Origin of the sequence: Candidatus Microthrix parvicella Bio17-1, assembly GCF_000299415.1 — a bacterium.
Lineage (GTDB): Bacteria > Actinomycetota > Acidimicrobiia > Acidimicrobiales > Microtrichaceae > Microthrix > Microthrix parvicella.
The window spans coordinates 1-230,686 of sequence record NZ_AMPG01000004.1; the positions used below are offsets into that span (position 1 = coordinate 1).

Genomic DNA, 230,686 nt, shown 5'->3' on the forward strand with positions numbered 1-230,686 from the left:
GGTGTTGTCGGTGGGGTGGTCACCGGACGGGACCAGGCTGGTTTCCGGGTCGAACGATGGGACCATCCGGGTCTGGGACCCCGAGGAGCGCACCGAACTCGGCCGTCTCGAAGGCCACACCGGCGGGGTGTTGTCGGTGGGGTGGTCACCGGACGGCACCCGGCTGGTTTCCGGATCGAACGATGGGACCATCCGGGTGTGGGACCCCAACTCGGGTGATGTGGTCTCGCTCGTTCACCTGGGATTTGCGGTGACTGCACTGGCTCCACGGCCAACCTGTGGGGATGCCTGGCAGCTGGCAGTCGGGTTCGGAATCTGTTGGGTGACCTTGGAGGTTGACGGTTCTTGGGGGTCTTCGAGCGCCCAGCCACTCTGAGGTGTGCCGACCGCAGTCGGGGCCGGCGTCACCGGTAGCGCGCGATCGATGCGCCACCACCTCGCCCAGCTCAACGTCGCCCGCATGGAGGCGCCGCTCGACCATCCATATGAATTATCATATGGTCATGGCCCGACGTGAAGTCCTTGTCCAACTCGATGACGACCTTGTGGAGCGGCTCGATCGAGTTGCGAGCGAGCAGGGAACCAACCGTTCAGAACTTCTGCGGCGCGGAGCCGCGGCAGTGCTGGAGGCCACCGAGCGTGCCCGTGCCGACCGGGACCTACAGGACGCCTACCGCCGGGTCCCGCAGGATCCGGCCTTCATTGAGTCAGCGGTCCATTTGGGTGCCCAAACGCTCCCAGCGTGGTAGCCCGTGGCGACGTGATCTGGGCCGATCTGGGCCCTCCCCGTGGCCGACGTCCCCTGTGCGTCCTCACCCGGGACGCCGCCATCAGTGTTCTGACGTCCGTCACTTGTGCCCCGGTCACTCGAACGATCCGAGGCATCCGGAGCGAAGTGGAGATCGGCACGGATGAGGGACTCCCGTCAACCAGCGTGATCGCCTGCGACGCCCTGGTGAGCGTCCCGCTTTCACTGCTCGACGCGCAACCGGTCGGTCACCTGGACATGGCCACCCGGGCGAAACTGGATGGGGCGCTGCGATACGCGCTCGACATCCTGTACTGACCTACAGCAGGCGTACGATCTCGGAGGCCGTTGACTCGCCCGAGCGGACGGCGCCCTCCATGTAGCCGTTCCACACCGGCGAACACTCGGCGCCCGCCCAGTGGATGCGACCGACCGGCTTACGAAGTGCGTGACCGAAGGCGGTCCAGACGCCCGGCGTGAAGTGGGCCCCGTAGCAACCGCGGCTGAACTCCTCGGCCATCCAGTCGCGCTCGATGTACTCGACCGGGTCGGCGGCCTTGGGCCCGAAATAGCGCACGAAACAGTCGACGGCGGCCTGGCGCCGCTCGGCCAACGGGCGACGCACCCACCTGCGCCCGTCGTTGGCCTCCATGAAGCCAACCAAGATGCCCGGCGTGCCCGATGGTGGGGTGTTGTCGAAGACCACCTTCACGGGCCCCTCGTCGGAGGCGACCTGCCCGTTGAGGCCATCGTTGCGCCAGAACGGCTCGGGATAGACGCAGTACAGCTTCACCACCGACCCGGCCGGCAGCCGTTGAGTGAGCTGGTCCCGCCACGACGGAAGGGCGGGCGCATAGTCGAGTCGGCCCGCAAGCGTCGGGGGCAACGTGACGATCACCCGGCTCCCCTCGATCACCTCGCCACTGCTGGTGCCCACCCGGACACCCTCGTGGTCGTGCTCGACGCGTCGCACCGGGGTGGTGAGCCTCACCCGCTCACCCAACTGGTCGGCCATCGTCTCGGCGATGCGCACCGAGCCGCCAACGATGCGATCCTGCTGAGCACCTCGATCGGTGGCCAGCAGGGTGTCGAGGTCGGTGCCCGAGTTGGCGTAGAACAGCGCATGCAACGCCGACAGGTCGGCCGACTCGGTGGAGAACACCGCCTCGCACGCCACCCGAAAATACTCCCGGCCGGTCGGGGTATGCAGGTGACGACGGATCCACGTCTCGAACGTCTGGCCATCGAGCACCTTGGCGTTCCTGGTGTTCCACGGCTCGGTGAGCGACACCGTCTTGGCCGCCTTGTTGAACCGGGCCATGCCCTGGCCAAGGTCCGCCAGCACAAACGGGTTGAGCTTGGGTGTGGCGCCCCGCTTGGACGACATGGACACCCGTTTGCCGCCGAGCTGCACCACCGTCTGACCCCGGTTGTGGGTGGGGAACGTCTCCAGGCCCAGCTCGGCGATCAGCTCGTACATGCGATCCTGGGTGGGACCCACCCATTGACCGCCAAGTTCGATGGGCGTGCCGTCGGCGGTCTCGCCACCCTCGGTGCGGCCACCGACCCGGTCACGGGCCTCAAGCACCGTGACGTCGACGCCTCGATCGACCAGCCGCCGGGCAGCGCTCAGCCCCGCCAATCCCGCCCCGACGATGATCACCTGGTCGCTGTCAACTGCCATTTTGCGAACAGTACCGGTCGATCAGCTCAGCTTGGGGGCCCAAGTGGGGTAGTCGATACCGGCGAGCCGGTTGATCACCATGCCCTGCACCACCATCAGCACGACGGCGATCATCAACACCGTCAGCTGGGCGGGCGTCTTCAGGATGCCGAGCGACACGATCAGCGTCGTGGCGCCGGCAGGGGGATGGGGCACCTTGAGCCACACCATGAACCCACTGGTGAGGCCGAGCGACACCGCCGCCGCACCGACCCGTGGCCAGGTGACCTCGGTGGCCAGGGCCGGTGCGGCCTCGGTCAGTCCGAAGATCACCAGCGCCAGGTACCCGGCGGCGACGCCGATCGCGTGGCCGAAGATCGTGTTGCGCGGGCACGCTGCCGGCAGGGTGGGTGTGTAAAAGAGAAGGAACGCGGTCGGCCCCAACGACGGGAAGATGAATGCCTGGCCGGTTGCGACGGCGGCCATCGACATCAGAGCGATCGACAGCACACCGTTGACCAGCGCAAACAGGCCCATCACCGAGGTCTGCGAGTGGCGGCTGACCAGGACGGGGATACGGAAGCGGGTACCGAAGCCCTCGACGATGGCGGAGATGTCGCCGCCGATCGGACCGGACCGCGGCGACTTTGTAGCCGTCTCGTTGGGAGAAGGTGTGTTCGGCCTCTTGGCCCTACTCATGGGGCATCAACCGTCGAAGCGTCATGACGATGAGCCACAGGCCCACCGACAACCCTGCGGCGGCGCGTGCGAGGCCGGGCTGGTGGGCCAGTACGCCCTCGACCGCCACCACCAGCAGGAAGATCTGCAACGACACCATCACCAGCAGGTAGGCGGCGATGCCTCCCGAGCGCTTGTAACGCGACCTGTCGGGAGGGGCTACGGCGGCCCGTCCGATCGCTCGCTTGGTGGTGGTTTGCTCGCTCATGTGTCGATCCCCAGTGCCCACACGGTGCTTCCCCGAACCTCGACGTCAATTGCCGCCAGCGGGCGGTCTGGCGGCCCGGCGGTGGGCTCGCCGGAGTTGGGGTCGAAGAAGCCGTGGTGGCACGGGCAGAACAGCGTCTCTTCTTCGGGCTTGTAGTAGACGACGCAGCCCAGGTGGGTGCACTTCTGGGTGAACGCCCGCAGATCGCCGTTGGGCAGGCGCACCAAAATGGCCGGGTCATCGTCGCCGGGATATTTGAACAGGTACTCGCCGTCCTCGGGGATGTCGCCCACCTCGACGATCGGCATCGCCTTTCCAGAGTTGGCCCGCTGCATCGTGGCCCACGTGCCGGCGCCGACCGCACCGGCGGCAAACACGCCGGAGGCGGCGATGAGGTACCGGGTGAAGTCGCGTCTGGCGACAAAGTCCTCGCCTTCGCTGGTCAGAGGAAACTCGTCGCGCCACAACGGGTCGCCGGGTTGGCCACCCGCAGCGCTGGCACCCGACTTTGCAGGACGGTCGGTCGATTCTTCGCTCACGACTCCTCCAATCCAAACGGGTCGTCCTGCCACCCGGCGGTGGGCTGGCCACCCATCACGTCGATGGGGCCGGGGCCGGTGTCGTGCACCACGGTTGCCACCTTGGTGGGCACCAACTGGCGGCCGAACTGGAACTCGAAGAGCAGTTCGCCGGTGCGGGTCTGCTCGAACTCGGCCGGGGTGCCGAACCAGAGGGCCTCGCTGGGGCACACCGACGCACACATCGGCGCCTTGCCCACCGAGGTGCGGTCGTAACACATGTCGCACTTCATCATCTGATCGGGCAAGGCGAAGTACTTCGGCACCCCGAACGGGCACGCGACCACACAGTTGGAACAACCGATGCAGCGCGGCTTCAACGCCGACTGCACCACGCCGTCCTCGTTCTGTTTGATTGCGTCGGCCGGGCACACCTCTGCACAGGTGGGGTCCTCACAGTGCATGCACACCATCGGGGCGGTCTGGGTGTTGGCGCCGCGGTCGAGATATTCGAGGTGGATCAGCGACTGCCCCCGGTGGGTACCGCACTCCTCGCACGCCTGCACGCACGACTCACAACCGATGCAACGGCTCTGGTCGATGACGAACATCTGGTCGGAGATCAATGCGCTCATCGGTGGGCCTTCTCCTGAAGTGTGTGGACCCTGCGGTCCCGGATTTCGACGTGGCCCTCGGCCTTTTCCACTTTGACCGCGCACACCTTGTACTCGGGGATCTTGGAGATCGGGTCGAGGGCCCGGTTGGTCAACTGATTGGCTGCCTTGTTGCCACCCCAGTGATAAGGGATGAACACCGTGTCGGGTCGGATGCTTTCCACCACTCGGGCCGGCGTGACCATTTCACCTCGGCGGGAGCTGACACGCACCAGGTCGCCATCGACCACTCCCACCTTGGCGGCCATGCGGGGATGCATCTCACACAGCGGCTCGGGGTACTGCTCCACCAGCGGTTTGATGCGGCGGGTCTGAGTACCGGAGAGATACTGCGAAATCACCCGTCCCGTGGTGAGCCACACCGGGTACTCGTCGTCGACCACCTCGGCGGGTGGCCGGTAGGTGATCGGGTGAAAGCGGGCCTTGCCGTCGGGGAACGCGAACTTGCCGCCCTCATAGAGGCGGGGGGTGCCCGGATGGCCCTCTTCGGGGCAAGGCCAGAAGATGCCCTTTTCGTCGACGATGCGATCCCAGGTCATGCCGTTGTAGTCGGCGGTGCCCCCGTGAGAGGCCACCTTCATCTCCTCGAACATCTGCTGGGTGTTCGTGTAGTTGAAGTACTTGCCTCGGCCCAGGCGTTTGGCCAACTCGACGAAAACCTCCCAATCGCGCCGGGCGTTACCGGGCGGATCGACGGCTGCGTTGATTTTGACCGTGCGGCCCTCGACCGTGGTGACGGTGCCCTCGTCCTCCTCGTGCAGGGAGCCCGGGAACACGATGTCGGCGTGCTGGGCGGTCTCGGACAAAAAGAAGTCGATATTGCCGTAGAACTCCAGCTTGTCGAGCGCTGCAGCGGTGAAGTTGGAGTCGGGCAGCGACACGACCGGGTTGAAACAGATCGACAGCAGGCCCTTGATCTCACCTTCGTCGATCGCCTCGATGATCTCCTCGGCGGTGATGCCCTTTCCTGGGATCTCGTCGACGTCGCAGCCCCACACCGATGCCACGTAGGCGCGGTGTTCGGGGTTCTCGACGTCGCGGTTGCCGGGCAGTTGGTCACACTTGTGACCCTGCTCGCGCCCGCCCTGGCCGTTGCCCTGGCCGGTGATCGTGGTGACCCCGCAGCCCGGTTTGCCGTACTTGCCGGTGGCCAGGCCCAGGTTGATGCAGCTGAGCACGTTCTCGACGCCCTTGGACTGGTGCTCGATGCCCCGGGCGTGCAACAGCATGCCGGTGACCGACGTGCCCCACAGCCGGGCCGCTTCGATGATGCGGTCGGCGGGCACACCGCACACCTCGGCCGCCCACTCGGGGGTGGCGTCGGCGACCGCTGCCGCCGCCTCGGCGAAGCCGACGGTGTGAGCGTCGATGTAGTTGTGATCGAGCCAGTCGTTGGCGATCAGCACATGCAGGATCGACGTCATCAGCGCCGAGTCGGTGCCCGGCTTGAGGCCGAGGAACACGTCGGCCGTGCGGGCCAGCGGGGTGACCCGCGGGTCGGCGACGATCAGCTTGGCGCCGCGGTCGCGGGCCCGCCAGATATAGCTGGTGGTGATCGGCGCACACTCGGCAACGTTGGCGCCGGCCACGAACACCACGTCGGCCAGCGGGATGTCGCTCCACGGATTCGACGCCCGGTCCATGCCGAGGGCCTTCTTGTTGCCGGCACCGGCCGACACCATGCACAGCCGGCCGTTGTAGTCGAGGTTGGCGGTCTGCAGCGCCAGCCGGGCGAACTTGCCGATCAGGTACGACTTCTCGTTGGTGAGCGAAACGCCGGACAGCATCGCAAAGCTGTCCTTGCCGTAGGTGTCCTGGATGCGACGGATCTCGGCGACCGTTCGGTCGAGTGCCTGATCCCAGGTGATCTTGCGGAACCCACCGGGCGACGACGGGTCGCGTTCCAGAGGATCGAGGAGACGGTCGGGGTGGCTGCCCTGCAGGTAGCGCTTCACGCCCTTGGGGCACAGCTTGCCTTCGTTGAACGGGAAGTCGTACCAGGGCTCGAACCCGACGACCTCGTTCTTGGCCACCTTCAGCTTGATACCGCACTGTTGGCCGCAGAAGCAGCAGTGGGTCTTGACTTCCTTCTCCACGTCCAGACCGGCGTTCCAGCCACCCGGAGGTGCCTGGTTGAGGTGCGGGCCGTACTTCTCGATCAGTTCTTCATCGGTGACGGGCTTCGTTGCCATTGAGTTGTCACACTCCAGTCGGGTGGTTGAGAAAGATGGGATACGGAGGGTGCACAAGCAGCGCCCTCATCCGAAACCGCCCACTCTGGCGGTTTGGGCCAGCGCCACCTGACCTCGTCGACAGGCCGGGCAGGTGTCCTGCCAGTTGTTGCCTGCCCCGTCGGAGTAGTCAAAGCCCAACTCGGGCAGAATCTGCTTCAGGTCGGCCACCTGCATCTGGGTGGCGAAGTGCTGCTCGCAGCTTCGACAGGTTTGGCCGCCGCCCTCCCTGCCTGCATCCTGGTAGAACTTCACGCCCAGGTTGGCGGGACGTTGAAAGATGTGGAACAGCTTGCCGAAGGGGATGTACATCAACCCGACGATCACGGTGAGGGCGTGCAGGTTGTTGAGGAACGAGTAGTACTGACCCTCCAGCCACAGCGAGCTGGCGGTCAGGAACAGGCCCGTGATCGACACGGCGAACAGCCCGGCCAGGGCGGCGAAGTCGCCTGCGCGCTCGACCGCCAGTGCGCCCGGGTCGCCAAGGCGCCGATACAGGAAGATGACCACCCCGGCGATCACCAGGAACGCCGAGATGTTCAACAGGTGGAAGATCGTGAAACCGAAGACTGATTCAGCCTTGAAGGTGCCGCTGCCGACGCCAAACAGGAACGCCTCGTAGCGTCCGCCCGTTTGCCCGACCGACTCGAAGTGCACCCAACCAAAGGTGAGCGGGAAGGTGACCATCGCTGCCAGAATGCAGCCCCAAAACACCAGCTGGTGGGCAGCCCAGCGGGAGGTTGACCGGCGACGGATGAACCCCTGGCTGAGCAGGTTGGTGACCACCAGCCCCCCAAGGCCCACCACGTTCTTGCCCCGGCTACCCGAACGCCTGAACGACTGCCAGCCCCGCCTGCTGAGCATCGCGGTCGGGGGACGCTGGATCCAGATGAGGTAGCGGTAGACGGTGGCGAACACGGCCAGCACCACGCCCACCAGGTAGCCGGCAAGGGCGGCATCAAACCACTTGAGCCCTCCGCTCCCCAGATAGACGAGCACCAACAGCACGACCACGGCGGCCATGCTCCATGCTGCTGCCCGAAGGTCGACGTTGGACCTCCACGAGCGTGATGCGTGCGTCCGGGCCGGCTGTGTCACTGGGGCTCCTTCTCACTCTGGCAAGGCCGAACCCTAGTTGCAGAATTCGACCACGTTGGAACCCCACAGGATCCTGCTCGCCGAACCTGCATCATCCCTCCCCCCAGGCGGCGGGAGCAACATCGTGACGGTCGGACCAGAGCAGCTACGCCTCCGACAACATCGGCACCGTCCACGAGGGAACATCCACGACCGGCCAACATCGGGCATCCGTCGCTGCCTTCACAGACCAGCGGTTCGTATCCAGCCTCTTCGAGTACCTCGACCATCACCGGGGGCGCGGCGTTCGCCGGATACTCCAGCAGGACGCGAACCCGGCCATCGCTGCGGTGAGGCCACCACGCGGGCGATCGGCGTTTGCGGTCGCTCTGGCCGATGTGCACGCGTAGTTTCACGTCCGAATCCCTCCGGATCGATGACTCCCACTCCACGATGGAACGATTCCCTTAAGTCTGTGTGCCCGATCGTCCTGATGGTAGGGCCCGAGGTCCCTACCCGGATGGTCAAATCCGTTTCACCCCAGCCACGGCGGGCGGGGCACGCTTTCGGTCACTCGGACGTCGCCGGTGGTTCGGGGGAGCAGAGAGGCATCGTGTGTTCGGCGAGAGCAGCGCTCACGGCGGCGGTGACGGACGACTTCGAGACCGGTGTCCGCAGGTGGATGCTTGGACCGACCAGGTCGGGGTAACGCTCGGAGCTGGGCTCGGTGCACTCGACCACCAGCGGTACCTCGGGATGGCGGCTTCGAATTGCCGCCGGAAGTTCACGGTCGTCCGACGTGGTCACTCCAAAACCGCTGACCACCACATCGGCGCCGTCCACCAGGGCACAGTCGCCGCCGGCCACGATGGGGCAACGCTCGGTGCCTTCACAGATCAGCGTCTCATACCCGGCGTCATCGAGTGCTTTGGCCATCGCCGAGGGCGTGGAGTGGGCCGGGTATTCAAGCAACACTCGAACCCGGTCATCGCTGCGCTGCGGCCATGCCGACGGCCGTTTTTGACGGCCGCTGTGTTTGGTTCGCCAGCGTCGCTCCACGTCGAAGTCCTCTCGGGTTGTTAATTCCGGTCCATGGTAGAACTAAACGTACCGAGATTCGGGATCGACGATCGGTGTCATGGGTCATAGCCACCACAGCGCGGACTCCAGGAGACCGAAGCCTTGGAAGTCCGGCTCATGACCAAGCGCCGCCCTTCCCGCAGCGAGCACATCCTCCAGGTCGAGGAACACCACCTCGGGCTCGTTCACATGTCGGCAAGCCGCCGAATGTGGCTCCTCAGCACTCAGCCTCAACGTCATGGCCGGCTACAGGCGGTACCGAGTGGTACCAACCGGTGGCACCCTGCGGGGCCGCGAGGCCCTACGCGGCAGAACCCTCACCATTCGGCCGAAAGGTCGAACCTCACGCTCATCAGCGTGACCACCTCGCCCTTCAACTGACCTGTCACCAGAACCCGCGGGACGAGAGCCAGCGGCTACCAACGACCGGTAGTCCGGTCGCCCGGGGATGGGTTGAATGAGTCGCTCGAAGTCCACAGCAAACGATTCAGCAATCTGAGGTAGGTCAACCAACAAGAAGTCGGCGGCACAGAGTTCGCCTTCGGGGCCACGTTCTGCCGGCAGCTGGGCATCCAGTTACTCGAAGAAGCTGGAATCAACCCGAACCGTGTATCGCATGGTGTCAACCGTCAGCCGATACTGCCTCCGAGGCAGCAATGTGGCGTCGGATGTCTGACCGAGCCTCTTCCAGAAGCTCAGGCGGCACCTCGGAGATATCCTTCGCCATACATTGCTTGAAGATGCTGCGCCGCTCGTCGGGGCTCATCCCCATCAGCTCGTCCGCAGTCCAGACCGATCCGTCGATTTGCCCAGGGTACGCCGGGCCCGATGCAGGATGGAGCGGGTCGCGATCCCCTTTGCTCACGGAGGAACCCGGGTCAACACCCAAGGCACCGTCCCGCGCAGTAATTGCGTTTCGCACCAACCTACCCGCCCCGAGAGACACCTACTCCCACGATTCCGCCAACGCCTATCAACCCTCGGCCACCTCGTCGGTGGCCCAGCGGACCTCGGAGTAGGCGTTGGTCAGCGGCATACGCCGGTCGCGGCCGAAGGCCTTCTTGGTGACCCGCAGCGCAAACGGGGTCTGCCGACGCTTGAACTCGTTGCGATCAACCAGGCGGGCCACCCACCGGGCCAACTCGGGATCGGCACCGGAGGCGAGCAACTCCTCCACGGTGAAGTCGTTGTCGACGTACCGCTCCAACACAGGGTCGAGCTGGTCGTAGGCGGGCAGGCTTTGGTCGTCGCGCTGGTCGGGCCGAAGCTCGGCCGACGGCGCCTTGCTGATGGTGTGCTCGGGTATGGGCGGTGTTTCACCCCGCTCGATCGCCAACTGGTTGCGCCACCGTGCCAGCCGAAACACCCGGGTCTTGTAGACATCGCCGATTGGTGCAAGGGCCCCATTGCTGTCGCCGTAGAGCGTCGAGTAGCCGACGGCGAACTCCGACTTGTTGCCGGTGGCCAGTGCAAGCCACCCGAACTTGTTGCACAGCGCCATCACCAGGGTGCCCCGAATGCGGGCCTGGAGGTTCTCCTCGGTCAGATCTGCCTCGGCTGCCCCGAAGCTGCCCGCCAGGCCGTCCATGAACGAGTGGTACATGTCGGCGATGGCCACGGTGCGGTAGTCGAGCCCCAAGGTGGCCGCCAGCACCTCAGCATCGTCGCGGCTGTGATTGGAGGAGTGCTGTGACGGCATCGATACGGCGTGCACGCGCTCGGGGCCAAGCGCGTCAGCGGCCAACACGGCCACCAGCGCCGAGTCGATGCCCCCTGAGAGCCCGAGGCAGGCGTCGGTGAACCCGCCCTTTGCGAAGTAGTCGGCCAAACCGAGGCGCAGCGCCTCCCACACCTCGGCGTCCGGCGGCAGGGCGAGTGCAACCATGGGTGGGTCGATGACGGAACGAGCGGTGTGGTTGGGAGCGCTGGGCATCGCGACATCGTGTGGTTCGATCGTCACCAAGGGCAGCGCCACCTCCAGCCCACGAGGGTCCAGCTCCAGATCGACGATCATCAGGTCGTCGACAAACTGCGGCGCCCTTGCCAACACCTCGCCGTGGCGGTCGACCACCATGGACCCACCGTCGAAAATCAGTTCGTCCTGGGCCCCGACCTGGTTGACATAGGCCACCGGGACTCCTGCGCTTCGGGCACGGTCGGACAAAAGCTGCTCCCGCAGCTCCAACCTGTCCTCCTGATACGGCGAGGCGTTCAGGCTGATGAGCACGTCGGCACCCGCCGCCGACTGCTGGGTGGGCGGACCGTCGACGTACCAGATGTCCTCGCAGATCGACACGCCGACCACCAGCCCGCCGATGGAGAACAGCGGCTGGTCCTCAGGCCCCGCCGTGAAGTAGCGGTCCTCGTCAAATACGCCGTAGTTGGGCAGGCGCTGCTTTTGATAGCGGCCATGGACCTTGCCACCTGCCGCGACCGCCACGGTGTTGGCCGTGCGGATACCGCCGACCGAGTCGACCGCCAGGTGATCGTCGGCGTAACCGAGCAGTGCCACGCACCTACCGGTTCGTGCAACCACACGATCGAGCGCCTCGACGTTGTCCTCAAGAAAGCCCCGCCGGATCAGCAGATCCTCGGAGGGATATCCGGGCACGGCCAACTCGGGAAACGCCACCAGGTCGCATCCCGCGGCTTCGGCCTGGTCGTACAACTCGCCCAGCCGGGCCACGTTGCCCGCCAGATTGCCCACGTGCGGGTTCATTTGGCCGAGGGCGACGCGCAGCGTGGACATGATCCGACACTACCGAGCGCCCTCGCGCCATCAATGTGCCCACACGCAACCAGGCTGCACCGGCAGGCTCAACTACCGCTTGGACCAATCGGAACAGACGGTGTTGGTCATCAACGCCGCCACCTCGTAGGGATCGATGTTGGCGTTGGGGCGGCGATCCTCGATGTAGCCCTTCTGGTCTTGAGCCACCTGCCACGGGATGCGTACCGAAGCGCCACGGTCGGAGACGCCGTAGCGGTACTCCGAGTAGTGGGCGGTCTCGTGGTCGCCGGTGAGTCGATCCTCGTAGCCGTGGCCGTAGGCGGCCAGGTGCTCCTCGATCTTGCCGGGAGCACCGAGCGATTCACATGCGGCGATGACCGCGTCGTAGCCCTCCCGCATGGCCTTGGTGGAGAAGTTGGTGTGGCAACCGGCGCCGTTCCAGTCGCCCTCGATCGGCTTGGCCGAGATCGACGCGTTGACGTTGAAGTCCTCGGCGATCCGGTACAGCAGGTAGCGGGCCATCCACATGTGATCGCCAACCTCAACGGTGCCCACCGGGCCGATCTGAAACTCCCACTGGCCCAGCATCACCTCGGCATTGGTGCCCGAGATGGCCAGGCCGGCGGCCAGGCAGGCATCGGTGTGAGCCTCCACGATCTGGCGACCGGCGATCTCGATCGCACCCACCCCGCAGTAATAAGGACCCTGGGGGGCGGGGTAGTAGTACCCGGCTCGTGGCCACCCCATCGGTCGGCCCTCCTCGAAGAACGTGTACTCCTGCTCCATGCCGAACCACGGCTCCTGGTCGGCGTAGCTCTTGGCCATCTCGACTGCGGCCGCCCGCCTGTTGGTCGGGTGCGGCTGCATCGTGTCGGGCACCAGCACCTCGCACAGCACCAGCTTGTCGTCGCCGCCCCGGATCGGGTCGGGGGTGATGAACACCGGGCTGAGCACGCAATCGCTGTTGGCCCCCTGAGCCTGGTTGGTCGAGGAACCGTCAAAGCCCCACACGCCCACCTCGGCACCATCGGGGAGGATCTTGGTCTTGGAACGCATCAGCGGCACGGGCTCGGTGCCGTCGATCCAGATGTACTCGGCGCGGTAGGCCATGGTGACTCCTCAAGTTGGCGGCGCTCGACGCGCCGGGGGATGGCAGGGCCTCAGCATGCGTTCGCCGGGTTTCGCCGGCATTGCGCAAATGTCACGGGAATGTGAACAGATGGCCTCCGAGCCTCAAATCGGGTGGAATCAACCCATCGACGTGGTGAACTGGGCACCATGAACGGCCCGACGCACAGCAATTACGTCCTGCGCACCGTCGAGGAGCGTGGCATTCGGCTGATCCGACTGTGGTTCTGCGACGTGCTGGGCCACATGAAGTCGGTGGCCATCTCGCCGGTCGAGCTGGAGATCGTCTTCGAGGAGGGCCTCCAGTTCGACGGGTCGGCGATCGACGGGTTCTCCCGCGTGTACGAGAGCGACGTGTTGGCCCGCCCCGACCCGTCGAGTTTCGGGGTGCTCCGGGGTGGCGAGGACGGCGGTCCTGCCACCGCCGCCATGTTCTGTGACATTGAAACCCTCGACGGCGAACCATTCTCCGGCGACCCAAGGGCGGTCCTGCGTCGTGTGATGGCCGAAACCCGCGCTGAGGGGTACGAGTTCATGTGCGCTCCCGAGGTGGAGTTCTTCTACTTCGCCTCGGGCGACCCTGGTCACCAGCCGCAGCCGCTGGACGAGGCCAGCTACTTCGATCTCACGATCAGCGAAGTGGCCTCCGACCTTCGGCGCCGCACCATCGGCCGCCTGGAGGCGATGGCGATCCCCGTGGAGTACTCGTTCCACGAGGACGGCAACAGCCAGCACGAAATCGACCTCACCTGGGACGACGGCCTCTCGATGGCCGACAACATCATGACGCTGCGCATGGTGGTTCGGGAGGAGGCCCACGTGGAGGGCGTGCACGCCACCTTCATGCCAAAGCCGCTCTCCGGTCAACAGGGCTCCGGCATGCATACCCACATGTCGCTGTTTCAAGACGACACCAACGCCTTTCACGATCCCGACGACCAGTACGGCCTGTCGGAGGTGGGCCGGGCCTTCGTGGCCGGACTGCTGCGCCACGCATCGGAGATCACCGCAGTGACCAACCAGTTGGTGAACAGCTACAAGCGGCTTGTGCCCGGTTTCGAGGCACCCAACACGATCAGCTGGGCCCGCAACAACCGCTCGGCGCTGGTGCGCATCCCGCGCCACAAGGCGGGCAAGCACGTGTCCACCCGGGTGGAATACCGGGCACCCGACCCCGCATGCAACCCGTATTTGGCCTTCGCCCTCATCCTTGCCGCCGGCATGAAGGGGGTGCGGGAGGGCTACGAGCTGCCACCGGAGGCTCCCGACAACCTGCACCGGCTCTCCGATGCGGAACGGTCGGCCCTCGGTATCGGCACGCTCCCCCGGTCGCTGGCCCAGGCGTTGGAAGACATGGAATCGTCGCAGTTGGTTCAGGACACACTGGGCCCACACATCTTCGAATGGTTCGTGCGCAACAAGTACTCCGAGTGGGCCGACTACAAGGCCCACGTCAGCCAGTTCGAACTCGATCGCTACCTCAGGGCCTGGTGACCGGGTGGTGAGCGAACCGTCGAGTCGGCCGCCCGACGGGCGCCCCTCATGACCCACCCGTCCGGTGAACTGTTGGTGCACCCGGCACCTTCCCCCGAGCTGGCACGACTGTTGGATTTCGCCGGCCTGCGTTGGGTGACGGTGGCCGACGACTTGGCGGCACGTAATGCTGCCGGCACGCCGTCGGGAGCCATCGTGAGCCTTGGGGACGGCGACCCCCGTGCGGTCGACGATGAGACAATGGCCAACGAACGTGACCCGGCTTGGCCAGTGCTCGAAGCGTTGACGCGTCGCGACCCCCCCGTGTCGGCGGTCGTGGTACTGGTCCGGGGAAACCGGCTGGGTGAGCTGGCCGGACGCGACGAGCTGTTCGCCGACTTCTGCCTCACCCCGTTTCACCCAACCGAGTTGGAGGCCCGTCTGACTCATCTGCTGGCGGTCTCGACAGGCTCGCCCATCGGACGTTCCACGGCCGGTCCCGACGTTACCGACCTGGTGCACTGCGGCCCGCTGGTGCTGAACACGGAGAGTTACCAGGCGCGCATCGCCGACCGTGCGTTGGACCTCACCTACATGGAGTACGAACTGCTTCGATTTCTGGCCGAGCGCCCCGAGAAGGTGCACAGCCGCGAGGTGCTCCTCAGCCAGGTGTGGGGATACGACTACTTCGGCGGCGCCCGCACGGTGGACGTACACATCCGACGGCTGCGTTCCAAGCTGGGCGAGGAGCACGCAAGGATGATCCAGACGGTGCGCTCGGTGGGTTACCGGTTCGGACGAGCCGACTGATTTCGGTGAGTTACTTGTTGAGCTCGATCAACTCGGAGCCCTCGTTGCGGACCTCGCCGTCAACGGTCAGTGTCTGACCGAAGGCCGCTGCGATGAGCGGACTGGACGCCAGCACCAGCACGGGGATGACCACCAACAGAACGATCACGATGATGACTGCACCAACCATGGAGCTCAGCCTACCTTCACCACGACACGTGCAACTGAACGTGAGCGGCCAGGCCTCGCATCGCTACAGCACGGCCTCCTGGCGTTCGCTGTCGACGACGGGCCGGTAGGCCCACGCCTCGATCTCCATCAGTGCGCCTGCCGGCAAGGCCGACACGGCGACGGCCGAGCGGGCTGGACGGTGGGCTCCAAAGAAGGCGACGTAGTGCTCGTTGATCACCCCGTAATCGTCCATCGACACCATGAACACGGTGGTTTTCATCACATCGGTCGGCTTGAGTCCCGCCTCGGCCAGGCGAAGGCCCAGGTTGGCCAGGGCCGCATCGCACTGGGGGCCGAGGCCATCCACCATGACGTTGTCCACCAGGCCGATCTGTCCGGAGGTCACCACCCACTCCCCCGCCTCAACCCACGGTGAATACGGCCCAATCGGATCTGCGCTCATGCCCCTCAGGCTGTCACATACATCTTCTCAAGGGACGTGGTTCAAGGGTCAAGGGTCAGCAACAAGGCCGCCTCGTAGACCGACTCGGCACGCGCCCACCATTCCGATGATTCCGCCGCCAGGCGTTCCAACATGACGCCCGAGTTGACCTCGAGCACTTCCCGCCCGGCACTGGAATCCACGATGTCGACCGAGCAGAACACCGCGCCCAGCTCAGCGGCGGCCCCAAGACCCAGAGCGGCCAGCGATTCGGCTTCCGGGCCCGGACGCACCAACACCGGCGAGGATCCGGCCCCCAGATTGTGACGAAGGCCAAGGTGGGTGACCTCTCCGGCGACGGGAACGTGGGCCAGCAACGTCGGATCGTGAGTATCGAGCCAGTCGCGCACAACGTCGGGCGTCACGTCGCCGGCCACCACCGACTGAGCCACCAATTCCACAACCGCCGATCGTCCATCACCAACCACGTTGGGGCGATCTTTGCGATAGATCAGCGGTGCTGCTCCGTCGACCACCACCACGCGATGCTCGGCGGTGACCTCACGCCAGGGGCCCACCGCAGCGCCACGGTGGCGGGCGAGGATGGCGGTCAGCGCAGACTCGGCGGCCGATCGTTCCGCGGCGCGTTGCACGTTGGCGCCACCGGTGCCATCGTTTGGTTTGACCACCAGGGGCCACCCGAAACGATCAATGATCTGGTCCAGGCGTTCGCCGACCGAGTTCTGGCCCACCCAGGACGCGAAGCTCGGCTCGATCACCAACTCGTGAGGAACCATCGGCAGGCCGACGCGACCGAGCAGATCTGCCGTGGCCACCTTGTCATCGCAGATCAGGGCAACCGCCGACGGGTTGGCGTCGAACGAGTAGCCGTACATGCCAACCCGGTGGCCCGCCCGGTCGGTCAGGCGCACCACCCAGTCGCCACCACCGGCCTGCATGCGCCAGCCGTGGGCATCGGCCAAACGGGCGCACATGTTGACCAGCGCCCGGCCCCCGTTGCGGGCGGGTGCGTCAGGCACGTGCACGCCCGCAGGCCCGTCCTGGTTGTGGGTCATCTCCGCATCATGGTCGGCACGTCCACGGGAGCGACCCAAGCGGCCAGGCAGGGGCCCATCCGCCCGCCGACCATGCGGCCGCCGCAGTCGCGGCAAAGACCGCGCCGCCGACTGGCACGGCTGGATCGGTTGCCACATCGTGGTCGATCGTGACGGTCACCTGCGGCAGCTCCGAAGCCTTCAGAATGCCGAACGACCTGACGGTGAGATCCTGCGGGATCCCTTCGGCATCGACTGCCAGGCCCTCGGAGGCCACCCAGGACAACCCGGCGTGGACGGCACCGATGACGTACGAGCGCAGCACCACGGCGTCCAGTGGTGCGCCTGCCGAGACGGTGACATCGATGCCTTCGGGCCCGAAGGCCGTGATTCGGGCGCGGCCACCCTCGGGCCCGATGACGTTCACCTCGTCGGGCCGGGTTTCGGCGAGCGCCACTGCCAGCACCTGCGCCTCTGCCCATCCGGCGCCGCGCAACTCCGCCGAGGTGGGGGGCCCGAGAACGGGCACCACCTCGACGTCAACATCCGGCAGCACCGACACGATTCGTTCGATCACCGGGGCGACGTCGGCCCCACCCGACCACCCGACCAGCACACGGCCACTGCCGTCGGCGCGCAGTCCCGCGGCGATGGGAGGCCGCTTGGCGCCGCGCCGCACCACGTCCTCCCGGCTGAACAGCACCCGCACCGGCTCTCCCAGGCGGTCGGCCCACTCGCGCGCCACCTTGGCGACGTCGTTCTCATCGGAGCCTTCAACCTTGCCGCCGAAGGCGCCGCCGTTGGCCAGCGGGGTGGCGGGTTCGCCGCCTGGCACGCACCACGAGGCATCGGTTTCCAGGTAGGCGGGCTCGATCCACGAGGTCGCCAGGCGCACCGCCCAGTCGCCGTCGGGCACCTCCAACGGCGGCTCGGCCACGACGGTTGAACGCCGTCCCTGTACCTTGCCTGAGGCCATCCGTGCCTCGGCCAGGGTGGCTGCCACCGTCCACCCGCCATCGCCGTCGGGGACGACCACCCGAGCACCTTCGGGCGCCGTGTCGGCGGCAAACCCAGCCGACCCGGCAACGACGGTTGCTCCAACGGACTGGGCACTTCCACCTTCGATGACGGCCCGGAACGAGGCCCTCGTGACGGCATCGGCGTCCCGATCGGGCGCCGTCAGTTCGCCGAGCCCCACCGCCGCCTCGGTGATGGTCTGCCAGCCCGTGCAGCGGCACAAGTGGGCCGCTAATGCCCGATGGACAACGGGTGCGGAGAGCCCGGGCGCCCCGGTCGGGCCCAGTGGGTCGGCCGGCTCGGGCGAAGCCTCCGAACCAGTCGCCACGGTGGTGGCCCGGTTGGCCGTTTTGATCGCCAGTCCCTCCAGGCGGCACACGATGCCAGGGGTACAAAACCCGCATTGGGAAGCCCCGGTGGCAAGAAAGGCCTCGGTCCACAGCCGACGCCGTTCGGGGTCAAGCCCGTCAAACGTGGTGATCCAGCGTCCGGCAAGGCGCCGCACCGGCGTCACGCAGGCCACCCTCGGGGCGCCGTCCACCAGCACGGTGCAACAACCGCATTGGCCTTGAGGACTGCACCCGTCTTTGGCCGAGGTCACACCGGCGACGTCACGGAGTGCGTCCAACAACGTTGGAGTTCCTGCGGGAACCTCGATTTCGCGTCCGTCGACGGTCAGCCTGACCAAACTCACAGCGGTGCCGGAGGTCGTCGGATGCGGCGGTCGCTCAGCTGAAGGACGAGCCGCAGCCGCAGGTGCGCTGCGCGTTGGGGTTGGTGATGGCGAAGCCGCTCTCCATGCCGTCCTTGTAATCAAGTGTGGCGCCGTCGAGCATCTCTGCAGAGGAGGGGTCGCTCACGACCTTGATCGAGCCGTAGGCCTTGGAGACATCCTCGGCGTCGGTCTCAGAGTCGAAGAACATCTCGTAGGAGAAGCCGGAACAGCCGCCGGGCCTGACGGCCACGCGCAGGGCCAAACCGTCATCGCCCTCCGCCTCGATGAGCTGTTGAACCTTCTCGGCTGCGTTGTCGGTAAGCGTGATCATGTGTCGACTCCCAAGGATCGGCGGGCCCGCGTGGTGCCATGGTAGCGACCAGGTGCCGTGCGGTCACGGGCAGGTGCAGCCCAGGCTACCGAGTCCGATCCCCGCGAGTTCGGTCGCCGTCGCAAACTCGACACGACGGCCCACCGTCGCGTGGCTCAACCGGCCACCGTGCTCCCGTGGGTCTGGCCGAGACCTACCCGGGAAACGCGTCCTCATCGGCATAGGGGAACCATTCGGGGTCGGGCCGGGCCTCCGGCGCGATCATCACCATCTTCGAGCGGCGAAACTGCTCCAGGCCCTCGATGCCCAACTCGCGTCCGCTTCCAGTGAGCTTACGACCGCCGAAGGCGACGGCGTCGTTGTCGTTCAGCGGTGTGTTCACCCAGACAATGCCGGTTTCCAGTTCGTGCACCGCCCGGAAGGCCTCGGCAAGGTCCTCGGTATAGATGTTGGCCCCCAGCCCCACCTCGGAATCGTTGGCCAGTGCAATCGCCTCGTCCAGGCTGCTCACCCGGCACACGGGCGCCAGCGGCCCGAAGGTCTCGCCGTGCATCAGGTCCATCTCGTGGGTCACCTCCAACACGGTCGGCTCGTAGAACCAGCCGGTGGGAAACGCCTCGGGCCGCTTGCCGCCGCACAGCACGGCGGCGCCCTGTTCAACCGCTCGGGCCACGATGGCCTCCACACGTTGCCGCTCACCCTCGGACGCCATCGGGCCCAGGTCCACCCGCTCGAGCCCACTGCCCAACCGCAGCGATCGAGCTTCGATGACCAGGCCCTCGACGAACTCGTCGAAAACGTCATCGTGCACATAGAACCGCTCGGCCGAGGTGCACACCTGTCCACAGTTGAGGAAGGCCGCAAAGGCCGCACCACGGGCCACCATGTCGATGGGAGCCGACGGCATCACGATGAACGGATCGTTGCCTGACGCCTCGATCAGCACCGGCTTGAAGCGCTCCGCGGCGGTTCGGGCAACGGCCTGGGCGGCCGTGACACTGCCCGTGAACGCAACCGCATGGGTGTCGGGGTGACCGACGAGCGCCGCCCCCACCTCGGCGCCTCCGGTGAGCACCTGCACCAAACCCGGCGGAAGCACCGAAAACGCCTCCATCAGGGCCAGCAGCGTCATGGGCGTCAGTTCGGATGGCTTGACGATCACGGCGTTGCCCGCAGCCAACGACGCGGCGGCCTGCCAGCCGAACAACAACACCGGAAAGTTGAATGGCACGATTGAAACCACCGTGCCCAACGGTTCCTTCAGGGTCAGGTGGGTCTGCCCCGGCAGCGCAGCACCGGCCACCCTGCCTTGATCGTGGCGGGCCAACTCGGCGTAGTAGCGAAGGGACGATGCCGACGTTCCGCCCTCCCAGTTGGACTCCACAAAGGGCTTGCCCATCTCGCGGGTCATCACCTCGCCCACCAAGGGGGCAACCTCGGCCAGTGCGGTGGCCACCTCGTGCAATGCCTCGGTGCGTTCCAATGCACTGAGCGCCCACCAGGCCCGTTGGGCCCGCATCGCGGCAGCAACGGCGGTGTCGATCTCGGCGGTCGTTGCCTCGGCAAAGACGGCGCAGATCTGCTCGGTGGCCGGATCGATCACCGGCGTCGTCGGTCCCTCACCCGCCACCAGAACCCCATCGATGAAGTGCTGCCCCGACAGGTTGGCCATCAACACCGTGACGTCGCTGCTCATCTGTATCCCCCGGTCGTGCTGAGGGGAGGAGGTTATGCGGTGGGTGGAGGCCTGGGTCGGGCCTACGCGTCGATCGACACCTGTTCGGTTTGGGGGACGTCGAGCACGACACAGCAGGGTTGGCGGGCGGTTCGATCGTGAAAGTCGACGGGGACGTCATCACCGCGCGCCTCGAGCAGCCCTTCGATGAGGCCGCGGTGCAGCGAGCACACCAACTCTGGGTTGGCCTCGGCCAGCTCGGAGAACGGGCAATGCCCGAACCAAATCCAGCTTGCATCGTCCTCGGCCGCCACGACTTCGGGGTCGAATCCCCAGTCGCTCAGCAGCGCCTTGGTGGCCTCCAGGGCGTCACCGTGCCGGCCCGACGCCAGCGTGCGTCCATGAGACCGACCGACCTCGGCGGCATCCTCGCCCGACAGGCCCGCCTCGGATGCCAGCGCCAGCAGCATGCCCGCAATCGCCGGATACACCGGCGGTTCCAAACCCAGGCTGGGGGCGTCCGCGGCCAGGGAGTACAGGTGCTGAGGACGGCCCACGCCACCGCTGGTTCGAGGTCGCACCTGCAACAATCCGAGCTCGCGCATGCGTTCCAGGTGGGGGCGCACCGTATTGGGGTGCAGATCGAGCAGCTTGGCCACGTCCGAGGTGGAGCGGGGTGACGGCGAACGCGCCAGCTCCAGATAGATGGCGTATCGGGTGTTGTCGCCGAGCGCTTTGAACATCGCCAATTGGTCGGACTTCACGACTCCAGTTTACACGGCCACCGCCAGTAGAATGTGGTCATGGCGACTCCGGCCCCTCTCCCAGCGCCCTCCGAAGACGAGGTTATGGCCATGCTCACCCACGTGATCGACCCGGAGTTGGGGGCCGACATCGTTGAGCTCGGCATGGCGCGTGACGTGGTGGTCGCATCACCGGAGCAGCTCCCCAAGCGGGTGTCACGCATCGTGTTGAGCCGCACCGACAGCGGGCCCGACCGGGGTTCGGGTGGCACGTCCGATGGTGCGGTGGTCGTGGTCACACTGGCGCTCACCACAGCCGGTTGTCCCCTTCGGGCGCAGCTGCGCAGGGACATCATCGAACGGGTCGGTTCGCTGCCCGGGGTCGCCGAGGTGCGCATCAACTGGGCGGAGATGACCCAGGACGAGAAGGCTGCCGCCATGGCCATCGCCCGCAAGCGGGCCGTCGAGCGGGCACCGGACGACCTGTTTGGCGAGCAGACCCGGGCCATCCTGGTGGCCTCGGGCAAGGGCGGTGTCGGCAAGTCGTCGGTGACCGCAAACCTGGCCGTCGCCCTGGCCGGACGAGGCTTCACCGTCGGTGTGGTCGATGCGGACATCTGGGGGTTTTCCATTCCTCGGATGCTGGGCATCGATGGACGCCTCGAGGCCGCCGAGGATGCCGCACCCACCGGCGGCGACAACCACGACAGCGAGGTTTCCTCGTCCGCCAAGATCCGGCCACACGGCATTTCAATCCCCGGCATTTCCAGCCCCGGTGTGGGATCGTCGCCGGGCCGCATCGAGGCGGTCTCGATGGGGTTCCTGGTGGACGACGAATCGGTGGCCTTGATGTGGCGCGGGCTGATGTTGCAACGAGCCGTGCAGCACTTCTTGGAGGACGTCGCCTGGGGCGACCTGGACTACCTGCTGGTGGACCTGCCTCCAGGTACCGGCGATGTGCAGATGGGCCTGGCCCGACTGCTGCCTCGTGCCGAACTGCTCGTGGTGACCACCCCATCGGTGGCGGCAAGCAGGGTGGCCCGTCGGGCCGTGTCGATGGCTCGCAAGAACTATCTGCGCGTGATCGGAGTGGTGGAAAACCTGTCGCACTACGTGGCCCCCGACGGGTCGGTCCACGAGATCTTCGGGTCGGGTGGCGGCGACTATCTGGCCCACGAGGCAGGCGTCCCCCTCCTGGGGAAGATCCCCATCGAGCAGGCGGTGGCGACCGGCGGCGACGACGGCAAGCCCGTCGCGCTGCAACTCGGCGCCACCCGCCCGGGCTCCGGCAACGACCCCGCAATCGGGGCGGGACCGGCAGCACTGGCGTTCGGTGCCCTGGCCCGGCTCATTGCCACCGAGGTGTCACCCCCCATCGAGATGACGAGCTGCACCGCCCACATTGCCCAGCCCGTCCCCAGCGAGACCGCCGTTCAGATCGGCTGACGCCGAGACCCGGTCAGTCCAGCGGGGCGGCGGTTTCCGCATCGAAGCGGCTGCCATCGGGCAGCCGAATCACCAGGCGCTTGCCCTCGGTGATGAGTTCCGGCGTCACGGCCGTCGGGTCATCACGCCCATCCAACGCCACCAAGGCTTCGGTGGCGGTTGTAAACCGGTTCAACCAGTGCATGGTGACCACGGTTGGGAAGATCATGGTGATCGTGCCCGCGGCCGCCTCCGCCAAAGCCTGCGCCGGTGCCACCCAACGGGTCGACACCAGCTCGACATCGTCATGCAACGCCACCTGGCGGGGCGGCGCCAACGCCACGTAGAAGCGCGTGTCGTATCGGCGGTTGGCACCCAGCGGGGTGGTCCAGCGCGACAAGGGCATCAGCCGGTCGACCTGCAACACCAGGTCTTCGGCCACGCACAGCTGACCCATGTTGGCCGAGCCCGAGTCGATCAACTCACGCCACGACGGGGTGCTCGACGGGGCCGCTCCGGGAATCAGCCCGTCGATCAGCCGAGCCGCCTCGGGTTCCTGCAGCGACACGGTGTGCTCTTGATGGCTGCGTCGGGCCAGCAGCAACCCTGCCTCTTCGAACGCCTCCCGAACCGCTGCCACCCTCGGGGCCAGTTCCCAACCGGGCCGCAGCGACGCATGGGCGATCCGAGGCTGGACGACGGGATCGTCGTCGGGGTCCACCGCACCCCCCGGAAACACGTAGGCCCCGCCCACGAAGTCCGAGTCGAGGTTGCGGCGCATCATCAGCACCTCGAGGCCGGGCCCCGGAGTGCCGGTGGGTTCGGTTCCATCACTGTCCCGCAGCAGCACGACGGTGGCCGCATCCAGCACGGGCACCGACTCCGGGTTCTCTGCAATCATTCCGACAGGCACGGGCGACCACGCTACTCGCAGCACTCACGTCCCATGCCTCCCCCACCGAATCCACAACTAACCTGCCGCGCGTGCATCCGCCCTCGATCGATCGCCTGGCCCGGGCCCATGCCGGCTCCGGGTTGCCCCACCCAACCCTGGTGGGGCTGGCCCGCCGGGTGGTGGCCGAGGTGCCCGCCGACCAGGTCGAGGGGGTCCTCGACTCGGCCGTCGCCAAGCGGGTGGCCCTTGAGGCCCGGGAGGTGATCAACGGCACCGGCGTGTTGCTGCACACCAACCTTGGGCGGTCCCCGGTGTCGGCGTCGGGCAACGACCGATACACCAACCTGGAGTTCAGCCTGGCCGACGGTGGGCGCGGCCCCCGGGCTGCGGCGGTGACCGACCTGGCCACCATGCTCACCGGCGCCGAGGCCGCACTGGTGGTCAACAACTGCGCCGCGGCTGTCATGTTGGCGTTGGCCACGCTGGCCAACGAACGGGGCGTCATCGTCAGTCGCGGCGAACTGGTGGAGATCGGCGGGGGGTTTCGGGTTCCGGACGTGCTGGCCCAGTCGGGCGCCACGCTGGTGGAGGTGGGCACCACCAACCGAACCAACGTGGGCGACCTCGTCACGGCCCTAGAGCCCAACGGTGGTGCGGCCGATCCGCCGGTGGCCATGGTGCTCAAGGTTCATCAGTCCAACTACCGCATCATCGGCTTCACCGAATCGGTCTCGGTGGCCCAGGCGCGAGAGGCGGCGCCGGACGAGGTGGTGGTGATGGCCGATCTCGGCTCTGGTCTGCTGGACGCGCGGTGCCAATGGTTGGCCGGGGGGCCTCCATCCTGGCTGGGCGACGAGCCCGGGGTCGCCCAGGTCCTTGCGGACGGGGCCGATCTGGTGGCCGTGAGCGGCGACAAGCTGATGGGCGGGCCCCAGGCAGGGTTGCTGGTGGGCCGTGCCGACCTCGTGGATCGCTGCGCCCGCCACCCACTGATGCGGGCCGTTCGTTGCGGCGGCGGCACGCTGAGGATGCTCGAACGCACCCTCACGGCCTACGCCAACCGCGACCTGGACGGATTGCCGTTCTGGTCCTTGGCCACCACCACCTGCGATGCCCTGCGGCAACGCGGAGCCTCGATCCTGACCCAACTCCCCAACGACCGGTCCGTCGAGATGATCGACACGGTGGCCACCACCGGTGGCGGAACCCTGCCGGGCGCCGACATCGCGTCCGTCGGCCTGGCGCTACCGGGTGACCGCGTGGCCGCCTTGCGGGCGTCCGAGCCACCGGTGATCGCTCGGGCGGCCGAGGGAACCACCGTGATCGACCTGCGCACTGTTTTTTCCGACCAGGACGCTCCTGTTACGGCTGCGCTGGCCCGGCTGCTCGACCTCACGCGGGCATGAACGCCGGCAACCGGACCACCACGGCCTCCGCCACAGGCCCGGACACACCATGACGGTGCTCGGCACGGCAGGCCACGTCGACCACGGAAAGTCCACCCTGGTACGCGCCCTCACCGGCGTCGATCCAGACACGCTCGCCACCGAGCGGGAGCGCGGGCTGACGATCGATCTGGGCTTCGCCGTGGCCCCGCTGCCATCGGGTCACCGGGTGCATCTGGTCGACGTTCCCGGCCACGTCAGGTTTCTGAAGAACATGCTGGCCGGCGCCGGCGCTGTGTCCGGGGCGATCTTCGTGGTCGATGCGCTGGAGGGCCCTCGGGCACAGAGCATCGAGCACTTGCGGCTCCTCGAACTACTCGGCGTGCATGAAGGTGTGGTGGTCATCACGAAGGCCGACCTCGTCAGCGCCGACCGACTCGATGATGCAACCTTGGAAACCCTCGTGCTGCTCGAGGGCTCACCGCTCGCCGACGCCGACCCCATCGTCGTCGACTCGGTGTCGGGGCGGGGTCTGGACACGCTGCGCCAGGCCTTGGACACCCTCGTCGAGCGGATTGAGAAGGGCAACCAGGCCGGCCGAGCCGGCGCCGGCCGAACCCGACTCTGGGTGGACCGGGCATTCACGGCCGCCGGGGCGGGCACCGTCGTCGCCGGGTCACTTACCGGGACGGCACTCGAGGTGGGTGACACGATCGAGCTGCAACCCGGTGGAGGGACGGCACGCATCCGCGAGCTCCACTCCGATCATGCAGCGGTCGACCGGGCCGATCCGGGTAACCGCTACGCCATGGCACTCAGCGGAGTTGCCCGCAGCCAGGTCGGACGCGGCATCGCGGTGGTGAGGCCCGATGACTGGTGGCCAACGACCATGGTGGACGCTTCGGTCAGCGTGCTGGGCGACCTCGACCATGAGCTGTCCCGCCGCGGAGCCCACGTGCTGCACCTGGGCTCCGGCGAGTGGCCGGTACGCGTGCGGGTGCTTGGCTCCGACGCAATCGAACCGGGTGACCAAGGGTTCCTTCGCCTCCACCTGCCTCGGCCGCTTCCGCTGGCACCCGGCGACCACTACGTACTGCGTGAGAGTGGCCGTGGCGAGACGATGGGCGGCGGCACCATTTTGGAGGTGGACCCACAGCGGCGCGCAGCGGTGGCCCTCCCCAGCGCCGATCCTCAACGGGTGATCTCCGACCGAGGCTGGGTGAGCTCCCGGGACTTTCGTCGACTGACCGGCTGCGACCGTGCACCCGACCTCGGCGACTGGCTGGTGGACATCGATGTCCGCGTGGAGGCCGAGCGTGCACTGGTTGCCCGGGTGGAGTCGGCAGGAGCCGTCGGGCTGGCGCTGGCCGAACTCTCCGGGCACGACCGGGTGTTGGCCGATTCGCTGGGCCGGAACGGCGACCACCTCGAAGTGCGTGACGATCGCCTGGTGCTCCCGGGCACCGTGCTGCATCACCCATGGCTCGACGAGGTGGCGGCCGGGGGGTTCGATCCACCTCCCCCATCGGGCATCGACCCGGCTGCCCTGCGCAGCTGGGTGGCCGACGGACGACTCGTCAAGGTGGGCGAGGTGTGGTGGTCGGCCGAAGCGATCGGCGAGGCGGCCCGCCGCCTTGCCACCGAACTCTCCGCCCATCCAGACGGCATCACCGTGGCCGAGGTGCGCGATGCGCTCGACAGCTCCCGCAAACCCACCCTGGCGCTGTTGGGCCTGTTCGACGAACGTGGCCTCACCCGACGACGTGACGATCTACGCATTCGTGGGCCCCGCCTCGACGCGGTTGCCAACGGGCACCCCATCAACACCTAAATCGCCGGCGGCGGCCCCACCGGCGTCAGCTGGCGGCCAATTGACGCTCCATCATCGACTTGCGCTCAGACTCACTGAGTCCACCCCAGATTCCATGCGACTCGCGAATTTCCATCGCATAGCTCAGGCAATCGGATCGAACCGGACAGATCCCACAAATAGCCTTGGCACGACGTTCCCGCTCGAGACGATCGTGCTTGCGCTCCGACTGACTCGGTGGAAAGAAAACCTCGGACTGTGGACCACGACAGGCGGCCTGCAACTGCCAGGCAACCGGCGACAACTGAATGCTCACGCTCTTCCCCCGATGAGCTCGCTGGTGATTAGGCTTACGACTGTAGGTAAGCCGACCCGTCGTCCGAAAGTCAACAGGCAAAGAATCAACGATTTCGGCCACCCCGGGCCAAAGCGGTCGCCGGTCATGGGGCGGCCCGCCCGCACCACCAGCCCCGGATCAGCGCTTGCGCATCTCCCGGTAGTCCTTGGCGCCGCCCGCTTCCGGCTCCACCTCCAACAGCAGGCCGTCCACCTCGACCACCCGGGCTCGATCCCCTACCGCCAGCGGGGTGGAGCGGTTGGCCCGGGCCTTCCACAGCGCGCCCTGAACCCGAACGGTGCCCTCGGGATCCACGGCCTCGGTCACATCCCCCAGTTCGCCCACCATCCAGGTGCGTCCGATGGTGGGCGTGCCAAAGCGGGCCCGCACCATCGAGGGCATGCCCGAGAACATGACCGACGCCATTCCCACGATGCCGACCGCCACGGCGATCCACGGGAACGGGACACCATCAAACAGGGTGAGCGAGCCGATCGTGAAGCCGACCATGCCCACGCCCGCCCAGAACCGCGGGATGCCGGTTTGCACGTCGACGGCAAAGGCCACCGTCGATGCCACCAACAACGCCACCGCCCAGTTGCGCACCGGCAACACCCCAAGGCCGTATCCGCCCAGCAGCAACGCGACGGCACCCACCACGCCGGCCACCCCGACCCCGGCCGTAAAGAACTCAAACAACAACAGGCCCAACCCGATCACAAAGGCCAGGTACGCGACTGCCGGGCTGGCCGCGGTGTGCAGCAACTGACTGGGCAGGTCCAGCTTGACGAAACGCACCTTGGTCACCGGCACTCGTTGTTGCTTGCCGTCAACCGTCTCCACCTTGGTGTCGAACCAGTCCAGGCGGCCAAGCGCGTCCACCAACACCGGCGCCGTCGAGTCGACCAGGCCCGCCTTCTGGGCCTCCTCCGCCCCGATGGGCGTGTCCAGCAACGCAGGGTCCGATGGCAGGAGGTTCCCGAACTCGTCGGGGTCCAGCCGCTGGGTGCGGTCGAAGCGCAACGTGGAGCCCGGAGCCTGGGATGCACTGGGACTGAGGGTGACCAGCTCGGCTGCCCCACCGTTGGCCTCCGAGCCACTGGGGCCGACCCATACGGCCAGCTTCTTCGAGAACCGGTCGAGCCGACGGGCCAGGTTGGTGAACTCTGCGTCGGAGAGCACCACTCCGGGGCTGTCGATCTGCAACACCACCCCCACAAAATCCTCCCGTCCCAGCGCCTCGTCCAGACGATCGATAATGCTGTCCGCCACCAACGGATCGATCAGACCGGTGACCGTCACCAACGTGACACAGCCGGCCTTGCCACAGTCCTGACTCGGGGATGCCTGCGACGGCGTCAGCTGCGTGATCTGCGACGACGGCGCCGCCTGCGTTGTCTGCGAGGCGCCGGCGGTCGAGGCCCCCACCAGCCCCACGAGCGCGGCCAACGACCCCACCACCAACGCTGCGCCCACCACGACGCGGACGGCCCGGCGGGGCTCAAAGACTGGTTGAACTAGTGTGCCCACAGGCAGGCCTCCGAGGGGAGAACGTGGATTCGACGCAGTTCTTCGCTGCATCCCGACTCATCATCGTTGCTGGCAAGGGTGGCGTCGGCAAGACGACGGCCAGCGCTGCCCTGGCGGTTGCCGCCGCCCGGAGCGGCCTGTCAGTGCTTTTGGTGGAGTTGGAGGGCAAAACCGGGCTCTCGCGCCTCTTGGGTTGCGAACCCCTTGGTTACGAACCCGTCCAGGTACCGCTGCCCGGTGAGGTTACGGGTTCGCTGACCGCAAGGCTGATCACTCCCGACGAGGCACTGCTTGACTACCTTGCCGACCATGGGCTGAAACGGGTGGGCAGGGCCATGGTGAGTTCGGGCATTCTCGAGATCGTCTCGACCTCCACCCCCGGCATTCGCGACCTGCTGGTGCTGGGCAAGATTCGCCAACTGGAAACCGAGGGGGCCGCCGACCTGATCATCCTCGACGCTCCCGCAGCCGGTCACGCCATCACGTTCCTGCGCAGCGCCACCGGCATTGCCGAGGCGGCCACCAGTGGGGCGTTGCACAGCCAGGCCACCGAGGCCCTCGCCATGCTGGGCGACCCCACCCGCACCCGGGTCATGCTGGCGACGCTGCCGGAGGAGACCCCCATCAACGAACTGATCGACACCGCGTACAGCCTGGAGGAGGACGTGGGCGTGATGCTCGGTCCGGTCATCATCAACGGCACGTGGCCGCCTCTGCCAGGGCTGGAGACGGACGTTGAGCAGGCAGCCAAAGCTGCCGACGTGTCCCTCACCGACGACGAGGTCGTCTCGCTGGGTTCGGCAGGGGCCTACCGGACCGAACGCTGCGACATGCAACAGGGTCAACTGGCTCGCCTCGCACGGGAACTGCCACTCACCACCCTCAACCTGGACTTCGTGTTCACCAACGAACTCGACCAGAGCGATCTCACCCGGTTGGCAGACGAGCTCCTGGCCGGAATCGATGCCCTCGACCCAGCCCTGACCGACTGAGAGCAGGCGCCATGAGCCCCACCAAGTCGGTGCCTGACGGCCCCCCTCCCCACGACCCGGCCGACCCGGCAGACATGACCCAACTGGTGGACACCGCCGAGGTGATCATCTGTTGCGGATCGGGAGGCGTGGGCAAGACCACCACCGCCGCCGTGATCGGGCTCGCCGCTGCGGAACGGGGACGCCGGGTCGCCGTGGTCACCATCGACCCGGCCCGCCGCCTGGCCGATGCGCTGGGTCTTGACCACATCGGGGCTGAACCGGCCCGTATCACCGGCCAATGGCCCGGCGAACTGTGGGCGCTGATGTTGGACGCCAAGTCCACCTTCGACTCGCTGGTGACCCGCTACGCGGCGGATGAGGATCAGGCAAACCGAATACTGGTCAATCCCTTTTATCGCAACATCTCAGGCACCCTCTCGGGCACCCAGGAGTACATGGCATCCGAGAAGCTCTACGAGTTGCATCGCAACGAGGCCTTCGACCTCGTGGTCGTCGACACTCCACCCACACGCAATGCACTCGACTTTCTGGAAGCACCGGAGCGACTCTCACGGTTCCTCAATCACCGGCTGTACCGGGTGGTCACCGCTCCCAGTCGCGGCTTGCTGAAGATGTTCAATGCCGCCACCGCCGCCCTGCTGCGCCAGGTGGGCAAAGTGGTTGGCTCCGAAGTGATCAGCGATGCCGTGGCGTTCTTTCAGGCCTTCGAGGGCATGGAGGAGGGCTTCAGGCTTCGGGCCAACGCGGTGACCGAGCTGTTCGCCGACCCGAGGTGTGCCTTCGTGCTGATCACCGCCCCCCGGGAGGACTCAGTGGCCGAGGCCCGCTACTTCGCACATCGGCTGCTCGATGACGGCATCAACATCAAAGCGTTGATCGTCAACCGCATGCACCCCCCGTTCGGCGAAGCCGACCCGGCGGCCGACGAGGCCGCGCTGACGGCGTTGCAGCACTCGCCGGGCGGCGAGGCAATGATCGACTACCACCGTGCGCGCTGCGACCTCCGGCGACTCGCTCGGGAGGAACGCTCCAACCTGGCCGAACTCACCGCCCAGGTGGGCTCGGCGGCGGTGGTGTACGTCCCCTCGCTTGCAACCGACGTACACGACGTCGAAGGGCTCAAGCGGGTTGGCCGATCGCTGCTGAGCAGCGATCCGTCCTGAGGCCCCACGGCTCTTCAACCCAACCGGGTCAGCCCTGCTCACCCGACTTCAACGACAGTCGGGCCTCGTCCACGCTGCCCACCACCGACACGATCTTGTCGAAACCGGTGGTTTGCAGCAGGCGCACCAGCGTGCTTCGGTTACACGACACCACGATGTCTCCGCCCGCATCTCGGGTGCGACGTATTCCCCCCGCCAGCGCTCCGAGCCCGGCAGAGTCCATAAACGGCACTCCCGACAGGTCGATGATGACGTTGCCCTTCGTGGCGGCTTCGGTCAGCCGCTCTCGAAAGGCAGGCACGGTATAGGCATCCAGGTCGCCAACCGGTTGACACACCGTGACCCCATCTGCGTGTTCGATCTCGATCTCCAACGATCCACTCCCCCCACATGAGCGTCACCGACGAAAGCTGCTCAGACACGATGACGTTTCGAGACTCTAGATCGTCGGCCACCAATCGGGTAGCCCCCCGGCGACAGCTCACTACTCCAGCCTCACCCCACACACGTCGAAACCCAACAGGTTCATCGGAGCCCCACACTCCAGCCTCACCCCACACACGTCGAAACCCAACAGGTTCATCGGAGACTCGGGCTGCACTACGATGGATGGTCGTGGAGTACGTGCTGGTCGCGACCGATTCCGATGCCCTCGCCGACGATGTGGACGCCACCCTGGGCGACGACCGCTGTGAGGTCGGTCGGGTCAACAGCGGGGCGGAGGTGTTCGGTGCGGTGCGGGAGCGCCAACCCGACCTGGTGGTGCTCGACCTGCAGATCGGCAACATGGGTGGCATGGCCACCTCGTTGCACCTGCGCAACGAGGAGGGCGGCCGGCGGTTGGCTCCCCAGCGGATCCTTCTCCTGCTCGACCGGGGCGCCGACGTGTTCCTGGCCGGGCAGTCCGAGGCGGACGGCTGGATGATTAAGCCGATCGACTCATTCCGCCTCCGTCGGGCCGCAGCGGCTGTTGCGGCCGGGCGAGGCTGGTTCGAACACGCCGACGGCACCATCGACGAGGGCGAACCCGCCGTCTGAGCTGATCTCGACACCGGCGGCCACACGCAACCGTGCCGCCGTTCCCCCACCTCTCTTTCGTGACCGGCCCGAGCTGAGCCAAGCCCCTCAGGTGAGACCGAGCCGCTCGGAGAGGTCGCTGCGGAACACCCCGCGGGGATCCACCGACGCCCGCACCTCTCGCCAATCGTCCAGCCTCGGGTACATCACCGGGAGCAGCTCCGGTCTCATGCGGGCATCCTTGGCCAGGTAGATCCGACCTCCCGCCTCGGCAACCTGCTCGTCGAGTCGATCCAACAGCCGGGGCAGGTCCGGGTCGCCCACCGGCACATCCACTGCCAAGGTCCATCCGGCCGTCGGAAAGGACAGCGGCGCCTGGTTGCCCGGCCCCAAACGCTTCAGCACGGTCAGAAACGACCGGCCCCCGGTTTGGGTGAACTGGCGCATGATCCCCGCCAAAACGTCGGTGGCGGTGTCGGGCACCACGCACTGCCACTGCAGGAACCCGTTGGGCCCGTAGATGCGGTTCCAGGACCCCAGCAGGTCCAATGGGTGAAAGAAGGTTGGGATCGAGTTGATGACCTGCTTTGGACGCCTGGGGGCCTTGCGGTACCACACCTCATTGAACGCCCGAATGGACACCGGGTTGAGCACCACCGGCGGCGGGGTCACCGGCACGTCCACCGGCAGCCCGGGGTCGAACGCGAACGGCCGATCTGACCATCGGCGGGGCAGCTCCTCGGGACGGGCAAACCGTCCCGAGGTGATCACCGAACGTCCGGCGCCGGCACCGCCGGCGGCAAGGTCCAACCACGCAACCGTGTACTCGGCCTCGCGGTCCAGTTCGATCAGGCGGGCAATCGAGTCGCTCAAGTTGGTGGTGCGCTCGGCCAAGACCACCAGGCGCGACGAGGTGATCGGCTGGGCCTGAAATGTGACCTCCTCGATGACCCCGGTCAATCCCATGCCACCAACCGTGGCCCAGTACAAGGACGCCTCCGCGTGAGGACCGATGACCCGTCGTTCGCCGTCGGCGGTGCGTAAGACCATCGAGGTGACGTGCGACCCAAACGACCCATGCCGATGATGGTTCTTGCCGTGGATATCAGCGGCGATGGCCCCGCCCAGGGTGACAAACCGCGTGCCCGGGGTGACCGGCACGAAGTAGCCCCGTGGCACCAAAACCCGCAACACGGTGTCGATGCTGGTGCCGGCCCGGACCCTGCACTCGCCCGTCTCGACGTCGAGTTCAACGTCGGTCAGACCGGTCAGGTCCACCACTCGGCCCCCCGCCCGCTGGGCAGCGTCGCCATAGGAGCGTCCCAGCCCGCGGGCCACCATGCCCCGCGCGGGCGGGTCGGCCAACGCCGCGGTCAACTCGGCCGCCGAGGCCGGTGCCAACACCTCGGCTCGGGTGGGGCTGGTTCGGCCCCAGCCGCTCAGCAGCGCAGTGCGCTGCGGTTCAGGAAAAGAATACGCCCGCGCCATACACACCCATCCATACCAGCGACAGCACCAGCATCTGACGATCACGAACCAACACGTACTCCGGCTCGGCCGCCTCGCCCCGATCGACGATCAGCACGAATCGCAGCACCGCTGCGGCGAACGGCGCCAGGGACACCTTGAACAGCACATCCCCGGCACCACCCTGCGTGGCGATCGCCGAGTCGAATGCCCAGAGGGCATATCCGGCCAACGCCAGGGATGCCGCGATCACCTCAACCGAGCGCAGGTATCCGGAGGTGTACTCGGTCAGCACAGGCCGGGTGGCACCCGTGTCGCCCAGGTGCGCCAGTTCGGACGAACGCTTGCCGGTCACCATCAGCAGCGCACCGGCGGACACCACCACGAAAAACCAGGGCGAGATGGGCACATCGGCCGCAACGGCGCCGGCTACGGCCCGCACAACGAAACCGGCAGCGACCGCCACCAGCTCGATCACCGCAAGGTGTTTCAGCCACAGCGAGTACGACGTGGTCAGCACCACGTAACCCAAGACGACCCACACCAGGTGTGGCCTGAGCAGCGATACAGCGATGGCTCCGGCCAACGTGGCCAGTCCCCACACAATGCCGACACCCACCGGAACAGCACCCGAGGCGAAGGGGCGATGCCGCTTACGGGGGTGGACCCGATCCTGCTCGAGATCACGCAGGTCGTTGAGCACATAGGTGGCACCTGCGGCCAGGCTGAACGCAACGAACGCAATCACCACGTCGATCACGCCCTCGACGCTGCCCAACACCCCCGCGCCCAGCGGGGCCGCCAGCACCAACAGGTTCTTGGTCCATTGTTGGGGTCGCAGCGACCGGATCAGACCGACGAGCAGCGAAGTTGGTCGCTCGCTCACCGCTTCGAGATCTTGCGCCAGATCGGTCCGGGCATGACCGAGAGCACACCGAAGACACCCTGAAGCGGCGCCGGAGCCCAGATCACCCTGCGGCCCCTGAGCAGACCCACCACGGCGGCCTCGGCCACCTCATCCGGGTCGGCGCTGAAGGGTTGCTCCTCCATGCCTTCGGTCATCCGGGTGCGAACGAAGCCCGGACGCAGAACCGACACTCGCACCCCCGTGCCCTCAAGGTCGTCGGACAGACCCCTTCCGAACGCGTCCAACCCCGCCTTGGTGGAGCCATACAGATAGTTCGAGGCCCGAGGGCGAACCGCAGCCACCGACGAGATCATCAGCATGCGTCCGTGTCCCTGGCTGCGTAGCTGAGCTGCTGCGGCCAGACTGGCCGATACCGCCCCGGCAAAATTCACGTCGACCAGTGCCGCGGCGCCGACCGGATCGTCCACCAACGACCCCTGATCGCCGAGCTGACCATGGGCCACCATCACCAGGTCGAGGTCTCCGACGGCCTCGACGGCGTTGGCCACCACGGCCTCGTGCTGGTCGTGCCTGACGGCGTCGAACTCCACGACGTGCACCGTGAGGCCTGCGCCTTCCAGCTCGGCCCGGGCTTCGGCCACCCGGGCGGAGTTGGGATCGCGCACCGCAACGACCACCTGCCGCAAACGGCCGACGCTCAGTTTGTTGGCGATGGCCAGCGCGATCTCCGAGGTGCCGCCGAAGATCAGGGCGGTGCGCGGCTCGGCGTGGGCGTCTTCCAAGGCGGGTTCCTTCGTCTCAAGCACCCGATCAACGGGGGATCGGCCCAACAAACCCTACCGGAGGTTCGCAGATTGACCGGTTACCCGGCGCTGCCACCCGAGCTGGCCTTCCCTGCCCGACCCTGATGCACCTCGGAAGCCATGGAACCCGAGCCCCAATCCAAACGCATTGTCGTGATCAGCCGATCCAGCGTTAGCATGTGGCCCTACTCCGGGGAGTAGCGCAGCTTGGTTAGCGCGCCACGTTCGGGACGTGGAGGCCGGGAGTTCAAATCTCCCCTCCCCGACTGCGTCGAGCTTCAGGGAGTCACCGGCGGGTGACCCCTGAGGCTCGCAGCCCGCCTTCGGATCCAAGTGCTGTACTGAGGCCCATGGAACTCGCTGAGGTTCAGACCCTGATGGATCGCCTGTATGGCGACGCGGACCGCGAGCGCGGAGTACCCGCCACGGTGGCGTGGCTCTGTGAGGAGCTGGGTGAGCTGGCTCAGGCGGTGCGCAAGGGCACCCGGGCCCAGCAGGTGCACGAGTTCGGTGATGTACTGGCCTGGCTGGCGTCGCTGGCCAACCAATGCGGCATCACGCTGGACGAGGCCATGGAGCGCTACGTCAACGACCCGCCGGTGTAATCGGCACAAGTCCGGTTGGGAGCGTTCCTCAGGCGAAACGACCCCGCTCGATGAGCGCCTCGGCGATCTGGATGGTGTTCAGCGCAGCCCCCTTGCGCAGGTTGTCACCCACCACGAACATCGCCAGGCCGTGCTCAACGGTGGGGTCAACCCTGATGCGGCCGACCAGCGACGGGTCGCGTCCGGCCGCATCCAACGGCGTTGGCAGGTCGCTCAGCTCAACCCCGGGGGCGTTCGACAGCAACCCGGTGGCCCGATCGGGGCTGATCGGACGGGCAAAACGAGCGTTGATCGAAAGCGCATGCCCGGTGAAGACAGGGACCCGGACGCAGGTTGGCGACACGACCAAGTCGTCAATACCCAAGATCTTGCGACTCTCGTCACGCAGCTTCTGGTCCTCGTCGGTCTCACCCGAGCCGTCATCCACAAACGACCCACACCGGGGCACCACGTTGAACGCGATGGGTGCGGGAAATGCTTTCGGGGTGAGCCCGTCGGCCAACGAGCCGTCCTCGGTCAGCCCGACACGTCCAGCCCCCAGCTGGGTCACCTGTGAGTCCAGTTCCTCCACCCCGGCCAATCCGGCCCCGGAGATGGCCTGGTAGCTGCTGACGACCAGGTGGGTCAGCTTGGCCTCGGCGTGCAGTGGGCCAAGCACCGGCATGGCCGCCATCGTGGTGCAGTTGGGGTTGGCGATGATGCCGAGAGGAAGATCGTCCAGGGCTGCGGCATTCACCTCGGGCACCACGAGCGGTACCTGAGGATTCATACGCCAGGCGGAGGAGTTGTCGATCACGATCGGGCCGGCCGCCGCCACCTGGGGGGCAAGCGCCTTCGAAGTTGCCCCACCAGCGGAGAACAACGCCAGGTCGAGGCCTGCGTAGTCAGCGGTGGAGGCATCCTCCACCGTCACCTCGCGGCCGGCCGCCAACACCACCTTGCCCGCCGAACGGGCCGAGGCGAACAGCCGCAGCTCTTCGATGGGAAAGTTCCGCTCTGCCAGGAGGCGCGCCATGACGCCCCCGACCTGGCCGGTGGCTCCTACGATTCCGATTCTCATGGCCCCCAGGCTAAGCCGTGAACCGCGGGTGCCCAACCGGGTTTGCCCGCCGGAGTGGGCTGATGACCCCTACCCCCCGAACTCCACGGCGTCGTCGCCCTGTCCCAGACCGAAGCGCTTGTGCAGCACCATGACAGCACGCTCGGCGTCGGCCTCCGCAACCACGCAACTGATGCGGATCGTGGAGGTGGAGATCATGTCGATGTTGATTTCGTTGGCGGCCAACGTCTCGAACATTGCCGCCGCGACCCCCGGATGCGACTTCATACCCGCCCCGATCACGCTGACCCGGGCGATGTCGGAGCTCGCTGACACCCCGCTTGCCCCAAGCTCGCCCAGCAACCCGTTGACCCCGGCCAAGGTGGCCTCCAGCTCATCGTGGGGCACCGTAAAGGAAATATCGGTCTTGTGATCCTCCGAGGTGTTCTGCACGATCATGTCCACGTTGACCTGCCGCTCCGCCAGCGACCGGAACAGCGTTCCGGCCACCCCCGGGCGATCGGGCAGGCTGGCCACGGTCACCTTGGCCTGGCTCGGGTCGTGCGTGATGCCTCGGATGACGGCTTGTTCCATGTCGGGTTCCTCCTCGACGATCCAGGTGCCCGGTTCCCACGTGAACGCCGAGCGAACGTGCAGCGAAACCCCATGGCGTGAGGCGTACTCCACCGATCGCATCGCAGGCTTGGGGCAGCCGGTGGCGCACATCTCCAACATCTCGTCGAAGCTGATGCGCTTGATCTTGGTGGCCTCGGGCACGAGGCGGGGGTCGGTGGTGAACACGCCCGAGACATCGGTGTACAACTCACAACTGTCCGCTCCGAGCATCTCGGCCAGCGCCACCGCGGTGGTGTCCGATCCGCCGCGGCCGAGAAACGTCACGTCGCCGTCGGTTGAATAGCCCTGCGAGCCGGCCACCACCGGCACCTGACCGGCTTCGAGTGCCGATCGAATGCGGTCGCCCTTGACCTCCACGATCTTGGCCGACGTGTGGTTGGTGTCGGTGATGAAACCGGCCTGACTCCCGGTGAACGACGCTGCCGGCACTCCAATATCGGCAAGCGCCATCGATACCAGGGCAACCGCCTTGCGCTCACCGGCCGTGATCAACATATCCATCTCGCGTCCCGGCCGGTTGGACGACACGTCCTTGGCCAGCGCCAGCAGGTGATCGGTCTCCTTGCCCATCGCCGACACCACGAGCACGACGCGATCGCCGCGCCGACGAGTGCGCGCCACGTTGTCGGCCACCTGACGGATTCGATCCGCGTCGGCAACCGAGGTGCCTCCGAACTTCTGCACAACCGTCTTCACAGCCCATCCAGGCTACACGGTGGTGGATCATCTTCTTTCGGGACCGTCTCCCGGGCGAGGCATATCGCCGCGCGGCAACGGTAGGGTTGCCCGCCGTGGGTACCGAGCGACGAGAACGCCAAAAGGAACAGCACCGTCAACACCAGGAGTCGGTTCGCACCGCCCTCAAGCGTGAGCAGCGCCGCCGCAACCTGATCGGCGGGGTTGCGGCACTCGCCGTGTTGGCCGTCATCGGCGTTGCCACATGGGCCCTGTTTGGCGACGACAACACCTCGTCATCGCCGTCGCCCGAGAGCGAGACCGCAGCGGAGGCGGTCTCCGAACTGCCCTGCCCACCCAAGGACGGCACGCCCAAGCGCATCACCACCTTCGATGCCCCACCCAAGATGTGTATCGACCCCACGCAGACCTACACCGCCAAGGTCGCAACCAGCGAGGGCGACTTCACGGTTGCCTTGGACGCCAAGGCAGCCCCCAACACCGTCAACAATTTCGTGGTACTGGCCCGATCACACTTCTACGACGGCATCCCGTTTCACCGCATCGTCCCCGACTTCGTCATCCAGGGCGGCGACCCCACCGACACCGCTGACCTCACGCAACTGGGTGGCGGGGGCCCGGGCTACACCATCGCCGAGGAGCCCCCTGCCGACGGCCTCTATGCGCCCTACGACCTGGCCATGGCCAAGACCCAGGAGCCCAACAGCACCGGGTCGCAGTTCTTCGTGGTCACCGGCGACCCGGCACCACTCAACTCCAGCCCCACCTACTCGCTGTTCGGCAAGGTGACCGACGGCAAGGACGTCGTCGACAAGATCGGCAACCAAAAGGTGAGTGGTCCCAATGGCGACACCCCGGAACAAGCCGTGAAAATCGAATCGATCACGATTTCCGAGAAGTAACGACGCCCACTCAGCGATGCAGGTCGGCGGGCAGATCCGCCACCTCGGCCTGATGGGCATCAACGTAGACCGCCACCCGGCCCGGCCCCTCGGCGCTCCACGACCCGCCTGGGGATCTCACCAGCGCCGTCTGAGCGTCCAGGCCCACCACCGGCAGACCGGACGGCGCCAGCGACACCGTGCGGTGCAGCGTCTCGGCGGACCAACGCTCGTAGCGCGGCAGGACGGTCAGGGTGTTGATCAGGTCGAGTCCCACCGTGAACGCTCCGCCTCGGGGATCGGGCAGCGCGTCGCAGAACACCGACGCAGCTTCGCCGGCTCCCACCAACGTGGCGCCCCGCTCGAATGCGTCGATCACGGCATCCCACAGCGGGGTATCGAACAACACCGACCGCAGGTGCATGGGCGAGCCCCCGGTGAGATACAGCCACTTGGCCGACGCGGCGCGCTCAGCCCATTCGGGCTCGAACGCCTGGGCCCGCTGGTACACCGGAAGGACGTTGATGGACAGGCCCAGCGCGCCTAACGACCGTTCGGCGCGCTCCACCCGGGCGCCGGGATTCTCGTAGGCCGTCGCCGTCGGAAGGATGGACACCTCGGTCGCCGAAGATTCCTTCGCCAGCGCGGCATCCAGGGTGACACCCTCGGTCCATTCGGCTCCGCCCAGCAGGGCCAGCGTTCCGCTCATCTCAGCTCCTTCGAGGTGGACCGAGATGCTGCCACACAGGCCCGGCATGGCACGAGACGCCCCATGGTCTGTACCCTCCGGCGCCATGACTACACGCGTTGGCATTATCGGATCGGGAATCATGGGCTCAGGCATCGCCGAGGTGGCGAGCCGGGCGGGCTACGAGGTGATCCTGCGCTCACGCAAGCAGGAATCGGCGGATGCCACGCTGGCCAAGATGGACTCCAATCTGAAGCGTGCGGTCGACAAGGGTCGGCTTTCCGAGGAGGACCACGCCGCCATCCTGGGTCGGGTCACCGCCACGGCCGACCTGTCGGCCGTCGCCGACTGCGACCTGGTGATCGAATCGGTCGTCGAGGATCTCGCCACCAAGTCCGCCCTGTTCACCGAACTCGATCAGGTGTGCGGACCCGACACGATCCTGGCAACCAACACCTCGACCCTGGCGGTCACCGAGTTGGCGGTTGCCACCGGGCGCCCGGACAAGGTCTGCGGCATTCACTTTTTCAACCCCGCGACGGCGATGAAGCTGGTCGAGATCGTGACGCCGATGACGGCGAGCGACGAGACGATCGAGGCCGCGGTCGCCTTCGCCACCAAGTGCGGCAAGGATCCGGTCAAGGTGGCCGACCGGGCCGGGTTCATCGTCAACCACCTGCTGTTCCCGTACCTCAACAACGCCGTACGCATGCTGGAGAACGGCACCGCCAGCCGCGAGCACATCGACCAGGCGATGATGGGCGGTTGCAACTTCCCGATGGGCCCCCTGGCGCTGCTCGATCTGGTGGGCCTGGACACGTCCGTCGCCATTCTCGATGCCCTGTATGACGAGTTTGGCGACCACCATTACCGGGTGGTGCCGCTGCTGCGTCGCATGGTGACCGCCGGATACCTGGGTCGAAAGTCCGGTCAGGGCTTCTACGACTACAGCAGGTAGCGGCTCGTTTCGGATCGCAGGGCGGTGGGTCAATGGACCTGATGTGGAGCTTTCCCCGGCCCGACCCCGACGCTGACGACCTGGTTGCCGCCGGCGCCGACCTGCGACCCGAGACATTGGTGGCCGCCTACGCCGCCGGGTATTTCCCGATGCCACTCGTCCACAGCCCGCTGGACCTGCTCCGACGCGCCGGAACGGACGCCCCCGGGTTCGGCTGGTACTCGCCAAGGCACCGGGGCGTGCTGCGTCCCGAGGCTCTGGTGGTGTCGGGGTCGCTGGCGAGGGCGACGCGTCGGTACCACCTCAGCGTCAACGGAGCGTTCGAGACGGTGATCGAGCGCTGTGGGGATCCCGCCCGTCGAGGTCACTGGATCACCGCTGAGATCGTCGAGGCCTACGAGCGCCTTCACGCGCTTGGCATTGCTCACAGCGTGGAGGTCTGGGACGCGGACGACCAACTGGTCGGCGGCGTGTACGGCGTCTCGCTGGGTGCGCTCTTCGCCGGCGAATCCATGTTCCACTCTGCACGTGACGCCTCCAAGGTGGCACTGGTTGGGCTGGTCACCCTGCTCACCGAAGAGCGCACCGCGGGCAAAATGTTGATCGACACGCAGTGGCAGACGGACCACCTGGCGTCCCTCGGCATCGAGGAGTGGGATCGCGAGCGGTACCTCGACGGGCTCCCCGCGCTGACTTCCACCAATCCGCCGGACGTCGCCCGCTGGGCGGCCACACCAACCGAATTCACGCAGCGAACCCGAGCCAGAGCCACAGCGCTTCGATCGACCCGTCGGTAGGCTCGGCCTCATGGGAGTTCACCACGTCGCCTACGCAACCGCCGACCTGGACGCCACTCACCGCTTTTACACCGAGATCATGGGATTCTCGCTGGTGAAGACGGTGTCGGCGCCCACACCCCAGGGTGGCTGGGCAAAGCACCTGTTCTATGCCACCACACCCCCAGGCCATGTGGGCAGTCCAGGCATGATCGCGTTTTGGGACCTGCACATCCCCGACCTGGAGCCGCCCAAAACCGCCATCTCGGTCGACCTGGGCCTACCCGACTGGGTCAACCACCTGGCCTTCGACGCCGTCAACGAGCAGCGTTTCGCAGCCAAACGCGACGCCATGATGAACGCCGGGTTGGAGGTGGTCGAACTGGACCACGAATTCTGTCGCAGTGTGTACGCCCACGATCCCAACGGCATCCTGGTGGAGTGGTGCCTGGACGTGCGACCATTCACCGCCGCTGAGGCCACCCAGGCCGAGACCAAGCGTCTGGCCGAGCAGCCCGAGTTTGATGACCTGCCCGACCTGGTCTCCTACCAGGCCGCTACCGAGCCTCAGATCCCGTGATTCAGGGCGTGTGGCGCGGGCGCCTGTGCACCGCCACCACGTAGCCACCGTCCGGGTCGAACACCTGTCGATCCCAGGTGCTCCAGCGTTCCACCGGCACCAATCCAGCCGCCTCGCAGTCGGCATCGAAGCAGTCGAGCGGGTAGCGCCCGGCCTGAAGCTGAAACCCGCAGATCAGCGCGCCTCCCGGCACCAGGTGGGCCGCCAGGTTGGCGACGGTCGCCGTTTCCGTTCCGGGCGCCAGGAAGATCATGACGTTGCCCGCGGCCACCACCACGTCGAACCGGCGAGCCTCAGCCGTGTCGTCGGCGATGACCAGGGTGGAGATGTCACCGATGAGCCACTCGCCGTCGGGGTCACGCGCCACCGCAGCAGCCAACATGCCCCGGTCGGCATCGACACCCACCGACTCGATGCCACGCCGCCGGAGTTCCATCGCCACCCGTCCGGTGCCGCATCCCGCATCGAGGACGGACCGGGGCTGGAAGCCGGCGACAAACGTGGCCTCGCCGTGCACGTCCTCGCCCGAGGCCGCCAGCCGCGCAAAGCGCTCGTCGTAGGCGGCTCCTCGCGGGCCGTCGGTCGTGGCCCACCGTGAACTCGCCTGCTGACCCATCGCGCTCCCGTGCATCTCAACCAATCGTGATGTGACCGTAGATCACGCAGAACCCGGCGGCGTCGACCAACAGGATGCTGCCCACCACGGCCAGCACCACCCGACGACGCCAGCCACCCACGACTTCGGCCCTGCTTCCGGGCTGGGGCATGTACCAGTCGGGCAACAGCTCAAACTCGTGCCCACCGGTCAACTCGTCAAAGCTCACCGCGTTGTCGGGCACCTCAACATCAGGGTCGGCTGCCAGCGCCTGAGTGACCAACTCGTCGGCGTCCACCGACACTTCATCATCAACGCGCACCTCTCGAACCTATCCCCATGAAAGCCAACCTCCGGCGCGGCACCGCCGTCGCTGAGGCCGGCTACGTTGGTGTCTCCACAACAGGGAGACCACGTGAAGAAGCCACTCGTCATCGCGCTGGCCGTAGCCGGCGCTCTCGTCATCGCGGTGGGCGGCGGCATTGCCTTCTGGGCCCTCAATGATTCAGCCGAGGACGAGTTCCAGCTCAGCGAGACCAACGGCGGAGCCAACACCTCGGTCACCACGGCGGCGGCGCCAAAGGAGTCCGTCGACGAGGCGGAGGCAACGACCTGGAAGGTCGCTGAGGGCAGCCAGGCCGGTTACCGCATTGACGAGGTCCTGCGAGGTTTGGAGAAGACCGCCACCGCACGAACCGAGGACGTCGCAGGCAGTCTGACGCTGAAGGCCAACACGGTCAGCGACGTCACCGTGACCGTCCAGACCGGCACGCTCACCTCCGATGCAGCTCTACGCGACGACCGCGTGCGAGCCGACTACCTCCAGACCGATCAGTTTCCGGAGGCGACCTTCACCCTGGACGGGCCCTTGGAGCTGCCCGGAGAACCCACGGTGGGCGACCCGGTGTCCATGGAGGCCGAGGGGACGCTGAAACTGCATGGCGTGACCAAGGACGTAGCCGTCAAGCTCGATGCGCAGCTCACGGCCAAGGACCAACTCGAGGTCGTGGGGTCCACGCCGATCGCCCTCGCCGACTACAAAATCGAGGTGCCCGACATCTCCGGCATCGTGAAGGCCGCCCCGAACGGCACCCTCGAGTTCAAACTGCAGCTCACCCCGGCCTGAGCCGGTCACAGGCACCGAAGGTCGGCGGCTCGAGCCTCAGCGGGGTTCCGGGGTCCACGGTACATCCGCGTAGGTCTCCCGCAGCTTGAACTTCAGCACCTTGCGCAACGTTTCGTTTCGCGGCAGGGCCTCGACGACCTCAAGCTGCTCGGGGATCTTGCGGGTCATCAGCCCTGCGGCGTTGAGATGAGCAGACATTTCGGCAAATGTCAGGTCGTCAACGCCCTCAGCCCGTTCCACGACGGCGGCAACGCGTTCGCCGCGATCCTCGTCCGGCAAGCCGATGACGGCAACATCGGCCACTTTGGGGTGGGTGAAGAGCAGATCCTCCACCTCCTTCGCCGAGATGTTCTCACCCTTGCGGATGATCACATCCTTCAGGCGCCCGGTCAGCGCAAGGTGGCCATCGTCTCGCAGGATGCCCAGGTCGCCGGTGCGGAACCAACCCTCGTCGTCGAACGCGGCTGCGGTTGCCTCCGCGTCGGTGTAGCCCAAGCACACCATGGGGCCCTTGAGGCGAACCTCGCCCTCCTGCCCGGTCGATGCCACCGAGCCGTCCTCGGTGACGATGCGAACCTCGCATCCAGGCACCGGGGCCCCCTCGGTGTTGGCCAATTGCTCCTCGGTGTCGCGGGGCGACCCCTGTGCAATCATCGGCACCTCGGTCATGCCGTATCCGTGGCACACCGGTACACCGATCTCATCGCGAATGCGGGCGGCCAACTCGGGCGGCTTGGGGGCGCCTCCGCCGGAGATCAGCTTCAACGTGGGAATGAACTTCGTCCCCGGGGTCTTGGCCTGCTCGGCCAGGAACATCTGGTAGAACGCCGTCGAGCCGCCGATCATCGTCACGCCATAGCGGTTGTACGTCTCGACGGCGGCGGGCGGGTTGAATGCCCCGATGAGTACAAACGGAAACCCGGAGTGCAGACACATGATCAGGTAGTCGGGTCCTGCGATGTGGGCATACGGAAACGCCATCGACCCGACATCGTCGGCGCCCAGGTCGACCGCTGCCGCCAGGCCTCGCCCACCGGCCAACAACGTGGCGTCGGTGTGGCGCACGCCCTTGGGCTCGGACGTGGTGCCCGACGTGTAATAGATCCAGCGCACCGCGGTGGCCGGGTCGTCAGGCGGCGCAAAAGGCGCCAGAGTAGCGGCATCGCCCGTAGGGCGACCGTCGGCCAGGCTGAGCACGCACGGGCGGGCTGCACCGTCCACGTCGTCACCTTCCAGGCTGTCGAGCACCCCGGCGGTCATCGCCTCAAAGTCGGTACCCATCCACTCGCCGGGCACGATCACCAACTCGGGACGGGTACGCCTGATGGCCACCCCCAGCTCGCGCTCCCGGTAGATGTGCAGGATCGGGTTCTGCAGCGCACCGAGGCGGGCCAGTGCCAGCGAGGTGACAACGGCATCGATCGTGGTCGGCAACTGCCAGGTGACCGGCGTGTTTTCGCCGATGCCCATCGCGGCCAGCCCGGCGGCGGTGCTCAGTGCCGCGTCGCGCAGTTGGACACAGGTGAGCTTGGTATCCGCCTCGTCGATGAGCATTACGGCGTCGGGTGTGGCCTGCGCCCGTGCCTCAACCAGTTCCCAGATCGTGTCGGCGGTCTCCGGTGTGCTCACGCTGTCCCCTTTGGAGGGGCGCCACCGCCCCAATCGACTGGGGCGAAGATTAGTGGCTCGCCCCGGGAGGCCTACCCCTCTTCCCGTGCCTCGTTCTCAAACAGGGTGTGGTGGGGCAGGAACACCAGACGGCAGGTGCCGGTGGGACCGGCCCGGTGCTTGGAGATGTTCACCTCGGCCAGGCCGGCATCGGGGGTGTCCGGGTTGTACACCTCGTCCCGGTAGAGGAACAGCACCACGTCGGCGTCCTGTTCGATCGAGCCCGACTCCCGCAGGTCCGACAGCATGGGGCGCTTGTCGGCCCGCTGCTCCAGCGAGCGGGACAGCTGGGACAGCGCCAGCACCGGCGTGTCGATCTCACGTGCCAGCACCTTGAGGCCGCGGCTGATCTCGGCGATCTCGGTTTGACGGTTTTCGGCCCTGCCCGGCCCACTCATCAATTGGAGGTAATCGACGACGATCAGGCCAAGGGATCCGCCCAGCTCCGATTTGAGCCGGCGGGCTTTTGCCCGCAATTCCATCACGGTCAGGTTGGCGTTGTCATCGATCCACAAATCGGCGTCGCCCAGGCGCCCCAACGAACGGGTGATGCGGTTCCAGTCCGCGTCGGACACCTTGCCGTTCCGCAGGTGGCTGGAGTCGACCCGCGCGTCCATGGAGACCAGGCGCTGGGTGAGCTCGAGATGGCTCATTTCCAGGCTGAAGTACACCGCCGACTTGCCCGATGCCATCGCCGCGTTGCGTGCGATGGCCAGGGCCAGGGCGGTCTTTCCCATGGCCGGACGGGCCCCAAGCACGATCAGCGCGCCGGGTTGGAGGCCATAGAGCTTGGTGTCCAGGTCGGTGAAGCCCGTGGGGGTGCCGGTGACCGCACCCGCCTGCTCGTACATCTGCTCGAATCGATCGAGCGTGTCGCCCAGCAGATCACGCAACGGCACCAGGGTGTCGGTGACCCGGCGCTGGGCAACCCGGTAGATCAGCGACTCGGCGGTATCCATGGTGGAGGCCACGTCGTCGGCCGGTTGAAAGCCCAACTCGGAGATCTCCGACGCGGTCGCGATCAGACGCCGCAGGAGGGCGTTCTCCTCGACCACCTTGGCGTAATGGACCGCGTTGGACACCGCTGCCGCCGAGCCCTGCAACTCGATGAGCGTGCCGGCGCCGCCGATGGCGTCCAGCAGGCCGTTGCGGGTCAGTTGGTCGGCCACCAAGACGGAGTCGACCGGCGAACCCGCGGCGTAGAGACCGGCGATGGCATCGAACACGTGGCTGTGGGACGGTTGATAAAAATCGGCTGCCTCCAAGCGTTGCATCGCATCGCCGATGGCCGAAGGACTCAGCAACATCGCGCCCAGTAGCGACCGTTCTGCCGCCAGGTTGTGCGGAGGCTGGCGGCCGGAATGTCCGGCAATCCGAACCGGTCCGCCGGAACCGCCGTTGGCACCTTGCGGCTCGGCGCGTTGTGAGAATGTTGCCGTCATCGTTGAGCTCGGCTCATGAGAACTGCTGCGCCCATACGATCTCCGTTGGTCTCCGGGTGTGCTCAGGCCATTGTGACCCGTGCCGGTGACAGTCAAAGAAGGTCACAGGCAGAACACCGTTGTCCACACCAACTGTGGATCGTTGGGAGGAGTCTGCGGGTACCGGTCAACAAAACGCACAGGTCCTCCACAGCTGTGGAGGACCTGTGGAAATCTTTTCACGATCCCACCCGCGCTCTGACGGGCGGGTACTGCCGGGGTCAACCGCTAGGCGGCGACGACCTCAACATTCACCGGGAACGCCACGTCGTTGTGCGGCTGCACGGTGACGGTGTGGGCGCCCAGGGTGCGCAGGTGTTGATCCTCGATCGAAATGTGCTTCCGATCGATCGAAAAGCCGGTTTGCTCCTCGATGGCCTCAGCCACATCCGCGTTGGTGATCGAACCAAAGAGCTTGCCCGAGTCACCGGCCTTGGCTGGGATCGTGATGGCCGCGGTCACCAACTTCTTCGCCATGTCCTCGGCCTCCTCACGCGCTGCGGCATCGCGCTGGTCGCGACCGCGACGCATGGCGTCGGCCTGAGCGGCGGCGCCGGCGGTGGACGGCATGGCAAGGTGCTGCGGGATCAGGTAGTTGCGGGCATACCCGTCAGCGACTTCAACAAGGTCGCCCCGCTTTCCCAAATCGGCCAGGTCGGCTCGCAGGATCAGCTTCACGACGTGACCTCCGTGGTCTCCAGTGGGCTCGACTCCGTTGAGGAGGCGTCGTCACCGGTCGAAGCGGACCCGCCACGGTCACCGCGATCCCCGCGATCTCCGCGGTCGCCACGATCCCCGCGATCACCGCGGTCGCCACGATCACCGCGATCGTCACGGTCACGGCCGCCACGGCCACCGCCGCCACCCCGATGGGTGGTCACGCGGTTCGTGTACGGCAACAGAGCCATCTCGCGAGCGCTGCGGATGGCAACCGCCACCTGGCGCTGCTGCTGGGTGTTGTTGCCGGTTACTCGGCGGGCACGGATCTTGGCTCGGTCGGACTGGAAGCGACGCAGCAGGTTGACGTCCTTCCAATCGACGTACTCGATGCTCTCCGTGTTGAGAATCGACACCTTTTTCTTGGTGCGACGGCCCGACTCTTTGGGCTTGGGGCGGCGTGGTCGTGCCATTAGAAGGGCTCCTCGTCGTAGTTGTATCCAGCGGGGGGTGCACTCGGCGGCGGGGCTGCGGCACTGCCGCCACCTCCACCGGGTCCGGCGTCGCCGGCGCTGCGCTTTTCGTTTTTGGTGACCTGAGCGGACGCCCACCGAAGGCTGGGGGCGATCTCGTCGGCCACAATCTCCACCTTGGAGCGCCGATCGCCCTCGGGGCCGTCCCAGCTGCGCTGGTCCAGGCGACCGGTAACGATCACCCGCGTGCCTTTGGGGCAGGATTCGGACACGTTCTCACCAAGTTGTGCCCAGGCCACGATGTCGAAAAACGACGTGGCCTCTTCCCACTCGTTGGTCTGGCGGTTCTGCCAGCGTCGATTGACTGCAACGCCAAAGTTGGCGACGGCCTGACCGCTGGGGGTGAACCTCAGCTCAGGGTCACGGGTGACGTTGCCGATGATGGTGACGGTGTTGGTTGCCATGACGGACCTCCTCAGTCCTCCGCTGCCATCGCGGCCAGGCTGCGGCGCTCAGCCTCGGCCTCGGGCAGTCGGATCAGCTTGTGACGGACGACCTCGTCCGCCAGCCTGAGAAAGCGGTCCATGGGGTCGAGTTTGGCCGGGTCGGCCGTGAACTCGAACACCACGTAGTACCCCTCTGCCTTATGGTTGATCAGGTAGGCGAACTTGCGTCGCCCCCACCGATCGGTGCTGGACAGCTCTCCGCCGGCCGCTCCGATCAATTCTTCGACCCGATCGACGACGACCTTGTTTTCAGCGTCGGCAACATCGGCATCGATGATCACCATCAACTCGTAAGCGCGGTTCATATATGTACCTCCCTGTGGACCACGGCACTCGGCCGTTCGGACCCCGGAATCTCCGGGGCCAGGGGATTGCGCAAGGCGCCGAGCATAGGGCGTTGGAATACCAACTTCCTCATCGGGTCAGCATGACAGAGCACGGTGACAATCGGCTGGGTCGTGCACCCCGGTACCCGCACCCCCACCGTGAGGCGGGAGCAGCGAGTCGACGGCTACCGACCGCCGCCGTAGATCGCCAGCGTGTCGGTGGTGGCCTGCGACGCATGGTAGGTCTCGGCCTCGGAGGGAAAGGCGCCCGACCTCACATCGACCACGTACTCGCCGACGGCTCCCGAGAGCAGTTCGAAGCCCTGCGCATAGCGCCGCACGAACTTGGGGGGACGGGCCGGGTCGAGACCCAGGAGGTCCCCAAACACCAGCACCTGACCGTCGGTTCCCGAGCCGGCGCCAATGCCGATGGTGGGAACGTTGACCGACTCCGTGACCAGGTTGGCCACCACATCGGGGATCGCCTCCAACACGATGGCGAAGCAACCCGCGTGCTCGAGCGCCTTGGCCTCCTCCACCAGGGCCATGGCCGCATCGGAACTCTTGGCCTGCACCCGAAACCCGCCAAGCGCGTGCATCGACTGGGGGGTCAACCCCAGGTGACCCATGACGGGAATCTCAGCATCGACGATGGCATCGATCACCGACACCCGCTTGGCGCCACCCTCCAACTTGACCGCTTGGGCACCGGCACGGATCAGCGACGCGGCGTTGCGCACCGCATCATGACGACCGGTGTGGTAGCTCATCCATGGCAGGTCGCCCACGACGAGCGCCTCAGGCCTGGCCCGAGCGACCGCTGCGGTGTGATGCACCATGTCGTCGATGGTCACCTGAAGGGTGTCCTCGTATCCGAGGGCAACCATGGCCAACGAGTCTCCGACGAGGATCATGTCGACACCGCCGGCATCGGCGATGCGGGCCGTCGGGGCGTCGTGCGCCGTAATCATCACCAGCGGCTCGGCGCCGTCACGCACCTTGCGGGCGCGAATCTGAGGAACGGTCGGACGGTCACTCATTTTGCCTCCTAGGGTCCAGCGCCCGAAGGCTGCCGGCCGGAATGGATCAGCATAGCCCAGCAAAGCACCCGCCGATCGGCGCTCCCGCCCGCAGGTCACCCAAGGGAGGTGTCCGTGTTTCCGCGGGTATCGTTCCACGCATGAACCCAACGGTCCGGGACCCGTCGTCGTCGGACACCGACTGCCAAAACTGCGGGTCGACCGGCCTCCCCACCGAACCGGTGCAGCGGGTTTATTGCAGCCCGGAATCGCCCTCCGACCTTGATGCGGCCACCATTGATAACGAAATCGAGGTGTGGTGCGCAGCCTGCGTGGCCAACTATCCACACCTGGCGGTCAAACCGGGCTGACGCGCCTACCCGGCGTCGGACCCGTCGGCGGTCCCGCCCGTGTCACCGGTTCCGCCGGTGGTCGAGCCATCGGTTGTGCCCCCGGTTGTGCCCCCGGTTGTGCCCCCGGTGGTGTCACCGACTTCGGGTGCCGGCGGTGCATCGGACGTCGGGGTGGGCGCTGCAGTCGCCTCCGGAGCGGGCGGTTCGGGGTTGGCGGGTGCAGACCCGTCGGTAGTCGAACCGGCCGGCGAACCACCGCCCGTCGATGATGAGCCACCGGAGGTGCTCAAGCTGGGTCCGGCGCCCGTCGGCGACGTGCCCGACCCACTCGACGAACCTCCTGTGGTTCCCGTGGACGACGAGCCCCCCGCGGCCGCACCACCGTCGGTGGGTACCCCCGGCACACCAAACGGACCCGCGTACTCGGGCACACCCTCGTCATCCAACACGAGGTTGCCATCCTTGTCGGTGACCGGGATCCGCGGCTGGTCCGGTCCGGTCTCGACCTTGGGTCCCCCGTTGGCCACGGCAAACTCGCAGCCCGGATCGTCGTCGGCCACCTGGCTCATCAGGTCATGCCAGATCCGTGCTGGAACGTTGGAGCCGGTGACCGTCTTCTCGCCATCGACGTTGGTCATCTTCTGCTGACCCGCCGGGTAGCCCATCCACACCACGTTGGCGATGTTGCAGGTGAACCCGGCAAACCACGCGTCGCGGCTGTCCTGTGTCGTGCCGGTCTTACCGGCGGACTGGGTGATGGCCAGCGCCGAGTTGCGACCCGAACCATCGTCGGTCACCACTCCTCGCAGCGCCGATGACACCGACTTCGCCACGGCCGGGTCCATCACGGAACGACGGGTGATGTTGCCGGTGTCGCCGACGTCCCACAGCTTCGTGCCGTCGGGTCCGTCGATGTGGGAGACCAGGAACGGTTCGGTGTAGGTACCGTCATTGTCAAAGGTGAGGTAGGCGGCCGCCAACGCCTCCGGCGACACTTCGCTGGTGCCCAGCACCAGGGACGGGTCGGGATTGAACTTGCCCAGGCCCAGCTCAGCGGCCAGCTTGACCACCTGCTCGGGGGTCACGGTCTCCATCATCTGGGCGTAGGCGGTGTTGATCGACTTCTTGGTCGCCTGTCGAACGGTCACCCGACCGGCATCGAGGAAGCCGTAGTTGTCCACCTTCCAGTCGGTGCCGTCGATGTTGGCTCCGGGCACCATCAACCGGGGCGGGGCGTCGTAGGTACTGTCCAGGCTGTAGCCCTGCCGGATGTACTCGGCCAGAACGATCGCCTTGAACGTCGAGCCCGGCTGACGCCCGGATCCGCCGCCTTCGGACCCCAAAGCCAGGTTCACCTGGCTGCGGTCGTAGTCGCGGCCCCCCACCATCACCCGCACGGCCCCGAACTTGTCCAGGGTCACCATGGCGCCGTCCGGATCACCCGCCGGGTCCGGGAGGCGGCCATAGATGGCTGCATAGGCCTTCTTCTGCCACTCGGGGTTGATCGTCGTGTAGATGCGAACGCCCCCCTCGTTGACCAGTTCCTTGGCCTGAGCGTCCCCACCCAAGAGCTTCTTCGCCTGATCGCGGGCCTGCACCAGGATGAACTCGTAACCCGCGTCCTTGAGGTCCTTTGGAATGCCGGTGAAGTTGCGCGGTGTGTTTCGGTTGACGTCACCGGCTTGTCGGTCGGAGGTCACCACCAACAGCTTCTTTTCCCGTTCGTAGTCGGCCTTGGGCAGATACCCCTCCTCCACCATGGCCGCGAGCACCGAATTGCGCACCTGAACCGCTGTCTCTTGATGTTCGGTGGGTTCGGCCCGAGCCGGGTTTCGCACCAACCCCACCAGAAAAGCCGCCTCCGAAGCTGTGAGCTCGGACGCCGGCTTGTCGAAGTACACCCGGGCCGCCGCTTCGATGCCCGTGGCCGAGCGCCCGTAGAAGGCCTGATTCAGGTAGTTCTCAAGGATCTTCTGCTTGGTCATCGAGCGCTCGAGCTTGATCGCCAGCACCGATTCCTGCACCTTGCGCACCAACGAGCGCTTGTTGGTCAAGTAGGCCAACTTCACGTACTGCTGGGTAATCGTGGAGCCGCCCTGCAGGCTGCCTCCGCCCTTCGAGTTTTGGTAGAGACCGCGGGCGATACCGAAGGGATCGAGACCTTGGTGCTCAAAGAACTTGCGGTCCTCCGAGGCCACCACCGCCTGCTTCACCACCATGGGAATGTCGTCGTAGGCCAGCGGACTGCTTTCCGTGCCGGAGAAGATCTGCCCGGCCGCATTGTCGATGCTGCAGGTGCCAACCGGCACCGACGCGTCGCAGATCAAGGAGGTGTTCGCCAACGGATTGGTGATCTCTTCGGGGAGATCGACCTGGTCGAGCAGGCGCCACACACCGCCGGCACCCAGTACGACGACGACCACTGCTGCAAACCAAAAACGGCGGCTCCGCCAAAACAGGCTGCGGCGGGCGGGGGGCTGGGAGGACATGACGCTTCCATTTTGGCCGCTGCGGCGGGCTGACGGGGAGCACACCCCTTAGACGTGCCATTTGGCACTCAGGTTGGGGACACCCAACCTGGTGAGATGACGGACGGAATCACGAAGCTTCGCAGCAGGTGATTCCATGCGCACGAGGTACAAACCTCCACCACGTAACACCGAAAATCACCTTTTCGACGTCCGATTCGGTTCATTTCCTTGGCCGAGGCCACCACTCGGCCGCCCGAGGGAAGACGGGGCCCAAAAACGAACCGGACGAGGCGCAGACGATCCGGCGACCTGCACACCGGGCACTCCTCCCCCGCCGATTCCGAGCAGCCCAACGCCACCCGCATCAACTCCCGTTGGGCATCGCACACCTCGGCGCGGTCAACCTCGCCGGCGGCCAGGCTGCGAAGCGTGGACCGGCGCGTGAGGCGATAGTCCACCTCCCCCGAGGGCGACGTGCGCCCTTGAAGCCGGGCAAAAAGCTGCTCCACGGTTCGACAACCTACCCCTCGACTCAGCGAACCAGAACCGGCGGCGTCACGAACACCTGGCATCACCCCGCCTCCAGCCCCGGCCATCACCATCACCCCACCAGGCCGGTCACAGCGACAGACTGGGATCGTGTCCAGCCTCGACAATCGCACCGTGTTGCACCGCACCCGCCGTCACCCGTCGGCCGGCAACCTCGGCCCGCGCCCGCTGCTCCTGGCCCCGGGAACCCCGCCCCCGGGGCTTCCACCCACCAGCTTCCCCCACGGTCTCAGCCAGCAGACCAACTTCGTCGAGTTTGGCCCCGACCTTGACCATTCCACCCACCAACGCCTCCTGGGCAATCTGGAGGGGCGACGGGTGCTCGAGCTTGGGGCCGGAGCGGGGGCCGGCTCGGTGGCCATGGCCCGGGCCGGGGCGCGGGTGATCGCGGTCGAGCCGTCTCCTGCCCGGCTCAGTCGCGCTCGGGCGCTGGCCGAGGACGCCGAGGTCAGGGTGGAGTTTCATCAGGCCGACCTCGCCGACCTGGCCTTCATTCGGGCCGACAGCGTGGACCTGTGCGTGTCGATCTATGCCATGGCCCAGGAGCTCGACCCCAGCCGGGTCTTTCGCCAGGTGCATCGGGTGCTGCGGCCGGATGGGGCGTTCCTGCTGTCGCTTCCGCACCCGGTGGCGCACCTCACCGAGCCGGACGACTACGAGCGACCGGTCTTATCCACGCCGTACCCGTCCGCCGGCACCATCCGGTGGCGGGTGGCGGGGGAACAGGGCGAGGTGTTGTTGCACCCAATCGCCGAGGTGTTCACCATGTTGGGACGGGCCAATTTCCGGGTCGACACGCTGGCCGAACCGTTTCCGGTTCCCGGCTCCGCCAACTCTCAGCATTGCCACCCCGCCCGTCGCTGGTTGCCCGAGACCGTCATCTTTCGGGGTCGCAAGGACGGCCGCTGAGCAGTCCGCCTCTTCAGGCGTTCTGCCCGGCCCACCACGCCCGTAGCTCCACCTCGGCCCGTTCGGGTTCAAGCGGGCCGTGCTCAAGGCGCAGCTCCAACAGGTGGGCCAGTGCCCGGCCCACGACCGGACCCGGTTCGATACCCAACAGCCGAATGACGTCCTTGCCGTCAAGGTCCGGTCGGAGGGCCGCCAACTCCTCCTCGGCAGCCAGGACCGCAATGCGCTCCTCGAGGGAATCCATGCGGTCGCTGAGCTGCTCGGCTTTGCGACGATTTCGGGTGGTGCAATCCGACCGTGTGAGGTCGATCAAGCGGTCCAACAGCGGGCCGGCATCGCGCACGAAGCGACGAACCGCCGAGTCGGTCCAACCCATCTGGTAGGTGTGAAACCGCAGGTGCAGGTACACCAGCCGGCTCACATCGGCCACCAGTTCATTGGAGTACTTCAACTCCCGCATCCGCCGTTTGGTCATGCGTGCGCCAACGACCTCATGGTGGTGAAAGCTCACCTTGCCCGAGTCAAACGAGCGAGTATCCGGCTTTCCGACGTCGTGAAACAGCGCCCCGAGACGAACGATCAGTTCGGGTTGGGTCTTGGCCACCACGGCGATGGTGTGGGCCAGCACATCCTTGTGCCGGTGGATGGGATCCTGTTCCACCCGCATGGCCGGCAGCTCGGGGAAGAACTGGTCCGCCAGGTTGGTGTCGTGCAGAAACCACAGCCCCGGCGAGGGATCGGGAACAACGATCAACTTGTTCAGCTCGTCCCGAATGCGCTCCGCCGACACGATCGACAGCCGCTCGGCCATCTCGGTGCACGCCGCGACGATGTCGTCGTCGGGCACCAGCCCATGAGAGGCGATGAAGCGGGCGGCTCGCATCATGCGCAGCGGGTCCTCACCAAAGGAGATGTGAGGGCCCGATGGAGTCACCAGCCTGGATGCCGCCAGGTCGGCCGCGCCTTCGAAGGGATCGATCAGCTCGGGGGCGGATCCCGTCACTTCGAGTGCCATGGCGTTCACCGTGAAGTCCCGCCGGGCCAAATCGTCGATGATGTTGGTGGAGAAGGTCACCTCCGGCTTTCGACTCGCAGGGTGGTACACCTCGGCCCGATGCGTGGTGATCTCCACCGTGACGCCGAAGACCTTGGCGCCGATCGTGCCGAAACGCTCGCCCTGGGTCCACAACGCGTCGACCCAGCCATCCAGCGCCGCTTTGATCGCCTCCGGCGACGCCTCGGTGGTGAAGTCAAGGTCGTCGGGCAGGCGGTCGCTGCCAAGCAGCAGGTCGCGAACCGACCCCCCAACCAGATAGAGGCGGTGCCCGCGGCCGGCGAAGCGCTCGGCCAGAGGAGCGAGTTGGTCCAGCAGAGTCGCCAGTCGGGGTGGAATCACCCGGAGAACGCTACAAGCGCTTTGATGATCACCCCACTTGCTGTGGTTGGCGGTCGTGGCTATGTCGGGAGTCCAAGCCGGGCTCGAGCCTCGGTAAGGTTCGCCACCAGCTCCGAGCCCGGGCCACCACCGGAATACCCATCGACGGGATCCAGCCCCGCATCGGTGAGGGACGACAGCGTGGCGCGCACCGAGTCCCTCAGACCCTCCAGGTCGTAGCCTCCCTCGAGAAACAGGATGCGGCGTCCCGGCCTCGACCAGCCCATCAGCTCAGTGGTCAACAAGCCGAAGTCGGCGTCGGTGAGTGCCAGACCACAAAGCGGGTCCCGACGATGAGCATCGTAGCCGGCGGAGATCAACACCCACGTGGGGTCGAACGCCTCGATGGCCGCCCCCACGGGCCCGGCCAGCGACGCCAGATAGTGCTCGATGGTGGCCCCCGATGGCAGCGGCACGTTGACGGTGTTGCCCAAGCCGGCGCCCCGCCCCATCTCGCCCAATGCCCCAGTGCCGGGATACTGCGGCCACTCGTGCCAGCTCACCACCATCACGTCATCCCGGTCATAGAAGATGTCCTGGGTGCCATTGCCGTGGTGGGCGTCGAAGTCAGCGATCAACACCCGCTCGCCCCGCTGGGCCAGCGCGGCGGCGCTCACCGCCACATTGTTGAACAGACAAAACCCCATTGCGGTGGTGTGGGTGGCGTGGTGCCCGGGGGGCCGCACCACACAGAAGGCCGAGTCCAGGTCTCGTGCCGTCGTTCCGGAACCCTCGGCGTCAAGCAGCTCGATGGCGGACAAGCCCGACCCCGCGCCAAATAGCGCTGCCGGTAGTGATGCGGCCACCACCGGCGTGTCGGCATCCAGCGACCCACCGCCCGAGCCGCACACCACCCGGATACGGGCCACGTGTTCGGGTGTGTGCACCATGTGCAGCTCATCGTCGGTGGCCTGGCGAGCCTCGACGAATCGCAGTGCCCCATCCAGCTCCGGGTCGCTGAGCGCCGCCGTGGTCGCCGTGAGCCGGGCGGCCCGTTCGGGATGCCATTGGCCGGTGTCGTGGCGGACGGATGACTCGCTTCGGACCACCAGCACCGTCATTGGAGCTCCCTTTGTTGGGTGCGCTCACCGTAGCGGAGCACCAGGGCGTCAGATCGCGCCGACCGCAACCCGAGAGCAAGTCGGCAGACCGCTGAGAGCACTATCCTCGAACCCGGGGTCCTCACCGGGCACCACCGGCTCACCCACCACGTCCCATCACGAGGTTCACCACGAGCACCATGGCCCGCTCCTCAACACTCGCCTGGCGCGGAGAACGCTTCCGGGTCACGCCATGGCGAGGTGTTCCCATGACCGCCCAGCTGGCGGTGGATGCCCGCGGCGCGCATCCCAGCGTGGCAGGCGTGGGTCGGTGCGTGGCCGACGCAACCGAGCGCGGCTTTGACCGAATCCTCACTGCGGCATTGCACCGGGACGACTTGTTTCCCTTCGTCCATCACGGATTCGAACCTGTGGAGGAGCTGGTCGTGCTCGCACACGACCTGATCGAGGTGCCCGTGGCGCCGGCCTACAGGTTGCGATCGTTTCGACTTCGCTACCGCAACGAGGTACTCGAGGTCGACCAGCGCTCGTTCGAGGAGTTCTGGCAACTGGACTCCGGCGGCCTGGATGAGGCGTTCGGCGCAACACCGCGCGCCCGAGGGCGCCTGATTCGTGATGCCGGCGGGGTAGTGGCCTACAGCGTGGTCGGGCTCGCCGGTGCCGAGGCCTTCATCCAACGTCTGGCCGTGGACCCGGCACACCAGGGCGTGGGTCTGGGTCGGGCGCTGACGGCCGACGCTCTTGGTTGGGCCAAGATCCGCTCGGCCAGGGTGGCGTTCGTCAATACCCAGGCCACCAACACCGCGGCCCTGGGACTGTACGAACGACTGGGATTCGAGCGCCGTCGGGCCCCGTTGACGGTCATGGAACTCCACCTCGCCGGACGCGACACGCCACGATGACGACCCGGCAGGTTCACCGGCTGGTGGTGGGGATGATGATGCTGCTGCTCACCACGATCGGGCTCCCGGTCGGGACCGGCGGTGCGGTCGGGGCCGACGGTGCGGTTGCGACCAGCCGGGGAGCGGCGCCACAAGAGACCCTGCGCATCCTGCACACCACCACCTTCGTGCCGGCCGACGGAACCTTCACCTTCACCGTCGACACATCCAGGCTGCGCCTCACCGACGAACTCGCCTGGACCGTGCACAGCCTGGTGACCAACAACACCGACGCCGTGCGGGAGGCGCTGAACGTCGAGCCTGGGCCGCCCCTGCGGGCCGAACAACGTGCCACCATCGGTGCGCTGGATGCGATGGGGTCAGGCTCGACCACGCCTCGGACCCCGGGCCAACAGGCCATCGACGAGACCACCGTGGCGATCCCGGTGCGGGCCACCTCCACCGGTGGCGACCGGGTCTTCCTGCCAGACACCGGCATCTATCCGGTCAGCGTACGAGTCCTTCGGGACGGCAACGTCCTCGACGAATCGACGATCCCGCTCGTTCGCCTGTCCCAGAAACCAACGAGTCGTCAGCGCCTGGTGCACCTTGTTGGCACCGTGGAAGCCTCGCCGGTTCTTCAGGTGGACGGCACGATCAAGGCATCGCCGGCAGATCTTGCAACACTCGCTGCGCTGACCGACCAGTTGTCGGGCCTGCCGGGCGATGGCGAAGGCATCGACCCCAACGGGACCGAACCACCCATGTCGGTGTCCATGCCCGCCGAGCTGGTTGACGACCTCGCACGATCCGACTCGGCCACCGATACCCAGGCGGTCTCCGCCTTGACGAAGGTTGCCGATCGGGTCACCTGGAGTTCCTCACCGTACGTGTCGTTGGACCTCGGCGCGTGGGCTGCGGCCGACGTGGCTCAGAATCCCGCATTGACGCTCAGCTATGACACGGCGGCCGGCCGGCTGGCCGGCGTGCTCGGCGTCGAGGTGGCCATCGGCCTCGTACCCACCGATTCGACGATGGCGGCGCCAACGGTGGGGTTTCTCGCCGACCGGGGCGCGACCGGCATCCTGGTCAAGCCGGCCGGATCAGCGTCAAACTCCCTTCCCTCCACCGCCTTCTCAATGGTCGGAACCTCGGCACCCGAGTCGGCCCGCCCACCTCGTCAAATTGAACTCACCACCGACTCGGATGCGCCGACGACACGGCGCTCGCTTCCGGCCCTGACCATGACCGAATTTGATGCTTCGGTCCTCGACGAGGTCCCCTCTGACGCAGCAGTGGTGGCCCGCGAGTTGGCCATCCTGAGCGCCGACCCGCTCAACTCACCGACGCCGGCCAACGGGTCCGCCACCCCCGTTGATACCTCGCCTTTCGACGTCGTCGCGCTTCGGGTCCCGCCATTGCTCGACGGACAGCAGATCGCCAACCTGGTCGAGTCGTTGAATTCGGCGGACGGCGTGTTGGCACCCACCGGCGTGAGCGGCGTGGCCGCGGCCCTCAATCAGCAGCTCCAGGCGCCTCAAACCAATCGCGATGTGGTGCTTCGACCTGCCTCCAGCCTCGGCCTGGGGGCTCTGGAGCCGGCCACCTACCGAGCCCAGCAGGCGATCAACGCCGCAAACAGCCTGGTGGCCGACGATCCAGGCCTGTCGAGTGCCCAGCGTCAGGTCCTGATCGCCCCCAATCGGCGATTGAGCGTCGAACGGGCGCAGGCCTACGCACAGTCCGCCCGGGGTGCGGCCCAGGACATTCTGGACGCGGTGACCCTTCGGGACGTGTCCACCATCACCTTGGCAGCACGCAAAACCAAGGTGCCCTTTCGGTTTCGCAATCAGTTGCAGCAGCCGGTCACCGTTTCACTTCGAATCCGATCCGATCGTCTTCGGCTGAGCGATGCAGGGCCTGACGACCGGCTCGATCTGGTGCTGCCTCCGGGCCAGAGCACCTCGGAGGTGTCGGTGGAGGTGCTTACTTCCGGCGTCTTTGCTGTAACTGCGGACGTGATGACCTCGTCGGGCAACGAGGTACTTCAACGCCAGGAGTTCCAGGTGCGGTCGCGCGCCTTCTCGGGCGTCGGGGTGGCCCTCTCGGCCGCATCGCTCCTGGTGCTCGGGATGTGGTGGCTGCGCACGGCACTGGCGAAACGGCGCGAGGCGGCCAAGTAACCAACGGTTCGCATGCATGGCACCCGGCCATGGCTCAAGATGGGGCGTGGGACCAGTAGCCTTCACCCCCATGCCCGGGAACGCGACCGACTCGCCTTCCCCGTCGGCCGACTACATGCCAGGTGCCATGCTCGGCAACCGGTACCGTTTGGAACGCAAGGTTGGAACCGGCGGGATGGCGCAGGTGTGGGAAGCCTCCGACCTCGTTTTGGATCGTCGCGTCGCAGTCAAGATCCTCCACCCGCACCTGGCCACCGACACGTCGGTGGAACGCTTCCGACGCGAGGCCATTGCCGCCGCCCGGTTGGGCCATCCCAACGTCGTCTCAATCTTCGACACCATTTCGGAGAACGGGGTCGAGGCGATCGTGATGGAGTTGGTCGACGGAACCACGTTGCGCCAACACCTCGACCGTCACCAGCGCCTCAGCCCCGACGACGCACTGCATATCGGTACCTCGGTCTGCGATGCCCTTGCCGCCGCTCACGCTTCCGACCTCGTTCACCGTGACATCAAACCGGCCAACATCCTGCTGTGTCGGGATGGACGGGTGAAGATCGCCGATTTCGGCATCGCCAAGGCCACCGCAGGCGACGGGCTGACACGCGAAGGCACACTGGTGGGCACGGCCGCCTACCTTGCCCCGGAACAGGTGGAGGGCGCTGAGGTTGATGGGCGCTCCGACCTGTACGCCTTGGGGCTGGTGCTCTACGAGGCCCTCACCGGGTCGCTGCCGTTCTCCGGCGACACCGACGCAGCGGTCGCGCTGGCCCGGCTTCGAGTCACCCCACCGAACGCCCACCGGGTGCGCAGCGCCGTGCCCCGGGCCTCGGCCGCTGTGATCGCCCGAGCGCTGGCTCGAAACCCCGACGACCGATATCCCGACGCCGCGTCGATGCGGCGAGCACTCCTCGAGGCGGGCACCGGTGAGGTGGGCACACTCGATGCCATGCCGGTGGCCACCGATGGCGGTGACGATCCCACCCCCACGAACGAGACGTCCAACTTCTCCACCGAGCGACGGTGGCTGGTGCCGGCCCTGGCGATCTTGCTGGTGGGTACCGCGCTGCTCGTTTCGGCCACGCTGTTCAGCGGCGGAAGTGCCAAGCCGTCACCGACGACCCAACCGGACAATTCCCAGGTCGAGGCCACGATCATCGGCGCCCAGGACGTCGACCCCGCCGGCGATCAGGTGGAGCACCCGGACGAACTCAAGAACAGCCATGACGGCAACGCCGACACCAGCTGGTCGACCGAGAGCTACGGCTCTGCGGATCTGGGCACCAAACCCGGCGTCGGCATCGCCTGGGTGGTGAACGACGCCCTCATCGAACGTTTGGAACTCACCTCGCCATCGCGTGGCTGGTCGGGCGACGTGTACGTACTGGAGACTCAGCAGGACCTGGCGAACTTCGATCCAAACTCCGGGGCCGATGCGAGGCCGATCGGCCCGGTGACCGACGACGACACCACGGTGAACCTCCAAGGGCGGCAAGGTGAGGTCGTCCTGTTGTGGATCACCGACCTGGGCGACCCCAAGCCGGGCGAGGACCTTCCGTTCTCGGTTCGAATCGCCGATGCCAGGATCATTTCACAGCAATCATGACGTCTTCCCGGCGAGCCGGGGCCACCGACGACGAGCTGGTCGCGTGGGCTCAAGGCGGGGACCGTCTCGCCATCGAGGTTCTGCTGCGACGTCATTACGACCGGCTCTATGCCGTGTGTCGCGGCGTGGTGGGCCTCGGTGATGCCGATGACGCGACCCAGGCCACCATGATGGGCATCGTTGGAGGCCTGGCCCGGTTTGACGGACGAGCCAAATTCACCACCTGGAGCCATCGGGTGGCCGTGAACGCGGCGCTGGACGAACTGAGGCGCCGCACACGTCGACCCGTGCCCCACGACCCGCGAGAAACGTCCGGTGACGAGAAACACCCGGGCCAGGGGGAACTCGAGCGGGCCCGTGCCACGTCCAATGAGACGATGCTGAACCATGGCCGCACACAAGGCGCCGACCCCGACGGTGGCGACCCCGCCCAGGCGGTCGCCGACCGGGCTCTGGTGGAGGCCGCGTTGGCAGCCCTGCCCGATGAGTTCCGCATACCGCTGGTTCTGGCCGAATACGGCGGCCTGGAGTACACCGAGATTGCCGAGGTGATTGGCGTGCCGGTCGGTACGGTGCGCAGCCGCATCGCACGCGCCCGACGTCGCATTGCGGTTCATCCCGGCTCAAATCACCAGAAGCAGCCCGCTGCCAAAGATCGGGAGCGCTCGTGAGCGACGAACCACTCCGCCCCGGTGCGCTGGGGCCACCACCCCAGCCCGAGCCCTCCGTCCGCGAGGCCGCCATTGCGTCCTCCTTGACCCGATTCGACGAGCTGATCGTCGACGGTCGCCTGACCGAGGGCAATGAACCTCACTCACGGTCCGATGGGTCGATGCCCTCCTCCGCACCCGTCGACGAATTGGCACAAGTTCGAGAGCGTCGTCAGGCCCGGCGTTCCAACTCACCTCGATGGCTGGTGGCGGCGGTGGTGGCGTTGGTGGTGGGCATCGGCGGAGCAGTCGTCGCTCAGTCGATGGGGGGTTCCAACCCTGAAGCCGCCAACACCGCGGCGCAGGCTGAATCGGCCCCGGTCTCCGACAGCGCCGCGCAAAGCGGAGCGCAGGAGAAGGGCGCGCAGACCGAAGCACAACCAACCGGGCTTCCGGCCGCGCAGCCACCCGCTCCCCAGGGTGCCCAAGCTGACACTGCGACGTTCCCGACCTGGCTGTGTCGGCTCGTGGCGCCATTCCGCGTGTCCGGCTGCGCCGAGAACCAGCCGTAACTGGGCATCGAGGTCGCTGCGCCTCATAGGCTGGCACGATGGCCACGTCACCTGCTGCCACACACGATCCACCGTCAGCGCCCGCTGGGCCCTCCGGCACCCAAAGCCACGGCGATGCCCACTGGGCGGACCAGGTCGCAGACCTGATCGTCGACACCGTCGATCGCGTGCGCGACCGTACGGTGACCCCGGCGCACGCACTCGCCAAATATGTGGTGTACGGCGCGGTGATCGCAGTGCTGATTCTTCCGCTCCTGGTGTTCACCCTGGTGGCGCTGGTTCGGATCATGGATGCCTTCATCCCCGGCAGCGTCTGGATCCCCTACCTCATCCTCGGCCTGGCCTTCGGTTTTGGTGGCGTTTTCCTTTGGTCCAAACGGCACCCTAAATGAGCACTATTCATCGCAAGGTTCTCATCATCGGCTCTGGTCCAGCGGGGCTGACTGCCGGCATCTACACGTCTCGGGCCCAACTCGAACCGCTTCTCGTCGAGGGCGAGCCGTCATCGACCTCGGACCAACCCGGGGGGCAGTTGATGCTCACCACCGAAGTCGAGAACTTCCCTGGCTTTCCTGATCAGGTGCAAGGCCCTGATCTCATGAACAACATGCGGGTGCAGGCGCAGCATTTCGGCACCGAGATCATCACCGCCAAGGTGTCCAAGGTGGACTTCTCCGCCGAACCCCACCGTTTGTGGGTCGGTGACCCCGACGCGGCCGAACCCACCTACACGGCCGATGCGGTCATCGTGGCAACCGGCGCTCAGGCCCTCATGCTGGGCCTTGATGCCGAATGGCGCCTGATGGGCCGAGGGGTCTCCACCTGCGCCACGTGCGACGGCTTCTTCTTCCGTGAACGCGATGTTGCTGTCGTGGGCGGCGGCGACTCGGCCATGGAGGAGGCGCTGTTCCTGGCCCGAATGGCCGGTTCGGTCACCGTCATTCACCGACGCGGCGAGCTGCGCGCATCCAAGATCATGGCCGAACGGGCGTTGGCCCACCCCAAGATCTCGTTCGTGTGGAACACCCTGGTTGAAGATCTCGTTGGCGACGAGGCCTTGGAAGGGCTGCTCCTTCGCGATGTGACCAGTGGTACCACGCGGACGCTGCCCATGGCCGGGCTGTTCGTCGCCATCGGCCACCGTCCCAACACCGACCTGTTCATCGGCCACCTCGATGCCGACGACGCCGGCTACCTGATCACCCAAGCCGATGGTTCCCAGACGTCGGTGGAGGGTGTCTTTGCCTGCGGCGACGTTCAGGACGAGACCTACCGTCAAGCCATCACGGCGGCCGGGAGTGGATGCATGGCGGCCATCGACGCCGAACGCTGGCTTGAGAGCCGCGGAGAATAGGCAAACCACTCGTCCCGCTTGACTGCGGGAATGCGGCGGCCATCCACATCGTTGTCACCAGTTCACCCCTCAAAAACGGAGCCCCCATGTCCGCAGCGATCACCCATCTCACCAACTCAAGCTTTTCCGAGGAGGTCACCGGCAGCGACCTTCCCGTCCTGGTGGACTTTTGGGCGGAATGGTGTGGACCGTGCAAGACGATTGCTCCGGTCCTCGAGGAACTTGCGCAAGAACACGGCGACAAACTGCGGATCGCCAAGGTGGACGTCGATTCCGAGCAGGCGCTGGCCTTGCGTTTCGGCATCCAGGGCATCCCCACCATGATCGTGTTCTCCAACGGCGAACCCGAACTTCGCATCACCGGCGCCATGGGCAAGCCGCAGCTTGAAGCCAAGCTGGGCAGCTACCTGGAGTAATCCACAGCGTCGTTGCCGTCGCCCCCAGCGAGATCCACAGCCATATCCACATCTGTGGATGTCCCGGTCCGCATCGGATCAGGTCACCCGTTGACCCCGGGACCTTCGTTGCCGATCACGATGCGATACAGGCGTTCCAAATCGTCCAGATCGGCGAACTCCACGACGATGCGGCCACGCTTGGAGGAGAGTTCGACCGATACCGGCGTGTCCAGGCGGTCGGACAGAAGCTGCTCCAGCTCCAACACACCTGCTGGGCGCTGTTCCGAATGCGCTCCGGAACCGGTGCTCGGGTCATCCGACGGTTTTGGACGCCCACCTCCGATCGACTTACGCCGTCCACTGGGAACCTGCCCGGCCAGTTGATGACGTGCCCGAACCAGTTCCTCCACCGCACGCACTGAGAGTTCGTCGTCAACCGCCCGCTGAGCCACAGCGGTGCGCGACGGCTCGTCGGGCAGCGAGAGCACCGCTCGGGCGGCGCCGGCGCTGAGCACGCCATCACGCACCAGACGCTGAAGCTCGGTTGGCAACTGCAGGAGGCGCAGCAGGTTTGTCACCGCCGGACGGCTTCGACCAAGCCTCGTGGCCGCATCGGACTGAGACAGGCCAAAGTCGTCCATCAACTGCTGGATGCCCACCGCCTCCTCCAGCGGATTGAGATCCTCACGGTGAAGGTTTTCAACCAGGGCCTCCTCAAGGGCCGCCTGGTCGTCCCCCTCCCGGATCAAAACCGGCACGGTCGCCAGACCTGCCTGCCGAGCGGCCCGCCAGCGACGTTCACCTGCGATCAGGTGGTAGGTGCCCTGTGCTGCAGGACGGACCAGCAGGGGCTGAAGAACCCCGAGCGCGGCGATCGAAGCCGCCAGCCCACCGAGCGACTCGGGGTCAAAGTCCACTCGGGGCTGAAACGGGTTGGCGCGGATGTCATCAACGGCAACTTCCAGCACCCCCCTGGGCACGGCGCCCGTCGCATCTCCCGATGCCGACCCCTCGCTGGGGCGTTCCGGCTGGACTTCGGTTGGTGGGATCAGGGAGTCGAGACCCCGACCCAGTGCACTACGGCGCCCCACGTTCGTGAACCTCCTTGGCCAGCTCCCGATACGCCACGGCGGCGCGGGAGGACGTGTCGAAGAGTGTGATCGGCATCCCATAGGAGGGTGCCTCCGAAAGGCGAACGCTTCGAGGGATGACGTTGCGGCAAACCTTGTCCCCGAAATGCTCCCGGACCTGGGCGGCCACCTCCTCAGAGAGGCGGGTACGACCGTCGTACATGGTCAGGACCAGGTTGCCCAGCTTCAACTCCGGGTGCAGGTTTCGTTGCACCTGGTCGATGTTTCTGATCAGTTGTCCCAAACCCTCCAGGGCGTAGTACTCGCACTGGATCGGCACCAGCACCTCAGACGCTGCGGCAAAGGCGTTCACCGTCAGCAGACCGAGCGATGGGGGACAATCGATGAGCACGAAGTCGAACTGGTCAAGGACCGGTTCGATCGTCCGCTTGAGCCGCTGTTCACGACTGAATGCCGGAACCAACTCCACCTCAGCACCCGCAAGGTCAAGGTTGGAGGGGGCAACGAAAAGCCCCTTGACGGAAGTGGGCTCGATGCAGTCCTCGAGCGGCTGGTCGTGGAGCAGCACGTCGTACATCGAGGTGTCCACGGCCCGAGTGTCGAGCCCCAGACCGGTCGAAGCGTTGCCCTGGGGGTCGAGGTCGATCACCAACACGCGCAGGTCACGTTCAGCCAGCGCCGCCCCCAGGTTGACGGTGGTGGTGGTCTTGCCCACCCCACCTTTCTGGTTGGCGATCGCCACCACCCGGGTGGTCATGGTTTGAGTCGGCTTGGCAACATCGCCCTTCACGTCAACATCAGACTTCGGCTTCTTGATCTTCTTGGTCTTGCTCGTCACGTCAGTGAGGCTACGGCACGGCGCGCGGAGGCTGGTGCATCCCCGTGTCGGTGGGACATGTTTCACGTGGAACATCGGATCCGAAACCAGGAGAGAGTCGGCGCACACGTTTCACGTGAAACAACCCCGGCTCTCACGACTCACCGCAAAACGGTTGATGCCCCGACCCTGAGGCCGGGGCATCTCTGGATTGCTTGGACGTGCCGCTCTGTCTAGCTGGGCTTGATGACCACCCTGCGGTCGCGGCCCTGGCCCTCCGATTCGGTGCTGACCCCGTCCACCGCATTCGCGGCGTCGTGCACGATCTTCCGATCGATCGAACCCATCGACTCCAGCACCATCGGTTCACCCGATTCGGCCACCTGTCGGGCCAGGTCTCCACCGAAGGACTCCAACGCTTCGCGTCGCAGCACCTTGTATCCGGCAATATCCACTCCAAGCCGCACCTCGGTGCCGCCCTTGGCCTCTTTCAACATGACCGCCTTGGACAGCTCCAGGATGGCGTCGGCGGTGGCGCCTCGATGGCCAACCATCACCCCAAGGCCGTCGCCCGTCACCGACACGTCCACCCGGTCGCCATCAATCTCGCTGGTCGTCGACACCGTATGACCTGCGGCTGTAAACAGCCCGCCCAGGAATGCCTCGACCGTCGACGCAACCTCGGGGGCCGTCATCGGGGCTGCCGATGGATCGCTCGGGGTGCCCGACCGGTCTTGGCGTCGGCCGCCACCGCTTCGTTGGCCCCGTGAGGCCTGCGCACCCTCGCCGGACGGCGAGCCGTCTTGGCCCTTGTCCGATGCGGGGGCTGCCGATGGGGCGGCCGCCGTCTCCGATGCGGTGTTTCCACCACCCTTTCGGTCTTGGCCTCGACCACCGCTGCGCTTCGAGTCGCCACCGGACCCACCCCGGCGACGCCGCTCCTCTTTCGCCGGTGCAGCCACCGGGGCGACACGGGCTCGAATTCGGGCCATCGACTTCACGCGTCCAAACATGGAAACGCTGGGATGTTCCAGCACCTCCACCTCGGCCTCGGATTCGTGCACGCCCAACTTTTCGAGCGCCAGGTCACGCGCCTCGTCGATGGTCTTGCCGGTCAGTTCGATCCACTCCATAGCTGCTTCCCTTGGTCATCCCCCGGAACGGGGGTCTCCTGATCGACGGCCGCGGCCGCCCGATGATGATGTCGATGACCGACGAGCGCTTCCGCTCTTCGGCTTCGACGTTGTTCCAGTGCGCTTCGACGGTTGGCCTGGCTTCGGTTCCGTTGAAGCGGCCGATCCGTTCGATGCCGACGCCTTGTCGGACTGCGCCTTGGCGCTCTCGCTCTGCGGGTTGGGGCGCTTCTTCTTGGCTTTGGCATCCGCCTCAGCCTCGGTGAGATGGCCCTTTCCTTTGCCGGGCACTCGATGCACCCCGGGGCCGTCGTCGCCGTAGAGCTCCTTGGTGATGTAGCTCTGCGTGGCGATCCTCACCAGGCCCTGTACCCCCCAATACACCGCCAACGCCCCAGCAAAGTTGAAGGCGAACACCGGCAACACAAACGGCATCACCTTGAGGATCATCGCTTGGGTGGGGTTGGCGTTGGCATTTGGGTTGCGGTTCTGGATCTGGCGGTTCTGGATGAACTGGATCACCAGAATCAACAGCAACAGAATGAGATAGGGAATGAACGGCACGATGCCCTGCGCCCAGGCCTCGGCCGGGGTCTTCGCCAGATCCAGACGGAAGCCCCTCCCAAAGAACGGCATCGTGTTTTGGGTGCTCATCGTCTTGTAGAAGCGGGTGGCGACGTTGACGTGCTCGGGGTTGAAGTACTGGTCGGTGAACACCCAGGACGTCAGCGGCTTGCCGTTGGCAGCCTGCGACACGATGTGACCGACACCTGCGGACGTGCCGCCGAGGCGGTTCGTCAGGCCGCGGATGAGGTGATACATCACGATGAAGACCGGCGCTTGGGCAATCACCGGTAGGCAGCCGCCAACGGGCGAGATGTTGTTCTCCTTGTAGAACAACATCAACTCGGTGTTCAGCCGCTCGCGATCGCCTTTGTACTTCGCCTGAAGTTGTTTCAGCTCGGGTTGCAGCCGCTGCATCTGGAGCATCGACTTCGTGCTCTTCACCGTCAGGGGCGTGGTGACCACCATCACCAGGAAGGTGAAGAGCACGATGGCGACCCCGAACGAGGGGATCACGGCGTAGATACCGGCGACGATGGCGCCGAAGAACTCAAACAGTGGGTCGAAGGGACCAAGCAGGTCAGGCATCGGTACTCAAGTCATCTCGTGAGGAAGAAACTGGCTCGGGGGCGCAATTTCCATGGATATCGGGAACCGGATCCCAACCGCTGGCTCCCCAGGGATGGCATCGGCTCAGTCGGCGCAGCGACATTGCTCCACCTTTGATGGCCCCGTGAACCTGCACCGCTTCGTCGGCATAGGACGAGCAGGACGGTACGTACCGACAGGGCGAGGGGCGGGCGTTGGTCATCACCTGGTAGCCGTGAATGACGCCCTGGATCATCCGGGCGAGTGGCGACGGGTGCCTTGGACGCTGCGTTCCGCTGACGTCAGGGCGTTGTTCAGATGGGTCGACAGTTCGTCGAAGCTCAGGTTGGAGATCGCCGGCCCACCCACGATCAGGTAGTCCTTCGTAACCAAGGTTCCGCGTCGTTCCGCGTCGGCCATCAGATGCCGCAGGCGCCGACGCACCCGGTTGCGTGTCACAGCCGGTCCCAGCCGCTTGCCGAGAGCGAACGCCACCCGAGGCCGATTGGCGCTCGTGGGTGCTGCTATCACCGTGACCGGCCCGCTGTGACCCTTGCTCCCCGCTTGACGCAGTGAGCGAAAGGCCTGGCGACCGGTGAGCCGCCACGTCAGGCCGACAAGCGGGCACGGCCCTTGCGGCGGCGCGCCTTCACCACTGCTCGACCTGAGCGCTCGGCCATGCGATGACGAAAGCCGTGTCGACGAGCACGACGGCGCGTCTTTGGCTGGTAGGTACGCTTCACGAAGATTCCTCCTGGATGGGCCCGGACAAGCTTGCAAGGGGCTGTTGCCGTGCGGAGAGCCGGCCGCGCCGGCACACGGAACGAACACGTTACGGGCAGCGCCGTGTCGGGGGCAACCCGCGCAGGACACGGACAGATTTGTCGGAGGGCTGGAGCGCCCTACCAATGAGTGCTACGGTCATCCTCCCTTGCCCGAAGCTTGGGGACGTGCCGGCAACGATGCCACCGGTCCCACACGACGAACGCCGTCAACGGGGCACCGGCGCACGGAAAGCTCCGACAGTTCGTCCATGGGAGACTGTCCACAGTTTGTGGACCGTGCTGTGGACAATTAGGCCTGAGGTGAAGCACCACCCCATGGAGGATGAAGCAACATCGGTCTGGGAGGCAGTGGCCCGCGGCGTCACCCACCAGGTGTCGAGCGTCGTTTGGCGCACCACCTTCAGTGAGGTTCGGGCCGTCGACTACGACGGTGCAACGCTCACGATCGTCGCGCCCAGCCTGGTCCTGAGAGATCGCATCGACAATCGATTCCGCCCACTTCTCATGGGTGTCATCAGCGACCTCGGCCTCGAGGGCGTTGATCTGGCAGTCGAGGTCGATCCCGACTCCAACCTCGCCGAGCCCCTCAACAGCGAGCTGAGTCCACTCACCACCACTTCCAGTTCAGGCGCGTCCACTGGCGGCGTCTCCGTTCCGACCACGTCGTCGGATCAGGCCCTGAGCGGCCTGCACGGGTCCGGCGCCCCCAACAGTGTTCGCTCTGGCGGGCTCAACAACCGCTACACGTTTGCCTCGTTCGTGACCGGCCCGTCCAACCGCTTCGCCCAGGCGGCGGCGCTTTCCGTCGCCGAGACCCCCGCCCGTTCCTACAACCCGCTGTTCGTGTACGGCTCGGCGGGATTGGGCAAAACCCACTTGTTACAGGCGATCGCTCACTACGTCTCGGAGAACTACCCCACCTACCGGGTTCGCTACCTCTCCACCGAGGAGCTGTTGAACGAGTTCGTCGATGCCATCCGCAACAACGCTCAGCCGGACTTCAAGCGGCGTTACCGCGAGAACGACGTGTTGCTGGTCGACGATATTCAGTTCATGGAGGGCAAGGAGCAACTCCAGGAGGAGTTCTTCCACACGTTCAACACCCTCTACGAAGCCAACCGTCAGATCGTGCTGAGCTCGGACCGCCCGCCCGATTCCATCGCCACCCTGGAAGACCGCCTTCGCAGCCGGTTCAAGATGGGGCTGATCACCGACATTCAACCGCCCGACTTTGAAACTCGCCTGGCCATCGTCCGGAAGAAGTCGGAGCAGTCCGAGTTCCCGCTGCCCGGCGAAGTGCTCGAGTTCATCGTCACCAACATCACCAACAACATCCGTGAACTCGAGGGTGCGCTCAATCGGGTCACCGCCTATGCCAACCTCACCCGCACCCCGGTCACCATGGACAGCGCCCGGCAGGTGCTGGGCGATCTCTCCGCCGGCGGTGGTCGCATTGTCACCCCCGAGCGCATCCTCGAAGCCACGTCCGAGTTCTACGGGTTCAGCATCGACGAGTTGAAGTCCAAGAGCCGTCGACGTCCGCTGGTGACGGCTCGACAGGTGGGGATGTACCTGTTTCGGGAGCTCACCGAGTTGAGCTACCCCCAGATCGCCAAGATCTATGGGGGCAGGGACCACACCACGGTCATTCACGCCTACGAGAAGATCAAGGCGCTCATGGCCGAGCGCCCGCAGATCTACCAGGACGTCCAAACGCTGATTCAGCAGATCAAGAACGGCCTGTGACACACCTGGGGACACGGCTGTGTGTGAGCCGCTCGATCCTGGGGACGACACCACCGTTATCCCCACGGGCCGGCTCCCTCGGACCTCGTACCTGGGGATCATCATGGACCACCGGTGGATTCAACTCGTCAGATCCCGCAAGGGTTTCGGCTAGGTTTTCCACAATCCACAGGCCCTACTACTTCACCACCCTGTAAGTAGTTACATCAAGACGACAGTAGGAGAGTGCACGAACCGTGAAGTTCCGATGTGAACGTGATGTTCTGGCCGACGCGGTTGGAAGCGCCGGCCGAGCGACTTCAGGCCGCGGCGGTGCCCTGCCGGTATTGGCCGGCCTTCGGCTCCGCCTCGATGGCGACCACCTGGAGATCACCGGTTCCGACCTCGACCTCACGGTCACCGCCGAGATCGAGGTCGCCGGAGGGGACGACGGGGTGGCGGTCATTCCCGCTCGTCTGATGGCCGACATCGTTCGTGCGTTGGAACCGGGTGCGGTCAACGTGGAGGTGACCGAGGATCAGGCGACGATCACCGGTGGCCGATCGGAGTTCTCGGTCAACGTGATTCCTCCCGAGGAGTACCCGCAGGTTTCCGAGCCCACGGCCGATTCGGTCACGCTGTCGGCCGAGGCGCTTGCAGACGGACTTCGCCAGGTGGTGCCGGCCGCCTCCAACGATGACAACCGCTTGATACTCACCGGCGTGCAGTTGGCCGCCGAGGGTGATGGGCTTCGTCTCGTGGCCACCGACAGCTACCGCCTGGCGGTGCGCGACCTGGGCGGTCAGTCCGTGCTGGAGGAGGGCCAGTCGGTGCTGGTGCCGTCGCGAGCGTTGACCGAGGTCATCCGGTCGTTGGGTGATGCCGAGGAGGTCACGCTGGTGTTGGGCGCTCAGGACGCCACCTTCAGGATCGGTGGAGTGCGCGTCACCACCCGCTTGATCAGCGGCGATTTCCCCAACTATCGGGGGCTGATTCCCGAGACTCAGGCCAATACGCTCACCGTCGATCGTCATGCGCTGATCGAGGCGGTGCGCCGCGTGAAGTTGATGGCCCGCGAGTCCACCCCCATTCGGTTGGAGATGAGCCACAACTCCCTTGAACTGGTGGCGGTGACACAGGACGTTGGGCATGCTTCCGAGCGGATGGACGTGACTTTTGAGGGTGAAGGCCTGACCATCGCGTTCAATCCCGACTACCTGCTCGATGGGCTTGATGCAGCACGGGGCGAGGAGGTGCGTGTGGAGACCATCGGCGACAACAAGCCGGCCGTACTGCGCGGCTCCGACGCTGACGACTTCCTGTACCTGCTGATGCCGGTACGAGTTTCGTAGCGGGCCGCACCAAACCATGTTTCTGCGACGGTTGGAGTTGCGGCAGTTCCGCTCCTACGAGAAGTTGTCGCTGGAACTGCCGGTGGGCTTGACGGCCCTGATCGGTCCCAACGGCATCGGCAAGACCAACCTTGTTGAGGCGGTGGCCTGGCCACTGCTGTTGACGAGTGTTCGCGGCGTTCCCAATGAGGCGTTGGTGCGGCGAGGTGCCGAGGCGGCCGTGGTGAGGGCCGAGTTCGAGGAGCCGTCGCCCGACGGTGAGTGGCAGGGCGTGGGCGAGGCTCGGCGGGCGTTGATCGAATCAGAGATCTCCACCCGTGGACGAGGGCGGGTGCTGTTGAACCGCCAGGCTGGTGCCCGTCGTCGTGACGTGGCCGAGGTGGGGCGGGTCACGGTGTTCTCGCCCGACGACCTGGTGCTGATCAAAGGATCGCCTTCGGATCGCCGACGCCTGCTCGATGATGCGCTGGTGGCTCGTGATCCTCGGCTGGATTCGGTTCGATCCGACTACGAGAAGGTGCTTCGACAACGAAATGCGTTGCTGCGTCAAACCAGAGGTGGGCTCGATCAATCGGCCGAACTCACCCTGGAGGTGTGGAATCGTCAGCTCTCCGAGCGAGGTGACCGGTTGGGCACCGAACGTGCGGCGCTGGTCGAGGAGTTGTCGCCACTGGTGAGTGCTGCCTACGAGGAATTGGCAGGAGCGAAGTGCGAGGTGGTGCTGACCTACGATGCCCCGTGGCGAGACACCGGGTTGGCGGCTGCCTTGAACGACGCACGACGCGAGGAGTTGCGACGCGGCGTCACCATGGTGGGGCCGCATCGTGACGAGTTGGTTGTCAGCCTCGACGGGATGGCGGCCCGCACCCATGCGTCTCAGGGCGAGCAACGCAGCCTGGCGTTGTCGCTGCGGCTGGCAGTACACCGTCTCCTGACGGACCGCTTTGGTGCGCCGCCGCTCCTGGTGCTTGACGATGTCTTGTCGGAACTCGATGCGCAGCGGCGCTCGGCCTTGTTGCGCGCCGTTCCAAGCGGGCAGACGCTGTTGACCACTGCCGCCGAGCTTCCAACGGAGATTGACCCCTCCGCCGTGCTCGAGGTGACCGAACCCGGATCGGTGAGGTGGCGATGAGGTCTCAGCGTCCGTCCCGGCACGTGTCCAGCTCACTCGATGCGGTACTGGCACACTTTGGCCGGCCGTCGTTGGACGCTCACGCGGTGATTGAGGGCCAATGGCCCACCATCGTCGGTGCGCGGCTGGCCAAGTGGTGTTGGCCAAGCGATCTGGTGTCGGGCCGGCTGGTGATCAGCACCACCGATCCAGCGGTGGCCGAGGAGTTGAACCTGTTGGGGCGTGAGCTGGCCGGCACGCTGAATCAGTTGGTGGGGGACGACGTTGTCGCCACCGTGAGGGTGCGTGTCACTTCCGAGAGCCGTTCCCCGGGGGTCCCTACAGAACAGGCCCCGAAGGGCACAGACGGACGCTGAGGGCCCAGTCCGGTCTGGGCCCTCGTCAAAATGAGCTATGCTGGGCTCGGCCGACTTGGCCGGGCGGCGTAACCACATTCAATTCAGCCACAAGATGTCCACATAGTTATCCACAACCTGTGTATTCATTGACGGCAAGTGGTTCATTCGGCCCATTTCCACCAATCTCGCACCCCCAGAGGTCACCTAACGTGACAGTTGAACCCAGCACGTACGGCGCCGAGCAGATTCAGGTGTTGGAGGGCCTGGAAGCGGTTCGAAAACGTCCGGGAATGTATATCGGTTCCACCGGCCCCAGCGGGTTGCATCACCTGGTGTACGAGGTGGTCGACAACTCGGTCGATGAGGCGATGGCAGGGTTCTGCGATCACATCGAGGTCACACTCCTGGCCAGTGGTGGCTGTCAGGTGGTCGACAACGGCCGTGGCATTCCCACCGACCCACACCCGAAATACCCGGGCATGTCGGCCGCCGAGGTGGCCATCACCGTGTTGCACGCCGGTGGCAAGTTCGGCGGCGGTGGCTACAAGGTGTCGGGCGGACTGCACGGGGTTGGCATCTCGGTGGTCAACGCATTGTCGGCCCGAACCGAGGTGGACATCGACCGGGAGGGGCAGCGCTGGTCGATGAGCTACATCGACGGGGGCGTCGCCAACGAGCCGCTTCGACAGATCGGCCCCACCCCGCCGAGCACCGATGGCATCGAGCGCCCCACGGGCACCACGGTGCGCTTCTGGCCCGACCCGGAGATTTTCGACGAGGTCACGTTCCGCAGCCAAACCCTGACCGAGCGCCTGCAGATGATGGCGTTCCTCAATGCCGGTTTAACCATTTCGTTTACCGACGAACGTGGCGAGGAACCAGAACGAACCATCTTCTGTTATGAGAACGGCGTGCGGGATTTCATCGTGCACATCAACGGCCCAAAAGAAACATTGTTCGACGACGTGGGCCACTACCACCACTCGGAGGAGGCGGCGGGTGCCCCGATGCAGGTGGAGATCGCCTTTCAGTGGAACACCGGCTACAACTCCGACGGTCTGCACAGCTTTGCCAACGGCATCAACACCATCGAAGGCGGCATGCACGAGGAGGGCTTCAAGAAGGCGCTCACCAACACGCTCAACAGGTACGCCCGCGAGAAGGGCCACCTGAAGGAGAAGGAGACCAACCTTCAGGGCGAGGACATCCGTGAGGGCCTGACCGCGATCATCTCGGTCAAGCTGGCCGACCCGCAGTTTGAGGGTCAGACCAAGTCGAAGCTGGGTAACGTGCCGGTGCGTTCCATGGTCGAGCGGGCGACCAACGACCGGCTGGGGGAGTGGCTCGAGGAGCATCCCACCGAGGCGCGACGCGTGGTCGCCAAGGCGATTGCCGCATCTCGTGCCCGCGAGGCAGCACGGTCGGCCCGAGAGGCCACCCGCCGCAAGTCGGCCCTCGACGGCGCAGGGCTGCCGGGCAAGCTGGCCGACTGCTCGTCGAAGAACCCGGACGAGTGCGAGCTGTACATCGTGGAGGGCAACTCGGCCGGCGGCTCGGCCAAGGACGCCCGCGACCCGGCCACCATGGCAATCCTGCCGATTCGGGGCAAGATCCTCAACGTTGAGCGTGCCCGGCCGGACCGCATGCTGCGCAATGCCGAGGTCACTTCGCTGATCCAGGCGGTTGGCGCGGGCATGGGCGAGGAGTTCGACCTCCCTCAGATTCGATACGGCAAGGTGGTGCTCATGGCCGACGCCGACGTCGACGGCAGCCACATTCGTACGCTGTTGCTCACCTTCTTCTTCCGTCAGATGAAGCCGCTGGTGGAGGCGGGTCGGGTGTTCATCGCACAGCCGCCGTTGTACTCGACCAAAGTGGGCAAGGAGACGGTGTACCTCAAGGACGACGAGGCCCGCCGCGAGTTTCTTGTCGGGCGGCCCAAGCACTCTGAGGACTTCGCCCGCTTGAAGGGTCTGGGCGAGATGGATGCCGACGAGCTTTGGGCGACGACGATGGACCCGGAGCGACGGACCCTGCTGCAGGTGACCGCCCAGCAGGCCGCCATCGCCGACCAGGTGTTCTCGGTGCTGATGGGCGAAAGCGTTGAAAGCCGCAAGCACTTCATCCAGACCAACGCCAACGACGTCCGCTTTCTCGACATCTAATCGGAGCCTGAGCCATGTCAGATGAACCGCCAATCCAGCCAGAGAACGACGAGCCTGCTTCCGAGGATGGCGTTCCCGAAGATCTCGTGGTGCCGGTCGAGTTGGTCGACTTCAGCGGCGAGGGCATCGAGCCCATCGAGATTCAGGCCGAGATGGAGCAGTCCTTTCTCGACTACGCCATGTCGGTCATCGTCAGCCGGGCGCTGCCCGACGTGCGCGACGGTCTCAAGCCGGTGCACCGCCGCATCCTCTGGGCGATGCACGAGGCCGGACTGCGCCCCGACCGTCAGCACCGCAAGTGCGCCACGGTCGTCGGCGACGTCATCGGCAAGTACCACCCGCACGGTGACAGCTCGGTGTACGACGCCCTGGTGCGCATGGGCCAGGACTTCTCGCTGTCGCATGTGCTGATCGACAAGCACGGCAACTTCGGTTCGCTGTCCGACGGGCCGGCCGCCTACCGCTACACCGAGTGCCGCCTCGATCCGCTCGCCATGTCGATGCTGGCCGAGATCGACGAGGACACCGTCGACCGGATCCCCAACTACGATGGGTCGACCGAAGAGCCCACCGTGCTGCCGTCGCGGTTCCCCAACCTTTTGGTTAACGGCTCGCAGGGCATCGCAGTGGGCATGGCCACCAACATCCCGCCGCACAACCTGGGCGAGGTGATCGACGCGGTCGACCTGCTGATCGACCACCCGGACGCCACCGTCGACGAGCTGATGGAGCGGGTGTTGGGCCCCGACTTCCCCACCGGCGGTGAGATTCTGGGTCGAGCCGGACTGATCTCGGCCTACCGGACCGGACGGGGCTCGATCAAGCTTCGAGGTAAGGCGGAGATCGTCGAGGACGCCAACGGCCGCAACAGCATCGTCGTGTCGGAGGTGCCCTACCAGACGGCACCCGAGGTGATTGAGGAACGTGCCGCCGAGCTGGTGAACAACCGTGAGCTCGAGGGCATCCGGGCCATCACCAACAGCTCGGCCAAGGGCCAGATCAAGCTGGTGTTCGAGCTCAAGCGGGATGCATCACCCATGGTGGTGCTCAACAACCTCTACAAGTACACGCCGTTGCAAACCACCTTCGCCGCCAACATGGTGGCGCTGGTTGACGGCGTGCCGCGCACGCTCAACCTGCGCGACGCCCTGGTGCACTACCTCGAGCACCAGCGCGAGGTCGTCCGCCGCCGCACCGAGTTCCGTCTGGCCCGTGCGCAGCGGCGGGCCCACATCGTCGAGGGGCTGGTGCGGGCGCTCGACCTGATCGATGCGATCATCGCTGCGATCCGGGCCTCGGCCGACCGCGGCGTGGCCCGCGCCGCGTTGATGGGGGAGGGCTTCGAGTTCTCCGAGATTCAGGCCAACCACATCCTTGACCTGCCGTTGGGTCGCCTCACGCGGTTGGGTCGCACCGAGCTGAATGAGGAGCTGGCCGAGCTTCGGCGCATCATGGCCGAGCTCGAGGCGATCCTGGCCGATCAGGGCCGCCTCGATGCGGTGATCCGCGAGGAACTGGCCGACATCCGCAGCCGTTTCGCCGTTGATCGCCGCAGCGCCATGACCCACGATCCCGGCGACCTGGACGTCGAGGATCTGATCGACGATGAGGATGTCGTCGTCGTGATGACCAGCCGGGGTTATATCAAGACCACGTCGCTGGACGCGTTTCGCACACAAGGCCGCGGTGGCCGCGGGGTGGCGGGTGCCAAGCTCCGCGACGAGGACATGATCACCACGTTGATCAAGACGTCTGCGCACGCCTACCTGCTGTTCTTCACCAACCGGGGCAAGGTGTATCGCCTCAAGGTGCACCGCATTCCCATGATGGACCGGGGCGCTCAGGGCACCGCCATCGTGAACCTGCTGCGCCTGGCGTCCGACGAGCGGGTGGAGGCGGTCATCGACACCCGCGACTATGAGTCGCACCGCTACCTGATGTTCACCACGTCCCACGGCGTCGTGAAGAAGACCCGGTTCACGGCCTACGACTCGTCGCGCCAGGACGGCCTGATCGCCGTCAGCCTGCGCGACGGCGACGAGTTGGTCGAGGTGTTGCCGGTGAATGACGACGACGAGGTCATGTTGGTCTCGTCGTCGGGCATGGGCATTCGCTTCGCCGAGTCCGATGTCCGGCCGATGGGTCGAAACGCCGCCGGTGTGCGGGGCATGCGTCTCAAGTCGGGCGACCGCGTGATTGGTTCGGCCGTGATCACTCCCGACACGCGTTTGCTGACCGTCACCGACGGTGGCTACGGCAAGCGCACCGACCCGGACGAGTTCACCCGTCAGGGCCGCGGTGGTCAAGGGGTTCGGGCGCACCGAATCCGCGACGACCGGGGTCGGGTGGTGGCCGCCAACCTGGTGGCCGAGGACTCGGAGATCTTCCTCATCACCGACGCAGGCGTCATCATCCGTACCCCTGTCGGTTCCATCAGCGAGTACGGACGGGATGCAATGGGGGTCACCGTCATGCGCCTCGATGGTGACACCAAGGTGGTGGCCGTTGCGCCGGTGGTCAGTGAGGACGGAGCCGTCGCCGAGTCCGACGAAGCGGACGTTGAGGCCATCGTCGAGGTGCAACCCGGGGAGTAGCCCCCGGGGCGCGGTGTCCATGGCCGGCGCTGTTTGGTGCCTTCACCCTGGGATGATGCGTCGGAACGAGCGTGGCTCGGTGGTGTGGTGGGTGGTTGGGATGATGGGCTGTGTGCTGTTGCTCTTGACCGCCCTTGGGGTCTTGGCACAACGGTCACTCCGAATCGCGCAGGCCCAGGCGGTCGCCGACCTGTCCGCCTTGGCGGCCGTCGGGTCGGCCGAGGCCGGCCGCCAGGCGGGCACTGTCGGGTCGGCACCAGGCGCGGCACAAGAGGTGAGTGCCCGCAACGGATGGGTGCTGACATCGGTGACCAGCTCGGAACTTGCGCTGGGTGGTCGATTGTGGCGGGTGCGTATCAGCGGCGATGGGGTCTCGGCCGTCGCCGCGGCCCGGCCCGACCCCGTTCACCGCGACTTGGCTGCGGGGCCCTAGACTCACCGGAATGGCACAACCGGATGCGGGCAAACGGATTCCAGGTCCTCGCACGGCGGTGGTGCCGGCGCCCGTGCCCGGTACCGACTCGACACCCAAAGAAGCTCGGTGGCAGCGCGAGGACGTTGCCGGGTCCTCGAAACCGGCGGCCAAGCAACCGGCGGCCAAGAAGCCGAAAGCCGAGCAACCGGCAGCCAAGAAGCCACCAGTGACGGTGGCCAAGAGGCCGGCGGCCACACAAGGTGACTCGACCACGCCCGCAGTCGAAACGACCAAGCCCAAGAATGACCCCGCGCCGCCGGCGAAACCCGTCGAAGAACCGCCGTCGACAACCCCGGTCACAGGTTCCAAGTCTTCGGCTCCTGTCGTACCTGCAACCCAAGCCGCTCCGGTGGTCGAGTCACCGGAAACTCAGCGCGTGGTGGCGGGTCCCCCCGCAACGAGTGTCCAACCTGCTGTTGAGACGAGCAACTCCACCGGTGACGGCTCCGACGGCGACTCGGCGATGGTCGAGTCCCGCAGCGGTTTTGGTCGTCGGGAACGGTTCCGGGCGCGGCGGGTTCGTCGACTGGTCCGTCACGTCGACCCGTGGTCGGTTTTCAAGCTCACGCTGGTGCTCAACGTGTGCATGTGGTTCATATTTTTGGTTGCCGGTGTCACGATGTGGTCGGTGGCACGATCATCGGGCACGATCGAAAACCTAGAGAAGTTCGTGGCGCAATCGTTCAGCCTCACCGCCGTCACCATCGACGCCGATCTGCTTTTTCGTGTGTTCTCGCTGATCGGTCTGATCATCACGTTGGCACTGACCGGTGCGGCGGTCATCGGATCGATCTTGTTCAACCTCATCTCCGACCTCATTGGCGGCGTCTGGGTGTCGGTTATCGAGGAGGAGTCGGCGGAGCCGGTCTAACCCGTTCGCTCGACAGCACACCCGGCGGCTAACTTGATGCACAACCCGGGGCTATAGCTCAGTTGGTTAGAGCGCACCCCTGATAAGGGTGAGGTCGCTGGTTCGAATCCAGCTAGCCCCACAGAAAGCGGAGGAGTCCATGAGAGCGCTGCGCCGAGGTGCCTTTGCCATGGCTGTCGCCGGTTTCGTCACCGCTGTGCTCCGACTGCGTGGCAATGGAGGCCTACCACCTCAAGAAGGGGGCTGGCACGAGCTGACGGGGCCCGAGTACCGGTGATCGTCGAGCTCGTCGGGTTGGGTGCTGTCGGACGGCGGTTGCTGAGCGAATTGTTGTCGACCCGCTCCGTCGAGTTGGTGCGGGTTCGAAGTCGACGAGTTGATGTGGCGGCAGCTCAGGTGGGTGGCCTGGCCCGAGTGGAGGTGGTCGGTGAGGGCCGACGCGTCGACGCCGACTGGATGGCGGTCACCACCGAGGCGGGTGCACAGCGTTCAGCACTTCGCTTGGCCGCGGATGCCGGTATCCCGGCAGTTTCGGTGTGCGACGACCCCGACTTGGTGACCGAACTCTTGGAGGGTTGGGCGGCGCCGGTGGTGGTCGGAGCCACGTTTTCGCCCGGTTTGACCGATGTGATGGCTGTGCACGCCGCAGGCCTGCTCGACGAGGTCACAGAGTTGCACGTGGCTCGCCACCTCTCAGGAAGTCGCTCCTGTGCGGAGGCGAGGGCGCGGGCGCTGAAGCGAGAAGGTCGGGACTGGCGTGATGGCGCCTGGCTGGAGCGTGCTGCCGGTTCGGGGCGTGAACTGTGGTTCTTTCCCTCCCCCGTGGACGGTCAGGATACGTATCGGGCCGATTTGGCCGAGGTGCACACACTTCGGGCCGCCCACCCGGAGGTCGCTCGTCTGAGTGCCCGCATCTCGATGAATCGGCGGGAGCGCCTGCCGGTGATGGTGGGCCTGCCGCCCTTTCCAAGCCCGCAGAAGCCGGCTGGTGTTGGAGCGGCGGTGGTCGAGGCCAGGGGACGACAGGGCACCTCGACCGCAAGCGTGGTTTTGGGCGTGGTGGATCGAATTGAGGCGGCGACGGCGGCGTTGGCAGCAACCTGCGGAGAGCTGTTGGTGTCCGGCGGTGCTGAACGACGGTCGTGTGCAATCACAGCCGGTCAGGTGGCGCCCTCGGTCAGCATGTTGAAGGTGCTTGCCCGACGGGGCGTGACCATCGCCCGGTTCGGTCAATTGGACGTCGATTGAGTTCGCTCATGCGGATTGGTTCACCCCGATCGACGAATCCGTCGGCCGGCAATGCCGCTGGGGTGGACGCATGATCTCAACCACTGACGCCCACCCCACCGACGAGATCGCCAGCCTCGTCAACGCAGCCCAACCCCACGCCACCAGCTGCTCGAACTGAACCTGCAGCCTCGACGGCAGCGGAGCGCGCGGCTCTTGCCAACGACACCGACCCTTCCGTCGATCTTTCCTTGGAGGTGACTCCCGATGGAATCGTCGCTGACGATGAATCCCAGACCATTGAAATCTCCGCCGACCCCGCTGAGGGCATTTCCATCGCGTCCGACGAGGCCGCAGAGGTCACCCTTGGTATTCCCGGCAGATCCACTGCCGACGGCGTGAAAATCGGCGACAGCCTCGTTTACCAAGACGCTGTTACCGATTCAACGGTCGTTGCGCGACCGACTGAAGACGGGGCACAAGCTCTCATTGTGCTTGACAGCCCCGCTGCTCCCTCTCGATTCGTATTTCCGATCGAGGTGGCCGGCAGTCCTGTCGAACTACGTGCCGGCAGCGATGGTTCGGTGGAGATTTTTGCGCAGGGGAGTACGTTCGGAACCCGAGGCGCAGCCTGCGCTGTCTACGCTGCCGCCATCGTCTATCAAGCCAACCGGGCCAGTAATCGGGGCATGTGTCTCAAGTTGAAGTACCCGAGATTCGGTCCGAAGGGCTACGTGCCGGACATCTACAAGAGCGGGTAGTGTCGCTGACATGCGTTTGCTCACGCTCCGAGAGATTAAGGAGTTCACATACTCGAATCTCCGAGGGTTGGCTGCGGGATTGATCGTTCTACTCGTAGCAGGGTTGATCTTGGGGTCATGGCTTCACTATCAGTTCGGCGAGGGTTGGGCAGCTGCAGCGGTTGTCTCGCTGATCCCTATCCACTATTTTTGGGTTTGCCATCAGGCTGGCCAATTCGAGCGATAACCGAACGAGACACCCAGGGCTGTAGGGGCCAAGCAGCGGTCTGGATTTGGGCTGGTTGACGGTGTGCCCAGGCGGTGTGTTCGTTGTGGGGGGTGCCGGTTCGGTGGCCGCGGTGGAGTTAGCCGACGAGCCAGTTGCCGAGCGCTCTGAGTGCTTGGTGGTGGAGGTCACCAGCGGCTCTGTGCTGGCGTGCAGCGAGCAGAATACCCATTGGTCGATGGCGTCGTAGAGGCGCCGGTTGCGGACATGGCGGGCGAGCACGGCGTGCTTCTTGCCAGAGGCGATGGTGGCGTTGAGTCCGGCGATGACCTCGACCAATGCTTTCGTTGTTGCAGCGAACGCTGCGGCGACCGCTGGCGGGGCGGCGAGCTGAGGGGACCGCAACGCGGTTTGGCTTTCGGCAGCACGCCCGTCGAGGTTCCGTTGGCGTCCGCCGCACTTCAACGCGGAGCGGGTCTGGGAGATCGACAATTGTCGGGCCTGGTCGGGGTGTTGCGCTTTGGTGAGCACTGCGACTGCGTCGCGGCCAGCGCGTTTGTCGTACGTGACCAGTGCGGCGGGGAAAGACTCGCGGAGATCGTTGGCGAGCCGGTTGGCGTGCTTTGAGACCCTCAGGAAACCGTTTCGCAGCGGGTCTGTCGCCGGCGTCGTTCATCAGATGGACTTCGTGATGGGTTTCGGCCCAGTCACCGCCCACGAAAATGGTCATCGTGTGCCTCCTCGGATCGGTTCCACATGTGAGCCGGCGGGCTTCCCGAGCGGCGACCTAATGGACCAGTGCTCTACGGACGACAGCCCATCAGCGCTTGCTGGGCAACCCGAACCTGCCGACCGGGGCACGAGCTAGCCGTAGGAATCCCGGAGGGCTCCAGGCCAAACAAGTGTCATGGACCAGCGGCTCGAATCCAGACTCTCAAGAACCCAGCAACCCCATTGGGTAATTCAACTCATTACGCAGGTTGTGGTTCAGGTTCTACGTGGAGTGTCCGACACATCGGGTGCGAGTTCGGTTCGACATCCCAGGAGCGCAGTGTGACCACGAAAGAAGAAACTCGAGTTCTGATCGAGGCCAACCTCAACCTGGTCAATCATGTGGTTTTTCAGGTAGCCGTCCATTTCCCTCGCCATGTCGATCGTCAGGATCTGGCACGAGCGGGTGCGCTCGGTTTGGTGGAGGCAGCGCAGCGTTACGACGACGCTCGTGGCGTCCCGTTCGAGCGATTTGCAGCGCAGCGCATCCGCGGCGCCATTCTGGACTCGGTCAGGTCGGCCGACTGGGCCCCGCGCTCGGTTCGGAGCATGGCCCGACGATTTGATCAGATGGAGCAGCGCCTGGCATCGGAGTTGGGACGAGTGCCCGAACGTGACGAGGTGGCCAAGGCCCTCGGAATGACCCGGGAAGAGATTCATCGGTTGCGGGACCAAACGTTCAGGTCGGTGGTGTTGGCCTTGGAGAGCCTGGTCACCGACTCGTCCGAGGAGCATGTGACGCTGATGGACGTGCTGGAGGACCCCAAGGCGGTGGAGCCGGCACGAGAGCTTGAGGGCCGAGAGATGCTCGCCTTCCTCCGGGATGCTGTGAGGCTGCTGCCTGCACGCCAGCGTCTGGTGATCGTCGGCTACTTCCTGGAGGACAAGACGTCGCAGGAGTTGGCCGTACTTCTGGGCGTCACCGAGAGCCGCATTTCACAGATGCGGACCGAGGCCTTGGAGTCGATGCGTAGGGGAATCGAGGCTCAGTACGAGCCGGTCGAACCTCAAGCGCAGGGCCGATTGGCCAAGCGTCGGGCGCAGTACGCGTCCGCCATTGGTGGCGCCTGTGATTGGAAGGTCCGCCTTGATCACGCACCGCAACTCCTGCCGGTGTGAACACTCTCCACAACCTTACGCAGCGGGATGTCGCCGGCGCTGCTGATGTCGTTGTGAGCTGATGAGCTGACCGGATGACGTTCGCCATCTGAATCTGACTTCGTCGGTGAAATAGGGGTCTCGGCTCATCACCCAACCGGGCCGGTGGGTCACTCGGTGGTGGTGGCGACACAATTCGGCCATGTTGTCGATATCGGTGGGGCCATCATGGTCCCATTCGTCGACGTGGTGGGCGTCGCACCACGAGGCCGGCCGGTCGCAGCCGGGGAAGACGCATCCGCCGTCGCGGATCATGAGTGCCCGCCGTTGGTGGCGGTTGGCGTACCGAAGGGTACGTCCCATGCGGAGTGGGTCGCCCGAGGTGGAAACCTGCATCGGGCGGATCACGCCGGCGGCAATGATGAAGCGAAGGATCTCGGGTGACAGGTGATTGCCCTCGCCGTCGGTGAGCTCGGGGGGCGCATCGTTTCCTTCGTCGAGCTTCATCACGACGATGATCTCGGGTTCGGGAAGCCTGCCCTGACCATCGCGCACGCCGCATGAGCGTTCCAACATTTCGCAGAGTGCCTCGGCGCCGGCCTGGGCGCGGCTGGGGACCTGGGTCGCGCCATTGGTTGCTTCGGCGTCGGCGCGGAAGCGGCTGAGGACCCGGTTGGTCTCGTCGTCGATGATTGCCTTGATCGAGAGTGCCAGCTCGCCGACCAACTGTCCGGAGAGATGGGTTACACCGTCGGTGGTCGATACCACGCGGAGTTGGTTGTTGGCCGGGTCGGTGGCGGGGTCGTAGCCGCCATCCTGGTCGAGTCTTTGCCCGATGCCTCGAACTTCTCGGGCCCAGCGTTCGAAGGTGGCGACTTGGGCGAGATCGATCAGCTGGGGCAGCAGGTCGGCCATGTCCTGCCAATTGCGGTCGTTGGCGGCCGAGTCGAACACCTTGACGTGTTGCCAGCCGATCCGTTGGGCTCCAAGCGCTGCTTCGAGGGCAGGGTAGCGGCGGGCCATGCGGGTGGCGGTCATCACCTGGCTTCGACACAGCTGCGGCGGTTGTTGGAGCCGGTGGGCCAGCCACATGGGGGAGGTGTGCCCGTGGAGGATGTCGCAGACTCCGTTGGCGGCGACCTCGGCGATGAGCACGGCCTGGCGGTGATCGATGCGCCGTCGTTGGGTTTCGAGGTCGATCAGCTCGGCCAACTGCGGGGAACCCTCGGTGGACAGGTCGTGTTCTCGCAGAAAGTGAGACGCCTCGTTGCTACTGATGCGTCCGTTCTCGGTCGGCTCGACGCAAACCTTGCCGCTGAATTTGTTGAGATCTCTCCCGCCGGAGGACATATGACTATCGTACACCTGTTCGATGGTCTCGGCAAACAATTTGCTCGGAAGGCCGCTTCGATGCGCTCGAACTGTTAGGAACCTTCGAGGCAGTCGGGCTGCTCGGCCTCCATCCAGTCGAACAGTGGCTGCGCGGAGAACCAGCCGGCCAGCGATGAGCCGACCTGATCGCGTACGCCGCGGGCGATGTCGTCGGGAATCGGTTGGGGTTCGCCGGCCGCCATGGCCAGCAACTCGGCCTGGCAGGTGCGCTCCATGGTGACGAACCAGAACGTGGCCTCCTCCACGGTCGCGCCCACGGTGAGCGGCCCGTGGTTGGCCAGGATGGCGGCCTTGTTGCCGCCGAGCGCGGTGGCGATGCGCTTGCCCTCTTCGACATCGTTGGCGACGCCGCCATAGTCGGGGTCCAACACGTGATCCTCGAAGAAGATGCAGGCGTCCTGGGTGAGGGGGCGAAGTGGGCGGTGAAGGCTGGAGAACGCTTTGCCGTGCAGTGAGTGCGAGTGGGCGGCGGCCACCACGTCGGGACGTGCGGCATGAACCTGGCTGTGGATGGCGAATGCCGCCTGGTTGACCGGCCAGCTGCCCTCCACCACCTCGCCGTGGTGGTCCACCAGCAGCAGGTCGGCCACCCGGATCTGTTTGAACGACATGCCGAAGGGGTTCACCCAGAAGCAGTCGTCTCGCAGGGGATCGCGGGCGGTGATGTGCCCGGCGACGCCCTCGTCGAAGCCGAGGCGGCCAAAGATGCGGAAGGCGACCGCCAGACGCTGCTTGCGGTGCAGGCGTTCGTCCTCGGGGGATCGCTCGGCGAAGGGGTTGTGGGGAGTGCGCTCGACGGCGGTCGGCATGTTCGTGGCCATGGCCCCAGTCTGGCACCCGACCGGCGCGCTATCGGCCGACCAGGCGATGTGGGGTGAGCGCCGCAAGGTCGAGCGTGACCCCATCGAAGAACGCCGAAGGTGCCCCGTCCAACGTGAGGTCGGCCAGCAGACGTCCGGCGGCGGGTGCGGTCTGTATGCCGGTGCCACCCTGGCCCACGCACCACACGAAGCCGGGCATCCCAGGATCGGGGCCGATCACCATCGACTCGTCCGGGGCAAAGGTCCGCAGCCCGGCCCAGGCCGAGGCAACCGTGCGGATTCCCAGCGTGGTGGCCTCGTTGATTCGCTCGATTGCCAGGGCCACATCGAGTTCCTCCGGCTTGGCATCGCATGGCGCTGACGGTGTCTGGTCGGCAGGCGAACACAACAGCTGTGGCCCGTCGGGCTTCACGTACCAGCGATGGGCCACGTCCACCACCATGGGCCACTCTGCCGATCCAGCGACACCACTGGGTGTCATGAACGCCGTGCGACGTCGGGGTTCCAGATCGACGCCGGGCAGGCCGCAGATGCCGGCCACGACGTCGCCCCATGCCCCGGCGGTGTTCACCACTGTCGCTGCTGACAGTGTCCGGCCGTCCTCGGCGATGAGGTTCCAGCGAGGGTGATCGCCGCTGCCTGAACTGCCGCTGCCTGAACTGAGCTCGGCTGCGGCGAGGCGCCACGCCCGTTCGACCGTGGCCCCGGCGCGTCGGGCGCCCACGGTGAAGGCCTGATGCAGCGCGGCAACATCGATGTCGTCGCCTGACGGTTCCAGCATGCCCCGCCCAAACGCCTCTCGTCGCAGCGCGGGAAACAACCCGACCGCCTCGGAGTATTCGACCTCGGTGGCACCGGGATCGACGCGTCGGGCGGCTCGCAACTGTTCGTCGAGCGATGCCTCCTCGCCTGGTGGGGCCACGGTGATGACGGCCCGCGAACTCACCAGCGGGTGCTCGGCGAACCCGTCAGGTGGTTGTCGAAAAAACGGCACCGACGCCACTGTCAAGGGTCGAAGCGGTTCGGCGCCCAGGTTGGGGATGAGCTGAGCGGCCGACCGTCCGGTGGTGTGGTGCGCCAGGGTGGCCTCGGCTTCGAGCACCGTGACCGACGGCGCGCTGGGGTGGAGGGCCAACCAGTAGGCGGCCGATACCCCGGCGATCCCCCCGCCGATGATCGCTATGTCCGTCATGGAGCCATCTTGCCTCACGGCGTGATGGAACGCGACGGAAGTGTCAGCTGAACCCGTCGAGGATGGCGTTCAACGTGGCGCTGGGCCGCATGGCATCGGTGGCAGCCTGGGGCTTGGGCCAGTAATAGCCACCCAGGTCCACCGGGTTGCCCTGCACACTGTTGAGCTCGTCGACGATGGTGGTCTCGGCTTCACCGAGTTGGGTTGCCAACGACGCGAAGACCGCTGCCAGGCCGGCGTCCTCTGCTTGGGCGGCCAACGCCTCGGCCCAGTAGAGGGCCAGGTAGAAGTGGCTGCCCCGGTTGTCCAGTTCGTTGACCTTGCGGGATGGCGATCGATCCTCTTCCAAAACCCTGGCGGTGGCGTCATCCAGCGTGGTGCTCAGCAGCCGGGCCCGGGCGTTGTCGGTCGAGTCGGCAAGGTGCTCCAGCGAGGCGCCAAGCGCCAGGAACTCGCCCAGGCTGTCCCAGCGCAGGTGGTTCTCGGCCACGAACTGCTGCACGTGCTTGGGCGCCGAGCCTCCGGCGCCGGTCTCGAACAGCCCGCCGCCGGCCATCAGCGGCACGATCGACAGCATCTTGGCTGACGTGCCCACCTCGAGGATCGGGAACAGGTCGGTCAAGTAATCGCGCAGCACGTTGCCGGTCACCGAGATCGTGTCGAGGCCGTCGACGATGCGCTCCAGGGAGAAGCGGGTGGCGGCCTCGGGGGTCATGGTGCGAATATCCAGACCCTCGGTGTCCTCGTCTCCGAGGTACGCGTTGACCTTGGCGATCAAAGCGGCGTCGTGGGCACGCGTCTCGTCCAGCCAGAACACCGCAGGGGCACCGGTGGCCCGGGCTCGGCGAACGGCGAGGCTCACCCAGTCGCGCACCGGGGCGTCGGCCGCCAGGCACATGCGCCAGATGTCGCCGGTACTCACCTGGTGGGTGAGCAGCACGTCGCCGGCGCCGTCGAGCACCTCGACCACGCCGTCTGATTCGATCTCGAAGGTCTTGTCGTGGCTGCCGTACTCCTCAGCCTTCTGGGCCATCAACCCCACGTTTGGCACCGAGCCCATCGTGGTCGGGTCGAGCGCCCCGTTGGCACGACAGAAGTCGATCGCCTCGGCGTACACCCCGGCGTAGCTGTGGTCGGGGATCACGGCCAGCGTGTCGGCCGATTCGCCGTCGGGTCCCCACATCTGCCCGGAGGTGCGGATCATGGCGGGCATCGATGCGTCGATGATCACGTCCGAGGGCACGTGCAGGTTGGTGATGCCCTTGTCGCTGTTCACCATCGCCAGTTCGGGACCGGCGGCATACCCGGCGGCCAGGGCGGACTCGACCGAGGTTCGGGCATCGACGGGCAGGTTGTTGATGGCGGCATCCAACGAGGCCAGGCCGTTGTTGGGGTTGAAGCCGGCCTCGGCCAACACGTCGCCGTACTCGGCGAAGAGACCGGGGAAGAACGCCCGAACGGCGTGCCCGAACATGATCGGATCGGACACCTTCATCATGGTGGCCTTGAGGTGGATCGACCACAGCACGCCCTCGGCCTTGGCCCGAGCGATGGCGGCGGTGAGGAACTCGTCGAGCGCCACCGCGCTCATCAGCGAGCCGTCGACGATGGTGCCGGCGCTGACCGACACCGGCCCGCGCAGCTCTCGTGCCTCGCCGTCGGTGGGGGTGAAGCGGATGCTCAGCGAGTCGTCGTCGGCCACGGTGACCGACCTCTCGGTCGAACGGAAGTCGCCGTCGGTCATCGTGGCCACCCGGGTCTTCGAGTCGGGCGACCAGGCACCCATCGAGTGGGGGTGGTTGCGGGCGTAGGCCTTGACCGCCGCTGGTGCGCGTCGGTCACTGTTGCCCTCGCGCAGCACCGGGTTGACCGCCGAGCCCATCACCGAGGCGTAGCGCGCCAACACCTCGACCTCGGCGTCGGTGGCCGGTTCGTCGGGGTAGTCGGGCAGGTCGTAGCCGTCGGCCTGTAGTTCGGCGACCGCCTCCTTCAGCTGGGGGAGTGAGGCCGAGATGTTGGGCAGCTTGATGATGTTGGCCTCGGGCATCGTCACAAGTTCACCGAGCTCGGCCAGGTGGTCGTCGCGGCGCTGCTCGGCCGGCAGCCGGTCGCTGAACGCGGCCAGGATCCTTCCGGCCAGCGAGATGTCGCGGGTCTCCACGTTGACGCCCGACGCCCCGGCGAACGCGGCGATCACCGGCAGCAACGATCGGGTGGCCAGCGCCGGTGCCTCATCGGTCAGGGTGTAGATGATCGTGGAGGCGGTGGGCTTGGTGGCGTCGCTCATGGAGGTCCTGTTCTGTCTCGTCGTTCTGTCGAGGGTAGTGCCGATGGATAGTGTCCACCCACCGAGGTTGGGGGTGCGATGGAGACGGTGATGTTGGTGGTGATGCTCGCCGTCTTCGGTCTGGCGGTGGGGTCGTTCAGCTGTGTGGTGATCGACCGCCTGCCGATGCCCCTCGATGAGCCCAACGAGTTCGGTGAGACGTTTGGGATGAGGCCGTGGGGCGAGGTGGCCGGTGGCCGCAGCCGCTGCTCGGGTTGTGGCACCGAGGTGCCGGCGCACCTGAATATTCCGGTGTTCGCCTGGCTGGCGCTGCGAGGCAAATGCCGTAACTGCGGCGCGACGATCGGCGCCTTTCATCCGATGGTGGAGGCGTTGGTGCCGGTGCTCTGGATCGGCCTGGCGCTGTCGTTGGGCTGGGGCTGGACGCTCGTTCCCATGCTGTGGTTCGTGCCCGTCGCCGTCATCGTCGGGGTGATCGACCTGCGCACCCTGATGGTGCCGACCAAGCTGGTGTGGCCGGCCGCAGCCGTGTCGGCGCTGCTGATCGGCGCGTCGGCGGTCGCCGAGGGCGAGGCGAGCATCGCCGTCGGCGCTGCGCTGGGCGCCGCCGTGCTCAGCGGCGCACTGTTCGCCATCTGGTTTGTGCGCCCGGACGGCCTGGGGTTTGGCGACGTGCGCCTGGCCGTGCTGATCGGCCTGCACATCGGCGCACTGGTCGGCAGCGGAGGGAAGATCCTGGCGGTCTTCGCGGTGGTGCTGACCATGGGGGTCGCCGCCATCTTCGGACTGATCCTCGGCGGCGTGCTGTGGGCGCTCGGCAACCGCCGCACCGCCCCCGTCGGAGCCGTCCCCGCCGCGGAAACCGACGGTGCGTCGCAAGCGACCGACCCGTCAGATATCGAGACCGATCAGGAACGCGAAGCCGACGTCGCTACCGGCATCGCCAACCTGGCGGTGCCGTTCGGCCCGGCGCTCTTGGCTGCGGCCTATGTCGTGGCTGTCGTCTCACCTCAACTCATCGACAACCTGGGTCTCTAGCGTCGGCTGAAGGAAGGGTGGCGAACCTGGCAAAAGTGGTCGGTATTACTGGTTATACTCATTCCATGAAGACAGCGGTATCTATCCCGAACGACCTTTTCGAAGCGGCTGAGCAGGTGCGTCGCCAGTCTGGAGAGTCCCGCAGCGCGTTGTATGCAGCCGCGATCCGTTCGTACCTCCTCCGGCGTAGTGGTGGGGTCCGCCAACCCGGGTCGTGGGCGGGGCGCTTCGAAACCCATGAGACCGAGGAGGAGGCCATCGAGTCCGACCCCGATGTCGTTGCCATGTTTGCAGCGTCTGCCGAGATTGAGGATCTGTAGCGGTGGCGAGGCTTCTTCTCGACAGCCATGTCGTGAAGTGGTGGCTGGACGACCATCCCATGTTGGGTCCGGCAACGCGTGAGCTGATCACGGAATCGCCAGACGTTGTGATCTCGGTTGTGACCCCCTGGGAACTCGGAATCAAGCGCGCGTTAGGCAAGTTGAGCTTTCCCGATGGATTGGTCGAGGAGATCGAGGCGAACGGCTTCTCCATGCTGAGCATTTCCCCGGCGCACGCCGAAACTGCTCCCAACCTGGCGATGCACCATCGCGACCCGTTTGACCGCATGCTTGTGGCGCAGGCTCAGTGCGAGGCGTTGACCCTGGTCAGTGCCGATCGGCAGTTGCTGCACTATGCCGTGGAGCTCTCAAACGCTCGCCTGTGAGGTTGAATCGAGTTGCCGGCGCCGTCATCGTGACAAAACCACTGCTACGACCCTGCCAAAACCGCGACTACGGCGCCGCGAAAACCGCTACTCCGACCGGATGCCCAACACTTGACCGGGTTTTGTGATCGGCTGCTCAAGAATGTGGAGTCGGAAACGTCCTCAAGATGGTCCTCCTCGAAGCTCGACGTACCCTGCGGTCAAGCGCATCTGTTCGGCGGGTGCGGCGTGGTCGCTTTCTCGCCTCAGCCCGTCGATAGCCTGGGATCATGAGTGGTTTCGCCAACCTGATCGGTGGGTCCGAACAGGACAACATCGAGTGGAAGCGCGACCCAAAGAACCGTGACCAGCTTCGGCGGGCGAAGTCGCTCGGCTGACGTGTTGTTCGATCAGCACCCCGTTTCGGGAACCAACATTGCCGATCTCGACCTTGAGCTCTTCCGGTCGACTTATTTGCATGCGGCCGTCGACCCGGATGTGCTGGCCGAGAACGAGCGGACGCTTGCCCAGCAACTGGCATCGCTGGGCATGATCGATCCGAAATCGGAAGAGGCCCGCGTCTTGGGCCTGCTCGTGGTTGGTGCCGACCCGTCGAGTGTCGTTCCAGGTTTTTATGTACAGTTCGTTCGCTATGAGGGCTCGGACGAGTCGTCGCACGTGGTTGACCAAGAAGAGCTCCGGGGCAACCTGATCGGCCAGCTCGACGTGCTGGGTCGGCTGCTCACCTCAAACATTCGGACGTCGGTCGAGGAAGTCGGGGGGCTCCGCCAGGAAAGCCGACCCGACTATCCGCTCGCAGCGCTGCGAGAGTTGGTGCTGAACGCGCTGACTCACCGCGATTACGAACACTTCAACGCCCCAGTTCGGTTGGTGTGGTTTGACGACCGAATTGAGGTGTCCAGTCCGGGTGGGCCCTTCGGCGTCGTCACCAAGCAGATGTTGAGCGCCAGGTGGCCTGAGGATGGGGGCCTGGGTTTGGGACAGTTTGGGTGAGGATGGGGTGGTCCTCAGTGGAGTTGTCGTTGGTGTGGGGGGTGGTTGAGGCTGGCCGGGTCCTGGACGCGCAAGGGCCCCCTCGTCAATCTCTTGGCCGAGCAAAACGAGAGGGCCCTTCACAATCGGTGCGGAGCACCAACGTTGTTGACTGTAGGGAACGATCGTGTTGCCGTCGAGGCGGCTCTGTGTTCGGGCGGGTTGGTGTGTCCCGGGTGCAGGGGGGTGTTGGGCCCGTGGGGGTCGGCGCGGCCCCGCCCGATCCGTGTCAATGGCGGGCAGGTGACCGTTGAACCGCGCCGGGCTCAATGCCGAGGATGCCTGGTGACACACGTGTTGTTGCCGGCGATGTGTTTGTTGCGTCGCCGTGATGGGGTCGAGCAAATCGGCTCGGCGTTGTTGGCGTTCGGTGATGGTGGGGGTCACCGGTCGATCGCTGACCGGTTGGGGGTTCCTGCGTCGACGGTGCGGGGCTGGTTGCGCCGCTTCAATGCGAAAGCCGCGTTTCTGGCTGGGCAGTTTGTGGCGGTGGCCCGCCGGTTGGACCCGTCGTTGGGCCATATCCGGGGGAGGGGTTCCCCGGCCCGCAAAGTGTTGGAAGCCGTTGGTGTGGCCGCTGCTGCGGCGGTCCGTCGGTTCGGTCCCGGCAACCGTTGGTTCTTCGTCTCGGCTGTTTCCGGCGGGAGGCTGTTGAGCAACACGAACTCCCCCTTTCAGGCGAACAGCTGACCGGCAAACCTGGGCCCACACCAACGAAAGGGCCCTCCCCACATGGAAGACAACCACCGCCGCGACATTGCGTTGTTTCGTTACTCGCTGATCAGAGAGGCTGCTGACCCCGAGCTGTCCCCAACCGAACGCGGGGCGCTGGTCCGCCGTCTGGCGGCCCGTGAACACGTCGGCCCGACAGGCCAGCGGGTGACCGTTGGGCGTTCGACGTTGGATCGTTGGATCCGCCTGTGGCTCGCGGGCGGCTATGACGCTCTGGTGCCCACAGAACGGGCCCGGGCACCTCAGATCCCACCGGTCGTGATCGAAACAGCTGAACGGCTACGCCGTGAGCAACCAGCGCGGACCGCCGCCCACATCGTCGAGCTGCTTGCCGTCGAGGAGATGGTGGTGTCAGCACGCACGTTGCAACGCCATTTCGTTCGGGTCGGGCTGCACCGCAAAGCCCCGACACGTCGGGCGTTCGGCCGGTTCGAAGCTTCAACGATCAACGAGATCTGGACCGGTGACGCGATGCACGGCCGGTTCCTTGTCGCCGGGGCTCACAAGCCGGTCCTGTTCGCGTTTATCGATGACCACTCGAGGCTGATCGTCGGCTGGAAATGGACGTTGGCCGAGGACACCCTTCGGGCCGGGAACGCGCTCCGCGAGGGGCTCACCCGAAGGGGTGTCCCGACGGGCTGTTATCTCGATAACGGGTCGCCGTTTGTGTCTGCCCAGTTCGGTCGGGCTCTCGCCAAGATGGGGATCCGATTGTGGCACTCCAAACCCGGTGAACCCGCCGGGAGAGGGAAGATCGAACGGTTCTTTCGCACGGTCCGCGACCAGTTCGAAGTCGAGCTCCTCACCGGTGTTGAGACGATGGCCGAGCTCGAACGGCTCTTCGCTGGCTGGGTTGAACAGCACTACCACCGGCAGATCCATTCCGAAACCGGTCAGACCCCGATCGAACGCTTCGACGCGGCGGCCGCCAACACGCCGCCGGTGTTGCCCTCCGCTGACGCGGTCCGCGAGGCGTTCTTGTGGTCAGAGACCCGCCTCGTCACCAAAACCGCGACGGTGAGCCTTCACTCCAACCGTTACGAAGTCGAGGCCGCGCTGGTTGGCCGGCACGTCGAGTTGGTCTTCAACCCGTTCGACCTCACCCGCATCGACGTGTTCTACGAGGACCGTCCCGTCGGCAAAGCCATCCCACACGTCATCACGCGCCACACCCACCCCGCAGCACGCCCCGAGCCCGAACCGGACCGGCACCACCACGCAGCCTCAGGGATCGACTACCTCGGCATGATCGCCAACAAGACCGACGACCAACTCCACCAACAGATCGGAGGCGAACCCGACATCGACTACCAGGCCCTCATCGAGACCACCGACCCCGACCAAATGCCGGGCCAATACCAAATCCCCACCAACCCCACCACCAACAGCACCGACCCCGACAGCACCACCATCGAAGAGGACAACCGCCCATGAGTATCGACGCGCTCCGCACCCACTACGGGTTCACCCGCATGCCATTCGGGAAGAACATCGCCCCCGGGATGGTCCATCACCACCAAGCCCACGACCAAGCAGTCGCCCGGATCAGCTGGGCCATCAACGAAACAGCGATCGGGGTTGTCACCGGTGAGGTCGGCGCCGGCAAAACCCTCGCGATCCGCACCGCGACCGGCGCCCTTGACCCGTCCCGGCATCGGGTCATCTACCTCCCCAACCCCGCTGTCGGAACCCGAGGGCTCTACTCCGCGATCGTGACAGCGCTCGGGGGGACACCCCGGTTCCACAAATCGGCGCTCATCCCCCAAGCCACCGACGCGCTCGCCGTCGAAACCAACGAACGCAACAAGACCGTTACCGTCATATTTGATGAAGCACATATGTTGCAGAGCGAACAACTCGACGAGATCCGGCTTCTCACCTCAGCGGACATGGACGCCACCTCACCATTCGCGTGCCTCCTCGTTGGCCAGCCCACCCTCCGCCAACGCATGAAACTCGGGGTGTTCGCCGCGCTCGACCAACGCATCTCGCTGCGCTGCGAACTCACCGGCATGACCCCCGACGAAACCGCCAGCTACGTGGCGCACCACACCGCCCTCGCCGGGCGGACCGACACCCTCTTCAGCGCGGACGCCGTCGGGCTGATCCACCAAACCTCCCGGGGGCTGCCCCGCGCGGTCAACAACCTTGCTGTCCAAGCACTCCTCGCCGCCTACGCCGCCAACACCGGCATCGTCGACGAATCCTCCGCACGGCAAGCCGTCAAAGAAACCACCGCCTGACCCTCCAACCGCCCGCCCCAGCCAAACCCCTGGACACCCAACATGAGCACCCACACCCCAAAACCATCCTCACCCAAGACGACCGCTCCATCCTCAACCTGGCCGGCGATCAACAGCACGTCAAACGCGTCCGCCACGCACTCTGGCCCCAACCCGACGGCCCACCCCTCATCACCATCCTCCCTTAACTGGACGGTATTGGGGTTAGAGCCGCTCGACGTTGGCGGCATTTGGGGCAGCCGAGGTGCAGTCGAGCACCCAGGGTGCGGCCGCCACGACGTCGCCCAACCGGAAGTCGCTGTGGGGCACCAGCACGACGACGGCGTCGGCCGCCGACGCAGCGTCGGTGAGCGCAGCGGCGTCGCCGTCGATGGTCGCCACCCCGTCGGGGAACTGCTCGAACGGCACGTGCGGGTCGGCCAGGGTGACCTGGGCGCCCAGCGACAGCAGCCCGGCCACGATCGCCCGGGTGGGGGTCTCCCGGGCGTCGGAGGTGTCGGCCTTGTAGGCCAGCCCGCACAGCAGCACGTTGCGGCCCCGCACCGGCAGCTCCCGATCGTTGAGGCCGGACTGGATGCGACGCACCACGTAGTCGGGCATGTGGTCGTTGACGTCGTTGGCCAGCTCGACGAACCGGAACGACGTGCCCAGCCGGCGCCGCACCCGCCACGACAGGTAGGTGGGGTCGATCGGCAGGCAGTGCCCACCAACGCCCGGGCCGGGACGGAACGACATGAAGCCGAACGGCTTGGTGGCTGCGGCGGTGACCGCATCGCCGATGTCGATGTCGAGGTCGTGGGCAAACATGGCCAGCTCGTTGACCAGCGCGATGTTGACGTGGCGAAACGTGTTCTCGAGCAGCTTGGTGAGCTCGGCCACCTCGGTGGAGCCCACCGGCACCACCGTCTCGACGAAGGCGCCGTAGAACGCAGCCACCGCATCGGTGGAGCGCTGATCGATACCGCCCACCACCTTGGGGGTGTTCTCCAGGCGCCACGTGCGGTTGCCCGGGTCGATGCGCTCCGGGCTGTAACCCAGGTGGAAGTCGATGCCGGCCCGCAGGCCGCTCCTGGCCTCGAGGATGGGCCCGACCACCTCGGTGGTCGTACCCGGCCAGGTGGTGGACTCCAGCACGACCAGACCGCCGGTTTTTAACATGCCGCCCACCATGGCGGCGGCGGCCTCGACCGCCCCCAGGTCGGGGGCACCGTCGGTGAGCGGCGTGGGCACGGTGATGACCGCCACGTCGAAGCCATCCACCTCGGCCGGGTTGGACACCGCCCGGTAGCGGCCGCTGTCGAGGGCGGCCCGCACGGTGGCCGACGGAATGTCCTCCACGTGGGATCCGCCACCGGTGAGCAGGTCGGTCTTGGCCGGGTCGGTGTCGAACCCGGTGACGTGAAAGCCGGCTGAGACGGCCGCCATGGAGACGGGCAGACCGACGTAACCCTGGCCGACGAGCAACACGTTCATGATGGGGGTTCCCTGTTTGTTAAACGCCGAAGATGCCGACGAAGCTGACCATCTCGCCCGGGTAGCCACCCAGGTTGTGGGTGAGGCCGAGGCCCCGGTCGGCGGTGGCGATGCGGCGGTCCTCGGGGGCCTCGCCCCGCAGCTGCAACCACAGCTCGTAGATCATGCGCAGGCCGGAGGCGCCGACCGGGTGGCCAAAGCTCTTCAGGCCGCCGTCGGAGTTGATGGGCAGGTCGCCCTTGAGGTCGAAGACGCCGTCGGTGACGTCGGTGTAGGCCTCGCCGCGCTTGGAGAAGCCCAGGTCCTCCATCAGCACCAGCTCGGTGGGCGTGAAGCAGTCGTGCACCTCGGCCATGGCAAGCTCGGTGCGGGGGTCGGTGATACCGGCCTGCGCGTAGGCGTCCTCGCCGGCGGCGACGCACTCGGGGAACGTGGTGTAGTCGTAGTCGGGGTCCAACAGGCCCGAGCCGTTGCCGGCCACCAGGCTGAGCGCCTTGATGTACAGCGGGTTGTCGCAGTACTTGTGCGCATCCTCGGCCCGCACGATCATCGCCGCGGACGACCCGTCGGCCACACCGGCGCAGTCGAACACGCCGAGGCGCCCGGCCACCGCCGGCATGGCGCAGATGGCGTCGACGTCCATCTCCTTGCGGAACTGGGCCAGCGGGTTGCGGGCGCCGTTGTAGTGGTTCTTCGAGGCGATCGTGGCCAGCACGCGGCGCAGGTCGTCCTCGTCGATGCCGTAGCGGCGGGCGTACGCGGGTGCGACCAGCGAGAACATGGCGGCGGCGGTGAGGGTGCGCTGGGTGCCATCGGTGGGGTACGGGAAGGCGTTGAGGCCCTGATAACCGCCGTCCTTCACCTTCTCGACGCCGACCGCCAGGGCGGTGTCGTAGGCGCCGGACGCGACGGCGTAGGCGGCGTTGCGCAGCGCCTCGGAGCCGGTGGCGCAGTAGTTCTCCACCCGGCTGACCGGCTTGCCCTCCAGCTTGAGTGGACCTGCGGCCATCATGCCCGAGGCGCCCGACTGGGAGGTGCCAAGCCAGTAGGCGTCGATGTCGTTGGGGGTGAGGCCGACGGCGCCGGTGGTCTGGGTGACCGCATCGACCAGCAGGTCGTCGGCACCCTTGTCCCAGTGCTCCTTGAAGGGTGTGCACCCCATCGAGACGATGGCGACCTGATCGGAGATGCCGTGCGAACTCATGATTGCGCTCCCGCTTGCTCACCCGTTCTGACCAGGCGGCCCTTCCAGAAGTAGTTGGCGATGCCCTCGGCCATGTTGAGCCGACGGAAGGTCATCTCCACCTTGGAGCCCACCTCCACCTCGTCGGGGCGGCAGTCGGTGAGCTCCACCGGCAGGCGGCCGCCGCCGTCGAAGTCGACCACCGCAAACACCACCGGGGGGGACTGCGAGTACACCAGCTTGTCGACCGTGAAGGTGACGATCGTGGCCTGCACGTCGGCCATCGGTGCGGGCTCCATGTCGTCGAGGGCCTGGCCCTTGAACGACACCCGGGCCGGGGGCAGGTGCAGTGCGCCGCTGGTGCGGTCGCGGCTGCCGACGAAGCCGTACTTCCAGTCGGCGTGCCGCGCCGCGGCGGAGGCCGACGGGCGGTTGGGCGGGGGGCGGTTGGGCGGCTGCTGGGTGAGCACGCCTCGCCACGCCATGAAGCGGGAGTAGGCGAGGTTGTCATCACCGGTGGCCACCTGCTGGGCAATGGTGCGGTGGCCGGCGTTCTCTGCCTTGGTGCCGGTCGCCCGGAACGCAACTGCGTCGGCGCCGTCGGCCAGGTGCAGGATGACAACGGTGGCGCCGGCGTCGTGGCGCTCGAGGGCGTCGATGAGGCGCAGCAGCGGGTCGGTGCCGCCGGTGTTGCCGACGGTGGCGGCCAGCGGGTTGGCGTCGGCCCCCACCTTGCGGCCGACCGCCTTCACCGCCCGGCCGGAGCAGCCGGTGACGATCAGCTCGGCGACGTCGCCACGGGGCAGGCTGAGCTGTTCGAGCAGGCGGTCGAGTGCGCCCAGTGCGGCTGCGGTGAGCTGACCCTCGCCGAAGCGCTCCTCCCACGCCCGGGCGTTGGGCTCGTCGGGCAGGCGCCAGCGGTCAAGGAACTCGCGCGAGGCGCTGGCCGAGCCGAGAAACTCTGCCAGTAACGGACCGTCGGCCTCGTCGCCGAGCAGCAGGGCGGCGCCGGCGTCGCCGCCGTCGACCTCGTCCGGGGAGCCGGGCAGGCCGGTGCGGATGTCGGCGGCGGTCACCAGCACCCGCTGGGTGCCGCAGGCGGCGGCGATGAGCGCGCCGAGGCCGGAGCGGGCGGCCCCACCGAAGTCGAGCGCGGGCACCGACTCGTCGAGGCGCAGCGCGGCGTGGATCACGCCGGCGTTGGACTTCTCCAGGTAGGTGGGTTCGGCCGTTGCGAACCACAGCGCTTCAGGTTGCAGCGCTTCGATCGCCTGACGGCTTGCTGCTACCGCCAGGGTGGACGTGTCCTCGTCGAAGGACGCCACCGCCCGGGAACCCTTGGCGCCGCCGGAGCCGAGAAACGACCCGATGGCCGAGCGTTGGAGTCGGTTGTGGGGGATCGAGGCCCCGGAGGAGAGAATGCCGCGCACGGCGGGAGGCTAACCCGTCACCTGACGGAGTGTCAGAACCGAACCGTCGTCAGGTTTGCGTGATTCCCTCGCCGAGATCCACCCGGGGGCCACCTCGCGGATCTGGTCGCACAGCACCTGCCGCTCGTCGTCGCTGTAGGGCGCGACCGGCACGTGGGAGATCAGCGGGTGGTGCGGGCGGGCGGCGTCCTCGTCGAGCGACGTCAGCACCTCGTGCAGTTTTTCGCCGGGGCGCAGGCCGGTGAACACCACGTCGACCGGCGGGTCGGCCTCGTTGGCCAGGCGGTGGGCGACGTCGGCGATCTTCACCGGCTCGCCCATGTCGAGCACCAGCACCTCGCCCGAGCTGCCCACCGCACCGGCGTCGATCACCAGGCCGACCGCCTCTTCGACGGTCATGAAGTAGCGGGTGGCGTCCGGGTCGGTCACCGTCACCGGCCCACCGGCGGCGATTTGTCGGCGGAAGGTGGGCAGCATCGAGCCGCGGCTGCCCAGCACGTTGCCGAAGCGCACCGACAGGTAGGTGCCGGGACGGCCCGAAGCGGCGAAGCTGGCGGTGAGACGCTCGGCCTGGCGCTTGGTGAGGCCCAACACCGAGGTGGGGTCGGCCGCCTTGTCGGTCGACACGTTGACCACCCGTTCGACGCCGGCGGCCGCGGCGGCCTCCAGCACGTTGAGCGAGCCCAGCGTGTTGGTTTTGAAGCCCTCGTCCGGGTTCTGTTCCAACAGCGGCAGGTGCTTGAGCGCAGCGGCGTGAAACACCACCTGGGGGCGGTGGGTCTCGAATACCTCGACCATGCGCTGGGCGTCGCGCACCGAGGCGATGACCAACGCCCGGTTGTCCAACAGCCCGTGGCCGTCCAGGCTGATCTGGAGCTCCTGAAGCGACGTGTCGTCGATGTCGAGCATCACCAGGCTGGCCGGATCGAACTGGCGGATCTGGCGACACAGCTCCGAGCCGATCGAACCGCCCGCACCGGTGACGAGCACCCGCTTGTCGCTGAGGTAGTTGGAGATGTCCATCAGCCCGGTGCGCACCTGGTCGCGGCCGAGCAGGTCCTGGGTGGACACCGGCTTGAAGTCCTTCACCGTGACCGAGCCGAACAGCTGGGTGACCGGCGGCAGGTTGAGCACCTCGAGGCCGCAGTCGCGGGCGTCCCGCCCGATCGACGCCCACTCGTCGGGCGACGTGGTTGGCATGGCCATCACCAGCACCTCGGCGCCGGTGGCCGTGGCCACCCGGGCCAGATCGGCCCGCGTGCCCAGCACCGACACCGACCGCACGCGCAGGTTGGCCAGCCGCTTGTCGTCGTCGAGCAGGCCCACCGGGTAGAGGTCGGAGTCCTCGTTCAACATGGCATCGATCACGCGGCTGCCCGCCGTGCCGGCGCCGAACACCAGCGCCGGACGCCGGCCCTCGCGGGAGTTGCCGGCCGCACGCAGCTTCTCGCCGGCCGAGCGCAGCGCGAGGCGCACGCCCAGCTGCATAAAGCCGGCCAGCGGCCCGGCCAACAGCACGGCGGCCACCTGGCGGCGGGCGTCGGTGATGAGCAGGGTGCACAGCACCAGACCGAGCGTGGTGATCGTGGCGGCCCGCGCCACCCGGTGGACCTCCTCGACCGAACCGGCGCGCCAGGCCTTGCGGTACAGGCCGACCGCCCAACCGGCGGCCATCTGAAGCCCGGCCGCCAGCAGGGCCAGGCCCAGCGCGACGCCGATGTCGAACGCCTTGCGGGATTCGATGAAGGCCAGCGACGAGGTGGCGAGCACGGCGAAGAACCACGAGAGCGAGTCGAGCGAGCCCATGACCGCGCGCCGATGCACGCCGCCGAGCCGCTCGATGAGTGCCGTCGACCTTGGGCCGAGGGGAGTAGCCATGGGGGAGACCTTCCGGAAGGGGACGCCGCACCCACCCTTACGGCGTTTACTAACAACGTATCGGGGGCACTCACCCAGAGCGAGAGCCTGAGCACATCCCTGCGAACTCAACCTAGTACCGTATGAGGTTCAATTTCCACTCGGGTGCCTACAGCCAGCCGGACCGTCGAAATCCCCGGTACAGGGCAAAACAAATGGCCGCCATGAGGCTGAGGATCAGCGGATAGCCGATTTGAGACTCGAGCTCGGGCATGTGGCTGAAGTTCATGCCGTAAATGCCGGCGATCATCGTGGGCACCGCCAGGATCGACACCCAGGCCGACATTTTGCGCATGTCCTCGTTCTGGCGCAGCGACACCTGGGTGAGGTTGGCCTCCAGCGCCGAGCTGAGCAGCGCGCGGGCATTGGCTGAGCGGTCGACGACGTCGGCCAGGTGGTCGGCCACATCGCGCAGGTAGGGCTTGGCGCCCTCGGGCACCTCGTCGCCGTCCATCAGTGCGGCCACCTGCTCGCGCACCGGGCTGGTGGCCCGCTGGGTCTGCAACACCTCACGCAGCAGGTAGTAGAGCCGCTCGGTGGGCTGGCCGGGGCGGACGCCCTGGGCGAACACCTGGGTCTCCACCTCGTCGATGTCGTTCTCGATGCCGTCCAACACCGGGCCGTAGGCGTCGACGACCTCATCGAGGATGCTCACCAGCACTGCGGCAGGGCCGTAGTGCAGCCGTTCGGGGTGGGTCTCCATGCGCCGACGAACCCCCTCGAGACGCACCGCGTCGCCAATGCGCACCACGACGACGAAGTCATCACCGAGCAGCACGGTGATCTGCCCGAAGTCCACCTCCTCGGTGGCATCCAGGTAGCGGGCCGTGCGCAACACCATCGACAACGTGCCCTCGATGCGCTCCACCTTGGGACGCTCCCGTGGCGAGAGCGCGTCCTCGATGGTCAGGGGATGAATATCGAACGCTTCACGCACCTGGGCCAGCTCGGAGGCCAGCGGGTTTGCCAGCCCCACCCACGCGAACTCGCGGGGTACGGGACGCTCGCCATCGACGCTGTCGTGGTCGACGCCGCCCGGCTCGTGCTCCGTCGGGGGCGGCGTGGCCAACTCGGCCGCCACCGACGCGGGCGTGCGGTCGCCCGCCAAGCGGACGCCGTCGCGGTACACCGCGCAATCAACAATCATGCGGACGGTCGATCATGCTGCACACCCCTCACTGTCCGCCCCCGGCTCACAGGCGTTCGTAGCCCCGGCGGTACTCCCAGTCGCTGACCGACCGGTGGAACGCCTTCCATTCCTCCTCGGCACCGTGCACCAGGTGGAACATCACGTCCTCCCCGAACGCCGCGTTGGCCACGTCGGAATGCCGGAATGCCGTGGTGGCGTCCGGCAGGTTCCATGGCACGTGGGTGAGGGCCGTGCCGTCCTCGCTGGTGGCGGCGTAAGCGTTGCCGAGGTAGGGGTCGCCGCAGTCCAGGCCCGCCTCGATGCCGGCCAGCCCGGCGGCGATCACCCCGGCGAACGCCAGGTAGGGGTTGGCGTCCGCGCCGGGAATGCGGCTTTCGATGCGCAACCCGGCGCCGTGACCCACCAGGCGCAACCCGGCCGTGCGGTTGTCGAGCGCCCACACCGTGGCGGTCGGCGCCCACGACTCGGGCTGATAGCGCTTGTAGCTGTTGAGGTTGGGGGCGCCCAGCAGCGTGAGGTCGGCCAGGTGGGTCTGCAGGCCCGCGACGAAGGCCCGCATGTCGGCGCTCATGCCATCGCCGGCGTCGCCGCCGCTGAGCGGCGTGTCGCCGTCGGGTGACCACAGCGAGGTGTGGATGTGACACGACGAACCCGGCTGTTCTGCGAACGGCTTGGCCATGAAGGTGGCCGACTCGCCCTCGAGGTGGGCGATCTCCTTGACGCCGTTCTTAAAGACGGTGTGGTTGTCGGCCATCTCGAGCGCGTCGGAGTAGCGCAGGTTGATCTCATGCTGGCCGGGCGCCGCCTCACCCTTCGAGAACTCGATCGGAATGTTGGCGCCCAGCATCTCGTTGCGGATTCGCCGGATGATCGGCTCGTCCTTGCTGGTTTGCAGAATGTGGTAATCCAGGTTGTACCAGCCCCTGGTGCGGGGTGGGCGGAACCCGGCCTCGGCCAACTGCTCGTAGGTGTCCGGCGACAGAAAGAACTCGAGCTCGGAGCCCATCTTCACCGAAAAACCGGCCGCCTCTGCCCGCTTCAATTGGTCCCGCAGGATCTGGCGTGGCGACACCGAGACCGGATTGCCGTCGTGATCGGCCAGGTCGCACAGCACCAGCGCCGTCGCCTCCAGCCAGGGGATGCGCCGAAGCGTCCTGAGATCGGGAACAGCCCGGAAGTCGCCGTAACCCGCCTCCCACGTGGCGTAGCGGTATCCGGGAATGACGTTCATTTCGACGTCGGTGGTCAGCAGGTAGTTGCACGCCTCGATGCCCTCCCCCTGGTGACCGCCGCGGTCGACGACGTGGTCGAGGAAGAAGCGGGCGGTCACCCGCTTGCCCAGCAAACGGCCGGTCATGTCGGAGAACGCCACGACGACCGTGTCGAGGGTCCCTTCGGCGGCTTCGAGGGCCAGGGTTTCCAGATCGAGCGGACCGTCGGTGGTCATGGTGGGTTCCTTCCGTCGCCGAGCCGGTGCGGCAAGGGTGCCCGGGGACACGCCGACGATAGCGGCTGAGGCATCCTGGACACCGAGCCCCGGCTCTCACGGGGCACTCGGAAGTGACAGCGCCCAAGGAGCGAGCATGGCAACCGACACGACTGCGCCGACGCAATCCGACGGCGAGGTGATCGCCCACATGCTGGCGGGCTTCGGGGGTGGGGGAGCGCGTGGCCGCGGCGTTGTTCGTGTCGGCCACTGGACCGACGTCCGCGCCCGTACCGGCGTCACCGTGGTGCTGCTGCCGGAGGGATCGATCGGCTCGGCCGAGGTGCGGGGTGGAGCGCCCGCCACCCGGGAGTTTGACGTGCTGGCGCCAACGGCCACCGTGACGCGCCTGGACGCCGTGGTGCTTTCCGGCGGATCGGCCTTTGGGCTCGGTGCCGTCGACGGCGTGGTGACCGGGCTCGCCGCCGCAGGCCGGGGCTTTGTCACCGCCGGGGGAGTCGTGCCCATCGTGGCGGGGATGTCGCTGTTCGACCTGGCCGTTGGCTCGCCCCACATCCGTCCAGGCGCCACCGAAGGCGCCCTCGCCACTGCGGCCGTGCTCGGTGCGGCGGCCACCCCGGACATCCGTGACGGAGCGCCTGCTACCGGGGCGGTTGGTGCCGGGGCGGTTGGTGCCGGGGCGGTTGGTGCCGGAGCGGGCGCCACCGTCTCGAAGTGGCGAGGTCGCGACGTTGCGGTGCCGGGAGGGCTGGTGACCGCCACCATCTGCGAGGGCGGGTTCACCGTGACCGCCCTGGTGGCGGCGAACGCATTTGGCGACGTGATCGGCCAGGGCCCGGCCAACCTGCCCTGGCCCAACATGGTGCCGTCAGACCTCGTCGGGTCGTCCTTCGGTCAGAACACCACCCTCGGTGTGATCGTGACCGACGCCGCGCTCACCAAGAGCGAGTGCCTCGTGCTGGCCCAAGGCGCCCACGACGGGTATGCCCGGGCGATCACCCCGCCACACTGCCGGGTGGACGGCGACGCGGTGGTGGCCGCCGCCACCGGCACCGTCCCCGCGGCTTCTGCCGAGGACCCCCGCCGACTCGGCCAGGTGGAGCTCCTGCGCTGGATGGCGGTGCGGGCCACCGCCGACGCCCTTGCCACGCTCGCCGAGGTCGCGCCTGCGGGCCCCATCCCGTGGATCGACCCGCCCGTCTGAACCCAACTGCCACTGAACCCTGGGGTCGGATCGAGGCCAACCTCCGGCATGCGCTCTCCGAAATTTTGTTCGAGTTTCGAATCACCGCTTCGTTTTTCGAACAGGTTTTTGAAAACGGACCACCATCCTCAGCCCACCCGACGAGGGGACACGAGCCGGCGCCTCATCGTCGGCCGGGTTGGGGGTCACCAGGGGCACGCCCTCGGTCATGGCCGTCGCAGCGATCGCCAGGTCGATCTGACGACGTCGTGGTTGGCCGCCCCGCCGTGAGACCTCAGCCCGCCAACCCTCCGGAGTCGGCCCGTCCCACACCCTGGACAACTCCGGCCCACTCACCCACCTGATTGCGGAGTTCCCTCTGCGGACTCGTGTCCACGTGCCGACGGCGGCACTTCTGTTACTGCCACGTGTTACTCGGGTGTGGTGTAGGCCGCCGTGATGCCTCCATCGATGAGGAGGGACTGGCCGGTCATGAAGCTGGACTCGTCGGAAGCGAGGAACAGGGCGCCGGACACGATCTCCTCGGGCTGGCCGAAGCGGCCCATGGGGATCTGCACCAGGCGGCGCTGGCGGGCTGCGTCATCGGCCATGTACTTGGCGAGCAACGGGGTGAGCACCGGCCCGGGACACAGGGCGTTGGCCCGGATGTTCTCGCGGGCGTGCACGGTGGCGATCTCGCGGGTCATCGAGAGCACGGCGCCCTTCGAAGCGGTGTAGGCGATCTGTGGGGTGGCGGCGCCCAGGTGGGCGACGAAGCTGGCCACGTTGATGATCGAGCCGCCACCGGCGCGCTTCAAGGCCGGAATACCGGCCGAGCAGCACTCCGCAACGCCGATGACGTTGACCTCGAGGGTGCGCACCCACACCTCACGTGGAGTGGATGTGGGGCCGTCATCGTCGGCCATCGAGATGCCGGCGTTGTTGTACATCACGTCGAGCTTGCCAAAGTGTTCCTCGGCGGCGTCGACGGCGGCCTGGACGGCCTTGGCGTCGGTCACGTCGCAGAACACCCCGATCGCTTTGCCGCCCGCCGCCTCGATGGCGGCCACCGTGGAGGTGGGGTCGGCCACGTCGGCCACAACCACCGCCGCACCCTCGGCTGCAAAGCGTTCCGCCCCAACCCGGCCCAGGCCGGTGGCGGCGCCGGTGATCAACGCCACCTTGCCGTCCAGACGTCCGGCCGCCCGATCGCGCCCGGGGGCCGGTTGGATGTCGGCGTCGGCCACATGGCCGCCCGGGGTGCCGGTGCTGTCTGACGTGGTCGGGTTCTCTGGATCTGGGCTCATTGGGCGGGCATCGTAGATGACCCAGGCAACTAACCTCCCGATCCATGTCATCTGAGCTGTTTGAACTGATCGTCGCCGGACAACGGCGCCCCGCCGCCGATGGCGCCACCTTCACGACCTACAACCCCGCCACCGGCGAGCCACTCGGCGAGGTGGCCCAGGCGGGTGCATCCGATTTGGACGCCGCGCTGGATGCCGCCCGAGCGTCGTTCGCTGACGGAACGGGGGAGTGGGCCACCACCTCGGCCACCGAACGGGGCAGGGTGCTGGCCAACGCCGCCCGGCTGATCCGGGAGCGGGCTGACGAGTTTGCCGACACCGAGGTGGCCGACGCCGGACACACGATCACCGACGCCCGCTGGGAGGCGGGCGCCATGGCAGACGTGTTCGACTACTACGCAGGGGCCGCCAACAAGCACTTCGGCGACGTCATCCCGGTACGCGACCCGGGCATGATGACCGTGTCTCGCGTGCCGGTGGGTGTGTGCGCCCTGGTGGTGCCGTGGAACTTCCCCAGCTACATCGCCACCTGGAAGTTGGGCCCTGCGCTGGCTGCCGGCAACTCGGTGATCGTCAAACCGGCGTCCCTCACCCCACTTGGTGCGTTGCTGTTGGGCCAGGTGCTCGTGGACGCAGGGGTTCCGTCCGGGTGCGTTTCGGTGCTGCCCGGACCCGGCTCCACGCTGGGCTCGGCGCTGGTGTCCGACCCCCGGGTGGACAAGGTGTCGTTCACCGGCGACACCTCCACCGGCACCTCCATCCTGATGTCGGCTGCACCCAACATCACCAGGGTGTCGCTGGAACTGGGTGGCAAGTCGGCGGCAGTCGTCTTCGACGACGGCGACGTTGCGCTTGCCGCCGCCGAGATTCCCATCTCGGTGTTCGCCAATGCCGGGCAGGACTGCTGCGCACGGTCGAGAGTGCTGGTGCAACGCTCGGTGCTGGGCGAGTTCACCGACGCGCTCGTCGAGCGAACCAAGGCGCTGCGGGTGGGCGACCCAACCGACCCGGAGACCGAGATCGGCCCGATGATCTCGGCCGGTCAGCGGGATCAAGCGGTGGACTACCTGTCGATCGGCGCCGCCGAGGGCGCCCGGTTGGTCACCGGCGGCGAGACGGCCGATCCGGGGTTCTTCATGAACCCTGCGGTGTTGACGAACGTGGCCAACGATTCCCGGGTGGGCCAGGAGGAGATCTTCGGGCCGGTGGCGGCGGTCATCGCCTTCGACGACGAGGCCGAGGCGATTCGGCTGGCCAACGACAGCCCCTACGGCCTCTCCGGCTCGGTGTGGACCGGAGACGTTGGCCGGGCGCTGCGCGTCTCCCGATCGATCCGAACCGGAGTGCTCTCGGTGAACTCCAACAGCTCGGTGCGCTACGAGGCCCCGTTTGGCGGGTTCAAGCAGTCGGGGATGGGCCGGGAACTCGGTATGGCGGCCCTGGACCACTACACAGAATCGAAGATGGTCTTCTTCGCCGAGCGCTGAGACCAGGTGGTGCGGTGGCCCAGCTTGCGGGCGGGGCCCCCGCCAGACCACAGTGATGTGGTTCTGACCCGTCCGAAGGAGCACGCCAGATGAGCACGGAATCAACGCCTCGCCGCCGCCCAACGCTTCGCCGCTGCGCCGGCTGGGGTGCGCTGGCACTGCTGGCCGGTGGCACGCTGGTGGCGTGTGGCGACGACAGCCCCACCTTGGAGGACCCCGCTGCTGAGGTGGTGTTCACCGGAAACAAGGACAACTCGATCGGTACGCCGAGCTCCTTCGCCACGACCACGGTCGTCGTCAGCACCACCTACTACTTCCCAGACAACGAGCTGTCGCCAGACGAGGGCGCCACAGTATCCGGGGACGCGCTGAACACACCCGACCCCGGGGTGGAGCAGACCACGCCCTGAGCGACGAAGTGGCTGATGCGGAGCCGCCGATCAACTGGTTGCCGTTGATCTCGCCGACGCCACGGCACCAGGCATCCCACCATGTGGTCGATGCCGCCTTCACCCCTGAGGAGTGTCGGCGCATCGTGGCGCTGGCCGAACCCGAGTGCGCGGAGGTCGGCTCGATCGAGGGCGACGACGAGGTGGACCGTGTTCGGTCGTCCTCGGTGAGTTGGCTGGCCGCCGACGACGACACCTGGTGGATCTTCGAGCGGCTCGCTCGGCTGGTGCGCGAGGCGAATGAAGGTTGGGGCTTCGACCTGGTTGGCTTCGAGGAGGAACTGCAATACACCCGCTACGACGGTCCGGGCGACCACTACACCTGGCATCGGGACGGGCTGGACGGCGACGTCTCAACCAGGAAGATCACCGTGGTGGTGCAACTCACCGACCCGGGCGGCTACGACGGGGCTCAACTGGAGTTGCCCGATCGCCTGGCGGATCCGGAAGACCCGGACCGGTTGCGGCACGTCAACGGGCAGGGCTCGGCGGTGGTGTTCCCCGCGTATGAGTATCACCGGGTGACCCCGCTTCGGCACGGGCGTCGTCGTTCGTTGGTGGCATGGGTTGCCGGTCCGCCGTTTCGCTGATGGCTGAGCTTCACCAACACCTGGTGAGCCTGGGCTCAGTTGCGCACGCCAACCAGGGTGACCAGCCAGGCGTCGGCCTGCTCCGCCGGTACGTCGCTGGGTTTCAACACGATTCGGGTGCCACCGCTGCGTAGGCCCTTCAACTCGTTCCGGAACCAAACCGAGACGTCGCTGGACCCCAGGTCGATCGCCTGCGCAGAACACGATGGCCAACCTGTTTTCAGCACGGCGTCATGTTTGAGGTCCATGGAGGAGATCAACGCGGTGGCCTGACCCCCGGCTTCGAGCGCGGGTCCGCTGCCTTCGTCAAGGCTCAGGTGATGTTGGCCGGAGCTGACAGCATGGTGCAGCGACTCCCACGACCACTTCGGTGGATCAGCGGCCCAGAGCACCGTCACGTCGGCGTGCAACCTTGCACCCGGCGGAACCCCGCCGAGCTTCCAGCCATGATCGCCGTAGGCCAATGCCGGTGGAATCCCGAGTGCGCGTCGCCCGCCCACCCTCATGCCGCGGGCACCCGATCGAATTCCCGGAATCACCCGGGTGTCGTTCAGGGACACCACCATTGAGTGGTCGCCCGTCGGGGTGGTGACATGGGTGTCCCCGTCGGCGACCTTCAACCTGACGTCCAACTGCACACACGCCGCCGTGTCGGCCCGCGGTCCGTCGCCGGTGAGCTCGGAGATGATGGTGACACCTGCCTCGGACGTGTGGGCCGGTTCAACCTCTTCCCCGGCGGAGCTGGACGGGGCCCCGGCGGCGTCGGCTGTTGGGGTGCCATCGAGTGACGTTCCACAGGCAACGAGCGTGGCCAGGAAGGACGTGAGAAACCCCACCACGACCACTCGTCCAACGATGCGATGCCCCACCCTGGTCGACCCCGGAAGACCGCTGGTTCGGCTGTCCCCGGAGGGCTGGGATCGCGGTGTCACGGCTGGAAATCGTACCGGTGTCGGCCTGCGGTCGTGCTCGGGCTGTCGGCGCTCTCAGGTCCACACCGCCCCGTCTGTTGAGCGGCGGAACAGCATTGCACCGCAGTGACCCGATCCGCCGGCACACTGTCACCCGGTGCCCGGATGAAGAGGTGACACGTGAACGCCGACGAAAGCCACAAGTTCTACGTGCCTGCCCCCGGCGACGATGGTGGATCCCCGGCGCCGCCCGAAGGGGAGCCGCCGCCGGCACCTGCGACGCCGCCGGCACCTGCGACGCCGCCGGCACCTGCGACGCCGGCGCGGCCCCCTGCTGCCGGTCCGCGTCAGGTCTATGTGCCGGAGCAGACCGAACCAGCCGGTGCCGGTTCGCCGGGGCCACCGGCACCTTCGATGCAACGACCGGCGTCGGCCGGTCCTCCCACCTCGGTGGCCCCGCTCCCGGTCGCACCCGCCAGGTCGAGACGTCCGCCGGGACGTCGCCGGCGGTTGCGCCTGCCCAGGAAGCGGTGGTTGTGGCTGGCGATCCCGCTGGTGCCACTGCTGCTGGTGGCTGGGTTCGGCCTCTACCTCTACAGCCTGTTCGCCGGGGTGAACCGGGTGGACCTCTCCGGCGTGCTCACCCCCCAGAACGGTCCTGGGGTGAACTACCTGATCGCCGGGTCGGACCAGCGTGCCGACGGGTCGGTGGCGGGGGAGCGGGCCGACACGCTGATCGTGATGCGGGTGGGGGACGGAACGCCAAAGATGATGTCGATCCCACGGGACCTGTGGGTGCCGATTTCCGGCACGGACGGATCGGCGAAGATCAACGCCGCCTACAACGGCGGGCCGGCTCGACTGGTCGCCACGGTGCAGAGCTCACTCGAGATCCCCATCCATCACTACGTGGAAGTGGATTTCGTCACGTTCGGATCGCTGGTGGACGCGGTCGGTGGGGTCACGATCAACTTCCCCCACCCTGCCTTCGATACCAACAGCGGACTCTCGGTTGACCAGACCGGTCCGGTGGAGCTCGACGGGGAACAGGCCCTGGCCTATGTACGTTCGCGTCACTACACCGAGGTGATCGATGGGGTGCCACGTGAAGATCCCACCGCCGACCTGGGCCGCCAACTGCGACAACAGGAGTTTATGAAGGCGGTCATGGGCAAGGTGGGGGCCACCCGCAATCCGGTCGGTCTCACCAAGGTGGCCAGGGCCCTGGGCAAGGATCTCACCATCGACGACGACCTGTCCGCGTTTGGGGCGCTCGGGTTGGCACGCGGCCTGGCCGGTACCAGCCCGGATACCCTCATCCTGCCGACAGCCCCTGGACGCGAGGGCGCCCAGTCGGTGCTGTTTCTCCAAGAGCAGGCGGCGATTCCGATCTTGGACCAACTGCGGTAGCGGCGGGGACGCGGCAGGGACGATGGGCGGGCCGGCGGCTGTGGGCGCCTACGCTGTGCGGTGTGGCGGACCGACGGCGTCCGTCCAGGAAGGCGACCCCCACCATGGCCGAATGCCCCAACACCGACGGCTCCAGCCCACGCACCACCAAGTTCGACGCCCCGCCCCCGATGTGTATCGATCCGGAGACCACCTACCACGCTGAGATCGTCACCTCGATGGGCACGATGTTTGTGCAGTTGCTGCCCAAGCGGGCGCCCAAGACGGTGAACAACTTTGTGTTCCTGGCCCGCTATCACTACTTCGACGGCGTCATCTTCCACCGGATCATCAAGGACTTTGTGATTCAAGGTGGTGACCCTGAAGGCACCGGCCGCGGCGGTCCCGGCTACCGGTTTGCCGACGAGCTGCCCCAGCCGGGCGAATATCAGCTGGGCTCGTTGGTGATGGCCAACGCAGGCCCCGACACCAACGGCAGCCAGTTCTTCGTGGTGTCCGGTCCCAGCGGCATTGGGCTGCCGCCCAACTATTCGCTGTTTGGCAAGGTGCTGGACGGCCTCGACGTGTTGGACAAGATCCAGTCGGTGCAGACCGGCCGCGGTGATCGGCCAACGACCGACGTGGTGATCGAGTCGGTCACCATCACCGAGGGCTGACAAGCGGGCGAGCACGCTTCGATCATCGGGCGCCGTGGCGATTACCGTGCGGCGATGGACTCCCCCTCCCCCCGGCGAAGATGCTCCTTACCGCGCTCGCAGCGACGTCTCCTGGCGGTGGGGGCCGTGGGCCTGGCAGCCGCGTCTGCCGTGGCGATCGCCGCCCGGCGCAGGGGGCGTCAGGCACCCACCATGGTCACCGCCCGGATGGCCCGCCGTGCACAGCTGGCCCGCGTGGGGGCCAAGGCCGGCGCCACCGTCGCCCTGAGCCGGGCGCGGTCGGTTGGTGCGGCGCCGGAGCGAAAGGCCGAACTGCGCGCCGAGGCCGAGTTGGCCTCGGCGGAGGCGGTGGCCGAGGCCCTCGGCAACATGAAGGGCGCGCTGATGAAGCTGGGACAGATGGCCAGCTACCTGGAGACCGGGCTGCCCGAGCCGGTGCGCCAGGCATTGGTGCAGTTGCAGTCCGATGCTCCCCCGATGGCCCCGGAACTGGCGGCCAAGATGGTGACCGATGAGCTCGGCGCGCCCCCGGATGAGCTGTTTGCCGAGTGGGGCGAACGTCCGATTGCTGCTGCGAGCATTGGGCAGGTGCATCGGGCGGTGACCCACGACGGACGCGAGGTGGCCGTCAAGGTGCAGTACCCGGGGGTCGACGACGCGATCCGTCACGACCTGGAGACCTCCGACGTGGTGTTCAATGCGCTGGGCATGATGTTCCCAGGGATGGACCCCAAGCCGATCGTGGCCGAGTTGCGGGAGCGGCTGACCGAGGAGCTCGACTACCGGGCCGAGGCCGATCATCAACGCCGATTCGCAGCGTATTACGAGGGCCATCCCACCATCTCCGTTCCGGCCGTGATCGACGAGTACTCCACCGGGCGGGTGCTGTGCAGCGAGTTCGTGCAGGGCAGACGCTGGGCCGACATCGTCGAGGCGCCCCAGGCCGAACGGGACCTGTTCGGAGAGACCATCTTTCGCTACGTGTTCGGGTCGATCTACGGCATGCACGCATTCAACGGCGACCCGCATCCGGGCAACTACCTGTTTGGTGAGGACGGCCGGGTGAGCTTTCTCGACTACGGCCTGGTGAAAACGTTTGATGTCGCCACCGTCGCCGACTTCGAGTCGCTGATCGTCGCCATGGTGATCGACCACGACCTGGAGCGGTTCCGCAGCGAGGTGGAACGCATCGGGTTGTTGCCTGCTGATGCGCCGTTCACCATTGAGCAGGTGGCCTCGTACTTCGGTCACTTCTACGACCACATCGCCGAGGAGGGTGTGCACAGCATCGGGTCCGACTGGTCGGCCGAAGCGGTACGTCGCTACTTCGACCTCACCGGCCCGTACGCCGACATCATGAAGTCGGCCAACCTGCCGGGCGACTGGGTGATCGTGCAGCGCATCAACCTCGGTTTGTTTGCGCTGTTGGGGGAACTGGGTGCCACCGCGAACTGGCGCCTGATCTCGGAGGAGTTATGGCCCAGCGTGGGGGGCCCTCCCTCAACCCCGATGGGCGAGGCCATCGCCGCCTGGGAGGCAGCGCGTGCCGGGACCGCACAGGACACCACCGTGGTCTGCTGATCGCTTCAGCGACCAGGTGGTTGTGCGCTCAGGTGGTTGTGCGCTCAGGTGGTTGTGCGCTCAGTCGGTGAGGGGCGGGCCGAGTTCGGCGGCCGCCTCGCAGAGATGGTGTGCCAGCAGGCGGGCGACCGCGTCGGGATCGGGTAGGTCGGGACGCGGCGGTCGGCTCCACGGCTCCATCGAAATGAACACCTCGGTGCCCGCGGCAACCCGTCCCTGGAGCGACAGGGTGAGGGTGACCACCGGGCCGTCGACGAACTCGACCAGTGCCTCGACCAGTCCTGCCGCCATGTCGAGGAAGGTGACGTCGCCAACCCGGTGGGCGGCATCGATCAGCCACAGCATGACCTCGTCCGCAGGGGCGGCGGCCATGACCGACGACCCGGTCGCCCACGCCGCCAGGGGACCTGTGATCGGGGGGTCTGTGATCGGGGGGTCTGTGATCGGGGGGTCTGTAACCGGGGGGTCTGTAACGGCCGGTTCGACGCTGAGCACTTCCCAGGCCTCGATCAGTGCCATGGCGCGGGCGGAGGTGCCCGGAGCAGGGTTGACGTCGGGGTGATGACGACCGATCTGTGCCCGGAAGGCCGCACGCACCTCGTCGTGGGTGGCCTGCGGGCTGACGCCGAGCAGGGCGCGGGCGTCGGACGGTGTCATCGGAAGCGGCGCCGATGCCGAAGGAGTGTCACGGCGGCACCGTAGCGACTTGGAGGCCGTCGTCGAAGAATGGTCTTCCAACGATCGAGCGGCGCGGCGCCGGCAAGGTGGCGGGCTGGGGGTTGTGGCGAACCTCCGGTAGGTTCCTGCGTCCATTCGACGATCACCGGGACGGCGATGAAGCGATTCGAAGAGCTCTTTGGTGAGCTCCAGACCAAGGTGGCTGCGGGCGACCCTGACTCCGGCACGGTGGCGGCGGTGGCCGCCGGGCCTCACGAGGTGGGCAAGAAGTTGGTGGAGGAGGCGGCCGAGGTGTGGATGGCGGCCGAGCACGAGGGCCCCGCACGGACCGCTGAGGAGATCAGCCAGTTGCTCTATCACCTGCAGGTGATGATGCTGGCCACCGGCTTGAGCCTGGAGGACGTGTATGCCCACCTCTGAGCCGTCCACCGCTGAGCCGTCCACCGCGAACCTGACGGGGGCCGACCCGAAGGCACCAATGCGGGTGGCGCTGCCCAACAAGGGGGCCCTCTCCGAGGAGGCCGCCGAGCTGATGAGTGAGGCCGGCTACCGCCTGGGCCGCTCGGGCAAGGCGTTGCGGGTGTACGACCGGGATGAGTCGGTGGAGTTTCTCTTTCTGCGTCCCCGGGACATCGCCATCTACGTGGGCAGCGGCGTGATCGACCTGGGGATCACCGGGCGCGACCTGTCCAGCGACAGCCAGGCGCCGGTGGACGAGGTGTTGTCGCTGGGCTTCGGAAAGGCCGAGTTTCGTCTGGCCGCTCCTGCCGGTTCCGGATTCGCGCTGGTTGACGGGGCCCGAATTGCCACCTCCTACGACGGGCTCCTGGGCGCCTACCTGACGAAACAGCGCGTGGAGGCGTCGATCATCCACCTGGACGGCGCCGTCGAACTGGCGCCCAGCCTGGGCGTGGCCGACGCGGTGGCCGACGTGGTGCAGTCGGGCCGCACCATGGCCGACGCGGGCCTGGAACTGATCGGCGAGCCGCTGCTCGCCTCGGAGGCCGTGCTGATCACCCAGCGCGGGCGGAAGCCCGACGAGGCCGCCCGGGTCATGGTCGAACGCCTCCGCGGCGTGGTGGTGGCCGCCGAGTACCTGATGGTGGAGTACGACCTGCCTGCGGAACTGATGGCGGAGGCCACGGCGGTGGCCCCGGGCATGGAGGGCGTCACCGTGACGCCCCTGGCGCGCGAGGGCTGGGTGGCGATCCGGGTGATGGTGGCCAAGGCCGAGGCCAACGTCGTCATGGACTCGTTGTCCCGCATCGGAGCGAAGGCGATCCTTGCCAGCGATCTGCGGACCTGCCGGCTGTAGCCGTCGCTAACCGTCGCGCCGGTCGGCCGTGAGATCGGTGCAGGTTCGGAGGGCGTTCCAGTCGTTCATCAGGCCCCGATAGGGCCGTACGTCCGGCGGGACGGGTATCGGCTGTGCGTCATCGTTGATCACCGCCGGGATCCAGCGGTAGCCGTCGATGCGGCGGCCGGTGGCCGTGACCTCCAGCAGTCCGCTGTGGCTCGCAGCCGGGGAACTGGCCGAGAACAAGAAGTTGCCCAGGCCGTAGCCGACCAGCGCCGAGCCGTAAAAACCGGCGCCACCCACGCGGTGTTGGTGGCCCCCGACGACGATGTCGGCGCCGGCCTCGGAGAGCGCGTCGGCCAGCGCCAACTGGACATCGGTGGGACACGGCACGTACTGGGTACCCCTGTGGATGAGCACCACCACCGTGTCGGCATCGGTGCGGGCGGCCCGAACGGCCTCGACGAGACGGTCGACCCGTTTGGCCGACGACAAACCGGGCTGAGAATCGGTGGCGGTCCAGGTTTTGACCAGCTGTGAATCGATGACCTCGGTGGTGCCGAGCACGGCGATGCGTTGCCCGTTCACCTCGAAGACGTGCGGGGCGTAGGCGGCCGCCTCATCCCGCCCGATGCCCACCACGGGGAAACCGTCGGCGTCGATCGCATCGAGGCTCTGGGCCAGGCCGTCGACGCCAAAATCGACGGCGTGGTTGTTGGCCATCGACACGCCGTCCACCCCCGCAGCGCGAAGCGCATCGAACACCTCGGGTCCGGTGGAGAACGTGAACTCCTTGTCTTCGGGAGTGGCCGGGCCGGTGGTGATGGCGGTCTCCAGGTTCAGCAATGCCAGGTCGGCACCCGTGAGTTGCTCGGTGATCGGCCCGAAGACCGAAGCCGGGTCGGCCTCCAGCAACTTGACGCTGGGGCCCCGGATGGCCGTGTCGCCGCCAAAGACCATGGTGACCGCCTGTCCGGAACCCGTGCTGGGGGCGACGGGCGAGGTGGGCGAGGCGGTGGCCGACCCCGGGTTCGCCGTCGTCGGTGCCGAGGAGGCCGTCGAACCGGGCGATCGGTTCGCTCCGGAGCAGGCGGCGAGCAGGACGGCGAGCACGACGCTCGCCGCCGCCCGAGCCGTCGCGCCCGTGAGCGGCGCTGGAGCGAAACGTCGGTGGCGCACGCGTCGAACGACCCGCTCAGCAGCCAAGCCAGGAGGCCAGCAGCCGGGCCAACGGTTGAATGTCGTCGACCGCCATCAGCTCGCGTGCCGAGTGCATCGACAACTGAGGTGCGCCCACGTCGACCACACCAACGCCCAGCGAGGCGGCCAGGGTGGGGCCGATGGTGGAGCCACATGGCAGGTCGCCCCGGTGGGAGTACGTCTGGAGGTTCACACCCGCCCCTGCGGCGGCGCGCTGCAACAAGGCGGCCGTTCGGGCGTCGGAGGCGTAGCGCTGGTTGGAGTTGACCTTGAGGGCCGGGCCGGCGCCGGGAGCGATGTGGTGACCCGGCTCGTGGCGGTCGACGTAGTTGGGGTGGGTGGCGTGTGCCATGTCGGCCGAGGCGATCACCGTGCCGCCCATGGCAGCGCCCACTGCCGGGCCGCCGGGTGTGGCAGCGGCGCCCTCGTCCGCCGAGAGGATCACGGCCTCGACGAGTCGAACGATCGCTGCGGAGGCCGCACCCACGCCACTGGTGGACCCCACCTCCTCGTGGTCGGCCAGGATCAACATCGGCACCGTGGCGGCGTCGCTCGCAGCGGGCGAGGATGCGGCCTGAACCATGGCGTTGACGCCGGCCCAGGCCGAGCAGAGGTTGTCCAGCCGCGGAGCCGCGAGGAGCTCGCGGCGCCTGCCGAGGAGTGCCGGCGGGGTGAGGTCGTGGGTCATCAGATCCCAAGCGAGGATCAGGCTGGGATCGACCTCGAGCTCCTCGGCCAGCCAGCCCTTGAAACCGGCGCCATCAGCGGCAGCTCCGACGGAGGTGGGGGCGGGGGCGCCCCCGCCGTGGGCGATGCCCCACACCGGGGTGAGGTGCTGTTGGGCGTTCAGCTTGAGGCCGTCGGTGTGGATCTCCCGGTCGAGGTGGATCGCCAGTTGGGGCACCCGCAGCAACGGTTCGTCCCAGCGCACCTCCCGCATCGTGATCCCCTCGCGGGAGGTTGGATGGTCAGACGCCGGATCATCGGTGGCAACTGGCTGGGCGATGGCGACCCGGCCCGACAATCCGAGGTCACGGTCGAGCCAACTGTTGAGCAACGCGCCGCCGTAGACCTCGACGCCCAACTGCTGCCATCCGGCCACCGAACGATCGGGCTGCGGCCGGACGCGCAGGTTGGGGCTGTCGGTGTGTGCTCCGACGATGCGCAGCGGGGCGTCTGCCGCCTGGCCACGGCGACACCAGGCCGCAACGAAACCCTCGTGGCGCACCACCACCGGACCTTCCGCCGGGAACGGAGCGCCCCATCGGCTTGACGTGAACCCGGCGGCCACCAGGCGTCGGGTGGCCTCGCCGGCCGCATGGTAGGGAGAAGGTGAAGCCTCGATGAACCGAATCAGGTCATCGGTGGTGGTGGGGTTGCCCATCAGGACACCGGCTGGGGTTCGGCGGTTGCCGCATCGGTGAGGCCGGTGCAGCCGCGCAGCTCATTCCACGATGCGGTCAGGTTCTGTGCCGCTGCGGCGTCGGCCGGGATGGGCTGATTGGCGCCGTTGATGAGCGCCGGCACCCATTCGTAGTTGTCGATGTGCCGACCGGTGGCCGTGACCTTCAGCACGCCGGACCGGCGGCCCAGGTCGGAGTTGGCCTGAAAAAGAAAGTTGCCCAGGCCGTACCCCACGAACGCGGCGCCGGAGAAGCCACCTGACATCACCCGGTGGGCGTGCCCGCCAACCACGATGTCGGCCCCGGCGGCGGTCAGCTTGGGGGTCAACGACTGTTGGGCCTCGTTCGGACAGGTTTGGGTTTCGGTGCCCCAGTGCAGGAACACGATGACGGTGTCCGCATTCTTGCGAGCCTCGCTCACGGCCTGAACGAGCCGATCCTCGCGCTTGGCCGAGGCCAGACCGGCATGGTCGGCGGTGGCGGTCCAACTTTGGATGAACGAGCCGTCGAGCACCTGGGTGGCGGCGATGACCGCAAGGCGCTGACCGTTCACCTCGGCGATGTGGGGGGCGAAGGCCTCGGCGTCGTTTGCACCCATACCGATGATCGGGAAGCCGACCTCGTCGCGGACCTGGAGCGACTCTGCGAAGCCGGATTCCCCGTAGTCCATACCGTGGTTGTTGGCCATGGACACCACGTCGATACCGGCGGCCTTGATGGCGTCAAACGCCCGAGGCCCGGTACTGAACGTGAACTGCTTGCCCACCGGCGATCCGCCACCCTTGGTGACCGCCGTCTCGAGGTTGGCGACCGTGAGGTCGGCGCTGGAGAGGATGTCGGTGACCGGCCCGAAGACCGACGCCGGATCGGCATCCAACCGGGATCCGGTGGGCCCCTCGAAGTTCATGTCGCCTGCAAAGGCGATGGTCACCGGCTTGCCCGATCCAAGGATCGGGTCGCGCCCGTCGTCGGGCTTGGTGGTGGTGGTGATCGCGGCCTCTCCGCCGGTTGAACCCGGCGCCTTGGCCGTTTTGGCGTCGGAGGGCGTGGCACCGGCGGACTCCGCCGGCGTCGAAGCGCCGGTCGCCTCGGAGGCCGTCACGTCCGCTGACGTCGTGCCACCACAGGCGACCAGGGACAGGCCGCCAAACAGCATCAGGGCGAGCGCCCCGCGGGGGAGGGGCGGGTTGTGAGCAGGCCGGGGGTGCTTGAACGCCATCCTCCGACTCTACTGAATGGGGCGCTTGGGGGGCCTTCGGCAGCGGGCCCCGGCGGTGAGGGGCCAAGTGGTCGGCTGGAGGCTGGGCGCGTCGATCGATAGTATGGGTGAGCCGGGCCAACGTCGTCCCGAGCCGTCCCTCGCTCTCGCTTGGAAGGCTCCAGATGGACCGTCACGTTGCCGCCGCCCACGGGCTGTACGCCCCCGACTACGAACACGACGCATGTGGAGTCAGCTTTGTGGTCGACCTCCAGGGTCGTCGATCACATCGTCTCGTCCAGCAGGCCCTGACGTCGCTCGAGAACCTGGAGCACCGCGGTGCAACCGGGGCCGAGGAGAACACCGGCGACGGCGCAGGGATCCTCATCGGCGTTCCCGACCGCCTGATCCGCGCCGTCGTCGACGCCGAGTTGCCTGAGGCCGGCCACTACGCCGTTGGAATCGGGTTCCTCCCGACCGATCCGACAGCGGCGCGAGCAGCGATCGATCACATCGAGGCGCTGGTGGCCGATGAGGGCCTAAGGACGGTTGCCTGGCGGGACGTGCCGATCGATGCGTCGATGATCGGCGGTTGGGCCCGGGAGGTCATGCCGCAGTTCAGAATGCTGATCGTTGCCGATCGCAGCGATCGTGCGGGCGGACCCCGTGGTGGCATCGACCTGGACCGGGCGGTCTATCCGCTGCGTAAGCGAATTGAGCACGAACCGGCTGACGGACCCGAGTCGGAGGTGTACTTCGCCAGCCTGTCGTCGCGCACCCTGGTGTACAAGGGCATGTTGACCACCCCCCAGCTGCGAGGCTTCTTTGGGGACCTCACCGACGAACGCACCGAGTCGGCGCTGGGCCTGGTGCACAGCCGGTTTTCCACCAACACCTTTCCGTCGTGGCCACTGGCCCACCCCTACCGGTACGTGGCCCACAACGGCGAGATCAACACCGTGCAGGGCAACCAAAACTGGATGCGTGCCCGCGAGGCCATGTTGCGAACCGACCTGATCGAGGGGGACCTCAACCGGCTCTTCCCCATCTGCACGCCCGGGGCCAGCGACACCGCCCGGTTTGACGAGGCGCTGGAGCTGCTGCACCTGGGCGGCTACAGCCTGCCCCACGCCGTGCTGATGATGATCCCCGAGGCGTGGGAGAACCACGAGTCGATGGACCCCAGCCTGAGGGCCTTTTACAAGTACCACTCCTGCCTGATGGAGCCGTGGGACGGACCGGCGTCGATCACCTTCACCGACGGCACCCTGGTGGGCGCCGTACTGGACCGCAACGGGCTGCGGCCCAGCCGCTACTGGGTAACCGAGGACGGCCTGGTGGTGATGGCCTCTGAGGTGGGCACGCTGGATCTCGACCCCACCACGATCGTTCGCAAGGGACGCCTTCAGCCGGGGCGCATGTTTCTGATCGACACCGAGGCAGGGCGGATCGTCGAGGATGCCGAGATCAAGGCCGAACTGGCCAACGCACACCCGTACCAGCAGTGGCTGGACGCCGGGCTCATCGACCTGGAGGCATTGCCGACCAAGCCCCACGTCACCGAACGCCCGTTGGACACGCTGCGGGCCCAGCAGGTCTTCGGCTACACGTTGGAGGAGATCCGGCTGCTGCTCACCCCGATGGCGCGCAACGGCAAGGAGGCGCTGGGCTCGATGGGCACCGATACCCCCATTGCGGTGCTGTCGGACCGGTCCCGGTTGTTGTACGACTACTTCAGCCAGTTGTTCGCCCAGGTGACCAACCCGCCGCTGGATGCCATTCGGGAGCAGTTGGTGACCAGCCTCGGCAAGGTGTTTGGGCCCGAAGGCAACGTGTTGGACCTGTCACCCTCCGACGCCGAGCTGATCGAGTTGCCCTACCCGGTGCTGCACAACGATCAGCTGCGAAAGCTGCGCGAGCTGGACGACACCGAACCCCACGGGTTTCGTAGCCGGGTGCTGTACACGCACTTCAGCGTGGCGGACGGTGGCACTGGGCTTGCCGCCGCCCTGGAGCGACTTCGCGCCGAGGTGTCGACGGCGGTGGACGACGGCGTCAACGTGGTGATCCTGTCCGACCGGTTCTCCACCGCGGACCGGGCTCCCATCCCGATGCTGCTGGCCACCTCGGCGGTGCATCATCACCTGGTTCGTACCAAGCAGCGCACGCGGGTGGGCCTGATCGTCGAGAGCGGCGAATGCCGTGAGGTGCATCATTTCGCCACCTTGATCGGCTACGGCGCCGCCGCCGTCAACCCGTACACGGCCTTCGACACGATCGAGAACCTGGTGGCCGAGGGTCGGCTGGGTGCCCTGGGTTTCGACGAGGCGGTTGACAACTACATCAAGGCCGCCGGTGGGGGCATCCTCAAGGTGATGTCGAAGATGGGCATTTCGACGGTTGCCTCCTACACGGGCGCGCAGATCTTCGAAGCGATCGGCCTCGGCCACGACGTGGTGGACGAGTACTTCACCGACACGGTGAGCCGCCTGGGTGGCGTCGGCCTGAACGAGATCGCCGAGTCGGTGAGGCGTCGCCACGCCCGGGCCTGGCCGAATCGGCCCGAAGAATTGGCGCACCGGCCGCTGGAAGCGGGTGGCGACTACCAGTGGCGCCGGGAGGGCGAGTACCACCTGTTCAACCCGAAGACGGTGTTCAAGCTGCAACACGCCACCCGGTCGAAGAGCTACGCCATCTTCAAGGAGTACACGTCGCTGGTGAACGACCAGTCGGAGCGCCTGGCCACCCTGCGAGGTCTGTTCACGCTCGACACCGAGGCCCGGCCGTCGATCCCACTCGATGAGGTCGAGCCGGTGGCGTCGATCGTCAAGCGGTTCTCCACCGGGGCGATGAGCTACGGCTCGATCTCGGCAGAGGCACACCAAACCCTGGCCATCGCCATGAACCGGCTTGGGGCCAAGTCCAACACGGGCGAGGGCGGCGAGGACGCAGATCGCTATCTGCCCGACGCCAACGGTGATGACCGGCGCTCGGCGATCAAGCAGGTCGCCTCGGGACGTTTCGGTGTGACGTCCCACTACCTGACCAATGCGGACGACATCCAGATCAAAATGGCGCAGGGTGCCAAACCTGGCGAGGGTGGACAGCTTCCCGGCCACAAGGTGTATCCGTGGATTGCCAACACCCGCCATTCAACGCCGGGCGTCGGTCTGATCAGCCCGCCCCCGCATCACGACATCTACTCGATCGAAGACCTGGCCCAACTGATTCACGACTTGAAGAACGCCAACCCGGTGGCCAGGGTGCACGTGAAGCTGGTGGCCGAGGTGGGCGTGGGCACCGTGGCGGCCGGCGTGGCCAAGGCCAAGGCGGATGTCGTGCTGATCTCCGGCCACGACGGTGGCACCGGCGCCAGCCCGCTGACCTCGCTGAAGCACGCCGGTGCACCCTGGGAGCTCGGCCTGGCCGAGACCCAGCAGACGTTGCTGATCAACGGGCTGCGCGACCGCATCGTCGTGCAGGCCGATGGCCAGCTGAAGACCGGCCGTGACGTGATGATCGCAGCGCTACTGGGCGCCGAGGAGTTTGGGTTTGCCACCGCACCGCTGGTGGTCTCCGGCTGCGTCATGATGCGGGTGTGTCACCTGGACACGTGCCCGGTGGGGATCGCCACCCAGAACCCGGAGTTGCGGGCGCGCTACAGCGGCCAGGCCGATCACGTGGTGAACTTCATGGAGTTCATTGCCGAAGAGGTGCGCGAACTGCTCGCCGAGCTTGGCTTTGCCACCCTCGAGGATGCTGTTGGCCACGCGGAGCTGATCGACGCACGGCCTGCAGTCACTCATTGGAAGGCGAGAGGTTTGGACCTGTCGCCCATCCTGTTTCGGCCCGAACCGGCCATGGGCACCGAGATCCATCACACCACCGATCAGGATCACGGCCTGGACCGGGCGCTCGACAACACGCTGATCGAGTTGGCCCGGGGCGCGATCGCCGACGCCGTGCCGGTGCACCTGACGTTGCCGATCCGCAACGTCAACCGCACGGTGGGCACCATGCTTGGACACGAGGTCACCAAGGCCTGGGGCGCCGACGGCCTGCCCGATGACACCGTGCACGTCGACTTCACCGGGTCGGCCGGCAACAGCTTCGGAGCGTTTCTGCCCCGCGGCATCACCCTGGCCCTGTGCGGGGACGCCAACGACTATGTCGGCAAGGGCCTGTCCGGGGGCCACCTGGTGGTGCGCCCACCGCTGGAGGTCCACCCGGGTTTCGTCGCCGAAGCCAACATCATCGCCGGCAACGTCATGGCCTACGGGGCCACGGGCGGCGAGATCTTCGCCCGGGGCGTGGTGGGGGAGCGCTGCTGCGTTCGCAACTCGGGTGCCCTCGTGGTGACCGAGGGCGTGGGTGATCACGGCTGCGAGTACATGACCGGTGGACGGGCCGTCATCCTCGGGCCGACGGGCCGCAACTTTGGCGCCGGCATGTCGGGCGGCATCGCCTATGTGTGGGACCCCGATGCCCAACTTGGGCTCAACCACAACCCCGAAATGGTGGAGCTGACACGTCTCGATGACAGAACGGTCGGCGATGATGCCGGGCAGGCCGGGGACGGAGCGTTTCTGCGCGAGGTCCTCGAACGCCACCGTGCATTGACCGACTCGGCGGTGGCAGCCCGGCTGCTCGACCGCTGGGCGGAGGCCGTCGGCGAGTTCGTCAAGGTGATGCCCACCGATTACCGGCGGGTGTTGGACGTGACGGCCAAGGCAGCGGCGGACGGGCTGGACACCGACGCAACCCTCGAGGCCGTCATGGCCGCAGCACGAAGTTAAGGAGTTAATGATGGGTGACCCACGCGGGTTTTTGGAAGTGAACAGGGAGTTGCCGCCGCCTCGCGCCGTGCCGGTGCGCCTCAAGGATTGGCGCGAGGTCTACGAGGACTTTCCCGCCGGTTCGCTGGAGGCGCAGGCCAGTCGCTGCATGGACTGTGGGGTTCCTTTCTGCAATCAGGGCTGTCCGCTGGGCAACCTGATCCCCGACTGGAACGACCTGATCTACCGCAGCCGGTGGAGCGAGGCCATCGAGGCGCTGCACGCCACCAACAACTTTCCCGACTTCACCGGGCGACTCTGCCCCGCCCCATGCGAATCGGCATGCGTGCTGGGCATCAATGCCGACCCGGTCACGATCAAGCAGGTGGAGTTTGAGATCATCGATCGGGCCTGGGAGGAGGGCTGGGTTCGCCCGGTGCCGCCCGGCCACCTGACCGGAAAATCGGTCGCCGTGGTGGGCTCCGGCCCGGCGGGGCTGGCGGCGGCCCAACAGCTCACCCGGGCGGGCCACCTGGTGACCGTCTACGAGCGCGCCGACCGCGTCGGTGGTCTGCTCCGCTACGGCATTCCCGAGTTCAAGCTGGAGAAGCGGGTGATCGACCGGCGCCTGGCTCAGATGCGGGCCGAGGGCACCAGGTTTGTCACCAACACCGACGTGGGCGTCGACGTCTCGGCGGCCGAACTTCGCAGCGGCTGTGACGCCGTGGTGTTGGCCGGCGGGGCCACCAACTGGCGTGACCTGCCCATCCCGGGTCGCGAGGCCACGGGCGTGTATCAGGCGATGGAGTACCTGCCGCTCTCCAACCGTGTGCAGGAGGGCGACTTTGACGAGCCGTCGATCTCGGCCAGGGGCAAGGCGGTGGTGATCATCGGCGGCGGTGACACGGGGGCCGACTGCCTTGGCACGGCCCTCCGCCAAGGGGCCACGTCGGTGCACCAGTTCGAGATCATGGAGCGGCCCCCCGACCTACGCTCCGATGCCCACCCCTGGCCCGGCTGGCCGTTTACCTACAAGGTGTCCTCAGCTCATCAGGAAGGGGGCGAACGCATCTATGCGGTGTCGACCAAGGCATTCCTCCTCGACGACGCCGGCCGCCTGCGGGGGCTGCGCTACGTCGAAGTGGAACAGCACCTGGTCGATGGGCGCCCCAGCTTCGATGAGGTGCCGGGCACCGAGACCGAACTGCCGGTGGAACTGGCGTTCCTGGCCATGGGCTTCACCGGACCCGATGAGTCACCGCTGCTGGCTCAACTTGGGGTGGAACGCGACGCCCGGTCCAACGTGGCACGCGACGACACCTACTCCAGCAGCGTCGACGGGGTGTACGTGTGCGGCGACATGGGTCGGGGACAGAGCCTGATCGTGTGGGCCATCGCCGAAGGGCGAGCCTGCGCTGCGTCGGTGGACAGGGCGCTGATGGGCCACACCGACCTTCCTTCGCCGGTCCTGCCGGGCGACCGCCCCCTGTAGGTACCCAGCCACCGCCCTCCTGAGGACGGAAGCCTCACAACCCCTGGCCTTTGTCCGATGGAACGAGGACGGTCCACCACGGCTCGTCGGCTCGGAATCGGGAGAAGCGTCGATGAAGACTCGCTTGAGGGTTGGGAGACGACTCCTTGTCGTCGTTGCCGTGCCCCTCATTGCACTGGGTGTGCTCACCGCCGTCTTCGTGAGCGGGCAGCGTGAGCAGCGCTCCTTGGCGCTCAACGACCGTGCGCTGGTTCGTGCGTTCGCCGACGCTGGGCGGGCTCAGGCGGCCCTGCGGGCCGAGCAGGTGCTGTCGGCGTCCTTCATGGCCTCCGGTGATCCCGCAACGGCCGACCAACTCGCCGGCGCTCGATCGACCACCGACGAGGCCTTCGCCAGGTCGACGGCCGGCCTGGCTGCGGTTCACGTCGAGGACCCGGACGGCAGCGTTGCCCGGCTGAGTGCCCGGTACCGCGCCATGGTGTCGGAACTGCCCAACGTTCGATCCCTGGTGGAGAACACAGGTCAGGACGACGCCGTCGATCGCCTTGAGGACCTCGCCACCCGAGCCGATATCGCAACCGAAATGAGCACGTCCCTGGCCGGCGCCACCAGCCCGGCCATCGACCTTTCGGCCGGCCTCGTGCTGGACCAGACCATGGCGGCCAACGGCAGCCGGTTCGCCTACGCCGTGCTGGTCAGCGCCCCCGGTGAGGTCGACAAGGTGGCCCAGGACCGGTTCGAGGTTGCAGGTGAGCGCCTCGATGCGCTGAACCTGACGTCCCGCACCACGCCGGCCGATGCCGCCGAACGGGCAATTCTCAACCGTGCGCGACACACCGAGGCGGTCCGTCATGCCGACGGGCTGATGCAAGCCTTGGATACGAAGGCACCCGCCGACGAGCGCCCCACCGACTCGGCCAAGCTCGGCTCCGATGCCGTGGCCGCCATCATGGCCTTCGATACGGCCCAGACCGAGGTGCTGGACTTGGCGCTGAACGCGTCGGCGGTGCGGGTCGCTGAGGCCACCGACACGATCTGGATGGTCGTGGCCATCGCCGCCGCAGGCCTGGTGTTGACCGCACTGGTTGCCTGGGGCGTCAAGCGCTCGCTGGACAACCCGGGCATCGTCCCGCCGAAGATCAACGACCTCGGTCCGGCGGGTGCCGATGCGTGGATCAACCTGGCCCGGCGCAACCAGGGCCTGCTCGACCGCCAGATTCGATACCTCGACTCCCTGGAATCAACCGAGCAGGATCCGGATCAGCTGGAGCGACTGTTCCATCTCGACCATCTCGCCACCCGCATGCGCAGAAACGAGGCGTCGATGTTGCTCCTGGCCGGGGCCGAACCATGCAGACAACGCTCCAGGTCGGTGCTGCTCACCGACGTGGTGAGGGCGGCCATCGGGGAGGTTGAGGACTATCAACGTCTCGATCTTGGCGAGATGGCGAAGGCGAACGTGCGTGGCAGCGCCGCTGCAGACCTGACCCACCTGTTGTCCGAGCTGATGGAGAACAGCACCCGGCACTCGTCGCCGGAAACCACCGTGGGGGTGGCCGGCCGGACCACCCCCGACGGTGGCTACGCCGTGACCCTGACCGACGACGGACCGGGCATGGACGCCGAACTCATGTCGGAGGTCAACGAACGGCTCGCCTCCCCGCCGGAAGTGGGCCCGAGCATGGGGTCGGGCCCTTCGCTTGGTTTCCTGGTGGTCGCAGCACTGGCGGCCCGGCACCGGATTTCGGTGCGATTGTTGCCGGGCCGGGCCGGGGGCGTGATCGCAGCGGTGACGTTGCCCATGCACCTGGTGGAGCCGATTGCGGCGCCTGAGGGCGGGCCAGGCCCGAACGCATCTCCAAAGAACGCCGAGGCCCACCCGGTTGTGCCCGGTCAGTCGCTGCCGGTTCGGGGCCATGGCGCCGCGCTTCGGGCAGAAGTTGGTCGCTGACGATGTTGGACCACCCCTCACCCGAGGTTGACAACGGCGACCACGAGCCGCATCTGGGTGGGCGCCTCATTCGCCCCTACTCGGTCACGAAGGGTCGAACCCGGCCTTGCTTCGACATCCCAATCGAAACGTTGGTGCGCTCAACCGGGCGAGCGGCCGCCCCCACCCTCGGCGCTGAGGAGCGTTCGATCCTGGCTCTGCTCCGCGGGCCGATCTCGCTTGCCCAGATCGCGGCCCGCCGAGGTTTGGGCCTGGGTGTGGTGCGGGTGCTGGTGGCCGACCTGGTTGTTTCGGGCATGGTCGAGACCGTTGAGAGCCGAGCGGCGCGGTCTGGTCGACAGGCTGAAGCGCCCTCCGGATCGATGACCCCGCCGCCCCCGGTGACGGTTCCCGTGAAGATCGTGGTCGCCGGAGGCCTCGGCGTGGGTAAAACCACCTTCATCAACTCGGTTTCAGAGACTGAACCCCGGACCGCCGAGGCGGCGACGGACGTTGGTCGGGTCACCCTGGGCGACGACCTGATCGTTCATCTCTTCGGGGCCCCGCAACAGGAGCGCCTGCTCTCGGGATGGGACGACCTGATCTGTGGAGCGCTCGGCGCGGTGGTGCTGGTCGACACCGGTCGGCTCTCAGACTCGTTCCTGGTGATCGACTCGTTCGAGCGGAGCGGCCTCCCGTTCGTCGTCGCAGTGAACTGCTTCTATGCCAACGCCTACCATTCGCTCGTGGAGGTTCGAGAGGCACTGACCGTGGCTGCCGGCGTCCCGATCTTCTACACCGATGCCAGAAGGAACGGCGCCACCAGGAACAGCCTGCTGCAACTGGTGCAGTACGCACGGAGTCGGGCGGCGAGCTGACCCCACGCCCGCACCGAGGGCGAATCGTCGAAGCTTGGCGAAGCCCTACGTTGGGACCGGAGGGTCGGTCGGTGGGCCGGCGAACGCCTGGGCCTGGGTCATCCAACCGAGGGCATCGTCCCCCACGACCCGAAGCGAGGTGTCGTCGACGTGACGGCGTTGGGTGACCACCAGGCAGAACTCCTCGGCGTCACCGGTGACCTGCTGGGCGGCATGCTCGGGTCCGAAGGTCCACCGCTCGCCACCAGGGCCATCGAGTTGAACCCGCAGTTCGGTCACCGGAGCATCCATGCCCCGGTTGACATACGACCAGCCCCGGGTGAGAAACCCCAAACGCGCGATGTGGGCCAGGCGAGCGGTCGGTTCCCGAGCCACCCCGACCGCGTCACAGACGTCTTGGCCGTGGGCCCACACCTCCATCAGCCGGGCGGTCAGAAACGAACGCGAACTCATCGACGGTCCGAACCACGGCACCCGGTCACCATCGTCGAGTGACATGGCTGCGTCGCTCAGTTGGCTGCGGCCCCGCCGCCAGGTCGCCAGGAGCTCCGCCGGTGTCAGCACCCGATACTGCTCCAGCGTGTGACGGTCCATCGCCTCGGCGCTGTCCGCTGCCGAGCCGGTGCCCAAGGCGCCGATCAGCGCCTCCACCTCGGCGGTGAACGCGTCCGGGTCGCCCATCGCCGTCACGGCCGCACGATCGAAATAGGTGAGGTGGGCCACCTGATCGGCGACGCTCCAGCGCGGGCTCGGGGTTTGGAGTGACCACTGCTCGTCGGTCAACGGAGCCAGCACGTCGTCCAGCGCCTGTTGCTCGGCGGTCAGGTCACGGTTCAGTTCTTCGGTGTTCAACGCTGTGTCTCCAACTCGACGGCCCCCGGCTTCATTTGGCGGGACCGTACCAGCCCGGGGGAAGCTGAGCGCGTGCAACGATTCACCGGGCTGCTGATCCATCGGAACGCATCGGATTCGCTGCTTGGCGTCTTGGACTCGTGGCTGCTGCAAGCCGGCCTGGAGCGGCTGATCGTGGTTGACAACGGCTCCGGCGCGGACCACCTCAAGGCCATACGCGAGGCCATGGCGGCCCACGCGGGGGGCCCGGTGGCCATCGAGCTGTTGGAAGCGGGCGGGAACCTGGGGTTCGGCCCCGGCGCCAACGCAGGGCTCAGGCATTGGTTGACCACCCACGACACCCAATGGGTGGCGTTGGCGCCCCATGACGCCGCACCGGCCGACGATTGCCTGGCGCTCATGGGGGCTGCGCTCGGGCGACGCCCCCGGGCGGGCCTCGCCTGTGCCGACGTGGGCGATGGCTCGATCCCCGTGATGGACCCGTATTTTGGAGGTTTGGTGATGAAACCTCGAAGTGACGCTGGGGCGCCCGGCCCAGATGGGTGGGAGGAGGTGGACTACCCCCACGGCACGCTGATGGTGGCCCGCCGGGCGACGCTGGAGGAGATCGGCCTGTTCGACGAGCGATACTTTGCGTACTGCGAGGAGGCCGACCTGGGCATCCGTGCCCGCCGGCACCATTGGAGGGTCGGCCTGGTTCGCGGGGCCCGCGTGACCAACACCCATCTGGGCTCCAGCGTGGCGCTGGTCGATTACCTACAGCACCGCAACACGTTGCTGCTGGTGCGCACCCACTCGGGCCGTTACCACGCGTTCATACGGCTGTTGATCAGCGCCTACCAGCTGCTCGATGGAAGCGTGCGCCCGACGCGTCGGCCACTGGTGTTTGACGCCGCAGCTCGCCGTGACGGGGTCAGGGACTACCTGCGGCACCGCTTTGGCCCGCCTCCGAGCCGGTACCTTGGCCGGTAGCGCGGGCTACGCCCCGCCGGTGGGTCGAGCAGAACTCACCGAGCCGGTGCAGAGCACCTCGAGGTTGGCGATGGCGGTGTGTTCCCAGGTGAGCTCTGCGGCCCGGGCGAGCGCGCCGGCCTGAAGCCTGGCCCGCAACGTGGCGTCGCCAAGCAGGCGAACCAGGCCGTCGGTGAGCCCCTCCTCACCGTCACAGAGCAGCCCACTGAGTTCGTCTCGGGTGGCGTCGGAGTGACCGGCGATGTTGGTGACGACCGCCGGGGTACCGCACGCCGCCGCCTCGGTGAGGGTCATGCCCCAGCCCTCCCGTTCTGACGCCGATGCCACGCACCATGCGGATCGGTACAGCCCAATGAGCTCGTCGTCGCTGACGTGGCCGGCCAGCCGAACCCAGTGGTGACCACCAACCTCGTCGATGGTGGCCACCACGTCGGGCCGGGTGTAGCCCTCACCGACGATCACCAACTGCAGGTCGCCGATGCGCTCTCGGGCGCGAGCAGCCGCGCGAATCAACATGGGAAAGCGCTTGACCGGCGCCAGGCGTCCCACCGCCACCACCAAAGGGGTGTCGGAACGTGACCCACCGGGGCTGTAGCGGGCATCGATGCCGGGCTCGACCACCCCGACACGCGCGCGATCAAAACCGAGTTCGTCGATCAACTCTGCTTCCGATGACTGCGACAGCGTGACGACCGGGACGCGTCGATAGAGCGGGGGAGCGAGGCGTTCCTCCAACAGCCGACCGACCCGGCCCAGCGTGTCGCCCAACGCCATGTTCCACATGGGGCCGTGCACGTGATGCAACCACACCGCGTGCGGGCCCCGCCACCACAGCGGTGAGGCGAAGGGCATGCCGTTCCAGATTTCGACCAGCGCATCGCAGGGGCCGTGTCGTCCGGTGATCTCGGCTGCCGCAGCACGAGGAAAGACGCCGTACCGAGACCCGCGGCGCACCACCCGGTAGCCGTCTCGAAAACCCACGGCGCTTCGCCCCACCGATGCCGAGGAACGCATGGTGATCTCGAGGCCGGCCTGGGCCCACAGGGCCGCCACGGTCGAGGCATGCACCTCCGACCCACCGGCCTCGTCGTCGTCCAGGTCACGCCAGCCCAGCATGTGGATTCGACGAACTCCGGCCTGGTCGGCCAACTCCACCATGCGTGCCCGGCCGGCGTCGCTCAGCGGGCCCGCATCGACCGTCGGGCCGGTGGAAATCGGCGCATTCAACGACGTTTCGGTCAAGGTTCTTCCTCCGTATCGTCCATGGTTCGGCGCCAACCACCGAGCAGGCCCTCGACCAGCACGTCGACGGCAACCATGGCCAGGGAGACCAAAACCAGCAGGTGAGCGGCCGGGAACAGGTTGGGCCACTCAAAGCCCAGTTCGTAGCCGTTGCGCAACTGCTTGGCGATCACGTACAACGCACCGAGGGCGTATCCGCCGACGCCCACCGCCCGAAGAACCGGCCACGTGGCAGGTCGGACCAACACGGCAAACGTGAGGACGCCTGCGAGCACGCCGATCGGAACGCCAAAAGCCGCGATGCCCGCCAAGCCGGCGATCACGGCCACCACAGCGGCCTTGAGGGCCGGGCGCGGCACGCCGAATCGGTCCATGGGTGGAAGCGCCAGTACCCGCGACACCCGGGCTCCGGCCAGGTTGCGTCGCCCGGCGAGCAGGTTCGGGTCGAACGCCGCAACCGCCAGGGTGATCAGCACTCCGAACAGCGAGAGCGCCAAGGCAATCCAGACGGTTCGTTGCGGGGTCCACTCGACGACGAATGTGGCGTCCGGGCCGACCTTGGCGGGATCGATCCTCCACCCGTTGGCGAAGCCGTTGACCAGGGTTGAGGGCCCCAGGTCGGTGCCGTCGGACGTGGTGAGGTGCCACCCCGGATTGAACGACTGGCCCATGACCAACCAATACGGCTCGGTGGCATCGGAGACCGATGCCCGGTACGTGAGGCGGGAGGTTCGTTTGGTGGTGGTGGCCGGTGGAGCAGCGGTTGGGCCTTGCGGTTGCACCCCGGCCTGCGTCGGGCGGTCGGGCGACGTTGGCGTCACGGCCGAACCACCGGCGGCCGACCGAAGCCACAGCTCGTCGATGTCCACGCCCGTCTTGAGGCCGGGGGTGGTGCGCAGCAACGATGGCTTGGGGCCCAACTCGATGGTGGGCGCCGCGGCCTTCGACCCGCCGGTGTCGCAGCTGCGAATGGGCACCGGAATTCTGTCGAGGAGGTCGTCGGTGGTTGCGTCGAGCACGATCCCAACGGGAGTGCCGTCGAGCGAGAGCAGATCCTTGCGGCACGTGGGCGCCAGGCGCGGCGGGGCGGGCGGCACGGTTGGGCCTCCCCAGCCCACCTCGGCGATACCGATCGGCAGGTTCACCGTTGAGTGGCTGAACCACTCACGGGTGCTTCGAGGCCGAACCTGGTCGATCACCAGGCGCAGGCTCGTCCCGCTCACGGACTTGGGCAACGCCAACCGAACGGTGGTGGTGTCACCGCGCTGGTCACCCGGCTCGGCGGCTGGGATGTCGATGGGGGCACCGGCACCGTCGGCGCCTTCGAGATGGATGACCGATGGCGTGGAATGCCGGCCGTCGTTGAGGTAGGTGAACTGGAGGTCGTTCACCGTGATCGCCTTGGGATACTCAAAGTTCAGCCAGAGGCCGGCGCCTTGGTTGACCGGTCCCTGCCAGGCGGTGGACGTGTCACCGTCGTTGGCCGAGGCGGAACGAGCCCGAAGGTTGGGCAGCCGGGCCTTCGAGGACGCTGTGACACCGCCGTTGGAGGCGTCGGGGATGCCCAGAATGGCGTCGATGCTCTCGTCGGGTTGCTCCAACGGCACCCGAGCCAGCCCCTCGACGCCGAAGGTGCGCGTGGCGGGCACCGACAGGGTTCGCACCATCGACGGCTCTTCGTCGTCGAGCACAACCTCCTCCGGATTGGCTGCGGCCCGCTTCAGCACGATGGCCAGCGGACGGTTGGTGCCGGCGACGCCAAGCGTGTCCAACAGGTCCGTCGGCGGGCGAACCACATCCTCAAGGGTGGTGTCGGCCACCTTGAGCTCGGCGATGCCCACCTCGGACACCTTGCCGTAGTCGGCCAACTCACCCACGTTGGTGTCGAGAATCTCCAAACGGAGTCGCTTGAAGGTTCGCTTCGGGAAGTCGATCACCTGACCTTCCGGGCTCAGCGACTCCTCGCCCAGGTCAACATGAATCGGGTCGGTGAAAACGCCCGAACCATCGTCGAAGCTGAGCTCCACCTCGGTCATGTAGCGGTTCACCTTGCGCTGGCTCTGCACGAGGGTGGCCGTGTCGGTGGTGACCGGGGAGTCCCAGGTGAGTTGCAGCGCATCCTCGGTCAGCTTGCCGAACGCGCCGGTTCGCCACGCCGTACGCAGCGAGCCGTCGACCGCGAAGGCGGGCTTGTCGCCCGGGGTGTAGCTGACCCCGTTCCCGTAGGTGGTGGCGTCAACGGTGGCTCCGCCGCGGGTCTCCACCACGCTCTGTGTGTCGGTGCCGGCATCCGGGAACACATCCAGGCGGTTGTCGGTGACGTCGGGGATGATCGGCTTGCGGTCGGCCCGCTCGGTGTAACCGCGGTTTTCGCGCACCGAACCCCATCGCAGACCCTGCTTGCGGTTGGAATCGGTGACCACCAGTTCGGCCCCCGGTTCGGCGGCCAGCGCGCGGAGCGCGTCGGGATCGTCGGCGAAGGTCGCGGAATAGAAGACCGGGCGGTCAGGGTCGACCAGGTTGGCGCCGGCGGCGGACACCAGGCCGTGGGCGTCGCCCGCCACCAGTAGCGGGGCATCCGCCGACTCGGTGCGCAGCATCGGCCGAGGATCCTCCACCGGAAAGACACCGACCGAGGGCGGGTCCGGCAGCGTCGGGTCCATGCCCAGTTCGATCTCGTCGATCAGCGGGACGACGGGATCGGGCGCGTCGGACACGTCGGGGCCGAACCACTCGGGATCGCCCAGGCCCGATACTTGAAGCATCTGGTCCCAGAACTTTCGCGGCCGGGGTGAGCGGTACCGTCCGAAGCGAAGGTCGTTCCGGGTGACCAGGTCGCCCACCGACATCATCTGCAATATGGGGCCGAGCGCGGCAGGGTTGACCGTGCCCTCCTGGTAGGGCAGGTCGACCGCCATCATCAATTGGGCCGAAGCGAACGACCCGTAGGGGATCAACTCGCGGGCAGCAAAGTCGCGATCGATCAGCCCCGGCGTGATCGGGTCGACCGTGTTGCCCCAGGTGTAGCTGGCGAAGTCGATGCCGGGCATCGCCAGCACCCGGGTGTCACGGTCGCCGGCATCAAGGCGTGCTGCCACCTCGTTCCAGTATTCGGGGATGTTCTCTGAGCGCTGCAGGTTGTTGTCGACCATGCGGCCCTGAAAGAGGGGAGCCTGATTGATTCCGATCAGCGCCACCACGGCCAGCGCAACGGGCACCCTGAGGCGTGGGCGGACCGTCGCCACCGCCGAGATGCCCGCCGCCAACAAGACGGCCCCGCCGAGCGCCAACAGCGGGATGGCGCGGGGGGTGGATCGAAACGCAAGCCCCGCGTCGGTGCCGGTGGCCGCCTTGAAGATCGCCCCGGCGGGTGTCGGTGACTCGTAGGGGTGCGATGCGATCGAGATGAGCGCACCGACGACCACCATCATCACGAAGTAGGCCCGGTAACGGAAGCGGGTGAACAGCGCCGACAGCACCACCAGGCCCGGCAGCAGGAAGCTGACGGTGAGCACCAGTGGGTTCTGCACCATGGTGACCGCCCCCGAGATCCAGGGGCCAAGGGAGTCGCTGCCGTAGAAGAACCAATAGCCGAGCCCCCGCATCACCTCCGGTGCGGTCGATGCGGTGGCCACCACCTTGTAGGTCTCGGTGTAGTCGAGGATCGGGATGCCGTAGTTGCCCTGCAGCATCAGCCCGGCCATCCACCACAGCGAACTGATCAGCGTCAGCGAGCCGATGCGGGCTCCGACCGCCAGCACACGGCCCCAGGTGACCTCTCGTTCCGCGAACAGCGCGTACGCCACCCACATGGCGGGGCCGACCAGCACCAGCAACAGCGAGGTCGCATTGATCCCGCCGACCGTCAGGGTGATCAGCGCGAATGCGGCCGGATCGCGCCAGCCGCCACGACGCAGGGCCCGAATGGTGAACCCGATCAGCCAGGGAAGCCCGGCGAACGGCAACAGGATGATCGAGATGCGAGCCCCGTAATGCAACAGGAAGGGGCTGAGCGCATAGGAGAACGCGGCGACCGTGGCGCCGGGCAGCTCCCAGCGCAGCGTGCGCAGCATGAAGCGGACGCCCATGCCCGCGGCGAAGATGATCGTGCCCAACCAGAGCCGCTGAGCGATCCAGTCGGGCGCTCCGAGCGTGTCGAAGAACCAGTAGAACGGGCCCGACGGCCACAGGTAGCCGATGTTCTGGTGGGTGACGGTGCCAAGACCAACCCCGGTTTCCCAGAGCCAGGGAGCGTCGGCCAACAGCTTGCCCGGATTGAGGTAGAGGTAGCTCTTGGTGTCGGCTCCGACCTGGCCACGGTGGGTCAACAACAACGGCACGTAGGAGACGAGGGCCAGCGCAGCGATCGGCCAAGGCCTCCACTGCTCCAACCTGCCGAGGAGCCGTCTCATGACCCGGGAGATGATAGTGGTCTTCACGCGGGTCGCTCAGTCGGAGGGACCGTCGCCGGGTTTTACGACGCGCACGGCCGGCTGCTGTTGTTGGGTGTCGTGGGTTCGTGCATCGAGGAGGGCGACCGCCTCGGCGAGCGACCGGGTGCGGGCCTCCAACCGGCTCAGCTCTCGAACCGCGACCAGCGACATCCCCGAGGCGTACGCCAGCACCAGCAACGCGATGAGGCCCATCGGCGATCCAACACCCAGACGGTCGGCCAACGACCAGGCCATGCGAGGCCAGGCCGCCAGCAGGCCCACGAGGACCCCCAGCCCCATCGTGGGAACCGCATACTTGACGCGAAGCCGACCGAGACGAATGAACCACACCACCGTGCCCACCGACGCCACGGCCCACACGGCCGCGAGCACCCGCCACACGTCAGGCCCGCCTTCGTCGCTGCAGCATCAACGCCATCCACATGCGCAGGTAGTGAAAGCCCAAGCGATGCCCACGGTGCGACGGGACACCGGCGACGCGCGCCCGGCCCGTGATGGGCACCTCCACCACCCGGAACCCCAGCAGATGGGCTGAGATCAGTGCCTCAACCGATTCGAGGTAGTCCAACGGGTACTCGCGGGCGAACGACTCACACATCGGCCGGGAGAACCCCCGAAAGCCACTGGACGGATCGGTGTGGCGGGCGCCGGTGTGGAGCCTGACCCCAAGGCGCATCCAGCGCATGGCCAGCGCCCGTTGGGCCGAGGGGAGGTACCGGTCGCCGGGCACCTCGTCGGCGGGGTCGAACCGGGTGCCGATCACCAGGTCGGCCCCGTCGGCCAACCCGACCAGGATGCGTCTGATCTCGCACGGATCGTGCTGACCGTCCGCATCCAATTGGATGGCGCCGTCGTAGCCGGCATCGACCGCATGGCGGAATCCCGTGCGCAGTGCGGCGCCGATCCCCAGGTGAATCGGCATGGGCGCGACCGCAACCCCCATCCGGCGGACTTCGCTGACGGTGCCGTCGATCGATCCGTCATCGACCACCAGCAGGTCCAGGTTGGGGAGACTGCGCCGAACCGTCTCGAAGCGTTGCAGCAGCGTCGCGATCGACGCCTCCTCGTTGTAGGCGGGCACGATCACGAGGATGCGTGGGCACGGCGCCGCACCGCCCTCATCAATCAAGCAGGCCTCCACCGGTCCAGACTACCGCCGGTTCTCCCGCAGTCCCGGCCCCATCCCGTGCTCAGGCCGAGATCAACGCCACCGGCGCAACCCGGGTGGTCGTGCCGCCGGCTGAACCGCTTGACGGTGCCTCACAGGCGGTTGCGCGGATGACCAGGAGCTGGTCGGTACGGAAGCTGGCCACCCGTTCCGACCAGCAGTCGATTGCGCGCCGGGCGTTGTTTGACCGAAAGAACGTCGTCATCGTTCGTTCGGGCTGGTAGGCGTCCACGTCGTCGACGCGATGGGTGGAACCGTCCCGCAGGTGAACCTCAAAAGCTGCCATGTGACGACGGTACGCCCTTCACCCTGTGGGGAGGAAGAGGACAACCCTGTGTCTTTCGCGGCGATCTTGGGGACGGCCTGTGAGCTGCTGTGGATCACATGGAGGCGATGGGGAGAGGCTTGTACCTGGAGGCTCGGCGGGGCGCCCGAATACGGGTCGACTTGATCAACTGCTGAACCCTTGCCCGGTTGCCGGCATAGGGCGCAAGCAACTCCAGCATGCGGTCGTCGTCGGCTCGCTCCTCGCGGGCCAGCGCCCAGGCGACGGTCGATGGCAGATGCAGGTCACCGATCAACACGGCATCCGGGTCGCCCAGTGCCACGCGGGTGGCGATCGACGCCGTCCAGGGCCCCACCCCGGGCAGGGTCATCAGGCGCCGGCGCACGTCGGCAGGTGGGAGCGTCACCAGGGCGTCGATGGTCGCTGCCCGCCGAGCCAGACCCACGAGAAGGTCGCCCCGGGAGCGGTCCACCCCGTAGCGGTGTAACTCATGCGCGGCCAGTCGGGCCAACACCCTGGGTTGGGGCGGAACCAACAGCGTCGGCAGCTCGGCCTCGCCGAGCAGCACGTTCAGGCTGGGGTCGTTGGGGGCGCCTTCGCCCAGGTCGCGGCACAACGCCGTCCACGATCCGTGGGCCTCTCCGGCGGTGACCCGTTGGCCCAGCACGGCAGGAAACAAGGCGCCGGAGAGGTCGCCGGTGGCTCCCATCCGAAAGCCCGTGCGTCGGCGGGCCAACCGTGCCAGAGCAGGAGGGTGGACCTCGAAGAGTTGTCGATGGTGATCGTCCAGCCCGATCAGCGTGGGGACGTTGTCGAGCGCCTCGGCAGCGCCGTCGCCCACGGCCACCGCCAGGACCGAGTCGTCGACGATCCGAAGCCCCAACGTTGCCGGACCCGATCGCCGGCTGCCCACCCACAACGCACGGTCGGCTCGGAGCCATCGGGTCGGAGCGGAGCCTCCGCGCAGTCGGCCCAGCGTGGCCTGCAAATCCATGGCACGGTCGAGTGGCCAGGCGGCACGCTCCACGCTGTCGCCGGGGCGACGAGACGCACCGGGCCGACCGCTCATGCACCGGTTTTGAGGTAGATCCCAACCGCGATGCCCGACGCGGTCAACAGCCCAATGACCAGCCAGGTCGAGCGGGGGATCCGCCCGTCGGCGGGTACGCCCGGGATCTTCTCGCGAATGAAGTGCAGGGCCTGGTCGGCCCACACCACGTCCTTGGACAGGATCGCCAGACCTGCGGCGATGCCCAGCCACCCTGGACCTGGAATCACCAGCATGATGACACCGACCAGCATCACGGTGAAGCCCAACGTCATCCGGCCGACGCGCAACAGGACGCTGCGGTGGGCGTCGGCGGAGGTCTCCTCCCGCTTTCCGGTTGCCAGTTCGGCGGCCAGCGCAGCGGCACGCAGGCGCCCGTGCTCCTTCGGCTCGATCAGCACATCTGACGAACGCCGAAATCGCGAGCCGCTCGGTCGCCGGAACATGCCCAGCACCGGGTCGCTTGATGACTTCCGGGAGCCGGTTGCGTCACGCTCGGGGCCCCTCATGGCCACGAGCGTACCGCCGCTCATCGGTCGAGTTGGCTCCGAGCCCAGCGATAGTCGGGTTTGCCACTTGGAGAGCGCACCACCTCGTCCACCACCACCAGGCGTCGAGGCAGCTTGTAGTCGGCCAACGACAGGCGTCCAAACTGCCGAAGGTCGTCCAGGTTCACCGAGGCACCGGGCCTCAGGGCCGCCACGACTCCGACCGCCTGACCGAACTGCTCGTCGACGGCCGGGGCAACCAGCAGGTCGACCACCGCCGGGTGCCGGTTGAGGCAGACCTCAACCTCCTCGGCAAACACCTTTTCGCCTCCGGTGTTGATACAGGCCGATTCGCGACCCAGCAGTTCGATCCGCAGTTGGTCGTCGCCGGCGAGGGTGTACCGGGCCCGGTCCCCGGTGACGGCCAGGTGCTGCCCGTCGAGTACCGGGAACGTTGCCGCCGTGCGTTGTGGATGGCCGAGGTACCCCAGCGGAACCCGACCCCGCCGGGCCAACCATCCGACCTCCGACTGCTCGCCGGCGGCCGGTGGCTCGATGATCGCCGAAACCGATTCGTTGAGGATGACCGTGGCGTCGTCGGGCTGAAAGACCCGGGCGTCCGGTACGGCCTCACGAGCTGTGACTGCACGATGCCTGTGCACGGCTGTGACTGCACGATGCCTGTGCACGGCTGTGACTGCACGATGCCTGTGCACGGCTGTGACTGCACGATGCCTGTGCACGGCTTGTCTCCCCGACTCCGAGCTGCCGAGCACGTCCACCACGGTGAGGTGCGGCCACCGTTCGATGAGCTGTGCCTTGACCGCCGGCGACAGGGTTGCGCCGCCGGTCAGCAGGTGACGCAGCGAGGCCAGCTCGCGGTGACGCCCTCGGTCGGCCTCCAGCAGGGGACGAGCGAAGGCATCCCCCACGATGATCAGCGCCGACGCGGCACCCCACTCCACGGCATCGAGCACCGCGTCGGGATCGAATCGCTCAGGATGTTCCGGCAGGACGACGGTGCCGCCCTTGAGCCATGCGGCCAGTGCGTTCCAATGGGCGGCACCGTGCATGAACGGGGGAGCAGGCAACGTGGCCGGGCCGTCCGGCGGCAACCGGCGTGCCCACTCGGTGACCCCCCGGCTGAGCGCTGCCGGGGCGAAACCCAGCGCCGAGACCGCAAAATCGCTCTGGCGCCACAGCACCCCCTTTGGCGTGCCGGTGGTGCCGCCGGTGTACACCAGGTACCGGTCCTCGTGACTCCATTGGCGTCGCACCTCGTTGTCCAGCGGCCCGGCCGCCCTCAGCAGGTCCTCGTACAGGATCGCACCCGGCAGAAGGTCGTGGTCGGACTCGTCAGGCACACACACCAGCAACCTGGGCACGATCTGCAGCCGGGTCAGTACCTCGTGCAGCGTTGGTGTGAAGCACCGGTGGTACACGATCGCCTCCGGTGTGCCGTCATTGAGGAGGTCGACAAGTTCGGTGGCGCGGTAGCGGTAGTTGACGTTCATCGCTGTTGCCCCGGCCTTCCACGCACCGACCATGGCCTCCAGGTAGGCCGGGTGATTGTGGAGGTACAGGGCCACGCGTGGGTTGGGGCACTCCCACGGTTGGGCCGGACCATCGTCTGCTGTGGAGCGACGACCGATCCCGGTGGCCGCCAGTGCCGCCGCGAGCGCATCGGTACGGGACGCCAAGTCCGCCCACGTGGTGGTGTGGTTGCGTGTTCGAATGGCGGCGGCGGTTGGGCGGTGCGAGGCGATCGCGTCGAACAGCGTCGGAACGTGCGGGTCCATCCCGCTCGAACCAAGGACGGGTGCAGCGCCGGGCGCAATGGTGGGTTCGTCAACGATGACCGGATCGTACCGGTGGCGCCGTTCGTTCCGCAGTGGTGGACCGACCGGGTTGAGTGGAAGGCTCGCACCATGGCACGAGCGGTTCGTTGGGTCTATGAGGGCATCGATGCCATTCGAGGCAGGTCCCCCGAGATCGATGCGCTCATCGACCGACACGGAGCGCCGGCATGGGGTCGGCCCATCCCGGCCGGCGAGCGGTTTGCCACGCTGGCGCGCATGATCGCCTATCAGCAGCTGGCCGGTGCGGCGGCGGCGGCCATCTGGGGGCGCGTGGAGGCGGTGGTTGGGGCACCCGTCGAGCCGCGTGCGATACGGGTCACCGGCGAGGCCGAACTGCGCGGCGCCGGTCTGTCGCGGGCCAAGGTTGCGGCGGTGCACGACCTCGCCGACCGGGTGCTCGACGGGCGCCTGCGCCTGGGCCGCCTGGGGTCGTTACCCGACACCGAGGTCATCGAGCGGCTCACCAGCGTGCGTGGTATCGGCGAATGGTCGGCGCAGATGTTTCTCATCGGTGCCCTGCGCCGCCCGGACGTGTGGCCCTGCGCCGATGTGGGTGTGCGGGCCGGATGGGCCAGGGCGCACGACGTCTCGGCACCGTCGGTGCACCAGATGCCGAAGCTTGGCGAGCCGTATCGGCCCTACAGGTCGCTGGTGGCCTGGTACTGCTGGCAGGCCGCGGATACGCCGTTGCCTGGGTGAGGGTTGGGTCCGGTCGCGAGGGCCAGGTGAACCCGGCCCGGCCGAGTATCGTCGGTGGTCACCGACCAGGCCGAGGGGGCACAGCGATGTCGATGACCGTTCGTGGAGTGATTGCGCGCAGCGAGGGTGCACCGGTGGAGGTGACCGACATCGTCGTGCCCGACCCCGGCCCCGGCGAGGCCCGCGTGACCGTGCAGGCCTGCGGGGTGTGTCACACCGACCTTCACTACCGCGAGGGCGGCATTTCCGACGAGTTTCCGTTTCTGCTCGGCCACGAGGCCGCCGGCGTCGTCGAGTCGGTCGGCGAGGGCGTCACCGAGGTCGAGGTGGGCGACTTCGTGGTGCTCAATTGGCGGGCGGTGTGCGGCGAGTGTCGGGCATGCGCCAAGGGCAGGCCTCAGTACTGCTTCAACACCCATAATGCCGTTCAGCCCATGACGCTCACCGATGGCACGCCACTGTCGCCGGCCCTGGGCATCGGCGCATTCGCCGAGGCCACCCTGGTGGCGGCCGGGCAGTGCACCAAGGTGAACCCTGCCGCCGACCCGGCGGTCGCAGGCCTGCTCGGTTGCGGGGTCATGGCCGGCTTCGGCGCCAGCGTCAACACCGGAGAGGTCGGCCGGGGCGACTCGGTGGCCGTGTTCGGTTGCGGCGGCGTGGGCGACGCTGCGATCGCCGGAGCTGCGTTGGCCGGTGCCACCACCATCGTGGCGGTCGACCGCGACCCGAAGAAGCTGGAGTGGGCCAAGAGCTTCGGGGCCACGCATACGGTGGACGCGTCTGCGGTGGACGCGGTCGAGGCCATTCGGGAGGCCACCGGTGGTTTTGGCGCCGACGTGGTGGTGGAGGCGGTCGGCCACCCGGAGGTACTCAAGCAGGCGTTCTACGCCCGGGATCTGGCGGGCACGGTGGTGCAGGTGGGCGTGCCCACCCCCAACATGGTGATGCCCGAACTGCCGATGATCGACTTCTTCGGTCGGGGCGGGGCGCTGAAGCCGTCGTGGTACGGCGACTGTCTGCCCAGCCGTGACTTCCCAGAACTGGTCGACCTGTACCTGCAGGGCAGATTTCCGTTGGAGGCCTTCGTCACCGAGCGCATCGGCATCGACGGTGTCGAGGAGGCGTTCGCAAAAATGGGCACCGGCGAGGTGCTCCGCTCCGTCGTCGAGATGTGACCGTCGTCGAGATGTGACTGCCTGAATCGCCGCTCAGGTGTTGAGGTAGGCGGCCAGGTGCCGGCCGGTGAGGGTGCTCTGGTCGGCAGCCAGGTCGGCGGGCGTGCCCTCGAACACCACCCGGCCTCCGTCGTGACCTGCGCCGGGGCCGAGGTCGATGATCCAGTCGGCGTGGGCCATCACCGCCTGGTCGTGCTCGATCACGATGACCGACCTGCCCGACTCGACCAGCCGGTCGAGCAGGCCGAGCAGGTGCTCGACGTCGGCGAGGTGGAGCCCGGCGGTCGGCTCGTCGAGCACGAAGATGCCGCCCCGCCCGCCCAGATGGGTGGCCAACTTGAGTCGCTGACGTTCGCCACCGGACAGGGTCGGCAGCGGTTGACCAAGGCGGAGGTACCCCAGCCCGACGTCGACGAGTCGGGCAAGGATCTTCTGCGCCGCAGGTGTCGTGGCGTCACCGTCGCTGTGACCCTCGCCGCCCCCGCCGAAGAACCGTTCCGCCTCGGCGACCGGCATGGCGAGCACCTCGGCGATGTTCCTTCCGCCCAGCGTGTACTCCAACACCTCCGCCTGAAACCGCCTGCCCTCGCACACCTCGCACGGGGTGGCCACGCCCGCCATGACGCCCAGGTCGGTGTAGAGGACGCCGGCGCCTTTACACTCGGGACAGGCACCGTCGGAGTTGGCGCTGAACAGCGCCGGCTTGACGTCGTTGGCCGTGGCGAAGGCCTTGCGGATCGGGTCGAGCGCCTTGGTGTAGGTGGCCGGGTTGCTGCGGCGCGACCCCTTGATCGCACCCTGATCCACGGCGATCACCCCGTCCCGGCCCGCCAACGATCCGTGCAGCAGCGAGCTCTTTCCCGACCCGGCGACGCCGGTGACGACGACGAGCACTCCCAGCGGGATATCGACGTTGACGTCGACCAGGTTGTGCGAGTTGGCACCGCGTATCTCCAGCGCCTCGCTCGACGTCCGCACCGTCGACTTGAGGACCGCACGGTCGTCGAGGTGGCGCCCGGTGACCGTGTCGCTGGATCTCAGCCCCTCGACGGTGCCCTCGTAGGTGACCGCGCCACCCGCCGTGCCGGCACCGGGCCCCAGGTCGACGACGTGGTCGGCGATGGCGATCGTCTCCGGGTCGTGCTCGACGACCAGCACGGTGTTGCCCTGGTCCCGCAGACGCAGCAGCAGCGAGTTCATGCGTGCGACGTCGTGGGGGTGGAGCCCGACGGTGGGCTCGTCGAACACGTAGGTGACGTCGGTCAGCGATGATCCGAGGTGACGAATCATCTTGACCCGTTGTGCCTCGCCGCCCGACAGCGTGCCCGAGGGACGATCGAGGCTGAGGTATCCGAGCCCGATGTCCTCGAACGAATCGAGCAGGTGCAAAAGCCCGGTGAGCAGCGGCGCAACCGAGGCCTCGTCGAGCCGCCCGACCCAACCGGCGAGGTCGCCGATCTGCATCGCACACAGCTCGGCGATGTTCAGGCCGTGGATGGTGGACAGCCGCGTGGCCTCGGCCAGTCGGGTGCCGGCGCATTCGGCGCAGGTGGTAAACGTCACCGCCCGCTCGACAAATCGGCGGATGTGGGGCTGCATGGCCTCGACGTCCTTGGACAGGATCGTCTTTCGGAGCTGGGGGATCAGGCCGAGGTAGGTGAGGTTGGTGCCCTCCACCTTGATCTTGGTGGCGTCCTTGTAGAGCAGCTTGTCCAACTCGGCATCGCTGAACTCGCCGATCGGCTTGTCCGGGTCGAACCAGCCGCAGCCGCGGTAGATGCGGCCGTACCAGCCCTCCATGCTGTAGCCGGGGACGGTGATCGCCCCCTCGTTGAGCGACTTGGTGGTGTCGAAGATGGCGGTCAGGTCGATGTCGTCGACGGCGCCCATGCCCTCGCAGCGCGGACACATGCCGCCGGTGATCGAGAAGCTGCGGGCCTCGCTGGTTGTGCGCCCCTGCTTTTCGACGCGCACCCGACCCGATCCGCTGATCGATGCGACGTTGAAGGAGTAGGCCTGGGGAGAGCCGAGGTGTGGAGTGGCCAAGCGGCTGAAGAGGATGCGCAGCATGGCGTTGGCATCGGTCACCGTGCCCACCGTCGATCGTGGGTTGGCTCCGAGGCGCTCCTGATCGACGACGATCGCGGTGGTCAGGTTTTCGAGCAGGTCGACGTCGGGCCGTGCCATCGTGGGCATGAACCCCTGCACGAAGGCGCTGTAGGTCTCGTTGATCAGCCGCTGGGATTCGGCGGCGATCGTGCCGAACACCAGGGAACTCTTGCCCGACCCGGAGACGCCGGTGAACACGGTGAGGCGTCGTTTGGGGAGCTCGACGCTGAGGTTGGCCAGGTTGTTGACCCGTGCGCCGTGCACCCGGATCGTGCCATGGGTGTCGGCGGGATGGGGTGGGTCAGGCGTCATCGCAGCGACTATCAGGCTGTCGGCGCGTCCACCCCGACCGTCGCTGCTCAGGCCTTGACGGTGGGTGCATCCACCTTGGTCTCCGTGAGCGGAAAGTGGCAGGCCACCCAGTGGTCATCGTCGACCCGTGCCATTTGTGGCTCGGCCTGGCTGCAGATCTCCTGGGCCAGTGGGCAGCGGGTGCGAAACCGGCATCCCGAGGGGGGTGTGATCGGGGAGGGCAGTTCGCCCTCAAGGCGAAACTCGATGTCTTGGGGCACGTCGGGATCGGGCACCGGGATCGAGGAGATCAACGCCCGGGTGTAGGGGTGCGCAGGTGCGTCGTACAGCGCATCGGGTGGGCCGATCTCACACATCTTCCCCAGGTACATCACCGCCACCCGGTCGGAGATGTTCTTCACCACGGCGAGGTCGTGGGCGATGAACACCAGCGTCAGGCCATAGCGCTGCTTCATTTCCTCGAGCAGGTTGAGGATCTGTGCCTGCACCGACACGTCCAGTGCCGACACCGGCTCGTCACAGATGATCAGCTTGGGGTCGGTGATGACGGCCCGGGCGATCGAAATGCGTTGACATTGACCGCCGGAGAACTCGTGCGGCTTGCGTTCGCCGGCCGCCTCGGGGTCGACGCCGACGTCGGACAGCGTGGCGGACGCCTTCGCCAAGCGCTCGGCCTCGGTGCCCGTCTTCCAGATGTTGAGCGGCTCGGCGACGATATCGGTGACGGTGCGGCGAGGATTGAGCGACGAGATGGGGTCTTGGAAGATCATCTGCATCGTGGGACGGGTGGCTCGGAGCGCCTCGCCCTTCAACGCGGTCAGGTCGGTGCCGTCCAGGGTGACCGACCCGCGGGTGGGGGGTGGCAACTGCATGATCGCCTTGCCCGTCGTCGACTTGCCGCAACCCGACTCGCCGACCAGACCAAGGGTTTCGCCGGGTGCCACGTCGAAGCTGATGTTGGAGACGGCGTTCACCCGGCGGCCGCCCTTGGCGGGAAACTCCATCACGAGATTTTCAACCCGAAGGAGTACCTCGTCGGCGGGTCGCAGATGGGCGGTTCCGGAACCGGCCATGTCAGGCCTCCTCTGAACGTTGTTGTTGGGCCTGATCTGCGGTGTCGGCAAGTTGTTCACGCACCGACGCCTGAGGGTTTCGTGTTGGGGCAGTCGTCGGGCTGTCGGCCAACTGGTCGCCTGGCAGCGACACACCGGCCTTGCGCAGTTGCACCCGAATCTCATCGTTTTCCGGTGAGCCGACTGGAAAGTGACAGGCGTAGAAGTGGCCGGGAGTGGTGGCGCTCTCCTGCAGTTCGGGCTGTTCGGTGCGGCATCGGTCCTGCACGTAGGGGCACCGCGGGCTGAAGCTGCAACCCTCCGGCGGATTCACCAGGTCGGGAGGCCGACCACCGATGGCCACCAGGCGGGTGTGCGACGCCATCTCCAGCTTGGGGATGGCGGCCAGCAGCGCCTCGGTATAGGGCATCTTCATCTCGCGGAAGAGCACCCTGGTGGGGGCACGCTCCACGATGCGACCGGCGTACATCACGGCGATTTCGTCGGCCCGTGACGCCACCACACCCAGGTCGTGGGTCACCAGGATCATGCCCATGAAGCGCTCGCGCTGCTGCTCGGCCAACAGGTCGAGCACCTGGGCCTGAACCGTCACGTCGAGTGCGGTGGTGGGCTCGTCGGCGAACAGCAGCTTCGGGCCGCACGCCAACGCCACCGCGATGACGACCCGCTGGCGCATGCCGCCTGACATCTCATGGGGGTAGACGTCGATGCGCTTGTGGGGTTCGGGGATCCGGACCGCCTCCAACAGCGCCAGGGTGCGCTCCCGGGCCTCGCTCTTTGACAGGTCCAGGTGCACCCGCATGCTTTCGGCGATCTGATTGCCCACCTTCATCACCGGGTTCAGAGCGGTCATCGGGTCCTGGAAGATCATGGCCATCTCGGTGGCCCACAACTTGCGGTATTCCCCCTCGGACAGGTCGGTGATGTCGCGTCCGAGGAGCCGCACGGTGCCCGACCGTTCGGTGTTGCGCCGAGGGGTGAGCCCCATGATCGACCGGCTGGTGACCGACTTTCCCGACCCGGACTCGCCCACCAGGCCAAGCGTCTTGCCCCGTTCCACCGACAGGCTGAGGCCGTCGACTGCGCGGACGAGGCCCCTCGGGGAACGGAACGAGGTACGAAGGTCGGTGACCTCCAACAACTTCGAGGTTGCGGTCAGGTCGTCACCGGCGTTGCCCGAAGCGGTGCCCGGCTCGTCGGTGGCGGTGGCTTGGGTGGCGGGGCTCACAGGAGGCTCTCCCTCACGTTGAAGCGTTTCTGGATGACGTCGCCGAGAAAGTTCAGCGACATGACGGTAAAGAAGATGCAGATCGTGGGAGCGATCACCATCATCGGCACCCGTCGAAGTTCCAGCTTTCCCTCGGCCATGATGTTGCCCCATGAGGGGGTGGGCAGCTTGACCCCGAGCGACAGGAAGGCCAGGCCGGCCTCCGCCACGACGGCGACCCCCACCGCCAGCAGCGTGATGGCCATCATCGCGGGAACCACGTTGGGCAGCACGTCCCGAAACAGCACCCTCCACGGCTTTGCGCCCATGGCTTTGGCGGCCATCACGAAGTCTCGGTCGGCCCACGCCATGGTGTTGGCCCGGGTGATGCGGGCCAACAGCGGTATGGCGATGATTCCGAGCGCCACGATCAGTACGAAGATCCGCTTGGCAACGGAATCATCGGCGCCGTTGGCAAAGACCGAGACCAGCAGCAGTGCCAGAACCAACTGCGGGAACGCCAGCATGATGTTGAAGCTGGGCGAGAGGACGGCGTCGAACCCGCCCCGGAAGTAGCCGGACACCAGGCCAAGAAACCCTCCGACCACCACACCGATGAGGACGGCGCCAAGAGCGATGAGCAGGGTCCACTTCGATCCGTTGATCACCCGGGACAAGATGTCTCGTCCGGTGGCGTCGTAACCCAACCACGCCGAGCCACTGGGCCCGTTACGGGACAGCAACGGGTTGACCGCCTCGGGGTCCGGAAGGAACAGCGGGGCCAGCGTTGACGCCAGGGTGATAAAGGCAAGCCAGCCGATACTGAGCCAGGCGCCCAGGCCCAGGCCGTGCTTCTCGTCGGCGGGGGGCAGTTCTTCGGCATGAGCCGGATCAAGCCCTCCTACGGCGTTCATGGTGGGTGTCGTCACATCAGACATTTCGAATCCTCGGATCGACCACGCCGTACAGAATGTCCACGCCGATGTTCACCACGACGAACAGGATGGCCATCGCCGCCACGTAGGTTTGGAGCGCGCCGTATTGGAGGCCGATGATCGCCTCGGCGGTCAAGGTGCCCAGCCCCGGGATCCCGAAGATCACCTCGACCACCAGGGCCGAGCCGATCATGGTGCCAACCGACAGGCCGGCAACGGTCAGCAGCGTGATCGACGACGCCCTCAGCGCGTGGCGCCACATGATGCGCCGGGGCGTGAGCCCCTTGGCGCGGGCCATGGTGATGAAGTCTTGGCGCAGGGTGGCGATCAGGTCGGTGCGCAACAGCCGCATGTAGATGGCGGCGGGGCCCAGCGACAGTGCGAACGCCGGAACGATGACGCGTCTCAGGTGCCCGACCGTGTCGTACCAGGGGTCACGCCAGCCGCTGGGCGGTAACACCTGCCACTTCACGCCCAGCCAGTAGGCAAGTAACAGGGTGAGCGCAAACCCGGGTATGGACAGCGCCGCGTACGCGGAGTTGGAGATGGCGCGGTCCGCGAAACCTCCCTCGTGGGAGGCCGACCAGATCGCCGCCGGCACCGCCATCGCCAAGGCGAGAAACTGGGCCCACAGCATGAGGATCGCCGACGTGCGGAGGGCCGGCCAGAAGCGGTCGGCGACCGGTCGGGTGGACGACACTGTGTAGTAGTTGCCCAGGTCGCCGGTGACGAAGCCGCCCAGCCATTTCACGTAGCGCACCGGCACGGGATCATCGAGGTGAAGGTCGGCTCTGATGGCCTCTCGCTGCTGATTGTCGGCGAACGGAGCGATCACCTTCACCGGATCGCCCGGCAGGAATGACATCACCACCGAGGTCACGAAGGTGACGACCAGCACCACCACCACCAGTTGGAACAGGCGGGTCAACACGAACTTGGTCATGAGCGGCGTTCCTGGGCGTGAGGATGACGGAAACGAGGGGGGCACACGGTCTTCGGGCTCCTTATCCGACGGTCTCGACGTCGACTGGGATGGAATCCACCTCGGCCTCTGGTGGGCACGAAACGCCCTCTCGGCACATCGCATACAGCGGGTGGGCGGTGGCCAGGCCGGGAAATGGCGGCGAACCGTCGGGATTGTTGGCGCCGAGGATGCCCTTCACGTCGGGTGCCGTGACGACCGCCCAATGGGACGAGAACGCCCAGATGTTGAACGCCTCTGCACCAAACGTGCGGTTCACTTCCTCGTACAACTTGGTTCGCTTTGCCTGGTCCGGCTCGGAACGTGCCTCCACCAGGAGGTCATTGATCTTTTTGCCGCCCGGTTGGAGCCAGTTGCCCTGGTCGTCCTTGGCGTTGAATCGGGGGAAGTTGACCGGGCCGTCGGTCCACCACACCGCCTGCAGGTCGGGCTCGGTGCCGGGGTGGTTGCGGAACACCATGGCGTCGAAATCACCGTTGATGGCTCCGTTGATCAGCTGGGCCTGGTCCATCTGTTTCAGCTTGATGGTGATACCGCTGTCCTTGCCGAGTTGCTGCAACAACTGCCCCAGGGCCACCACCGACGGGATGATCGAGAGTTCAAACTCGAGTGGTTGACCGGTTTCCTCCTCGTACTTCCGACCGTACTCCTGAGCCTTTTTGGGGTCGTACTTCGGGAATCCGGGGTCGGGCAGGTAGCCGGGGCTGCCCTTGGGATAGGGCCCTTCCCGCTGTTCGGCCAAGCCGGCGTACACGGCCTGATTGATGGCGTTGCGATCCCCGCCGTAGGCCAGGGCCAGGCGGGCGTTCTTGTTGGAGAACGGCAACTTGGAGGTGTTCAACATCACGTAGCTCAGCTCGGTGAACTTCAGCGTGTCGTACATGTTGACGTTGCCACCGGCCACCTCCGGCCTGAAGTCGTCGACGGCGAGGTCGTCGGAGGTGTGCATGGCGTCGATCTCGCCGCCCAGCAGCGCATTTCGCCGAGCGTCGGGGTCGGGCATGGGCCGAAACTCCAACTCGTCCAAAAGCGGGTAGCCCTTGATCCAGTAGTTGGGGTTCTTCTTCAGCAGCAGCCGGTTGCCGGGCTTCCAGTCCTCGATCATGAACGGTCCGGTGCCCACGGGCTTCGTGTCGCAGGTTTTGGGGTCGTCCAACTGGCTTTGGGCCATGATGCCGAAACGGTTCGACAGGTTGAGGAACGCAGGAAACGCGCGCCACGGCACCTTGGTGGTGACCACCACGTTGAACTCGTCCTTCACGCTCACGTCGGCGACGTCCATGAAGGTGAACAGGAACAGCAGCGGCTGACGGGCCGGATACTGACCGCGGAACGCGTCCAGGTTGTTCTTGACCACGACGGCGTTCAGCGGAGAGCCGTCGTGAAACTTCACGCCCTCCCGCAACGTGATGGTCCACTCGGTGAAGTCTTTGTTGGGCGTCACGGCCTTGGCGAGGAACGGAACGTACTCACCCTTGTCGTTGGGAACGGTCAGCGGGTCGAACATGGACCGCATGGTGAGCATGCCGGCAGTGGTCATCTGCGCTTCGGGCAGGCACCAACCCTGGTCGTTCTCGGCCTCCATGCCATAGACCAACTTGTTGGCGGCAGGCGGCGGGCTGCATGCGGCGAGACTCCCGGCCAACACGGACAACGCCAACGCGGACGTGATGAACGAACTCAGACGACGTTTCAAGCGTTTCGTCCCTCCTTGGGCGCCATGTCGGCCCCCCCCAATTCCGGAGCCGGCAAGTGACATCTTCCACACTGCGGCGTCACCTTAGCTGCACCGGCGAGACCCGTCGCTTCGCTCGATGGTCGGGTCCCCACAACATGGGTGTCGCCGGACACCGGTCGCCGCCGACTCAGCGGCCGGTGGTTGTCACGGCCCCATCCACGACCAGCACGTATTCCCCTCGTGGCCCTCCGATGGGGCTGCGGAGCGTGCCCAGGATGATCCGTTCGTGGGTCTTGGTCAGTTCCTTTGCGATCACCGCCCTTCGGTCGGGCCCACAGGCGTCGGCCAGGTCGCGGAGGGTGGCTTCGACCCGCCTGGGGCTCTCGAAAAGCACGGTCGGCAGCGCCCGGCGGGCGATCGCCTCGATCACCCGACCCCGCGCGGCGCCCGAGCGGGGCGGAAAGCCCTCCATGACGAACCCGGCATCCACCCATGGCAGTCGGGCCACCACCTCCGACACCGCCGACCTGCCCGCCGCCACCCGGACCTCACCGCCGGCGGCGCGAACGCCGGCCACCAGGCGTTGACCGGGATCGGAGATGCCCGGCAGCCCGGCGTCGCTGACCAGCCCCACACGTAGGCCGGCTTCCAGTTGCCGGAGCACCCAGGGCACAGCCGAGGCCTCGTTCTCTCGGCGCACCGACCGCAGCCGCGGGGCCGTGATGTCGACTGCGGCGAGCAGCCGGCGCGTCCGGCGGGTGTCCTCGCATGCCAGCACATCGACCCGCCCCAGCTCGTGTCGGGCCGATGGTGTCAGGTCATTGGGATCACCGATCGGGGTGGCGATCAGCACCAGGACGCCGTGGGCGTGGGCGCTCAACGGGACCGCGGACCCATGTAAAGGGCTCACAACGTCGGATGCCACTGGCCCCGCCGGTCCAAGGCGGTGGTGAGGTTTTCCAGGCTGTCGGTGATGATGCCGTCGACGCCCAGGTCCAGCAGACGCTCGATCTCCTGGGGATCGTCGATCGTCCAAACGTGCACGGGCACACCCGCCCGGTGCGCACGCGCAACCGTCCTTCTCGTGACGAGTTCAATGGATTTGTGTGTGGTCGGCACCTGGAGCACGTTGAAGCCCGTGCCGACGCGACCGGCCCGCCACTGACCTATTTCGCGTGGGCTCGCCGCGGTGCAGGCCTTGTCGCCAAGTTCGCGACGCAGGCGCACCAGCCGCTCGGTAGAAAACGAGGCGAGGCAGACCCGGGCCAGGGCGTTGGTCCGACGAAGCAGGGCCGGCAGGTGTGCCCCAGCAGCGTCCGACTTGGCATCGATGTTGAACCGCTGTTCGGGAAACTCCTCCAGGAGTTCCTCGAGCAACGGGATGCTCTGACCGTTCACCCGTGCCTTGGCCACCTCGGAATACGGCAGTTCGGCGATGGGGCCCTCCCGATCGGTCACCCGGTCCAGATGATCGTCGTGAAAGGCCACGAGCACGCCGTCGGCGGTGGCGTGCGTGTCGGTCTCGAGGTAGGGGTACCGGGCCCGGACCGCGTGTCGAAACGCCGCCATCGTGTTCTCCGGAGCCTCGGAGGCACCACCACGGTGAGCGATTGCATGAGGCCCGGGGAGCGCGAGGTACGGATGGGGCTGGCGGGATGCTCTGGTCACACGGGCAGTCTCCCAGAGGCGCGAAACCGATGCCCGTCCGCGTGGCCGGCGGTGCCACAGTGCTTCGGTGAGCGACCGGACCATCTCGACGACCCAGGGCGTGCCACCGCGGCCCGGCGCCACGACCCCCGTCGCGCGGCGGCTGGGACCCTTGCTGCCGGCGATCGTCGCCTCGATCCTCCCGGTCTTTCTCATCGGTGCGCTGGTGGGGCCCATGGGTTCGGAACTGGGGTACCGGGAGGCGACCGCCGGGTTGTTGATGGCGGCCTTCTTCGCCGTGTCGGCCCTGGTCTCCCGCAAAGCCGGGGCACTGGCCGATTCGGTCGGGCCCATCACGACGCTGCAGATCGGCCTGGTCGGATTGGCCATCGTGGCCGCAGGGGTGGCGGCCGGGGTTCGTTCGGTGACCCTGCTGGCGATCGCCATGATGGTGGGCGGAGCGTGCAACGCCCTCACCCAGATCGCCGCCAACGTGTATCTGGCCCGCTACCTGCCTCCTGATCGCCACGGCCTGGCGTTTGCGGTCAAGCAGTCGGCCAATCCGGGCGGGGCCATGGCGGCCGGACTGCTGCTGCCAACGCTGGTGCTCAACCTGGGTTGGAGGTCGGCGTTCGTGGTGGCCGCCTGTGGTGCGGGCTGCTCTGCCGTCGCGCTCCAGGCCGGCCGCAACTGGCCACCTGCGGTACCGGTGCCCGACGTCGGCATCCGCCAGGGGGCGGTCACCACGAGCCCACCACCCACCGGTGGCCGCGACCGCGCATTGATCCTGGTTGCGGCGTCGGCCGCCTTCGGATCGGCCAGTGCGGTGGCGCTGGGAGGGTTCTTTGTCGAGTCGGGACGCAATGCCGGCATGGCGCTCGGAACGGCCGGGCTGGCTGCATCGGTGGGTTCGGCCTTTGCCATCGCCGGGCGGGTGGCGACGGGCGTGTGGGCCGACCACACCCTGGCCTCGCCCCGGCGAATCCTCGGCTGGGTCGCGGTGATGTTGGCGGTGGGCTCGCTGGCACTGGTCGTCTTCGGTATCCGGGCGCCCGCTGCGCATTGGCTGGCTCTGCCGGTGGCCTACGGCGCCGGTTGGGCCTGGCCGGGGGTGTTCAACCTGGCCGTGGTCAGGGCCAGGCCCGGGGAACCCGGCCGGGCAACCGGAGTGAGCCAGACCGGCATCTATGTGGGCACCACGTTGGGTCCGCTGGTGCTCGGCCCGGTCTCCGAACGCGCGGGCTACCCGCTGACCTGGTCGGTCGCGGCCCTGTTGGCCGTCGTCGGGGCGGTCGGCATGTGGGCGGCCCGGTCGAGACTGGACCCGCAGGGCGCCGGTGGTGGGCGCCGGCAGGAGTCGCGTCGCAGCCGCTGAGGTCGCGCCGTAGCTTGACGGAGTGGATGCGTCGCTCCGGTTGCAGGATGAACTCACTGGTGCCCCATCCCGCGGGCGGCTGGAGCGAGGGTTGATCGCCATCGCCACCCACGCCGACCCAACCGTGGAGGCCGAGGCCGTCACCGTTCAGCTCGATGCGCTGGCTGCCCGGTACGGCAGCTCCGACCCGGCACGGCTGTGCGGCCTGCTGTTCGGCAAGGACGGTTTTCAGCCCAACCTTCGCAACTACTACGACCCCCGCAACTCGCTGCTTGATCAGGTGCTCGATCGTCGGAGGGGAATTCCATTGTCGCTTGCGGCGCTCGCCCTCGCAGTGGCGGAACGCTGCGGTGCACCGCTGGCCGGCGTGGGCATGCCGGGCCATTTTCTACTGGCTGAGACCCGCGGCGATGACGCCGGGGTCCGCCGCTACTTCGACCCGTTCGATGGGGGCAGGGAGCTCTCGATCGCACAGGTTGGCGGCCTCCACGTGCGGCTGCTGGGTCGTCCGCTGCCTCCCGGGTCGTTGCGCACCGTGGACCATCGGGTGATGCTGGTGCGCACCTTGGCCAACCTGCGCATCGCGTACGGTCGTCATCATCAACTTGAAGGGCTGGCCTGGGTGTTGCCGCTGTTGGCCGATTGTTGCGAGTCGGGGACCGAGGCTCGCCAGGAACTGGCGGTGGTACTGACCAGGCTTGGCCGTTGGGCCGACGCCTCGCGGGTGTGCGCCGAACTGGCCGAGTCCTGCGATGATCCCAAGCACGCGGCGCGCTGGCGCGGCGAGTCGCAACGCCTTGGGGCCCTCCTGAACTAGTCCCCGACACCGAGGGGCCACCAGAGCGTGCAGCCCGGGGGAGAGCGTCCGGACCCGGTCGGTAGGCTGGGTCCATGCCCCGTCGCACCAAGATCATCGCCACGCTCGGTCCCGCATCGGAGTCCGACGAGACCGTACGGGCCATGATCGAAGCCGGATGCGACGTGTTTCGGCTCAACCTGGCCCACGGCACCGCCAGCCAGGCGATCGAACGCATGCGTCAGGTGCGGCGCCTGGCGTCGGAGGCGGGTCGTGCGGTCGGCATTCTGGCGGACCTGCCCGGGCCCAAGGTGCGCCTGAGCGAATTCGTCGATGGCGGGCTGCAGCTTCACGAGGGCGACACGGTGAGCGTTGCCCCCGGCGGCGAGCGCTCGGGCCCCGACGGCCTGTGGGTTGACTACCCGCTCCTGATCAACGACGTGGGGCCCGGCGACGTGCTGACGCTGGGCGATGGCGGGGTGTCGCTGACGGTGAGCTCCAACGACGGTGCGCAGCTGAAGGCGACCGTCCATGGGGAAGGGCTGATGCAGGGCCGCCCGGGGTTACACATCCCGTCCGATCGCCTCACCATGTCATCGCCAACCGCGGAAGACCTCTACTTTCTGGATGCGCTGGTGGAGGAGGGCGTCGACATGATCGGCCTGAGCTTCGTCCGCTCCGCCCACGACATCCGTCGGGTCGGGGTGGAACCACCGCCGCGTGGGCCGCTGATCGTGGCGAAGATCGAGACCCGCGCCGCCGTCGAGAACCTGGACGGCATCCTTCAGGTGGCCGGAGCGATCATGGTGGCACGGGGCGACCTTGGCATCGAGTGTGGCATCGAGGAGCTGCCCCACCTCCAGAAGCGGATCATCCGCAGCTGCATCGCGTCGGGCCTACCGGTGATCACCGCCACCCAGATGTTGGAGTCGATGGTGCATTCGGCGGCACCCACGCGGGCCGAGATCACCGACGTCGCAAACGCCATCTTCGACGGCACCTCGGCGGTCATGCTGTCGGGGGAGACCGCCGTTGGTCACGACCCGGTGGAGGTGGTGGCGACCATGTCGCGTATCGCCGAACGGGCTGACGCCGAGTTTGACTACCAGGCCTGGCCCCGGGGTATTCGGGATCTGCGGCGCAACACTGCCACCTCGCCCGAGAGTTCGATCACCGATGCGATCAGCGGCGCCGCCTGGCGGGCGGCCACCGAGCTGGATGCGGCCGCCATCGTGTGCGTGTCTGACACCGGGTTCACGGTGCGCTCGATCGCCCGGTTCCGTCCGTCGATGGGAATCATCGGGCTATCGCCATCGACGCGAACCGTCAACCAGTTGGCGCTCAGCTGGGGGGTCACGCCGATGGTCGCCCCCGCCCGGGACGACGACATGGCCGTGGACGATCTGGCAATTCGGGTGCGCGACACCGGGCAGGTGCGCTCGGGCGACCTGGTGGCGGTCGTGTGGGGCTCCGGCTCCGGGGTGCGCAAAACCGACACGGTCCGCCTGTTGCGGGTGCCATGAAAATCCCCACCTGGGTTCCCCGGCCGAAGGGCTCAAAGGAGCGACGCGAGCCCGATCCGGCCGTCGCCGCCGACGGCATGTCGACCCCGCCGAAGCCGCGACGTCGAAGGGAGCCGCGGGTGGCCTTCGTGTTGTCCGGTGGTGGCAACCTGGGCTCGGTCCAGGTCGGCATGTTGCGGGCCATGGCCGAACGCTCGATCACGCCCGACCTGGTGCTGGGCTGCTCCGTCGGTGCCCTCAACGGCGCCGCGTATGCGGCCGATCCCACCCTTGCCGGGGTTCGGCGGATGGAGTCCCAGTGGCTGGCCGTCACGGGTGCCTCCCTCATGCCCACGAGCCGCATGCCGGGGCTGGTTCAGCTGCTGCGCAAAGGCGAGTCGGTGCATTCCAACGAGGGACTGCGAAATCTGGTCGACACCATCCTCGGCAGCCACGACTCCTTCGAGTCGCTCAAGGTGCGCTTTGAGTGCGTCGCCACCGACCTGGTGGCCGGCGTCAGCAGGTGGTTTGGGTCGGGCGAACTGATCGAGCCGATCCTTGCATCTGCGGCGTTGCCGGCGGTGTACCCGCCGGTCACGCTGGAGGGGCGACGGTACGTCGACGGTGGCGTGATCGACAACGTGCCGATCTCGCGGGCGGTCGAGTTGGGCGCAGAGCGGGTCTATGTGCTGCACGTCGGCCTGCACGGGCGGCCCGAGGCGACGATTCGCCGCCCGGTGGACGGAGCGTTGCTGGGCTACTGGATTGCCCGAAACCACCGATTTATGCGCGATCTCTCCAACATCCCCAACGGAACGCAGGTGGTCATCCTGCCGACGGGCAGCCGACCCGAACTGCGATACGACGACTTCAGCCGCACCAACGATCTCATCGAGGCCGGGTACGCACGAGCGGCGGAGTTCCTCGATGGCGACGAGTTCGGGTCCCTTCCCAAGCCCTCGTCGTGGCTGGGCCGCCTGGGCCTGGGCAAGGCGGGAGTCGTCGTTGGGCCCCGCCTTCCCACCGACGCGCTGTCGCCGGGGGTGAGCGACCGGGGTGACGACGGCGATGCGGAGGCGTTGTCCGCGGCAATCGAACTGGTCGAAGCCGCCTCCCCACATCCCGGCGACTCCTGAGCGGGGCCAACGCGCCGTCGCGGGTGGGTCGTAGGCTGGGCCCCGATGGTTGAGCGTCCCCCCGCCGGCACGATTCCCGACCTGCCGGGCAGCTACCAGTTTCGTGACGCCGAGGGCCGCATCATCTACGTCGGCAAGGCGAAGTCGCTCCGGCAGCGCCTCTCCAACTACTTCGCCGACCCTCGCAGCCTGCACGTGCGCACCGCCCAGATGGTGGCGGCCGCCGAGACGGTCGAGTGGATCACGGTGCGCAACGAGGTCGAGGCCTTGATGCTGGAGTACAACCTGATCAAGACCCATCGGCCGCGCTTCAACGTGCGCTTGGTCGATGACAAGTCGTACCCGTACCTGGCCTTGACGCTGGGCGACGAGTGGCCCAGGGCAATGGTGATGCGGGGTAAACGCAAGAAGCCCAACCGCTACTTCGGGCCGTTCGCCCACGCCTATGCGATCCGCGAGACGCTCGACCTGCTGCTGCGCACCTTTCCCATCCGCACGTGCACCGACGGCAAGTTCAAGCGATATGCGGCAGGCGGCCGTCCCTGCCTGTTGTTTCACATCGAGAAGTGCTCGGCACCCTGCGTGGGGGAGGTGAGCCGCGACGACTACGACGCGATGCTCTCCGACCTGTCCAGGTTTCTCGAGGGCGACACCCAGCCGGTGCTCGACAACCTGCGTGGGCGCATGAACGACGCGGCCACCGCGCTGGAGTTTGAGGCGGCGGCACGCCTGCGCGACCGGCTGGCCAGCGTGGAGAAGGCGATCGAACGCCAGCAGATGGTGGCACCCACCAACGAGAACTTCGATGTGGTCGGGTTGGCTGAGGACGAACTGGAGGCGGCCGCCCAGGTGTTCCACGTGCGCCATGGACGTGTGGTTGGCCGCAACGGCTTCATCCTCGACAAGGCACTGGACCTCGACACCTCGGAGACGATGGCCGAGGTGATCGAGCAGCTCTACGCCGACGACCCGGTCGTTGGCCTTCCCAGCCTGGTCGTGGTGCCGGCCGAACCGGCGGACGTCGACATTTTCACCCGGTGGCTCAGCGAGCGACGTGAGACCAGCGTGGAGATTCGGGTCCCCAGGCGCGGCGACAAGCGGGAACTGCTGGAGACGGTCAACCGCAATGCCACCGACACCTTCACCCGCCACCGGCTGAAGCGGGGCTCGGACCACAACAGCCGTGCCAAGGCGCTTCACCAACTTCAGGAGGCGCTGGACCTGCCCGAGGCGCCGCTGCGCATCGAGTGCTTCGACATGAGCCACCTGCAGGGCACCGACTACGTGGGGTCGATGGTGGTGCTCGAGGACGGCCTGCCGAAGAAGAGCGAGTACCGCCGTTTCAAGGTGCGCACCGTCGGCGGGCGGTACGCGGGTGACTCCGACGACTTTGCGGCGATGGAGGAGGTGGTCACCCGGCGCCTCAAGGCCTATGTTGCCGATCGTGAGCTGCCCCTGGCGGAACGGGGCAAATTTCAGTATCCACCCCAGTTGTTGCTGGTCGACGGCGGCAAGGGCCAACTGGCCGCGGCGGTGCGGGCGCTCGAGTCGGTGGGCCTGGACTCGGAGATCCCCGTGGCGGCGCTGGCGAAGCGGTTCGAGGAGGTGTTCGTGCCCGACTCGGAGCAGCCGATGGAGGTGCCTCGGGGGTCGGACGCCCTGTTCATGTTGCAGCGGATCCGGGACGAGTCGCACCGCTTCGCCATCGGCTATCACCGTACGCTGCGCGAGAAGCGGTCGACCGCCTCGGTGCTTGACGACGTGGTCGGTCTGGGACCGACCCGCAAGAAGCGGCTGCTGGCCGAGGCCGGCGGTATCGCCAAACTGCGGGCCGCGGAACCGGGCGAACTGCGGGCGTTCAGCTGGCTGCCCGACGCGGTTGCCGACGGTGTGTGGGAGGCGCTGCACGGCATCCCGGTGGCCCGGGGCCCGGCGGGTGACGGCTGAGGCGGGCGCCGGCTGTCGCCCGTCGGACGCTGCCGGCAGTGGCCCCAACTAGTATGGGTGACTCTCGACAAGGAGGCGCCGATGAAGGTGCTGATAGCTCTCGTGATCATCATCGTTGTGCTGGCGGTGGGCTTTGGCCTTTACCTCATGGGCGCCTACAACGGCCTGGTCAAGCTGCGCAACAAGATCGAGTCGGCGTTTGCCCAGATCGATGTGCAGCTCAACCGCCGTCACGACCTGATCCCCAACCTGGTGGAGACGGTGAGGGGCTACGCCACGCACGAGAAGGAGACGCTGGAGGGCGTCATCGCCGCACGGAACGCAGCGGTGGCAGCCACCGGTCCCGAGGCACAGGCCGAGGCCGAGGGCGTGCTCAGCGGCATGCTGAAGCAGGTGTTTGCCCTCTCCGAGGCGTACCCGGACCTCAAGGCCAACAGCCAGTTCCTCGACCTGCAGCGTCAGCTGTCGGAGACCGAGGACCGCATCGCCTACTCGCGCCAGTACTTCAACGACAACGTGCGCACCTACAACACCAAGATCCAGTCGTTCCCGCAGAACCTGATCGCCAAGAAGATGGGCTTCACCGAGCGGGCGTACTTCCAGGCCGACGAGACCAGCCGGGCCAACGTGCAGGTGGAGTTCTAAGCCCATGAGTGTGTCGCAGCCACCCAGCGGCGCCCCGCCCGCCCTCGCGCCCGCCGACGGTGGTCCGCAGCGATCGTTGCTGACCGTTCCCCTGGATCCGGTCGAGCGGCGGGCGATGCTCGAAGCCGACGTGGCCTCGATGTACCGCTCCACGGCGGCGGTCCTGGCGGTTCCGGTGGTGATCGTGGCCCTTGGGCTGGGACTGCTGAAGTGGTGGCTCGGGCTGCTGGTGCTGGTCGTGGGCTTCGGTGCGGTCGTGGGCGTGCTCGCCTGGCGGCGCGCCGGCGCGGTGACCGCCGTGCTGAACGCCATGGGTGCCAGGCGACTGCGCGAGGGCGAATACCCGCGGTATTCCAACCTGATCGAGGGCCTGGGTATGTCGTCCGGGGTGGCCGAGCCGAGGCTGTACGTGGTCGACGATCCGGGCGCCAACGCAGCCACCGTCGCCATTGGCGACGAGAGTTGCGTGGTGGTCACCTCGGGTTTGCTGGACGCTGCTGATCGCATCGCCCTCGAGGCGGTGCTGGCCCAACAGGTGGCACACCTGTCCGGAGGCGACGCCGAGGCCGCCACGGCCGCCTTCGCCTTTCGCACCACGGTCGGCTGGCGCCACGGCTTGGACCGCCTGTTGCCCGCCCGCCGCGAAGAGTTGTGCGACCTGAACGCACTGGACTTCACCCGCTACCCGCCCGGCATGATCTCGGCCCTGGAACTGGTGTCCAAACTGGGACCGGCCGTGGCCGCAGCCGATCCGTCGGTGGCCCACTTCTGGATGGCGGCGCCCGACGAGTTCCAGGTGAACAACGCCGCCCAGGTGTCGATCGCCCGACGGTTGGCGCTCCTGGTCGAGCTGTAGTGCGGCGAGGCGGCGCGGTGACCCGATCACGGGTCACCGGCTTCTGAGTAGCGGCGCCCGGTCGGTACACTGCCGGCGATGAGCGACAGCACCCCCACCGCAACGACCGCCACCCCCACCATCAAACGAGGCCTGGCCGAAATGCTCAAGGGCGGCGTCATCATGGACGTCGTCGATGCCGAGCAGGCCAAGGTGGCCGAGGACGCCGGAGCCGTTGCGGTCATGGCCCTCGAGCGGGTGCCCGCCGACATCCGCCGAGACGGTGGGGTTGCCCGCATGTCGGACCCGGCCATGATCGAGGGCATCCAGGCGGTGGTCAGCATTCCCGTCATGGCCAAGGCCCGCATCGGCCATTTCGCCGAGGCGCAGGTGCTCCAGGCGCTCGACGTGGACTTCGTCGACGAGTCCGAGGTGCTGACCCCGGCCGACGAGGCGTACCACATCGACAAGTTCGCCTTCGACGTTCCATTCGTGTGCGGCGCCACCAACCTGGGAGAGGCGCTCCGGCGCATCTCGGAGGGAGCGGCCATGATTCGTTCCAAGGGTGAGGCCGGTACCGGCGACATCGTGCAGGCGGTGCGCCACATGCGTTCGATCACCTCGGCGATTCGGGCGATCGGCCAGGCCGACGAGGCGGAGCTGTTCGGATGGGCGAAGGATCTGGCGGCGCCGCTCTCGCTGGTGCAGGAGGTGGCCCGCACCGGATGGCTGCCAGTGCCCCTGTTCTGCGCCGGTGGTGTGGCCACCCCCGCAGACGCAGCCTTGGTGATGCAGTTGGGCGCCGAGTCGGTGTTCGTCGGGTCGGGCATCTTCAAGTCGGAGACGCCTTCGGTGATGGCCAAGGCGGTCGTCGAGGCGGCCACCAACTTCAACGATCCGGACACGGTCGTGCGGGTCAGCCGCGGCCTTGGCGCTGCGATGCGCGGCCTCGATTCGGCCGCCGAGGAGCTCAACTTCGCGCAGCGGGGTTGGTGACACCGCCCGGGCGCACCATGGCGACCGTTGGCGTACTGGCGCTGCAGGGCGCCGCGCGGGCCCACCGCCGGATGCTTGAGCACCTTGGTGTTTCAGTCAGAGAGGTTCGGCGTCCGGCGCACCTGGACGACGTCGAGGCCTTGGTGATTCCGGGCGGAGAGTCGACGACCATCTCGTTGCTGCTCGATCGCAGCGGACTGCGTCACCCGCTGGTCGAGCGACTGTCCGGCGGCATGGCCGTGCTGGGCACGTGCGCGGGCGCCATCCTGTTGGCCTCGGACGTGCGCGATGGACGCGACGATCGGCCCGGACTTGACGTCTTGGACATGACGGTGCGCCGCAACGGGTTTGGCCGCCAGTTGGCCAGTTTCGAGGCGGACCTCAGCCTCGAGTTGGACCCCCCGCTGGGCGGATCGAGCCGCGCGGTCTTTATCAGGGCACCCCGAATCGAACGTGTGGGCCCCGGCATCGAGGTGGTGGCGCGCTACGGGGGCGAGCCGGTTGCCGTGGCCGCCGGGGGCGTGTGGGCCACCACGTTTCACCCGGAGTTGACCGACGATCTTCGCCTTCATCGGGCGTGGCTGGAGTCGACGAACCCCGAGGCACGTAAGCTCGCCTGACCACCTCTGAACGATGGGATACCTCCTATGTCGGGTCACTCCAAATGGGCGACCATCAAGCACAAGAAGGGCGCTGCGGATGCGAAGCGCGGCAAGCTCTTCGCCAAGCTCATTCGCCAGCTCGAAATCGCCGCCCGCTCGGGCGGCGGCGATCTGGACGCCAACCCCACGCTGCGCAGCATGTACCAGAAGGCTCGCAGCGCCTCGGTGCCCGTCGACACGATCGAGCGGGCGATCAAGCGGGGCACCGGCGAACTGGACGGCGTCACCTACGAGGAGGTCACCTACGAGGGATACGGTCCCCACGGCGTGGCCATCTTTGTTGACGGCTCGACCGACAACCGCAACCGGACCGGCGCCGAGATTCGTTCGATCTTCTCCAAGGCCGGCGGCTCGTTGGCCGAGCCCGGCGCAGTGGCCTGGCAGTTCGAACGCAGGGGGTGGATTCAGGTTTCCTCCGACATCGAGGAGGACGACCTGATGATGACCGCGATCGAGGCCGGGGCCGACGACGTCGTTGCGGGCGATGGAGCCTGGGTGGTGACCACCGATCCTCACGAGTTGATGGCGGTGCGAGATGCCCTGGAGGAGGCCGGCGTCACGGCGAGTTCGGCCGAGCTGACGATGATTCCGGTGAACACCGTCGAATTGGGCACGGTGGGCGAGGCTCGTGGCGTCCTGGCACTCATCGAGGCGCTCGAGGACCACGACGACGTGGCCGACACCTACGCCAACGTGGACGTACCCGACGACGTGGCCGAGGCGCTCGCCGCCGAGTGACCCGCAGCTTCGCTGGGGCCCGGTCCGGCCTGGTTGAGCGATTGCCGGTCGGTCATGGGCGTGATGGTGCCGCCGTCGACCGTTGGGTTGTCGTCGACGAGGCGGAAGGTGACCTGCAGCTGGGCGTCAGGGCGTTGCAACGCCTGACGAAGCCGGGCCCGGGGCCCGTCGTCGATTTCGTCGAGCAGCGCATCCATCCTGCAGGCGGTTGAGACGGAGAGGCGGAGTTCGATGGTGGGAGGGTTGGCCGCCACCACGGTTGCCGCGGCCGACCGCACCCACCTGAGCGTCTGGACGTCGCTTTCGAGCGCCCGTCCAATCGAACGCGACGTGACGGTGACCGGCGCGTCTGCTGGGCCCTCCGGCACACCCAGTACCGTGATCAGGTGGCGGGTTCCCCGGAGGCGGCGAACCAACCAGGCCGCGCCGCAGACCACCACGATCACGCCCGTCGCGGCGACCGCCCAGGGAAACCAGGGCCGGCCGACCCATCCGGCCAATGGCCGGCCCACCACCGTCCTCGACGCGGGAACAACCAGCCGTGCGCCAACCAACAGCGCGCCCGTCGCCATGAATGCGGCGGCAAACACGTTCAGCCACCACCGGTCCCACCTGATCATGGGGCCCTCCTGGACCGCACCACCGTCATGCCGCGCGGCGGCTCAACGCCCAACCGGTCGAGGGCGGCGCCCAGCTGCTGGCGGACCACCTCGATCGTGTCGTCGGTCGGGTCAACGCGACATCGCAGCGTGACCCGCAGACGGCCTCCTCTGGTCCAGCGGGCACGGGCTGAGGCCACCGCGGGCACGGACTCCGCAGCAGCGATCACCGCGCGCTGAACGTCCACGATGTCGACCCGGGCCCAGGTGGGGCGGTCGTTGCCACCGACCGCAAGCGTCCGCCTGTGCCTGGGCGCTGTGCCCAGGACGCCCAGCAGCAGCCCCACGGCGACGAACCCGACGCCGGCAGCTCTCACCCACCCGTCGCCGACGCGTAGGTCGGCCAGCCGAGCGGAGGTGCGGCGCCATGGCAGTAACACGGGATCCAGCTCGAGGAGGTGGGCCGAGGCCTCGATCACCGCCACCGTTCCCGCCATGAGCATCAGGAGACCCAACAGTGCCGCCGCAGCCTGTGCAAGCGTGCGTCGGCGGTTGCCGGTCATGGGGTCCCCTCCAGCGGATCCGTCCGCACGGGCAGCGATCCCAGTTGCACCACGATGGTCTCCGGATCCCAAGTCGTGCCCAGCGAAGCGTTCAGCCCCTCGCTGACCTCGCGGCGCACCCGAACGACCAGGTCGGCCAACGGGGTACCCCACCACGCATCGACGGTCAGTTCGATCCTGGCCTCGTCGCGGGCGCGGGTCACCGTGGCGCGCGTCGGGTGGACGTTGCCTCGACCCAGCTGCCAACGCCGCCGGGACCGCTCGTCCGCGGCGACACCGTCGACGCCACGGGCCAGCTCGGCCGCCAGCTTTGCGACCGCATCGAAGGACACGTCGAGGTGGCCGGGAACCCGACCCGGCAGCTGCAAACGCACGACGTCCGCCATGGTCCTAGTCGACCCTTGAGGGCGGCGGCTGAAGCGACGGAATGATACGGGCGAACAGGCTTCTGACGCGACGACGCATGATCCGGCGGCGCGACGGCACCCCCCGCGTCCTGACCCGTGACGTTGCGTCGCGCCGGAGTTGCTCCCGGGCGGCCATCCCGCGACGAAAGACCTCCGGGTCGCCGCCGCGGTCGGGGTGATGTCGTTTGGCGAACGACCGCCATGCCGCATCGACCTCCTCGGCGGAGGCGTCGGGGTTGACCCCCAGCAAGCGTTCGGCCCCCAAACCGATGCCCGGACCGGCGGTCTCTGGCCCCACGCGGGCTACTGCACCCGCTGTTGGCGGCCCGACGACGCACCGGGAACCGAGGGGGTTCCGGCCGATTTCGTCGGCACGTTCACGTCGGTGACCGCAATGTTGACCTCCACCATCTCCAGGCCGGTCATCTGCTGCACCCGGCGGATGACGTTGTCCCGCACGGCCTGGGCCACGTCTTGAATCGCCATGCCGTACTCGGTGACGATGCTGAGGTCGGCTGCGGCCTGGGTGCTCCCAACCTCGACGGACACGCCTTCGGTGACGCTGGAGGAGCCGCCGGGCAGGAGGTCCTTGACCGAGCCCATCGCCCGTCCGGCCCCCGAACCCATCGAGTGAATGCCCGCCACCTCGCGGGTGGCGATGCCAACGATCTTGGCAACGACGCCCTCGGCGATGGTGGTGGTGCCCTTGTCGGTGTGCAGGGCCGACTCGGCCCTCACCGCGATGGTGGTCGACGTGGCCTCAAGGCCGGCGACAGCACCGCCCTCGCCATCGTTGGATCCTCCATCGGCGGCAACTCCCGAGTCGGCCTCGATGCCGGAGGTGGTCGTAGTCGGCCCTGCGGGCGCTGTATCGCTCATGTTCTGCTCCAGAAAGGTAGATGGATACACCGAAGAGCAGCAATCTATCCGGAAGGCCCGGGGTGCGAAGGGGAGGGTCCATGGGGCGACGGCGCCCCGCCGATACGGTGAGCACGGACAGGTGGAGTTGGGAACGGGGAACGACCGTGGCATGGCGTCAAAACAACATCGCTGCAGGCCGCAGCCACCTGCTGGTGGTGTGGACCGCCGTGTTGGCACTTGTACTGGTCGGGGCCTCGTGTGCCGGTTCGGACCGTGCCGCCGAAGCAGGCTCGCGCGGTGACGACGCATCGACCACCGTCGCCCCCCGGCTGTCCACGAGCGAGTTGCAGACGTTGTCGCGGGTGGACGATGAGGGCGCCGGATGTGATCCGTTGGACACGACGAATTGCCTCCTGCCCTTTCCCTCCGACGCGTACACCACCTCCGATGATGCAGGCACCAGTTCCACCTCGTCCGCCAAGGCAACGGGGCGCCGGGTGGCGCTGCCGGACGCCGGGATGCCTTCGAACGCCGACGGAACCCGCATCGACCCCACCGAGTGGAACCGCAACGACGGCTTCAGCCCCAACACGCCAATCCTGACCTATTTCCCCAATGTGGGGTTGGAGCGAAGCGGGGTTGCCACCGAGGGAACACTGGACCTTTCGATGGCGTCGGACAGCCCGAGCCTGCTCATCGACCTGACGACCGGCAACCAGATGCCCCACTGGGTGGAGGTGGACCAGCGCGCTGACGATCCGGCCGAACGGCTAACCATCATGCGACCTGCCGTGTCGCTGCCCGAAGGTCACCACTTCGCGGTGGCCTACCGTGAGATCCTCGACGAACGAGGGCGGGCCATTCCGCCGTCGGCGGCTTTTCGAGCCATTCGTGATGGTCTGGATCTTTCAACGAGCGACGTGTCGTCGGCCACTCGAACCACCCTGGAGGCTCGGGCCGACCAGCTCAATCCCGTGCTGTCCGACCTCTCGGACCGGGGCGTTGACACCGGTTCCCTCATCGTGGCCTGGGACTTCACCGTGGCCAGTACCGCCAACCTGTCCGGGCGGTTGTTGGCCATGCGTGACGCCACCCTCAACCACCTGAAATCGGACCCGGTTCGGGTCAAGGTGACCGGCACCGAGGAAAATCCAAAGAAGCTGCCGGAGGGGATCGGGCGAAAGGTGACCGGCACGTTCACGTTGCCGCTGTTCCTGGAGGGCAAGGGCGGGCCGGGCTCCTCGATGACCTATGACAAGTCGAAGTCGACGCCAAAGGCAACGGGCAAGGATTACTCGGCCGGATTCACCTGCATGCTCACCAACGCCCAGTTGGGCAAGAAGTTCGGTGGAAAGGCCCGAGCGGTGGTGTATGGGCACGGGCTCCTGGGCAGCCGGGACGAGGTGGCGGGCGACGACCTCGGGCGCAACGCAGCCTCCGGCAACCAGATGTACTGCGCCACCGACTGGCTTGGCATGAGCGCCGGCGACATTGCCTTTGCCACCAAGGCACTGGGTGATGTGTCGAAGTTTCCGGCCATGGCCGACCGCATGCAACAGGGGATCCTGGCCCAGTTGGTGTTGGCGCGCGCGCTGATCGATCCCAGGTCGTTCCCGCAACTGGCGCAGTTTCACGATGGCGGCGGAGGCGTCAGCTATTTCACCGACGAGGTGTACTTCGACGGCAACAGCCAGGGCGGCATCATGGGCGGTGCCGCCACCGCGGTGGCGACCGATTGGACGCGGGCGACGCTGGGCGTGCCGGGCATGAACTATTCAACGCTGCTGCAGCGGTCCACCGACTGGAACACCTACGCGCAGATCATGGACCCGGCCTACCCCGATGCAGCCGACCGGCAACTGGTGTTCGGCCTGTTGCAGATGCTGTGGGATCGCGGCGAGGCGGGCGGCTACGTGCAGCACCTCACCGATGACCCCTACCCGAAGACCCCCAAACATCAGGTGATTTTCGAGGTGGCGTTCGGCGACCATCAGGTGGCACCCGTGACGGTCGAGAACATGGCTCGAACGCTGAAGATCCCCTACCACCAACCGGCGTTGGCCGAGGGCCGGGATCCCCGAAGCAAGCCGTTGTGGGCCCTCGACCCCATCGACGCATATCCGGCCACGGGGTCGGCGCTGTTCTACTGGGACTCGGGTGCGCTTGCCCCGCCGCTGGGCAACATCAACCCAACGCTGAGCGAGGAGTGGACCGCCGAGTGTGGCGCATTGGGCGAGGACGAGCGCGATGCCAAGCCCGCCTGCGCCGACCCGCATGAAGACCCACGCCGGGCCATCGGTTTTGTGCAGCAGAAGCAGGCGTTCTTCGAGACGGGCACCATCATCGATCCCTGCGGCGGCGAGCCCTGTACGGCCAAGTCGACCTGACCCGGTGCGGGCCGCACCACCGCCCCGGCGTCCTCCCACGGCCAACCCCGGAACCCGCACCGGGTGCGCACCGCCCCGGTGGTGACGGTCCCGCTGGACCTGTCCAACGGGTGGTAGGCTCGTACGCGTGTTCGTTCTTGGGATTGATCCGGGGTTGTCCCGATGCGGGTACTGCTGTTTGGACACCGATGGTCGGGCCCACACCACCATGGCCATCGGCGTGCTGACCACACCGCCGGACGCACCGGTGCCGCAGCGGTTGGCAGAACTGGCGAGCGACCTTCGGTCGCTATTCGACGAGCTTCAGCCCCAGGCCGTTGCGGTGGAACGGGTGCTCTTTCAGGTCAATGTGCGCACCGCCATCTCTGTCGGGCAGGCCAGCGGGCTGGTACTGGCCGAGGCGGCAGGCCGTGGCTGCGAGGTCGTCGAGTATTCGCCAAATCAGGTGAAGGGGGCGGTTGCCGGACACGGCGCCGCCGATAAAAACGAGGTGGCCACCATGGTGCAATGGCTGCTGGGCCTCAGCCGACCGCCTCATCCCGCCGACGCGGCCGACGCGGCCGCCATCGCGCTCTGCCACATCGCGATCAGCGGCACCACCGTCGGAGCCGCCCGATGATCGGTTCGTTGCGCGGCACATTGCTGGCCCGGCGTGGAGCCGAGTTCACCATCGAGGTCGCCGGGGTCGGGTACCGCTGCGCGGCCTCACCGGGTTTAACGGGCGCAGCGGGGGAGGAGGGAGCCGAGCTGTTCTGCTGGATCCACCACCACATCCGCGAAGACGCCCAGACCCTGTACGCGTTCGCCACCGAGGACGAACGGCAGTTGTTCGAGGCGCTGATCGGCGCGCATGGGGTGGGGCCGGCGTTGGCCATGTCGATCCTCGGCGTTCACTCACCCATCGCGTTGGCGCGCGCCGTGGCGGCCGACGATGTGGCTGCGCTGTGTCTGGTGCCCGGGGTGGGAAAGAAGACGGCGGCACGACTGCTGGTGGAGCTGAAGAGCCGGCTGGACGTCGGCAGTTTCGACTCGTCGCCCATGGTTGATGGATCCGGCCCCGACGTCTCCGATGCGGATTCGGTGTCCTCGGCGCGGGCCGACGTTCGCTCCGCCCTCGCGGAGTTGGGGTACTCGGCCGACGAGGCCAACCAGGCCATCGCCGCCCTGCCCGAGGGCGACAACTCCGGCGACCTTTTGCGTGCTGCGCTTGGGTTCCTGGCGGGGGGCTGACCGTGGCCCGGGACGAATTGCTCGATCCGCACCTGGGCGCGCAGGACCCACCGGTGGACGCGCTCAACCCGACACCCGAGGAGCAGCCCACCGAGCCGGGCCTGCGGCCGCGCACGTTGGAGGAGTTCGTCGGACAGCGTGAGCTGAAGGAACGCCTGCGGATCATTCTGGAGGCGGCCCGGCGGCGCGGCGCGGCATCCGACCATCTGCTTTTTGCCGGGCCTCCGGGCCTGGGCAAGACCACCTTGGCCGGCATCGTGGCCACCGAGGTGGGCTCCACCATGCAGGTCACCAGTGGCCCTGCGCTGGAACGCGCGGGCGACCTGGCGGCCATCCTGACCAAGATCGGCTCGGGCGACGTGTTGTTCATCGACGAGATCCACCGCCTGCCGAGGGCGGTGGAGGAGGTGCTGTACCCGGCGATCGAAGACTTCCAGCTCGACATCGTGTTGGGTAAGGGCCCCGCCGCCAGGTCGATTCGTCTTGACCTGCCAGAGTTCACGCTGGTGGGCGCCACCACCCGTACCGGGCTGATCACCGGCCCGCTGCGTGATCGCTTCGGGCTGGTGGCCCGCCTCGACTATTACGAGCCCGCCGACCTCCAATCGATCGTGGAGCGCACGGCCACCATCATCGATGCTCCGCTGAGCACCGATGGTGCCCGGGAGATCGCACGGCGCTCGCGGGGCACGCCGCGCATTGCCAACCGGTTGTTGAGACGAGTGCAGGACTATGCCGACGTGGAGGCTGACGGCAACATCGATGCCGACGTTGCTCAGCGGGGGCTTGCGGTGTTCGGCATCGATGGCCTCGGTTTGGACAAGGTGGACCGTGCGATCCTCGATTCGATCGTCCGTCGCTTCGCCGGGGGTCCGGTCGGCCTGTCCACGCTGGCGATCGCCGTGGCCGAGCCCACCGAGACCGTCGAGGACGTGCACGAGCCGTTCCTGATTCAGCAGGGACTGCTCATGCGCACCCCGCGAGGACGGGTCGCCACGCCCGCAGCCTGGACCCATTTGGGCCTCACCCCACCGGAAGAGGCGCCGGGCCCGGCGTCGCTCTTTCGGAGGCAGGAATGGAACACCGACTCAGGCTGAACGGGGGCGCCGTAGTGAGCTACCCGGGGCTGGAGGGCGCAGCGGGGCCCGCGTCGGACGTACCCAGGCCGGCATCACCCGCGGCCGGGCAGAAGTCGGGGAGTCCCAACGATTGTCGAGCGCCGTTGAGCCGGGTCGACATGAACGTGAAGCGGTCGTCCGGGTCGGCCGAACCGCCGGCGCTGGGTGGAAGCCGGGCCCACTCACGGATGAGGCCACAGTTGGCGTCTTGAGCGCCGCCGCTGCTGACGAACGCCCTGCCGATCGCGGCGTTCACCCGACCGGAGGTGCTGGAGGCACTCCAAGCGGCGAATGCGGCATTGGTGACCGGTACCAGCGCCCACATGGCCGCAATGCCGACCAGCATGACGCGCCTGACCGTGCGCGACACCCTCGGGGCGACGAGCAGCCAGATCGCGGTCATCACCATGGCCCAACCTGCGGCGCTCAAGGCCGAATTGCGCCAGGCCTGACCCATGCCGACGCGCCCGGTCGCCTGCTGAAAACCGACGCTCAGCGCAGGCACCAACTCTGACAGCACCACCAGAACCGCCCCCGCCAACACCAGCGGGATCACGTTGGGGCGCGTCGCCGGCGTCAGGCGCAACGACGACCGCCCGTCCTCGTCGGTGCCTGCCGCCGATGCGGGTGGGCCGGGCTGACGGCGGGTCACCAGGATGGTCACGGCGGTGGCGATGACGACCGCCACAACAAGCACCACTACCGAGAGGTAGGCCCGCACGTTGCTGATCGCCCACAGATACCTGACCGGTGGGACGCTGCTCCAGAGTCTGGTGACGAGGGTGGACGGCGTGTCGGAGGTGATTCCAAACTCCGAATAGCGGTAGCAACCCCCGGCGGCGCACGCCCGTCCGATGGCCATCCGGCCGACGACGGTGACCAGCAGAAACGATGCGACCAGGATCCCGCAGCAGATCGACCCGAGTGACGTGAGCACGCGCAGGGCATCGCGACGGTGCACCCACAGCATCATGACCGCCCAAAACAGCACCATCGGCACGGCGATGGCGCTGACCTCTCCCCAGGCCGCAAGCGCTGCGCCGATGGCCGCCGAAACGACCGCGCGGGCAGCGTGACGTGGGGACAGGGTGGGGGCCGACAGCCACAGCTCCGGGCGGGCAATCCAGCGAAGGGAGGCCCCGATGATCAGCACCACCACCAGGTAGCTCGAGGGGAAGAAGATCGGTGCACCGGTGAGGCCGGCGGCGATCATGCCGAACGAGAAGGCAACACAGATCGGCAGGATCAGCCGATCGCCGGCCGGCTCGTCGTTGTTCGGCGCATCGTAGGAACCCACCTCGACAAACGATCTGGCCAGCAGCAGGGCCCCGTAGGCGGCGGCCATTCCGAACAGGCACCGCAGGAGACCCCACACCACATGGGGCGTCAGACCGGAGAACTCGGCGATCCGTACGGTCCACGACGTGGCGTAGGCGCGAAAGGCACGCCCGAGGGGACGGAACGTCCCTTGGTTCTCGATGTAGGGCCCGATGTCTGCGATGGCGGTGCGCGCAGGGTCGAGCAGGAGGTTGGGCGATCGGGCCAGATCCTGGTACGGGAGATGCTCGGCATCGCTGTAGAAGGGATCCCTCACCAGCGGGAGCAGCGACACCCCGACGAGAAGAAGCGGAAGCCCGGTCCACACCCGGCCCGATCGCCCGGCTTGGGTCGGTTTCGAAGCCGTCTCGTCAGGGTCGCAGACGGCAGGACCCGGTTGCTCTAGAAACCCCTCATCAGGCATCAAGGCGCGGTGCCGAGGAGGGAATGATCGGCGCATCGCGCCCGGTGTTACCGGAGGAGCCGTTGCCGTCGGCCGGGCCCTCCTCGTGGTACTCCTCCTCCACGTTCACCGTCCACACGTCATGGGTGGAGCCGGTGGCGATGTTCTCGGCCGTCAGCATGGCCGTATACATCGAGTGGTCCTGGTTGTTGTAGCGGAACATGCCGTTGCGCCCGATGGGGTGCACGTTGCTGGTGTGCTCAGCAAGCCAGCCCCGGAGCACGTCGACGTTGGCCTTGTAGGTCTCGTCGTAGGTTGGATATGCCTTCTTCTGACGAACGACGTAGCCACCCTCCACGTCGCCCGGCTCGATCAGCCCCAGGTGAACCAGCTCGCGCCTGCCCTGCTCGATCAGCTCCTCGTCCGGGGCGGTCCATGCCGCGTCGGTCTCGAAGACGGTGTACTCGAGGCCGAGCACGTTGCGGCCGTCCTTCACGAGGTGCGGCGACCACGAACCGAAGTTCTGGATGCGCATCGTCTTGACGGCGGGGTCGTGGATGTAGATCCAGTTGTCGTTCCAGTCGACCTTCGACTCGGGTACCACCAGGGCAACCGTGATGAAGTCGCGGTAGCTCAGGCCCGTGGCCGCCGCCATCACGTGGTCCGGCACCGGCGGGTCCATGCCGGCGAGCAGCGCCGAGATGGGCATCGAGGAGACGACGTGGTCGGCCTCGTGCTCCTCGGTGGTGCCGTCGGCGTGCGTGGCGATCACGTGGGTCGCCCGGCCATCGACATGGCGCACCCCGGTGACCTCCGCGCCGTAGGTCATGGTGGAGCCCTCGGCCACCACCTTGTCGCGGCAGACCTCCCACATCATGCCCGGCCCGTACTTGGGGTACTGGAACTCCTCGATCAGCGAGGCGATGTCCTTCTGATTTCGGTTGGGCAGCAGCGCGTTGACCACGGCGCTGAACAGCGACAGGTTTTTGATGCGCTGGGCGGCCCAGTCGGCCTCGATCTGGTCGGCCGGCACGCCCCAGACCTTCTCGGTGTAGGCCTTGAAGAAGGTGCGATACAGACGCCAGCCGAAGCGTGCGGCCACCCAGCCCTCGAAGTTGGATTGGTCCTTTGGCGGCCGAATGCGGACCCACACGTAGCTGAGCACGCACCGGATCGCCTCGATGATGCCCAGGTTGCGGAGCGCATTGGTGGCGCGCAGCGGGTAGTCGTAGAACTTGCCGTTGTAGAAGATGCGGCTCTTCCGGGGCCGCATCATGAAATCCTCATCGGGCAGGATCTCGTGCCACAGCGCCTCGACCTCGGGCACCTTGGTGAAGAAGCGGTGCCCGCCAATATCGAAGCGCCACCCGTCGCGCACCTCGGTGCGGGAGATGCCACCGACGGTGTCGGAGCCCTCGAGGATGGTGGAGGCAATGCCGTACTTGTGCAGCTGGTAGGCGGCGGTGAGGCCGGCGGGGCCTGCGCCGATGACCACGACCTCACCGGGATCGGTACCGATCAGGTCGGCCTCGTGTGGTGCGAGCGTGGGGCGGGAGTCGTCCATGTGGGGAGTGAACCTCAAGGGTGTGGCCGTGGGCGGGAAGCGAGGCGCCATCGCGGCGACCCGTGGTCAGGAGGTGCAAACCGGGCCCGTGATTGCATCGGGTGATCGGGTCGCTGACCGCTCCAGCGTAGTCTCCCAGCGGTACGCCGAGCCCGATGGGCCCGACCAAAGGGAGTGAGCCGTGCAGCTGGGAGACTTCGATTACCCGCTGCCGGACGACCGCATCGCGCAGGTTCCGGTCGAGCCCCGTGACGCCGCACGGCTGATGATCGATGCTGGAGCAGGGATTCCTCCGGAGGATTCGACGGTGTCGCGTTTGGCCGACGTCGTCGGTCCCGGGGACGTGGTGGTGATCAACACCACGCGGGTTCGCCCGGCGCGTTTGAGCATGCGGCGATCGACCGGTGGGGCAACCGAGGTGTTGCTGTTGACGCCGATCGACGGCTCGACCAGGTGGGAGGCGCTGGTGCGTCCGTCGAGGAAGGTGGCGCCCGGGGAACTCCTGATGCCCGCCTCGGCCTCCCGATCGCCCGACGAATTCTCCATCCTGGTGGGCGAGGACCGCGGCGCGGGGCGGCGCGAGGTCACGCTGCTGAGCGACGACGGCCCCCTGGGCGGCGGCGCCGAACTGGACCGTGCGCTGGAGCGTTTCGGGGTCATGCCGTTGCCGCCGTACCTGGACGATCGCGAACGCGATCCGAGCCGTTACCAGACCGTGTTCGCCGACCGGCCCGGCTCTGCGGCCGCACCGACTGCCGGGCTGCATCTCACCACCGAGGTGCTGTCGGCGGTCCGCCGGGCGGGCGCCGAGGTGGTCGAGGTGGAGTTGGAGGTGGGCCTGGGAACGTTCCGCCCCATGACCGCCGATCGGGTGGAGGACCACGTGATGCACGCCGAGCGCTATCGCATCACGCCCGAGGCCTGGGACACCATCAGGGCGGCCGCCGAGTCGACCGGACACGGTTCGGTTCTGGCGGTGGGCACCACCACGCTGCGTGCACTGGAGTCGGCCGCCCGCAGCGGTGAGTTGTCCGGCACGACCGAGTTGTTCCTGCATCGGGGCGCCGAGTTTCTGGTGGTCGACCGGCTGATGACCAACTTTCACCTGCCCAGGTCCAGCCTGTTGGTGCTGATCGATGCGTTCATCGGGCCCAGGTGGCGTGGGCTGTACGAAGCGGCCATGGAGCGTGGCTACCGCTTCCTCTCCTTCGGCGACGCACAGCTCCTGGATCGACGGCTGCCGGATCGAGGACCGACGGTTGGAGGCGATCGATGAGGTTGCAGCTCGACATCGCAGCCACCGACGGCGCGGCCCGAACCGGGCGCGTCGCCACTGCGAAGGGTGGGTTCCAGACTCCGGTGTTCATGCCGGTGGGCACCAGGGGCACGATCCGGGCGGCCACCACCGCTCAGCTCGCCGACCTGGGGGCGGAGTTCATGCTGGGCAACACCTATCACCTGATGCTGCGACCCGGCGCCGATGTCGTGGCCGAGCTTGGTGGGTTGGGTCGCTTCGCGGGGTGGGACGGCCACCTGCTGACCGACTCCGGTGGATTTCAGGTGTTCTCGCTGTCGCCGAAGGTGACCGACGAGGGGGTGAGGTTCAAGAGCGTGTACGACGGGTCCGCCGTTCACTGCACGCCTGAGAGCATCGTCTCCACCCAGGAGCTGCTTGGCGCCGACATCCAGATGGTGCTGGATGTGTGTCTGCCCCTTCCCGCCGAGCGCGGTGACCTGGCCCGGGCGGTGCGGCGCACGGCCGAGTGGGCCGCTCGGGCACGGTCCGCCCACTCCCGGCGCGAGGACCAGGCGCTGTTCGGCATCGTGCAGGGCGGGGTGGACGCCGACCTGCGACGCGAGTCGGCCCAGCGGACCGTGGCACTGGACTTCGACGGCTACGCCATCGGGGGCCTCTCGGTTGGCGAGGAGCGCGGCGTGATGATGCACGGCCTGGAGGCCGCCATCGCAGAGCTGCCCGCCGACCAGCCGCGCTACCTGATGGGCGTGGGCGACCCGCTCTCGATGGTGGAGGCCGTGGCCCGCGGGGTCGATATGTTCGATTGCGTGCTGCCCACCCGACTTGGGCGGCACGGCACGTTGCTCACGGGCCGGGGACGGGTGAACGCCAAGCGGGCCGAGTTTGCCCGCCGGGACGATCCCGTCGATCCCGAGTGCCCCTGCAAGGTGTGTGGTACCTATTCGGCGGGCTACCTCCGGCACCTGCTGGTGGTGGGTGAACCGGCGGGCCGAACGTTGTGCGTGTTGCACAACCTGGCCTGGATGCTCGGCTTTGTCGACCGCATGCGGACGTCGATCAGCCGTGGTGAGTTCGGGGCACTTCGGGCCGAGGTGGCCAACTTCTGGGCCTGAGGAGGACCGGTGGTTGGGACCGCGCCCGATTCGCCCATAAGATCGACCCTTCGTGGAAACCCTCTTGATCTTCGCAGCAGACAAAGCAAACGGTGGCAGCGGCGCCACGTCGATCATCTTGTTGGTCGCCATGATGGGCGTCATGTACATGGTGCTCATCAGGCCCCAGCAAAAGAAGCAGAAGGATCAGGCGTCCTACACCAGCAGCGTCGAGGTGGGGGACAAGGTGGTCACGTCGGCCGGCATCTACGGCACGATCAATCACATGGACGCCGAATCGGTGCACCTGGAGGTGGACCGCGACGTGGTCATTCAGGTGGCCCGCGCCGCCATCATGCGCTCCCAGGACGCCCCGCCAGAACCCGCAAAGGGTGGCGGAATGCTGGCCGGACTGTTCGGCGGCGGCCCGAAGGCCTCGCCGTCCGAGCCGGGGGACGACCTGCCTTCGGCCCCGGCCCCGGGTAAGCGCACCAACAAGGCTGCGGGCGACGGCACACCGAACGGCAAGAACAAGGGCGGCACGGGCAAGCAGCGCCCCAAGCGATGAAGCGTTCCTCGCTGATCCAGATGGTGATCATGGTGGTGTTCACCATGGCGGCGCTGATCGCAGTGATCGTGACCGACACCAAGCCGGTGCTTGGTCTCGATCTTCAGGGCGGCATTTCGGTGGTGCTCGAGCCGTTTGTGGATGGCAAGCCCGCCGAGAACGTCAAGGACGAGCAGGTCGAGCAGGCCATCGCGATTATTCGCAACCGCATCGACGCCCTGGGTGTCTCCGAGCCCGAGATCAGCTCTCAGGGCAACAGCATCCTCGTCCAGTTGCCCGGCATCGACGACCAGGAGCGGGCGCTCGAGCTGGTGGGCCGCACGGCGAAACTGGAGTTCCGTCCGGTGCTGTCCTCCTCGCCCATGGTGGCTCCCGACCCCAAACGTGAGGCGACGCTCCGCAAGGAGCTGAACATTCCCGAGGGCACGACCGCGGAGGACATCGCCAAGGAGGAGGATGCGGCGCAGGCGGCCCTGGCGCCGACCGATCCGACCGCCACCGGCGATCCGAGCGCCACCGGCGATCCGAGCGCCACCGTCGATCCGAGCGTTCTCGTCGATCCGGAGGCGAACACCAACGCCCCCGTCACACCGGCCCCAACCACCGGCGCACCGGCTCAGGGCTTCGGTGGAGCCCACCGCTCGCCATTCGTGCCGGTCCAGGAGACGCCCACCACCACCTCGCCGGCGGCAGGTCCCACCACCACGACACCGAAGCCCCTCAACAAGGCGGGCGTCAACGTCTACGACCCGCGGTTTGCCGAGCTCTATCAGCTCGAGAAGGCCGACACCACCCAGTTCACCGATCCCGATGCGCTCGGCGGCAAGGCCAAGGAAAAAGTCACGCTGCCCGACAAGGACGGCGAGCAGCAGTACGAGTTGGGCCCGCAACTGCTCACCGGCAGTGCGTTGTCGGGAGCCAGCGCCGGGCTTGACCAGCAGGGCCAATGGCAGGTCGGTCCATCGTTTAAGGGCGGCAAGAACGGCATCGACCTGTTCAACAAGGCCGCCACCCTGTGTTACAACGGCGATCCGCTGTGCCCGCCCAACTCTCAGGACTCGTCGACCGGCGCCGCACGGGGGCAACTCGCCATCGTGCTGGACGGCAAGGTGCTGACCGCACCGTCGATCAACGAGGCCGAGTTCAACAAGGACCAGATCAGCATCTCGGGCAGCTTCGCCGAGCAGGAGGCCAAGGACGTGGCGACGGCCCTTCGCTACGGCGCCCTGCCGTTGGAGCTGCGTCCCAGCACCACCCAAACCGTCACCGCCACCCTCGGTCAGGGCGCGCTTCGTGCAGTGATCATCGCCGGGCTGGTGGGACTGGGCATCGTGGCGCTGTACTTCATCGCCTACTACCGCCTGCTGGGGATCGTGGCGTTTATCAGCCTGGCCCTGTCGGGTTCGCTGTTGTGGATCATCATCTCGCTGCTCGGCGCCACGCTGACGCTCGCCGGGCTCGTGGGCATCGTCGTGTCCATCGGTGTGTCGCTCGACTCCAACGTGGTGTTTTACGAGCACTTGAAGGAGGACGTCCTCAGTGGCAAGAGCCTCAGGTCGTCAGGGGAGAAGAGCTTCCCCGCCGCCTTCAGTACCATCGTCAAGGCGGATGTCTCCAGCCTGATCGGCGCCGCCGTGCTCTACTTCCTGACCGCCGGCAGCGTTCGGGGCTTTGCGTTCTACCTGGGCCTCTCGGTGCTGCTGGACCTGGTGGCCAGCTACTTCTTCATGCGCCCCGCCGTCGCCTTCCTGACCCGCTCCAAGCTGGGTGGGAAGCGATCGCTCTTCGGCATTCCGGTGTTGTACACCCCGGCCGAGTTGGCCGATCAGCGGGGGCCCGGCCTGCCGTACGTCCCCGAGGTTGAACCATCCGCCGACCTGGCGACCACCGTCGGGGGGAAGCGATGAGTTTGTACGGACGCATTTATCGGGGACAGATCGACTTCAACTTCCCGCGCATCAACCGACGTCTGCTGGTCCTCTCGGCCGTGCTGATCATCGTGTCGCTCGGTGCGATCATCACCCAGGGTCTCAACCTCTCGGTGGACTTTGTTGGCGGCACCGTGTGGGAGGTGCCGTCCAAGACCCTCACCCAGGGCCAGGCCACGGAGGTGCTGGCCAAGAACGGTGCAGCGTCGGGTTCCAAGATCCAGATCGCCACCGACGCCAACAATGTTCGCCTCGTACGTGTTCAGAGCGGCGTGACCGACCAGAAGGAATCGGCAAAGATCACGAAGGACCTGGCAGAGGCCGCCAAGGTGAAGGTCACCCAGGTGGAGACCAACTTCGTGGGCCCCACCTGGGGCAAGACGGTGACCCGCCAGGCGGTGAAGGCCTTCATCATCTTCCTCATTCTGGTGGGGATCTACATTTCGGCCAGCCTCGAGTGGCGCATGGCCATCAGCGCGATCATCCCGTTGATCCACGACCTGATCCTGACGGTGGGGCTGTACGCCCTGTTCCAGTTTGAGGTCACGCCGCCCACGGTGATTGCGGTGCTCACCATCCTCGGGTATTCGTTGTACGACACGGTGGTCGTGTTCGACCGATCGCTCGAAAATCAGGCCCGCTACACAAAAACCGGCAACTACACCTTCACCCAGTTGTCGCGTCGCAGCCTCAACCAGGTGTTCATGCGGACGATGAACACCACGATCACCGCGCTGATGCCGGTGATCGCCATGCTGGTGATCGGTGCCCTGTATTTCGGTCAGGCCACACTCGCCGAGTTCTCGATCGCCCTGCTCATCGGCCTCGTGACCGGCGCCTACAGCTCGATCGTGATCGCCACCACGATTCTGGAGGTGCTCAAAGAGCGGGAGCCACAGTTCGTCAAGATTCGCCAACGCATCATCGACCGCGGCGGCGACCCGACCGACACCCGGTGGGTGGAGCACTCCCGCAAGGCTCAGCCCGGTCGGTCCGACCAGCGCTCGGTCCGTGCGGGCGAACCGGTCATGGCGGGTGGCACCATCGATCGGGCCGAACTCTACGAGCGACCGCATCCGCCCCGGCCGCGGAAGAAGACCAAGCGCTGACACCGGTGGCCGGCGAAGGTCGGGTGCCGCCGGGACCGGTCCCCATGGGGCGCCGGGTAGGCGTTCGGTAGGCTGGATTGCCAGGAGGTCGGCCGATGGTACCGGTGACGCGAGTTCTCCCGTGGCGACGCCACACCGAGCCGCGCTCCGATGAGTTGCGTCCCTTGGTGCAGGCGATGCGAGACGCGCGTGGGAAGCCGGACATCGACGTCGTGGAGCGTGCCTATGGCTTTGCCAAGGTGGCTCACGACGGACAGCTTCGTGCCTCCGGGGAGCCGTACATCACCCATCCCTTGGCCGTGGCCACCATCGTTGCCCGCTATGGCGCCGACGAAGCAACGATCTGCGCCGCGCTCCTCCACGACACGGTGGAGGACTGTGACGTCACCTTGGCGGAAATCGGCCTGGCCTTTGGTCCGGTGGTGGCCGCTCTGGTGGACGGTTGCACCAAGTTGGAGCGCGTCGAGGTGGACTCGAAGGACCACCAGAAGGCCGAGACGTTCCGCAAGATCATCTTGTCGATGGCCAACGACCTGCGGGTGATCGTGATCAAGCTGGCTGATCGTCTCCACAACCTCCGCACCGTGGCAGGGATGTCGACGAGGCATCAGGAGAAGCAGGCACACGAAACCATGGAGGTCTATGCGCCGTTGGCGCATCGTCTTGGCATGACCGAGCTCCGCCAACAACTGGAGGACCTGAGCTTCGCCGTGCTGCACCCACAGGTGTTTGCGGAGATTGACCTGCTGGTGGCCCAGCGCGCCCCTGAGCGCGACCTGTACCTGATGCAGGTGATCGAGGAGATCAGGGGACGGCTGGAGGGCCTTGGAATCACCGGCGAGATCATCGGCCGCCCCAAGCACCTCTGGAGCCTGTACGAAAAGATGATCATTCGGGGCAGGAGTTTCGACGAGATTCATGACCTGATGGGCGTGCGCATCATCGTCGACGAGGCGAACACCTACGCGGCACTCGGGGCGATACACGCGTTGTGGCGGCCGATTCCCGGCCGATTCAAGGACTACATCGCCATGCCAAAGTTCAACCTGTACCAATCGCTGCACACCACGGTGGTCGGACCCGGCGGAAAGACGGTCGAGGTGCAGATCCGCACCAGCGACATGCATCGCCAGGCGGAGTTCGGTGTGGCGGCCCACTGGGCCTACAAGGGCGCCGCACAGTCGGGCCCGCGGGATCAGCAGCGCGTGGTCGAGGAGTCGGGTACCGACGAACGGGCCGACTGGCTGGACCGAATCGTCGACTGGCAGCAGTACCTGACCGACCCGGACGAGTTCATGCTGAACCTGAAGACCGATCTGGGTCAGGGTGAGGTCTTCGTCTTCACGCCGAAGGGTCGCCTGGTGACGTTGCCGGTTGGGGCCACGCCTGTGGACTTTGCCTACGGCGTGCACACCGAGGTGGGCCATCGATGCATCGGTGCCCGTGTCAATGGGCGGCTGGTGCCGCTCGATCACGTCCTCAGCTCCGGCGACACCGCTGAGATCGTGACGGCCAACGATGGCCACCGGCCGTCGGAGGATTGGCTGGAGTTCGTCAAGAGCCGGTCGGCCCAGGCGAAGATTCGGCAGTGGTTCAGGCGGGAGCACCGAGAGGACATCGTCGATCGCGGCCAGGATGAACTTGAGCGGGCGCTACGACGCGAGCGCCTTCCCGCCGAGCTGATCGAGGGCGAGACGATCGACGAGGTGGCCACCCAGATGGGCTACTCGGGAGGTGAGGCGCTGACCCAGGCGATCGGGGAGGAGAAGGTGCGGGCGGCCACGGTTGCCGGCCGTCTCGTGCGGCAGCTTCAGCACTCGTCGGGGCAGGGTACCCCGATGCTGGCCACCGACGTGCTGGGCGAACGTCGGCGCACGAAGCGTGCGGACGGCAGCGGCGTGCACGTCGAGGGTTTTCGAGAGGAGTTGGTGCGCCTTGCCCGCTGCTGCTCGCCCGTTCCGCCGGACGAGATCATGGGCTTCCTCACCCGCGGCAGAGGCATCGCCGTTCACCGCACCGACTGCACCAACGCCGTGTCGCTGTCCTCGCACACCGACCGGGTGGTTGACGTGGAATGGGAGCAGGAGAGTCGGGGCAGTTGGGAGGTGGCCATCGAGGTGCGTGGCCTGGATCGACCCCGACTGCTGGTTGATGTGGCCGCCGTGATCGCCGAGGCACAGGTCGGCGTGCGCACACTCAATGCCCGCACCGGTGACGATCGTGTTACCGTGTTGCGTTTCGATCTTGAGATGGGGGACCCGACCCACCTCGACCGGCTGCTGGGCAGCCTCTACAGCGTCGACACGGTCTATGACGCGGAGCGGGTGCAACCCAACGGGTGACCCGGCAATCGGGCGGCTCCGACGTTGTCGGGACTCGTGGCCTGGCCAACTACGATCCGGGGTCGTGCCCGACCCTGATGAGCCCAGAAGATCAGCCAAGCCGCAGCGGTTTCAGGCGCCGATCGGTACCCGTGACCTGCTCAGCCCCGAGTCGGAGCGGCGTCGGGCGCTGGTGGACCGCTTTGCCGAGCACGCAGCGCTGGCCGGATACCGCCACCTGGTCACCCCGATGTTTGAGGACCTCGGCGTGTTCACCCGGTTGGGTGCTGCGACCGATGTGGTCACCAAGGAGATGTACGACTTCACCGACAAGGGCGGTCGTCGCATGGCACTGCGCCCCGAACTGACCGCTTCGGTGTGCAGGGCGTTCACCGAGCACAACCCGGCGGTGTTGCCGTGGAAGGTCTGGTATTCCGGTCCTCAGTTTCGTCATGAGAAGCCGCAGAAGGGTCGGTACCGGCAGTTCGATCAGGTGGGCGTCGAGGCGCTTGGATCGGAGGACCCCGATCTGGACACCGAGTCGATCGCCCTCGCCTGGCGGTTCTTTGACGACCTGGGGCTTCGACGCGTGCGGCTGCTGGTGAACTCGCTGGGCGAGGCCACCGAACGCGCCCGGTACGTGGAGGCGCTGGCTGACTACCTTGCCCGTCACACCGACGCGCTGTCGGACGCCGCCGTAGCCACGCTGGCCCGAAACCCGCTGAGGGTTCTCGACTCAAAACGCCCTGAGGACGGGTACGTGATCGCCGGGGCGCCGCAATTGTCGGACTTTCTCGGCGTGGCGTCGGTGACTCACTTCGAGCGGGTGCTCGCCGGGCTGGACTCGCTTGGCATCGACGCCGAGGTGTCGCCCAAGCTGGTGCGCGGGCTCGACTACTACCGCCGTACCACGTTCGAGTTCACCGCCGAGAGCCTGGACGCGTCCCAGAACGCCGTCGGCGGGGGCGGACGCTACGACGGGCTGGTCGAGGCACTGGGCGGTAAACCCACCGCCGGCGTCGGCTTTGCGTTGGGTGTCGACCGCACGCTGCTGGCCTGCGATGCCGAAGGGGTGTTTGGCCCGGTCGAGAGGACGGTCGAGTGCTTCGTGGTGGACACGACCGGTGGCCTGACCGGCTACGAGATCACCGAGGCGCTTCGACGTGCCGGGGTGGCCACCGATCGCAGTTGGGCCGGCGAGCTTACCGACGAGGGTCTTGGGCGTCCTCGCTCGATGAAGGCGCAGATGAAGGCGGCTGATCGCTCTGGAGCGAACCTGGCGGTGCTGATGGGACCAGACGAATTGGAGGTTGGAGCGGCAACGATTCGTCGGTTGCGGGCAGGTCCTGATCAGGCGCCGTCCGCTCAGCGGCGGGTGCCGTTGTCCCGGGTGGTGTCCGAGGTTCAGACCGAACTGGGCCGCTGACCCCGGAGCCGATGCGATTCGGCGACACGGTGAAGGGTGGCTCGATCAACTGCGGATCGCTGGCGAACACCGCCGGGTGGGCGTCGATCCCCACGCCGTCCTTCGGTGCGGTCCGGCCGAGCGGCCGCCGGGTACGTCGCAGCCCAACCGGGTACACGGTGAGGTCTCCGTTCGGCTCAACCCGAATGCGGAGGAAGTTCTTGTGTGTGGTCAGGCGAAGCGCTGAGAACACCTCGTTGGTGTGCATGCCCAGGGTCAGGTTGGAAACAACCAGATAGGCGGCCAGGGTCCACGCACAAAACAGGGCGCCCAACACCGTGGCGACACCGACCGTGATGACCCCGCCCACGATTGCCGGCGCCGACAGCGTGACCCCGAGCAGGGTGGTCGGGTCGCGGCCGGTCACCAGGCCGCCCACGTGCCTGCCCAGGCCCGCGGCCCAGCCGAGCACCACGCCGATGACGATCAGTTGCGCCAGCCCGTGGACGAAGCCGGCCGTGCGGGCGACCACGACGGAGGCCCGGTCGGCCGCCTCGGGCTGCGCGAACAGGGTCGTCCCGATGAGCACGGCCGCCAGGGGCAGCCACGACAGGGGGCTGGCCCAGTACTCGGCCATCAGGTGGCCGGACAGGCCACCCAGGCCTCGCAGCGTTCCCTGATCCCCAACGGTGAAGATGGCGATCATTGCGAAGATCGCAGAGATCGCACCGGTCACTGCAAGGAACCCCGGGTTGATGAACGGAAAACCAAGGTGCCGGACGAGCGCCCGTCGGGAGGCAACAAAGCCGGGGAACACCGCGCGTAGGTGCAGCGTCCGAGGCCCGAAGCGCCCGGTGGCGTCGGTGAGCGCAAACGCAGTGTCGAGGCCGGCCGGATCATCGCCCGGATCATCGCCCGGATCATCGCCCACCGCATGGTTGACACCCAGGGGCCAGACACCCGCCGAACGTTGTCGTCGGCGCCGGAGTTGGTGGGTGGGATGGGTGAAGGCGCCGCCGCCACCGGCGGTCACATAGTGAACGCCGCTGACGGGGTCGGCGAGGTGGGCGTAGTGATGGCTGTCGCCGCTGACGAACAAGGCCACCCGTCGGGGGTCACCCAGGGTGTCGAGGATGAAGCGATCCAACGACACCTGGGCCTCGACGTGGCGGTGCCCGTCCGCCCATGCCGGCGTGGGCCAGGCGAGAATCAGGCGAACCTCGTCGCCAAGGCTCGCCCCGATGCGCGTGAAATAGTCCAACTGAACCGGGTCGACGTCGCTGCCGGAGGAGCCGCCGTCGACCGCAAACAGCATCCACCCCGGGGCAACCTGCACGGCGGCATAACTGCGGCGCTGCACGGTGCGCCACACCCCCAGGCGACCCTGGTCGCACAGCAGTGCTGAGAATCCGTCGAGACCGTCATACCAATCGTGATTGCCCGGTATGGCAACCACGACCGGGTCGGTGCCGTCGGGCGCGGCTTCCAACCCGTCGCAGGCCTGTTGATAGGGCCCGGTCAGGCGATCGCGGTAGGCGGCGGACGTGCCCACCGGGTAGGCGAGATCCCCGCCGATCACCAGAAGCGAACCGCGCGGCAGGGTCACGTCGGGTCCGTCGGGTCGGGGGCGCGCGGCCAGTTCGACGGCGTCGGTCAGCTCGACGTTGCCGGCCAGATCGATGGCCTGGGTCATCGTGGTCGGCCGACCCTCCGGCCCGCGACCGATGAGTCCTCGCGCCAGATGCCAGGCCACCGCCGTGGTTGGCACGTGACCGTCGCCGGTGTCGGCCACGTAGTCCATCCACACGGGCTGCGGGGCGGTGCCCCGCTCAGGTTCGGGACGGCGCCGTGCCTCGTCAAGGTTGATCACCTCGGCGTCCGGGTCGAGTGCGGCCAGCACTTCGCGTCGGTCTGCAAAAGGCTTCACCGCCTCGGTCACGCTCAAGCTGGAGCCCGCGCGGAACAACACCGACGGATCGAACCAACCCACCATGGGCCTGGGCGAGAACCGGATACGACCGAGCCGGGGGAGTACGCCTCCGGGTAGGGGAGGCGGCGTGGCCAACAGAAGAAGCTCGATGCCTCGACGCACCTCGATGTCGTCGAACGCCGGGGTGTGCCCAACCCCGCCGAGGGGCATCTCCACCGGCCCCCTTGGCGCCACGTGCCGGGCCGGGCCGAACCCGCTCTTCGGTGGGTAATCCATGCCAACGGGCCCGCCCACCGGATCTCCACGACGCCAGGCGTTGATCCACGCCGCGCCCGTGCCCGACCGGTCCGCCAAGTGCTCGGCCAGCGGTATCAGCGCCTCGGGAGCAAATTGATGAGGAAAGAACCGGCCGTACAACGGACCCAGCGGACAGGCATGGGTGACCAGCGATGTACCCGACAGGTTCAGGCCGCCTCCGGCCAAACCTGCCAGCGCGCTGACGGCCAACACCGAGCCCTGGCTGTGGGCCGACACCACCACCTGGCGCCCCTCCTTCAACGCATCAACCACCTGGAGCTGCAGCTGTGGCACCACGATCTCGGAGTACGGCGTAATGGCCAGCGGATGAAACCTGCGAGGCCAGAAGGTCAGCACCTCCCAAACGGACGCCACCCACGGACGCATTCGGGGCAGGTAGCGGGTGGCCCCGGCGGCCAGCCCGGCACCCAGTGCCAGCAGCAGCGGCGCTGCGGCGGCCAGCCGGGTGAGCCAGCCGGCGTCGGGCCCCTGGATCTGCACCGGCCAGGGGGCGAGCCAGTCCGCCGGTGGTTGGAAGCGGTGGATGAAAAGGCACAGTCCGACGCCGAATGACACGCCGACGCCGGCCGTTCCGATCAGGTCGATGCCACGAATCGCGCCCTGCAACGCCCAGAGCGGGCGCGGCACCCGCTGGGCGTCCGCTGGTGGGACGACGGCGGCGTTGCCACCCGCCCTCACGGCGGCGACGATCGCCAACACCGTCGCCATGGCCGCAGCGGCGACAACGCCGGCGGTGAACCCCTCCAGCAGTGCCACCTCCGACCCCAGCACCACCTGCCCATCGGCCCGCATGCTGAGCGCTCGACGGGTCACCAGGACGACGCCGGACCAACCGGCGTTGGACATGAGCACAGCCAGGCCCATGGCCACCGCCGGACCCGAGATCCTCCACCGGCGAGCCAACAGCCCCGGTCGTTCCAGCCCGATGATCGCCAGTACCGCCACCCCCGCCCATTGGACGGCGCCGATGGTGCTGAAGACATCCCCCAACCTGAGGGGGTTCGGCACGCCGGGTACCGGCACCGGCTGGGTGCCGGCCCGATGGAGCGCCAGCATGGTCGTTGCGGCCAGGGTGCCCAGCGCCGCCAGCTGGTGGACGACCGACAAGAAGGCAAGGTCGGGTTCGTGGGCGAAGAACGCGGGGTTGAAGACACGCTCGTCGTCGTCGACCCCGCCGCGGGTCTCCGGTGCCGCCGTATAGGGGGCAACCGCCTCCGCTGCGGCGCGGGTGCGACCGGCCAGTGCAAAGGAGGCCAGGATGCCCACCAGCGTGAGCGCCACCCCCAGCCACAAACGCCTCAGTGGGTGGTGGACCCAGACGTTGAGGCCGACCAGCCCCTGCCACGCCACGATGTCGATCAGCAGATGGGCCACCCAGGCCGTGGTGGTGATCGTGAGGCTGATGCCGATGAGGTGGGCCACCCGCCGACACCAGGCGGCCCGCCGCGGCGCGTTGGCCGGATGCATCCAACCGGCGACGTTCGCCAGCGTGAACGGCGCAAGCACCACCCAAAACGGCAGCCACCAATTGTCGGAGATCAGGTCGCCCCAGCGGAAGATTCGGACATCGGTGGGAAGCTGCGCGGCGCCGGGCGGAGGCAGGATCGTGTTATCGGGAGGGTTTCCGACCCCATGGACCCGGAGCTCCAGCGGCGTGACGGTGGAGCCGTTCTGGCGGCCGTTGCTGGGCGGATCGCTTGGGCTCATCGGTTTTCCCCCTGTGGTGGCACGGTACCCGACCAGGTCGTTGGCCGTCGGCCGTCGGCCGTTAACGCTCGTGGCGCTCGATGCCCACGTCCAGGCCCGTGGCGTCCCACGGCTGAAGGCCCAGCAGGTCGGTGGCGGCGATGGCACCGGACCCAAGTGCACCGTCGGCCGCATCCACCAGCCGCCAGTTCAAGTACGGAGAGCCGAGGGCCTGTCCCTCGATGATGACGGCCCGCAGGTCGCCCGGCTCGAATTCGCAGCGTTCCTGAAGGATCGCCAGAAACCGTTCGTCGTGGAGGTGACCGTCACCGAAGTTCCAGCCGAGCACCATGCCCGCCACCATCTCCCCGTCGATGAGCTCGATCTCCGCGGGATCGAGCTGCGTTGCAGGGTCGGTATGGCGCGAATCGAGCACGACACCATCCGCCGCCATCGGGAGCAGCGCCGCCAAGGCCCGGCCGTGGAGGTGCATGGCCCGAAACGCCTGGCCGCGTCCAAGCGCAACCGTGAGGTCGCCATCGCCTCCAAGGCGCTCCAACTGATGGGCCGGGGTGGCCGCCGCGCAGGGGAGTGCCTGCTCGATGCGATCGAGACAGCCCGGCCGTAACAACCACGTGCCGGTCGCCCAGTTGCCCGCGTAGTAGCGCATGGCCGGAAGAAACGACACCCGGTCGGGCCGGACGTTGCCGTAGGCGGGGATCACCACCAGGCAGACGATGAGCACGGCGATCAGGAGCGGGTTGGAGAGGTCCCAGATCCGCACGTCGCCGTGCTGCCCGAACAGCACCACCGCCGAGTAGATGAAGAACAGGTTCCACTCGAGGGGAACGCCAAGGGGAAAGCTGGTGAGGATGGTCAGGTGGAAGCCCACGATGGCCACCAAGGTCAGCGTCCGAAGCGGCCCGCTGGGGGCGAACACCAGCACCAACGGCGCGCCGTACTCGAGTGCGGTGGCCAGGTGAGCGACCCATGCGGCACCGGTGGAGCCGCGCAGGTCGTTGGGGAAGTCCCGGTAGAGCAGGCGTCGCAACCGCCTCGATCGAAACAGCGGGTTGTTCGACAACATGACGGCGATGACGTTGGGAAAGTGATGGTTCAGCTTGGAGGTGGCCGCCCAGAACCACAGTGCGGCCTGCACCGCCTGTTCCCCCGCAAACAGGTTGCTGGGGAACAGGAGCACGAAGGCGGCCAGCAGGTAGTGCTCGGAGCGCCCGGCCAAAAACACCGTGCGGTCCCGCAGCCCGGCGAGCACCATGACCACGATGATCGGGGCCACGATCCAGCGGCTGCCCAGTGGATCGCCGGCGACCAGCGCGCGCAGCGTCAACAGGAGCAGCGCCCCATAGAGGCCCACGTCGACGACCGTTCGTCTGCTGCCCGACGTCATCGGTACCCGGGGCCAGGGCGGCAACCGCACCCCGCCGACCCGCAGAAACGCCCGAAACGCAGTGATCGGAGGGGAGTAGCGGCCGGTGAGCGGGCCACTCCCGCATCCCAGGCCCAGCGCCTCGTAGATCAGGCTCCACAGCACCGCCTTGGCGAAGATCTCGGGACGGGACCACCAGGAACCGATGGCGGTGATGCCGCCCACCTCGTCGGTCGTCAGCGCGAAGGCCAGGAATCCACCCACGAAAAGCAAAAGCTTGACCAGGTAGAACAGATAGGCGACCCCGGGGGCGCCAAAACCCTGCATCGCCCAGGTGTGGCACATCAGCCTGAGGCGCTCGGCGTAGGGGAGCGAGGGCCATGCCTGGGAGTCGAACTCCGGCTCTCTCGGTTGCACAAACCCCATGGCGATCGCCCCCGCTTCGCTGCGGCCGTCACGTCGGCCTCGATGTGGGCCCACTCTGTCATGCCGACGCCCGCCCGAAGTTGCCCGACGCCCGACCGTCAACCGGTCCCGGGGCCGACTCAGGGCTACCGGGAGTGGCTCGGTAGGATCGGGCCCCGTGCCTAGCTCCGAACCAACTCCAGCGTCATCGCCTCCGTCCTCCCCCTATCGCACCGTTCTGTGCGGTGAACTTCGGTCGGCCAACGTCGGCGACACCGTCAGCGTGGCCGGATGGGTGGCCCGGCGCCGTGAGCACGGCGAACATCTGGCCTTTATCGACCTGCGCGACCACACCGGCATCGTGCAGTGCGTCATCGATCACGACGTCGACGTTCGCTCGGAGTGGGTGGTGAAGATCACCGGTGTGGTTCGCCCCCGCCCGGACGGCACGGTCAACCCCGACCTGGCCACCGGCGAGATCGAGATCGGTGAGGCCGACGTCGAGGTGCTCAGCCAGGCCAAGCCCCCGCCGTTTCCGGTCGATGACCGTGCCGACGCGGTCGACGAGACCATCCGGCTGCGTCACCGCTACGTCGACCTGCGCCGCGAGCGCATGCAGGCCAACCTGCGCCTGCGTTCCAAGGTGAACGCGTCGATCCGAACCGCCATGGACGACGCCGGGTTCGTCGAAATCGAGACCCCGATGCTGACCGCGTCCACACCGGAGGGCGCGCGCGACTTCGTCGTTCCGTCACGCCAGCACCCCGGCACGTTCTATGCGCTGCCTCAGTCGCCCCAGATGTACAAGCAGCTGTGCATGGTGGGTGGGTTCGACCGCTACTACCAGATTGCACGGTGTATGCGCGATGAGGACCTGCGGGCCGATCGCCAGTACGAGTTTGCGCAGTTGGACGCCGAATTGGCCTTCGCCTCGCGCGATGAGGTGCTCGAGGTGATCGGGTCCACCGTGTCGCTGGCCATCGAGGCGGTCACCGGGACCCCGGTGGGTGAGATCGAACGGATCACCTGGCACGATGCCATGGACACCTACGGGTCGGACAAGCCCGACGTGCGGTTCGGCATGCTGCTGTGTGAGGTGACCGACGTGTTTGCCGAGACCGGATTCAACGCGTTCAAGGCTCCGTCGATCAAGGCGATCTGCGTGCCCGGGGGGGCCGAACTCACCCGGAGACGACTCGATGAGCTCACCGACTCGGCACGGCGCTGGGGGGCCAAGGGGCTGGTGTGGATGCGGGTCAAGGCCGAGGGCCTCGACTCACCGGTGGCCAAGTTTCTCAGTGACACCGAGATGGTGGAGCTCACCGAACGCACCGGTGCGGCCGAAGGCGACCTGTTGCTGCTCGTGGCCGACGAGTGGCGCCAGACCACCCACGTTCTTGGTCTGTTGCGCCTGGAGCTGGGCCGCCCGCCCATCGCCGAAGGCGGTGTGCAGGTGCGCTGGGTGGTTGATTTTCCCCTGTTCGAGGAGATCGATGACGCCACCGGCAAGCCGACATCGGCCCACAATCCGTTCACGATGTGCCACGAGGAGGACCTGGGCCTGCTGCAGGCGGCGGCCGCCGGGGAACTGGACAATCCTCGCGACCTGCTCAACGTGCGCAGCCAGAGCTACGACCTGGTCATCAACGGCTGGGAGCTGGGCTCGGGCGGAGTGCGCATTCATCGCAGCGAGGTGCAACAGACGGTGTTCTCCCTGCTCGGCATTTCCGACGAGCAGGCTGAACGCAACTTCGGCTTCCTGCTGGAGGCGCTGCGCTATGGGGCGCCGCCCCACGCCGGCTTTGCCTATGGCATCGACCGTCTGGTGGCGATCCTGGCCGGTGAGGACAACATCCGCGAGGTCATCGCCTTTCCGAAGACCCAGAGCGGCGCCGACCCGCTGACCGGCTCGCCCGGCCCCATCGAGGCTGCCCAACTCGACGAGCTTGGGCTGCGCCTGCTGCCGCCCACCACATGACCCGCTTTCGCCCCTGCATCGACCTGGCGGACGGCGCCGTTGTGCAACTGATCGGCGGTACCTACGCCGACGATGGTTCAACCACGATCACCAACCACCGCAGCGAGCGGCCTGCGACCTACTTTGCCGAGCGCTACCGGGAGGACGGGCTCAGCGGCGGCCACGTCATCAAGCTGGGTCCCGAGAACGATGCATCCGCCCGCAGGGCGCTGGCGGTCTGGCCGGGTGGGTTGCAGCTGGGTGGTGGTGTCAACGTGACCAACGCCGCCATGTGGCTGGAGGCCGGAGCGGCGGCGGTGATCGTCACGAGCTCACTGTTCGACGACCGGGGTCGGTTTCATCCCCAGGCGTTGGCGCGGCTTGCCGCCGAGGTGGGCCCCGACCGGCTGGTCGTCGACCTGTCGGCTCGGCGGGTGCCGACGGATGACACCGACACCCCGGGTCCGGCCGATCGTGACGAGGCCCCCCGGTGGGTGGTGGCGATGGACCGCTGGCAACGCCTGACCAACCTGAAGATCACGCCGTCGGCGCTCGACGATGTCGCCGAGCATGCAGGCGAACTGTTGGTGCATGCCGCCGACGTCGAGGGCCGCCAGGAGGGCGTTGACATCGAGTTGGTGTCGCTGCTCGGGGAGTGGGGCGGCCGTCCCGTCACCTATGCCGGTGGGGCGCGTTCGATCGAGGATCTCGACCTGGTGGCCGAGCACTCGAAGGGCCGGGTGGACCTCACGATCGGCTCTGCGCTCGACATCTTTGGTGGCACCGGTGCGAGTTACGACGAGTGCGTGGCCTGGAATCGCCGTGAGCGGTGACCTGTTCAGCGCCACTGCCGAGGAGTTGGCGGCGGCGTCGGCGCCGTTGGCAGACCGACTTCGACCGCGCTCGTTGGACGAGGTCGTGGGCCAGGAGCACCTGCTGGGGCCGGGCAAGCCAATGCGTGTGCTCGTCGAGGCCGACAAGCTGAGCTCGGTGGTTCTGTGGGGGCCACCCGGCACGGGTAAGACCACCCTGGCCCGGCTGATCGCCGGCGCATCGTCGGCACACCTTGAGGCGCGCTCCGCGGTCACCTCCACCGTCAAGGACGTTCGCGAGGTGATCGCCGGCGCCCAGGCCCGGCTGGGTGAGCGGGGGCGCCGCACCATCCTGTTTCTCGACGAGGTACACCGCTTCAACAAGGCGCAACAGGACGCGCTGTTGCCCGCGGTGGAGACCGGCCTGGTGATCCTCATCGGAGCCACCACGGAGAACCCCGGTTTCAGCGTCAATTCGGCGCTGCTCAGCCGCTCGGTCCTCTTCCGCCTCGAGCCGTTGAACGACGAGGCGCTGGTGTCGTTGGCCAGGCGAGGCCTGGCTGCAGAGGGGCTCGCCGCCGGTGCAGGTGACGCCGTGGACCAACCCGGCGCGGACTTCACCGAGGCGCTCGAGGTGCTCGCCGTCTCGGCTGCGGGCGACGGGCGGCACCTGCTGACGACGCTTGAGGTGGCCATCAGCCTGGCCCGGGCGCGCTGCGGGGCCGGGGTGCACGGCGACCGGGTGGTGCTGTCGATCGAGGACGTCGAAGGGGCGATGGGGGCCAAGGCGGTTCGTTATGGGGTGGACGCCCACTACGACGTGGCCTCGGCGTTCATCAAGTCGATCCGGGGCTCCGACCCGGACGCCGGCCTGTACTGGTTGGCCCGCATGCTGGAGGCAGGCGAGGACCCACGCTTCATCGCCCGCCGGTTGGTGATCTCGGCATCGGAGGACATCGGCGAGGCCGATCCGATGGCGTTGGTCGTCGCCACAGCCGGCGCCCAGGCCGTTGAGTTTGTCGGTTTGCCCGAAGCCCGCATCAACCTTGCCCAGGTGGTGGTGCACCTGTCCCAGGCACCCAAATCCAACCGGGCGTACCTGGCCATCGGCGAGGCGATCGGTGACGTTGGCAGAGGTTTGGTGGGCGAGGTGCCGCCACCGCTGCGCGACACCTCCGGCCAGGCGTCCAAACGCCTGGGGCATGGCGCCGGCTACCGCTATCCCCACGACGATCCGTCGGGCTGGGTCGACCAGCAGTACCTGCCCGACCTGGTGGCGGGCCGCACCTACTATCGACCGGGTGACCACGGGTACGAGGCCCGTGTGGCCGCCCGGCTCGCCGCACGCGGGGCTGTACCCTCGGCGAAGGAGGAGGAGACCACGTGATTCCCAAGCGAGTGTTTTGGTTTGCCGCAGGTGCCGCAGCCGGCGCCTTTGGCATCAAACGCGTCGAGTCCGAATTGGAGGCCCGTCGTGATCAGTTGACTCCAGCCAACCTCGCCAAGGGTGCCGCGGGGATGTTGGTGGGTGTTGCGGCCGATGCGCCCGGCCGGGTCACGGGGTTGGTGAAGGAGCGCAGGGCCCAGCGCGGCGACGAAGGTTCCGGGCCGAAGGAGCCGTGGGCCCCACGCGACTGGAGCAGCGACGGGGGGCACCGGGTCGCCCGGCCGCCCCGCTGAACGCCTGCGCCATGGTTCGGCCTGGACCGTCACGCTTCGGGCGAAGCGGTTAGGGTTCCAGAGCCGAGACGAGTGAACTCGGCCACCAACCGAGGGAACGTCATGTGGCCTGATCGTGACCCAGGAAGACAGCCGAACGTTCGGCACCCCACTCAGCGGTCGCGGACGGGGCCAAGGAGTATCGCCGGGACGGCGCTGGGGGGTCTCGCCCTGGTGGCCGCAACGATGGTGCTCGCCGGATGTCCGAGCGGTTCTCAGCAGTTGCCACCCGACACGTCGTCGCCGCCCCAAACCGTCGTCGTGATCTCCGAGGTGCCGGCGCCGACCCCGGCGCCGACCGCAGCGCCCGCGCCAACGACGGTGGTGGTGATCCAACAGCAGTCCCCGCAGACCGTGGTGCGTGTGGTCCCCGAACAGGCTCCCACCGCAGGTGCCGTCGTCATTCCGTCCTACGTTGCCGAAGGCGACTACTGCAAGTGGCTGGGTGCCAACGGGTACACCTATTCGCAGGCCCAGGCCACCTTCAACTCGCTCGGCCGGCCAAGCCACATGGACGCCGACAACAACGGCATTCCCTGCGAGACGGTGTACCGGTAGGGAGATGGCGACTTCGGCCCGGTTCGTGATGGGAATGAGGTAGGTGGCCGACCAACAACGGCCAGGTGCCCCGCTCATCGGCCTGGTGGCGGTGGCTGCGGTGTTGATCGTCGGCCTGCTGGGTGCCGGCGCGTGGGCGATGCTCGGCGCCGATGGCCCCACAGTGTCGGGCAGCGCTGCGGCGCCGAGCACCAGGTCACCAACCACGATCGTCTACCTCACCGTGCCGAGGACGGCGGTCGAAGACACCGTGGCGCCTGCCGGCTCGGCCGCCCCGGTGACGGTGACGGTGCTCGCACCCGTGGCGCCGCCACGGTTCGTGTTCCCGGTTGACTCCGACAGCACCCATTACGACTCGGGTCATCACGACTACCCGGCAGCCGACATGTTCGCCCCATGTGGCACCGCGGCGTTGGCGGCCACCGATGGCACCATCGAGGAGATCCACACCACCGATGACTGGAACTCGTCGACCGACGATCCTGCTCAACGAAGCGGCCTGTTGGTGTCGCTCGTCGACGCCCGCGGCGTTCGCTATTACGGCAGCCATCTGGAGTCGGTTTCGGTGCAGCAGGGACAGCAGGTCGGCGCCGGGGATCAAATCGGTACCGTTGGCGAGACCGGCAATGCCGCAGGAACCGGGTGTCATCTGCACTTTGGGTTGTCACCCGCCTGCCGGACCGGATGGCAGAACCGACGAGGCCTGCTGGCGCCGCAGCCGTTTCTGAACGATTGGCGTCGTGGCCTGCCCGGCGATCCCCTCGCTGCGGTGGAAGCCCTCGGCTGCGGCTGAGCAACCGCTGCGCCGTTCAGACGAGGGGGTCGGTAGGATCATGGTCGTATGCGCGCTCACGAACTGCGATCCGCCTGGGACCGATTCTTCGAGGGAAGGGGCCACACGCTGGTGCCCTCCGCCGGGCTGATTCCGCATCACCCGTCGGCGCCCATGTTCACCAACTCGGGCATGATGCCCTTCGTCTCCTACTTCCTTGGGGAGGAGGCGGTGCCCTATGACCCGCCGCGGGCGGCCTCCATCCAGAAGTGTGTGCGGGCGGGCGGCAAGCACAACGACCTGGACGCAATTGGGCGCAGCACCCGCCACCTGTCGTTCTTCGAGATGGCCGGCAACTTCAGCTTCGGCGACTATTTCAAGGCCGAGATGATCCCGTGGGCCTGGGAGTTCACCACCTCGTCGATCGAGTCCGGCGGGTTGGGCGTCGACGGCGACCGAATCTGGGCCACCGTGCACACGACCGACGACGAGGCCGAGCAGATCTGGGCCGACGTGGTGGGCCTGCCCCGAGAGCGCATTCAGCGGTTGGACGCCGACAACTTCTGGGAGATGGGGGAGACCGGACCGTGTGGGCCGAGCTCGGAGTTGTTCTTCGACTTCGGGCCGGACTTCGGTGCCGACGGGGGGCCCGCCCACGGCTCCGAGTGGCGGTACATCGAGTTCTGGAACCTGGTGTTCACGCAGTATTTCCGCGGCGCCGACGGCGAGCTCAGGGATCTACCCAACAAAAACGTCGATACCGGCCTGGGCTTTGAGCGCACCCTGGCACTGACCGAAGGCAGCTCCTCGCTCTATGACGCCGACGGGATCAGCCAGCTGGTTGGCGCCGCCGAGCGGGTGACGCGACAGTCGCTGGGGGACAGCGACCTGGGCGACATCGCCCTGCGGCTGCTGGCCGACCACACCCGCAGCACGGCATTTCTCATCTCGGACGGCGTCATCCCCTCCAACGAGGATCGCGGCTATGTGCTGCGCCGCATCATGCGCCGCGCGGTGCGCTTCGCCTACCTGCTGGAGGTGTCCGACGCCGTGCTCGCGCCGATGATCCAGCGCTGCGCCGAAGTGATGGGCGACGCCTATCCGGACCTGAGGACGAACAGCGACCTGATCCTGGGCGTCGCCGAGCGGGAGGAGGGTCAGTTTCGCAAGACGCTGGCCAAGGGTTCGGCCCTGTTGGACGGTGAGCTCGACAACCTTGACGAGGACGCCGCCCTGCCCGGGGCGGTCGCGTTCAAGCTGCACGACACCTTCGGCTTCCCGTTGGAGGTCACCGAGGAGATGGCGCAGTTGCGCGGTCACGAGGTGGACCATCAGGGCTTCGACACCGAGATGGCCGAGCAGCGGGCCCGGGCCAAGGCGGCCTCCAGGGGCACCGGTGTGGAGGTGGGCGACGAGGCCGACGCCTACCGCCGCATGATCACCGAGGGCGGTCCCACCGAGTTCGTCGGTCGCGAGACTCCGTCGGCCGAGGCGACCGTGCTGGGTGTGGTCGGCGATTGGGTGGTGCTCGACCGCACGCCGTTCTACGCCGAGTCCGGCGGGCAGGTGGGAGACACCGGTTCGCTCAGCTGGCCGGGAGGTGGTGCCCGGGTGATCGACACGACCAACGCGTTGCCCGGCCTGATCCGGCACCGTCTGGTGGCAGGCGCCGACACGCCCGCGGTGGCGAGCAGGGTCACCGCCGAGATCGACAACGACCGGCGGGACGCCATTCGTCGCAACCACACCGCCACCCACCTGTTGCACTGGGCCCTTCGCCAGGTGCTCGGTGATCACGTCAAACAGCAGGGGTCGTTGGTGGACGATGCCCGGCTGCGTTTCGACTTCAGCCATTTTCAGGCGATCACACCGGACGAACTCCGTCGCATCGAGGATCTGGTCAACGGCGTGGTGCTCACCGGTGCGCCCGTGTCCCACGACGAGATGACCCGGGCCGCGGCCGACGAGCGTGGCGCCATCGCCTTCTTCGGTGACAAGTACGGCGATGACGTGCGGGTCCTGGAGGCCGGACCCTCGGTCGAGCTGTGCGGCGGTACCCACGTGTCGGCGTTGGGCCAGATCGGAGCCGTCAAAGTGGTGTCCGAGGCATCGATCGGCTCGAACATTCGTCGCCTCGAGGCCACCACCGGTCTCAACACGGTGGAGCGTCTGCGATCCGACGAGGCCATGTTGGGTGAGCTGGCCACCGAATTGGGCACGTCCGTTGACGAGCTGTTGGGCTCGGTCCGGAAGCGCAACGACGAAAACAGGGCGCTCCGGGCCGAGGTGGCACAGCTTCGATCCGAGGGTGCTCGGGCCAGAGCGATGGCGCTGACCGACCTGGCGGTCGACGGGGTGATCGTGGCCCGCGTCGAAGCCGAAACCCGTGACGAGGTGCGCGATCAGGCCCTCGCACTGCGTGACCGGCCGGGCATTCGTGCCGTTGCCCTCGGTGCCGTACCCGGGGGAAAGGGGGTCACCCTGGTGGTTGCAACGCAGCCCGACGGCCCCCTGCACGCGGGCGACCTGATGGCTCCGGCGGCCAGGGCCATCTCGGGTGGTGGCGGCAAGGGCGCCGATCTGGCCATGGCCGGAGGAAAGAACGCAGACGGGCTGGACGAGGCGCTCGAACTTCTACGTGTGGCGTTTGAGACCGCATGAGCGATGGCCCAACCGCTGCCGGGGGTGGACGGGTGGTGACCAACGCGTCCGGCCTCGACGCGCTGCCCCTCGTGGCGCGCCTGCGGGCCATGGGCGTGGATCCGGGCACCAAACGCATCGGCGTGGCCGTCGGGGCCGCCGGTGTGGCCACTCCGCTGAAGACGTTGGTGCGCACCAAGGACGTTCAGGGCGATTTCCGTCGGCTGGCCGCCCTGGCCGCTGAGTACGAGGTGGACGTGGTGGTGGTCGGCCTGCCGGTTTCGCTCGACGGCCAGCGACGCGCTGCGGCCAAACGGGCGCTGAGCGAGGTGCAACTTCTCGGGCATCTCCTGAGCGTGCCCGTCACGACCTACGATGAGCGCTTGACCACCGTCACAGCGGAGCGATCGTTGGACCATATGACCCTGACCGGGCCACATCGGCGTGCCGTCGTCGATCAAGTTGCAGCATCGGTCATCCTTCAGGGATGGCTGGACGGACGCGCCAACCATGAGGTGTCCCGGTCGACCGCGGGTGACCAACGTGTCGGAGGCGCCCTGTGAGCGATCTCACCGACGACTGGGACACGACGGCGCTGGACGAGGGCTGGGCGAATGCACCGGTGCTCGTCTACCAAAACCCGGACGGCACTTTTGCCGATGAGGCCGACAACGAGGTGTTCGACGATGGCGCCGGGGGCTTCGTCTACGCCGACGGTGCGGCGGTGTTGGTGGCCGATCCCGATCATCCGTCCGAGACGGTGGCGCCCAGGGCCGAGATCCTCGTGTTCGAAGACGGCAAAGGTGGGTACGTCGACGAGCAGGGTGACCAGGTCTTCGACGACGGCGCCGGTGGTTGGGTCGACCGTGACGGGGTCCCGCTGACCGAAGGCTGGAACGACAGCGTTGCACCCGGGCCGGAGCAGGCCGTCCGGCGCGGCAAGGGACGCAAACAGCGTTACGAGGACCTGGCCACCAACGACGGCTGTGGGCGTCGGGCCATCGTGGGTTTTGTGGTGGTGCTGGGCGTCATCATGTTGCTGGGAGCCGGAGCCGTGTTCTGGGTCCTGCGCAAGGTGGATCCACCGGGGGAGCCGGGCAAGGCGGTCGACGTGGTGATTCCCCAGGGGGCAACCGACGCCGATGTGGGGTTGTTGCTGGAATCCAAGGGCATCATCAGCGACGCCGGAGTCTTCGGCTGGTACGTGCGGTTCACGGGTGGAAACTGGGCGGCGGGTGAGTACCCGGAGATGAAGAAGAACTCGAGCTTTGCCCAGGTGACCCAGACGCTGGACGAGGGTCCGGTGCCGGTGGGCACGTCGCGGGTCACGATCCCCGAGGGTGTTCGCCTCGACGAGGCCCTCGACAAGTTGGCCGCTCAGTTTCCGGAGATCTCCAAGGAGGACTTCTACGCGGCCTTGGCTTCGGGCAAGGTCACGTCCAAGTACGTCCCAGCCGAATTGCCCCCCCTTGCCGAAGGGGAGGTCGCCCCGCCGCAGATGAACAAGTGGGAGGGCATGCTGTTCCCGGACACCTATGAGTTCTCCGACGACGCCACGCCGGTGGAGATTCTGCAGAAGCTGGCCGACCAGATGTCCGCCGAGCTCGATGAGCTGGGCTACGAGAACTCCGAGGCCAAAGTGGGCCTCACCCCCTACGAAACCGTGATTGTGGCGTCGCTGGTCGAGAAGGAAACGGGAACACCGCCGGAGGAGCGGGGCCAGATCGCCCGCGTCATCTACAACCGGCTCGCCGCTCCGGAGATCCTGGGCATCGACGCAACCGCGGTGTACTCAAAGAACAAGCCGGGCGGCGAGTTGACCACGCCCGAGCTTCGAGATCCGGCCGACCCGTTCAATACCCGAACCAAACAGGGTCTGCCCCCCACCCCGATCGGGCTGCCGTCCCAGGCGTCGCTCAAGGCGGCGATCGCCCCCGAAGAGGGTGCCTGGATGTACTACGTGCTGGTCGAGCCGGGAAAGCATGCGTTCGTCGAGACCCAGGCCGAGTTCATCGAGCTGCGAGACAAGGCCCGAAACCAGGGTGTCATCGAGTGACCATCCGACCCGCCGACCGGTGGTGATCTCAGGCTCCACCCGGCTGGCAGGCGTGATCGGCAACCCCGTGCGCCATTCGATGTCACCGGCGATCCACAACGCGGCCTACGAGGCGACCGGCCTGGACTGGGCCTATGTGGCCCTGCCCGTGACGGAGGACCGGGTGGAGGCGGCGCTGCTCGGGGCGGTGGCCCTGGGCCTTGAGGGCGTGTCGGTCACCATGCCACACAAGACCGCCGCAGCGCAGTTCTGCGACGAGTTGACGCCTGCGGCAGCCAGGCTGGGCGTCGTCAACTCGATACGAAACGTGGACGGCACGCTGGTGGGGAACAACACCGATGGCACAGGCTTTCTGCGGGCCTTGTTGGCGGACGGTTGGTCGGCGAACGGCCGGCGAGTGGTCGTGGTCGGCGCGGGCGGCACGGCGCGGGCCCTGACCGCCGCCCTGGTCGATGCCGGAGCCGAGCAGGTGCTCGTGGCGGCCCGGCGTGAAGAAGCGGCCCTCGAGGTGGCCACCATGGCGGGAGCAGGGGCGCGCGGCATCCGCCTGGAGGACATGAGCGCGTCACAGTGGGGGGACGCCGACCTGGTGGCCAACACGACCCCGGTGGGCATGGTGGGGTCGGCGCGGCCCGACGCCTCACCGGCACCGGTCGCGTGGTTGTCGTCGCAGTGCCGGGTGATCGATGCGGTGTACCACCCGCTGACCACCCCGCTGCTGGCGGCATCCCGGCAGCGGGGCCTGTCCACGTTGGGAGGCGTCGAACTGCTCGTCGGGGTGTCCGCCGAGGTGTTCACCTGGTGGACGGGCGTTGAGGCGCCGATGCAGGTGATGGTGGACGCCGCACGAACCGTTCTTGGGTGACCCAACCTGCTGGAGTGCCCTAACTTGCTGGAGTGAATTCCGTCGACCCCGCATCGATCCCGCTGCCGCTTCCCACACGGTCGACCGCGCCAAACGGTCGCCGCGGGGGCCCGATTGCGTTGGTTGGGTTGCCCGGCTCGGGCAAATCGTCGGTGGCGCGGCTGCTGGCCGACCGACTCGGTCGGCGCTGGGTCGACCTGGATGAGCGCCTCGAACTCGTCACCGGCCAAACGGTCACCGAGCTGTTCGCCGAAGGCGAGGATCGATTCCGGACGTTGGAAACCGAGGTGTTGCGCGGCGTGCTGGCGGTCCCCACCGGGGTGGTGGTGGCCACCGGCGGAGGCGTCGTCACCAACCAACTCAACCGTTCGGTACTCGCCACCCGGGCCACCGTCGTGTGGCTGGACGTGCCGGTCGAACGCCTGCTTGACCGGCTCGCGGCCGACCAAACCGATCGGCCGCTGCTCAACGACGGCGACCCGGCCATCAAGCTTGGCGCCCTTGCCGAGGTGCGGCGTCCGTTGTACGAGCAGGTGGCCACCCACCGAGTGGACGCGTCGGCCGATCCCGAGGCGGTCGTCCTGGCCGTGGAGCAGGTGTTGGCAGGGCCGGTAGCCTCCGCCTCATGAACCACTCAGACACGGCGTCTGCGGTCGACCTCACGGTCGACCTGGGCGACCGCTCCTACCCCGTGGTGGTGGGCGAGGGCGTGCGAACGCGTCTCGCGGCGCTCCTGCCGGCCGGCACCCGCCGCGTGGCCGTGGTGAGCGAACACGGGCAGCCGTGGCTGGAATCAACCCTCGACCCGCTGCAGCTGCCGATGTCGGTTCATACGATCGACGGAGGCGAGCCACACAAGACCCTGGCGACCATCGAATCGCTGACCTCGTCGTTTGCGAGGGCCGGGGTCACCCGAGCCGACTGTGTCGTTGGTATCGGTGGCGGGCTGGTCACCGACGTCGCCGGATTTGCCGCCGCCACCTACCACCGGGGACTGCCCGTCGTGCACGTTGCCACCACGCTGCTGGGTCAGGTCGACGCGGCGATCGGTGGCAAGACCGGCGTCAACCTGCCCGAGGGCAAGAACCTGGTCGGCGCCTACTGGCAGCCGTCGGGGGTGATCTGTGACACCGAGACGTTGCAGACACTGCCGGAGCGCGAATGGCGGTGCGGTCTGGGGGAGGTGGCCAAGTACCACTGGCTTGGCGGGGGGCGCCTCGACGACCTCAACCTGGTCGACCGGGTGGCCCGTTGCGTGTGGATCAAGGCCGAGGTGGTGGCCTCCGACGAGCGGGAGGGCGGACGCCGGGCCATCCTCAATTACGGCCACACGCTGGCCCATGCCATCGAGACGGTGGGTGACCATGCGCTGGCCCACGGCGAAGCGGTTGCGGTGGGCCTGATCTTCGCCGCCGAGTTGGCCCACCGGCTGGGTCGCATCGACGCCGACGCGGTCGCCGAGCATCGACGGGTGATCGCCGGTTACGGGCTGGTCGACCGGCTCGATGCCTCGCTGGCGAACGACGACCTGCTGGCAGCAATGGGTCGCGACAAGAAGGCGCTCGACGGGCGGGTGTTCGTGCTCGACGGCCCCAACGGGGTCGAGCAGGTGGCCGACGTGCCCGTCGAACTGATTGTGGAGGCCATCGATGCCACCCGATGACGTGAGTGGGCGACACCTCACCCCCGACGCAGCCGACTCGGGGGAGCCGCCGACGGTGCTGTTGTTGTCGGGTCCAAACCTCAACCTGCTGGGCACCCGGCAACCCGAGATCTACGGCAGCGCAACGCTTGCGGACCACGTCCGGACCGCCACCGACACCGCCGAGTCGCTGGGCCTCTCGGTGGAGGCGGTTGCCACCAATGCCGAGGCTGAGGCGGTTGAGGCGATCCATCGGGCACGAGGACGAAACCGCGCCATCGTGGTCAACCCAGGTGCCTTCACGCACTATTCGTGGGCGCTCCACGATGCGCTGGCCGCCTTCGAGGGGCCGGTGATCGAGCTGCATCTGTCCAACCCGGACGCCCGAGAGCCATGGCGTCGCACCTCGGTGGTGGCCCCGGTGGCCACCGGCACCATCGCGGGTTTCGGCGGTGACGGCTATCGCCTGGCCATCGCGGCGGTGGCACGCCTGCTCGACCTTGGTTGACCGGTCGAATCACACGATCAAGTAGCCTTTCCCGGCCGCCCCGCCGACGACAGACCGAGGTATCGAATGGCCCAGATCTCCACCGCAGACTTCCGAACCGGCATCACCGTCGACCTCGACGACGGGTTGTTCACGCTGGTGGACTTCCAGCACGTCAAGCCGGGCAAGGGGCATGCGTTCGTCCGCACCAAGCTGAAGAACGTCCGCACCGGCGCCGTGTTGGATCGGACGATGCGGGCGGGGGAGAAGATGGAGCGGGCCATCGTCGACAAGAAGGAGATGTCGATGTTGTACCGGGACGGCGGCGACTTCGTGTTCATGGACTCCACCACCTACGACCAGCTCCACGTACCACCCGAGACCGTTGGCGACGCGGCCGACTACCTGGCCGACAACTCCAGCGTTGTCGTGGTGTTCTACGGCGACGAGATCATCGGCATCGACCTGCCGGCATCGGTCGACCTCGAGATCGCCGAGACCGAACCGGGACTTCAGGGCGACCGTTCCTCGGGCGGCACCAAGCCCGCCACGCTGTCCACCGGCAAAACCATCCAGGTGCCCCTGTTCGTCAACTCGTCGGACACCGTGAAGGTCGACACGCGCAGCGGTGAGTACCTCACCCGTGCGTGATGGCGCCCGGCACGACTCGGCGCCGATCATCGGCGGTCGGCGGGAGGCCCGGGAGCAGGCGCTCCTGTTGCTGTACGAGGCCGAGATCCGTGACCTGACCCCGGAGGCGATGGTTGACGAGGTGGTCGTCGAGCCCGAGGCGTACACGCTGGAGGTACTCGCCGGCGTCACCCTGCATCGGACCGGCCTCGACGAGCTCCTCACCGGTCGCACCGGCGACTGGCCGCTTCACCGGCTGGCGTCGATCGACCGTGCGGTGCTGCGCCTGGCCGCCTGGGAGCTGACCGAACGCGAGGACGTACCGACGGCGGTGATCCTCAACGAGGCGGTCGAGCTGGCCAAAACCTACGGCACCGATGATTCGGGTGGGTTCGTCAACGGTGTGCTGGCCAACCTGGCGGCCGAAGTGCGCCCCGACACCTTGCCCTTCGAGGCCCCGGACACCGATGGCTGAGCGCGAGCGTCGCCTGGCTCGGCCCTACGGAGGCATCTTCCAACCCAGGGTCCGGGTGATGGACGCGGACGACATGGCACGGGCCCGCAGGCGCATGGCCGGCGAGATCATCGAACGCAACGAGGGCATCGACTCGCTGGTACTGATCGGTTTGCAGACCGGAGGCATCAGCCTTGCCCGCAGGCTGGCGGCGGACATCTCCCTGCTGGCAACCGCCGACCAGGCACTGGCCGACGCGGCCGACCTCGGCGAACGCCAGGTACCGGTGGGAACCCTCGACGTGGTGATGCACCGCGACGACGTCGGCATTCGCCCCCTCCTGCCCGAGGCCCCCACCTCAATCCCGGTCGACCTCACCGGCACCACGGTGATCCTCACCGACGACGTGTTGTTCACCGGTCGCACCGTGCGGGCGGCGCTGGACGCCTTGGCCGACTGGGGCCGACCCCGTGCCGTGCAACTGGCCGTCATGGTGGACCGGGGCCACCGCGAACTGCCGATCGCCCCCGACTACGTGGGCAGGGTGGTGCCAACCCGCCGGGTGGAGATGATCGATGTTGCCGACGACGGCGTCGACCTCGGCGAACTGGTGAAGTAGTGCGACCGTCGCATGTCACCGCCCGACACCCCCTGGCGGGAGTGGAACATTGACCGATCTGCTCGACATCTCCTCGCTCGGTCGCAGCGGCATCGAGGAGTTGCATGCGTTGACCGACCGCATGGTGGAGGTGAGCGGTCGACCCATTCCCAAGAGCCCCGCGCTGCGAGGTCGCACGGTGGTGAGCTGCTTCTTTGAAGACTCCACGCGCACCCGGCTGAGCTTCGAGGCCGCAGCCCGGCGCCTGTCGGCCGACGTGATGGGGTTCTCGGCGGGCAGCTCATCGATGAGTAAGGGCGAGTCGGTACGCGACACGATCGAGACGATCGACGCCATGCGGGTGGACGCCTACGTGGTACGCCACCGGTCCTCCGGCGTGCCCCATCAGATCAGTGGCTGGACCGACGCATCGGTGATCAACGCCGGCGACGGCCAACACGGTCACCCCACCCAGGCGTTGCTCGACACGTACACCTTGACCCGCCGCCTCGACCGGTCCGGCGCCGCCGCACTCGACGGCCTCAGCATCGTGATGGTGGGCGATGTTCGCCACAGCCGGGTGGCCCGCTCCAACATCGAGGCCATGACGGCGCTGGGTGCCGAGGTCACCCTGGTGGCGCCCCCCACGCTGTTGCCGCCCGCCACCGACACCTTTCCGGTGAAGGTCGGTCACCACCTCGACGCCGCACTTGCCGACGCCGACGTGGTGTACGTGCTGCGCATCCAGCGCGAACGCATGGCCGAGGCGCTCATCCCCACCCTGCGGGAGTACACCGCCTCCTACGGGCTGACCGCACGACGGCTTGGGATGTTGGCACCATCGGCTCACATCATGCATCCCGGGCCGATGGTGCGCGGCGTGGAGATCTCCCCGGAGGCCGCGGACGACCCCCGCTCGCTGATCACCGCACAGGTTGCCGCCGGGGTACCCACCCGCATGGCCGTGCTGTTCTGGGCGCTGTCCGGTGACCAGGCGGCCACGGTCGCCGAAGATCATTCGTGAATGAGCCCAGATTGAGCGAGCACAGATTGAGGGAACGCAGATGAGCAGTTCGAAGCCGATCGTGAAGCTGGTGGGAGGACGTCCATGGAGTCGTGGAGGCGACATCGGCCAACGCGCGGACGTGCTGGTACGCGACGGCCTGGTGGCGGCGATCGGCGCCGAGGCCGGCGAGGCTGAAGCCGACGTCACCCTGGACTGCTCGGACGCTGTGGTGGCCCCAGGGCTGGTCGACCTGCACACGCATCTTCGTCAGCCGGGCAAGGAGGAGGCCGAGACGATCGAGACGGGGGCCAGGGCCGCAGCGCTTGGCGGCTACACGGCCGTGTTGGCCATGCCCAACACCACGCCGACCATCGATTCGGCCGAGGTGGTGCGCGAGGTGCTGGAGCTGGGGCGGAGCGCACCGTGCGCCGTGCACACCTCCGGCGCCATCACCGTCGACCGGGCGGGGGAGACCCTCGCTCCAATGGCCGAGATGGCCGAACTGGGCGTCACCCTGTTCACCGACGACGGCACCGGGGTCCAGGACGACGCGCTGATGCGCCGTGCCCTGGAGTATGCGGGAGGACTGGGCGTGATCCTGGCCCAACACTGCGAGGTCACCTCGTTGTCGCAGGGCACCTGCATGCACGAGGGCGCGACCTCCGCCCGGCTGGGCCTGTCGGGGCAGCCGTCGGAGGCCGAGGAGTTGATGGTGATGCGCGACATCGCCCTGAGCCGCCTCACCGGCACTCCGGTTCACTTCCTGCACCTGTCCACCGCCCGCTCGGTGGCGTTGGTGCGGGCGGCCAAGGCGGCCGGTCAAGCGGTCACCGCCGAGGCGGCCCCGCATCACTTCACGCTCACCGACGATGCCTGCGGCGGCTACGACCCAACGTTCAAGGTGCACCCGCCGCTGCGCACCGACGAGGACGTCGCAGCGGTCAAAGCCGGCCTGGCCGACGGCACGATCGACGCGATCGCCACCGACCACGCGCCGCACACCCCCGACAGCAAGGAGCTGCCCTTCGACCAGGCGCCTCCCGGCATGTTGGGCCTGGAGTACGCGCTGGCCCTTGGCTTGACCGAGCTGGACCTTCCCCTCCACCGGCTGATCGAGCTGATGTCGGTGCGACCCGCCCAGATCGCACGAATGCCCGAGCAGGGGCGCCCGGTGGCGGTGGGGGAACACGCCAACCTGTGCGTGATCGATACGGCTGCGGCCTGGACCATCGACGACTCCGGCGGCGCCTCCCGCAGCCGCAACGTGCCGTACGTGGGGCGCCGGGTCAGCGGCCGGGTGCGTCACACGGTGTGTGGCGGCGAGCCTGTGGTGATCGCCGGCGTGGCCCAACGCTGAGTCGGCGGCCGGTCGGAGCTCCCCGCCTTCCGGCGCTGGTTCCGGGTGCCGCCCCGTCCGCCGGTACGGTGTCCGGCGGAACCCACCCGGCCGACGGATGGAATGAACTGGGAGGACTGGCGTGAGCGTGACCGAGGCAGCACTGGTGTTGAGCGACGGATCGCTCTTTGAGGGCGAGGCGATCGGTGCCCGGCCCGAAGGCGGAGTCAGCACCGGTGAGGTGGTGTTCAACACCGTGCTTGCGGGTTATCAGGAGGTGCTGTCGGACCCCAGCTACGCCGGACAGATCGTGACGTTCACCTATCCACACATCGGTAACTATGGCTCTGCCGGTGCCGATGACGAATCTCCAACTCCGCGGTGCGCCGGTGTGGTGGTGCGCGATTTGGCCAGGCGCCACAGCAGCTGGCGGGCCGAGGCGAGCCTGGAGGATTGGCTGAAGCGGCACGGCATCGCGGGGATCGCCGGGGTGGATACCCGCCGGCTGACCCGGCACCTGCGTAACCACGGCGCGGTGCCCGGCGCGTTCGGCACCGCATCGGAGGCCGAGGTGCGTGCCGCCGCCGCGGGCGCGTTGGGAACCGACGACACCGACCTGACCCGTGTGGTCACCACGTCGAAGCCCTACGAACTTGCGGGCGGCCCTCGCAGGGTGGTGGCGGTGGATTACGGAATCAAGCGCAGCCTGTTCGCTCACCTTCAGCCGATCGCCGGGGTCACGGTGGTGCCCGCCGGCTTCAGCGCCGACGACATTCTCGCCCTCGAACCCGACGGCGTGCTGCTGTCCAACGGCCCTGGCGACCCGGCGGCCGTGACCCACGCGCCCGCCATGATCGCCGAGCTCCTCGGCCGGGTCCCCGTCTTCGGCGTCTGCATGGGCCACCAGCTTTTGGCGACCGCCCTGGGTGCCAGCACCTACAAGCTGCCCTTTGGCCATCATGGTGGCAACCACCCGGTGCAGGACCAGCTGACCAACTCCATCGAGATCACCAGTCAGAACCACAACTACTGCGTGAACCCGGAGGGAATCCAGGGCGTGGAACTGACGCACGTGAACCTCAACGACCAGACGCTGGAGGGGTTCATCGGCACCGACGTCGCCGCCCTTGGAATCCAATATCACCCCGAGGCGGGCCCGGGCCCACACGACAGTCATTACCTGTTCGATCGGTTCGCCGAGATGATGGACCGCAAGGCCACGTAAGCCACAGCCCGGCTCCCCGGGTGGTCGCTACGCGTCGAGCAGGCTGAGCACCGCGCGTTCCTCCTCGGCCAGGTGCTCGCTGAGACCCGACGAGATCGCCCGTTCCACCTGAGACCCGACGAGGAACACGTTCACCTTCAGGTCGCCCACCACCCGTCGGGTGGCTGAACCGCGGGCCTCGCCGTAGTCCACCCGGGCTGTGGCCGAGAGCTTGTTGGCGTAGTGCTCGGGGCGAAACGACACGGTTGCGGTGCCGTTGCCAAGGTCGGTCACCGTCTCCTCCACCCAGACGAGCTTTCGTGGATCGATCACCGCCGTGGCGGCTGCCGGCAGGCCGGCGATGAATCGGTATCGCAGCCGCAACGTGACCAGTGAACCCGCCCGGGAGTGGTCGACGACCTCGGGGGCCGAAACCTTGGTGAACCCCGAAAGCTGCGACCACATGTCGGTTCCCGTGTACATGCCCAGCACCTCGTCGCGGGAGGTGGGGAAGCGCTGGGTGACGGTGAACCGCATGACCCCCATCCTGCCATGTGGAGCGGGTACGGTTGGCCCCGATGAGCATGTCCCGGCCTTCCCGTACCCGGCGTCGACGCGTCGCCGTCACCGTCCTGACCGTGGCGTCCGCCGCCCTGATGTTGGGAGCCTGCGGTGGTGGCGATGAGTCCACGTTCACCGGCGAAGCGGCCCGGGGCGAGGGCGTGGCTCGCGACCTGGGCTGCGCCCAATGCCACTCCAGCTCGCCCGGCGTGGCCATCCACGGTCCCAGCTGGGCCGGGCTGGCAGGTTCGCAGGTGACGCTGGAGGATGGCTCCAAAGTCACCGCAGACCGCGCCTATCTGGAACGGGCCATCAAGGAACCGTCCGCCGAGGTGGTGGAGGGTTTCAAGCCGCTCATGCCCACGGTGCCGCTGGACGACACCCAGATCGACCAGGTGATCGCCTACATCGAGGCGCTCGGCAACAACTAGCCGCGCGGCACCGGGCGACCGGAAGGTTGAAGTTCGCCCACTTCCTGTCGGCTGCTAAGTTGCCCGCTTCGATGGCCTCCCCCCGAATCCGCCCGGCGCTTCTTGGCGCCCCCGCCCGATCCGTGCGCCTCGCAGCCACATTCAACGGAGGCACCCATGCCCCGTCGTAACGACCTCGAGTCGATCCTGCTGATCGGTTCCGGGCCGATCGTCATCGGTCAGGCATGTGAGTTTGACTATTCGGGCACCCAGGCCTGCCGCGTGCTGCGGGAGGAGGGGTACCGGGTGATTCTGGCCAACTCCAATCCGGCCACGATCATGACCGACCCCGACTTTGCCGACGCCACCTACGTGGAGCCCCTCGATGTGGAGGTGCTGACCGCCATCCTCGAGCGGGAGCGCCCCGACGCGGTGCTGGCCACGCTGGGTGGGCAGACGGCGCTGAACCTGGCGATGGAGCTGCACGAGGCCGGCACGCTCGACCGCCTGGGCATCGAGTTGATCGGCGCCAACGCCGAGTCGATCGCCACCGCCGAGGATCGCTCGCAGTTCAAGGACGCCATGATCGAGATCGGGCTCAGCGTGCCCGCCTCGGGCGTGGCCCACGACCTGGCCGAATCCGAGGTGATTGCGGCCGAACTCGGGCTGCCGGTGATCATCCGTCCCGCCTACATCCTCGGTGGCAAGGGCACCGGCATCGCCTCGACCCCCGAAGAGTTCACCCGCCTGGCCCTGCGCGGCCTTGAGGCCAGCCCGATCTCGGAGATCCTGATCGAGCAGTCGATCCTTGGCTGGAAGGAGTTTGAGCTCGAGGTGATGCGCGACGCCGCCGACAACTGCGTGATCGTGTGCTCGATCGAGAACCTCGACCCGATGGGGGTGCACACCGGCGACTCGATCACCGTCGCCCCGGTTCAGACCCTGTCCGACGTCGAGTATCAGACGATGCGAAACGCCGCCTTCGCCTGCATCCGCCGGGTGGGCGTGGAGACCGGCGGGTCCAACGTGCAGTTCGCCGTCAACCCGGCCAACGGCGAGCTGGTGGTGATCGAGATGAACCCGCGGGTCAGCCGGTCCTCCGCGTTGGCAAGCAAGGCCACCGGCTTTCCGATCGCCAAGATCGCAGCCCGATTGGCGGTCGGGTACACGTTGGACGAGATCCCCAACGACATCACCGAGAAGACCCCGGCGTGTTTCGAGCCGGTGATCGACTACGTCGTCACCAAGATTCCCCGCTGGAATTTTGAGAAGTTCCCCGGCGTTCCCGAGGTGCTGGGCACGCAGATGCAGGCGGTGGGCGAGGTGATGTCCATCGGCCGCACCTTCGCCGAGTCGTTGCAAAAGGCGATGCGCAGCCTGGAGAGTGGCCATCTGGGCCTGGGGGCCGATCCCACCGAGGACGCATTGGCCCGCGTCGGCGACGCTGAACTGGCCGGGCGCGTCGGCGTCGGAACCCCCGAGCGGATCTTCGAGGTGGGAGAGGCGCTCCGCCGCGGCTGGGGCGTGGAGCGGGTTGCCGAGCTGACGGCGATCGACCCGTGGTTCCTCGACGAGATGTTGACGATCTACGAGGAGCGCCCGACGCTGCGGGCGGCGACCGCCGAATCGCTCGACCGCAGGGGGTGGCGCCGTGCGAAGCGGCTGGGCTACGCCGACGCCCAGCTGGCCCACATCTGGGGCGTCGAGGAGTCCACCGTTCGCTCGGCCCGGCTGGCCGCGGGGGTGGTGCCCACCTACAAGACGGTGGACACCTGTGCCGCCGAGTTTGAGGCTGACACCCCGTATCACTACAGCACCTGGGAGGACGAGACCGAGGTGCGCCCGTCCGAGAACCCCCGGGTGTTGATCCTCGGTTCGGGGCCCAACCGAATCGGCCAGGGCATCGAGTTCGACTATTGCTGCGTGCATGCCAGCTTTGCCCTGCGCGACGCGGGGTACGACACCGTGATGGTGAACTGCAACCCCGAGACGGTTTCGACCGACTACGACACCTCCACGCGTCTCTACTTCGAACCGCTCACGTTGGAGGACGTCCAGTCGGTGATCGATGCCGAGTCGGAGGCGGGTCCGGTGGCCGGGGTGATCGTCTCGCTCGGTGGGCAGACTCCGCTGAAGCTGGCGGGAGACCTGCCCGAGGAGCTGATCCTGGGTACCTCGCCCGCATCGATCGACCTGGCGGAGGATCGCAATCGCTGGGGTGCGCTGTGCGCCCAGCTCGAGATTCCCCAGCCGCCGGGGGGCACGGCGACCACGCTGGAGGGCGCACTCGGCGTCACCGAGCGCATCGGCTACCCGGCCCTGGTCCGGCCCAGCTACGTGCTGGGCGGACGGGCGATGGAGATCGTCTACGACGACGACGACCTGGCCCGGGCGTGGGGCGCGTTGACCCAGGAGGGCTCGCTCGGGCGCGAGGGCGGCCTGTCGGCCGACCGGCCCGTGCTCGTCGATCGCTTCCTCGAGGACGCCACCGAGGTGGACGTCGATGCCATCAGGGACGCATCCGGTGACGTGATCATCGGCGGCATCATGGAGCACGTCGAGGAGGCCGGGGTGCACTCGGGCGACTCGGCCTGCATCATCCCGCCGGTCACCCTGGGCGACGGCGTCATCGACGTGCTGAGCGATGCCACCCGGCGAATTGCCACGGCTCTCGACGTCAAAGGTCTGATCAACGTGCAGTTCGCGGTCAAGCGAACCGGCAACCATCCCGACGCGGCCCAGGTGTTCGTGATCGAGGCCAACCCCCGCGCCAGCCGCACCGTGCCGTTCGTTGCCAAAGCCACCGGCCGACCGCTGGTCAAGATCGCGGCGCGGGTGATGGCCGGCGCCACCCTCGCCGAGTTGCGTGAGGATGGCCTGTTGGGCGACGTGTCGTCGGGCGATCACTATGCCGTCAAAGAGGCGGTGTTGCCGTTCAACCGGTTCCCCGAGGCCGACCCGCTTCCGGGCCCCGAAATGCGCTCGACCGGCGAGGTGATGGGCATCGACCTCACCCCCGGCCTGGCGTTCGCCAAGGCTCAACTGGCCGCCGGTGACCACCTGCCCACCGACGGCTGCGTGTTCCTCTCACTGGCCGACCGGGACAAGCCGGCCGGCATGGACGTGGCACGGGGGCTGGTGGGCCTGGGTTTCGAGCTGATGGCCACCGGCGGCACGGCGCTGGCCCTCGAGGAGGCCGGCATCGCCGTGACGAGCCGGATCACCAAGGTTGCAGACAGCGACGACGGCGTTGAGGGCCCCACCGCACCGGAACTGATCGCCGACGGCGACATCGGTCTGGTGATCAACACCCCACGCGGCCGTGGGCCCCGCGCTGACGGCCACGAGATTCGCGAGGCGGCCGGACGCCACAACGTGCCGTTGATGACCACCGTGTCGGCCGCGTCGGCCGCCGTGCGCGGCATGTCCGACCAACTTGCGCACCCCCTGCGGGTCCGGACGCTTCAGGAGTACCAGGCGGGGATCGACCGGGACGACCTCGACCGGGACGACCCGGCACGTGCCGAGTCGAGCGACGATGATTCCAACCGCGGTGGGGAGCCCGGCGATCGTCGCTGAGCCGCCGACCGTCGACCTGACCACCACCGTTGGCGGCGTGAGCCTGCCGAACCCGGTGATGTGTGCCGCCGGCACCGCGGGTCATGGTGCCGAGCTGAGCGCATTCGTCGACCTGTCGCGTCTCGGCGCCGTGGTGGTGAAGTCGCTGTCGGTCGACCCGTGGCCCGGAAACCCCGCACCCAGGGTGCATCCGCTCAGCACCGGCATGATCAACTCGGTGGGTCTGGAAGGGCCCGGTTTGGCAGCCTGGGCCGACGCTGAGCTGCCGCAGCTGCAGCGAGCGGGCGCCCGGGTGGTCGTGTCGATCTGGGGCCGCAGCATTGAGGACTACGCCGAGGCCGCCGAGGCCCTGGCGGTCCTGGTCGGCCGGCACGATCAGCCCGGGGCGATCGTTGCCCTCGAGGTCAACCTGTCGTGTCCCAACCTGGCCGGCAAGTCGATGTTCGCCCACGACGCACCGGCCGCAGCACAGGTGATGGCGGCCACGGCGGTTGCCGGCCTGCCCCGTTGGGCCAAGCTGTCACCCAACACCGACCGGCTGGTGCAGGTGGCGACCGCGTGCGCCGAGGCCGGGGCCGACGCCGTCACGCTCACCAACACGCTGCTGGGCCTGGTCATCGACATCGAGACCCGCCGTCCGGTGCTGGGCGGGGGCGGGGGAGGGGTGTCGGGCCCTGGCATGGGTCCCATCGCGGTGCGGGCCGTGTGGGACGTGGCCCGCGCCTTGCCGCAGCTGCCGATCATCGGCGCCGGGGGCGTGTGCGACGCCGATTCGGCCGTCCAGCTGCTGATGGCCGGTGCCTCGGCGGTGCAGGTGGGCACGGCCACCTTCGCCGACCCCCGGGCCCCCCAGCGGGTGCTCGACGACCTCACACGTTGGTGCCACGATCACGGCGTCACCTCGGTTGCCGAGCTGTGCGGGGCCTCCCATCGGTAGCGCAGCCCATCGTTGCCCAACAAAGGGCGCTGCTTCTGCAACTACGCTCGGCGCCTGCGTGTGCGAGGCGCCATCACGACGGAGGTCACCCAAGCCATGAACGAGCAACCCCCCAACAACCCCTTGGTGCCTGACGTCGACGAGGACCTCGTCGTGGACCTGACCGATGCCCACCAGGGTGGCGTGTCGGTGCCGACCGGAGTGGCGGCGCAGCCCTCAACCGCACCCGAGGACTCGCCGCAGGAACCACATTGGGCACCGCCCTCGGTCCGCAACCGCATGTGCCTGGTGCTGGACACCGACGACATGGTGCAGGCCGAGCGCAGCGCCCTTGCGCTGATGCCGTACTTCGGCGTGGTGAAGGTGGGCCTCGAGTTGTTTTCGGCCACCGGGCCCAACGCCATCGCCAACCTCACCGACTTTGGTTTCGACGTGTTCTGCGACCTGAAACTGCACGACATCCCCACCACGGTTGGCCGGGCCGCCCGCGTGCTCGGCGGGCTGGGCGCCACGTTCCTGACACTGCACGCCCACGGCGGCGTCGACATGATGCGGGCCGGAGTCGAGGGCCTGGCCGAGGGCGCAGCGAACGCCGGCCAGACCGCGCCCAAGGCGCTTGCCGTCACCGTGCTCACCAGCGACGACACCGCACTGGACCACGTGGCCCCCGAGCGGATGCGGTGGGCGATGGAGGCCGGGTGTGGAGGCCTCGTCCTGGCGGCGTCCGACCTGCACGACGCCTTCACCCTCGCCCCCCGCATGACCCGTGTGGTGCCCGGGATCCGCCAGGCCGGCACCGAGACCCACGATCAGGCCCGGGCGGCCACCCCGGGGGACGCAATCCGCGCGGGCGCCGACCTGCTGGTCATCGGTCGAGCCGTCACCCATGCCGACGATCCGGAGGCGGCGGCCGCCTCGATCGCCGACGAGGTGAGCCGGGCCCTCGCGTGACGACGGGTACCGACCTGGCTGGGGCACTGCACTGGGTCACCGCCGCCAGACAGCGGTGGGCGCAGGTGCTCGACGCACTCTCCGAGGACGCCATGACGCTCGGGGAGCTCTGGATCGAGGCCGACCGGGACCCGCTGGTCGCCCAGCTCAAGCTGCTGCCCGCCCTCGAGGCCAGGCCCGGGGCCAAGAAGGTGCTCACCAGGCGTGCGCTCGACTCGCTGGACCTGTCGCACTCGGTCACGTTGGGGCGCCTCGACGGCGCCGAACGACGACGCCTGGAGGCTGTGTGTGCCGACGCCGCCAAACCCGACCCCGACGCGGTGGCCGCCGGCGACCTCGCCGACCCGGCGATCGTGGTGATCTCGGGCCCGGGCGGCGCGGGCAAGGGCACGGTGGTGCAGCGCCTGCTGGCAGAGGACGATCGCCTGTGGCTGAGTCGGTCCTGGACCACCCGGGCCCGACGACGGGGCGAGTCGGCCGACGCCTACCGCTGGGCCACGCCCGAGGAGTTTGCAGCCCACGCCGCCGCCGGGGGGTTTCTCGAATGGGTGAGGTTTCTCGACTATTGCCAGGGCTCGCCCCTACCCACGCCTCCGGAAGGCCACGATGTGATCTTCGAGGTCGACGTGGCCGGTGCCCGCTCGGTGCGCGAACGCTGGGCCGACGCGCGCTGTGTCTTCATCGATACTCCCAGCCGGTTGGAGCAGGAGGCACGCCTTCGCCGCCGTGGGGATGATCCCGAGCGGGTCGCCCAGCGCCTGTTGAAGGCCGACGAGGAGGTGGCGGCGGCGCTCCAGTTGGGCTGCGACGTCGTGATCAACGACGACCTGGATGCCACCGTGGCCGAACTTCAACGTTTGATCGCCACCACCCGGTCCAACAAGGCCCGCCGGCTGGGCTATCATTGACGGTCGCCGCGTACCGCAGCGCACACCGATTCTGAGCAAACGAGGAGCTGTCAGGTTCATGAGCAACCGCCACGACACCATGATCGAACCCCAGGTTGAAGGGCTACTCGAACGGGCCGGCTCCAAGTTCTCCCTGGTCACCCTGGCATCCCGCCGAGCCCGGCAGATCAACAACTACGTTCACGAGCTGGGACGGACCAGCGGTGGATCCATTCCGCCCCAGGTTGCGTCGAACGCCGCCAAGCCGCTGTCGATCGCCTTTGAAGAGATCGCCGCCGACAAGATCCTGGCGGTGAACGCACCCGGCCGGGCAAACCCGGAGGGTGTCGAGCTGGACGAAGAGGGCCACGTGGTCCATCCGGGCAACGTCGGTGCCAACGACGACGATTCGGCCACGCCGGTCAGCTGACCGGCTGAGGCCTCCCGCATCGTGTCGGCGTCAGAGTCGGGCAATCACCCACCACTTGCGGGCAAGCACGTGGTACTCGGCGTCACCGGTGGCATCGCCGCGTACAAGGCGGTGGAACTCTGCCGGCGTCTGATCGACGCCGGCGCGTACGTCGCACCGGTGCTGACCGAGGGCGCTCAGCGTTTCATCGGTGCGGCCACCTTCGCTGCGCTGGCGTCGGAACCGGCGCAGACCAGGTTGTTCGACGGTCACCATCCAATCCCGCACACCAGGCTGGGTCAACGCACCGATCTGGTGTTGGTTGCGCCCGCCACGGCTCGGCTGCTGTCCGATTTGGCCACGGGCAGATCGGACGACCTGCTCATGGCCACGCTGTTGGCCACCGAGGCGCCCGTCATGGTGGCCCCTGCGATGCACACCGAGATGTGGCGGCACCCGGCGGTGGTCGACAACCTGGCGCTGCTTCGGCGTCGCGGGGTGCACGTGGTGGACCCCGAGGCCGGCCGGCTGGCCGGTGGCGATGTCGGCGAGGGACGCCTGGCGGCGCCCGCGCACATTGCGGCCCGGGTGACCGAACTCCTGTTGGGCGCCGCAGGGGGCCCGACCGCCGGACCACTTGCCGGGCGCCGGGTGCTGGTCAGCGCCGGTGGAACCCAGGAGGCCATCGACCCGGTGCGGTACCTCGCAAACCGATCGACGGGCAAGCAGGGCCACGCCCTGGCGGAGGAGGCGCACCGTCGGGGCGCCGAGGTCACGCTGGTGACCACGTCGACCATCGAATCCTCGCCGGGCATCGAACGCCATCAGGTGACCTCGGCGGCCCAGATGGCCGATGCGGTGTTCGCCGCGGCCGCAGCGACGGACCTGGTGATCATGGCGGCGGCCGTCGCCGACTTCACCCCGGCGACGGTGGCCACCTCCAAGCTCAAGAAGACCGACGGGACGCCCAGCATCGAACTGGTCCCGACCGTTGACATCCTGGCCGAGCTTGGGCGACGACGGACACCTCATCAGATCCTGGTTGGCTTCGCTGCGGAGACCAACGACGTCGAGGCCAACGCCAAGGCCAAACTCGAACGCAAGGGCGTCGACCTGCTGGTCGCCAACGACGTCGGCGCCGAGGGCGTGGGGTTCGCTCACGACACCAACGAGGTGCTCATCCTCAGCCGCTCCGGTGCGCGCGTTCGGGTGCCGTTAACCGACAAGGTTGCGGTGGCCGGCCGGGTTCTGGATGCGGCGGCTGCGGCGTTTTCCCACCCGCCCGACCCGGCTGGAACCTCGGCCTGAGGTGTCGCCCGCCTCCATCGACTTCGGCCCGGTGGCGGGCGTCACCTACCATTCACCCCCGGACGAATTCGCCCTCGAACAGCTAGATGTAGAAGGAGCCCCAACGTGGCCAAGTGGACATTCACGTCAGAGTCGGTGACCGAGGGTCACCCCGACAAGATGGCCGACCAGATCTCCGACTCGGTGCTCGACGCCCTCCTGACTCAGGATCCCGATTCACGCGTGGCCTGCGAGACGATGGTGACCACCGGCCTGGCCATCGTCGCCGGCGAGATCTCCACCAAGGCCTACGTCGACATTCAGTCGATCGTTCGCCAGACCATCCGTGACATCGGCTACGACCGCGAGGACGTCGGCTACGACGGCTCCACCTGTGGCGTTCTGGTGGCCATCGACGAGCAGTCGTCCGACATCGCTCAGGGCGTCGACGATTCCGAGGAGGTGCGTTCGGGCACCGCCGGCGAGGAGGATCAGCTCGACCAGCAGGGTGCGGGCGACCAGGGCATGATGTTCGGTTACGCCTGCGACGAAACCCCAGAGCTGATGCCGCTGCCGATCAACACGGCGCACCGCCTGGCCGAGCGCATGGCCGAGGTTCGCAAGGCGGGCACCATTCCGTACCTGCGCCCCGACGCCAAAACCCAGGTCACCTTCGAGTACGAGGACGGTCAGGCGGTCGCCCTGAAGACCGTACTGATCTCCACCCAACACAACGAGGGCGTCGATCGTGATGCCGACATCCGCCCTGACCTGATCGAGTCGGTGATCAACCCCACCATCCCCGAGCAGTTTCGGGGCGACGACTTCGAGGTGTTCGTCAACCCGACCGGTCGCTTCGTCATCGGCGGACCCGTCGGCGACGCCGGCCTGACCGGTCGCAAGATCATCGTCGACACCTACGGCGGCTCCGCCCGCCACGGCGGCGGGGCATTCTCCGGTAAGGACCCGTCCAAGGTCGACCGCTCCGCGGCCTACGCCACCCGCTGGGTGGCCAAGAACGTGGTGGCCTCCGGCGCCGCCACCCGCTGTGAGGTGCAGGTTGCCTATGCAATCGGCATGGCCCACCCGATCTCGATCCTGGTCGAGACCTTCGGCACCGAAACGGTGGAGAACGCGAAGATCGAAGCCGCCGTGCGCGACATCTTCGACCTCCGCCCCGGGGCCATCGTCCGCGACCTCGACCTGCGCCGCCCGATCTACCGGGAGACCGCCGCCTACGGCCACTTCGGGCGCACCGGCGACGGCTTCACCTGGGAGCTGACCAACCGTGCGGACGACCTCCGCTCGGCGTTGGGGCTCTGAGCTCGTCGTCCGCACCCGACCCCAACGCGCCTCAGCTTCCGTTTGAGGATGCTGAGCTGCGGCCTGCGGACGACCAGCACGACGCACAACGCACACCACCGGTCGCCGGTCGGGTGGTCCGGGTGCTGCCCGAACCGGCCCGCATCGGCCGGTCGTTCGACTACGTGGTTCCTGAAGGAATGGCCGGCGCGCTGCGGGTAGGTTCCATGGTGCGCGTCGCCCTGGCCGGACGTCCGGTTGGTGGGTGGGTTCTCGACTGTGATGTCACGCCCCCACCCGGGGTCATCCCTCGGCCCATTCGCACGATCACCGGATACGGCCCGCCGGCCGAGGTGATCGACCTCTGCCGCTGGGCCGCACACCGTTGGGCCGGCCGCCTGGCCACGTTTCTGGGCACGGCCGGCCCCCATCGAGCGGTGCCAAGCCTGCCTGAGCCAAGCCCCCCAACGTCAAGCCCGGCAGCCACGTCCCAGAGCGCTCACGACCCGCTCGCCGAGGCGGTGCGATGGTCGCTGCGTCACGCGGTGGCCACGCTCCGGTTGCCGCCGGCCGGCGACCAGGGCGCGCTGGTCGAGGCGGCCCTGGCGGGTCGCGCCGCCGACGGTCCGGGGCTGGTGGTGGTGCCGACGCAGGCCGATGTGGTGCGGATCACCCGGCGGCTTCGGCAATTCGGGCTGAACGCCGTGCCCTTTGACAGGTCGTGGCCGGCGGCGGCAGCGGGCGGCTGCACGGTGGTCGGCACCCGTGCCGCCGCGTTCTCGCCCCAACCCGACCTCGGGGTGGTCATCGTGTTGGACGAGCACGACGAATCCCTCCAGGAGGAGGGCTCGCCAAGTTGGCACGCACGCGAGGTGCTGGTGGAGCGAAGCCATCGTCTGGGGATCCCGTTGCTGTTGGTGTCGCCAACCCCCAGCCAGGAGGCGCTGAACCTGGGGCCACTCATCGAACTGCCCCGCAGCGTCGAGCGGGCGGGTTGGGCACGGTTGGAGGTCATCGATCTTCGGGCGGAGGACCCTCGGGCGGGGCTCTTCCCCGAACGAATCGTGGCTGCCGCCCGGGCGGCGGAGCGACCGGTGTTCGTCCTCAACCGCACCGGACGGTCCCGCCTGTCGGTCTGTCGAAACTGTGGGGCCACGGCCGCGTGCGAGCGCTGTGAGGCCGCTGCGATCCGGTTGGAGGAGCACACGTTCACCTGCCCGCGCTGCGACTCGGTGCGCCCCGAGGTGTGTCTGGCGTGTCGGGGCACCGCCTTCGCCAACCTGCGGGTCGGGGTGACCCGGGTGGCCGAGGAGGCGGCGGCGTTGCTCGGCGTGACGGTGCACGAAGCCTCCGGCGCGGCCGGCACCGGCACCCGCCTGCCCGATCGAGGGCCGGTGGTGGGTACCGAGGCGGTGCTGCACCGAGCCGGCTCCGCCGACCTCGTCGTGTTTCTCGACATCGATCAGGAACTGCTGGCACCTCGCTACCGCGCCGCCGATCAGGCCCTGGCGCTCCTGGCCAGGGGTGCGCGCCTGGTCGGGTCGCGAAGCGGCGGCGGCAGGATCATCGTTGCTTCCCGCATACCCGATCACGTGGTGCTGCGTTCGGTGGCGCTCGCTCAACCTGGGCTTGCCGCCGCGGCGGAAACCGAGCGGCGGGCCATGCTGGGCTATCCGCCCTTCGGTTCGGTAGCCGAGGTCGCCGGGGCCGCGGCGCCCGCGTACGTCGAACGCCTCCGACAGGTGCTCGATGACGAAGCCGGGAGCCCCCCGGAGGTTCAGGTGATCAACCCCGCAGACGGGCGTTGGCTGGTGCGGGCGGCCGATGCCGAACGACTGTGTGGCGTGCTGGCCGAGGTGGAACGCCCGCCGGGACGCCTGCGACTCCGCGTCGACCCCATGCGCCTGTAACGCGGCCGCTCTCAGGGCGCGATGTCGGTCAGGCGCCGATGATCGAGTTCGTCGGACGCACGGCCAACACCCGGTACCCGGCCTTGGAACCCAGTCGTTCCACCGGATGGCCGCGCTCCTCCAGGTGCCGATGCAGTGAGTCGCCGCCCAGGTTCTTGCTCATCACCAGCACCGCGAGGCCATTCGGGGCAAGCCGGTCGAGCCACGAGTCGAGCAACCGGTACAGCTCGTCCTTGCCGATGCGAACCGGGGGATTGGACCACAGCAGGTCGATCGGTTCGTCGGGGCCGTTGTCGGGCCCCACCGTGCGCACCCGGCCCGGTGCGTGGCGCTGAGCGTTGGCGGAACAGAGTTCACGCGCTCGATCGTTGGTCTCCACCGCCCACACCGTGGCGGTGGGGTGACGGCGTGCCAGGGCGACGCTCAGCGGACCCCAGCCCGCGCCAAGGTCGACCAGAACGCGGGCTTCGGCGTCGGCGGGCGGCGCCAGAGCCAACAGCGTGGCCGAGCCCAGGTCGAGACGACCCGGCGAGAACACCCCGGCATCGGTGGTGAAGCTCAGGCGGTCACCGTCGAGCACCACCTCCACCTCCCGGGGGCGACGTCGGGAATCGGGCTTGGAGCTGAAGTACTGCTGGTTCACCGGGGGAGTGTACGGCGAGGCGTCCCCGCCTGCGGCGAACTTCGAAGTGAACGCCGACGGCGGTAGCCTGGGGTGATGACCGCGTCACGCATCCGCATCGTCGGCGACCCCGTGCTGCGCCAGCGCTCGGAAGAGGTCACCGAGATCGACGAGCGCCTGGTGCGCCTTACCGAGGACATGGCCCAGACCATGTACGAGGCGCCCGGAGCGGGCCTGGCGGCGCCGCAGGTGGGCATCAAGGCCCGGTTTTTCGTGTACGACCTGCAGGACGAGGTCGGCGCTCAAACCTTGATCAATCCCGAAATCGTCGAATCCGATGGCGAGTGGCTCTTCGACGAGGGTTGCCTCTCGGTTCCGGGCCTGTACTTTGAGATCAGCCGACCGAAGCGCGTTCACGTGCGGGGCATCGACCTGGACGGCAACGAGGTCGACTGGGAGGCCGACGAGTTTGCCGCCCGTCTCATCCAACACGAGCTGGACCACCTCGACGGGGTGCTGCTGTTGGACCACCTGGAGGCCGACCAGCGCAAGGAGGCCAAACGGGCGGTGCGTCAGATGATGATGGGGGAGCGCGGCCCCGACGAACTGCCGGAGCGCTCGCGCAGGCGGCTGTCGCGCGATGTGCTCTTCGGCGGGAGTTCATGAGCCCGGAACCGGTGAATTCAGCCTCCCGGAACGATCTGAGCGATCAGGGCGCCGCGTTACCGAGGCCTCCGGTGAGCCCGCGGGGCATCGTCTACCTCGGGTCACCACCCGAGGCGGTTGCGCCGCTGCGGGCGCTGGTTGAGGCCGGACATCGCGTTGATCTCGTTGTCAGCGCGCCCGACCGTCGGCGCAAACGGCGTGGCGAGCCCACGCCCACCCCGGTGAAGGCCGCCGCCCTCGAACTGGGCCTGAAGGTGACCGACGACCTGGCCGACGTGGAGAGCGCCGTCGACGAAGGTGCCGACCTGGGGGTGGTCGTTGCCTTCGGGCAACTGCTTCGACTCCCGCTGTTGACGCGGCTGGCGATGGTCAACCTGCACTTCTCGCTGCTGCCCCGTTGGCGCGGTGCGGCCCCGGTGGAGCGGGCGTTGCTCGCCGGCGACGACCGCACCGGTGTTGCGGTCATGGGCGTGGAGGAGGGCCTCGACACCGGCCCGATCTACGCGGAGGTGTCGGTGCCGATCGGGCCCGAGGCCACCGCCGGCGAACTCCGCTCCGACCTGAGTGAGCACGGGGCCGCCCTGCTGGTCGCGGCGCTGGCCGACGGGCTCACCGATCCTCAGCCCCAGGTGGGTGAATCCACCTACGCCTCCAAGATCTCCGGCGATGACCTGCTGCTGCGCTTCGGTGACGTCAGCGCCGAGCAGTTGGGGCGCCAGGTCCGGGTGGGCGGCGCATGGACGACGATCCGGGGCGAGCGTTTGAAGGTGTGGGAGGCCGAAGAGGTGTTGGCCACGCCGCCGCCGGGCGAGCTGCACGGCGACGTGGTTGGTACCGCGTCCGGCGGCCTCCGCCTGGTCGAGGTGCAGTTGGCCGGCCGGGCCCGCCAGGAGGCCAAGGCGTTTCTTCGCGGCTATCGGCCGGAGCACGGGGAGCACCTGGGTGGGTAACGAGCGCGATCGTTCGCCCTCGGGTGCCGCCGCGCCCGGCGTGGCGCCCCGCCGGTTGGCGCTCGACCTGCTGGCACGTATCGACGACGACGGCGCCTGGGCCAACCTGGTGGTGCCCAGGGCGTTGGACCGGAGCGATCTTGGTGATGCCGATCGCAGGCTGGTCACCGAGCTGACCTATGGCACCGTGCGTCAACGCCGACGCCTGGCGGCCATCGTCGACCCGTTTCTCGACCGTCGCCCGGCGGACGTGGCGGTGCGGGCACTGCACCTCGGTGCCTACCAGCTGGAGGTCGGCTTTCCCGACCACGCAGCGGTCAGCACCACGGTCGGCGCTGTACCCAAGCGCTGGCGCGGCCTGGTCAATGCGGTGTTGCGCAACGTCGTTCGATCCGGTCCACCGCGCTGGGCCTCATTGGGTGAGGAGCTGTCCTACCCCGACTGGATCGTCGACCGTTTGACCGCCGACCTGGGCGCCACGACGGCTCGCGAGGCCCTCGAGGCGATGAACCAGCCGGTGGCGCCCACCAAGCGGGCCGACGGCTACACCCAGGACCGGGCCTCGGGCTGGGTGGTCGATGCGGTCGGGGCCCGGCCCGGTGAGCTGGTGCTCGACCTGTGCGCCGCGCCGGGCGGCAAGGCCACAGGGTTGGCGGCGACCGGAGCGACGGTGATCGCCTCGGACCTGTTGGCCCACCGGGCACGGTTGGTGGCCGACAACGCGGCCAGGCTGGGCAGCGCGGTGCACACCGTGCAGGCGGACGGCACCGCCGTGCCGCTTCGTCCCGGATGCGCCCAGCGGGTGCTGGTGGACGCCCCGTGTTCCGGCCTCGGCGTGATGCACCGACGCGCCGACCTGCGCTGGCGGGTCGAGCCGGAGTCCCCGGCGAACCTCGCCGCGCTCCAAGGCCGGCTGCTGGCCGCGGCGGCCCCCCTGGTGGCACCCGGCGGCTCACTCACCTACAGCGTCTGCACACTCACCCGGGCTGAGGGCCCCGAGGTGGTCGAGCGTTTCCTCGATGCACACCCCGAGTTCAGCGCTGTGGCACCCCCGAGCGATCCGTGGCAGAGCGACGGCCCGGTCGCGCTGCTGTTGCCGCAGCGTGCGGGCACCGACGGCATGGCGCTGGCTACCCTCCACCGAGCCCCTCGGCACTAACATCGTCGGTTGACGCGCTTCATGATCGGGCCGGTTGTCGCCGCCGGCACCGTAGATCAGCACCGCGGGTCAGCAGAGTTCTCGAGGAAGCACAGCAAAGGAGACCGATGACCGACGACGCCGGGACCACCGACGCATCTCAAAAAAATCAATCGCCCAAGCCTCAGGCGAAGGTGGTGACCGTGTCCGATGGCGTGGTGGCGGGTACCCGTGAGGATCTCTCAGGCGTGACGCTGGTGGAGCATCTGGAGTCTGCGGGGTTTGAGGTGTTGGAGCACCGGGTCATCGCCGACGGCGTGGAGCGCGTCTCCAACACGCTGTCGTACATGGCGCTGAACTTCGTCGGCATCATCGCCACCACCGGTGGCACCGGCTTTGGTCATCGTGATGAGACCCCCGAGGGCACGCGCCGCATCCTCGACAAGACGGCGCCTGGCCTGACCAACGCCATGGCCGGCGCTTCGCCGCTCAACAGGTTGTCGAGGGGCGTCGCCGGGGTGCGGGGCCGCGCGCTGATCCTGAACCTGCCGGGTTCGACCAAGGGCGCCATCGAAACGATCGATGCGGTGATCGACGTGCTCCCGCACGCGGTTTCCCTGCTGGCGGGCGCACACGGCCCTCACCCCACCTCGTGATCCGTCGCCGATGAGCGGCCCCGGCGACGGCGCCACCACGTCCCGCGACCGTGAGTTGATGCAGCGCGCCATCGCTGCGGGCGCCGACGCCCGCTGGGTGGCCTCCCCCAACCCGTGGGTGGGTGCCATCCTGGTCACCGCCGACGGCGAGCTGATCTCGGGCGCAACCCGAGCGCCCGGCCAGGCCCACGCCGAGGTGGTGGCGATCCAACGTGCGGGCGACCGGGCGGCCGGGGCAACGATGTACGTCACCCTCGAACCGTGTGCACATCATGGGCGCACCCCCCCGTGCATCGACGCCATCATCGCGGCAGGTCTGGCCCGGGTGGTGGTCGGAGTGCTCGATCCGGACCCTCGCACCAATGGCGCCGGCGTCGAGGCCCTGCGGCGTGCGGGCATCGAAGTGAACGTCGGAGTCGTCGCAGACAAGGTGGAGGCCCAGTTGGCGCCCTACCTGCATCAGCGCCGCACCGGCCGCCCGTTCGTCGTCCTGAAGCTCGCCTCATCGCTCGACGGCTACACCGCCGCACCCGACGGTTCCTCCAAGTGGATCACCGGTCCCGCCTCCCGCAGCGACGGACACCGGCTGCGGGCCGAGAGCGACGCCATCATCGTCGGTGCCGGCACGGTGCGCAGCGACGACCCCAACCTCACCGTGCGCGACTGGCAGCCTCCCACCGGCTCCCATCCCGAGGAGTACAACCCAACCCGGGTGGTGCTTGGCGAGGCCCCCGAGGGTGCGCTGGTGCACCCGTGTCTCGAACTTTCAGGCGACCCGGACGAGGTCCTGGCCGAGTTGGCCAACCGGGGCATGATCCAGGTGCTGATCGAGGGGGGCGCGGCGGTTGCCGGGGCCTTTCATCGAGCCGGTCTGGTCGACCGTTACATGCTGTACCTGGCGCCCGCCCTGTTTGGTGGCGACGACGCCCGCAGCCTGTTCTCCGGGCCGGGCATCTGGAGCATCGGTGATCTCTGGCGGGGCGAGCTGGTGTCGGTTGATCGCCTGGGCAACGACGTGCGCATCGAGTTGGCGCCGCCGCCGGACCAGGCGGGCGACGACCTCGCCACCAATGCAGCCATCGCCGAAGGGGCCTGACGCCATGTTCACCGGCATCGTCGAGGAGTTGGGCACGCTGGTGTCCCGCAGGGACGCACGGATTCGCATCGGGGCCGCCTTGGTGCTCGAGGATGCCTCCCTCGGCGATTCGATCGCCGTCAACGGCTGCTGTCTGACCGTGGTCGCCCGGGGCGACGAGTGGTGGGAGGCGGACCTGTCCCCGGAGACCCTCGAACGCACCGGTCTGGTCGATCTGGTGGGGGGCGACCGGGTCAACCTGGAACGGCCGCTTCGTCTGGCCGATCGGCTCGGCGGTCACCTGGTGCAGGGCCATGTCGATGCCACGGCCGAGGTGCTGGCGCCGGTGCCCGACCTCAGGGTCTCGGTTCCCGAGGGGCTCGGCCGCTATCTGGTGGCGAAGGGCTCCATCACGGTGGACGGCGTCAGCCTGACCGTGGCCGAACTGGACGACACGTCGTTTACCGTGGCCGTCATTCCTCACACCTCGGAGGTGACCAACCTGGGTGGGCGCCGGGTGGGCGACCGGGTGAACCTGGAGGTCGACGTCGTGGCCAAATATGTCGAATCGATGCTTGCCGGTGCCACCAATTCCGCCGGTTCAACCAGCCCGGAGCGGGCCCCCAGGAGCGACCCATGAGCGAATCAACAGCCGACCCATCCGAGCCGGGCACCGCGTTCTGTTCGGTGCCGGAGGCGATCGCCGCCATCGCGCGCGGCGAGCCGATCGTGGTCGTCGATGACGAGGACCGCGAGAACGAGGGCGACCTGATCATCGCCGCCGAGGCGGCCACGCCCGAGGCGTTGGCCTTCTTCGTGCGCTACACCTCGGGCGTCATCTGCGTGTCACTCACCGGCGAACGCCTCGACGAGCTGCAGATTCCGCTGATGGTGCGCGACAACAACACCGAGTCCCAGCGCACCGCCTTCACCTACACGGTCGATGCGATGGCCAACGTCACCACCGGCATCTCGGCTGCCGATCGTTCAACGACGATCCAAACGTTGATCGACCCGGCCGCCCGTCCGGCCGATCTCTCCCGTCCCGGCCACATCTTCCCGTTGCGCTATGCGGAGGGTGGCGTGCTCAAGCGGGCCGGCCACACCGAGGCCGCCGTCGATCTGGCCCGCATGGCGGGCATGACCCCGGCGGGGGTGCTGTGCGAGATCGTCAACGACGACGGCACCATGTCCCGGGTGCCCGACCTGGAGACGTTCTGCGCCGAGCACGGCCTGTTGATGGTGTCGATCGCTCAGCTGATCCGCCATCGTCGCCAGACCGAGAAGCTGGTTCGGCGGGTGGGCGAGGCCCGAATCCCAACGGTTTGGGGCGACTTCAGCTGCTATGCCTACGAGTCGGTGCTCGACGGCGAACAGCACGTTGCGCTGGTTCGGGGCGCCGTGTCGGGTGAGTCGAACGTGTTGGTGAGGGTGCACTCGGAGTGTCTCACCGGCGACGTCTTTGGCAGCCTCCGGTGTGACTGTGGCGTGCAGTTGGACGCTGCCATGGCCAAAGTGGCGGAGGACGGCCTGGGCGTCGTCGTCTACCTGCGGGGCCACGAGGGGCGAGGCATCGGCATCGGCCACAAGATCAGGGCCTACTCCTTGCAGGACGAGGGCCTCGACACGGTGGCTGCCAACGAGGCGCTCGGGCTGCCCGTCGACTCCCGGGAGTACGGAATCGGCTCGCAGATCCTGAACGACCTGGGCATCACCACCATGCGTCTGATGACCAACAACCCGGCCAAGTACGGGGGCCTGGACGGCTTCGGGTTGGAGATCACCGAGCGGGTCCCCATCGAGTCGATACCCAACCCCGAAAACCTGCGGTACCTGCAGACCAAGCGTGAGTTGATGGGCCATCTGCTGCCCGGCCTGGACAACGAAGTGGAGACCTCATGAAAATCATCGAAGGCAACCTCGACGGCGTCGGCCTGCGGATCGGGATCGTCGCGGGGCGTTTCAACGACCTGATCACCAGCCGCCTGCTGGAGGGAGCTCGCGACGGTCTGGTCCGCCACGGGGTGTCCGAGGCTGACATCACCGTGGTGATGGTGCCCGGTGCATTCGAGATCCCCGTGGCCGCCCGCCGTTGCGCGGACAGTGGGGCGTTCGACGCCATCATCACCCTGGGCGCGGTGATCAAGGGCTCGACCGACCACTACGAGCACGTTGCCGGCCAGGCCGCCGCCGGCATCGCCCGGGTGGCCGCCGAGACCGGCGTGCCGGTGATCTTCGAGGTGCTGATGACCGAGAGCATCGATCAAGCGATCGAACGGGCCGGCACCAAGGCCGGCAACAAGGGCTTTGACGCAGCGATGGCGGCCATCGAGACCGCCCGCGTGCTCGCCTCACTCGACCACTTCGTCACGCCGTCCGAATAGCAGGCAGGCGCCCTCAGCCGCGTTCGGTCACTCGAATTCTGGCCGGCGGCTCGTGGGGTGACAGGCCGGGAAGCCGGATCGACGGCAGATCCAGGTCGATGTCAACAGTCCGGTCCCCGCCGCGGCCCGCCCCTGACGATGCCCGCCTGACCAAAACGAACGTGGTGGCGCTGTCGGTGCGGTCGGCCAGTTCCTCTGCGGCGGCCACCAGCCCGTACCGGGTGCCGGTGGTGGGTCCCGCCAGGGCCACCCATCCGGGATGGGCCCGGTCGGCAACCACCCGGCAGGCCTCTGCGGTCGAGTCGGCCTTCCGCGTCTCGATGTGCCCGTCGTCGCCGCCGAGCGACGCCAGGTAGCCGGTGCACTGGGCCAACGCCTGCTCGTGGCTCACCACACCGGCGGGATCGGCGCCGAGGTCGTCGGGGTGCACCCACGCGGTGAAGTTCACCGCCACCACCTGTGATCCCGACACCGCCAACTCTCCGCTGCGGGCGGCCAGGGCCTCAAGCGCGGGCCGGACGCCGCCGGACAGCGTGTTGCTCACCGGCACCACGGCCCAGGCGGCCCGGCCGTCGGACAGCCGGTCAAGGGCCGCTCCCACAGAGGGTGCCGCCACCAGCGCGGCACTGTCACCGGCCGCCTCGGCGGCCAGCGCCCTGGCCGCCAGCTCGGTGAACGTGCCGGGCGGACCGAGGTACGCCACCGTCTCGACGCCGGCCGCCGGCGGCGGGGTCACCAGCGCCTCCACCTGGGCGACCACCGCGTCGCGGGTCAGGTCGGGGTCGGTGTCGGCCCGGATACCAAGGCGAAGGATCAACTCCCGATCCCCACGAAACCAGCGATCGGCCACCACGGTGGCCCCGGTCAGTCCTGGCACCAGCGCCGCCAGCATCCGGCCCAACTCCTCGCCGTTCAGTGAGGGTGGCACCACCAACCTCACGTCCCGCCCAAGGGTGGCCAGGTGACCGGCCAGCCAACGTTGCAGCTCGGGCTCGGCCAGCAGGCGGTGACCGGCGAGCGCCAGGGTGACCCGACTGGCCTTCCCTGCGATGCCAAGCTTGGCGGCCCGTGCGGCACCGGGTTCGTCGGTCACGAGTACGGCGGCATCGTCGGGCCCCAACACGGCATCGAGCAGTACCACGTCGGTGCTGGTGACCTCCAGGATGGTGCCGATGTGGGGTCGTCGCCCAGAGCCGTCACGCGGCACCAGGCCGACCACCACGCCGTTGGTCCTGGCCGCCGCCAAATCGGCACGAAGTCGTTGCACGGCGGCGACCGCATCCTCCGCCGTGGCCTGCAGGCGGCTGAGGTCCACGGCCCGCAGGCCCTCGCGGGCCCAGGCGATGAACCCGGCGGTGTCACCTGGGTCGCCACTGCTGAGCGCCACCTGGAGCGCCGCCACCGCCTCGGCCAGGTCGTCGGCCCGGGCCGACCCGTTCACCCCGGCCTGGATGGCGGCGATCGTCGAGTCCTGGCTGGGGGTCAGCACCCTGCCGGCCAGCCCGGCCAGCGCTTCGAAGACCGGGGTCCTGAAACGCCACAGTTCCTCCATTCCAGGTTCGGACCTGCTGACCAACCCTGCGAAGACGATCAACACCTGGTGGGTGAGCGCCTGCACCCAGCTCATCGCCTGGTCGTGCTCTTCGGCCGACACCTCGTGTACCGCCGTGCCGGCCGTGGCAAACAGGTCGCTCAACCACCGGTGCGCCTCCGGATCGGCCGGATCCGGGCACACCACCACCGTCTGACCGGCCGGTCCGGGGACGCGGGGCCCGAACAGCGGATGGGTGCCGAACACCGCCAGGTCATCACGCCGGGCGCGCAGGGCGGCCAGCGGCTGGTTCTTGGAGGAGGTCACGTCGAAGACGATGCTGCCGGGCGCCGGCAGCGGCAGCACCGCTGAAGCGATCGTGTCAACCGCGTCGGCCGGCACGGCAAGGCACAACGCCAGCCGTCCCGCCGGTGGTGGATCGAGCGGCGACGGGGCGGTTGTGCCGTCGACATCGGTGAAGACCGGGCGCCCGTCCTCGTAGGCGACCTTCAGGCGGAGGGGCGGGCGGCGCCAGGGACGGTCAACCGGATGCTCGAAGACATGATGGGACACGTCGACGAGCACCAACTGCATTGCAACGTTGGCGAACACCTGCTCGGCCAGCCAGCGACCCATGCCCTGTGCAGCGCCAAAAATCACCAGGCGGGCGGGCAAACCGTCGGGCCGGTTGTTTCCGGCAACCAGGTCTGGAGAGGGCCGGGGCATTGGCCGATCCTAGTGAGGCCATCACCGCCGGCGACCAGGACCTACGCTCCTCCCGGTCGCGTCACGGCGACTCGGTGGTGCCGGTGGCCGATCTCATTTCATCCCGACTGGGTGAGGACAGCCTTCGCCTCGCTGGTCACCATGTATCGACGACTGAGGAGCACGAACCGCCATGGGACTGACCGACAAGCCATCACCAGACGCCGCCGCAGACGACGCCGAGGTCTCAGAGGACCCACAGGCCGAACTTGCCAGATTGCGGGCAGAACGCGACGCGGCCCGCGCCGAGCGCGAGGCCATGCGTGTCGAGATGGCCGGCCTTCAGGGCCGGCCTCGTTCGCGCCGTGTGGTTCGTCGCACCGCAACCGTCGTGCTCGTGGCGATCTCTTGTCTCGCGTTCCTCACCGGGAGCATCGGCGTGTGGGCGAACCGCAGCCTCCTCGACACCGATGTGTGGGTCGAGCACGTCGGACCGTTGATCGATGACCCGGCGGTGCAGGCTGCACTGAGCGCCACGATCACCACGGAGACGATGAAGCTGATCGATCCCAAAGCTCTGCTTCAGCAGTCCTTGCCAGATCGGGCCAGGGTGCTCGCCGTTCCCCTGTCCAACGCGTTCCAGACCTTTGTGGGTCAGGAGGTTGCCAAACTGGTCGCCAGCGACGGGTTTAAGCGCACCTGGATCGAGCTGAACCGGCAGGGTCATGCCGAGGCGGTCAAGGTGTTGCGAGGCGACGCAAAGATGGTCCAGGCGGGCGACGAGTCGGTCACGATCAGCCTGGTGCCGGTGATCAACCAGGTCCTGGCGCGCATCACCTCGGTCTCACCCGACCTGTTCGGGAAGACCATCAACATTCCCGATATCCAGATCGACGAGATCCCAACGGCGGCGATCGACAAGGTCAACAGTGCGCTCGGCACGAACCTCCCACAAGACTTCGGGCAGATCACCATCTACGACCACGGCAAGCTGAAGGAGGTGCAGGACGCCGTTGCCATCTTCGACACCATCGTGTGGGTCTCCATCGTGTTGTTTGCTGCGTCGACCGTCGGCGCCATCGCCCTGTCGGTCAACCGCCGCCGGACGGTCCTCGAACTGGCG

General features: G+C 67.4%; 210 protein-coding genes, 2 tRNA genes and 2 pseudogenes (1 of these 214 cut by a window edge). 121 read left to right on the forward strand and 93 right to left on the reverse strand.

The features are described 5' to 3' along the window. The 3 genes from MPARV_RS0115700 to MPARV_RS0115710 all read left to right on the forward strand — a co-directional run. Window positions 1-376: WD40 repeat domain-containing protein (locus MPARV_RS0115700; protein WP_031278858.1), on the forward strand; the 376-nt coding region annotated here is incomplete at its 5' end. Window positions 377-503: 127 nt separating this feature from the next. Then, window positions 504-749 carry a ribbon-helix-helix protein, CopG family gene (locus MPARV_RS0115705; protein ID WP_157789681.1) on the forward strand — a complete coding sequence of 82 codons (246 nt, stop codon included), beginning with the start codon at window positions 504-506 and terminating at the stop codon, window positions 747-749. 11 nt (window positions 750-760) lie between these two features. After that, window positions 761-1,066, forward strand: a complete 306-nt coding sequence (locus tag MPARV_RS0115710; RefSeq protein WP_157789682.1) for a type II toxin-antitoxin system PemK/MazF family toxin — start codon at window positions 761-763, stop codon at window positions 1,064-1,066. Window position 1,067: 1 nt separating this feature from the next. Here the strand turns inward: MPARV_RS0115710 and MPARV_RS0115715 are convergent, their stop codons facing one another. From MPARV_RS0115715 to glnII, 11 genes are all read right to left on the reverse strand, one after another. Further along, window positions 1,068-2,432, reverse strand: a complete 1,365-nt coding sequence (locus tag MPARV_RS0115715; protein WP_020378963.1) for a flavin monoamine oxidase family protein — start codon at window positions 2,430-2,432, stop codon at window positions 1,068-1,070. 21 nt (window positions 2,433-2,453) lie between these two features. Next, entirely contained in the window at window positions 2,454-3,110 is a 657-nt protein-coding gene (locus MPARV_RS0115720) for an HPP family protein (protein ID WP_012223395.1), read from the reverse strand. Continuing rightward, window positions 3,103-3,357, reverse strand: a complete 255-nt coding sequence (locus MPARV_RS0115725; protein WP_020378964.1) for a hypothetical protein — start codon at window positions 3,355-3,357, stop codon at window positions 3,103-3,105. The genes MPARV_RS0115720 and MPARV_RS0115725 overlap by 8 nt, the downstream gene beginning before the upstream one ends. Further along, complete coding sequence (locus MPARV_RS0115730) at window positions 3,354-3,896, reverse strand: QcrA and Rieske domain-containing protein (RefSeq protein WP_012223398.1); 543 nt, start codon at window positions 3,894-3,896, stop codon at window positions 3,354-3,356. Before MPARV_RS0115730 ends, MPARV_RS0115725 begins: the two co-directional genes overlap by 4 nt. Beyond that, the gene (locus MPARV_RS0115735; RefSeq protein WP_012223399.1) at window positions 3,893-4,510 is read right to left on the reverse strand and encodes a 4Fe-4S dicluster domain-containing protein; all 618 of its coding nucleotides are present in this window, start codon (window positions 4,508-4,510) and stop codon (window positions 3,893-3,895) included. Before MPARV_RS0115735 ends, MPARV_RS0115730 begins: the two co-directional genes overlap by 4 nt. Beyond that, complete coding sequence (locus tag MPARV_RS0115740) at window positions 4,507-6,741, reverse strand: molybdopterin oxidoreductase family protein (RefSeq protein ID WP_012223400.1); 2,235 nt, start codon at window positions 6,739-6,741, stop codon at window positions 4,507-4,509. Before MPARV_RS0115740 ends, MPARV_RS0115735 begins: the two co-directional genes overlap by 4 nt. Window positions 6,742-6,807: 66 nt before the next feature. Beyond that, complete coding sequence (locus MPARV_RS0115745) at window positions 6,808-7,803, reverse strand: hypothetical protein (RefSeq protein WP_020378965.1); 996 nt, start codon at window positions 7,801-7,803, stop codon at window positions 6,808-6,810. 624 nt (window positions 7,804-8,427) lie between these two features. Then, window positions 8,428-8,916, reverse strand: coding sequence for a hypothetical protein (locus MPARV_RS0115750; protein WP_012223403.1), 489 nt, complete (start codon window positions 8,914-8,916; stop codon window positions 8,428-8,430). An 84-nt stretch (window positions 8,917-9,000) separates the two neighbouring features. Further along, complete coding sequence (locus tag MPARV_RS25855; RefSeq protein ID WP_268744055.1) at window positions 9,001-9,126, reverse strand: hypothetical protein; 126 nt, start codon at window positions 9,124-9,126, stop codon at window positions 9,001-9,003. A 784-nt stretch (window positions 9,127-9,910) separates the two neighbouring features. Continuing rightward, window positions 9,911-11,686 carry an NAD+ synthase gene (locus MPARV_RS0115765; protein WP_020378966.1) on the reverse strand — a complete coding sequence of 592 codons (1,776 nt, stop codon included), beginning with the start codon at window positions 11,684-11,686 and terminating at the stop codon, window positions 9,911-9,913. A 72-nt stretch (window positions 11,687-11,758) separates the two neighbouring features. Then, window positions 11,759-12,778 (reverse strand): glutamine synthetase GlnII, encoded by a 1,020-nt coding sequence (glnII, locus tag MPARV_RS0115770; protein ID WP_012223419.1) that lies wholly within the window; start codon window positions 12,776-12,778, stop codon window positions 11,759-11,761. A 168-nt stretch (window positions 12,779-12,946) separates the two neighbouring features. Between glnII and MPARV_RS0115775 the strand changes: the two genes are divergently transcribed. Together MPARV_RS0115775 and MPARV_RS22975 are read left to right on the forward strand one after the other, a co-directional pair. Then, entirely contained in the window at window positions 12,947-14,290 is a 1,344-nt protein-coding gene (locus MPARV_RS0115775) for a glutamine synthetase family protein (protein WP_031278868.1), read from the forward strand. A 48-nt stretch (window positions 14,291-14,338) separates the two neighbouring features. Next, complete coding sequence (locus MPARV_RS22975) at window positions 14,339-15,079, forward strand: winged helix family transcriptional regulator (protein WP_020378968.1); 741 nt, start codon at window positions 14,339-14,341, stop codon at window positions 15,077-15,079. Between the two features lie 10 nt (window positions 15,080-15,089). Here the strand turns inward: MPARV_RS22975 and MPARV_RS24950 are convergent, their stop codons facing one another. The 7 genes from MPARV_RS24950 to MPARV_RS0115815 form a co-directional block, all read right to left on the reverse strand. Further along, window positions 15,090-15,248 carry a hypothetical protein gene (locus MPARV_RS24950; RefSeq protein ID WP_012223425.1) on the reverse strand — a complete coding sequence of 53 codons (159 nt, stop codon included), beginning with the start codon at window positions 15,246-15,248 and terminating at the stop codon, window positions 15,090-15,092. Between the two features lie 63 nt (window positions 15,249-15,311). Beyond that, the gene (locus tag MPARV_RS0115790; RefSeq protein WP_012223426.1) at window positions 15,312-15,692 is read right to left on the reverse strand and encodes a RidA family protein; all 381 of its coding nucleotides are present in this window, start codon (window positions 15,690-15,692) and stop codon (window positions 15,312-15,314) included. Window positions 15,693-15,733: 41 nt separating this feature from the next. Next, window positions 15,734-16,747: an ATP-grasp domain-containing protein gene (locus tag MPARV_RS0115795; protein ID WP_012223427.1), complete on the reverse strand. Its 1,014-nt coding sequence runs from the start codon at window positions 16,745-16,747 to the stop codon at window positions 15,734-15,736. Window positions 16,748-16,754: 7 nt separating this feature from the next. Next, a complete protein-coding gene (locus MPARV_RS22980) occupies window positions 16,755-18,437 on the reverse strand; it encodes a (2Fe-2S)-binding protein (protein WP_020378969.1) in 1,683 nt (560 codons plus the stop codon). 34 nt (window positions 18,438-18,471) lie between these two features. Then, a complete protein-coding gene (locus MPARV_RS0115805; RefSeq protein WP_012223429.1) occupies window positions 18,472-18,789 on the reverse strand; it encodes a HesB/IscA family protein in 318 nt (105 codons plus the stop codon). Between the two features lie 193 nt (window positions 18,790-18,982). Then, the gene (locus MPARV_RS0115810; RefSeq protein ID WP_020378970.1) at window positions 18,983-20,485 is read right to left on the reverse strand and encodes an aldehyde dehydrogenase family protein; all 1,503 of its coding nucleotides are present in this window, start codon (window positions 20,483-20,485) and stop codon (window positions 18,983-18,985) included. Window positions 20,486-20,547: 62 nt separating this feature from the next. Beyond that, window positions 20,548-21,228 carry a helix-turn-helix transcriptional regulator gene (locus tag MPARV_RS0115815; RefSeq protein ID WP_020378971.1) on the reverse strand — a complete coding sequence of 227 codons (681 nt, stop codon included), beginning with the start codon at window positions 21,226-21,228 and terminating at the stop codon, window positions 20,548-20,550. 39 nt (window positions 21,229-21,267) lie between these two features. On the opposite strand from MPARV_RS0115815, the gene MPARV_RS0115820 reads away from it, so the two are divergent. Next, on the forward strand, window positions 21,268-22,653 hold the full coding sequence (locus MPARV_RS0115820) for an Mrp/NBP35 family ATP-binding protein (RefSeq protein WP_081582398.1): 1,386 nt from the start codon (window positions 21,268-21,270) through the stop codon (window positions 22,651-22,653). Between the two features lie 13 nt (window positions 22,654-22,666). Here MPARV_RS0115820 and MPARV_RS24955 read toward each other — a convergent pair whose 3' ends face one another. Beyond that, on the reverse strand, window positions 22,667-23,533 hold the full coding sequence (locus MPARV_RS24955; RefSeq protein WP_020378973.1) for an NUDIX hydrolase: 867 nt from the start codon (window positions 23,531-23,533) through the stop codon (window positions 22,667-22,669). A gap of 83 nt (window positions 23,534-23,616) precedes the next feature. Here MPARV_RS24955 and selA point away from each other — a divergent pair, with 83 nt between their 5' ends. Continuing rightward, window positions 23,617-24,933 (forward strand): L-seryl-tRNA(Sec) selenium transferase, encoded by a 1,317-nt coding sequence (selA, locus tag MPARV_RS24960; RefSeq protein ID WP_020378974.1) that lies wholly within the window; start codon window positions 23,617-23,619, stop codon window positions 24,931-24,933. 49 nt (window positions 24,934-24,982) lie between these two features. After that, window positions 24,983-26,743, forward strand: a complete 1,761-nt coding sequence (selB, locus tag MPARV_RS0115835) for a selenocysteine-specific translation elongation factor (RefSeq protein WP_020378975.1) — start codon at window positions 24,983-24,985, stop codon at window positions 26,741-26,743. A 25-nt stretch (window positions 26,744-26,768) separates the two neighbouring features. On the opposite strand, the gene MPARV_RS23870 is transcribed toward selB, so the two are convergent. Next, window positions 26,769-27,038 carry a WhiB family transcriptional regulator gene (locus MPARV_RS23870; RefSeq protein ID WP_012223439.1) on the reverse strand — a complete coding sequence of 90 codons (270 nt, stop codon included), beginning with the start codon at window positions 27,036-27,038 and terminating at the stop codon, window positions 26,769-26,771. A gap of 159 nt (window positions 27,039-27,197) precedes the next feature. Beyond that, window positions 27,198-28,589, reverse strand: a complete 1,392-nt coding sequence (locus MPARV_RS0115840; protein WP_012223441.1) for an NfeD family protein — start codon at window positions 28,587-28,589, stop codon at window positions 27,198-27,200. Window positions 28,590-28,612: 23 nt separating this feature from the next. Here MPARV_RS0115840 and MPARV_RS0115845 point away from each other — a divergent pair, with 23 nt between their 5' ends. Together MPARV_RS0115845 and MPARV_RS0115850 are read left to right on the forward strand one after the other, a co-directional pair. Further along, window positions 28,613-29,581, forward strand: coding sequence for an ArsA family ATPase (locus MPARV_RS0115845; RefSeq protein ID WP_012223443.1), 969 nt, complete (start codon window positions 28,613-28,615; stop codon window positions 29,579-29,581). Between the two features lie 11 nt (window positions 29,582-29,592). Next, a complete protein-coding gene (locus MPARV_RS0115850; RefSeq protein WP_012223444.1) occupies window positions 29,593-30,747 on the forward strand; it encodes an ArsA family ATPase in 1,155 nt (384 codons plus the stop codon). Window positions 30,748-30,775: 28 nt separating this feature from the next. Here the strand turns inward: MPARV_RS0115850 and MPARV_RS0115855 are convergent, their stop codons facing one another. Further along, window positions 30,776-31,120, reverse strand: a complete 345-nt coding sequence (locus MPARV_RS0115855) for an STAS domain-containing protein (RefSeq protein ID WP_012223445.1) — start codon at window positions 31,118-31,120, stop codon at window positions 30,776-30,778. 242 nt (window positions 31,121-31,362) lie between these two features. Here MPARV_RS0115855 and MPARV_RS0115865 point away from each other — a divergent pair, with 242 nt between their 5' ends. Next, a complete protein-coding gene (locus MPARV_RS0115865) occupies window positions 31,363-31,785 on the forward strand; it encodes a response regulator (RefSeq protein ID WP_157789683.1) in 423 nt (140 codons plus the stop codon). A gap of 87 nt (window positions 31,786-31,872) precedes the next feature. Here MPARV_RS0115865 and MPARV_RS0115870 read toward each other — a convergent pair whose 3' ends face one another. The 3 genes from MPARV_RS0115870 to MPARV_RS0115880 are packed head-to-tail and all read right to left on the reverse strand — an operon-like array spanning window position 31,873 to window position 34,881. Beyond that, window positions 31,873-33,252: an FAD-binding oxidoreductase gene (locus MPARV_RS0115870; protein ID WP_012223447.1), complete on the reverse strand. Its 1,380-nt coding sequence runs from the start codon at window positions 33,250-33,252 to the stop codon at window positions 31,873-31,875. After that, window positions 33,227-34,117 (reverse strand): decaprenyl-phosphate phosphoribosyltransferase, encoded by an 891-nt coding sequence (locus MPARV_RS0115875; RefSeq protein ID WP_012223448.1) that lies wholly within the window; start codon window positions 34,115-34,117, stop codon window positions 33,227-33,229. The genes MPARV_RS0115870 and MPARV_RS0115875 overlap by 26 nt, the downstream gene beginning before the upstream one ends. Next, entirely contained in the window at window positions 34,114-34,881 is a 768-nt protein-coding gene (locus MPARV_RS0115880; RefSeq protein ID WP_031278884.1) for a decaprenylphospho-beta-D-erythro-pentofuranosid-2-ulose 2-reductase, read from the reverse strand. Before MPARV_RS0115880 ends, MPARV_RS0115875 begins: the two co-directional genes overlap by 4 nt. 212 nt (window positions 34,882-35,093) lie before the next feature. On the opposite strand from MPARV_RS0115880, the gene MPARV_RS0115885 reads away from it, so the two are divergent. Both MPARV_RS0115885 and MPARV_RS0115890 read left to right on the forward strand, forming a co-directional pair. Continuing rightward, window positions 35,094-35,168, forward strand: a tRNA-Pro gene (locus MPARV_RS0115885). An 84-nt stretch (window positions 35,169-35,252) separates the two neighbouring features. Then, on the forward strand, window positions 35,253-35,507 hold the full coding sequence (locus MPARV_RS0115890) for a MazG nucleotide pyrophosphohydrolase domain-containing protein (RefSeq protein WP_012223451.1): 255 nt from the start codon (window positions 35,253-35,255) through the stop codon (window positions 35,505-35,507). Window positions 35,508-35,535: 28 nt separating this feature from the next. Here MPARV_RS0115890 and MPARV_RS0115895 read toward each other — a convergent pair whose 3' ends face one another. Further along, complete coding sequence (locus MPARV_RS0115895) at window positions 35,536-36,567, reverse strand: aspartate-semialdehyde dehydrogenase (protein ID WP_012223452.1); 1,032 nt, start codon at window positions 36,565-36,567, stop codon at window positions 35,536-35,538. Window positions 36,568-36,636: 69 nt separating this feature from the next. After that, window positions 36,637-37,878, reverse strand: coding sequence for an aspartate kinase (locus MPARV_RS0115900; protein WP_012223453.1), 1,242 nt, complete (start codon window positions 37,876-37,878; stop codon window positions 36,637-36,639). A gap of 95 nt (window positions 37,879-37,973) precedes the next feature. Here MPARV_RS0115900 and MPARV_RS25690 point away from each other — a divergent pair, with 95 nt between their 5' ends. Beyond that, window positions 37,974-38,780 carry a peptidylprolyl isomerase gene (locus tag MPARV_RS25690; RefSeq protein ID WP_012223454.1) on the forward strand — a complete coding sequence of 269 codons (807 nt, stop codon included), beginning with the start codon at window positions 37,974-37,976 and terminating at the stop codon, window positions 38,778-38,780. A 10-nt stretch (window positions 38,781-38,790) separates the two neighbouring features. On the opposite strand, the gene MPARV_RS0115910 is transcribed toward MPARV_RS25690, so the two are convergent. After that, entirely contained in the window at window positions 38,791-39,468 is a 678-nt protein-coding gene (locus MPARV_RS0115910) for a Type 1 glutamine amidotransferase-like domain-containing protein (RefSeq protein ID WP_012223455.1), read from the reverse strand. An 85-nt stretch (window positions 39,469-39,553) separates the two neighbouring features. Between MPARV_RS0115910 and MPARV_RS0115915 the strand changes: the two genes are divergently transcribed. From MPARV_RS0115915 to MPARV_RS0115925, 3 genes are read left to right on the forward strand one after another with little or no spacing between them, the layout of a single operon-like run. Continuing rightward, window positions 39,554-40,405, forward strand: a complete 852-nt coding sequence (locus MPARV_RS0115915) for a 3-hydroxyacyl-CoA dehydrogenase family protein (RefSeq protein ID WP_034392820.1) — start codon at window positions 39,554-39,556, stop codon at window positions 40,403-40,405. A 32-nt stretch (window positions 40,406-40,437) separates the two neighbouring features. Continuing rightward, complete coding sequence (aat, locus tag MPARV_RS0115920; protein ID WP_020378983.1) at window positions 40,438-41,202, forward strand: leucyl/phenylalanyl-tRNA--protein transferase; 765 nt, start codon at window positions 40,438-40,440, stop codon at window positions 41,200-41,202. A gap of 10 nt (window positions 41,203-41,212) precedes the next feature. Next, on the forward strand, window positions 41,213-41,761 hold the full coding sequence (locus MPARV_RS0115925; RefSeq protein ID WP_012223459.1) for a VOC family protein: 549 nt from the start codon (window positions 41,213-41,215) through the stop codon (window positions 41,759-41,761). A 1-nt stretch (window position 41,762) separates the two neighbouring features. On the opposite strand, the gene MPARV_RS0115930 is transcribed toward MPARV_RS0115925, so the two are convergent. Further along, the gene (locus MPARV_RS0115930) at window positions 41,763-42,392 is read right to left on the reverse strand and encodes a class I SAM-dependent DNA methyltransferase (RefSeq protein WP_031278892.1); all 630 of its coding nucleotides are present in this window, start codon (window positions 42,390-42,392) and stop codon (window positions 41,763-41,765) included. 1 nt (window position 42,393) lies between these two features. Beyond that, window positions 42,394-42,678: a hypothetical protein gene (locus MPARV_RS0115935; RefSeq protein WP_012223463.1), complete on the reverse strand. Its 285-nt coding sequence runs from the start codon at window positions 42,676-42,678 to the stop codon at window positions 42,394-42,396. 93 nt (window positions 42,679-42,771) lie between these two features. On the opposite strand from MPARV_RS0115935, the gene MPARV_RS0115940 reads away from it, so the two are divergent. Further along, a complete protein-coding gene (locus MPARV_RS0115940; RefSeq protein WP_012223465.1) occupies window positions 42,772-43,482 on the forward strand; it encodes a YceI family protein in 711 nt (236 codons plus the stop codon). A gap of 36 nt (window positions 43,483-43,518) precedes the next feature. Here the strand turns inward: MPARV_RS0115940 and MPARV_RS0115945 are convergent, their stop codons facing one another. The 7 genes and pseudogenes from MPARV_RS0115945 to panB all read right to left on the reverse strand — a co-directional run bounded on the left by MPARV_RS0115945 (window position 43,519) and on the right by panB (window position 49,633). Beyond that, window positions 43,519-45,111, reverse strand: coding sequence for a class I adenylate-forming enzyme family protein (locus tag MPARV_RS0115945; RefSeq protein ID WP_020378984.1), 1,593 nt, complete (start codon window positions 45,109-45,111; stop codon window positions 43,519-43,521). Window positions 45,112-45,182: 71 nt separating this feature from the next. Next, complete coding sequence (gene dnaB / locus MPARV_RS0115950) at window positions 45,183-46,592, reverse strand: replicative DNA helicase (RefSeq protein ID WP_012223468.1); 1,410 nt, start codon at window positions 46,590-46,592, stop codon at window positions 45,183-45,185. Window positions 46,593-46,859: 267 nt separating this feature from the next. Continuing rightward, entirely contained in the window at window positions 46,860-47,309 is a 450-nt protein-coding gene (gene rplI, locus MPARV_RS0115955; protein ID WP_012223471.1) for a 50S ribosomal protein L9, read from the reverse strand. A 206-nt stretch (window positions 47,310-47,515) separates the two neighbouring features. Further along, window positions 47,516-47,761 (reverse strand): annotated as a pseudogene (gene rpsR, locus MPARV_RS25695) (30S ribosomal protein S18); the annotation flags it as partial. Further along, the gene (ssb, locus tag MPARV_RS0115965; protein ID WP_012223475.1) at window positions 47,761-48,225 is read right to left on the reverse strand and encodes a single-stranded DNA-binding protein; all 465 of its coding nucleotides are present in this window, start codon (window positions 48,223-48,225) and stop codon (window positions 47,761-47,763) included. The pseudogene rpsR and the gene ssb, both read right to left, overlap by 1 nt. Window positions 48,226-48,236: 11 nt before the next feature. After that, window positions 48,237-48,572, reverse strand: coding sequence for a 30S ribosomal protein S6 (gene rpsF, locus MPARV_RS0115970; RefSeq protein WP_012223476.1), 336 nt, complete (start codon window positions 48,570-48,572; stop codon window positions 48,237-48,239). 206 nt (window positions 48,573-48,778) lie between these two features. Then, on the reverse strand, window positions 48,779-49,633 hold the full coding sequence (panB, locus tag MPARV_RS0115975; RefSeq protein ID WP_020378985.1) for a 3-methyl-2-oxobutanoate hydroxymethyltransferase: 855 nt from the start codon (window positions 49,631-49,633) through the stop codon (window positions 48,779-48,781). Window positions 49,634-49,773: 140 nt separating this feature from the next. On the opposite strand from panB, the gene MPARV_RS0115980 reads away from it, so the two are divergent. Then, window positions 49,774-49,983: a hypothetical protein gene (locus MPARV_RS0115980; protein WP_012223481.1), complete on the forward strand. Its 210-nt coding sequence runs from the start codon at window positions 49,774-49,776 to the stop codon at window positions 49,981-49,983. Window positions 49,984-49,988: 5 nt separating this feature from the next. Here MPARV_RS0115980 and MPARV_RS0115985 read toward each other — a convergent pair whose 3' ends face one another. Together MPARV_RS0115985 and MPARV_RS0115990 are read right to left on the reverse strand one after the other, a co-directional pair. Continuing rightward, complete coding sequence (locus tag MPARV_RS0115985) at window positions 49,989-52,454, reverse strand: transglycosylase domain-containing protein (RefSeq protein ID WP_020378986.1); 2,466 nt, start codon at window positions 52,452-52,454, stop codon at window positions 49,989-49,991. Window positions 52,455-52,522: 68 nt separating this feature from the next. After that, complete coding sequence (locus tag MPARV_RS0115990; protein ID WP_020378987.1) at window positions 52,523-52,945, reverse strand: DUF5318 family protein; 423 nt, start codon at window positions 52,943-52,945, stop codon at window positions 52,523-52,525. 130 nt (window positions 52,946-53,075) lie between these two features. On the opposite strand from MPARV_RS0115990, the gene MPARV_RS22985 reads away from it, so the two are divergent. Continuing rightward, window positions 53,076-53,894: a class I SAM-dependent methyltransferase gene (locus MPARV_RS22985; RefSeq protein ID WP_012223487.1), complete on the forward strand. Its 819-nt coding sequence runs from the start codon at window positions 53,076-53,078 to the stop codon at window positions 53,892-53,894. A 13-nt stretch (window positions 53,895-53,907) separates the two neighbouring features. Here MPARV_RS22985 and MPARV_RS0116000 read toward each other — a convergent pair whose 3' ends face one another. Both MPARV_RS0116000 and MPARV_RS0116005 read right to left on the reverse strand, forming a co-directional pair. After that, window positions 53,908-55,290 carry a CCA tRNA nucleotidyltransferase gene (locus MPARV_RS0116000; protein WP_012223488.1) on the reverse strand — a complete coding sequence of 461 codons (1,383 nt, stop codon included), beginning with the start codon at window positions 55,288-55,290 and terminating at the stop codon, window positions 53,908-53,910. Window positions 55,291-55,349: 59 nt separating this feature from the next. Continuing rightward, window positions 55,350-56,390 carry a histone deacetylase family protein gene (locus MPARV_RS0116005; RefSeq protein ID WP_020378988.1) on the reverse strand — a complete coding sequence of 347 codons (1,041 nt, stop codon included), beginning with the start codon at window positions 56,388-56,390 and terminating at the stop codon, window positions 55,350-55,352. Between the two features lie 248 nt (window positions 56,391-56,638). Here MPARV_RS0116005 and MPARV_RS21585 point away from each other — a divergent pair, with 248 nt between their 5' ends. From MPARV_RS21585 to trxA, 8 genes are all read left to right on the forward strand, one after another. After that, on the forward strand, window positions 56,639-57,292 hold the full coding sequence (locus MPARV_RS21585) for a GNAT family N-acetyltransferase (protein WP_012223493.1): 654 nt from the start codon (window positions 56,639-56,641) through the stop codon (window positions 57,290-57,292). Then, window positions 57,289-59,454: a DUF6049 family protein gene (locus tag MPARV_RS0116015; RefSeq protein ID WP_020378989.1), complete on the forward strand. Its 2,166-nt coding sequence runs from the start codon at window positions 57,289-57,291 to the stop codon at window positions 59,452-59,454. The genes MPARV_RS21585 and MPARV_RS0116015 overlap by 4 nt, the downstream gene beginning before the upstream one ends. Before the next feature lie 70 nt (window positions 59,455-59,524). Continuing rightward, window positions 59,525-61,060, forward strand: coding sequence for a protein kinase domain-containing protein (locus MPARV_RS22990; RefSeq protein WP_012223497.1), 1,536 nt, complete (start codon window positions 59,525-59,527; stop codon window positions 61,058-61,060). Continuing rightward, complete coding sequence (locus MPARV_RS0116025; protein WP_020378990.1) at window positions 61,057-61,731, forward strand: RNA polymerase sigma factor; 675 nt, start codon at window positions 61,057-61,059, stop codon at window positions 61,729-61,731. The genes MPARV_RS22990 and MPARV_RS0116025 overlap by 4 nt, the downstream gene beginning before the upstream one ends. Next, window positions 61,728-62,282, forward strand: a complete 555-nt coding sequence (locus MPARV_RS0116030; RefSeq protein ID WP_020378991.1) for a hypothetical protein — start codon at window positions 61,728-61,730, stop codon at window positions 62,280-62,282. The genes MPARV_RS0116025 and MPARV_RS0116030 overlap by 4 nt, the downstream gene beginning before the upstream one ends. Before the next feature lie 38 nt (window positions 62,283-62,320). Then, entirely contained in the window at window positions 62,321-62,674 is a 354-nt protein-coding gene (locus tag MPARV_RS0116035) for a hypothetical protein (RefSeq protein ID WP_012223503.1), read from the forward strand. Next, window positions 62,671-63,636 carry a thioredoxin-disulfide reductase gene (gene trxB / locus MPARV_RS0116040; RefSeq protein WP_012223505.1) on the forward strand — a complete coding sequence of 322 codons (966 nt, stop codon included), beginning with the start codon at window positions 62,671-62,673 and terminating at the stop codon, window positions 63,634-63,636. The genes MPARV_RS0116035 and trxB overlap by 4 nt, the downstream gene beginning before the upstream one ends. Window positions 63,637-63,722: 86 nt before the next feature. Continuing rightward, the gene (gene trxA, locus MPARV_RS0116045) at window positions 63,723-64,052 is read left to right on the forward strand and encodes a thioredoxin (RefSeq protein WP_012223506.1); all 330 of its coding nucleotides are present in this window, start codon (window positions 63,723-63,725) and stop codon (window positions 64,050-64,052) included. Window positions 64,053-64,135: 83 nt separating this feature from the next. Here trxA and MPARV_RS0116050 read toward each other — a convergent pair whose 3' ends face one another. The 7 genes from MPARV_RS0116050 to rpmH all read right to left on the reverse strand — a co-directional run bounded on the left by MPARV_RS0116050 (window position 64,136) and on the right by rpmH (window position 68,976). Continuing rightward, window positions 64,136-65,125 carry a ParB/RepB/Spo0J family partition protein gene (locus MPARV_RS0116050; protein WP_031278913.1) on the reverse strand — a complete coding sequence of 330 codons (990 nt, stop codon included), beginning with the start codon at window positions 65,123-65,125 and terminating at the stop codon, window positions 64,136-64,138. Then, window positions 65,112-65,963, reverse strand: coding sequence for a ParA family protein (locus tag MPARV_RS0116055; protein ID WP_012223508.1), 852 nt, complete (start codon window positions 65,961-65,963; stop codon window positions 65,112-65,114). The genes MPARV_RS0116050 and MPARV_RS0116055 overlap by 14 nt, the downstream gene beginning before the upstream one ends. A 212-nt stretch (window positions 65,964-66,175) precedes the next feature. Next, window positions 66,176-67,075 carry a Jag family protein gene (locus tag MPARV_RS22995; protein ID WP_020378993.1) on the reverse strand — a complete coding sequence of 300 codons (900 nt, stop codon included), beginning with the start codon at window positions 67,073-67,075 and terminating at the stop codon, window positions 66,176-66,178. A gap of 15 nt (window positions 67,076-67,090) precedes the next feature. Further along, the gene (locus tag MPARV_RS23000; RefSeq protein WP_012223510.1) at window positions 67,091-68,227 is read right to left on the reverse strand and encodes a YidC/Oxa1 family membrane protein insertase; all 1,137 of its coding nucleotides are present in this window, start codon (window positions 68,225-68,227) and stop codon (window positions 67,091-67,093) included. Then, window positions 68,220-68,483, reverse strand: coding sequence for a membrane protein insertion efficiency factor YidD (gene yidD, locus MPARV_RS26165; protein WP_012223511.1), 264 nt, complete (start codon window positions 68,481-68,483; stop codon window positions 68,220-68,222). Before yidD ends, MPARV_RS23000 begins: the two co-directional genes overlap by 8 nt. After that, window positions 68,480-68,839 (reverse strand): ribonuclease P protein component, encoded by a 360-nt coding sequence (gene rnpA / locus MPARV_RS25700; protein WP_085951988.1) that lies wholly within the window; start codon window positions 68,837-68,839, stop codon window positions 68,480-68,482. Before rnpA ends, yidD begins: the two co-directional genes overlap by 4 nt. Further along, window positions 68,836-68,976 carry a 50S ribosomal protein L34 gene (rpmH, locus tag MPARV_RS24195; RefSeq protein WP_420886285.1) on the reverse strand — a complete coding sequence of 47 codons (141 nt, stop codon included), beginning with the start codon at window positions 68,974-68,976 and terminating at the stop codon, window positions 68,836-68,838. The genes rnpA and rpmH overlap by 4 nt, the downstream gene beginning before the upstream one ends. Window positions 68,977-69,327: 351 nt before the next feature. Between rpmH and dnaA the strand changes: the two genes are divergently transcribed. The 11 genes from dnaA to MPARV_RS0116130 all read left to right on the forward strand — a co-directional run bounded on the left by dnaA (window position 69,328) and on the right by MPARV_RS0116130 (window position 81,652). After that, window positions 69,328-70,758: a chromosomal replication initiator protein DnaA gene (dnaA, locus tag MPARV_RS0116075; RefSeq protein ID WP_031278920.1), complete on the forward strand. Its 1,431-nt coding sequence runs from the start codon at window positions 69,328-69,330 to the stop codon at window positions 70,756-70,758. A gap of 236 nt (window positions 70,759-70,994) precedes the next feature. Continuing rightward, a complete protein-coding gene (dnaN, locus tag MPARV_RS0116080) occupies window positions 70,995-72,089 on the forward strand; it encodes a DNA polymerase III subunit beta (protein ID WP_012223517.1) in 1,095 nt (364 codons plus the stop codon). A gap of 16 nt (window positions 72,090-72,105) precedes the next feature. Next, entirely contained in the window at window positions 72,106-73,221 is a 1,116-nt protein-coding gene (gene recF / locus MPARV_RS0116085; RefSeq protein ID WP_012223519.1) for a DNA replication/repair protein RecF, read from the forward strand. After that, complete coding sequence (locus MPARV_RS0116090) at window positions 73,218-73,577, forward strand: DciA family protein (protein ID WP_012223521.1); 360 nt, start codon at window positions 73,218-73,220, stop codon at window positions 73,575-73,577. Before recF ends, MPARV_RS0116090 begins: the two co-directional genes overlap by 4 nt. A 191-nt stretch (window positions 73,578-73,768) precedes the next feature. After that, window positions 73,769-75,724: a DNA gyrase/topoisomerase IV subunit B gene (locus MPARV_RS0116095; protein ID WP_012223523.1), complete on the forward strand. Its 1,956-nt coding sequence runs from the start codon at window positions 73,769-73,771 to the stop codon at window positions 75,722-75,724. A 14-nt stretch (window positions 75,725-75,738) separates the two neighbouring features. Continuing rightward, entirely contained in the window at window positions 75,739-78,318 is a 2,580-nt protein-coding gene (gyrA, locus tag MPARV_RS0116100; RefSeq protein ID WP_020378996.1) for a DNA gyrase subunit A, read from the forward strand. Between the two features lie 55 nt (window positions 78,319-78,373). Continuing rightward, window positions 78,374-78,751, forward strand: a complete 378-nt coding sequence (locus tag MPARV_RS0116105) for a hypothetical protein (RefSeq protein WP_157789684.1) — start codon at window positions 78,374-78,376, stop codon at window positions 78,749-78,751. Between the two features lie 10 nt (window positions 78,752-78,761). Then, window positions 78,762-79,664, forward strand: a complete 903-nt coding sequence (locus MPARV_RS0116110; RefSeq protein WP_012223528.1) for a DUF3566 domain-containing protein — start codon at window positions 78,762-78,764, stop codon at window positions 79,662-79,664. 47 nt (window positions 79,665-79,711) lie between these two features. Then, a tRNA-Ile gene (locus MPARV_RS0116115) sits at window positions 79,712-79,785 on the forward strand. 152 nt (window positions 79,786-79,937) lie between these two features. After that, window positions 79,938-80,912, forward strand: a complete 975-nt coding sequence (locus tag MPARV_RS0116120) for a saccharopine dehydrogenase family protein (RefSeq protein WP_012223531.1) — start codon at window positions 79,938-79,940, stop codon at window positions 80,910-80,912. A gap of 230 nt (window positions 80,913-81,142) precedes the next feature. After that, window positions 81,143-81,652 (forward strand): hypothetical protein, encoded by a 510-nt coding sequence (locus MPARV_RS0116130; RefSeq protein ID WP_172636594.1) that lies wholly within the window; start codon window positions 81,143-81,145, stop codon window positions 81,650-81,652. 257 nt (window positions 81,653-81,909) lie between these two features. On the opposite strand, the pseudogene MPARV_RS23890 reads toward MPARV_RS0116130, so the two are convergent. Beyond that, window positions 81,910-82,484: pseudogene (locus tag MPARV_RS23890) on the reverse strand (IS110 family transposase); the annotation flags it as partial. Window positions 82,485-82,910: 426 nt separating this feature from the next. On the opposite strand from MPARV_RS23890, the gene MPARV_RS0116150 reads away from it, so the two are divergent. After that, window positions 82,911-83,747, forward strand: a complete 837-nt coding sequence (locus MPARV_RS0116150; RefSeq protein WP_012223537.1) for a FliA/WhiG family RNA polymerase sigma factor — start codon at window positions 82,911-82,913, stop codon at window positions 83,745-83,747. Between the two features lie 15 nt (window positions 83,748-83,762). On the opposite strand, the gene MPARV_RS0116155 is transcribed toward MPARV_RS0116150, so the two are convergent. The 4 genes from MPARV_RS0116155 to MPARV_RS0116170 form a co-directional block, all read right to left on the reverse strand. Further along, window positions 83,763-85,076 (reverse strand): HNH endonuclease signature motif containing protein, encoded by a 1,314-nt coding sequence (locus MPARV_RS0116155; protein ID WP_238538886.1) that lies wholly within the window; start codon window positions 85,074-85,076, stop codon window positions 83,763-83,765. Between the two features lie 74 nt (window positions 85,077-85,150). Beyond that, the gene (locus tag MPARV_RS0116160; RefSeq protein ID WP_020379004.1) at window positions 85,151-85,939 is read right to left on the reverse strand and encodes a class II aldolase/adducin family protein; all 789 of its coding nucleotides are present in this window, start codon (window positions 85,937-85,939) and stop codon (window positions 85,151-85,153) included. 28 nt (window positions 85,940-85,967) lie between these two features. Further along, window positions 85,968-87,131, reverse strand: a complete 1,164-nt coding sequence (locus MPARV_RS0116165; RefSeq protein WP_012223542.1) for an NAD(P)/FAD-dependent oxidoreductase — start codon at window positions 87,129-87,131, stop codon at window positions 85,968-85,970. Between the two features lie 43 nt (window positions 87,132-87,174). Further along, on the reverse strand, window positions 87,175-89,418 hold the full coding sequence (locus tag MPARV_RS0116170) for an NADP-dependent isocitrate dehydrogenase (protein ID WP_020379005.1): 2,244 nt from the start codon (window positions 89,416-89,418) through the stop codon (window positions 87,175-87,177). Between the two features lie 78 nt (window positions 89,419-89,496). On the opposite strand from MPARV_RS0116170, the gene MPARV_RS0116175 reads away from it, so the two are divergent. The 7 genes from MPARV_RS0116175 (at window position 89,497) to MPARV_RS0116205 (ending at window position 95,169) form a co-directional block, all read left to right on the forward strand. Beyond that, window positions 89,497-90,456: a prepilin peptidase gene (locus MPARV_RS0116175; protein ID WP_020379006.1), complete on the forward strand. Its 960-nt coding sequence runs from the start codon at window positions 89,497-89,499 to the stop codon at window positions 90,454-90,456. Window positions 90,457-90,521: 65 nt separating this feature from the next. After that, a complete protein-coding gene (locus tag MPARV_RS0116180; RefSeq protein ID WP_031278927.1) occupies window positions 90,522-90,776 on the forward strand; it encodes a hypothetical protein in 255 nt (84 codons plus the stop codon). Window positions 90,777-90,778: 2 nt separating this feature from the next. Beyond that, window positions 90,779-91,162: a type II toxin-antitoxin system VapC family toxin gene (locus MPARV_RS0116185; RefSeq protein ID WP_031278929.1), complete on the forward strand. Its 384-nt coding sequence runs from the start codon at window positions 90,779-90,781 to the stop codon at window positions 91,160-91,162. Window positions 91,163-91,543: 381 nt separating this feature from the next. Next, window positions 91,544-92,155 (forward strand): putative DNA binding domain-containing protein, encoded by a 612-nt coding sequence (locus tag MPARV_RS0116190; protein WP_157789685.1) that lies wholly within the window; start codon window positions 91,544-91,546, stop codon window positions 92,153-92,155. Window positions 92,156-92,479: 324 nt separating this feature from the next. Continuing rightward, window positions 92,480-92,884, forward strand: a complete 405-nt coding sequence (locus MPARV_RS0116195) for a helix-turn-helix domain-containing protein (protein WP_012229955.1) — start codon at window positions 92,480-92,482, stop codon at window positions 92,882-92,884. Between the two features lie 42 nt (window positions 92,885-92,926). Then, a complete protein-coding gene (locus tag MPARV_RS0116200; protein WP_020379011.1) occupies window positions 92,927-94,360 on the forward strand; it encodes a DDE-type integrase/transposase/recombinase in 1,434 nt (477 codons plus the stop codon). Further along, window positions 94,357-95,169, forward strand: a complete 813-nt coding sequence (locus MPARV_RS0116205; RefSeq protein WP_020379012.1) for an ExeA family protein — start codon at window positions 94,357-94,359, stop codon at window positions 95,167-95,169. The genes MPARV_RS0116200 and MPARV_RS0116205 overlap by 4 nt, the downstream gene beginning before the upstream one ends. A gap of 204 nt (window positions 95,170-95,373) precedes the next feature. Here the strand turns inward: MPARV_RS0116205 and MPARV_RS0116210 are convergent, their stop codons facing one another. From MPARV_RS0116210 to MPARV_RS0116235, 6 genes are all read right to left on the reverse strand, one after another. Then, on the reverse strand, window positions 95,374-96,642 hold the full coding sequence (locus MPARV_RS0116210; RefSeq protein WP_020379013.1) for a nucleotide sugar dehydrogenase: 1,269 nt from the start codon (window positions 96,640-96,642) through the stop codon (window positions 95,374-95,376). A gap of 19 nt (window positions 96,643-96,661) precedes the next feature. Then, complete coding sequence (locus tag MPARV_RS0116215) at window positions 96,662-97,846, reverse strand: acetyl-CoA acetyltransferase (RefSeq protein ID WP_020379014.1); 1,185 nt, start codon at window positions 97,844-97,846, stop codon at window positions 96,662-96,664. Beyond that, window positions 97,843-99,255: an OB-fold domain-containing protein gene (locus MPARV_RS0116220; protein WP_020379015.1), complete on the reverse strand. Its 1,413-nt coding sequence runs from the start codon at window positions 99,253-99,255 to the stop codon at window positions 97,843-97,845. The genes MPARV_RS0116215 and MPARV_RS0116220 overlap by 4 nt, the downstream gene beginning before the upstream one ends. A 9-nt stretch (window positions 99,256-99,264) precedes the next feature. Then, window positions 99,265-101,133 carry a polysaccharide biosynthesis protein gene (locus tag MPARV_RS0116225; protein WP_081582380.1) on the reverse strand — a complete coding sequence of 623 codons (1,869 nt, stop codon included), beginning with the start codon at window positions 101,131-101,133 and terminating at the stop codon, window positions 99,265-99,267. 148 nt (window positions 101,134-101,281) lie between these two features. Next, window positions 101,282-102,319: a magnesium and cobalt transport protein CorA gene (locus MPARV_RS0116230; protein WP_020379017.1), complete on the reverse strand. Its 1,038-nt coding sequence runs from the start codon at window positions 102,317-102,319 to the stop codon at window positions 101,282-101,284. Window positions 102,320-102,365: 46 nt separating this feature from the next. Beyond that, on the reverse strand, window positions 102,366-103,769 hold the full coding sequence (locus MPARV_RS0116235; RefSeq protein WP_020379018.1) for a glutamine synthetase family protein: 1,404 nt from the start codon (window positions 103,767-103,769) through the stop codon (window positions 102,366-102,368). Window positions 103,770-103,905: 136 nt separating this feature from the next. On the opposite strand from MPARV_RS0116235, the gene MPARV_RS0116240 reads away from it, so the two are divergent. Further along, a complete protein-coding gene (locus tag MPARV_RS0116240) occupies window positions 103,906-104,973 on the forward strand; it encodes a P1 family peptidase (RefSeq protein ID WP_020379019.1) in 1,068 nt (355 codons plus the stop codon). Between the two features lie 410 nt (window positions 104,974-105,383). Here the strand turns inward: MPARV_RS0116240 and MPARV_RS0116250 are convergent, their stop codons facing one another. After that, window positions 105,384-106,259 carry a glucose 1-dehydrogenase gene (locus tag MPARV_RS0116250; RefSeq protein WP_020379021.1) on the reverse strand — a complete coding sequence of 292 codons (876 nt, stop codon included), beginning with the start codon at window positions 106,257-106,259 and terminating at the stop codon, window positions 105,384-105,386. A 44-nt stretch (window positions 106,260-106,303) separates the two neighbouring features. Here MPARV_RS0116250 and MPARV_RS0116255 point away from each other — a divergent pair, with 44 nt between their 5' ends. The 3 genes from MPARV_RS0116255 (at window position 106,304) to MPARV_RS0116265 (ending at window position 108,785) form a co-directional block, all read left to right on the forward strand. Further along, on the forward strand, window positions 106,304-107,746 hold the full coding sequence (locus MPARV_RS0116255; protein ID WP_020379022.1) for an aldehyde dehydrogenase family protein: 1,443 nt from the start codon (window positions 106,304-106,306) through the stop codon (window positions 107,744-107,746). 89 nt (window positions 107,747-107,835) lie between these two features. Further along, the gene (locus tag MPARV_RS0116260; protein WP_012229266.1) at window positions 107,836-108,156 is read left to right on the forward strand and encodes a hypothetical protein; all 321 of its coding nucleotides are present in this window, start codon (window positions 107,836-107,838) and stop codon (window positions 108,154-108,156) included. 8 nt (window positions 108,157-108,164) lie between these two features. Continuing rightward, entirely contained in the window at window positions 108,165-108,785 is a 621-nt protein-coding gene (locus MPARV_RS0116265) for a 2OG-Fe(II) oxygenase (protein WP_012229267.1), read from the forward strand. 35 nt (window positions 108,786-108,820) lie between these two features. Here MPARV_RS0116265 and MPARV_RS0116270 read toward each other — a convergent pair whose 3' ends face one another. Next, window positions 108,821-109,717, reverse strand: coding sequence for an FKBP-type peptidyl-prolyl cis-trans isomerase (locus tag MPARV_RS0116270; protein WP_081582382.1), 897 nt, complete (start codon window positions 109,715-109,717; stop codon window positions 108,821-108,823). Window positions 109,718-109,876: 159 nt separating this feature from the next. Between MPARV_RS0116270 and MPARV_RS0116275 the strand changes: the two genes are divergently transcribed. The 3 genes from MPARV_RS0116275 to MPARV_RS0116285 all read left to right on the forward strand — a co-directional run bounded on the left by MPARV_RS0116275 (window position 109,877) and on the right by MPARV_RS0116285 (window position 113,343). Next, a complete protein-coding gene (locus tag MPARV_RS0116275) occupies window positions 109,877-111,106 on the forward strand; it encodes an LCP family protein (protein ID WP_157789686.1) in 1,230 nt (409 codons plus the stop codon). A 62-nt stretch (window positions 111,107-111,168) separates the two neighbouring features. Continuing rightward, complete coding sequence (locus MPARV_RS0116280; RefSeq protein WP_012229270.1) at window positions 111,169-111,762, forward strand: peptidylprolyl isomerase; 594 nt, start codon at window positions 111,169-111,171, stop codon at window positions 111,760-111,762. Between the two features lie 126 nt (window positions 111,763-111,888). Next, a complete protein-coding gene (locus tag MPARV_RS0116285) occupies window positions 111,889-113,343 on the forward strand; it encodes an ABC1 kinase family protein (protein ID WP_157789687.1) in 1,455 nt (484 codons plus the stop codon). A 60-nt stretch (window positions 113,344-113,403) separates the two neighbouring features. Here MPARV_RS0116285 and MPARV_RS23005 read toward each other — a convergent pair whose 3' ends face one another. After that, entirely contained in the window at window positions 113,404-114,000 is a 597-nt protein-coding gene (locus MPARV_RS23005; RefSeq protein ID WP_051012036.1) for a DnaJ domain-containing protein, read from the reverse strand. A gap of 177 nt (window positions 114,001-114,177) precedes the next feature. Between MPARV_RS23005 and MPARV_RS0116295 the strand changes: the two genes are divergently transcribed. Then, a complete protein-coding gene (locus MPARV_RS0116295) occupies window positions 114,178-114,441 on the forward strand; it encodes a phosphoribosyl-ATP diphosphatase (RefSeq protein ID WP_012229275.1) in 264 nt (87 codons plus the stop codon). Between the two features lie 58 nt (window positions 114,442-114,499). Then, window positions 114,500-115,336 (forward strand): ATP phosphoribosyltransferase, encoded by an 837-nt coding sequence (gene hisG / locus MPARV_RS0116300; protein ID WP_031278942.1) that lies wholly within the window; start codon window positions 114,500-114,502, stop codon window positions 115,334-115,336. Window positions 115,337-115,342: 6 nt separating this feature from the next. On the opposite strand, the gene MPARV_RS0116305 is transcribed toward hisG, so the two are convergent. From MPARV_RS0116305 to MPARV_RS0116315, 3 genes are read right to left on the reverse strand one after another with little or no spacing between them, the layout of a single operon-like run. Beyond that, a complete protein-coding gene (locus MPARV_RS0116305; RefSeq protein ID WP_157789688.1) occupies window positions 115,343-116,524 on the reverse strand; it encodes a CapA family protein in 1,182 nt (393 codons plus the stop codon). Next, window positions 116,514-117,902 (reverse strand): M18 family aminopeptidase, encoded by a 1,389-nt coding sequence (locus tag MPARV_RS0116310; protein ID WP_020379029.1) that lies wholly within the window; start codon window positions 117,900-117,902, stop codon window positions 116,514-116,516. Before MPARV_RS0116310 ends, MPARV_RS0116305 begins: the two co-directional genes overlap by 11 nt. Continuing rightward, on the reverse strand, window positions 117,902-119,140 hold the full coding sequence (locus MPARV_RS0116315; RefSeq protein WP_020379030.1) for a CapA family protein: 1,239 nt from the start codon (window positions 119,138-119,140) through the stop codon (window positions 117,902-117,904). Before MPARV_RS0116315 ends, MPARV_RS0116310 begins: the two co-directional genes overlap by 1 nt. A gap of 164 nt (window positions 119,141-119,304) precedes the next feature. Between MPARV_RS0116315 and gltB the strand changes: the two genes are divergently transcribed. From gltB to MPARV_RS23895, 4 genes are all read left to right on the forward strand, one after another. After that, on the forward strand, window positions 119,305-123,915 hold the full coding sequence (gene gltB / locus MPARV_RS0116320; RefSeq protein WP_020379031.1) for a glutamate synthase large subunit: 4,611 nt from the start codon (window positions 119,305-119,307) through the stop codon (window positions 123,913-123,915). A 10-nt stretch (window positions 123,916-123,925) separates the two neighbouring features. Then, complete coding sequence (locus MPARV_RS0116325) at window positions 123,926-125,386, forward strand: glutamate synthase subunit beta (protein ID WP_012229286.1); 1,461 nt, start codon at window positions 123,926-123,928, stop codon at window positions 125,384-125,386. 112 nt (window positions 125,387-125,498) lie between these two features. After that, window positions 125,499-127,337 carry a sensor histidine kinase gene (locus tag MPARV_RS0116330; protein WP_085951987.1) on the forward strand — a complete coding sequence of 613 codons (1,839 nt, stop codon included), beginning with the start codon at window positions 125,499-125,501 and terminating at the stop codon, window positions 127,335-127,337. 2 nt (window positions 127,338-127,339) lie between these two features. Next, window positions 127,340-128,194 (forward strand): DUF742 domain-containing protein, encoded by an 855-nt coding sequence (locus tag MPARV_RS23895; RefSeq protein WP_020379034.1) that lies wholly within the window; start codon window positions 127,340-127,342, stop codon window positions 128,192-128,194. 45 nt (window positions 128,195-128,239) lie between these two features. Here MPARV_RS23895 and MPARV_RS0116340 read toward each other — a convergent pair whose 3' ends face one another. Then, window positions 128,240-129,046 carry a TIGR03084 family metal-binding protein gene (locus MPARV_RS0116340; RefSeq protein WP_012229290.1) on the reverse strand — a complete coding sequence of 269 codons (807 nt, stop codon included), beginning with the start codon at window positions 129,044-129,046 and terminating at the stop codon, window positions 128,240-128,242. Window positions 129,047-129,118: 72 nt separating this feature from the next. Between MPARV_RS0116340 and MPARV_RS0116345 the strand changes: the two genes are divergently transcribed. Beyond that, window positions 129,119-130,018 (forward strand): glycosyltransferase family 2 protein, encoded by a 900-nt coding sequence (locus MPARV_RS0116345; RefSeq protein ID WP_020379035.1) that lies wholly within the window; start codon window positions 129,119-129,121, stop codon window positions 130,016-130,018. Between the two features lie 6 nt (window positions 130,019-130,024). Here MPARV_RS0116345 and MPARV_RS0116350 read toward each other — a convergent pair whose 3' ends face one another. From MPARV_RS0116350 to MPARV_RS0116390, 8 genes are all read right to left on the reverse strand, one after another. Further along, entirely contained in the window at window positions 130,025-131,260 is a 1,236-nt protein-coding gene (locus tag MPARV_RS0116350; RefSeq protein WP_020379036.1) for a glycosyltransferase family 4 protein, read from the reverse strand. After that, window positions 131,257-135,672: an alpha-(1->3)-arabinofuranosyltransferase domain-containing protein gene (locus tag MPARV_RS0116355; protein ID WP_157789689.1), complete on the reverse strand. Its 4,416-nt coding sequence runs from the start codon at window positions 135,670-135,672 to the stop codon at window positions 131,257-131,259. The genes MPARV_RS0116350 and MPARV_RS0116355 overlap by 4 nt, the downstream gene beginning before the upstream one ends. A gap of 36 nt (window positions 135,673-135,708) precedes the next feature. Continuing rightward, window positions 135,709-136,086 carry a DUF2304 domain-containing protein gene (locus MPARV_RS0116360; RefSeq protein ID WP_157789690.1) on the reverse strand — a complete coding sequence of 126 codons (378 nt, stop codon included), beginning with the start codon at window positions 136,084-136,086 and terminating at the stop codon, window positions 135,709-135,711. Between the two features lie 10 nt (window positions 136,087-136,096). Then, on the reverse strand, window positions 136,097-136,843 hold the full coding sequence (locus MPARV_RS0116365; protein WP_157789691.1) for a glycosyltransferase family 2 protein: 747 nt from the start codon (window positions 136,841-136,843) through the stop codon (window positions 136,097-136,099). 61 nt (window positions 136,844-136,904) lie between these two features. Next, window positions 136,905-137,168 carry a hypothetical protein gene (locus MPARV_RS0116370; RefSeq protein WP_012229300.1) on the reverse strand — a complete coding sequence of 88 codons (264 nt, stop codon included), beginning with the start codon at window positions 137,166-137,168 and terminating at the stop codon, window positions 136,905-136,907. A 94-nt stretch (window positions 137,169-137,262) separates the two neighbouring features. Further along, window positions 137,263-138,237, reverse strand: coding sequence for a DNA-3-methyladenine glycosylase family protein (locus MPARV_RS0116375; RefSeq protein ID WP_020379039.1), 975 nt, complete (start codon window positions 138,235-138,237; stop codon window positions 137,263-137,265). After that, window positions 138,234-138,725: a PGPGW domain-containing protein gene (locus tag MPARV_RS21595; RefSeq protein ID WP_157789692.1), complete on the reverse strand. Its 492-nt coding sequence runs from the start codon at window positions 138,723-138,725 to the stop codon at window positions 138,234-138,236. The genes MPARV_RS0116375 and MPARV_RS21595 overlap by 4 nt, the downstream gene beginning before the upstream one ends. A 20-nt stretch (window positions 138,726-138,745) precedes the next feature. Then, window positions 138,746-140,503 carry an AMP-binding protein gene (locus tag MPARV_RS0116390; RefSeq protein ID WP_020379041.1) on the reverse strand — a complete coding sequence of 586 codons (1,758 nt, stop codon included), beginning with the start codon at window positions 140,501-140,503 and terminating at the stop codon, window positions 138,746-138,748. On the opposite strand from MPARV_RS0116390, the gene MPARV_RS0116395 reads away from it, so the two are divergent. Further along, a complete protein-coding gene (locus MPARV_RS0116395; RefSeq protein ID WP_157789693.1) occupies window positions 140,492-141,262 on the forward strand; it encodes a DNA-3-methyladenine glycosylase family protein in 771 nt (256 codons plus the stop codon). The two genes, MPARV_RS0116390 and MPARV_RS0116395, sit on opposite strands and share 12 nt — an antisense overlap. Window positions 141,263-141,348: 86 nt before the next feature. Next, window positions 141,349-142,437 carry an S-(hydroxymethyl)mycothiol dehydrogenase gene (locus tag MPARV_RS0116400; protein WP_012229305.1) on the forward strand — a complete coding sequence of 363 codons (1,089 nt, stop codon included), beginning with the start codon at window positions 141,349-141,351 and terminating at the stop codon, window positions 142,435-142,437. Window positions 142,438-142,470: 33 nt separating this feature from the next. Here MPARV_RS0116400 and MPARV_RS0116405 read toward each other — a convergent pair whose 3' ends face one another. The 8 genes from MPARV_RS0116405 to MPARV_RS0116440 all read right to left on the reverse strand — a co-directional run bounded on the left by MPARV_RS0116405 (window position 142,471) and on the right by MPARV_RS0116440 (window position 152,401). Continuing rightward, the gene (locus MPARV_RS0116405; protein ID WP_020379043.1) at window positions 142,471-144,858 is read right to left on the reverse strand and encodes an ATP-binding cassette domain-containing protein; all 2,388 of its coding nucleotides are present in this window, start codon (window positions 144,856-144,858) and stop codon (window positions 142,471-142,473) included. A gap of 47 nt (window positions 144,859-144,905) precedes the next feature. Further along, window positions 144,906-145,931, reverse strand: a complete 1,026-nt coding sequence (locus MPARV_RS0116410) for an ABC transporter ATP-binding protein (RefSeq protein WP_012229307.1) — start codon at window positions 145,929-145,931, stop codon at window positions 144,906-144,908. Window position 145,932: 1 nt separating this feature from the next. After that, window positions 145,933-147,159 (reverse strand): ABC transporter ATP-binding protein, encoded by a 1,227-nt coding sequence (locus tag MPARV_RS21600; protein ID WP_012229309.1) that lies wholly within the window; start codon window positions 147,157-147,159, stop codon window positions 145,933-145,935. Further along, the gene (locus tag MPARV_RS0116420; RefSeq protein ID WP_020379044.1) at window positions 147,156-148,076 is read right to left on the reverse strand and encodes an ABC transporter permease; all 921 of its coding nucleotides are present in this window, start codon (window positions 148,074-148,076) and stop codon (window positions 147,156-147,158) included. Before MPARV_RS0116420 ends, MPARV_RS21600 begins: the two co-directional genes overlap by 4 nt. Then, window positions 148,069-149,016: an ABC transporter permease gene (locus MPARV_RS0116425; protein WP_012229311.1), complete on the reverse strand. Its 948-nt coding sequence runs from the start codon at window positions 149,014-149,016 to the stop codon at window positions 148,069-148,071. The genes MPARV_RS0116420 and MPARV_RS0116425 overlap by 8 nt, the downstream gene beginning before the upstream one ends. 61 nt (window positions 149,017-149,077) lie before the next feature. After that, window positions 149,078-150,751: an ABC transporter substrate-binding protein gene (locus MPARV_RS0116430; RefSeq protein ID WP_020379045.1), complete on the reverse strand. Its 1,674-nt coding sequence runs from the start codon at window positions 150,749-150,751 to the stop codon at window positions 149,078-149,080. 169 nt (window positions 150,752-150,920) lie between these two features. Then, on the reverse strand, window positions 150,921-151,613 hold the full coding sequence (rsmI, locus tag MPARV_RS0116435; protein WP_020379046.1) for a 16S rRNA (cytidine(1402)-2'-O)-methyltransferase: 693 nt from the start codon (window positions 151,611-151,613) through the stop codon (window positions 150,921-150,923). Between the two features lie 26 nt (window positions 151,614-151,639). Next, on the reverse strand, window positions 151,640-152,401 hold the full coding sequence (locus MPARV_RS0116440) for a glycerophosphodiester phosphodiesterase family protein (protein ID WP_031278950.1): 762 nt from the start codon (window positions 152,399-152,401) through the stop codon (window positions 151,640-151,642). A 67-nt stretch (window positions 152,402-152,468) separates the two neighbouring features. Between MPARV_RS0116440 and MPARV_RS0116445 the strand changes: the two genes are divergently transcribed. From MPARV_RS0116445 to MPARV_RS0116495, 10 genes are all read left to right on the forward strand, one after another. Further along, window positions 152,469-153,755 carry an MFS transporter gene (locus tag MPARV_RS0116445; RefSeq protein WP_012229316.1) on the forward strand — a complete coding sequence of 429 codons (1,287 nt, stop codon included), beginning with the start codon at window positions 152,469-152,471 and terminating at the stop codon, window positions 153,753-153,755. Between the two features lie 22 nt (window positions 153,756-153,777). Beyond that, the gene (locus tag MPARV_RS23010) at window positions 153,778-154,572 is read left to right on the forward strand and encodes a transglutaminase family protein (protein ID WP_012229322.1); all 795 of its coding nucleotides are present in this window, start codon (window positions 153,778-153,780) and stop codon (window positions 154,570-154,572) included. A 74-nt stretch (window positions 154,573-154,646) separates the two neighbouring features. Next, entirely contained in the window at window positions 154,647-156,074 is a 1,428-nt protein-coding gene (pyk, locus tag MPARV_RS0116455; protein ID WP_012229323.1) for a pyruvate kinase, read from the forward strand. Then, window positions 156,071-157,189, forward strand: coding sequence for a patatin-like phospholipase family protein (locus tag MPARV_RS23015; protein ID WP_012229324.1), 1,119 nt, complete (start codon window positions 156,071-156,073; stop codon window positions 157,187-157,189). The genes pyk and MPARV_RS23015 overlap by 4 nt, the downstream gene beginning before the upstream one ends. Before the next feature lie 45 nt (window positions 157,190-157,234). Beyond that, window positions 157,235-159,136 (forward strand): excinuclease ABC subunit UvrC, encoded by a 1,902-nt coding sequence (gene uvrC / locus MPARV_RS0116470; RefSeq protein WP_020379048.1) that lies wholly within the window; start codon window positions 157,235-157,237, stop codon window positions 159,134-159,136. Between the two features lie 81 nt (window positions 159,137-159,217). After that, window positions 159,218-159,781, forward strand: coding sequence for a LemA family protein (locus tag MPARV_RS0116475; protein ID WP_012229326.1), 564 nt, complete (start codon window positions 159,218-159,220; stop codon window positions 159,779-159,781). Window positions 159,782-159,785: 4 nt separating this feature from the next. Further along, the gene (locus tag MPARV_RS0116480) at window positions 159,786-160,637 is read left to right on the forward strand and encodes a M48 family metalloprotease (RefSeq protein ID WP_012229327.1); all 852 of its coding nucleotides are present in this window, start codon (window positions 159,786-159,788) and stop codon (window positions 160,635-160,637) included. Between the two features lie 78 nt (window positions 160,638-160,715). Further along, window positions 160,716-161,612, forward strand: coding sequence for a pyridoxal 5'-phosphate synthase lyase subunit PdxS (pdxS, locus tag MPARV_RS0116485; RefSeq protein ID WP_012229329.1), 897 nt, complete (start codon window positions 160,716-160,718; stop codon window positions 161,610-161,612). A 17-nt stretch (window positions 161,613-161,629) separates the two neighbouring features. After that, window positions 161,630-162,232 carry a pyridoxal 5'-phosphate synthase glutaminase subunit PdxT gene (pdxT, locus tag MPARV_RS0116490; RefSeq protein ID WP_031278957.1) on the forward strand — a complete coding sequence of 201 codons (603 nt, stop codon included), beginning with the start codon at window positions 161,630-161,632 and terminating at the stop codon, window positions 162,230-162,232. A gap of 27 nt (window positions 162,233-162,259) precedes the next feature. Further along, entirely contained in the window at window positions 162,260-163,012 is a 753-nt protein-coding gene (locus tag MPARV_RS0116495) for a YebC/PmpR family DNA-binding transcriptional regulator (protein ID WP_020379051.1), read from the forward strand. On the opposite strand, the gene MPARV_RS0116500 is transcribed toward MPARV_RS0116495, so the two are convergent. Genes MPARV_RS0116500 through MPARV_RS0116520 form a run of 5 tightly spaced genes read right to left on the reverse strand, consistent with a single transcriptional unit; the run spans window position 162,958 to window position 165,460 of the window. After that, window positions 162,958-163,632: an Asp23/Gls24 family envelope stress response protein gene (locus MPARV_RS0116500; protein WP_020379052.1), complete on the reverse strand. Its 675-nt coding sequence runs from the start codon at window positions 163,630-163,632 to the stop codon at window positions 162,958-162,960. The genes MPARV_RS0116495 and MPARV_RS0116500 overlap by 55 nt on opposite strands. Further along, window positions 163,629-164,174, reverse strand: coding sequence for a DUF6286 domain-containing protein (locus MPARV_RS0116505; RefSeq protein WP_020379053.1), 546 nt, complete (start codon window positions 164,172-164,174; stop codon window positions 163,629-163,631). The genes MPARV_RS0116500 and MPARV_RS0116505 overlap by 4 nt, the downstream gene beginning before the upstream one ends. Then, the gene (locus tag MPARV_RS0116510; protein WP_020379054.1) at window positions 164,171-164,560 is read right to left on the reverse strand and encodes an Asp23/Gls24 family envelope stress response protein; all 390 of its coding nucleotides are present in this window, start codon (window positions 164,558-164,560) and stop codon (window positions 164,171-164,173) included. The genes MPARV_RS0116505 and MPARV_RS0116510 overlap by 4 nt, the downstream gene beginning before the upstream one ends. Before the next feature lie 4 nt (window positions 164,561-164,564). Next, window positions 164,565-164,879: a J domain-containing protein gene (locus tag MPARV_RS0116515; RefSeq protein ID WP_012229339.1), complete on the reverse strand. Its 315-nt coding sequence runs from the start codon at window positions 164,877-164,879 to the stop codon at window positions 164,565-164,567. A 5-nt stretch (window positions 164,880-164,884) separates the two neighbouring features. Continuing rightward, window positions 164,885-165,460 (reverse strand): Asp23/Gls24 family envelope stress response protein, encoded by a 576-nt coding sequence (locus tag MPARV_RS0116520; RefSeq protein WP_020379055.1) that lies wholly within the window; start codon window positions 165,458-165,460, stop codon window positions 164,885-164,887. 146 nt (window positions 165,461-165,606) lie between these two features. Between MPARV_RS0116520 and MPARV_RS0116525 the strand changes: the two genes are divergently transcribed. From MPARV_RS0116525 to ruvB, 4 genes are all read left to right on the forward strand, one after another. Then, window positions 165,607-167,829 (forward strand): hypothetical protein, encoded by a 2,223-nt coding sequence (locus MPARV_RS0116525; protein WP_020379056.1) that lies wholly within the window; start codon window positions 165,607-165,609, stop codon window positions 167,827-167,829. Window positions 167,830-167,956: 127 nt separating this feature from the next. Next, complete coding sequence (gene ruvC / locus MPARV_RS0116535) at window positions 167,957-168,448, forward strand: crossover junction endodeoxyribonuclease RuvC (RefSeq protein ID WP_012229342.1); 492 nt, start codon at window positions 167,957-167,959, stop codon at window positions 168,446-168,448. Next, window positions 168,445-169,059 carry a Holliday junction branch migration protein RuvA gene (ruvA, locus tag MPARV_RS0116540; protein ID WP_020379058.1) on the forward strand — a complete coding sequence of 205 codons (615 nt, stop codon included), beginning with the start codon at window positions 168,445-168,447 and terminating at the stop codon, window positions 169,057-169,059. Before ruvC ends, ruvA begins: the two co-directional genes overlap by 4 nt. A gap of 2 nt (window positions 169,060-169,061) precedes the next feature. Next, on the forward strand, window positions 169,062-170,156 hold the full coding sequence (gene ruvB / locus MPARV_RS0116545; RefSeq protein ID WP_012229344.1) for a Holliday junction branch migration DNA helicase RuvB: 1,095 nt from the start codon (window positions 169,062-169,064) through the stop codon (window positions 170,154-170,156). 19 nt (window positions 170,157-170,175) lie between these two features. On the opposite strand, the gene MPARV_RS0116550 is transcribed toward ruvB, so the two are convergent. Together MPARV_RS0116550 and MPARV_RS0116555 are read right to left on the reverse strand one after the other, a co-directional pair. Then, window positions 170,176-171,918 carry a hypothetical protein gene (locus MPARV_RS0116550; RefSeq protein ID WP_157789694.1) on the reverse strand — a complete coding sequence of 581 codons (1,743 nt, stop codon included), beginning with the start codon at window positions 171,916-171,918 and terminating at the stop codon, window positions 170,176-170,178. Further along, window positions 171,911-173,461, reverse strand: a complete 1,551-nt coding sequence (locus MPARV_RS0116555) for an NAD(P)/FAD-dependent oxidoreductase (RefSeq protein WP_012229346.1) — start codon at window positions 173,459-173,461, stop codon at window positions 171,911-171,913. Before MPARV_RS0116555 ends, MPARV_RS0116550 begins: the two co-directional genes overlap by 8 nt. A gap of 181 nt (window positions 173,462-173,642) precedes the next feature. Between MPARV_RS0116555 and queA the strand changes: the two genes are divergently transcribed. From queA to hisS, 7 genes are all read left to right on the forward strand, one after another. Then, on the forward strand, window positions 173,643-174,737 hold the full coding sequence (queA, locus tag MPARV_RS0116565; RefSeq protein WP_020379061.1) for a tRNA preQ1(34) S-adenosylmethionine ribosyltransferase-isomerase QueA: 1,095 nt from the start codon (window positions 173,643-173,645) through the stop codon (window positions 174,735-174,737). Further along, window positions 174,734-175,831, forward strand: a complete 1,098-nt coding sequence (tgt, locus tag MPARV_RS0116570) for a tRNA guanosine(34) transglycosylase Tgt (RefSeq protein ID WP_020379062.1) — start codon at window positions 174,734-174,736, stop codon at window positions 175,829-175,831. The genes queA and tgt overlap by 4 nt, the downstream gene beginning before the upstream one ends. Window positions 175,832-175,883: 52 nt before the next feature. Then, entirely contained in the window at window positions 175,884-176,378 is a 495-nt protein-coding gene (gene yajC / locus MPARV_RS23020) for a preprotein translocase subunit YajC (RefSeq protein ID WP_012229350.1), read from the forward strand. Next, window positions 176,375-178,285, forward strand: coding sequence for a protein translocase subunit SecD (gene secD / locus MPARV_RS21605; protein WP_020379063.1), 1,911 nt, complete (start codon window positions 176,375-176,377; stop codon window positions 178,283-178,285). The genes yajC and secD overlap by 4 nt, the downstream gene beginning before the upstream one ends. Further along, on the forward strand, window positions 178,282-179,415 hold the full coding sequence (gene secF, locus MPARV_RS0116585; RefSeq protein ID WP_012229352.1) for a protein translocase subunit SecF: 1,134 nt from the start codon (window positions 178,282-178,284) through the stop codon (window positions 179,413-179,415). Before secD ends, secF begins: the two co-directional genes overlap by 4 nt. Before the next feature lie 95 nt (window positions 179,416-179,510). Further along, entirely contained in the window at window positions 179,511-181,757 is a 2,247-nt protein-coding gene (locus MPARV_RS0116590; RefSeq protein WP_020379064.1) for a RelA/SpoT family protein, read from the forward strand. A gap of 64 nt (window positions 181,758-181,821) precedes the next feature. Next, the gene (hisS, locus tag MPARV_RS23900) at window positions 181,822-183,162 is read left to right on the forward strand and encodes a histidine--tRNA ligase (RefSeq protein WP_202948851.1); all 1,341 of its coding nucleotides are present in this window, start codon (window positions 181,822-181,824) and stop codon (window positions 183,160-183,162) included. A gap of 3,995 nt (window positions 183,163-187,157) precedes the next feature. Here the strand turns inward: hisS and MPARV_RS0116605 are convergent. Further along, the gene (locus MPARV_RS0116605) at window positions 187,158-188,888 is read right to left on the reverse strand and encodes a DUF3556 domain-containing protein (protein ID WP_020379067.1); all 1,731 of its coding nucleotides are present in this window, start codon (window positions 188,886-188,888) and stop codon (window positions 187,158-187,160) included. 157 nt (window positions 188,889-189,045) lie between these two features. Here MPARV_RS0116605 and aspS point away from each other — a divergent pair, with 157 nt between their 5' ends. The 19 genes from aspS to carA all read left to right on the forward strand — a co-directional run bounded on the left by aspS (window position 189,046) and on the right by carA (window position 207,624). Then, the gene (aspS, locus tag MPARV_RS0116610) at window positions 189,046-190,845 is read left to right on the forward strand and encodes an aspartate--tRNA ligase (protein ID WP_012229357.1); all 1,800 of its coding nucleotides are present in this window, start codon (window positions 189,046-189,048) and stop codon (window positions 190,843-190,845) included. After that, the gene (gene hisA / locus MPARV_RS25420) at window positions 190,842-191,657 is read left to right on the forward strand and encodes a phosphoribosylformimino-5-aminoimidazole carboxamide ribotide isomerase (protein ID WP_012229358.1); all 816 of its coding nucleotides are present in this window, start codon (window positions 190,842-190,844) and stop codon (window positions 191,655-191,657) included. The genes aspS and hisA overlap by 4 nt, the downstream gene beginning before the upstream one ends. Further along, window positions 191,647-193,023, forward strand: coding sequence for a replication-associated recombination protein A (locus MPARV_RS0116620; protein WP_020379069.1), 1,377 nt, complete (start codon window positions 191,647-191,649; stop codon window positions 193,021-193,023). Before hisA ends, MPARV_RS0116620 begins: the two co-directional genes overlap by 11 nt. Beyond that, the gene (locus MPARV_RS0116625) at window positions 193,020-193,316 is read left to right on the forward strand and encodes a hypothetical protein (RefSeq protein ID WP_012229364.1); all 297 of its coding nucleotides are present in this window, start codon (window positions 193,020-193,022) and stop codon (window positions 193,314-193,316) included. Before MPARV_RS0116620 ends, MPARV_RS0116625 begins: the two co-directional genes overlap by 4 nt. 213 nt (window positions 193,317-193,529) lie before the next feature. Next, a complete protein-coding gene (locus MPARV_RS0116630; RefSeq protein ID WP_020379070.1) occupies window positions 193,530-193,913 on the forward strand; it encodes an excalibur calcium-binding domain-containing protein in 384 nt (127 codons plus the stop codon). A gap of 43 nt (window positions 193,914-193,956) precedes the next feature. Beyond that, window positions 193,957-194,706, forward strand: a complete 750-nt coding sequence (locus MPARV_RS0116635) for a M23 family metallopeptidase (protein WP_020379071.1) — start codon at window positions 193,957-193,959, stop codon at window positions 194,704-194,706. 48 nt (window positions 194,707-194,754) lie between these two features. Continuing rightward, entirely contained in the window at window positions 194,755-197,346 is a 2,592-nt protein-coding gene (alaS, locus tag MPARV_RS0116640) for an alanine--tRNA ligase (RefSeq protein ID WP_020379072.1), read from the forward strand. After that, window positions 197,343-197,888 carry a Holliday junction resolvase RuvX gene (gene ruvX, locus MPARV_RS0116645; protein ID WP_012229369.1) on the forward strand — a complete coding sequence of 182 codons (546 nt, stop codon included), beginning with the start codon at window positions 197,343-197,345 and terminating at the stop codon, window positions 197,886-197,888. The genes alaS and ruvX overlap by 4 nt, the downstream gene beginning before the upstream one ends. Further along, entirely contained in the window at window positions 197,885-199,381 is a 1,497-nt protein-coding gene (gene mltG, locus MPARV_RS0116650) for an endolytic transglycosylase MltG (RefSeq protein ID WP_012229370.1), read from the forward strand. The genes ruvX and mltG overlap by 4 nt, the downstream gene beginning before the upstream one ends. Window positions 199,382-199,403: 22 nt before the next feature. After that, complete coding sequence (gene aroE / locus MPARV_RS0116655; protein ID WP_157789696.1) at window positions 199,404-200,246, forward strand: shikimate dehydrogenase; 843 nt, start codon at window positions 199,404-199,406, stop codon at window positions 200,244-200,246. Window positions 200,247-200,278: 32 nt separating this feature from the next. Beyond that, window positions 200,279-200,875, forward strand: a complete 597-nt coding sequence (locus tag MPARV_RS0116660) for a shikimate kinase (protein ID WP_020379073.1) — start codon at window positions 200,279-200,281, stop codon at window positions 200,873-200,875. Then, window positions 200,872-201,909: a 3-dehydroquinate synthase family protein gene (locus tag MPARV_RS0116665; protein WP_012229374.1), complete on the forward strand. Its 1,038-nt coding sequence runs from the start codon at window positions 200,872-200,874 to the stop codon at window positions 201,907-201,909. Before MPARV_RS0116660 ends, MPARV_RS0116665 begins: the two co-directional genes overlap by 4 nt. Further along, entirely contained in the window at window positions 201,896-202,396 is a 501-nt protein-coding gene (locus MPARV_RS0116670; protein WP_012229375.1) for a type II 3-dehydroquinate dehydratase, read from the forward strand. The genes MPARV_RS0116665 and MPARV_RS0116670 overlap by 14 nt, the downstream gene beginning before the upstream one ends. Before the next feature lie 66 nt (window positions 202,397-202,462). Further along, window positions 202,463-203,026, forward strand: coding sequence for an elongation factor P (gene efp / locus MPARV_RS0116675; RefSeq protein WP_012229376.1), 564 nt, complete (start codon window positions 202,463-202,465; stop codon window positions 203,024-203,026). Next, entirely contained in the window at window positions 203,004-203,480 is a 477-nt protein-coding gene (gene nusB / locus MPARV_RS0116680; protein WP_081582392.1) for a transcription antitermination factor NusB, read from the forward strand. The genes efp and nusB overlap by 23 nt, the downstream gene beginning before the upstream one ends. After that, window positions 203,473-204,078 carry a bifunctional pyr operon transcriptional regulator/uracil phosphoribosyltransferase PyrR gene (gene pyrR / locus MPARV_RS0116685; RefSeq protein WP_012229378.1) on the forward strand — a complete coding sequence of 202 codons (606 nt, stop codon included), beginning with the start codon at window positions 203,473-203,475 and terminating at the stop codon, window positions 204,076-204,078. Before nusB ends, pyrR begins: the two co-directional genes overlap by 8 nt. A 49-nt stretch (window positions 204,079-204,127) precedes the next feature. Further along, window positions 204,128-205,081, forward strand: coding sequence for an aspartate carbamoyltransferase catalytic subunit (locus tag MPARV_RS0116690; RefSeq protein ID WP_012229379.1), 954 nt, complete (start codon window positions 204,128-204,130; stop codon window positions 205,079-205,081). 40 nt (window positions 205,082-205,121) lie between these two features. Continuing rightward, window positions 205,122-206,420: a dihydroorotase gene (locus tag MPARV_RS0116695; RefSeq protein WP_012229380.1), complete on the forward strand. Its 1,299-nt coding sequence runs from the start codon at window positions 205,122-205,124 to the stop codon at window positions 206,418-206,420. 121 nt (window positions 206,421-206,541) lie between these two features. Next, the gene (gene carA, locus MPARV_RS0116700; RefSeq protein ID WP_020379074.1) at window positions 206,542-207,624 is read left to right on the forward strand and encodes a glutamine-hydrolyzing carbamoyl-phosphate synthase small subunit; all 1,083 of its coding nucleotides are present in this window, start codon (window positions 206,542-206,544) and stop codon (window positions 207,622-207,624) included. 27 nt (window positions 207,625-207,651) lie between these two features. On the opposite strand, the gene MPARV_RS0116705 is transcribed toward carA, so the two are convergent. After that, window positions 207,652-208,140, reverse strand: a complete 489-nt coding sequence (locus MPARV_RS0116705; protein WP_012229382.1) for a DUF2505 family protein — start codon at window positions 208,138-208,140, stop codon at window positions 207,652-207,654. A 41-nt stretch (window positions 208,141-208,181) separates the two neighbouring features. Between MPARV_RS0116705 and MPARV_RS0116710 the strand changes: the two genes are divergently transcribed. The 9 genes from MPARV_RS0116710 (at window position 208,182) to MPARV_RS0116750 (ending at window position 219,836) form a co-directional block, all read left to right on the forward strand. Next, a complete protein-coding gene (locus MPARV_RS0116710; protein ID WP_012229383.1) occupies window positions 208,182-208,595 on the forward strand; it encodes a c-type cytochrome in 414 nt (137 codons plus the stop codon). Window positions 208,596-208,751: 156 nt separating this feature from the next. Next, on the forward strand, window positions 208,752-212,153 hold the full coding sequence (gene carB, locus MPARV_RS0116715) for a carbamoyl-phosphate synthase large subunit (protein WP_020379077.1): 3,402 nt from the start codon (window positions 208,752-208,754) through the stop codon (window positions 212,151-212,153). After that, window positions 212,113-213,090, forward strand: a complete 978-nt coding sequence (locus MPARV_RS0116720; protein ID WP_020379078.1) for a dihydroorotate dehydrogenase — start codon at window positions 212,113-212,115, stop codon at window positions 213,088-213,090. Before carB ends, MPARV_RS0116720 begins: the two co-directional genes overlap by 41 nt. Window positions 213,091-213,186: 96 nt before the next feature. Continuing rightward, window positions 213,187-214,041, forward strand: coding sequence for an orotidine-5'-phosphate decarboxylase (pyrF, locus tag MPARV_RS0116725; RefSeq protein ID WP_200865164.1), 855 nt, complete (start codon window positions 213,187-213,189; stop codon window positions 214,039-214,041). Then, complete coding sequence (locus MPARV_RS23025) at window positions 214,038-214,949, forward strand: guanylate kinase (protein ID WP_020379079.1); 912 nt, start codon at window positions 214,038-214,040, stop codon at window positions 214,947-214,949. Before pyrF ends, MPARV_RS23025 begins: the two co-directional genes overlap by 4 nt. Window positions 214,950-215,007: 58 nt before the next feature. Then, window positions 215,008-215,358, forward strand: coding sequence for a DNA-directed RNA polymerase subunit omega (gene rpoZ, locus MPARV_RS0116735; RefSeq protein WP_012229387.1), 351 nt, complete (start codon window positions 215,008-215,010; stop codon window positions 215,356-215,358). Window positions 215,359-215,379: 21 nt separating this feature from the next. Beyond that, the gene (coaBC, locus tag MPARV_RS0116740) at window positions 215,380-216,645 is read left to right on the forward strand and encodes a bifunctional phosphopantothenoylcysteine decarboxylase/phosphopantothenate--cysteine ligase CoaBC (RefSeq protein ID WP_020379080.1); all 1,266 of its coding nucleotides are present in this window, start codon (window positions 215,380-215,382) and stop codon (window positions 216,643-216,645) included. Window positions 216,646-216,750: 105 nt separating this feature from the next. Next, complete coding sequence (metK, locus tag MPARV_RS0116745) at window positions 216,751-217,947, forward strand: methionine adenosyltransferase (RefSeq protein WP_012229390.1); 1,197 nt, start codon at window positions 216,751-216,753, stop codon at window positions 217,945-217,947. 122 nt (window positions 217,948-218,069) lie between these two features. Further along, window positions 218,070-219,836 (forward strand): primosomal protein N' family DNA-binding protein, encoded by a 1,767-nt coding sequence (locus MPARV_RS0116750; protein WP_157789697.1) that lies wholly within the window; start codon window positions 218,070-218,072, stop codon window positions 219,834-219,836. 28 nt (window positions 219,837-219,864) lie between these two features. Here MPARV_RS0116750 and MPARV_RS0116755 read toward each other — a convergent pair whose 3' ends face one another. Continuing rightward, window positions 219,865-220,479, reverse strand: a complete 615-nt coding sequence (locus MPARV_RS0116755; protein ID WP_012229393.1) for a class I SAM-dependent methyltransferase — start codon at window positions 220,477-220,479, stop codon at window positions 219,865-219,867. 75 nt (window positions 220,480-220,554) lie between these two features. On the opposite strand from MPARV_RS0116755, the gene def reads away from it, so the two are divergent. The 8 genes from def to ribH all read left to right on the forward strand — a co-directional run bounded on the left by def (window position 220,555) and on the right by ribH (window position 227,327). Then, on the forward strand, window positions 220,555-221,124 hold the full coding sequence (gene def / locus MPARV_RS0116760) for a peptide deformylase (protein WP_012229394.1): 570 nt from the start codon (window positions 220,555-220,557) through the stop codon (window positions 221,122-221,124). A gap of 71 nt (window positions 221,125-221,195) precedes the next feature. Then, the gene (locus MPARV_RS21610) at window positions 221,196-222,074 is read left to right on the forward strand and encodes a methionyl-tRNA formyltransferase (protein WP_020379082.1); all 879 of its coding nucleotides are present in this window, start codon (window positions 221,196-221,198) and stop codon (window positions 222,072-222,074) included. Then, the gene (locus tag MPARV_RS0116770) at window positions 222,067-223,233 is read left to right on the forward strand and encodes a transcription antitermination factor NusB (protein WP_012229398.1); all 1,167 of its coding nucleotides are present in this window, start codon (window positions 222,067-222,069) and stop codon (window positions 223,231-223,233) included. The genes MPARV_RS21610 and MPARV_RS0116770 overlap by 8 nt, the downstream gene beginning before the upstream one ends. A gap of 107 nt (window positions 223,234-223,340) precedes the next feature. Next, entirely contained in the window at window positions 223,341-223,868 is a 528-nt protein-coding gene (locus tag MPARV_RS0116775; protein ID WP_020379083.1) for a MogA/MoaB family molybdenum cofactor biosynthesis protein, read from the forward strand. 10 nt (window positions 223,869-223,878) lie between these two features. Continuing rightward, window positions 223,879-224,964: a bifunctional diaminohydroxyphosphoribosylaminopyrimidine deaminase/5-amino-6-(5-phosphoribosylamino)uracil reductase RibD gene (ribD, locus tag MPARV_RS0116780; protein WP_012229402.1), complete on the forward strand. Its 1,086-nt coding sequence runs from the start codon at window positions 223,879-223,881 to the stop codon at window positions 224,962-224,964. Between the two features lie 4 nt (window positions 224,965-224,968). Then, on the forward strand, window positions 224,969-225,583 hold the full coding sequence (locus tag MPARV_RS0116785; protein WP_012229403.1) for a riboflavin synthase: 615 nt from the start codon (window positions 224,969-224,971) through the stop codon (window positions 225,581-225,583). Next, entirely contained in the window at window positions 225,580-226,845 is a 1,266-nt protein-coding gene (locus tag MPARV_RS0116790; protein WP_012229405.1) for a bifunctional 3,4-dihydroxy-2-butanone-4-phosphate synthase/GTP cyclohydrolase II, read from the forward strand. The genes MPARV_RS0116785 and MPARV_RS0116790 overlap by 4 nt, the downstream gene beginning before the upstream one ends. Continuing rightward, window positions 226,842-227,327 carry a 6,7-dimethyl-8-ribityllumazine synthase gene (ribH, locus tag MPARV_RS0116795; RefSeq protein ID WP_020379084.1) on the forward strand — a complete coding sequence of 162 codons (486 nt, stop codon included), beginning with the start codon at window positions 226,842-226,844 and terminating at the stop codon, window positions 227,325-227,327. The genes MPARV_RS0116790 and ribH overlap by 4 nt, the downstream gene beginning before the upstream one ends. 13 nt (window positions 227,328-227,340) lie before the next feature. Here ribH and MPARV_RS23030 read toward each other — a convergent pair whose 3' ends face one another. Then, the gene (locus MPARV_RS23030) at window positions 227,341-229,584 is read right to left on the reverse strand and encodes a prephenate dehydratase domain-containing protein (protein WP_012229407.1); all 2,244 of its coding nucleotides are present in this window, start codon (window positions 229,582-229,584) and stop codon (window positions 227,341-227,343) included. A 172-nt stretch (window positions 229,585-229,756) separates the two neighbouring features. On the opposite strand from MPARV_RS23030, the gene MPARV_RS0116805 reads away from it, so the two are divergent. Beyond that, a protein-coding gene (locus MPARV_RS0116805; protein WP_012229409.1) for a hypothetical protein crosses the window boundary here: on the forward strand, window positions 229,757-230,686 show its 5' portion. Its footprint extends 507 nt past the window's final position; 930 of the gene's 1,437 nt are visible here — the first part of the coding sequence; it begins with the start codon at window positions 229,757-229,759; its stop codon lies off the right edge, out of view.

Excerpts from the sequence above, each read along its gene's own strand:
- MPARV_RS0116105 (WP_157789684.1), top strand. The coding sequence starts at position 78,374 with ATGCGTCGGAACGAGCGTGGCTCGGTGGTGTGGTGGGTGGTTGGGATG.
- MPARV_RS0116775 (WP_020379083.1), top strand. The coding sequence starts at position 223,341 with ATGACCGACGACGCCGGGACCACCGACGCATCTCAAAAAAATCAATCG.
- uvrC (WP_020379048.1), top strand. The coding sequence starts at position 157,235 with ATGGTTGAGCGTCCCCCCGCCGGCACGATTCCCGACCTGCCGGGCAGC.
- ribD (WP_012229402.1), top strand. The coding sequence starts at position 223,879 with ATGAGCGGCCCCGGCGACGGCGCCACCACGTCCCGCGACCGTGAGTTG.
- MPARV_RS23005 (WP_051012036.1), bottom strand. The coding sequence starts at position 114,000 with ATGACACCGTCCGACGCCCGCGCCCTGCTCGGCGTCAGCCCGCAGGCC.
- MPARV_RS0116695 (WP_012229380.1), top strand. The coding sequence starts at position 205,122 with ATGAGCAGTTCGAAGCCGATCGTGAAGCTGGTGGGAGGACGTCCATGG.
- MPARV_RS0116400 (WP_012229305.1), top strand. The coding sequence starts at position 141,349 with ATGTCGATGACCGTTCGTGGAGTGATTGCGCGCAGCGAGGGTGCACCG.
- MPARV_RS0116355 (WP_157789689.1), bottom strand. The coding sequence starts at position 135,672 with ATGAGACGGCTCCTCGGCAGGTTGGAGCAGTGGAGGCCTTGGCCGATC.
- MPARV_RS23000 (WP_012223510.1), bottom strand. The coding sequence starts at position 68,227 with ATGCCTGACCTGCTTGGTCCCTTCGACCCACTGTTTGAGTTCTTCGGC.
- pyrF (WP_200865164.1), top strand. The coding sequence starts at position 213,187 with ATGAACGAGCAACCCCCCAACAACCCCTTGGTGCCTGACGTCGACGAG.
- MPARV_RS22975 (WP_020378968.1), top strand. The coding sequence starts at position 14,339 with ATGACCCACCCGTCCGGTGAACTGTTGGTGCACCCGGCACCTTCCCCC.
- MPARV_RS0115735 (WP_012223399.1), bottom strand. The coding sequence starts at position 4,510 with ATGAGCGCATTGATCTCCGACCAGATGTTCGTCATCGACCAGAGCCGT.
- MPARV_RS0115850 (WP_012223444.1), top strand. The coding sequence starts at position 29,593 with ATGAGCCCCACCAAGTCGGTGCCTGACGGCCCCCCTCCCCACGACCCG.
- MPARV_RS0116720 (WP_020379078.1), top strand. The coding sequence starts at position 212,113 with ATGATTCCAACCGCGGTGGGGAGCCCGGCGATCGTCGCTGAGCCGCCG.
- MPARV_RS0116705 (WP_012229382.1), bottom strand. The coding sequence starts at position 208,140 with ATGCGGTTCACCGTCACCCAGCGCTTCCCCACCTCCCGCGACGAGGTG.
- secD (WP_020379063.1), top strand. The coding sequence starts at position 176,375 with ATGAAGCGTTCCTCGCTGATCCAGATGGTGATCATGGTGGTGTTCACC.
- MPARV_RS0116110 (WP_012223528.1), top strand. The coding sequence starts at position 78,762 with ATGGCACAACCGGATGCGGGCAAACGGATTCCAGGTCCTCGCACGGCG.
- MPARV_RS0115740 (WP_012223400.1), bottom strand. The coding sequence starts at position 6,741 with ATGGCAACGAAGCCCGTCACCGATGAAGAACTGATCGAGAAGTACGGC.
- MPARV_RS0116605 (WP_020379067.1), bottom strand. The coding sequence starts at position 188,888 with ATGGGGTTTGTGCAACCGAGAGAGCCGGAGTTCGACTCCCAGGCATGG.
- MPARV_RS0115915 (WP_034392820.1), top strand. The coding sequence starts at position 39,554 with ATGACTACACGCGTTGGCATTATCGGATCGGGAATCATGGGCTCAGGC.
- dnaA (WP_031278920.1), top strand. The coding sequence starts at position 69,328 with ATGGAGGATGAAGCAACATCGGTCTGGGAGGCAGTGGCCCGCGGCGTC.
- dnaB (WP_012223468.1), bottom strand. The coding sequence starts at position 46,592 with ATGACGGCAACATTCTCACAACGCGCCGAGCCGCAAGGTGCCAACGGC.
- MPARV_RS0116225 (WP_081582380.1), bottom strand. The coding sequence starts at position 101,133 with ATGGCTACTCCCCTCGGCCCAAGGTCGACGGCACTCATCGAGCGGCTC.
- MPARV_RS24950 (WP_012223425.1), bottom strand. The coding sequence starts at position 15,248 with ATGGTTGGTGCAGTCATCATCGTGATCGTTCTGTTGGTGGTCATCCCC.
- hisG (WP_031278942.1), top strand. The coding sequence starts at position 114,500 with ATGCGGGTGGCGCTGCCCAACAAGGGGGCCCTCTCCGAGGAGGCCGCC.
- MPARV_RS0116015 (WP_020378989.1), top strand. The coding sequence starts at position 57,289 with ATGACGACCCGGCAGGTTCACCGGCTGGTGGTGGGGATGATGATGCTG.
- MPARV_RS0115725 (WP_020378964.1), bottom strand. The coding sequence starts at position 3,357 with ATGAGCGAGCAAACCACCACCAAGCGAGCGATCGGACGGGCCGCCGTA.
- pdxS (WP_012229329.1), top strand. The coding sequence starts at position 160,716 with ATGAGCGACAGCACCCCCACCGCAACGACCGCCACCCCCACCATCAAA.
- carB (WP_020379077.1), top strand. The coding sequence starts at position 208,752 with ATGCCCCGTCGTAACGACCTCGAGTCGATCCTGCTGATCGGTTCCGGG.
- MPARV_RS0116785 (WP_012229403.1), top strand. The coding sequence starts at position 224,969 with ATGTTCACCGGCATCGTCGAGGAGTTGGGCACGCTGGTGTCCCGCAGG.
- MPARV_RS0116255 (WP_020379022.1), top strand. The coding sequence starts at position 106,304 with ATGTCATCTGAGCTGTTTGAACTGATCGTCGCCGGACAACGGCGCCCC.
- hisA (WP_012229358.1), top strand. The coding sequence starts at position 190,842 with ATGACCCGCTTTCGCCCCTGCATCGACCTGGCGGACGGCGCCGTTGTG.
- MPARV_RS0116200 (WP_020379011.1), top strand. The coding sequence starts at position 92,927 with ATGGAAGACAACCACCGCCGCGACATTGCGTTGTTTCGTTACTCGCTG.
- MPARV_RS0116375 (WP_020379039.1), bottom strand. The coding sequence starts at position 138,237 with ATGAGCGGTCGGCCCGGTGCGTCTCGTCGCCCCGGCGACAGCGTGGAG.
- MPARV_RS0116665 (WP_012229374.1), top strand. The coding sequence starts at position 200,872 with ATGAACCACTCAGACACGGCGTCTGCGGTCGACCTCACGGTCGACCTG.
- MPARV_RS0116230 (WP_020379017.1), bottom strand. The coding sequence starts at position 102,319 with ATGATTGTTGATTGCGCGGTGTACCGCGACGGCGTCCGCTTGGCGGGC.
- MPARV_RS0115820 (WP_081582398.1), top strand. The coding sequence starts at position 21,268 with ATGGCGACTCCGGCCCCTCTCCCAGCGCCCTCCGAAGACGAGGTTATG.
- MPARV_RS0116505 (WP_020379053.1), bottom strand. The coding sequence starts at position 164,174 with ATGACCGGCAACCGCCGACGCACGCTTGCACAGGCTGCGGCGGCACTG.
- MPARV_RS0116480 (WP_012229327.1), top strand. The coding sequence starts at position 159,786 with ATGAGTGTGTCGCAGCCACCCAGCGGCGCCCCGCCCGCCCTCGCGCCC.
- pdxT (WP_031278957.1), top strand. The coding sequence starts at position 161,630 with ATGGCGACCGTTGGCGTACTGGCGCTGCAGGGCGCCGCGCGGGCCCAC.
- MPARV_RS0116495 (WP_020379051.1), top strand. The coding sequence starts at position 162,260 with ATGTCGGGTCACTCCAAATGGGCGACCATCAAGCACAAGAAGGGCGCT.
- MPARV_RS23895 (WP_020379034.1), top strand. The coding sequence starts at position 127,340 with ATGTTGGACCACCCCTCACCCGAGGTTGACAACGGCGACCACGAGCCG.
- tgt (WP_020379062.1), top strand. The coding sequence starts at position 174,734 with ATGAGGTTGCAGCTCGACATCGCAGCCACCGACGGCGCGGCCCGAACC.
- gyrA (WP_020378996.1), top strand. The coding sequence starts at position 75,739 with ATGTCAGATGAACCGCCAATCCAGCCAGAGAACGACGAGCCTGCTTCC.
- MPARV_RS0116790 (WP_012229405.1), top strand. The coding sequence starts at position 225,580 with ATGAGCGAATCAACAGCCGACCCATCCGAGCCGGGCACCGCGTTCTGT.
- MPARV_RS0115980 (WP_012223481.1), top strand. The coding sequence starts at position 49,774 with ATGAACCCAACGGTCCGGGACCCGTCGTCGTCGGACACCGACTGCCAA.
- MPARV_RS0115925 (WP_012223459.1), top strand. The coding sequence starts at position 41,213 with ATGGGAGTTCACCACGTCGCCTACGCAACCGCCGACCTGGACGCCACT.
- MPARV_RS0116170 (WP_020379005.1), bottom strand. The coding sequence starts at position 89,418 with ATGAGCGACGCCACCAAGCCCACCGCCTCCACGATCATCTACACCCTG.
- MPARV_RS0116475 (WP_012229326.1), top strand. The coding sequence starts at position 159,218 with ATGAAGGTGCTGATAGCTCTCGTGATCATCATCGTTGTGCTGGCGGTG.
- MPARV_RS0116330 (WP_085951987.1), top strand. The coding sequence starts at position 125,499 with ATGAAGACTCGCTTGAGGGTTGGGAGACGACTCCTTGTCGTCGTTGCC.
- yidD (WP_012223511.1), bottom strand. The coding sequence starts at position 68,483 with ATGATCCAGGGCGTCATTCACGGCTACCAGGTGATGACCAACGCCCGC.
- MPARV_RS0115705 (WP_157789681.1), top strand. The coding sequence starts at position 504 with ATGGCCCGACGTGAAGTCCTTGTCCAACTCGATGACGACCTTGTGGAG.
- MPARV_RS0116240 (WP_020379019.1), top strand. The coding sequence starts at position 103,906 with ATGGCAACCGACACGACTGCGCCGACGCAATCCGACGGCGAGGTGATC.
- MPARV_RS0116590 (WP_020379064.1), top strand. The coding sequence starts at position 179,511 with ATGGTACCGGTGACGCGAGTTCTCCCGTGGCGACGCCACACCGAGCCG.
- rpsF (WP_012223476.1), bottom strand. The coding sequence starts at position 48,572 with ATGAACCGCGCTTACGAGTTGATGGTGATCATCGATGCCGATGTTGCC.
- MPARV_RS0115985 (WP_020378986.1), bottom strand. The coding sequence starts at position 52,454 with ATGTCCTCCCAGCCCCCCGCCCGCCGCAGCCTGTTTTGGCGGAGCCGC.
- ssb (WP_012223475.1), bottom strand. The coding sequence starts at position 48,225 with ATGGCAACCAACACCGTCACCATCATCGGCAACGTCACCCGTGACCCT.
- MPARV_RS0116005 (WP_020378988.1), bottom strand. The coding sequence starts at position 56,390 with ATGACGGTGCTGGTGGTCCGAAGCGAGTCATCCGTCCGCCACGACACC.
- MPARV_RS0116390 (WP_020379041.1), bottom strand. The coding sequence starts at position 140,503 with ATGGACCCGCACGTTCCGACGCTGTTCGACGCGATCGCCTCGCACCGC.
- MPARV_RS0116555 (WP_012229346.1), bottom strand. The coding sequence starts at position 173,461 with ATGGACGACTCCCGCCCCACGCTCGCACCACACGAGGCCGACCTGATC.
- MPARV_RS0116550 (WP_157789694.1), bottom strand. The coding sequence starts at position 171,918 with ATGCCTGATGAGGGGTTTCTAGAGCAACCGGGTCCTGCCGTCTGCGAC.
- MPARV_RS0116155 (WP_238538886.1), bottom strand. The coding sequence starts at position 85,076 with ATGTCCTCCGGCGGGAGAGATCTCAACAAATTCAGCGGCAAGGTTTGC.
- MPARV_RS0115930 (WP_031278892.1), bottom strand. The coding sequence starts at position 42,392 with ATGCACGGGAGCGCGATGGGTCAGCAGGCGAGTTCACGGTGGGCCACG.
- MPARV_RS0116210 (WP_020379013.1), bottom strand. The coding sequence starts at position 96,642 with ATGAACGTGTTGCTCGTCGGCCAGGGTTACGTCGGTCTGCCCGTCTCC.
- pyrR (WP_012229378.1), top strand. The coding sequence starts at position 203,473 with ATGGCTGAGCGCGAGCGTCGCCTGGCTCGGCCCTACGGAGGCATCTTC.
- MPARV_RS0115790 (WP_012223426.1), bottom strand. The coding sequence starts at position 15,692 with ATGAGCGCAGATCCGATTGGGCCGTATTCACCGTGGGTTGAGGCGGGG.
- MPARV_RS0116025 (WP_020378990.1), top strand. The coding sequence starts at position 61,057 with ATGACGTCTTCCCGGCGAGCCGGGGCCACCGACGACGAGCTGGTCGCG.
- MPARV_RS0115805 (WP_012223429.1), bottom strand. The coding sequence starts at position 18,789 with ATGATCACGCTTACCGACAACGCAGCCGAGAAGGTTCAACAGCTCATC.
- MPARV_RS0115715 (WP_020378963.1), bottom strand. The coding sequence starts at position 2,432 with ATGGCAGTTGACAGCGACCAGGTGATCATCGTCGGGGCGGGATTGGCG.
- MPARV_RS0115765 (WP_020378966.1), bottom strand. The coding sequence starts at position 11,686 with ATGTCCACGCTGCGCGTCGCCCTCGGCCAAATGAACCCGCACGTGGGC.
- MPARV_RS0115895 (WP_012223452.1), bottom strand. The coding sequence starts at position 36,567 with ATGAGAATCGGAATCGTAGGAGCCACCGGCCAGGTCGGGGGCGTCATG.
- efp (WP_012229376.1), top strand. The coding sequence starts at position 202,463 with ATGGCCCAGATCTCCACCGCAGACTTCCGAACCGGCATCACCGTCGAC.
- MPARV_RS0116315 (WP_020379030.1), bottom strand. The coding sequence starts at position 119,140 with ATGGCGTTCAAGCACCCCCGGCCTGCTCACAACCCGCCCCTCCCCCGC.
- trxA (WP_012223506.1), top strand. The coding sequence starts at position 63,723 with ATGTCCGCAGCGATCACCCATCTCACCAACTCAAGCTTTTCCGAGGAG.
- MPARV_RS23030 (WP_012229407.1), bottom strand. The coding sequence starts at position 229,584 with ATGCCCCGGCCCTCTCCAGACCTGGTTGCCGGAAACAACCGGCCCGAC.
- MPARV_RS0116520 (WP_020379055.1), bottom strand. The coding sequence starts at position 165,460 with ATGAGCGATACAGCGCCCGCAGGGCCGACTACGACCACCTCCGGCATC.
- MPARV_RS21595 (WP_157789692.1), bottom strand. The coding sequence starts at position 138,725 with ATGAGGGGCCCCGAGCGTGACGCAACCGGCTCCCGGAAGTCATCAAGC.
- MPARV_RS0116205 (WP_020379012.1), top strand. The coding sequence starts at position 94,357 with ATGAGTATCGACGCGCTCCGCACCCACTACGGGTTCACCCGCATGCCA.
- panB (WP_020378985.1), bottom strand. The coding sequence starts at position 49,633 with ATGAGTGACCGTCCGACCGTTCCTCAGATTCGCGCCCGCAAGGTGCGT.
- MPARV_RS23015 (WP_012229324.1), top strand. The coding sequence starts at position 156,071 with ATGAAAATCCCCACCTGGGTTCCCCGGCCGAAGGGCTCAAAGGAGCGA.
- MPARV_RS0116175 (WP_020379006.1), top strand. The coding sequence starts at position 89,497 with ATGGAGACGGTGATGTTGGTGGTGATGCTCGCCGTCTTCGGTCTGGCG.
- MPARV_RS0116510 (WP_020379054.1), bottom strand. The coding sequence starts at position 164,560 with ATGGCGGACGTCGTGCGTTTGCAGCTGCCGGGTCGGGTTCCCGGCCAC.
- trxB (WP_012223505.1), top strand. The coding sequence starts at position 62,671 with ATGAGCACTATTCATCGCAAGGTTCTCATCATCGGCTCTGGTCCAGCG.
- MPARV_RS0115890 (WP_012223451.1), top strand. The coding sequence starts at position 35,253 with ATGGAACTCGCTGAGGTTCAGACCCTGATGGATCGCCTGTATGGCGAC.
- MPARV_RS22990 (WP_012223497.1), top strand. The coding sequence starts at position 59,525 with ATGCCCGGGAACGCGACCGACTCGCCTTCCCCGTCGGCCGACTACATG.
- MPARV_RS0116180 (WP_031278927.1), top strand. The coding sequence starts at position 90,522 with ATGAAGACAGCGGTATCTATCCCGAACGACCTTTTCGAAGCGGCTGAG.
- MPARV_RS24955 (WP_020378973.1), bottom strand. The coding sequence starts at position 23,533 with ATGATTGCAGAGAACCCGGAGTCGGTGCCCGTGCTGGATGCGGCCACC.
- MPARV_RS0116235 (WP_020379018.1), bottom strand. The coding sequence starts at position 103,769 with ATGACCACCGACGGTCCGCTCGATCTGGAAACCCTGGCCCTCGAAGCC.
- recF (WP_012223519.1), top strand. The coding sequence starts at position 72,106 with ATGTTTCTGCGACGGTTGGAGTTGCGGCAGTTCCGCTCCTACGAGAAG.
- MPARV_RS0116370 (WP_012229300.1), bottom strand. The coding sequence starts at position 137,168 with ATGGCAGCTTTTGAGGTTCACCTGCGGGACGGTTCCACCCATCGCGTC.
- MPARV_RS0115870 (WP_012223447.1), bottom strand. The coding sequence starts at position 33,252 with ATGGCGCGGGCGTATTCTTTTCCTGAACCGCAGCGCACTGCGCTGCTG.
- secF (WP_012229352.1), top strand. The coding sequence starts at position 178,282 with ATGAGTTTGTACGGACGCATTTATCGGGGACAGATCGACTTCAACTTC.
- MPARV_RS0116160 (WP_020379004.1), bottom strand. The coding sequence starts at position 85,939 with ATGGCCACGAACATGCCGACCGCCGTCGAGCGCACTCCCCACAACCCC.
- MPARV_RS0115910 (WP_012223455.1), bottom strand. The coding sequence starts at position 39,468 with ATGAGCGGAACGCTGGCCCTGCTGGGCGGAGCCGAATGGACCGAGGGT.
- MPARV_RS0116215 (WP_020379014.1), bottom strand. The coding sequence starts at position 97,846 with ATGAGTTCGCACGGCATCTCCGATCAGGTCGCCATCGTCTCGATGGGG.
- aat (WP_020378983.1), top strand. The coding sequence starts at position 40,438 with ATGGACCTGATGTGGAGCTTTCCCCGGCCCGACCCCGACGCTGACGAC.
- selB (WP_020378975.1), top strand. The coding sequence starts at position 24,983 with ATGACGGTGCTCGGCACGGCAGGCCACGTCGACCACGGAAAGTCCACC.
- MPARV_RS0116710 (WP_012229383.1), top strand. The coding sequence starts at position 208,182 with ATGAGCATGTCCCGGCCTTCCCGTACCCGGCGTCGACGCGTCGCCGTC.
- MPARV_RS0115775 (WP_031278868.1), top strand. The coding sequence starts at position 12,947 with ATGAACGGCCCGACGCACAGCAATTACGTCCTGCGCACCGTCGAGGAG.
- MPARV_RS0116165 (WP_012223542.1), bottom strand. The coding sequence starts at position 87,131 with ATGACGGACATAGCGATCATCGGCGGGGGGATCGCCGGGGTATCGGCC.
- MPARV_RS0116090 (WP_012223521.1), top strand. The coding sequence starts at position 73,218 with ATGAGGTCTCAGCGTCCGTCCCGGCACGTGTCCAGCTCACTCGATGCG.
- MPARV_RS0116295 (WP_012229275.1), top strand. The coding sequence starts at position 114,178 with ATGAAGCGATTCGAAGAGCTCTTTGGTGAGCTCCAGACCAAGGTGGCT.
- MPARV_RS0116670 (WP_012229375.1), top strand. The coding sequence starts at position 201,896 with ATGCCACCCGATGACGTGAGTGGGCGACACCTCACCCCCGACGCAGCC.
- alaS (WP_020379072.1), top strand. The coding sequence starts at position 194,755 with ATGCGCGCTCACGAACTGCGATCCGCCTGGGACCGATTCTTCGAGGGA.
- MPARV_RS0116500 (WP_020379052.1), bottom strand. The coding sequence starts at position 163,632 with ATGATCAGGTGGGACCGGTGGTGGCTGAACGTGTTTGCCGCCGCATTC.
- MPARV_RS0116310 (WP_020379029.1), bottom strand. The coding sequence starts at position 117,902 with ATGGGCAACCCCACCACCACCGATGACCTGATTCGGTTCATCGAGGCT.
- MPARV_RS0115745 (WP_020378965.1), bottom strand. The coding sequence starts at position 7,803 with ATGGCCGCCGTGGTCGTGCTGTTGGTGCTCGTCTATCTGGGGAGCGGA.
- MPARV_RS0116425 (WP_012229311.1), bottom strand. The coding sequence starts at position 149,016 with ATGACCAAGTTCGTGTTGACCCGCCTGTTCCAACTGGTGGTGGTGGTG.
- MPARV_RS0116410 (WP_012229307.1), bottom strand. The coding sequence starts at position 145,931 with ATGGCCGGTTCCGGAACCGCCCATCTGCGACCCGCCGACGAGGTACTC.
- MPARV_RS21585 (WP_012223493.1), top strand. The coding sequence starts at position 56,639 with ATGACCGCCCAGCTGGCGGTGGATGCCCGCGGCGCGCATCCCAGCGTG.
- MPARV_RS0115720 (WP_012223395.1), bottom strand. The coding sequence starts at position 3,110 with ATGAGTAGGGCCAAGAGGCCGAACACACCTTCTCCCAACGAGACGGCT.
- glnII (WP_012223419.1), bottom strand. The coding sequence starts at position 12,778 with ATGGCCTACCGCGCCGAGTACATCTGGATCGACGGCACCGAGCCCGTG.
- MPARV_RS0116035 (WP_012223503.1), top strand. The coding sequence starts at position 62,321 with ATGGCCACGTCACCTGCTGCCACACACGATCCACCGTCAGCGCCCGCT.
- ruvX (WP_012229369.1), top strand. The coding sequence starts at position 197,343 with ATGAGCGATGGCCCAACCGCTGCCGGGGGTGGACGGGTGGTGACCAAC.
- MPARV_RS0116325 (WP_012229286.1), top strand. The coding sequence starts at position 123,926 with ATGGGTGACCCACGCGGGTTTTTGGAAGTGAACAGGGAGTTGCCGCCG.
- MPARV_RS0116250 (WP_020379021.1), bottom strand. The coding sequence starts at position 106,259 with ATGAGCCCAGATCCAGAGAACCCGACCACGTCAGACAGCACCGGCACC.
- MPARV_RS22995 (WP_020378993.1), bottom strand. The coding sequence starts at position 67,075 with ATGGAGTGGATCGAACTGACCGGCAAGACCATCGACGAGGCGCGTGAC.
- MPARV_RS0116420 (WP_020379044.1), bottom strand. The coding sequence starts at position 148,076 with ATGTCTGATGTGACGACACCCACCATGAACGCCGTAGGAGGGCTTGAT.
- MPARV_RS0116260 (WP_012229266.1), top strand. The coding sequence starts at position 107,836 with ATGAGCACGGAATCAACGCCTCGCCGCCGCCCAACGCTTCGCCGCTGC.
- ribH (WP_020379084.1), top strand. The coding sequence starts at position 226,842 with ATGAAAATCATCGAAGGCAACCTCGACGGCGTCGGCCTGCGGATCGGG.
- gltB (WP_020379031.1), top strand. The coding sequence starts at position 119,305 with ATGGACCGTCACGTTGCCGCCGCCCACGGGCTGTACGCCCCCGACTAC.
- rpoZ (WP_012229387.1), top strand. The coding sequence starts at position 215,008 with ATGAGCAACCGCCACGACACCATGATCGAACCCCAGGTTGAAGGGCTA.
- MPARV_RS0115810 (WP_020378970.1), bottom strand. The coding sequence starts at position 20,485 with ATGAGCAGCGACGTCACGGTGTTGATGGCCAACCTGTCGGGGCAGCAC.
- MPARV_RS0115795 (WP_012223427.1), bottom strand. The coding sequence starts at position 16,747 with ATGACCCACAACCAGGACGGGCCTGCGGGCGTGCACGTGCCTGACGCA.
- MPARV_RS0116405 (WP_020379043.1), bottom strand. The coding sequence starts at position 144,858 with ATGACGCCTGACCCACCCCATCCCGCCGACACCCATGGCACGATCCGG.
- ruvA (WP_020379058.1), top strand. The coding sequence starts at position 168,445 with ATGATCGGTTCGTTGCGCGGCACATTGCTGGCCCGGCGTGGAGCCGAG.
- pyk (WP_012229323.1), top strand. The coding sequence starts at position 154,647 with ATGCCCCGTCGCACCAAGATCATCGCCACGCTCGGTCCCGCATCGGAG.
- def (WP_012229394.1), top strand. The coding sequence starts at position 220,555 with ATGACCGCGTCACGCATCCGCATCGTCGGCGACCCCGTGCTGCGCCAG.